This is a genomic window from Streptomyces sp. NPDC001339, assembly GCF_042895955.1.
GTDB lineage: Bacteria > Actinomycetota > Actinomycetes > Streptomycetales > Streptomycetaceae > Streptomyces.
Window position 1 is genome coordinate 1 of record NZ_JBIAWT010000011.1, and the last position, 228,265, is coordinate 228,265.

Here is a 228,265-nt window from a genome sequence, read left to right on the forward strand (position 1 = left end):
TTGCGCCGGATGATGCGGTTCAGCGCCGCGGTGGCACTGCCCTTGCCGGCCCCGCCGCCGTAGACCCGGTAGACGATGTGCAGATCGTCCGCGATGACGGTGGGGACCCGGCCCGCGTCCGGCGCCGGCCCGGCGCCGTTGTCCTGCTCAGCCACGTCCGTCTTGTGCTCAGCCACGTCTATCTTCTGCTCAGCCACGTCCGTACCGCTCCTCAGCCTTCCAGAAGTACACAAAGCCGACGACACCGGCGAGCAGCGCCCAGCCGGCCGCGAACGCCCAGATGTGCGGCGGCAGTTGGCGCGCCGTGAAGCTGTCGATCAGCGCGAAGCGCACCAGGTCGATGTAGACCGCGGCCGGGTTGGCGTGGAGCAGGGCCGCCACGAAGCCGGGGACGTCCTTGCCCTTGAGGACCACGTCGATGCTGAACATCACGCCGGACGCGTACATCCACGTCCGGGTGAGGAACGGCATCAGCTGCGCCAGGTCCGGGGTCCTGCTGCCGAGCCGGGCCATGATCATCGCCAGGCCGGTGTTGAAGACGAACTGCAGCGCCAGCGCCGGGACGACCAGCAGCCACGACCAGGTCGGCAGCTGTCCGCAGCCCAGCAGGATGAGCATCAGCACGCCTATGGAGAACAGCAGTTGCTGGAGCTGCGCCAGGCAGATCGAGACCGGCAGGCAGGCGCGCGGGAAGTGCAGCGCGCGGACCAGGCCGAGGTTGCCGGAGATCGCCCGGGTGCCGGTCAGGAGCGAGTTCTGGGTGAAGGTGAAGATGAACACCCCGGTGACCAGGAACGGGATGAAATCGGGGACGTGGTTCCGGGTGCCGATCAGCAGGCCGAAGATCAAGTAGTAGACGCCCGCGTTGAGCAGCGGGGTCACCACCTGCCAGAGCTGGCCGAGCTTGGCGGTGGCGTAGGTCGCGGTGAGCCGGGCGGTGGCGAACGCGGCGATGAAGTGCCGGCGGTGCCACAGCAGGCGGACGTACTCGGGCAGCGGGGGCCGGGCGCCGCTCACCGTGAGTCCGTGGCGCTCGGCCAGTGCGCGCGGATCGGGGGCGGAGGTGGGGGCGGGGGCTGCGCCGGGGCCGGGGGCCCGGGTGGGCGCCGGGTCCGCGGGGGCGAGGGAGGTATGGGACATGGGGCCGCTTTCGCTTTGACGGCATAAGGCACGTCGGAACGGGTCCGTATCGTCGCGACGTAGCGACGTCGAGACTAGAGGGAGCCCACGTCGAAACGCAACCGTTCCGTCGTGACGGTAGGCTCCTGGCATGACGAAGAACGGCAGCGGCGGGAGCGACCCCGCGGCGGCGCGCCGGGCCCCGGCCGGCGCCGCCGTCCTGCGCGCGGACAAGACCGAGGCGATCCGGGCCGCGGTCTTCGAGGAGCTGGCCGGGGTGGGCTTCGCCCGGATGTCGATCGAGGGCATCGCGCGCCGGGCGGGCGTCGGCAAGACCGCGGTCTACCGGCGCTGGCGCTCCAAGCTGCACCTGGTGCTGGATGTGACCTCCGCGGTCGCCGCGGCCGGGCTGCCGGCCCCCGACACCGGGTCGCTGCGCGGGGACGTGCGGATGCTGCTGGAGGTCGCGTCCCGCGCGCTGCGGCATCCGATGGCCTCGCAGATCATCCCGGACCTGCTGGCGGAGGCGGCCCGCAGCCCCGAGCTGGCGGCGGCGCTGCGGACGGCGCTGCACGACAGCCAGGAGGGCGTCGCGGCCGCGGTGGTGGCCCGGGCCGTGGAGCGCGGTGAGCTGCCGCCGGACGTGGACGCCCGGCTCGCCCTGGACCTGCTGGCCGGGCCGCTGTACTGGCGGCTGCTGGTCATCCGCGACGACCTGCCCAAGGGGTACCTCGACGCGCTGGCGGGCTCGGTGACGGCGGCACTCGGCGCGGAGTGAGACACGGTCACCCGTCCCTCGCCGCGGGGCGCAGCAGGATGCGCCGGGAGACGAGGTAGGTGAACGGGATGGCGCACCCGGCCGCCGCCAGCGGGGCCACCGCGGTGCTCATCCCCAGCCAGCCGACCAGTGCCACCAGACCCGCGCTCTGCACCGCGTAGTTGGTCACCTGCGTCAGCGGGAACAGCAGGAACTTCGTCCAGGTCGGGCGGGTGCGGTAGGTGAAGAAGGTGTTGAGGAAGAACGAGCCGACCGTGCTCGTCAGGAAGGCGGCCGTGTACGCCGCGAAGTACGGCAGCAGGCGGTGCAGCGGCAGGTAACAGGCGTAGAACGTCAGGGTGTTGAGCCCGCCGACGGCGGTGAAGCGCACCAGGCGGCCCCAGCGTGGCGGCACGGGGCGCGGCCTCACAGGGTCCGTGAAGCCGCGGTCACGTCCGCCGGCCCGGACGCGGCAGCGGCACCGCTCTCCTCGACCAGACTGCGCTCCCCGGCCGGACCGCTCTCCTTGACCAGGAAATGCGGCCGCCGCTTCGCCTCGTAATAGATCCGCCCGATGTACTCGCCGATCAGCCCGAGCATCACCATCTGCAGCCCGCCCAGCCCCGCGATGATCGCCACCAGCGTCACATAGCCGGGCGCGGTGACCCCGCCGACGACGGCCGCGCCGATGATCCACAGGGTGTACAGCGCGGCGAGCGCGGCGAGGCCCAGCCCGGCGTGGATCGCCAGCCGCAGCGGGCGGCAGTTGAAGGAGAGCATCCCGTCGATGCCGTAGTTGACCAGCGAGCCGAGGCGCCACTTCGTCTCGCCGGCCTCCCGGGCGGCATTGCGGTAGTCGAAGGTGACGGTGTCGAAGCCGATCCAGGAGAACAGCCCCTTGGAGAAGCGGTTGTACTCCGGCAGGGAGAGCAGCGCGTCCACCGCCTTGCGCGACAGCAGCCGGAAGTCCCCCACCCCGTCGGTGAGTTCGACGTCCACCCAGGTGTTGACGGCCCGGTAGTAGAGCCTGCTGAGCGCGGTCCGCAGCCGCCGGTCGCCGTGCCGGCTGCGCTTGGCGACGACCTGGTCGTGGCCGAGCTGGTAGAGGTCGAGCATCTTCCCGATCAGCTCCGGCGGATGCTGGAGATCGGCGTCCATGAGAATCACCGCGTCGCCGGTGGCCGCCCGGAGGCCGGCCAGCATCGCGGCCTCCTTGCCGAAGTTACGGCTGAAGGAGAGGTAGCGCGTGGTGCCGCGGTGCTGCTGGGCGAGGCCGCGCAGCCGCGCCAGGGTGCCGTCGGCGCTGCCGTCGTCGACGTAACACAGCTCGTACGCGACGGCGAGACGCTCCAGGACCGCGCGGACCGCCGCGTCGAAGCGGCTCAGCACGGCCTCCTCGTTGTAGCAGGGCACGACGACGGAGAGCTTCATCAGCGGGCCTCCTGGGTGGGGTGAAGCCGGGGGCGTGGCCGCGGGCCGCCCCGGCTCCGCAGCCGCCCCCCGAGCACGACCGCCGCCGGTACCAGCCCGGCCGCGCCGCTCGCCGCCAGGCCCGTGCCCAGGCCCGGCGGTACGTACGTACACGACAGCCGTGCGGCCCCGGAGCCCAGCGGAACGGCCAGCAGCCCGGCGAACGAGGACGGGGCGCGGCGCGGCCCGCCGTCCACCGAGCAGCCCCACCCCCGGGTGGCCGGGACCGCCAGCACCGCATGGCCCGTACTGCCCGGCGGCAGCACCGCCGTCAGCCCGTGGCCGCCGGCGGACAGCGCGCGCGGCCCCCGCAGGGCGGCCACCGCCTCCGCCAGACCGCGCTCCGACAGACAGCCGAGGGCGTGCTCCGGCACCAGCTGGCGGCCCGGTCCGGCGAAGCGCACCCGGACCGTGCCGTCGGCGGGCACCCGGCCCAGCACCTGCACCGGATTGGCGGTGGTGTCCCGGCTCCCGAACGCCTCGGCGCGCCCGCCCAGGCCGCTGACCTCACCGGAGAACCAGGGGGCGGACCAGACGACGGTGCGCCCCGGGGTGCACCGCGCGGTGAAGACGGCCCAGGGCAGCACCTCGCCGGCGGGCCGCGCCGTGCCCGGCGACGCCCCGGCCCCCGGGGCCCGTGCCGGAAGTCCCGCCTGCCCCGCGACGCCCGGGGAAGGCCCGGCTCCCTGCCCCGCGACGCCCGGGGAAGGCCCGGCTCCCTGCCCCGCGACGCCCGGGGAAGGCCCGGCTCCCAGCACCCAGCCGCCCCCGCCCGGCGCCCGGCTCGCCGCGCCGCCCGTGAGGGCCGGCACCGGCACCTCGTAGACGGTGGCGCCCAGCACCCGCTCCTGGCGGGCGAAGACGGTGTCCGGGGCGGGGCCGCGGGGGAGTTCGCGCCGTACGGTCAGCAGCGGGGCGGGCCGGGCGCGGTGCGGGGTGTACGGGGCGCGGCCGTGCGGCACGGGCGCCTGATAGCTGCTGACGCCCATGATCGCCCGGCCCGCCGGGTCCTCGAAGCTGAGCGTGTGACGGCCCCTCATGTACCAGCCCGCGCCCAGGTCCCGCAGGGCGCGGGCGGTGGCCGCGGGCACATAGCTGCTGTAGTACGCGCCGCCCTCGCCGCCGATCAGCAGCGGGTCGTTGTCGGCGAACTCGTGCGGGCCGGGGTCGGTCCGCGAGCGCGGCCAGTCGCCGCGCGCCGCCAGCTCCTCCCGGGCGGCCAGGGACGCCCCGGTCATGGTGGGTTTGGGCCGGAACCAGGCGACCTTGCCGCGTACCGCCGTCACCGAGAACGCCGTGTACGCCGAGGTGAGCAGGACGACGCCGGTCAGCGCGGCGGTGACATCGGTCCGCGGCCGGGCGCCCGGCGCACCCGCCTGCGCCATCAGCCCCAGGAGCGTGACGGTGCCGCCCCCCGCCACCACGATCCAGGTCGAGGTGCCGACCGCGCTCTCGTCGCGGCAGAGCCACGCCAGCAGGGCCACCAGCGCCCCGCCCGCGGCCAGTTCGGGTACCCGGGGACGGTGTGCCAGCGCCAGCCAGGAGATCATCACCAGGATCCCGCCGAGCACGAACGCGGCGCGGTACGGGCTCCCGTTGGGCAGCGCGAAGCCGTGCCACAGCAGGATCGCCGGCTCCCAGACGAACGAGGCGGCCACCCCCGCCGCCAGGACACACCAGCCGATCCGCACCCGTGGCGGTACCGCCCGGACGAACGGGAACGCGGCCACCAGCAGCAGCCCCAGCACTCCGGTGCCGATATTGGGCGCGGGCTCCCCGCCGTGGCCGCCGGGCAGCAGCTGCGCCGCCTGGTACAGCAGCGAAGGCCGCTCGCGGTAGGCGGCCGGGGGCGCCGGCTGGGCCGCCCGGGCGGCCGCCAGGCCGACGGTCAGGACGGGCGCCGCGAGCAGGACGCCGACCGCCGTCATCGACCCGGCCCGCGCCAGCACCCGCAGCCGGTCCCGCGGCGGCGGCCCGCCGGCCGTCAGCAGCCGCACCCCGAGTACCAGCGCCATCGCCAGCGTCGCCATCGCCGCCGTGTAGAAGTTGCCCGCCCAGGCCAGAGCCACCAGCAGCACGCCCGGCACCCAGCGGATGCGCCGCACACACCAGTCCGCGGCGATCCCCAGCATCGGCAGCGCCACCAGCCCCCACATCCACATCGGATCGGCGAAGCCGTCGTTCAGCACCCAGGAGCACAGCCCGTACCCCACCGACAGCAGCGCCCGCAGCCATCCGGAGCCGGGGTGCAGCCGCCCCAGGAAGACGGTCATCAGCGCGGCGCCGAGCCCGATGCTGAGCAGCGTGACCAGGAAGACCGGGAAGTCGGCCAGCTCCCGCGGGAAGAGCCCCACCAGCCAGGAGAACGGATTCATCAGATACGTGACGAAGTCCGCGAGGAACGGCACCCCGTAGCCGCTGCTCCAGTTGAAGAAGAGGTCCCCGCTCGTGGTGCCGTGTATCAGGTCCCACAGCCGGGCGTGGAACGGTACGAACTGGTTGCCCAGATCGTTGACGGCGCGGGAGTGCGGGCCGAAGGGGTAGCTGCCGTAGAGGGCCAGTCCCAGGCAGTACGCGCCCATGGACAGCGCGGCCGCCAGCCCGGGCGCGGCCGGGCGCCGGAGGGCGCCGCGCACGCCGGCCCGGCGTTCCCCGCCGGGGAGGATCCGGCCCCCGGAGGCCGCCTCCGGGGGCCGGACCGCCTCGTGCGGGGTGGCGGGTGTCGGTGCCACCGGCACTCCACTCCTCCCCACTCGGCACTGAGCGAACGTGCCCCACGCTAATGTGCTAATAGTCCGTTTTGTCGGACTGGGATGTGGGGCGTCCGGGGGATTGCCGCGGGTCGTCCGGGTGATCCCGGCAACCCGTGCGCCGAGGGGGCGGCGGGCGCATCCTGGTAACAGCGGGTTTCCGGAGGTGATGGCGATGCTGAACACCGCTGTGGGATGGCATGTGGAGCTGGAATTCGAGGAGGACGAGCAGCACACCCGCGCCGCCGCGCTCCTCCGGCTCCGGGACGGAACCGAGGTACGGGCGCGCGGGTACGCCAGCCGCCATCCGGCCGATGACAATCAGCCGAGGGTCGGCGAGGAGGTCGCGGGAGCCAGAGCGCTGGACGAACTGGCGAGAAAGCTGCTGACGAAAGCGCACGGGGAGATCGACGAGGCGTCCGGGCGGACCTCGCATCCGCTCACGCTGACGCTCTGAACAGCCCTGGAGCGACGGCGCCGCTCTGAACAGCCCTTGAACGACGGCGCGCCGGGCAGTGACCGCGCGAGGCGGCCCCTGCCCGGCGCGCGGGCGCGGGAGAGGCGGCGCCTCAGCCCTGCGGGTGGTGGTGCTGCCAGCCCGCCCACGCCGAGGTGATCATGTCGCGGACGTCGTGGCGGGCCTTCCAGCCCAGCTCGGCGGCGATCCGCTCGTCGGACGCGACCACCCGGGCCGGGTCCCCGGCGCGGCGCGGCGTCACCTCGGGGGTGACGCCCTGATGGCCGGTGATCTCCGTGATCAGGTTGATCATCTCGCGTACGGAGACGCCCTCGCCGCGGCCGATGTTCAGGGTCAGATCGCGCACCGGGCCCGCCTCGGCGAGCTTGCGGGCCGCGGCCACATGGGCGTCCGCGAGGTCGGCGACGTGGATGTAGTCGCGGATGCAGGTGCCGTCGGGGGTGTCGTAGTCGTCGCCGAAGATCCGCGGGGCGGCGTCCTGGGTGAGCCGCTCGAACACCATCGGCACGATGTTGAAGACACCGGTGTCGGCGAGCTCCGGGGTGGCCGCGCCGGCCACGTTGAAGTACCGGAGGCAGGCCGTGGAGATGCCGTGCGCCTTGCCGGCCGCACGGGACATCCACTCACCGACGAGCTTGGTCTCGCCGTACGGGTTGATCGGCGTGCACGGCGTGTCCTCGGTGACCAGGTCGACGTCCGGCATGCCGTACACGGCGGCCGAGGAGGAGAACACCAGCCGGCCGACACCGCCCGCGACCATCGCCTCCAGCAGCGTCTGCAGGCCGTGCACATTCTCCCGGTAGTACCGCAGCGGCATCTCGACGGACTCGCCGACCTGCTTCTTCGCGGCCAGGTGCACCACGTCCGTGACGCCGTGGGTCGCGATGACCTCGTCGAGCAGCGTGCGGTTCAGGGTCGAGCCGACGACCAGCGGCACGCCCTCGGGGACCCGGGCGGGCACGCCCGTCGTCAGGTCGTCGAGCACCACGACCTGCTCGCCTGCCTGCCGCAGGGCCCGTACGACATGCGCGCCGATGTAGCCGGCACCGCCCGTGATCAAGTAAGACATGCGCCCATCCTAGGTTCGGGGTCGGACAGTCGGTGAGACGCCGGATCGGCGGCCCGTGGTTTCAGGCCGTGGTGTCAGCGGCGCAGGCGGCGGGCGGCGATCCGCCACACACTGCGCAGACCGGACGCGATCCGCAGGGCCAGGGCGCCGCCGGTCGTCGCATAGGGCTGGACGAGGAGCACGGCGTGCCGGCGGCTGGGCAGGACCCGGCGGCCGAGGCCCGGCCCCACGGCCCGCGGCGCCGTCCGGAGAGCGGACCCGTCGGCGAAGCCGACCTCGACCATCACGTCCCAGGCCTCGGGATCGGCCGACCCGCTGCCGGGCGCGGCCAGCGCCGCTATGTCCAGGACCACCTCGGCGGTCCAGCAGACCGCCGGGCCGGACCCGGCCGGGACCGGTGTGAGGGCCGCGGTGTGCACCGGGCCGCGCCGGTCGTCACGGCGGCGGCGCAGCTCGACGTCGATGCCCTGCGGCCCGGCCGCGGCCAGCCGCCCGTACAGATCGTGCACCCGCAGCCGCAGCGCACCGCCGCTCCCCACGGCCGGCTCCGCGTCGACGGTCACCGGAAGCCGGGGCAGCGGCTTGGCGTCCAGGCCCTCCAGCTCCACCCCGGGCAGGTCCGCGGACCACACCGGGCGGCCGTCGGCCTCGGCGTACGGCGGCAGCAGCCGGGCGGGACGGGCCGCCAGCTGCGTGAGGCGGTCCAGATCGCGCGGCGCGGGGGAGGCCAGCACGACCCGGGCCACCCAGCGCCCCGGGGCATGCGCCGCACGCACCGCGGCCTCGTCGAAACCGGCCAGGTAGTCACGGGTCAGCCGCCACCACTCGGCCCGGTAGTCGGCACTCCGGGTGTGCAGCTCACGGACGTACATCCGCAGATCGTGATCGAGGAACTTGGTGGCCGCGGCGTCCGCCAGCGCCCGCTGCCCGGCCTCCAGGAAGATCCGCACACTGGCCCGGTGCGCCTCGATCCGCGCCTGCCAGTTGGCGACGTCCTTGCGGTCCAGGGAGATCGACTGCTTCGCGGCCGAGCGGCGCACATGCCAGATGTAGACGCTGTCGGGGACGGTCACCACGCGCGGCGCGGCGGCCAGCACCTGGGCGGTGAAGACGAAGTCCTCGTAGGTGTACCGGCCGTCGGGGAAGAAGATGTCGTGTTTGACCAGGAACGACCGCTCGTAGAGCTTGTTGACGCAGAGCGTGTCGCGGAGCAGCGCGGCGATGGCCTCCGGGGAGTCGTACACCGCCGGCTCCTCGTACAGGGCCGGCTGCCAGGGCACATCGCGGTGCGCGGGCAGCTCCCGGCGCACACAGGCACCGGCCGCGACCGGCGCGTCGTGCACCAGCGCGGCGCCCAGCAGCGCCCGCACCGCGCCCGGCGGCAGTACGTCGTCACTGTCCAGGAACATCACGAAGCGGCCGGTGGCGGCCCGCAGCCCGTCGTTGCGCGGCGTACCGCAGCCCCCGCTGTTCTCGTCGCGGTGGATGACCCGTAGCCGCGGCTCGGTACGGGCCAGGGCGTCCAGCGTGGCGCCGGTGCCGTCCGTGGAGGCGTCGTTCACCGCGATCACTTCGGCGACCGCCGCCCCGGGAGTCTCCTGCGCGAGTGCCGAGCGCACCGCGTCGCCGACGTGGACGGCATCGTTGAACGCGATGATGACGATGCTGACCTGCGCGGACGGCGTGATGGCGGGCCCAGGCGACGGCTCATGGGCTTCGTTCACAGTCACTACATCTACATTTCGTTGTCGACAGCACCAGCTGGCGCGAGCGGGATCCGTACCTCTATCCGATGGATCGGATGCCGAAACCCGTCGTGCGGTTGCACCCCACACCCCGGACTCCGGTTCTCCGCCTCACTGCCGTCTCGAGGCCGGACGGAAGCCGGGCCCGAGTCTACGGAGCCCCCGGGCGCCCGTACATGCTGTAACGACGCTAGTGGTGTGCGATGCCGGTCCGCACACCGGGACCTCGCTGTGACCGGTTTGCACAAGGGGGCCGTACGGTGTCCGGTTCGCCCGCCGGAGCCGTGCGGTGTCTGCTTCGCCCGCCGGGGCCGTACGGTGTCCGGTTCGCCCGGCGGGGCCGTACGGTGTCCGGTTCGCGCACCGGGACCTACCGGGACATACCGGTACCTCACGGCGGCCGGTTCGCACACCGGGAGGGCCTCACGGCCGGTACGCCTCACCGCCCGGCCGCGAGATCACCGCTCCATCAGGTCCGCGACCCGGCCCGCCGCCTTGCCGTCGTCCCAGTGGCAGAACGTCTCCCGGAAGTCCGCGTACGCCTCCGCGCTCGCCGCCGCAACGGTCTCCAAGTCGCCCAGCGCGTCGACCAGTTCACCCGTCGAAGCCAGCAGCGGGCCCGGCACCCGGGCCTCGAAGTCCAGCGTGAAGCCGCGCAGGGCGTCGCGGTAGTGCGGCAGATCGGGGGTGAGGAACAGCATCGGACGGCCGGTGTTCGCGAAGTCGGCGGCCAGCGACGAGTAGTCGGTGACCAGCACGTCCGCCGCCAGCAGCAGCTCGGTGGCGTCGGGGTGCGCCGACACGTCCAGCGCGAACGGCGCGTGGTGGGGCGACAGCCGGTCCGCGACCATCGGATGGCCGCGCACCAGCAGCACATGGTCACCGTCCAGCTCCCGCCGCGCCAGATCCAGATCCAGCGGCAGATGCAGCCGGTGATGCCGCGCGTCGTACGCCAGATCGTCGCGCGGTGTCGGCGCGTACAGCACCACCGTCTTCCCCTGCCCGATCCCCAGCCGCTCCCGCACCGCCGCCGCCCGCGCCGCACGGTCCGGGGCGAACAGCACATCGGTCCGCGGCAACCCGGTCTCCCACAGCCGCCCCGAGTAGCCCAGCGCCGACCGCAGCACCGGCGTGCTGTGCGCGTTCGGCGACAGCAGCACGCTCCACTGCCGGCTCACCCGCGGCCGCGGCGCCAGATGCGCCAGCCCCGCGCAGAGCGTCCCCGCCAGGTCGGCGCCGATCCGCTTCAGCGGCGTACCGTGCCAGGTCTGGATGATGCGCTGGCCGCCCCGCCGGGTGAACCACGACGGCAGATGGGTGTTGGTCACCACCCACCGGCTGTGCGCCAGCGCCCCATGCCACTCCGCGCTGCCCACCACCACCGCACGGGCCGTGTCCGGCACCGCGGTCTGCGCGTCGCGCACCGCCCACAGATGCTCCGCCGCCATGCCCCGCCGCACCAGCTCCTCGTGCACCGCACGCGGCGAATCCCCGTACGCCCGGCCCCCGAAGCTGCTGTACAGCACGGTGTCGCGCAGCGGACGGGAACGGTGCAGCGGATAGTGCTGCTCGCGCAGCAGCCGGCGGCGGTACGGGCCGCGGTCGCCGGCCGGCACCGCGGGCCCCGCCGTCACCAGCGCCTCGTCGTGCCGGTGCCGGTCGAGGACGAGCGGCTTGCCGTGCGCCGTACGGGACGCCGGCAGCCCGTCCAGCACCGACGGCACGATCCGGACCGGGGCGTCCAGCGGGGAACCCGGCGCTCCCCGCTCCCGCAGATGCAGCGTCCACCGGCCTTCCCTCAGCGGCACCGGCCCGGCCAGCGACGGCAGCGCCCCCAGCGGCAGTGCGCCATGGAACCGGGCACCGTCGTGCGTGGTGGCGAAGGCCAGCTCCGTCGCGTGCGCGGAGTGCTTGAGGACCAGCTCGGTGGCGTGCGGCGCGGCGTCCGGCAGCCGGCCCGCCACCAGCAGCGTGCCGTCCGCCCGCCACAGCACCCGGTCCAGATACGGCTGCGGAGTCCGGTCGTGCAGCACCAGGTTCCCGTCCGCGGTGGCCGCCACGACCAGTTCACGGCCGTGCGACAGCGGATACGGCACCGGCGCCAGCACGGGGCTGCAGGAGATCGGGTCGGTGCGCCCGTCCGGCAGTACCAGCTCCGCGGCCCAGCTCTCGCTGAGCACGGGCGGGATCGCCGAGGGGGCGCCGCCCCGGTCGGGGCGGGCGGCGGCGAGGGCGTCCAGGCGGATGCGGAAGGTCAGCAGATCGGGGCGGGCGGCGTCCCGGGAGGTGGCGGGGGCGGCTGGGGCGGCTGGGGTGCTTGCCGTCCTTTCCGCTGGTTCTGCTACGTCTGCCGTGTCTGCTGCTTCTGCCCCATCTGCCGTTTCTGGCACGCCTGTTGAACCTGTTGCGTCTGCTGCACCTGTTGCGTCTGCTGCACCTTTTGTGCGTGCCGGTTCCCCCACAGCCGCAGCCGCAGCCGCAGCCGCAGCCGTCGTCGTCGGAATCTCCTCCGGCCGCCGCACCGCACGCCATACCGCACCCCGCACCAGAGCGGTCGCCGGAGCCGCCGGAGCCGCAGGAGCCTCCACCGCGGTCTCCACGGCTGTCTCCGCAGGCCCTTCCGCCGGCCCGTACGCAGCCCCGTCCACCGGCTCGTCCACCGGGATCGACACCACCGTGCCCGTCCCCTGATGCGTCAGCCGCAGAGCCGTCGGTGCCGCCCCCGGCGCGGCCACCGACAGCTCCAGCACGCCCGCCGCCCCAGCCCGCTGCCCGGCCAGCCGGCAGGCACGCCGGGACACCGACAGCCGAAGCCGCCCCTCCGGATACCCCGGCGTGATCCGCACCCCGTCCTCCGCGCCCTTCCCCGGCGCCTCGTACGCCAGCGGGGCGGCCCCCGAACCGGTCTCCGCCGCACTCAGCGCCGCGGCCCGCACCACACCCCCCGAAGCCAGCATCACCCCCACCGACCAGTCGCCGTCCTCCCAGCGCCCCGCCCTGCGCAGCCGCGCCGCGTCGAGCCGCACCTCGAATCCCGACCAGTCGTAACAGTGCAGCTCCTGCCCCGACCAGGCGGTCACCTCCGGCATCACCACCGGCCGCAGTGGCAGCAGGATCCGGCGCCGGCCGCACGACAGCACCAGCGTCCGCACATAGTGGTGCCGGTTCGCGGCAGGCAGGTTACGGATATACGCATAGCCGCGGAGCGCCAGCGCCCCGTCCCGCCACACTGCCTCCAGCACCCTGGCCCGTACCGGGAAGTCGCCCCGCTCCAGCCGCAGCACCCGCGACGGCAGCTCCGGCGACGGACTGAGCGGCAGCACCGCCCGCTTGCGCAGCGGCGGCCCCGCCACGGTGAACCCCGCCGGATTGCGCGCCTCGTGCCCCAGCAGTGCCAGCAGATCGGCCATCCGCCCGGCACGCACCAGGTACCAGCGCATCCGCAGCTCCACCGGGAGCGTACGGAACAGCCGGGGGTCGACGGAGGAGAGAAGACCACGGGCACAGTCCAGAAACGCGGTCCGGGCCTCCGGCGCGGCGGCCGGCAGCCCCTCGACCAGGTCGAGCAGCCCTCCGGTCAGCTGCGCCCGGTCGTAGTCGTACTGATAGACGTTCAGGTGGGGACGGGCCGGGTCGCCGAGGAAGCGGCGGACCCCGTCCACCGCCGCGAACCGGTCCCGCATCCCCTGGGCGTCGGTGCGCCGGCGCCGGTCCGGCTCCTCCGGCAGCCGCCAGTAGCAGACGTGCTCATGCAGCACGTCGACCGTCCTGGCGAGGAAGTGCGCGGGCAGCGTCACCGCCTCGTCGCTGCGGAACTCCCCCTCCGGGAAAGCGAATTCGTGCCGGTCCCAGAACGCGCGACGGAAGACCTTGTTCCGGGCGAAACCGTCCGACAGCAGCGTCAGGTCCTCGCTGATATGCGTACGCAGGGTGGTCCCGTACGTCGCCGGATGGTGCGCGGACTGGCTGCGGCCGGCCGCGCCGAGCCGGTAGACATTGCCGGTCGCCAGATCCGAACCGGACGTCTCCAGGAGACCCACGAGATCGTCGTATGCCCGCGGCAGCAGGACATCGTCCACGTCGAGGAAAGCCAGGTAGGGGGTGTGCGGATAGGCGTGCCGGGCACCGGTGTTGCGCAGCGCGCCGCAGCCGGGGGCCGGGCCGCCGCCCGGACTGCTGCCCGGACCGCTGTCCGGACCGCCGTCCGGGTCGCGGTCCGGGTCGCGGTCCGGACGGCGATCCGGGTGGCGATCCGGGTGGCGATCCGGGTGGTGGACGATCCGGAACCGGGGGTCCCGCTCGGCGAACCGGTGCGCCACCGCCGCCGCGGTGCCCTTCACGGGTCCGGAGCCCCTCGCGGGGCCGCTGTCCACCATCACCACGTCCAGCGCGGTCAGCGTCTGCGCCGCCACCGACGCCAGGCACTCCTCCACATTCCGCGCGCCCTCGCTGCGATGGACCGGGACGACGACGGTGAGCCGAGGCTTCATACGCGGCCAAGCCTTTCTGGACGGACGAGGTACAGAGCCTTTCTGGACGGACGAGGTACAGACCGGCCCCGTCCCCTTACGAGACGGCGATCCACAAGACCGGTCCCTTCAACTCACCCATCGGCGGCACAGTCACCGCCGCTGCGCTGAAAGGGTGAGGCCATCGTCGACAGAACGTAATCACCATGATTACGCTCGGTACGCACCACCGCTCCGCACTCCACACGACCGCTCCGCACGCCATGGCCGCTCCGCACACCAATGGTTGCCAGGCACACCATGGTTGCTACGCAACGGCGATACCCAGGGAAGGTGACCGCGTCCCGATGCCCGGCCGAACCGACAGCTCCGCCGCCACCGGCAGCCCCGATGCCCGGCCACCCGGCGGCGACTCGCGGACCACCACGGCCGCCTGCCCCACCGGCACCGCACCCGCCGCCTCCACCGTCCGGCTCCCCGCCGACCGGGAACGCCGCACCGGCCCGGCCCGGCTGCTGCCGGCCCGCACCCCCTACCGCCGCCAACTGCGCCGCATCGGCGCCGGACGCGTCCTGGAAATCGGCTGCGGCGACGGTGACACCCTCGCCGGCTGCGCCCCCGGAAGCGTCGGCGTGGACCACGACCCGCAGTCCGTGGCCCACTGCCAGTCCCGCGGCCTGACCGCCTGCACCCCCGACGCCTTCCTCGCCGGACCGCACGCCCGGCCCGGCACCTTCGACGCCCTGCTCACCGCACACGTCCTGGAACACCTCGACGACGAGCAGGTCGAGGGCCTGCTCCGGGCGTACGTCCCCTACGTACGGCCGGGTGGCGGCGTCCTGCTGATCACCCCGCAGGAGGCCGGGCACCGTGCCGGCCCCACCCCCGTCCGCTTCACCGACTTCACCCTGCTGCGCGCCTTCGCCGAATCCGCCGGCCTGCTCGTCCGGCGCACCTACTCCTCACCGCTGCCCCGCCCCGCCGGGATGCTGCTGCGGTCCAATGTGTTCGTGCTGGTGGGGCAGGTACCGCGGTGACGTGACTGCCACCGGGGGGACGCGGGGCGCGGGACGGTGGGGACGCGCGATGTGGGGCACCGGCACGTGGGCACGGCCTCACTTCACCGCACCCGCCATCACCCCCGACACGAACTGACGCTGGAATGCGAAGAACACGATCAGCGGCACCACCATCGACAGAAACGCGCCCGGCGCCAGCACATCGATGTTGTTCCCGAACTGCCGGACCTCCTGCTGCAATGCGACGGTGACCGGCGGACTGCCGCTGTCCGCGAAGATCAGCGCAACCAGCATGTCGTTCCACACCCACAGAAACTGGAAGATCCCCAGCGAGGCGATCGCCGGCCCGCCCAACGGCATCACCACCCGGGTGAACAACCGCAGTTCACCCGCCCCGTCCAGCCGGGCCGCCTCCAGCAACTCCCGCGGAATCTCCGCGAAGAAATTCCGCAGGAGGAACACCGCGAACGGCAGCCCGAACGCCGTATGGAACAGCACCACCCCCGCCGTCGTCTCGAACAGCCCGACCGTCCCGAACAGCTTCGCCACCGGAATCAGCGCCACCTGCACCGGCACCACCAGCAGCCCGACCACCACCAGGAACCAGACGTCCCGGCCCGGGAAGTCCAGCCACGCGAACGCATAGCCCGCCAGCGACCCGATCACCACCACCAGCACCGTCGCCGGCACCGTGATCTCCGCCGTGGTCAGCAGCGAACCCATCACCTTCCCGTTCGACAGCAACTGGCTGTAGTTGTCCAAGGTGATCTGCGCCGGCTGCGTAAAGACCTGCCACCAGCCGGACCAGGCGATCCGCTCCGGACTCCGTAACGACGACAGCAGCAGCCCCACGGACGGCATCAGCCAGAAGAGCGCGACCAGCACGAGGAACACCCGCACCGCACCGCCACCGGTCCGCGCCGCGACCCGTGCCGCCGGTGAGCGCCGCGCCGTCGGTGAGCGCCGCGCCGTCCTCCCCGGCGAACCCTTTGACGAGGCCATCGGCGAGGTCATCGATGAGGCAGATGAGGCAGATGAGGCAATCGGCGAGGTCATCGGCGACGCTCCTTCCGTATACGCCGGAGATTGACGTACATCACCGGCATCACCAGCAACAGCAGGAACACCGCGATCGCACTGCCCAGCCCCTCATCGACATCCGTACCGAACGACGACTGGAACAGCTGAAGAGCCAGCACATTCGCCGACCGGAGACTGGAACCCGGCGCGATGATGTACACCAGGTCGAAGATCTTCAGCACATTGATCATCAGCGTGACCAGCACCACCACCAGAACCGGCGCCAGCAGCGGCACCGTGATCCGGCGGAAGACCTGCCACTCACCGGCACCGTCCACCCGCGCCGCCTCCAGCAGCTCCCGTGGCACCCCTGCCAGCCCCGCCGCGATCAGCACCATCGCAAAACCCGCCCACATCCACACATACGAGCCGATGATGGCCGGGGTGACCAACGCCGGCCCCAGCCACTCCACCCCCCGGTACGCCGCCGCGAAGTTCGCCCCGGGCAGTCGCAGCCGGGCCCCCTCCGCCTTCTCCGCGGGCAGCGCGAACGTCCCGTCGGCCGCCGTCGTCCCCGAGGCGACCACCGCACCGTCCTTCACCGCCTCGACCACCACCCCGGCCAGCGCCTGCTCGCCGTGGTCGATCACATTCGGCCGGCCCCCACCACCACGGGTGAAGTCCCGCCATACGGTGCCCGTGACCATCCCCGGCCGCGGCCCGGCCACCACCGCCGGCCGCGCACCCCGCACGTCGTCCCGCCGCACCGCCACCAGCGCCAGGCCGACCGGCGCCCCCGCCCGTACGGCCGCCCGCGTCGTGAACCCGCCCCCGTCCGACGGCCGCAGCTCCGCCCCCGGCCGCGGCCTGGCCCCCGGGAACGGCGCCGGATCGGAGAACGTGTCATGCACCGACACCCACACCGCGTTGGCCACACCCCGCTCAGGATCCTGGTCGTACACCAGCCGGAAGATGATCCCCGCCGCCAGCATCGAGATCGCCATCGGCATGAAGACGACCAGCTTGAACGCGGTACCCCAGCGAATGCGTTCCGTCAGCACCGCGAAAACCAACCCCAGCGCCGTCGAAACCGCCGGCGCCACCACCACCCACACGACATTGTTCTGCAAGGCTGTCCGGATGGCGTCGTCCGAGAACAACGCCCGATAATTTCCCAGCCCCACAAAGCCGTTACCCGACGCGTCGAACAGACTCCGGTACACGGAGAAAACGATCGGATAGACCACCAGCGCCCCGAGCAACACCAGCGCCGGCAACAAGAAAACCGCCACCAGCCACGGCTTCCCGCCTAACCGCCGCCCGCCCCGACGTCCTGCGGAACGACTGCCACCCTTCGCACCGCCCTCCACGGCACCGTCCTCCATGGCACCGCCTTCCACGGCGCCGCCCTCTGCCACACTCATCGTGACGATCCCCCGATTCCCGGATCCGCGTCCACGTCCGCGTCGCTCGATGTCATCAGCCGAATGGTCATCAGCCGAGTGGTCATCGCCCGAACGCCTTGGCCGCGTCCTTCTCCAGCCGCTCCTGCGTCCTCGCGATGTCCTTCGGATCCTTCGGATTCCTCAGGAAGTCCTGCAGCTCCTTCAACTCGCCCTGCCCGGGCTTGCCGCCGAACGACGCCGGAGCCTGATCCGACATATCGAAGCGGAAATCGTCGCCCGCCCCGACCAGCGCCCGCGCGATCTCGCGCATCACACCATCGGTATACGCGGCCTGATCGAGCTCCTTGTTCGGCGAGAGGAACCCACCTGCCTGCGCCCAGATCTTCGCCGCATCCGTCGACGCCAGAAACGTCAGCAGCGCCTGCGCCGCCTCGTTGTCCTTGAGAACCACCGCCACATCGCCGCTGGTCACCACAGGAGACTCGGCCCCCACCGCGGGAAACGGAAAGACCTTCGCGTCCACCCCCACCCTGGCCCTGGTCTGCGCGATATTCGCCGCCGCGAAATCCGCCGATGCCACCATCGCGGCCCCAGAGGCATCACCCCCGCTGAACGTCCGCGTCACCGAGGTCGGAAAGTCCGTCTGCAACGCCCCCGCATTCCCGCCCGCCAGCAGATCCCCACGCCCGAACAACTCCGCCAACGTGGTCAACGCCCGCCTGACCGAACCGTCGGTCCACTTGATCTCATGCCGCGCCAGCCGGTCATACATCTCCGGCCCCGCCTGCGAGAGATAGACATTCTCGAACCAGTCGGTCAGCGTCCAGCCGTCCGCACCGCCCACCGAAACCGGCTCCACCCCCGACTCGGCGATCGTCTGTGCCGCCTGGACGAAATCCTTCCAGGTCTTGGGCTCCCCAACCCCCGCATCCTCGAACGCCTTGGTGTTGTACCAGACCAAAGACTTGTTGCTGGCCTTGAAGAACACGCCGTAATCCGTGCCCTTGTACCGCCCGAGCCCCCGCCACCCCGCGCTGTAATTCTTCCCCAACTGCCCCTTGGCATCCGCCCCCAGCGGCTTCAGCCACCCCTTTGCCGCAAACTCCCTCAGCACACCCGCCTGCTGAAGCATCGCTACATCCGGCGGCCCCCCACCAGCAATTTTCGACCCAACAAACCCGGCCATGTCATCCCCGCTGGGCACAAAGTCGACCTCAGCCCCGGTCCGCCGCTCGAACTCATCCAGAACCTTGCCGAAGTTCTCCCTCTCCACCCCCGTCCACACCGCAGTGACCTGCACCTTCTGCCCACTCAACCGCGGTAACCGCACACCGGTCGCGCTCCCCCCGCCACCTCCTGCCTCGCCCCTGCCCCCATCGCCACCACACGCCCCCAACACCACAACCAGCCCCATCACCACCCCCACCACACCAACCGCCCGCCCGCCCCTCCTGGCCCTCCTGGCCCGCACCCTTGGCCGTCCCGCCTCGCCGTCACATCGCCTGCCCATCCCCGTAACCCCTTGTCCCTGCGCTCCGTGCCGGTAGCGGTACTGGTGCGGTGGCGCCTTGCGCGATGGTGCTCACCTACGGCCGCGCACACGGTCCCGCATACAGCCCTGTATCCAGCCCTGCATACGCTCGTGCCCGTACCACCCGGTATGCGACAGGTTTACGCCCCGCCCACACCCCCCGCAATACCGCCCCCACCGCGAACTCACCTTTCGTGATGCGGCCGTTACAGCAACGGCGATGGCGACGGCGATGGTGATGGCGACGGCGATGGCGACATGACCGCCCAGTCCCTTGGCCTGGGCGACTGGACTGGGCGACCGCCCCCCCCGCGGACCGGCACCGCTCTCCACCGAACGAAGGAGGTGGAAGCGAACCCCCATGACAGGGCGCCACACACGCTTCAGGGCGCTGTCCCGCGCGCTTGCGATCCTGGTGGGTGTCGACGACTTCGACTCACTTCGGGGCAGGTCACACCAGTGGTGGGGCCGGTGAGGCGTCCGAGGACTGGGCGGCTCGTTGCAGGGCGCTGGCCAGCAGGGCCAGGTCCGTGGGGCCGTTACCCAACTCGCGCAGGGGCCGCCGGGCCGGCGGATCGCCCATCCGTTGCCACTCCAGCGGGACGACCGTCGGACGCAGCGTGGAGGTGCGGGGTATCCGCCCGGTGACCCGGCCTGCCTGGAACGGTGTCGAGGAGCCGTCCGCCGCACGGTGCAGCCGGCCGCGGCCGACCGGTGCCGGCTCGGGCGGGGTGGTGGTCGTGCCCAACGTGCCCAACTCGATGCGCAGACCGGCCCGTTCGCTGGTCGCGGTATCCGCCGTGCGGTCCGGATGGCCGGTGGCGGCTATCAGGTGGACGCCGAGCGCCGCTCCGTCCCGGGCCACGGCCTCCAACGCGCGTACCACCGAACCGGCGGCGGGGCGGCCCGGGCTGCCGAGTGCCGGGGCGACCAGGGCGTCGAAGTCGTCGACCAGGACGAACAGGCGGGGCATGGGGGCGGCCGGGTCCAGGGGGGCGGGCTGGGGAGTGGGGGGATGGGGGTGGAGGTGGGGGTGGTGCTGCGCACCTGGGGGGCTCGGGGGGTTCTGCGTGTCCTGGGGGTGCTGGGGGGTTGGGGAGGTGGGGCTGGGTGTGGAGTGGGGCTGGGTGTGGGGTGCGGGGTGTGATTGCGGCTGCGGTTGCTGGGTTGGGGGTTGGGGCTGTGGCTGAAGCTGGGGTTGAGGTTGGGGCTGGGGTGGGCGGAGGCGGAGGGTGCTGGTGGTCGACGGGGTCGCCGTGGTGCCGCCTGCCTCTTCCTTGTTACGGCAACGATTACGGAGAGTGATTTGTTCCTGCGCTGTGTCACCGTTTTCGGTGGAGCGGCGTGGGGCGATGATCTGGGGCGACGGGAGGTGCTTTGCGCGCCATTCGGCGAAGGGGGTGCCGGCCAGCACTTCGGCGCGGCGCTTCAGTTCCGAGGAGAGTGCCTGGGCGAACTCCCGCATCCGCACCGGGTCGGAGGCGGCGAGGTAGGTCGTGACGTGCGGCAGGTCCGTGCACACCCGCAGGCCGTCCCCGCGTTCACTGCCTCCGCCGTCCACCAGCACCAGGGACAGCAGGTCGGGGCGGTCGGCGGCGGCCAGGGAGGCCGCCAGGGAGCGGAGGAGTTCGGTCTTGCCGCTGGCCGGTGCGCCTTCCAGGAGGAGCGAGGTGCCGTCGGCGGCCAGGTCGGCGCAGAGCGGGCCGTGCGGTCCGGCGCCGAGTACCGCGGTGGCGCCCGGATGGCCGGCGTCCAGTGCGGCGGCCCAACGGGCCATCAGGGACGCGGGGGTGGCGCGGGCCAGGCCCAGTTCGTCCAGCAGCCGGGCCGAATCGGGCAGGGGGGTGGCGGCGCGGTGGACCGTACGGCCGGTTGTGGCGGTCGGGTCGGCCTCGCGCAGTGGTGCCAGCGCCCGGGCGAACCGCTCGGCCCAGGCGGCGGATACCGCGTCCACCGTCGCGACCGTGCCGTTCGGGCCGGAGCCGGGCTGGACGACGCGCAGTGCGGTGGCGACGTCGCCGCTCAGAACCGCGACCGCCCCGCACTCCCCGAAGGCGGGCGAGGCCGCTCGGGCCGCCTCGTAGGTCGCGGCCAGGGGGAAGGCGGGGGAGGCGGCCGGGGTCTCCGCCAGGCAGAGGAGGTGGATACCGGCTGCCGGGCCGCCTGCCGCGAGCCGGGCGGTGGTTTCGCGCAGCGCGGAGGAGCCGGGGTCGCCGTCCACGATCACCAGGGTGTACGGGCCCTGGTGGCGGTCGGCGGCGGAGGCGACCTCGGAGCGGTCGGCGCTCGCCCAGCCGGGGCCCAGGGGGCTGTCGTCGAGCCGTCGGACCAGTTCGGTCGTACGGGCCGTGGCCTGCTCCTTGTCGTAGGCGAGCAGCAGCCGGCAGTCCTGGCCATGGGCCGGGCGGGTGTGGGGCAGCCAGCCCAGCCAGGACCAGTCGGCCACCCGTTCCTCGGTGCTGTGTGCCCGGTCCGTGCTGATCAGGACGATGTCGAGGGTGCCGGGGGAGTGCAGGGCGGCGAGCTGGGCGACGGCGGAGCGGGCCAGTCCGGCGAGCCGGGCGCGGGGGCCGGCCAGGCCGAGGGAACCTGCCCGGCGCAGCTCGACTGCGACCGGTACGGGAGCCCGGCCGCCGGCCCGGTCGGCCGTCCCCAGGCGGACGGTCAGTGCGTCGGGGTGGTCCGGGCCGCGCTCCCAGAGCCGGGGGCCCGGGCCGAGCGCGGTGAGCAGGATCGCGGCGGCGTCCGGCCAGCGTTCGTCCGCGGCGGGCCCGGGGGGCCCGGAGGGCGACGGGACGGTCTCCCCTCCGTCAGGGGTGCCGACAGGGGTGCCGAACGGGTACGGCGCGGTGGCGGTGGTGGTCGGCTCGTGGGGCGCGGGGGGCGGGGTGCGGTCCGTGTACGGCTGTTCCGGGGCGGGCCTGCTGCCGGTCAGCCGCCGTGCCCAGGCGCCGATTCCCCCTCGCCGCCCGCCTTTTCGGGGTGCCTCCCGGGGCGCCTCGTCGGTGCGATCGGTGCGATCGGCGGGATCGGCGGCGTCGTGGTCGCGTACGGGCCGGTCGTGTACGGGCTGGTCGTGTACGGCGTCGGGAGGGACCAGTGGATGCCGGCCGCCGTGTGTCGGGTCCGTCGCGCCGGCGGCCGGGGGGCCGTAGGCAGGGGCTTCGCGGAGGCCGGGTGCGAAGCCGGTCGTCGCCCGGTTGTCGCCGGGGGTGCCTTCGGCATCGGGGCCGGGGCCGCTGCCGGAGCCGACGCGTCGGACGACGCCCTGTCCGGTGCCATGGGCGGTGGCCGCGGTGGGGAAGTCGGCGTCCGGGGCGGAGGCGGCAGCGGCATGGTGGGCGGGATGGTGGGCGGGGGTGCCGCGCAGGGGGGTGTCCCGTCGGGTCGTCGTGCCCTGGGCGGGCGGGGTGCGCGGTGCCGGTACGGGGTAGGACGCGGCGGCTCCGCGGGGCGGGGTGGCGGTGCCGCCGGTGTCGTCCGGGGTCGTGTGCGCGTAGCCGCCGTCGGCGCCCGGGGTGATGCGCAGCCGGCCTTCGCCGTCGGGGGCGGTGTGCAGGACCGGTTCCGGGGCGGTGGGGGCGGGCTGGAGGCGGAGGGCGGACTCGCCGACGCGCAGCAGGGCGCCGGGACGCAGCGGGACGGGCCGGTCGTCGAGGCCGGTGCCGTCGATGGCGGTGCCGTTGGTGGAGTGCAGATCGGTGACGTGGACCGAGCCGTCGGGCTCGACCGTGACGGCGCAGTGCAGCCGGGAGACGTCCGGGTCGTCGAGCGGGACGTCGGCGTCGGCGGAGCGGCCGACGCGGATCTGGCCGCCGTGCAGGAGGTGGACTCCGCCGGCGTCGGGGCCGGAGACGACACGGAGTCGTGCGGTGCCGTGCGGCAGGCCGTGGGCGGGGGCCGGGCCGGGGCCCTGGAGGGAGAGCACCGCACCGTCGATGAGCGGGGGTTCGCCGATCGCCGCGCGCTGGGGATCGAGGCGCTCGGTCCCGGCGTAGAGGACGACGGGGCCGCTGCCGCCGCCCTGGCCGCCGATATCGGCGCCGGTGCTCGCCACGGAGGCGGCGAGGGAGCCGGCCACGGCCGCCAGTGCGGTCCCGGCGGGGGCCGTCACGAGCACGTCGCAGGCCCGTGTGGCGGGGCCGCTGCGCGGCCCGAGGACGGTCAGCCGGATCTGCATCGCCGTCAACGGTCCCTTCTGCCGGGATCGGCAGGGGGCCGTTTGCTCCCCCCGGCCAACCCGAGCACGTCGGCACGTACAAGTCCCAGGCGCACGTCGCGACGAAGTCCGCGCCCCCACCGCTTCGTGCTGGAGGCATCCTCGCACCTGCCACTGACAACACGCCCGCCGACCGTCACTCAGTGATCTTGATCGGTCGTCTACGGACGGAAAAGTGCCTGGTTGCGGGCGGTGTCCGGGCGAATTCGGACCGTCGTGATCAGTTGGGAATCGCCCCGACCGGGTGGTGCGGGCGGTTCACGCGGTGGTCCGGCGGCGGTCGTCACCGGGATGTCGTGGGGATGCCGTCGGGCGCCGCCGGGGGTGTCGCCGGGGCGCGGGCGGGCAACCTTCCGTCCGGAAGGCGCGTCTTCCCCACGTGCCGGGGCCTGGTCATCCACGCCCCGGGCCCGGGCCGCTGGACCGAGAGGCCGGTGCGGACCGGGAAGCCGGTGCCCCGGCACTACAGTGGGTCGGACGGGCCGCGCGGAGATGATCTTGGCCGGAGCGGAAACGACCCCGGGCCGGACGGGCGCGCGGGGCCGGACCGGCCGACCCGGCAGGTCTGGGGCAAAGCGGGACAAAGTTCGATCACGACCAGGGAGCGCATGACGTGCGGCCGGTAGGCAGCAAGTATCTGCTCGAGGAGCCGCTGGGACGCGGCGCCACGGGCACCGTCTGGCGTGCCCGCCAGCGGGAGACGGCGGGTGCCGAGGCCGCCGTGGCCGGAGAGCCCGGTGAGACGGTCGCGATCAAGGTCCTCAAGGAGGAGCTGGCGCACGACGCGGACGTGGTGATGCGCTTCCTGCGCGAGCGCTCCGTCCTGCTGCGGCTCACCCACCCCAACATCGTCCGCACCCGCGACCTGGTCGTCGAGGGCGATCTGCTCGCGCTGGTCATGGACCTGGTCGACGGCCCCGACCTGCACCGCTATCTGCGCGACAACGGTCCGTTCACCCCGGTGGCGGCCGCCCTGCTCACCGCCCAGATCGCCGATGCGCTGGCCGCCAGCCACGCCGACGGTGTGGTCCACCGCGACCTCAAGCCGGCGAACGTGCTGCTCGCCGGGTCCGACGGCAGCGGCGAGATGCATCCGATGCTGACCGACTTCGGCATCGCGCGGCTGGCGGACTCCCCGGGCCTGACCCGTACGCATGAGTTCGTCGGCACGCCCGCCTATGTGGCGCCGGAGTCCGCCGAGGGCCGTCCGCAGACCTCCGCGGTGGACGTCTACGGCGCCGGCATCCTGCTGTACGAGCTGGTCACCGGCCGTCCGCCGTTCGCCGGCGCGACCGCCCTGGAGGTGCTCCACCGGCACCTCAGCGAGGAGCCGAGCCGCCCCGGTACGGTCCCGGAGCCGCTGTGGACGGTGATGGAGCGCTGTCTGCGCAAGCGCCCGGAGGAGCGCCCCAGCGCCGAGAACCTGGCCCGTGCGCTGCGCACCGTCGCGGCCGGCATCGGCGTGCATGCCCGCCCGGAGCAGGCCGAGGCGGCGCTCGGAGTCGCCGCGCTGCTCGCCCCGGACCCGGCCCCGGCGACCGTGCCCGGTACGGGTACCGCAGCCTCACCCATGGGCGGGGACCGCAGCGGTCCGGCCACCGGGGGCGACGCCGATCCGACCCAGGTGCTCCCGTCGGGCCCGGGCGGCGCCGGTACGTACGACCCGGCGGCGGCGACCAGTGTGCTGCCGTCCACGGGCGCGCCCGGAACGGGTGGCGCCGCCGGCCCGGGCGGCCCCGGCGGGCGGGAGTCCGATCCGACGCGGGTGATGCCGCCGGTGCCGGCGGGGCAGCCGCCCGTCGGCCCGCCGCAGCCCCCGGGCCCCCAGGGGCAGCAGGGGCAGCATCCGTGGGAGTCCCAGATGCGGGCCGCCCGCGACCGCAACGAACAGACGCAGGTGCAGTACCTGGACCCGGCCCAGGACCCGCTGCGCCGGCGTCCGCAGCGCCGCCCGGCCGCCCCGCAGCAGCCACCGCCGCAGTACCGCCAGCAGCCGCCCGCCCCGGTGCCGTATGCCCAGCAGCCGCCGGCACCGCAGCGCCGCCAGGAGCCGCCGCAGCGCTACGAGCCGCAGCGGCCGCCCGCGCCGGAGCCCCGGCCCCGGCGCGAGCCGCGTCCGCGCAGCGCCAACCCGATGAGGATCCCCGGGCTGGGCTGCCTCAAGGGCTGCCTGTTCACGCTGATACTGCTCTTCGTGGCGGCCTGGCTGATCTGGGAGCTCACGCCGCTCCAGGAGTGGATCGGCACGACCAAGGGCTTCTTCGCCCAGATCGCGGACTTCGTCAACGGCGTATCGGACTGGGTCAAGGGGCTGAAGCTGTAGCGCGTGCGCTGCCGTCGTCGTCGGCGGCCGGTCCGTGATCCGCGGGCCGGCCGCCGACGGCTTCCGTCTCCTTGCCCGATCGTCTCCTTGCCCGATGCGCGCTTCTCCCTGTTTTCTCTGCTCTCCTTGCGGCATCGTCGATTTGTCGACTTCCGGCGGGCGATTTCCCCCACAGAAGTGAAGGTTGCCGTCAACCAGGGCACGGAACCCCCTGGCATCCGCGTAGCTTTGACGCCAACCTCAGCCCCCGCAGGACGCTCGGGGGCCCGACATGTCGGAGCAGTCTTGGCACGGAAGATCGGCAGCCGGTACACCGCCCACCAGATCCTGGGGCGGGGCAGTGCCGGAACGGTATGGCTGGGCGAGGGCCCCGAGGGGGCCGTGGCCATCAAGCTGTTGCGTGAGGACCTCGCCTCCGACCAGGAGCTCGTCGGCCGCTTCGTACAGGAGCGGGCCGCGCTGCTGGGCCTGGAGGACCGGCATGTCGTCGGCGTCCGCGACCTCGTCGTCGACGGCAACGACCTGGCGCTGGTCATGGACCTCGTACGCGGCACCGACCTGCGCACCCGGCTGGAGCGCGAGCGCCGGATGTCCCCGGAGGCGGCCGTCGCGATCGCCGCGGACGTCGCCGACGGGCTCGCCGCCGCGCACGCCGCGCGGATCGTGCACCGCGACGTCAAGCCGGAGAACGTCCTGCTGGACATGCAGGGCCCGCTCGGCCCCGGTGGCGCGCACCCCGCGCTGCTCACCGACTTCGGGATCGCCCGGCTCGTCGACTCCCCGCGCCGGCCTCTTCCCCAGCCGCCGGCCGGCGGGCCCTCCACCTCGCTTCGCTCGGCCAAGGTCATCGGCACCCCCGACTACCTCGCCCCGGAGATCATCGAGGGCCTGCCGCCGCGCGCCTCGGTGGACGTCTATGCGCTGGCGACCGTCCTGTACGAGATGCTCGCCGGGTTCACGCCGTTCGGCGGTGGCCACCCCGGGGCGGTGCTGCGCCGCCATGTCACCGAGAGCGTGGCGCCGCTGCCCGGCATCCCCGACGAGCTGTGGCAGCTGCTGGTGCAGTGCCTGGCGAAGGCGCCGGCCTCCCGGCTGCGCGCCCCGGAGCTGGCCGCCCGGCTGCGCGAGCTGCTGCCCGGACTGGCGGGGATGCCGCCGCTGGACATCGACGAGCCGGACGGCGAACAGCCGGAGGGCGGGCCGGACGGTGCGGCCGCCGGGGCCCGCGAGGAATCGTTCTATCCGTCGGCGGCGGGGGAGAACGCTCCGCCGCGCGGCGCGGTCCCGCTGGTCCAGGGGGCGGCGCCGGACTCCAACCGGGAGACGCACACCAGCATGCGGGTCCCGGGCCCGGACGAGCTGGCGGGCGGCGCGCACGGCACGGCCCGCGCCCCGCGCGCCGCCGGGCAGCGCCGGGCGGGTTCGGCCCGGCACCGTTCGACGCCGGAGGCGGTGCGCCGCCGCCGGATCAAGCTCGGTGCGGCGGCCGCGGCGGTGGTCGTGGCGGCGGGCCTGGGCGGCTGGCTGGCCTCCGGTGGTGGCGACGACGACCCGGCCGGGGGCACGCCCGTCAGGCCCGGTATCGAGCAGCCCGCGCCGGACGCTCCGTAACGGCTCCGCACGGCTGGGTGACGGCTCGGTGGCGGCCCAGTGACGGCTCGGCGGCGGCCCGGTGGTGCTGCGCCGGGCCGGTCCGGCGGGTCCGGGCCGCCGGGGCGGGTCAGGTTGTCGGCGGTTGCCGTTAGGCTGGGTGCGTGGCAGTCGTCGATGTATCCGAAGAGCTGAAGTCCCTCTCCTCGACCATGGGGTCGATCGAGGCCGTCCTGGACCTCGACAAGATGAGGGCCGACATCGCCGTGCTTGAGGAGCAAGCGGCGGCGCCGTCCCTGTGGGACGACCCGGAGAACGCCCAGAAGATCACCAGCCAGCTGTCCTACCTCCAGGGCCAGCTGCGCCGTGCCGAGGAGCTGCGCGGCCGGGTCGACGACCTCGAGGTGCTCTTCGAGCTCGCCGAGGCCGAGGGCGACGAGGACACCCGCGCGGAGGCCGAGGCCGAGCTGGCCGAGGTCCGCAAGGCCGTGGAGGAGCTGGAGGTCCGGACGCTGCTCTCCGGCGAGTACGACTCCCGTGAGGCGGTCGTCAACATCCGCGCCGAGGCCGGCGGGGTGGACGCCGCCGACTTCGCGGAGAAGCTGCAGCGGATGTACCTGCGCTGGGCCGAGCGGCACGGCTACAAGACCGAGCTGTACGAGACCTCGTACGCGGAAGAGGCCGGCATCAAGTCGACCACCTTCGCCGTCCAGGTCCCCTACGCCTACGGCACCCTCTCCGTCGAGCAGGGCACGCACCGCCTGGTGCGCATCTCGCCGTTCGACAACCAGGGCCGCCGCCAGACGTCGTTCGCCGGTGTCGAGGTGCTGCCCGTCGTGGAGCAGACCGACCACATCGAGATCGACGAATCGGATCTGCGGGTGGATGTGTACCGCTCGTCCGGCCCCGGCGGCCAGGGCGTCAACACCACCGACTCCGCGGTCCGGCTGACGCACATCCCCACCGGCATCGTCGTCTCCTGTCAGAACGAGCGCTCGCAGATCCAGAACAAGGCGACCGCGATGAACGTCCTCCAGGCGAAGCTCCTCGAGCGCCGCCGCCAGGAGGAGCAGGCGAAGATGGACGCGCTCAAGGGCGACGGCGGCAACTCCTGGGGCAACCAGATGCGTTCCTACGTCCTGCACCCCTACCAGATGGTCAAGGACCTGCGGACCGAGTTCGAGGTCGGCAACCCGCAGGCGGTGCTGGACGGCGACATCGACGGGTTCCTCGAGGCGGGCATCCGCTGGCGCAAGCAGCAGGAGAAGTAGCGGCCCCAGCCCCCCTGATACCGGAACAGCGGACCACCGGGAACGCTGGAACAACTGTCTCCCCTGGGGAGGCAGTTGTTTTCGGTTGTTTTTCGCTTTGGCGGTTTGGTCACAGTCGTATGTCCATGTACCGCGCATCTCGCAGCAATTCGGGCATCGGTTCTTTAATCGACCTTGACGTTGCCGTCCCGACTGGGAAGGCTGAACGCGGCATGCGCATGTCTGGGGTGCGTGGATGAACGGGGAGATGAGTGGCCTGTCCGCAGTCGCGGGGCCGGAACTCGCGTACCCCCATCGGCTCGTCGCCCCGTACAGCGGTGTTCCCATGACGAGTTCAGCTACTGGGGGTAGCAGTACATGACGAAGAAGACGCGGCTGCGCGTAGCGCGTATTGCGGCCGGTGCGGTGATCGCGGCGGGTGCGTCGCTCACCGCGGCCGGTGCCGCATCCGCGGCCGAGACGGGCCAGACGAAGAGCGCCGGTGAGAACTGCAGCATTCTCGACCCGCTGCACCTGTTCTGCGAGGGCGGCAGCTCCGGCGGTGAGTCCACCGGCGGTGAGTCCACCGGTGGTGAGACGACGGGCGGTGAGACCACCGGCGGTGAGTCCACTGGTGGTGAGACCACCGGCGGCGAGACCATCGGTGAGACCACCGGTGGCGAGACGACCGGCGGTGAAACCACCGGCGGTGAGACGACGGGCGGTGAGACCACCGGCGGTCAGACCACGGGTGGCGAGACCACGGGTGGTCAGAACAGCGGCGGTCAGACCACCGGTGGTGAGACCACCGGCGGTCAGAACAGCGGCGGTCAGACCACGGGTGGTGAGACCACCGGCGGTCAGAACAGCGGTGGTCAGAACACCGGTGGCCAGAACGGCGGCCAGGACGGCGGCCAGAATGGCGGCCAGACCGGTGGTCAGAACGGTGGCCAGAACGGTGGCCAGTCCGGCGGTAGCACCACCGGCGGCAGCACCACGGGTGGCGGCAACACCGGTGGCAGCACCACGGGTGGGAGCACCACCGGCGGCGGCAGCACCGGTGGCAGCACCACCGGCGGCGACTCCACCGGCACCGGCACCGACAACGAGGGCTCCACGCCGATCGAGCAGCCCGGCAAGGGCAAGGAGCAGATCGCTGACACGCCCGGCCAGGCCAAGCAGCAGGCGAAGGGCGGGGAGCTGGCCGAGACCGGTTCCTCCGGCACCACCTTCCTGCTCATCGGTGCGGCCACGATGATCGCGGGCGGTGTGGGCTTCCGTATGCTGCCCCGCCTGATCAACAAGAACGGCGGCGGCGCGGCAGCGGCCTGACGCTGACGCGGCACCATCAGGGGCCCGGGACGCAGCGGCGGACGCTGCTGGTGTCCCGGGCCCCTCGGTGTTCACGCACCGCTACCAGCGGCGCCGATTCCTGTACACGAGGTAACCGGACGCGCGTACCGGTACGCGTACTCGTCTCCGCGGGGGCTCGTCCCCGCCGGGCTCGTCCCGTTCGTCCCCGCCCAGGTGCCGTCACACGGCCTGGTGGAGCAGCACCCCGACCGCGGCCAGGACGATCATCAAAGCCAGCAGCATCGTGGGGTTGAGCTGCGCGAAGATGCCGCCGGCCTGCTGCTGGAGCCGTTCTCTGCTCGCCCGGCACACAGGGCAGCGGCCCTCGCTCACAGGGGCCGCGCAGTTGGCGCACACCAGTCGGTCGTACGTCATGCGACCTCCTTCTTCACTGCTCCAACGCACCGGAAGGCGCATTGGTTCCCTCCTCCACTGTGCCAGCTCCACGACGGAACGGCGCGCCCCGCGGAATTGTGCGGCCTTTTGTCCCGTAGGTCCGTGTGCGGAACCGTGTGCAAAAGCGCCAACCCCCGACGGCCACTGCACCGCCCCGCGAGGTTCGCGTATGGTCACGCACACCGACGGGAGCCGCAACTCGGCAACCCGTGCCGCTATCCAGGTCGACCGTGGTGCATCAGTGATCCGATTCGACAACGTCTCCAAGACCTACCCGAAGCAGAACCGTCCCGCCCTCCGGGACGTCTCGCTCGAGATCGAGCGCGGCGAGTTCGTCTTCCTGGTGGGCTCCTCGGGCTCCGGCAAGTCCACCTTCCTGCGGCTGCTGCTGCGCGAGGAGCGGGCCTCCCATGGCCATGTGCACGTACTGGGCAAGGACCTCGGCAAGCTCTCCAACTGGAAGGTCCCGCAGATGCGGCGCCAGGTGGGCACCGTCTTCCAGGACTTCCGGCTGCTCCCGAACAAGACCGTGGGGCAGAACGTCGCCTTCGCCCTGGAGGTCATCGGCAAGCCGCGCGGCCAGATCCGCAAGACGGTCCCCGAGGTCCTCGAACTCGTCGGTCTCGGGGGCAAGGAGGACCGTATGCCGGGCGAGCTCTCCGGTGGTGAGCAGCAGCGCGTCGCCATCGCGCGGGCCTTCGTCAACCGGCCGCTGCTGCTCATCGCGGACGAGCCCACCGGCAACCTCGACCCGCAGACCTCGGTCGGCATCATGAAGCTGCTGGACCGGATCAACCGGACCGGTACGACGGTGGTCATGGCCACCCACGACCAGCAGATCGTCGACCAGATGCGCAAGCGGGTCATGGAACTCGAGAAGGGCCGGCTCGTACGCGACCAGTCGCGCGGCGTGTACGGCTACCAGCACTAAGCGTGTACGGCCCCCAGCACTGAAAGGACGCCATGCGCGCCCAGTTCGTCCTGTCGGAGATCGGCGTCGGTCTCCGCCGAAACCTCACGATGACGGTCGCCGTCATCGTCTCCGTAGCCCTCTCCCTGAGCCTGTTCGGCGCCTCGCTGCTGATGCGCGACCAGGTCAGCACGATGAAGGGCTACTGGTACGACAAGGTCAACGTCTCCATCTTCTTCTGCAACAAGAACGACTCCGCCAACGGCGGCCAGTGCGCCAAGGGTGCGGCCACCCAGCAGCAGAGGGACGACATCAAGGCGGAGCTGAGCAATCTGCCGATCGTCCAGAGCGTGACGTACGAGTCCAGCGACCAGGCCTACAAGCACTACAAGGAGCAGTTCGGCGGTACGCCGGTCGCCGGTCTGGTGACCCCCGACCAGCTGCCGGACTCCTTCCGCGTCAAGCTCAAGGATCCGACGAAGTTCAAGGTCATCAAGTCGGCGTTCTCCGAACGGCCCGGTGTGCAGGAGGTGCAGGACCAACGGGACACCGTCGAGCCGCTGTTCAACCTCCTCAACGGCATGAACATCGCCGCGCTGTGTGTGATGGGGCTGATGCTCGTCGTCGCGCTGATGCTGATCGTCAACACCGTGCGGGTGTCGGCGTTCAGCCGCCGGCGGGAGACCGGGATCATGCGGCTGGTGGGGGCGTCGAGCTTCTACATCCAGATGCCGTTCATCCTGGAGGCCGCCATCGCGGGTCTGCTCGGCGCGGCCTTCGCCTGTGTGCTGATCGTCGGCGGCAAGTACCTCCTGGTCAACAACTGGCTGGCGAAGAAGATCCAGGTGATCAACTTCATCGGCTGGGACTCGGTGGTGGCGGTGCTCCCGCTGGTGCTGCTGATCGGTCTGCTGATGCCCGCGCTCGCCGCGTTCTTCGCGCTGCGCAAGTACCTGAAGGTGTGACCTTCGCCGAGGGGCGCCGTACGGCAACTCGCCGTGCGGCGCCCCTTCGTCCCCTAGACTCACCGGCATGTCGGGCCCGTGGTCGTACGACCGGCCCCGCCGCATGCGCCGCGGGGCGGCCCTGACGTTGTTCCTCGCCGGTGTGCTCGCGGCCGGCTCGGTCACCGGCACATGGGGCGACGCCGCGGAGGGCGCCGCGGGACGGAACGCCCCGGACCGCGCGGCGCTCGGCGCGCACGCCCCCCTGCCGCACGCCCTCGCGGACCGCGCGACCGTCGAACGGGCCGCCTCCGAAGCCCTCGCGGACGGCAAGTCCGGTGCGCAGGCCGCCGCCGAGGTCGTCAGCCGCAGCGGCGACCGCTGGTCGACGGTCTACACACCGGGCGAGTTCGAGGACTTCCAGCAGCAGTTGGACGGCACGTACGTCGGTGTCGGCCTGTGGGTACGGCAGGCGGACGGCGGCCGGATCGAGGTGTCCCGGGTCCAGTCCGGCAGCCCCGCCGCACGGGCCGGAATCGCCGCGGGGGACCGGCTGCACGCCATCGACGGCCTGCCCGCCCAGGGGCGCCCGGTCACCGACATCGTCGCCCGGCTCCGCGGCAGCGTCCCGCACGGCTCCCGGTCCGCCGGCCCCGGCACGACCGTACGGCTGGACCTCCGGCGCGGCACCCGTCACTGGAGCGCCACCCTGCACCGCGCCCGGCTGCACACCCGGAACGTCACCGTCAGCCGGCCGGCCGGGACCGGCGGCCCGACCCGCGTCAGGGTCGCCTCGTTCGCCAAGGGCACCGGTGACGCGGTACGCCGGGCGGTCCGCCGGGCCCTGCGCGCGGAGGGCCTCGTGCTCGACCTGCGCGGCAACACCGGCGGCCTGGTCGCCGAGTCCGTGGCCACCGCCTCGGTCTTCCTCGACGGCGGCCTGGTCGCCACCTACGACGTACGCGGCGACCAGCGCGCCCTGTACGCGGAGCGGGGCGGCAATACCCGCCTGCCCCTCGTCGTCCTTGTCGACGGCGGCACGATGAGCGCCGCCGAGCTGCTGGCCGGAGCCCTGCAGGACCGCGGCCGGGCGGTCCTGGTGGGCTCCCCGACCTTCGGCAAGGGCTCGGTGCAGATGCCCACCCGGCTGCCGGACGGCTCGGTCGCCGAGCTGACCGTCGGCCACTACCGCACCCCTTCCGGGCGGACCGTCGACGGTGCCGGCATCACCCCCGACCTGGTCGTCGACGGCCAGGCCGAGAAGCGGGCCCGCAAAGTATTGAGTGGCCTCGGAACCGGGGCGTAGTGCGAAAATGGCAGCACGATGAGCAAGCAGACCAAGCAAAAGGGCAAGGACAAGGACTCCGGGCGCAAGCTCGTGGCGCAGCACAAGAAGGCGCGGCACGATTACCACATCCTGGACACCTACGAGTGCGGCCTGGTGCTGACCGGCACCGAGGTCAAGTCGCTGCGTCAGGGCCGGGCGTCGCTGGTGGACGGCTTCGTCCAGATAGACGGAAACGAGGCCTGGCTGCACAACGTGCACATCCCCGAGTACGCCCAGGGCACCTGGACGAACCACGCGGCCCGGCGGAAGCGGAAGCTGCTGATGCACCGCTTCGAGATCGACAAGCTGGAGTCCAAGAGCCAGGAGACGGGTCACACGATCGTGCCCCTCTCGCTCTACTTCAAGGGCGGCCGGGCGAAGGTCGAGATCGCGCTGGCCAAGGGCAAGAAGGAGTACGACAAGCGGCAGACGCTCCGCGAGCAGCAGGACCGCCGCGAGGCGGACCGGGCGATCTCGGCGGCGCGCCGGCGGCAGCGGGCCTGAATCTGAGCGGGCCTGAACGGGAGCGGGCCTGACCTGCGGGTGAGGCGCGGGAATACGCTGGCACCGGACCAGGTTGTTCCCGTACGATAGCTGCGCACCCCACGGAGGGTGTGCACCACATTGATAAATCAACATGGGGATGATCGGTTTCGACAGCGGATGTCGAAGCAGGGGAAGCGTGTCGAGGAAGCGGCAATGATCTCGTAAACCATATGCCGAAACCAATAATCGCCAACACCAAGCGCGATTCCTTCGCCCTCGCTGCCTAAGTAGCGACCTGCGAAGTGTCAGCCCGGGGATGATCCCGACCCGGATCCTGGCATCAGCTAGGGGTCTTATCCACTGAGCCCGGTCACGGGGCCCAGCGGAGACACCAAACAGTGACTGAGCCCGTCGGAGACTTGTCCGCGTGATCTCCGGGGCTGAGAAAATCGCAGCGGACTGCACACGGAGAAGCCCTGGTTCCGCACCGTTGGACGCGGGTTCGATTCCCGCCATCTCCACTCATCACTCATCCCATGTAAAGCAGCGCCCTCGCGAGAATCTCGCGGGGGCGCTGCTTTTTGTTCACCGATGGTGACGGACGGACGGGGTGGGGACGTCGTCGGGTGCGAGAGCGCGGAGCCAGTACTCGGTGGCGAGGGTCGGGGCCAGGGCGAGCGGGGTGTGGGGGTGCGGTCGGCGAGACGTCAGGTGGTGCCGGAGCAGGTCGGGGCGGATCAGGCCGCGGTCGGCGAGGAGGGAGTCGTCGCAGAGGGCGGAGAGGACGGAGAGGTCGTCGCGGTGGGCACGCGGGTCGGCGTGGATCTCGGCGTGGATCTCGGAGTGGATCAGGGAGTGCGTCCGCGAGCGGGTCCCGGCGTGGACCTTGGTGCGGATCCAGGCGCGGGGGTCGGTGAAGGGGCCGGTGCGGGGGCCGGTGGCGGGCCCGGGAGTGGGGGCGTTCCGGGGGCCGCGGCCCAGGACGCCGTCGGGGACGATGCCGCGCAGGGCGCGGGTCAGCAGGGGCTGGTGGACGCCGGGCCGGGTGCGGTCGGCGAGGTGCAGGGTGAGCGCCGCCTCGATGACGGCATCGTCCAGGAACGGCGCTTCGTAGCCGACGCCGTACGGGGCGGTGAGAGCGGCGACGCCGCGGACGGTCTCCCCGGCGCGGATGGCGGCGCGGACGGTCTCGTGCTGGGAGCGCAACGGCCCGAACGGCTCGGGCTGTTCGGCGGCGGCTTCGCGCAGCAGCCGGCGGACGGTGGCGACGGCGTCCGGGTGCGCCCAGGGCGGCATGCCCGGAACGGTCTCCCAGTCGGCGCCGGTCTTCCGCGGGCCGGCACCGGCGGACAGGCGACGGGCGCCGCCGGCCAGCCAGCGGGAGTACGGCCGGCCGCCGAGGAGCGTGCGCAGGGTGTCGGGGGCCGTCCATCCACACAGGTGATGGGCGGTCCAGGCGCGCCGGGCGGCGGCCCGCGGATCCCTGCGGGCAAGGGAGTTGAGGGCCACCGTGCGGTGGTCGAACAGCGCGTCGCCGCCGGCACCGTCGAGATGCAGCCGCGAGCCGTGTTCGGCGACCAGCCGGGACCGGTGGAGCAGCCGGGCCGCCTCACGGAAGGCGGCGAGCGGGGCGGCGGGGCTGGTGTGAACGGGCTGGAGGGTGTGGACGGGGTGCGGGGGCGGGGCGTACCAGGTGGGGGCGTCGGCGTACGGGAGGGACAGGTGCGTCACGCTGCTGTGCGGCGGCCCGGAGGGCTCCTCGGCCCTGCCCTTGCCCCTGTACGTGCGCTGTCTCCTGCTGTTGCCCGGGCCTGCGCCGTTGCTGCTGGTCTTGCCGTTGCCGCTGATCCTGCCGTTGCTGTTGATCCTGCCGTTCGTACCGTCCCTGCCGTACCTGTCGCTCCCGCCGTTCCGTGCGCGTCCGCGGGTGCCCGTGGCGTTGACTTCGGTGTCGCGTGCGTGCGGGCGTTCCGGGGCGCGCAGGAGCGCCGCGGTGCGGTCGGTCCACAGCGTGCCGTCGGTCCATGCTGTGGCGGCGTCGCCGGCCGGGGCGCGGTGTGCCCAGGAGGTGGCGATCAGCCGGACGTCCTCCCGGGCGGCGAGGAAGCACAGGCCGGTGGCGGCGGTGTGCGGGGAGAGGCCGACGCTCAGCGTGCCGCGGTCCTTGCCCCCGCCGGTCCCGCCGGTCCCGCCACTCCCGTCGGCCTCGTCGCCGCCGGCTGCTGCCGCCTGTCGCCGTGCGCGTCCGGCGCGGGCCGCCACCGCGTCGGCCAGGGCCTGACGGACGGTCTGCGCGGCCTGCTCCAGAGGGACCTCCGGCTCCGGTGGTTGCCACCAACGGGCAAGGGAGTGCCGCCCGTTGGCATACAGGGTGAGGTGGTGACCTGGTGGGACGGCGGGGACCGAATGCCACAGCGGGCGCAGGGTGAGGGGGAGCGGGGGGAAGGGGAACAGCAGGCGCAGCGCCAGTGATTCCTCGTCGATGAAGCCGATGCCGGGGGTGCCGAGCGGCAGTCCGGCGAGGGCGGCTCCGCGGGCGAGCGCCGCCAGGTCCTGGGGGCGGTTGCCGGCGACGGTGACCCCGCCGATCCGGGCGTGGTGGAGCTGCCGGACGGTCGCGAGGTCGCCCTGGCAGCGCAGGTCGCCGTCGACGGCGCTCAGCACGAAGTGGCTGCCGGGGATGCGGCGGGCGCGTTCGCCGATGCCGTCGAGGTGGCCCGGTCCGTGCAGCAGCCGGGTCAGGGTGTCCGGGGTCGCGGAGGCGGTGCCGAGCAGTGCGATGCGGCGCGGCCCGGCCTCGGCGGTCAGTACCTCGTCGGGGGACCAGTGGCCCACGATCCAGGGGCGGCCCGAGGGGTGGCGGAACACGTGACGGGACGGGCTCGCCGGCAGGCAGCGGAGGAGGGCGTCGGACGCGGGGTGGTCGGGGAGGACGAGGAAATCCACGGTGGGGGAGGGCTCCACTCGGTGTGCGGGACAGGCGGGACAGGCGGGACAGGCAGGACAAGGCGCCGACCGGGCTGGGGCGGGGCGGGAGTTGCCGGGCGGAGGCCCCGCCGATGCTGACAGGTTCACGGCGGACTGGCATTGCCCCGAACGGGTGATTTCAGGAGCGTATGGGGCGGCGCATCGGCGTGTCCCAGCGCGGTGCGTACGCCGGTGTGCCCGCCCTCGCTCACGCATCGGCCGCGCGCCCCGTGAGCGCAAGGTTTCGCAGCGGTGACTTCCCGCCACGGGACCGAAACCCGCCGTCCCTAGCTTCGGGGCAGACGACCCGACTCCCTGGGAGGCGCGATGACGCCCGAGCAGGCCGCGGCAGGCACCCGAAGCGACAGTCCCGGCGACACCCGTACCCACTCCGGCAGCGACACCCGTACCGCCACCCGCGGCGAGGGCCCTACCTCCCCCCGTACCGACGGCCGGCCACGGCGCGGAGGCCGCTGGATCGAGCACTGGGACCCGGAGGACGAGACGTTCTGGCAGGAGACCGGAGAGCGGGTGGCCCGGCGGAACCTGGTGTTCTCCGTGCTCTCCGAGCACATCGGCTTCTCCGTCTGGAGCCTGTGGTCCGTGATGGTCCTGTTCATGGGGCCGGAGTACGGGATCGACCCGGCCGGGAAGTTCTTCCTGGTGGCGATGCCCACGCTGGTGGGCGCGGTGCTCCGGGTCCCGTACACCTTCGCGGTGGCGCTGGTCGGCGGCCGCAACTGGACGGTGATCAGCGCGCTGATGCTGCTGGTGCCGACCGGGGTGGCCGCGCTGGTGATGGAGCCGGGCACCTCGTACACCACGTTCATGGTCGTCTCGATGCTGGCGGGCGTCGGCGGCGGGAACTTCGCCTCGTCGATGACGAACATCAACTCCTTCTATCCGCTGAGGAAGAAGGGGTGGGCGCTGGGGCTGAACGCCGGCGGCGGCAACATCGGGGTGCCGGTGATCCAGCTGCTGGGACTGCTGGTCATCGGGACGGCGGGGGCCGCTCATCCCCGGCTTGTGCTGGCCGTCTATGTGCCGCTGATCGTGCTGGCGGCGGTGCTCGCGGCGCTGTTCATGGACAACCTCGCGCCGGTCACCAACGACACCGGGGCGGCCCTGGACGCCGCCCGGCAGCCGCACACCTGGGTGATGGCGCTGCTGTACATCGGCACGTTCGGGTCGTTCATCGGCTACAGCTTCGCCTTCGGCCTGGTGCTGCAGAGCCAGTTCGCCCGTACGCCCCTCCAGGCGGCCTCGCTGACCTTCATCGGGCCGCTGCTGGGCTCGCTGATCCGGCCGGTCGGCGGGCGGCTGGCCGACCGGTTCGGCGGCGCCCGGATCACCCTGGGCAACTTCGCGGCGATGGGGCTGGCCACCGGCCTGGTGATCTACGCGTCGGCGATGAGGTCGCTGCCGGTGTTCCTCACCGGGTTCATCGCGCTGTTCGTGCTGACCGGGCTCGGCAACGGCTCCACGTACAAGATGATCCCGGGGATCTTCCATGCCCAGGCGGTACGCCGCGGGCTGACGGGGGAGACGGCCGCGGCGTACGGGCGGCGGCTGTCGGGCGCGGCGATGGGTCTGATCGGAGCGGTGGGCGCGCTCGGCGGGCTGGCCATCAACCTCGCCTTCCGGCAGTCGTTCCTGACGGCCGGATCCGGAACCCCCGCCTTCGTCGCCTTCCTGTTCTGCTACGCGGTGTGCGGCGCGGTGACCTGGGCCGTATACCTTCGCCCGGTGGCGCGCGAGCGGCGTACGGCGCGGAGCGCGGTGGCCGGAACCGGCGGCGCGGCGGGCCTGGGCGCGCCGGGTACGGACGGGGAGCGGCGCCAGGTCTACGCGGAGGTGTAGGGCCTGCCGCGCGAGGCGTGAGGCCCGCCGCACGGTGCCGCGCGAGGCGTGAGGCCCGCCGCACGGTGCCGCGCGAGGCGTGAGGCCCGCCGCACGGAGGCGTGAAGCCTGCCGCGCGAGGGGTGAGGCCCGGCGCACCGAGGCGAGAGGGCTGCCGCACGAAGGCGTGAGGCCTGCCCCGGGGCACCCCGGGGGGCACCCCGGGGTGTGCGGCGCCCGCCGTTACCGTGGGGAAACACTGGAGAACCGGGCCTGTCACGTGCCGTTGGCAGCCTGTGCACCCTGGCACCCGTGTCGCGCGGGCCGCGGCGGCCGGGCGCGGAAGCAGTACGACCACTCTGGGCGGAGCGGGACCACCATGCACCATCAGCAGCGGGAACACGGCGAGAAGGAGCGGACGGAGCCGGGAACGAGGCCGGGAACGGATCCGGGAGGGGGACCGGGACCGGCCGTACGGCCGCTGGACGGTTTCACCGTCGGCGTGACCGCGGCCCGTCGGGCGGAGGAACTGGGCGCGCTGCTGGAACGGCGCGGCGCCCAGGTGCTGCACGCGCCCGCGCTGCGCATCGTCCCGCTGTCGGACGACACCGAGCTGCTCGCCGTGACCCGGGACCTGATCGGCCACGCCCCCGACATCGTCGTCGCCACCACCGCCATCGGCTTCCGCGGCTGGATCGAGGCCGCGGAGGGCTGGGGGCTCGGCGAAGCGCTGCTGGCCCGGCTGGCCGGTGTGGAACTGCTGGCGCGCGGGCCCAAGGTGCGCGGTGCGATCCGGGCCGCCGGGCTGACCGAGAAGTGGTCACCGGCCTCCGAGTCGATGGCCGAGGTGCTGGACCGGCTGCTGGCCGAGGGCGTGGCCGGGCGCCGGGTGGCGGTCCAGTTGCACGGCGAGCCGCTGCCGGGGTTCGTGGAGGCGCTGCGGGCCGGCGGCGCGGAGGTCGTCGGTGTCCCCGTGTACCGCTGGATGCCGCCGGAGGACATCGGCCCGGTCGACCGGCTCCTGGACGCGGTGACCTCGGGCGGCCTGGACGCGGTGACCTTCACCAGCGCCCCGGCCGCCGCCTCGCTGCTCCGCCGGGCGGCCGAGCGCGGCATCCGGGACGAGCTGCTGCGCGCGCTGCGCACCGAGGTGCTGCCGGTGTGCGTGGGCCCGGTCACCGCGCTGCCGCTCCAGGCCGAGGACGTGCCCACGCTCCAGCCGGAACGCTTCCGGCTCGGGCCGCTGGTACAGCTGCTGTGCCGGGAACTCCCGGGCCGGGTGCGGCCGTTGCCGGTGGCCGGCCGGTGGCTGGAGATCCGAGGGCACGCCGTCGTGGTGGACGCCGAGCTGCGGCCGGTGCCGCCCGCCGGGATGGCGCTGCTGCGCTCACTGGCCCGCCGCCCCGGCTGGGTGGTCTCCCGCGCCGACCTGCTGCGGGTGCTGCCGGGCGCGGGCCGGGACGAGCACGCGGTGGAGACCGCGATGGCCCGGCTGCGGGTGGCGCTGGGCGCGCCCAAACTGATCCAGACGGTCGTCAAGCGCGGGTACCGGCTGTCCCTGGATCCCCACGCGGACACCGACAAGTACGGCGGCGCCTCGTAGGGACTCATAGGGACTCGTAGGGACTCGTAGAGAGGGGGCCGGTTCAGGTTCCGGCTCCGGAGGGTTTCCGGCCCGCCCCGCGCCGGGCACCCTGGAAGGACACGCGCCCGGTTCCCGAGGTCCGGTTGTTCCTAAGGGGTGACAGGCACATGACGGCGCCGCCCTACGGCCTGCGGTTCGACTGCGGGCGGATCTGCCTGGACCTGGTGGCCACGGCCGGCGGTGCGCCCGACGAACGTCTCACCGGCCCCGGGCAGTTGGCGGCCTGGCTGGCCGGCGCGGGACTGGTGCCGCGGGGCGTGCCGCTGGACGGCGTCGACGGCCGCTGGGTCGTCCGCTTCCGGGCGCTGCGCGACCTGCTGTCCCGGGTGGTGCGCGACGAGCTGCGGGGCCGGGCGGCCGATGCCGACCTGGCGCGGCTCAACTCCGCCGCCGCGGCCGGGCAGCCGCCCGCCCCGCGCGTGGTGCGCACCGCCGACGGCACCCTGGCCCGTACGCTCTCCCGCCCGCCCGACTGCGCCGGGCTGCTGGCCGCGGTGGCCCGGGACGCGGTCGGGCTGCTGACCGATGCGGGCGCGCGCGGGCAGCTGCGGGAGTGCGCGGGCGAGGGCTGCCGGCTGGTCTATCTGGACACCTCGCGCGGCCGGCGCCGCCGTTGGTGCTCCAGCGAGGTCTGCGGTAACCGGGAGCGGGTGGCGCGGCACCGCAGGAAAGAGGTCGAAGGGAACCGCGGGAAAGAGGCCGGAGAGAACCGCAGGAAAGAGGTCGAAGGGAACCGCGGGAAAGAGGTCGAAGGGAACCGCGGGAAAGAGGTCGGAGAGAACCGAGGGAAAGAGGTCGGAGAAAGAGGCCGAAGGGGAAGGCCCAGAGGCCGAAGGGGAAAGGTCTGAGTCATCCGAAGTAAGGGTGTGCATCGATATCCGATCGGATCCGCTCGGATCCGCCCAGATTTATCCCTCTCGCCAGGTGCGCACGGTGCCCGGTTCGCGTACGGTTGACGGCTGCCCTACGCACAGCAGAAGGGGGCCTGGGTGGCCGCGCACAACGCCACGCACGCACCGGACCACATGCCGGACCACACGCCGGACGACATGTCGGACCACGCACCGGACGACGCGCCGGATTCCGTTCGCGACCGTGAGATCGACGCCGAGCAGACGCACCTGGACCGCGTCTACCGGCGCCTCGAGGAGAAGATCCACGAGGCGGAGTTCCTCATGGACGACGCCGCCAAGCGCGGCCAGGTCGGCACGCCCGGCGCGCTCGCCGAGCGGGACGCCCAGGTCTTCCAGGCCGGTGTCCACCTCCACCGGCTGAACTCCGAGTACGAGGACTTCCTCTTCGGCCGGATCGATCTGCTCCTCGGCAAGGACGGCAAGAAGGGCCCGGACGGCGCGTACACCTCCGTCGAGCCCGCCGACGGTGCCATCGAGAACAACCGCGCCGCGATCGCCGAGACGCTGCACATCGGCCGCCTCGGCGTCCTCGACGCGGACTACTCGCCGCTGGTCATCGACTGGCGCGCGCCGGCCGCCGCGCCCTTCTACCGCGCCACCCCGGTCGCCCCCGGCCGGGTCGTACGCCGTCGCGTCATCCGCTCCAAGGGCCGTAAGGTCCTCGGCGTCGAGGACGATCTGATGCGCCCCGAGGTCACCGCGACGCTGAACGGCGAGGAGCTTCCCGCGGTCGGCGACGGCGCGCTGATGGCGGCGCTCGGCCGGGCCCGCAGCCACACCATGCGGGACATCGTCGCCTCCATCCAGGCCGAGCAGGACAAGGTGATCCGGGCCCCCGCCGCCTCCGTCACCGAGGTCGAGGGCGGGCCCGGTACGGGCAAGACCGCGGTCGCCCTGCACCGCGCCGCCTACCTCCTCTACCAGGACCGGCGCCGCTACGCGGGCGGCATCCTGATCGTCTCCCCGACGCCGCTGCTGGTCGCGTACACCGAGGGTGTGCTGCCGTCGCTCGGCGAGGAGGGCCAGGTCGCCATCCGCGCGCTGGGCTCGCTGGTGGACGGCGCCGAGGCGACCGCGTACGACCCGCCGGCGGTCTCCCGTATCAAGGGCTCCTCGCGGATGCAGAAGCTGCTGCGCAAGGCCGCCCGCGGCGCGCTGGAGCTGGGGACGCCCCCGGAGCGGCTGCGGGTCGTCGCCTTCGGCGGCCGCCTCGAACTGGACGCCGACGGGCTGCGCTCGATCCGCCAGGCGGCGCTCGGCGGCACCGCCCCGGTCAACCTGCTGCGCCCGCGCGCCCGCCGGCTGATCCTGGACGCCCTGTGGGCCAGGTCCGGCGCCGCCCGCCGCTACACCGACCCCGAACTGGCCGCCGAGGCCCGCCAGGGCTTCGACGAGGACCTCACCACCGAGCCGGAGTTCCAGGAGTTCCTGGACGCCTGGTGGCCCGAGCTGACCCCCCGTGGCGTCCTGGCCGCGATGGCCGACGAGCGGCTGCTGAGCCGCTGGGCGCGGCGGATCCTCAACCCGCGCGAGGTGCGCCAACTGGCCCGCTCCCTGGGACGGTTGACGCGCGACGGCCAGGGAGCCGCGGGAGCACAGGGATCCCCGGGAGCACAGAGGGCCCAGGGAGCCCCGGGAGCACAGGCGGCCCGGGGAGCGCTGTCGGTGCACGACGTCGCGCTGCTGGACGAACTGCAGCTGATCCTCGGCGCGCCGATGCGCCCGCCCCGCCCGCGCGAGGCCGACCCGCTCGACCAGCTCACCGGTCTGGAGGAGCTGACGACCTACGCGGACCGCAACGGCGGCGGCCGCGGCCGGCGCGAACGCCTGGAGGAGGAGCGCACCGACTACGCCCACGTCATCGTCGACGAGGCGCAGGACCTGACGCCGATGCAATGGCGGATGGTCGGCCGCCGCGGCCGGCACGCCACCTGGACCGTCGTCGGCGACCCGGCGCAGTCGTCGTGGTCCGACCCGGACGAGGCGGCGCTCGCCCGCGACGAGGCGCTCGGCACCCGTCCGCGCCGCCGCTTCACGCTCACCGTGAACTACCGCAACCCCGCGGAGATCGCCGAGCTGTCCGCCAGGGTGCTCGCGCTGGCGATGCCCGGGATGCCGGCGCCGAAGGCCGTGCGCTCGACGGGCCTGGAGCCGCGCTTCGCGCTCGCCGTGGACGGCGATGCGGATTCTTCGGGCCGCGGCGCGCCCGCGGGCGACGGTGCGGCGCTGGCCCGGGCCGTGGTCGCCGAGGCCGAGCGCCTGCTGGACGAGGTGGACGGCACGGTCGGCGTGGTCGTGGCCATGAACCGCCGTGAGCAGGCCCGCCGCTGGCTCGCCCCGCTCGGCGACCGGGTGGTGGCGCTGGGCTCCCTGGAGGCCAAGGGGCTGGAGTACGACGCCACGGTGGTGGTCTCGCCCGCGGAGATCGCCGACGAGTCCCCGGCCGGGCTGCGGGTGCTCTACGTGGCGCTGACCCGGGCCACCCAGCAGCTGACGGTGCTCTCCGCCGAACGGGACGAACCGGACGCGGCGGGGGTTCCTGACCTGCTGCGGGACTAGGCCTGGACTAGGCCCGGGCCCAGGGCCCGGACCAGGCCCGGGCGCAGGGCCTGACGCATCGGACGGCCCCTGGGCGGACCGCCGGCGCGGGGTGGCCCGGAAAACCGCCTGGACGGACGGGATTCGCTTCCGGGGACGGTTTGTTAGCCTGGGTGACGGCACCGGCTCGATCCAAGCCCCCGGGCCCAACCATCGTCGCTACGAGCGACCACTTGCCGCGAGGCGAGCATGGCGGGTCGGTGCCATTGAGCACACAAGAGGTCCACGTCACCGGGTGACGTGGACCTCTTCGCTGCGCCGATGCGCTGCACTGTCCCGCACCCTCGTGCTGCACGCACCCTCTCGTACAGCGAAATGCATTTTCCGATAGCCTCCACAGCTCGCGACCAAAACGTTCGCAACGCAAGGCGGCTACCACGTACTCCGCGGTAGGTGCGACGATCGGACGGCAACCAGCGGCACAGCACCGCGGCGTCACAGCCGCCCGTCGTACGCCGCACGGCAACACAGCGACACGGTGAAAGCAGAGGAAGTCGGCCATGGCAACGGCGCCCAGCGTCTCCTACTCGATGACGGTCAGGCTGGAGGTGCCCGCGGGGGGAACCGCGGTCTCCCAGCTCACCACGGCCGTCGAGTCCCACGGAGGCTCGGTGATCGGCCTCGACGTCACCGCGTCCGGACACGAGAAGCTCCGCATCGACGTCACCATCGCCGCGACGTCCACGGCCCACGCCGACGAGATCGTCGAGCAGCTGCGCGGCATCGAGGGCGTCTCCCTGGGCAAGGTCTCCGACCGTACGTTCCTGATGCACCTCGGCGGCAAGATCGAGATGTCGTCGAAGCACCCCATTCGCAACCGTGACGACCTGTCCATGGTCTACACCCCCGGCGTCGCCCGGGTCTGCCAGGCCATCGCCGACAACCCCGAGGACGCCCGCCGGCTGACCATCAAGCGCAACAGCGTCGCCGTCGTCACCGACGGTTCCGCCGTCCTCGGCCTCGGCAACATCGGCCCCAAGGCCGCGCTGCCCGTCATGGAGGGCAAGGCGGCCCTCTTCAAGCGCTTCGCCGGTATCGACGCCTGGCCGATCTGCCTGGACACCCAGGACTCCGACGCGATCGTGGAGATCGTCAAGGCCATCGCCCCCGGCTTCGCCGGCATCAACCTGGAGGACATCTCCGCCCCCCGCTGCTTCGAGATCGAGGCGCGGCTGCGCGAGGCCCTGGACATCCCGGTCTTCCACGACGACCAGCACGGCACCGCCATCGTCGTCCTCGCCGCCCTCACCAACGCGCTGCGGGTCGTCGGCAAGAAGATCGGGGACGTCCGGGTCGTGATGTCCGGCGCCGGCGCGGCCGGTACCGCCATCCTCAAGCTGCTGATCGCGGCCGGCGTCCAGCACGCCGTCGTCGCCGACATCCACGGTGTGGTGCACGCCGCCCGCGCCGACCTGGTCGACGCCGACCCGGACTCGGCGCTGCGCTGGATCGCCGACAACACCAACCCCGAGGGCGTCACCGGCACCCTGAAGGAGGCCGTGGCCGGCGCGGACGTGTTCATCGGTGTCTCCGCGCCCGACGTCCTGGACGGCGACGACGTCGCGCGGATGGCCGACGGCGCGATCGTGTTCGCACTCGCCAACCCCGACCCGGAGGTCGACCCGGCCATCGCCCGGCAGACCGCCGCCGTCGTGGCCACCGGCCGCTCCGACTTCCCGAACCAGATCAACAACGTCCTGGTGTTCCCCGGCGTCTTCCGCGGGCTCCTGGACGCGGCCTCCCGTACGGTGAACACCGACATGATGCTGGCCGCGGCCGGTGCCCTGGCGGACGTGGTGCTCGACGACGAGCTCAACCCGAACTACATCATCCCCAGCGTCTTCAACGAGAAGGTCGCGGGCGCGGTGGCCGACGCGGTCCGGGGGGCGGCCAAGGGCGCCGATCCGGCTGTGATGGCCACCACTGCGCTCTGAGTACGGCGCGTCGCACGACACGCCGTCGTTGGGGCCCCCATAGGGTGGCGGACAGTAAGCGACCGCCTCCCTGTGGGGCCGGCCCGGAGTGGGATTGGCACGGAGCGTCACTACTACATGAGGCAGTGGCGCTTTTCGTGTGACCCTCCTGGGTGCCGGATTGGCTTTACCGCCGCAGGTAGGGGCAGGATGCGTATTCGGGCGAGAGGGTCTGGAAACAGACCCGGGTCCGGGGACTGTCCGAGGACCTGGCAGCATCGGCTTCGCTGAGCCGAACATGCGGCTCCGCCGCGTGGCACGCCTCATTGGCAAGAAGAACACGGGAGTACAAACATGAACCGCAGTGAGCTGGTGGCCGCGCTGGCCGATCGCGCCGAGGTGACCCGCAAGGACGCCGACGCCGTCCTGGCCGCGTTCGCCGAGACCGTCGGCGAGATCGTCGCCAAGGGCGACGAGAAGGTCACCATCCCCGGCTTCCTCACCTTCGAGCGCACCCACCGTGCCGCTCGCACCGCGCGGAACCCGCAGACCGGCGACCCGATCCAGATCCCGGCCGGCTACAGCGTGAAGGTCTCCGCGGGCTCCAAGCTCAAGGAAGCCGCCAAGGGCAAGTAAGCCCCGAGGCAGGTAAGCCTTCTCCTTACCGCGTGACAGAGCGGCCATCCCCTCCAGGGATGGCCGCTCTGCCGTGTGTGGCGGCCTGTAGGGCACTGCTCCGGCTGCCGTGCGGGAAAAAGGGCGGGTCACCGGTGTACGCCCGTCAGGGAGCCCGCCAGGGAGCCCGCCACGGCCGGCCGTAAGGGTCACGCCGGGCGATACCTGGCCGATACCTGGCCGCGGGCGGGCCGCGGGCGGGCCGCGGGCGTGAGGGGGCCGGAAGCGGGCGGAAGAGGGCGTTTGCCCGGAGGCCGAGGGGAAAGGGCGGCGGTATGCTGCTTCCTACGGCAGTTTCTAGGCGGTTTTCTCTGGAGATGCCGGTTCCTGTGGCGGTACCGGGAGGAATCCATGGCAGTTCCGGGCCGAATTCCACATTGACCCTGAGACTGATCCCGAGACTGATCCCGAGACTGATCCTGAGATTGGTCCTGAGTCCTGAACTTCCGCACCAAATCCCTCAGCCCTTGGCAGGTGATGGCGGATGGTGTTGTTCGGCGCGAAGAAGTCCTCGAAATCCGCTGGATACAAGGGTACGTCGCTCGAGGCGATTCGCCATCACTACGATTTTCTGGGCGATTTCTACCGGCTGACCCTGGGGCCCGAACTCGTCTACTCCTTCGGAATGTGGGAGCCCGGCGACACGCTTGAGGCGGCCCAGCTGCGCAAGCTCGATCACCACGCGGAGGCGGCGCACGCGGTGGGCGCGGCGCGGGTGCTCGATGTCGGCTGCGGGTGGGGGAGCCTGATGAAGCGGCTGGTGGAGACGCATCATGTGCAGCATGTCGTGGGGCTGACCATGAGTCCGGGGCAAGCGGCGTGGATACGGGAGCGGAATTGGCCGGGGTGTGAGGTCCGGGCCGAGAACTGGTACGACCACGAGCCGGACGGCCCGTACGACGCCATTATCGCCATCGAGGCGATCGAGCATTTCGCGGGCAACACCATGTGGCGGGCGCAGCGGGTCGCTCGCTACCGGGAGTTCTTCCAGCGCTGCCATTCCTGGCTGCGGCCGGGCGGGCGGATATCGCTTCAGGTCAATGCCTGGAATGAGCGAGGGTGGTTCGCTTCCCTGGTACTGCCGGTGCGATCCACGACCCGGAACGGCGATGCCCGAGACGCCGGGAGGCTCTGGGGAATGCGGGGTATCAGGGACATCTATGACGGCGTGAAGAATGTACGGGAGGGATTTCACGCCTCGCGCACGGTGTTTCCCGAGTGTTTTCTGCCGACCCGTGCCGAGCTGATCGAGGCCGGCCGGGGACTCTTCACGGTCCTGGAGGTGCGCAGTGACCGCGAGGACGGCGTGCGGACCGTACAGAGCTGGCTGGAGCGGGGAGAGGCCAATCGGGCCCGCGGGGCGGAACTCATCGGTGAACGGGCCGTCGCCGACATTCTGCGGGAGCAGCGGGCGGGGCTGAAATTCCTGCGGGAGGGGCGGTCCACATCGCTGCGGATGGTCTTGGAGAGGGCGTAAGGGCCGTCAGAAGGGAGCCGCGGCCCCTCTCCGCATCCCGTCCGGAATGGCCGGACACGGAGAGAGGCCGAGGGAGTGCGGTGCCGGTGCGGGCGGGCTCAGCCGTCCGTCGCGGGCGCGTGTGCGCCGCCCGGGAGTTCCACGGAGGCGCCCAGTTTCACGAGCTTCTCCATGAAGTTCTCGTAGCCGCGGTTGATCAGGTCGATGCCGTGCACCCGGGAGGTGCCCTGCGCCGCCAGTGCCGCGATCAGGTACGAGAAGCCGCCGCGCAGGTCGGGGATGACCAGGTCGGCGCCCTGGAGCTTGGTCGGGCCGCTGACGACCGCGGAGTGCAGGAAGTTGCGCTGGCCGAAGCGGCAGGCGGAGCCGCCCAGGCACTCGCGGTAGAGCTGGATGTGGGCGCCCATCTGGTTGAGGGCGGAGGTGAAGCCGAGGCGGGACTCGTACACCGTCTCGTGGACGATGGACAGGCCGGACGCCTGGGTGAGGGCGACCACCAGGGGCTGCTGCCAGTCGGTCTGGAAACCGGGGTGGACGTCGGTCTCCAGGGCGATCGCGCTGAGCGAGCCGCCCGGGTGCCAGAAGCGGATGCCCTCGTCGTCGATCTCGAAGGCGCCGCCGACCTTACGGAAGGTGTTGAGGAACGTCATCATGGACCGCTGCTGGGCGCCGCGGACGTAGATGTTGCCTTCCGTGGCCAGGGCCGCGGAGGCCCAGGAGGCGGCTTCCAAGCGGTCGGGGAGGGCCCGGTGGGTGTAGCCGTTGAGCTTGTCGACACCGGTGATCCGGATCGTCCGGTCGGTGTCCATGGAGATGATCGCGCCCATCTTCTGCAGGACGCAGATCAGGTCCTCGATCTCCGGCTCGACGGCGGCGTTGGACAGCTCGGTGACGCCCTCGGCGAGGACCGCGGTCAGCAGCACCTGCTCGGTGGAGCCGACGGACGGGTACGGCAGCCGGATCTTGCAGCCGCGCAGGCGCTGCGGGGCCTCCAGGTACTGGCCGTCGTCGCGCTTCTCGATCTTCGCGCCGAACTGCCGCAGCACGTCGAAGTGGAAGTCCACCGGCCGGCCGCCGATGTCGCAGCCGCCGAGGCCGGGGATGAAGGCGTGGCCGAGGCGGTGCAGCAGCGGGCCGCAGAACAGGATGGGGATGCGGGAGGAGCCGGCGTGCGCGTCGATGTCCGCGACGTTGGCGCTCTCGACGTGCGAGGGGTCGAGGACCAGCTCGCCCGGCTCGTCACCAGGGCGGACCGTGACGCCGTGCAGCTGCAGCAGCCCGCGCACCACGCGAACATCGCGGATGTCGGGGACGTTGCGCAGCCGGCTGGGGCCGCTGCCGAGCAGGGCGGCGACCATGGCCTTCGGCACTAGGTTCTTCGCACCGCGAACCCGGATCTCGCCCTCCAGCGGGGTGCCGCCGTGGACAAGCAGTACGTCGTCAGTAGAGACGGTCATGGATCTCGCGTTCCTGGAGACGGGCAGGGCCAAGCAGAAATGGTAAGGGCGCCGAAGGGGGTGCCCGTGTGCACGTACGGGCCCCGAGCATGTAATGGCTTTGTCACAACACGCTCGGCTACGATCCGCCTTTGATCTGTAATCTCCCTATGGGTGGAAACCTTGCGGAATGTCGCGCATAAAGACTTCCGGGATCCGGGCAAGGGCGAACAGACCGTGAGCGAATCCCCACAGGTCCGCACGCGCCCCGACGGATAAGCGGTATCCGTCACGTGCGCCGGGGCTGCCGCCGTACGCCCTGCACTGCTCTTGTGCGGGAGGGGGCGTTCACTCCCCGCTCCAGGGGGAAGTGCGGGATCATGTGGACATGACCGAGGTGTCCTCGCTGACCGGCCGGCTGCTCGTCGCGACACCCGCGCTCGCCGATCCGAACTTCGACCGCGCGGTGGTGCTGCTGCTCGACCATGACGAGGAAGGCTCCCTCGGCGTGATCCTCAATCGCCCGACCCCGGTCGGCGTCGCCGACATCCTCGCGCCGTGGGCCGCGCTGGCGGGTGAGCCGGGGGTGGTCTTCCAGGGCGGCCCGGTATCGCTGGACTCGGCCCTCGGGGTGGCCGTGGTGCCCGGCGCGCTGTCCGGTGAGGGCGGTGTCCCCTCCGTGGACGGTGACGGCGGCCGCCCGGACGGTGACGGCGAGGGGAGCGGGGGAGGCGGCGAGGGCGGTGAGAGCGGCGAGAGTGCGGGGGCGGCCGCGGCGCAGTCCGCTGACCGGGGCGGCGACGTGCGGCCGGACGATGAGCCGCTCGGCTGGCGGAGGGTGCACGGCGCCATCGGGCTGGTCGACCTGGAGGCTCCGCCGGAGCTGCTCGCCGCGGTGCTCGGCAGCCTGCGGATCTTCGCGGGGTACGCGGGCTGGGGGCCGGGTCAGCTGGAGGACGAGCTGGTGGAGGGTGCCTGGTATGTCGTCGAGTCCGAGCCGGGCGACGTGTCTTCACCCGACCCCGAGCGGCTGTGGCGGGCGGTGCTGCGGCGGCAGCGCAATGAGCTGGCGATGGTGGCGACGTATCCGGACGATCCGTCGCTGAACTGAGCGGGGGGACGGGGGGCCGGGACCGGGCGCCCGGACGGGGCGCTGGGCGGCTTGTGTCGGGGCGGGTGCCGGGACTGGGTGTCGGGACCGGGCGTCGGGTACGGCCGGGTTTTGCGCCCCGCCTCACCCCGCCTCGCCCTGCTGCACGCCTGCTCGGCCCGCTTCATGCCCTGTCCTGCGCGCCCTTTTGCGCCCCTTCGCGCCCAGAGATTTGGTTGATGGCTTAATCATTGTGACGGTTTTGTCATGGGGACTGTCAGTCCCCGTCGCTATGGTTCGAGGTGACAGGGGACGGTGCGCGGCCGCCCCGGCGGACCGCGCCGGACAGCGGGGGAGCGCTGCCATGCACAAGCCGAGTGTGCCCGAGGACCTGGACCATCCGGAGCGGCTCTGGGCGCGCGCCGCGACGCTCGCGGTGGTCGCGGCCGCCGTGGACGACTGGGACGAATTCACCTTCGGTGCCCAGGGGTTGGCGTGCTGGAACGCCGGCGGCGCGTACTGGTGGCGGCTGAAACTGTACGACGACGGCCGGGCGCTGCTCTGCGGCCAGGACGCGGACGCCAGTTGCACGCGCGACGGCGGCCGGCGGATCGACTTCCTGGCCGGCGGCCCCGAGTGGCTGCCCTGGGAGCGGCTGCGGGACGACGCCGAGGGTGAGCTCCTCGGCTTCGTCTACTGGTGGGAGGACGGTGTCTGGGCCCGCGCGCCGTACCCCGGGAATCTGCCGGACGACGGGCTGGGGATGGCGATGGGCTGGGCCGCGCCCGGTGACGCCGCGGTCGGGCGGATCGCCGGCAGCCTGGTGGCCCTTGCGGAGACCGACGTCGATGCCACGGCCGCGGTCCATGCCTTCCTCGCCGCGGCCCAGGAGCGGATGGTCGGCGCGCAGGACGTGGCCGCACTGCTGGACGCGGTATGCGGCCGGGACTCCTGGTACGAGGTCCGGCCGGAGGCCGCGCTGGCGTTTGCGGAGCGGCTGGGCCTGACGGCCGGCGACCGCGGCGGGGTGGCGGTCTCCTAGGCGAGCGGCTGCCGGACGAGCGGTTGCTGGACGAGCGGCTGCGCTCCCGGGTGTGCCTGCGCCCCCAGGGCGAAGAAGCGCTCGGCGAGCGGGCTGGGCGCTGCAGGTGTCGCAGCAGCACCGGCTGCTGGAGCGGAGCGCGGAGCGCGGCACGGTCGCCCTCGCCCTGAACAATTCGGCGCTCTACCTGGGCAGCGCGGTCGGCTCGGCGCTCGGCGGTCTGGCGCTCGGGGCGGGCCTGGCTCCGTACGCGCTGCCATGGGCCGCCGCCGGGGTGGTGGCGGCGGCGCTTGTGCTCCATCTGGCAGCGGGCCGACGCTCCCGGGTTGCGGCGGGCGTGGGTACCCTTGGCACCTATGAGCACTCTTGAGCCCGAGCGCGGGGCAGGTACGGGGACCCTCGTAGAGCCGACACCGCAGGTGTCGCACGGCGACGGCGACCACGAGCGCTTCGCCCACTACGTCCAGAAGGACAAGATCATGGCGAGCGCGCTCGACGGGACCCCCGTCGTGGCGCTCTGCGGCAAGGTGTGGGTGCCCGGCCGCGACCCGAAGAAGTACCCCGTCTGTCCCATGTGCAAGGAGATCTACGAGTCCATGGGCGCCGGCGGCGACAAGGGCAAGGGCGGCAACGACGGCGGCAAGAAGTAGCCACCGCGGCGGCCGGCCCCGGCCCCGGTAGCGCGCACGGGCGCGGCGCACGTCAGCCGCGGCGCCAGACGCACGCGCGGCCCGCGGGGCCCGGCAGGTCGATAGCAGGAGCCATAGGGCGGATTCAACGGCCCTACGGTGACATTGCCCCGCCATGAGGTCATGAGGCCATGAGGTCATGGCGACGGGCCCGAGTCCACGAAGGACCCGGGCCCGTCGCCATACCCGGCCGTTCTCCCTCGCTCCATGCCGCCCCTCGCTCCGTGCTCCGTGCTCCATGCCGCCGGGCGCGGGAGCATGGCAGCATCGACCGGGATGACCATCCCCGTGCTGGTCTTCCGCTCTCCCTCGTACCGCTCTTCTCTTCCTCCCTCGTACCGCTCTTCGTACTGCTCCTCGTACCGCTCTTCCTCGTACTCGTACAGCGCCGGCTGGTCTCGGGCCTGGACGGCGCGGTGAAGGACTGACTGACGGCATGCCGGACACAGACACCGACACAGGTACCGACACAGACACCCACCCCGCACAGGAAGCCGGCCTGATCCCGGCACCACTGAGCATCGACGGGCCGCACCTCGGCACCGTCCATCTCGGCACGGACACCGCCCTCGCCGCCGCACCCGGCACCGAGGACACCGCACGCTGGCTGCGCGCGACCCTCGGCGCGGCCTTCGGCCTGCCGCTGCCGCCCGGCTCACCCGAGGCGGCCGACACCCTCGCGCTCGCCCTCGACCCCGCCCTCCCGGCGGAGGGCTATCGCCTGGAGGCCGACGCCCGTTGGGGCGTACGGATCGCCGGCGGCGGCCCGGCCGGTGTCTTCTGGGGAGCCCAGACGCTCCGTCAGCTCCTCGGCCCGCTCGCCTTCCGCCGGGCCCCGCTCGCCCCGGACCGTCCCGTCGTCCTGCCGCAGCAGACCATCGAGGACGGGCCCCGCTTCGGCTGGCGCGGCATGCTGCTCGACGTCGCACGGCACTTCCTGCCCAAGGAAGGCGTGCTGCGCTACATCGACCTGCTCGCCGCCCACAAACTCAATGTCCTCCACCTCCACCTCACCGACGACCAGGGCTGGCGCATCGAGATCGCCCGCTATCCGAAGCTCACCGAGACCGGCGGCTGGCGCGAGCGCACCAAGGCCGGACACCGTGCCTCCCCCCTCTGGGACGACCGCCCGCACGGCGGCTACTACACCCACGACGACATCCGCGAGATCGTCGCCTACGCCGCCCAGCGGCATATCACCGTCGTCCCCGAGATCGACATCCCCGGACACTCGCAGGCCGCCATCGCCGCGTACCCGGAACTCGGCAACACCGACGTCATCGACACCACCTCCCTGAAGGTCTGGGACACCTGGGGCGTCAACCCCAACGTACTGGCGCCCACTGACAACACCCTTCGCTTCTACGAACACGTCCTGGAGGAGGTCCTCGACCTCTTCCCCTCGCCGTTCGTGCACATCGGCGGCGACGAGTGCCCCAAGGACCAGTGGCGGGCGTCCGCCACCGCCCAGGCCCGGATCGCCGAGCTCTCCCTCGCCGGCGAGGACGAGCTGCAGAGCTGGTTCATCCGGCACTTCGACCGCTGGCTCACCGACCGTGGACGGCGGCTGATCGGCTGGGACGAGATCCTCGAAGGCGGCCTGGCCGAGGGGGCCGCCGTCTCCTCCTGGCGCGGCTACGCCGGCGGGGTCGCCGCCGCCAAGGCCGGCCACGACGTCGTCATGTGCCCCGAACAGCAGGTCTACCTGGACCACCGTCAGCACCCGTCCCCCGACGAGCCGGTGCCGATCGGCTTCGTACGCACCCTGGAGGACGTCTACCGATTCGAGCCGGTGCCACCCGAACTGACGGCCGACCAGGCCGCGCACGTCCTGGGAACCCAGGCCAACGCCTGGACCGAGGTCATGGACACTCAGGCGCGCCTCGACTACCAGGTCTTCCCGAGGCTGGCCGCCTTCGCCGAGGTCGCCTGGTCACGGCTGCCGGCCCCGGCCGACCGCGACTACCGGGACTTCTCCCGGCGGATGGCCGCCCACTACGCCCGCCTCGACGCCCTCGGCGTCGACTACCGCCCGTCCGGCGGCCCCCGGCCCTGGCAGAAACGCCCCGGAGTGCTCGGACGCCCGATCGACGGGGCGCCCCCGAACGTGTGAGGCCCGTACCGCCCCGGGGGACTCCGGGGACCCCGGGGGACACCCCCGTATCGCTCCGTACCACCGGGTGCGCCCCGTCGACCGGGCGGAGCGCGCGGCCCTGGTGGGGTGCCCGGTGGGGCGCCCGGTGGGGTGCCGTACGCCCGGCAGCGCGCCGCGCCCCCTCACCGGCCGTAGCGGACGAAACCGGACCAGCACTACCGAGTGGTGACGGACCGCCGCTTCGTGGACCCTCGCGCCGAGGTGCCACGAAGATGTGCCAGAGTTGCCACGTCCGGGCTGGGAGCACGTACCGTACGGCGGAGCGGAACTGCCGGGACACCCGGGGAAGGGGCAGCTGGCTTGACCACGCACGCACCGCACGCGTCGCACACGGTGACGTTGCCGGCCTCGCTCGACGAGGCGGTGGCGGCGCTCACCGCCATGCCCGCCGCCGTGCCCGTCGCGGGCGGCACGGACCTCATGGCGGCGGTCAACGCCGGACTCCTCAGACCCGCAGCGCTGGTGGGCCTCGGCCGGATCAGCGAGATCCGCGGTTGGCAGTACCTGGACGGTCATGCGCTGCTCGGCGCCGGGCTGACGCTCGCCCGTATGGGGCGCCCCGACTTCGCCGCCCTGATTCCCGGCCTGGCCGCCGCCGCCCGCGCGGCCGGCCCGCCGCAGATCCGCAACGCGGGCACCCTCGGCGGCAACATCGTGACCTCCGCCCCTACGGGCGACACCCTCCCGGTGCTCGCCGCCCTGGACGCCACGGTGATCATCGCCGGCCCCGGGGGGACCCGCCGTGAGATCCCGGTCAGCCACCTCCTGGCCGGCCGCGAGATGCTGCGCCCCGGCGAACTCGTCGGCTTCGTGCGGGTACCGCTGCTGCACGCCCCGCAGGCCTTCCTGAAGGCCGGCGGCCGTACCGGACCCGGGCGCGCCACCGCGTCGGTCGCGCTCGTCCTGGACCCCGCCCGGCGCGGCGTACGCTGCGCGGTCGGCGCGGTCGCCGCCATGCCGCTGCGCCCCCTGGAGGCCGAGCAGTGGGTGGCGTCGATCATCGACTGGGACGGCGAACGCGCCCTGGTGCCCGAGGCGCTGACCGCTTTCGGCGACTATGTCGCCGCCGCCTGCATCCCGGACCCGGTGCCGTCGGAGGACGGTTCCGAACCGGCGCCCCTGCCACCGGCCGCGCTGCATCTGCGCCGTACGGTGGCAGCACTGGCCCGCCGCGCACTCGGGAGGGCGCTCTCGGCATGAGCGAGCGGAGCATGAGGGTCCCCCCGGCCGGAGGCTGGTGGAGAATCAACGGGAGGTGCGCGCCCCGCGCAGGCGAGGGCGAGCGGAGCGAGGGGTCTCGGCATGAGTGACGCGGACAACCGTCATCGGCAGCCGCAGCAGCCGTCCGCCGACCAGGGCTGGCAGCCGCTGCCGCAGGGCGGTGAGTACGAGCAGGAGGCGACGGCCTTCGTCCAGCTCCCCGAGGGCTTCACCACCGGGGTCTACGGCGGCCGTACGCCCGACCGCACCCCGGGCGCCGACCCGCTCGCCGCGCCCGGCCACGGCTACACCCCGCCGGCCTCCTTCACCCCGCACCCCGCCGCCCCGCCGTCCGCCGACACCGACCCGGCGGCCACCGGCCAGTGGACGATGCCGTTCGCGGACCCCTCGGCCGGCTACGCCGACCCGTCCGCCGGCTACCCCGCTCCCACGGACGGTACGGCCCACCCCACGGACGGTACGGCCCACCACGGACCGCCCACGGGCTACCGGAGTGGCGCACCCGGGGGCGCGCAGCCCTGGGGCGGTGGCACCCCGGTGGAGTGGCCCGTGGCGGGCGGCCCACAGGCGAGCGGCCCGCTTCCGGGGAGCGGCACGTGGTCGGTTCCGGCGGCGGCCGACGACGGCCTGGAGGAGTCCGGCGAGTACCGCGTCGACGGCTACCAGGACGGCAGATACCAGGACGGCAGATACCAGGGCGGTGGCTACCAGGGCGGTGGTTACCCGCACGCCGGCGCGTACGGCGGCGCGAACGCCGGTGCGGGCGCGGACGCGGACGCCGGTGTGGACACTGGTGTGGCCGACGGTACGGACCCGGGCTCCGCTGCCCGTACCGGACACTGGAACTTCACCACCGGTCTGAGCGCCACGAACCCGGGGCAGACGCGCTCCACGGAGCCGCAGGAGGCCTCGCGGAGCGCAGGAGCCGAAGTCCCCTTCGGCGGCCCCGCGGACGGCTCGTACGAGCCGGAGAGCGGCTTCCCGGCCCCGGGCGGCCCGGACGTCACGGCCGGCGGCGCGACCGGACACTGGTCGCTGCCGGCCGATGCGCTCGCCCAGTGGCCGCCGACCGCCGAGACGGCGCCGCCCGCGCACGACAGGGCGTCGGACGTACCCGCCCCAGCCGGCGCGGCCGGCTGGGCGGCACCGACGGCCGCCGCCGAAGTCGAAGCCGTAGACGAGGACGTCGCGGACGCCTCACAGGCGGCTGCCCTGGATGCCCCGGATACCCGGGATGTCCCGGACACCCCGGACATCCCGCAGGCGGACGCCCGCCCGGAAGCCGACGTACCGGGCGGATCTGCCGAGTCCGACTCCGACTCCGCCCCCGAGTCCGACTCCGACCCCGAGCCCAACTCCGAGGCCGTTCCCGGCGAACCAGCGGACCACGACGGCGACAGCACGGAGGAAACCGAGGGCGCCGACACCACCGAGGCGACCGAGGCGACTGAGGGCACCAAGGCCACCGACGCCACCGAGGAGGCCGACGCGACCGCCCCGGCCACCGGTGACGTCACGGGCGCCGAAGCCCAGGCCCCCTCCGCGGAGGCCGCCGAGCGCCCCACCGACACCCACAACGAACACGGCGAACACGACAAGCGCAGCGAGCACGCAGACCACCACGACCACAACGAAGACCACGACCACAACGAAGACCACGAACACAGCGAACACCCCTCCGCCTCCTACGTCCTGCGCGTGAACGGCATCGACCGCCCGGTCACCGGCGCCTGGATCGGCGAATCGCTGCTCTACGTGCTGCGCGAACGCCTCGGCCTGGCCGGTGCCAAGGACGGCTGCTCGCAGGGCGAGTGCGGCGCCTGCTCCGTCCAGGTGGACGGGCGGCTGGTGGCGTCGTGCCTGGTGCCCGCCGCGACCACTGCGGGCAGCGAGGTCCGTACGGTCGAGGGCCTCGCCCGCAACGGCGCCCCCTCCGACGTCCAGTGCGCCCTCGCCGCCTCCGGTGCCGTGCAGTGCGGCTTCTGTGTACCGGGGATGGCGATGACCGTGCACGACCTCCTGGAGGGCAACCCCGCCCCCAGCGAGCTGGAGACCCGCAAGGCGCTGTGCGGCAACCTCTGCCGCTGCTCCGGCTACCGGGGCGTGCTGGACGCCGTCGAAGAAGTCGTCAAGGCCCGTGCGGAAGCCGCCGAGGCAGCCGAGGCCGCCACGTCCCCGGAGGACGGACCGGCCGTGGCGCCCCCGCCGGACACCGCCCGTATTCCCCACCAGGCAGGCCCCGCCGACCCCATGGGCCGCGCCCCGCACGACCAGGATCCGCACACCGGAGGCACCGCATGACGTCCGATGGCGCAGCCGCCGTCACCGCGACCCCCGCGGCGGGCGTCCCGATCCCGCCCGTCGAGCCGCCGCCGCACGGGCTGGGCGTCTCGCTGCCGCCCGCCGACGCCGCGGCGAAGACGGAGGGCACCTTCCCGTACGCCGCCGACCTGTGGGCCGAGGGGCTGCTGTGGGCGGCCATACTGCGCTCGCCGCACCCGCGCGCCCGGATCCGGTCCGTCGACACCCGGCACGCCCTGGAGATGCCGGGCGTCCGCGCCATCGTCACGCACGACGACGTCCCCGGGGACGCGGGCCACGGCCGGGGCACCGCCGACCGCCCGGTCTTCGCCAAGGACGAGGTCCGCCACCACGGTGAGCCGATCGCCGCGGTGGCCGCCGACCACCCCGACACGGCACGGCTGGCCGCCGCCGCCATCGCGGTCGAGTACGAGGTGCTGGACGCCGTCACCGACCCCCAACTGGCCTTCGAGGCCGAGCCGTTGCACCCGGACGGGAACCTCATCCGGCACATCCCGCTCCGCTTCGGTGACGCCGACGCCGTGGGTGAGGTGATGGTCGAGGGTCTCTACCGGATCGGCCGCCAGGACCCGGCGCCCATCGGGGCCGAAGCCGGGCTCGCGGTACCGCGCCCGGACGGAGGCGTGGAGATCTACACCGCCTCCACGGATCCGCACACCGACCGCGATCTGGCCGCCGCCTCCTTCGGCCTGGAACCGGACAAGGTCAAGGTCGTGGTGACCGGTGTGCCCGGCGCCACCGCCGACCGCGAGGACCCCGGCATCCAGCTGTCACTGGGCCTGCTGGCGCTGCGCACCGGCTGCCCCGTCAAACTCGCCGCCACCCGCGAGGAGTCCTTCCTCGCGCACGCCCACCGCCACCCCACGCTTCTGCGCTACCGCCACCACGCGGACGCCGAGGGCAAGCTGGTCAAGGTGGAGGCGCAGATCCTCATGGACGCCGGGGCCTACGCCGACACCTCCGCCGACGCGCTCGCCGCCGCGGTCTCCTTCTCCTGCGGCCCGTACGTCGTCCCGCACGCGGTCGTCGACGGCTGGGCGGTGCGCACCAACAACCCGCCCTCCGGCCACGTACGGGGCGAAGGCGCCCTGCAGGTCTGCGCCGCCTACGAGGGCCAGATGGACAAACTGGCCGCCCGTCTGGGCCTGGAGCCCGACGAGATCCGGATGCGGAACGTCATGGCCACCGGCGATCTGCTCCCCACGGGACAGACGGTGACCTGCCCCGCCCCCGTGGCCGAACTCCTGCACGCCGTACGGGAAGCGCCGCTGCCCGAGCTGCCCAAGGACGCCCCCGAGGCGGACTGGCTGCTGCCGGGCGGCCCGGAGGGTGCGGGCGAACCGGGCGCGGTGCGCCGCGGCGTCGGTTACGCGCTCGGCATGGTGCACATGCTCGGAGCGGAGGGCGCAGACGAGGTCTCCACCGCCACCGTCAAGGTCAGCGGTTCGGTCGCCACGGTCATCTGCGCGGCCGTCGAGACCGGTTCGGGCTTCTCCACGCTGGCGCGGCAGATCGTCCAGGAGACCCTCGGGGTCGACGAGGTGCACGTCGCCGGCGTCGACACCGACCAGCCCCCGGCCGGCCCGGCCTGCCACGGACGGCACACCTGGGTCTCGGGCGGCGCCGTCGAACGCGCCGCCAAGATGGTCCGCACCCAGCTGCTCCAGCCCCTGGCGCACAAGTTCGGCATGTCCACCGAACTCCTCCAGTTCAGCGACGGCAAGATCACGTCGTACGACGGCGTGCTCAGCACCACCGTCGCCGAAGCCCTGGACGGCAAGGAGCTCTGGGCCACCGCCCAGTGCCGCCCGCACCCCACCGAGCCGCTCGACGACAGCGGCCAGGGCGACGCCTTCGTCGGCCTCGCGTTCTGCGCCATCCGCTGCGTCGCCGACGTGGACATCGAACTGGGCGCCGTCCGGGTCGTCGACATGACCGTCGCGCAGGACGTCGGCCGGGTCCTCAACCCGCGCCAGCTGCGGGCCCGTATCGAGGCCGGCGTCACCCAGGGACTGGGCGCCGCCCTGATGGAGAACCTGCGCACCACCCGCGGCCAGGTCCGCCACCCCGACCTGACCGGCTACGCGCTGCCGACCGCGCTCGACGCCCCGGATATCCGCATCGTCAAGCTGATCGAGGACCGCGACGTGATCGCCCCCTTCGGCGCCAAGCCGGCCAGCGCGGTCCCCGTGGTCACCTCCCCGGCCGCCGTGGCCTCCGCCGTCCGGGCCGCCACCGGCCGCCCCATCGGCCGCCTCCCCATCCGCCCCCAGGCGGCGGTGGCCCAGGTGCTCCAGCCGTAGCTGTACGGCCGTCAGGCGGCCCGGAAGCCGCCCTCCTTCACCCCTGCCACGAATGAGTGCCAGGAGGGCGCAGAGAAGGCCAGCGCGGGCCCGTGCGGGTCCTTGCTGTCACGCACGGGGACGACTCCGGTAGAGGCGACAGCAGGCGCCCATTCGATGCACTGGCCGCCGTTGCCACTGTAGGAGGACTTGAACCAGCGGGGGGATTCGGTCTTCACGAAATGCCCTTTCGTACTTGCTCGATCATGGCCACTGACGCCGCCTGCGACAAAGCTTCGGCTTGTAGCTGATGGTAGGCCGTCAATATGGTCAGCACGAACGTACTTTCGCGTTCGAGATGGCCCCGATGGGCGGACTCGGCGTACGACATGAGCGAACGGTCCGGCATTGTCAGCACAGTGATCGGCAAGGTGAACGATCTGCGTGCTCCCATGGAGAACGGAGCAACCTGCAACACGGTGTTCGGCAGGTCGGCGAACTCAAGCAAGCGCGCGAACTGAGCATCCATGACGGCGGCGTCGCCCATCGGCCTGCGGATGCACCCTTCATCAAGTACCGCGAAGATCAGAGGCGATGGAGACCGCACAAGAGCTGCTTGCCGCTGCGTCACCAGCTCGACACGTTCCTCGGCTTGCTCGGGGGTGATCGCTTCCCGCCGCACCGCGTCCGCTTCCAGCGTTGCTGCGTACTCCGGCGTTTGAAGCAGACCAGGGATGACACCTACCTCGTACAGCCTGATCTCCGAGGCTCGCGCTTCATGTGCGACGTACTCCGGAAACCCTTCGATGAGCGCTGTGTGACGTACGGCCCGGCTCTGGCGTTGAAGCCTGTCCCCCGTGCCGAATGCCCGGTCAGCGCATGCCGCAAAGCGGCGAGTTGGAGGACGGCGACCAGTTTCAATGGCGGAGATGTGCGTCGCGGAGCACCCGATGCGGTCCGCCAGCTCGTCCTGAGTCCAGCCTCGCTCGTCCCGTAACGTGCGCAGACGATGCCCGAACGCCGCGCTAGGCGACTTTTCAGGTTCCAGCTCTTTCCGGTTCAACGGCTAACACCCAACTCCCTGTGCAAACAACGCAGGTTGATGACGGTCCGACTGTAGGTCACGCTGAACTCGCTTGGTAGTGAAATCGCTACAGAGAGGAGCGGTCGCTCCATGCCACCCGCCGGTCCTGAGCGTCAGCGCACCATGACTCCGCCCGTCCACCTCGGTGTCCCCAAGCCGGACCCCGAACCGGCACCCGGCTGCGACGTGTGCGGCGCGCTGGCCCGGCAGCGGGAGGACGCACAGCGAAGCGGGGACATGTCGATGGCGTCGGATCTGAACATCGAGATGCGGAACCACCCACACCGGAGGCGCACATGACGATTCACGCGGCGAACCACGCGGCAGCGACGGCGAACCAAGCGGCAGTGGAGGCGTACTGCGATCTGCATCTCGTCCTGGATGAGCTGAAGACGCCATTCCCGGAGATGGTCCTCACCGACACCGCCGACGGTGGCATCCGCATCAACCTCGGCCGCGTCGACACCGCCACGGCCGCCGGGCTCGCGTACACCCTCCAGGTGGCGGCACGACTTTTCCGAGTGGTGGCAGGGCGATGCGACACCGTGGAGCCAAGGCCGATCGGCACCTGACAGCAGATTTCCCGTCCCTGGACGGGGCGGATTGCACATGCACGACAGCGCGGGGAAGGTCCCTGCACTGAATGCAGTGAGGAGGCACGATGAACGTGATCCTGTGGAACAACGGTGGTGGCGACAAGTTGCCGGGCGAGCCCTATCCCGGTCCGCATCAGCCACCAACACCGGACGGAGGCCCCGGCGTTCCCAACCCGCCGAAGACGTTTGAGGCTGTCGGCCTGTGACCGCCAACGCGCACCAGGAGCGCTCCAGCCGTGCTGAGCTGGGGCGTGTCCTCATGTCCGACGGTACCTTGTCGCCCGACTGGGCCCCCTCCTTCGCTGCCGTCCCCCGGTCCGCGTTCCTGCCCGATCTCATGTGGCCCTTCGACATGAGCACCGCCCAGAGCGTGGCGGTCAGCAGGACGGACGACCCGGAAACGTGGCAGGAGTACGCCGAGTCCGACGTGCCCGTCGTCACGCAGTGGGACGACGGCCGGCACTCCGGCACTGCGCCGGGGCTGGTGCCCACGTCGTCCGCTTCCATGCCCAGTGTGGTCTTCCGCATGCTCTGTGACCTGGACGTACGGCCCGGAAACCGGGTGTTGGAAATCGGCACCGGCACGGGCTGGAACGCCGCTCTGCTGGCTCACCGGCTCGGCCCGGAGAACGTCGTCACGGTGGAAGTGGACGGCAGCGTCGCCGAGTCGGCGCGGGCGGCTCTCGAACGGTTCGGACTTCCAGCCCGAGTCGCCCATGGCGACGGATTCCAGGGCTACCCCGACGGAGCGCCCTACGACCGGATCATGGCCACCTGCGGGCTCCGGTCCATTCCCTTCGCGTGGGTACGGCAGTGCCGACCCGGCGGGGCGATCGTTGCCCCGTGGGGGACGCACTACAGCAACGGTGACGCTGTGGCCCGGCTGATCGTCGCCGGTGACGGCGAGAGCGCGTCCGGCGCCTTCACCGGCCCCGTGGAGTTCATGAAGCTCCGGGCGCAGCGCCTGCCTCCCGTGATGCACCGTGAATACGTTCCCGGCAGTGTGGCCGATGGCGACGAGTCGTCCACCACGGTCAGCGAGACCGAATTCGCCGGAGAACGTTTCGCCCCGCAGCGGTTCGCGCTGGGGCTCCGTCTGCGGGATTGCGTGCACGTCGTCGCCGGCAAGTGCGAGGGCGCCCGGCCGGTCTGGTTCTACGGACTGACGGACCGCTCATGGGCGTGCGTCCAGTTCCGTGACGGTGACACGGCCCGTGTCTGGCAGTCCGGCCCCCGCCGGCTGTGGGACGAGGCGGAAGCCGCCCACCAGTGGTGGGAGGAGCGGGGGCGCCCTGGCTTCACCCGCTTCGGGCTGACAGTGGACAGCGACGGCGAGCGGGTATGGCTTGATTCACCGGAGGGCGTCATCAGTCCCACGAACACGTAGACGAACACGTAGACAAACACGTAGAAAGAAGAAGGTCGGGGACACCGTTGAGCGCCCCCGACCTTGCAGGCCGCCGTTCCTGCTGCTCATCGCAGCTTCGGAGGCGTGGCGGCCCACGCGACGTCATCGACCGCGAGCCACGGTGCGGCCGCAACGGCCGTGGGCGTCACCCCGGCGAAGGCCAGGACGTCCCGATGCAGGTGGGACTGGTCGACGAAGCCGCTCTCCGCCGCCACCAGGGCAGCGCTGTGACCTGCGGCGAGACGGTGGGCCGCATGGTCGAAGCGAACCAGCTGCGCGGCGCGCTTGGGCGTGAGGCCGATCTGGGACCGGAACCGGGCCCAAAGACGTTTACGGCTCCATCCGACCTCGGCCGCCAGCGGCTCGACCCGCACCTGCCCCCGGTTGATCACCATCTGCCGCCAGGCGTGGGCGACTTCCGGATCGACCGCCCGGCCTGCCTCGTGTCCTCGACGAGCCAGCGCAGCCTCCGCGATCGTGAACCGGTCCTCCCACGATGCGGCAGCGCGCAGTTGCTCCTGGATGCGCAGGGCGTCGCGGCCCCAGAGATCGTCGAGGGCGACCACCGCCCCGCCCGGCTCCGGGGAAGCACCCAGCACCGCGTGCGCGGCCACCGGTGACAGCCGCACCTGCAGGCACTCGGTATTCCGGCCGCTCACCCGAACGCTGCCGGGCACGAGGCCGAGAACGGCGCTGCCGCGCTGTTGCCGGCCCGTGGCGTCGTCGAGGAGCAGTCCGTCACCACAGTCGACGGCCACCGTGACAGCCGGGTACGGGACCACGTGAAGGCCGACGAGATCCGTGGTGCGATCGCGGAATCCAGCCATGCAGACCCCCGGCAGCCGGCCGGGCCGCGACGGGGTGGTGATGTCCCACCTCGCCGCAGCGTCACGAGCCCCCTCGGCCCCCTCGGCATATCGCATGGCTCCAGGCTACGAGCCGCCGCCGGCGTAGCACCGCCGTCGCGACATTTGTCCAAGACGCGGCCTCAGGCACGCACCCACACTGACAGCCCAGTACCCGCCCCGGAGAGGAAGCTCGTGATGCACCAGCCGATCGACCCGTTCATGCCGGCCGTCGAACTCGCCGCGGCCATACGCCGCAAGGAGGTGAGCCCGGTAGAGGTGGCCGACAGCTACTTGCAGCGGATGGACGAACTCGACCCCCGGCTCAACGCGTTCTGCCACCGAGCCGACGACGACGTCCGCAAAGCCGCATCAGCTGCCGCGGACGCGGTGGTACAGGCCGATTCGACGGATTCGACCGAGGACCTCCCGCCGTTCCACGGCGTCCCGCTGCCGATCAAGGACCTCCTCGATGTGGCCGGCTGGCCCACGACCCATGGGTCCGCCGGCGCCGTCCGGGCACCGGCCGCCGCATCGGACCCGGTTGTGCAACGGTTCGTGGACGCGGGGTTCATCCTGCTCGGGAAGACCACCACCTCCGAGTTCGGCACCGTGTCCTTCACTGAGAGCGAGGCCCTGGGGATCTCCCGCAACCCGTGGGACCCGGACCGCACACCAGGCGGGTCGTCGAGCGGCGCGGGCGCTGCCGTCGCCGCGGGGATGGCGCCCCTCGCCCACGCCGCCGACGGCGGCGGTTCGATCCGCGTCCCGGCGTCGTGCACCGGCCTCGTCGGACTCAAACCCACCCGCGGCCTGGTCACCAACGCGACCGTCGACGCCGAGGGGCTGGCCACCAACGGCGTGCTCACCCGCTCGGTGGCCGACGCCGCGGCCGCCCTGGACGTGCTCGCCCGCCATGATCCTGCCGCGTGGTGGTCACCCCCGGCCCCACGGCGGTCCTTCGCCCGCGCGATAACGACGGCCCCGCCGGGAAGGCTGCGGATCGGTGTGCTCGTCGACCCTCCCATCGACGGGCTGAACGTCGATCCGGCATGCGTGGCGGCGGTCGACACGACCCTTCGGGCTCTCGAATCGGCCGGCCACCACATCGTCGACGTTCCCCTTCCGCTGCCCCCGTCCGATGAGTTGGTCGCGGCGTTCACGACCATCTGGAACCTTGCAGGCGTCGGGGTCGCACTCGCGGACCCGGACCGCGTCGAGCCCCATAACCGGGCCTTGCGTGACGCGGCGCGAGCCATCGACTCCTGGGCCTACGCAGAGGGCGTGAAGAAGACCCAGCACCTGTCGCGGCGCATCGTCGAAGCCTTCGTCACCGGCTTCGATCTCCTCGTCACGCCCACGATGGCGTGCCTGCCGCCACCCGTCGGCTTCTGGCGAACCGGCACCGACGATGATCCCCTGACGCCACTGCTGAAGAGCTACCCGCTGGCGGTGTTCACGTCCCTGTTCAACGTGACCGGCCAACCGGCCATCTCCCTCCCCCTCCACCACGACGACGCCACCGGCCTGCCCGTCGGCGTCCAGCTCGTCGCCGCCCCCTGGCGGGAAGACCTCCTGCTCCAGGTGTCCCGCGCCCTGGAGCTCGCACACCCCTGGACCGATCGCCGCCCGGCTGTCAGCTGACGACCTGAGTCAGGAGCGGGCCCGCGACTTCGTCGGCGAAGCCCCTGTCCGGGTGCCGGCGTGGCGGCTATCGCCCGCCCAGACTGCTTCCTCCGTCAACGTCAAGCACGTGGCCGGTGATGAAGCCCGTGTCCTCGGACAGGAGGAACTCGACGGCGGCGGCGATGTCGTCGGGAGTACCCAGGCGTCCGACGGGAATGGAGGCGATCGTGTTCCGTTCCGCTTCACTGCCGCGCGGTCGCGAACGGTGGAAGAGTTCGGTGCCGGTGGGCCCGGGCGACACGGCGTTGGAGGTGATGCCGTCCGCAGCGAGTTCGAGCGCCCAGGAGCGGGTGCAGCCCACCAGAGCACTCTTCGCCGCCGCGTACGACGTACGGTCCCGGGCGCCGTACGTCGCCCGGGAAGTGATGCTGACGATGCGGCCGAAACGTTCCGCGCGCATACCCGGCACAAGAGCCCGAACAATCTGGACGGCTGACCGCAGGTTCACGTCCAGCACCTGCTGCAATGTGGTCAGTTCCAGCTCTTGCAGGGGCTGCGGCTGCGCGACACCGACATTGTTGACGACACGGCAGATCCGGCGCCCGCTCAGGGCCTTGTCCAGCATGCGCGCGGTGTCGTCGATGTCGGCGAGATCGCAGGGGAGGAACGTGCCCGGGAACGGGTGAGCCGGCTCGCTGCGGGCGACCCCGATGACGCCGTATCCGGCCCGTGCGAGCCGGTGAGCGATCGCGAGCCCGATCCCCTTCGTGGCACCGGTGACCAGTACGTCCGCCATGTTGCTCCGTACGCTCCTTCTGTTCCTTGCTGCCGCCAACTCATCACAGAACGTGCGGTGGCCAGCTTAGATCGAGTCCGGCAACGGGTCCTCGGCGAGGCGGACCGGTTCCGCGAGGGCGGCCTCGTAGGCGGGGCGGGGCGTGGTCACCTCCCCGGCCGCCGTGGCCTCCGCCGTCCGCGCCGCCACCGGCCGCCCCATCGGCCGCCTCCCCATCCGCCCCCAGGCGGCCGTGGCCCAGGGGCTGCAGGCGTAGCCGAGACGGACGAGCGACAGGGTGGCACCCCGACGGGGTGCCACCCTTTCCCTCGTAACCAGCCACGGTTGACCCTGAACAGTGGCCGCTCTACCGAAGTCGCTTGGGGTAGGTGTACGGGAAGACGCCTTGGTACGGCGGGCCGGGAGTCCCGCAGTGCATGCAGTGCCAGTGTCCGCCCATCACGGTCATCGGGTTCCCGCAGTTATTGCAGCTCACTGCCGCCTCCTCGGGCTCGTTGGACCTGGTACTGATCCGTGTACGCCTGAGCGGCCCTGTACGCCTCGATGTTGAGCTTGTTGGCGCACTTGTCGGCCTCGGCCTCAGAATCGAAGAACGCTCCGTACATCTTCCCGTCGGCACCCTCGATGTGCGCCAGGTGGCCATCTGGGGTGCTGACGACGTACCAACGGTCGTCGCGTTCGTCTCGTCGTACCTCGAACATCACTTCATCTCCGTCCAGTCAGCGCCCATCCCACTGTTCCGGGCGCCGGGCGCAGTGTCACGGGGATCTGGTTGACCTCCTTCGATCGGTGGAGCAGTGTCCGGGGCGGTTGCCCGGCACCGCTCGCCACTGGGCGACACTGTCGGCGGCCTGCTGCTCAGTCATGACTGCCGAACATCCTGTGTTCCCTGATCTTGATGCTGGCGATCACTGCCGCGCCGAACTGCCCCTCTTTGCGCGCCTCGCAGCGCTCCTCTGCCAGCGCGGCGCACCGGTCGCAGTCGGGCACAGGCTCCGGGGCGAGGTCGTTGAACGGTTCGCCCAGCGACACGGGGCGCTCGTGGTAGCCGCTCATGTGCGACGCCTCCGGTTGTTGACCTCGGTCACGCGGGCGCGCAGCCGGTCCAGTTCGTTGGGTGGGCGGAAGCGCTGGGTCTCCCATGTCTCGTCATCCCCGGCGACAGGGGCCAGTGTGACCGTGCGGGTATCCCCGTCCCAGCCAACGGCCTTGCCGACGCGTCCCGCTGCCGTGTCCTTGACGAGTACGCCCTGAGCGGGCACCCACGGGGTGCTCATCAGGCGGTCACCTCCATGCCGTGAATCCGGCGGTCTTTCATGTGGCCTGTCCTGTCCTGGAATCGCCGCAGGGTGGTGCCGGATCTTTTGAGATGGGCAACTCCCTTGCAGTGACATCAGAGTTGCGCCTCGCGGACACCAAGCAACAGGCTTAGGGGCATCACACCTGACGTGTGATGGAGGGGAGTTGCGCGTTGGCTGAATCGTCTAGCAGTTCGGGATCTTCCTATGGGGAAGAGGTGCGCGCGTGGCGGCTCATGCGGGGCATGAGTCAGCGTGAGCTAGGCGCGGGCGCAAAGTACGGTCAGTCGTACGTATCCATGGTGGAGAAGGGGGATCGCGTCGGATCGCCGGGGTTCGCGGACCATTGCGACCAGGTGTTCGGCACGCCGGGAACCTTCAAACGGTCATGGAAGCGCGCGAGCAGGCGCGGACATCCCGAGTGGTTCGAACCGTACCTTGACCTCGAAGCCGTATCCGCACGCGTTCTGGACTTCAGCGCCTATCTCGTCATGGGGATATTGCAAACGGAGAGGTACGCGCATGCCCTCTTCCGTGCGTCGTACCCGCGTGACACCCCAGCGGCGACGGCCGAGAAGGTACAGGCCCGGTTGCGGCGCCGTGACGCACTGGACAGGGACGATCCCCCGCTGCTGTGGGTGATCCTGGACGAGGCGTGCGTACGGCGCATGGTCGGCGGCCCGGACGTCATGCGGGAGCAAGTGGCCTACCTGGTGGAGGCGGCGGAGTCGCCCCATGTCACCCTTCAAGTACTCCCGTTCGACACGGGGGCACCACCGGCGGGTGAGCCGTTCACCCTGCTTCAGTTCGAGGACCGCCCCAGTGTCCTCTACACGGAAGCGCTGGGCATGGGACGGGTCGTCGACTCGGCTGCGCAGGTGGAGAAGGCCAGCGGGCATTACGACCGGTTGCGCGCTGACGCTCTCTCGCCGGAGAACACGTTGATCGAGCTGCACAAGGTGATGGAGGAACTGCCAAGATGAGAACCACACCTGACCTCTCCGGCGCGGAGTGGGTTAAGTCGAGTTACAGCAGCGGAGAGGGCGGGCAGTGCCTTGAGTGGGCCCCCGTGTTCGCGGCTGCCGGCGTCGTTCCCGTCCGTGACTCCAAGAACTCCGACGGCCCGGTGCTGACCTTCGGCGCCGACGCCTGGTCGGCATTCGTGGACGATGCCAAGGGCGGAGAATTTCCCCACTGACGCAGCCCAGTAAACGGGGATAGCCGGGACACCAAATGGTGCCCCGGCTCTTTTCGTGGATGACGTCTTGGAGGCCGTGGCGGGAATCGAACCCGCGTAACTCGCTTTGCAGGCGAGCCCCTGAACCACTCGGGCACACGGCCGGGTTGTGCGGTGGTTCCGACTCTAGGGCGCGGGGGTGGGGGCCGGGCAAGGGTGCGGCGCGGGTTGCCATGAAGCCGCAATGCGGGGCAACACGGGTGCAATGGAGCGGACGCGCCGACGTGCGCGGGGACCTGCGATGTAGGACCGACGGCCGAGCTGATTCCCGCCTTCCGACAGGGGTGTGGTGGCTGTACGGCTCTTACGCTGGGCTGATGACCGCTGACCAGTCCGCCCTCTCTGCCCCGTCCCTGAACGGCGATGTTGAGCGTGCCGCCGATGCTGCTGATGCCGCCGACGGGGTGCTGTCCCCGGCCTACCGCGCGCTGACCTTGGGGATCATCTCCGTCGTCTCCCTCGTGGCCTTCGAGTCCAGTGCCGTGGGCACCGCGATGCCGGTTGCCGCCCGGGCCCTGGACGGCATCGGGCTGTACGCGTTCGCCTTCTCCGCCGTCTTCACGGCGGGACTGGTGGCGATGGCGCTGGCGGGGGAGTGGAGCGACCGGCGCGGTCCGCTCGCGCCGCTGTTCAGCGGGATCGCCGCGTTCGGGGCGGGGCTGGTGATCGCGGGTGGGGCGACGAGCATGGGCATGTTCGTGACCGGGCGTGGGGTGCAGGGTTTCGGCGGCGGGCTGGTGGTGGTGTCGTTGTACGTCGTCGTCGGCCGTGCCTATCCCGAGCGGCTGCGGCCCGCGATCATGGCGTCGTTCTCGGCGGCCTGGGTCGTGCCGGTGATCGTCGGCCCGCTGCTCGCCGGGACCGTCACCGAACACCTCGGCTGGCGCTGGGTCTTCCTCGCCATTCCCGTACTGATACTGCTGCCGCTCGCGGTGATGCTGCCGGCGCTGCGGAAGCTGCCGCGTACGGAGCCGGGGCCGGACGCCGGGGTCCGGCAGGTGCTGGGCAACCGGCGGTGTCTGCTCGCGCTGGCCGTCGCGGTGGGGGCCTGTTTGCTCCAGTACGCGGGCCAGCACCCGGCGTGGTTCGCGCTGCTGCCGGCGGCCGCCGGGCTGGCCCTGCTGGGGCCGGGCACAGTGAGGCTGCTGCCCCGCGGTACGTTCCGGGCGGCCCGCGGTCTGCCGACCGTCGTGCTGATGCGCGGCCTGGCGGCCGGGGCGCTGGTCGCGGCCGAGAGCTTCATCCCGCTGATGCTGGTCACCCAGCGCGGGCTGTCCGCCACCCTCGCCGGTCTCTCCCTCACCGGCGGCGGCCTGACCTGGGCGCTCGGCTCGTACGTGCAGAGCCGGCCGCGGCTGGAGCCGCACCGGGAGCGGCTGATGGGCCTGGGCATGGCGCTCCTCGCGACGGCGATCGTCCTGGTGCCGCTGGTGCTGCTCGACGGGGTGCCGGTCTGGATCGTCGCGGTGGCCTGGACGATCGGCGGCTTCGGCATGGGGCTGAACATCTCCAGCGGCGGCGTCCTCCTGCTGAAGCTGTCCCGCCCGGAGGAGGCCGGCAGCAACTCCGCGTCCCTGCAGATGTCGGACGCGCTGGGCAATGTCACGTTCGTCGGGCTGAGCGGAGTGCTCTTCGTCGCGTTCGGTGGTGGTTCGATCGCGGCGGGGACGGAGGCCGGAGGCGCGGTAGGCGCCGGCCACCCCGCCGCATTCGTCGCCGTCTTCGCGGCGATGGCAGCCGTCGCCGTGGTGGGGGTCGCGGTGGCCCCACGCCTCCGTCGCGTTTGACGTCTCCGCTGAGCCCACTGCGCGCAGGTGACCACTCGCGCACACCCCCACCGGCCTTCATCTCTCCCCACCCACGGGAGGGGGCGGACCGCAGGACGGCAGTCCGGAGGGCCGCACCCGTGACGTACAGCCCCGCGCAGCGGTAACGGCCGCCGCCAGGCGACACGGCGGGAAAGCCAACAACGTACGGGGCGCTGCGACGGGCGCAACGGTGAGACGGAAGGTACGGCGGGAAACCCGACAACGTGGGAATCCCAGCCAAGCGCAGCGGTTAGGCTGACGCGGTTGCCGACCGCCGATCCAGCCGACGGAGACCGTGACTACCACCACCAGCGCCACCAACAATCACCACCTGTCGCCGGCCTTCCCGGGGCGGGCCCCCTGGGGTACCGCGAACAAGCTGCGTGCCTGGCAGCAGGCGGCCATGGACCGGTACATCCAGACGCAGCCGCGGGACTTCCTCGCCGTGGCGACGCCCGGAGCCGGCAAGACGACGTTTGCGCTCACCCTCGCCTCGTGGCTGCTGCACCACCACGTCGTGCAGCAGGTGACGGTCGTCGCACCGACCGAGCACCTGAAGAAGCAGTGGGCGGAGGCGGCGGCCCGGGTCGGCATCAAGCTCGACCCGGAGTACAGCGCCGGGCCGCTGGGCCGCGAGTACCACGGTGTGGCGCTGACCTACGCCGGTGTGGGCGTACGGCCCATGCTGCACCGCAACCGCATCGAGCAGCGCAAGACCCTGGTGATCCTCGATGAGATCCATCACGCGGGCGACGCGAAGTCCTGGGGCGAGGCCTGCCTGGAGGCGTTCGAGCCGGCCACCCGGCGGCTGGCGCTGACCGGTACGCCGTTCCGGTCCGACACCAACCCGATCCCCTTCGTCACGTACGAGGAGGGGAACGACGGGATCCGGCGGTCGTCCGCGGACTACACGTACGGGTACGGGAACGCCCTGGGCGACGGTGTCGTCCGTCCTGTCATCTTTCTCTCCTACAGCGGCAACATGCGCTGGCGGACCAAGGCGGGCGACGAGATAGCGGCGCGGCTCGGTGAGCCGATGACCAAGGACGCGGTCTCGCAGGCCTGGCGGACGGCGCTGGATCCGCGCGGCGACTGGATGCCGAACGTGCTGCGGGCCGCCGACCAGCGGCTGACCGAGGTCCGGAAGGCCATTCCGGACGCGGGCGCGCTGGTGATCGCCTCGGACCAGGAGCAGGCCCGGGCGTACGCCAAGCTGATCCGGGAGATCACCGGGGAGGGCGCCACGCTGGTGCTGTCCGACGACTCCGGTGCCTCGCAGCGCATCGACGACTTCTCGCACTCGCAGGACCGCTGGATGGTGGCGGTGCGGATGGTGTCCGAGGGCGTGGACGTGCCGCGGCTGGCGGTGGGGGTGTACGCCACGACGATCTCGACGCCGCTGTTCTTCGCGCAGGCGGTGGGGCGTTTCGTACGGTCCCGCAAGCGCGGTGAGACCGCCTCCGTCTTCCTGCCGACCGTCCCGGCGCTGCTCGGCTTCGCCAACGAGATGGAGGTCGAGCGCGATCACGTGCTCGACAAGCCGAAGAAGGACGGGGAGGAAGAAGACCCGTACGCCGAGTCCGAGAAGGAGATGGACGAGGCGAACAAGCAGCAGGACGAGGACACCGGGGAGCAGGACCAGCTGCCCTTCGAGGCTCTGGAGTCCGACGCGGTCTTCGACCGGGTGCTCTTCAACAACGCCGAGTTCGGTATGCAGGCGCACCCGGGCAGCGAGGAGGAGCAGGACTACCTGGGCATCCCGGGGCTGCTGGAGCCCGACCAGGTGCAACTGCTGCTCCAGAAGCGGCAGGCCCGGCAGATCGCGCACAGCCGGAAGAAGCCGGACGCGGAGGCGGACCTGCTGGAGATGCCGGCCGAGCGGCGCCCGGTGGTCACGCACAAGGAGCTGCTGGAGCTGAGGAAGCAGCTGAACACGCTGGTGGGGGCGTATGTCCACCAGAGCGGTAAGCCGCACGGGGTGATCCACACCGAGCTGCGGCGGGTGTGCGGCGGACCGCCGAGCGCGGAGGCCACCGCCGGGCAGCTCACCGAGCGGATCAAGAAGGTACGGGAGTGGGCCACCCGGATGCGGTGAGGGGGCGGGCCGGCCGGTTCGTCGCCCTCGCCGAGGCTGCCAGTGGTTCGTAGTTCCGCTGGGGCTTCCAGTGGTTCGTAGCTCCGCTGGGGCTTCCAGTGGTTCGTAGCTCCCGCTGAAACATCCATACGCCCCCTCTCGGGCGGACGAATCGGGATGTTCCGGTCGGCGGAGCCCGGATTCTGGACGGCCTCTTCCGCTGACCGGACCGGCTCGCTACTGTCCCGGTCACACGCACGCCCCGTGGCAACGCCGCCGCGGAGCGCAGCCGGTGCCAAGCGGCCGGCGGCCTCCAGCGCGCGCTGCTCCGGCACTCGCAGCGCGCGGGTCCGGAGCGCCGCCACTCACACCAGGAGGGGCGTCGTGACCGCGGAGACCTCCCAGACACTCGACCGGGGACTGCGCGTCCTCAAACTGCTCGCCGACACCGACCACGGCCTGACCGTCACCGAGCTGTCCCACAAGCTCGGCGTCAACCGCACCGTGGTCTACCGGCTGCTGGCCACGCTGGAGCAGCACGCCCTGGTGCGCCGCGACCTCGGCGGCCGAGCCCGGGTGGGCCTGGGCGTGCTGGGGCTGGGCCGGCAGGTGCACCCGCTGGTCAGACAGGCCGCACTGCCCGCGCTGCGGTCGCTGGCCGAGGACGTCGGGGCCACCGCGCACCTCACCCTGGTCGACGGTACGGAGGCGCTCGCCGTCGCCGTGGTGGAGCCGACCTGGACCGACTACCACGTGGCCTACCGGGCCGGGTTCCGGCACCCGCTGGACCGCGGGGCCGCCGGACGGGCGATCCTCAAGGCCCGCCAGGGCCGGACGCAAGATGCCGGACTCGCCCTGACACATGGGGAGTTGGAGGCCGGGGCGAGCGGGGCGGCGGCGCCGCTGCTAGGGGTGAACGGCATCGAGGGCAGCGTAGGGGTCGTCATGCTCGCCGACACCGTCTCGGAACGGGTCGGGAAGCGGGTGATCGACGCGGCCCGGGAGGTGTCCGAAGCGCTCCGCTGAGCGGCCGGTCGGCCGGTCGACCGCTCAGCCAGTAGGGCGGCCACCCGGGCGGTATGCGCCGCGGGGGCGGGTGGGGCAAGGGTCAATTAGGGTGGCCGGGTGTCTTCCCGCGCTCGCGCTCTGGCGCTCTGTACCGCCCTGGTTCTCGCCCTGCTCGGCACCGCGGCGTTCGCCCCGCTGCCGTACTCGGTGGCGTATCCGGGCACGACCGTGAACGTTCTCGGGGACGACAAGGGCAAGCCGGTGATTGCCCTCACCGGCGCCGGGACCCGCCGGACGACCGGCCAGCTGCGGATGACCGCGATCGTCGCGACCGGCCCGGACGCCACGGTCCGCCTGCCGGACATCGTCCGGGGCTGGTTCCGTACGGACCAGGCCGTGATGCCCAGGGAGGCGGTCTACCCGGTGGGCGGCAGCACCGAGGAGATCGCCGAGCACAACGCGCGGCAGATGAGGGAGTCCCAGGACTCGGCCACCGTCGCCGCGCTCCGGCGGCTGAACAGGTCCCCCAAGGACGTCAAGGTCAAGCTGAGCCTCGCGGACATCGGCGGGCCGAGCGCCGGCCTGATGTTCGCCCTCGGCATCGTCGACAAGGTGGACGGTGACGGGGCCGGGCACGACCTGACCGGCGGGCGGACGATCGCCGGGACGGGCACGATCAGCGCGAGCGGAAAGGTGGGGGCGGTCGGCGGGGTTCCGCTGAAGACCCAGGCCGCGCACCGCGACGGCGCCTCGGTGTTCCTGGTCCCCCACGAGGAGTGCGCGGCCGCGCGGGTCGAGCTGCCGGAGGGGATGCGGCTGATCCCCGTCGGCACGCTGGACGGCGCGGTGGACGCGCTGAAGGCGCTGCGGGCCGGGGGCAAGGTCCCCAGCTGCTAGCCAGAGCCTGCGGCGGGGTTCAACCCTCCTTGATGAAGCCCTTCCGCAGCAGCCAGTCCTTGGCCACCTCGTGCGGGTCCTCGCCGTCCACGTCCACCTTGCGGTTCAGCTCCCGGGCGACGGTGTTGTCGAGGGCTCTGGTGACCGGCGCGAGCACCGCGGCGATCTGCGGGTACGCCCGCATCGTCGCGGCGTTCATCTCCGGCGCGGCGTTGTAGTTGGGGAAGAAGCGCTTGTCGTCGGCGAGGACGGTCAGGCCCATGGCCTGGATCCGGCCGTCGGTGGTGAAGACCTCGCCGAAGGTGCAGGCGGTGCCCCGGTCCACCTGCGTGTAGACGACGCCGGCGGACATCTTGCGGATATTGCCGGCAGGGATGCTCATGCCGTACGCCCTGGCCATACCGGGCAAGCCGTCGTTGCGGGTGACGAACTCGTTCTCCAGACACAGGGTGACCGCGCCGGGGTCCTTCTTGAGCAGCGCGGCGAGGTCCGAGAGAGTCCTGAGCCGGTACTTCTTCTCGTTCGCGGCGTTCAGCGCCAGCGCGTAGGTGTTGTTGAGGGAGGACTGCGGCAGCCACACGAGGCCGTTCGCCCGGTCCTCGTCGCGGACCGCCCGCCACTGCTCGTGTGCGTCGGTGATCGGCTTCTCATGGCCGAGGTGGGTGATCCAGCCGGTGCCGGTGTACTCGTACATCCCGTCCGCGGCGCCGGTCCGCACCGCCTCGCGGGCGCCGATCGTGCCCTGGATGTTGGTCCGGTCGACGACCGTCGCGCCGGCCGCCTCGAAGACCAGGCCCATGATCTGGCCGAGGATGAGGTTCTCGGTGAACTCCTTTGATGTGACGGTGAGTTGGGCGCCCTTGAGGGGCAGGCCCCGGCCGACGGTGCCGGGCGTGACGTCGTCGGTCATCGGGCTTCCGCTGACCAGGCCGCAGCCGCTCAGCCCGGCCGCCGCGGTGAGCAGCGCCAGCGCCCCGGCCAGCGCCACCACGGCCGTACGCCGCCGGACGGGGGCACGTCCCCCAGAGGACGTCATCGGCTTCCCAGGCTTCCCACTTCCAGCGGACGTCATCAGCCCCCCGCTTCTGGAGGACGTCATCGGCCCCCCACCTCCAGCCCGCGTGGCCGCAGCAGCAGTTCGGCGAGCGAGGCCAGCCATTCGACCAGCAGGGCGAGCGCCACGGTCAGCACCGACCCGAGGATCAGTACGGGCATCCGCTGGGTGACGATCCCCGCCGAGATCAGATCGCCGAGGCCGCCGCCACCGCCGAAGGTGGCCAGCGTCGCGGTGCCGACGTTCAGTACCAGCGCGGTGCGTACGCCCGCCAGGATCAGCGGTACCGCCAGCGGGAGTTCGACCTTGGCTAGGACGCCGGTGGCGGACATGCCGATACCACGGGCGGCCTCGGTCAGCGTCGGATCGATGCCGCGCAGCCCGGCGATGGTGTTGGCGAGGACCGGCAGCACCGCGTAGACGACCATGCCGACGATCGCCGCGCGGGCGCCGATGCCCAGCCAGATGACCAGCAGGACCAGCAGGCCCAGGGCGGGCACGGCCTGCCCCAGGTTGGCGAACGCCACCGCGAACGGCGTGGCCCGGCGCAGCCCGGACCGGGTCAGCGCGATGCCCAGCGGGATCGCGATGATCAGTACGAAGAAGGTGGAGACGGCGGTGAGTTCGACATGCTGGCGCAGCGCCAGCCACACCTTGCCGCCGTCCACCGCCTGGTGGGCGATGGAGTCCAGCCGGGCGCCGCGGAACCACAGCCAGGTGGCCAGCAGCGCCACGACCAGGAACGCCGGCATGAACGTCCACTTCTGCCAGCTGATCCGGCGCGCCCCGGGCGGCGCGGAGGGGGCGGGCGCCTCACCGATCGCCTCACCGCCTGCCTCGCCGAGCGCCTCACCGTCTGCCTCACTGGCAGTCCGCTCCCGCGCCCCCGTCCCGACGTCGTCCCCGATGCCGTCCCCGACGTCGCCCGAGCGTGCACCGTCCGAGCGCGCACCGTCCGGGCGTGCACCGCCCCCGCCGGAGCTCACGCCTCCAGCCCTTCCTGCTCCCGCTGGGTCTGGCGGGCGCGCTGCTCCTGGAGCCGGTGCTGGTGCTCGATGGCGTCCAGCCGGTCGGCCTCCAGCAGCTCATGGACGTTGTTCATCAGCGTCTCCATGTCGACCACGCCGGTGTACTCACCGCGCCGCCCGGTGACCGCCACCCGGCCCGCGCTGTCGGTGAGCACCGCCTCCAGCGCGTCGCGCAGCGTGGCGTCCCGGGTCACGGTGTGCTGCACCAGCGTCCCGGCCCGCGCCAGCGACCCCTTGGCGCGCGCGAGGTCACCGCGCCGCAGCCATTTGTACGGGCGCCGGTTGCGGTCCAGCAGCAGCAGTTCGTTGTGGGAGCCGGAGCGCAGTAGGTCGAAGATCGTCTCCAGCGGGTCGTCGAGGGTGGCGGTGGGGAAGCCGACCACGCCCACGTCCCGTACGCGGGTGAGGTTCAGGCGTTTGAGCGCGGCGCCGGCGCCCACGAAACCGGAGACGAAGTCGTCGGCGGGGTTGGTGAGGATGGCCTCGGGGGTGTCGAACTGGGCGATGTGCGAGCGCTCGCGGAGCACCGCGATGCGGTCGCCGAGCTTGATGGCCTCGTCGAAGTCGTGGGTGACGAAGCAGATGGTCTTGCGGAGTTCGTGCTGGAGCCGGATCAGCTCGTCCTGGAGGTGGTCGCGGGTGATCGGGTCGACGGCGCCGAACGGCTCGTCCATCAGCAGGACGGGCGGGTCGGCGGCGAGCGCGCGGGCCACCCCGACGCGCTGCTGCTGGCCGCCGGAGAGCTGGCGGGGGTAGCGGCCGTGGAACTCTCCGGGATCCAGGCCGACCAGGTCGAGCATCTCCTCGACCCGGTCGCGGACCTTCGTCCTGGGCCAGCCGAGCATCCTGGGGACCAGGGCGATGTTCTGGGCGACGGTCATGTGCGGGAAGAGGCCGGAGGCCTGGATGGCGTAGCCGACCTTGCGGCGCAGCCTGACCGGGTCGATGCGGGTGACGTCCTCGTCGCCGATCCGGATCCGCCCGGAGGTCGGCTCGATCAGCCGGTTGATCATCTTCAGGGTGGTGGACTTGCCGCAGCCCGAGGGCCCCACGAAGATCACCGTCTCACCGGCCTTGATCTCCATGGTGACGTTGTCCACCGCGGGGTGCGGGTTGCCCGGGTAGGTCTTCGTCAGGTTCTCCAGCTCGATCCGCGCGCCGGAGGCGGCGTCGGCGCCGGACCGCCCGGTGGATTCGGTGGATTCGGCGGGCACGGCCGACGGAGTCGGCGCGGCCGGGCCGGTGGTCTCAGGCACGGATCCCCCTGGAGATGGTCAGGCGTCCGATCAGGACGTACACGGCGTCGAAGAGGAGCGCGAGGACGGCGATCCCGAGGGTGCCGGCCAGCACCTGGTTGAGGGAGTTGGCGCTGCCCAGTGAGGAGATCCCGCGGAAGATCTCGTTGCCGAGCCCGGGGCCGGAGGCGAAGGCGGCGATCGCGGCGATGCCCATCAGCATCTGGGTGGCGACCCGGATACCGGTGAGGATCGGCGGCCAGGCCAGCGGCAGTTCGACCCGGAAGAGCCGGGCGGCGCGCGACATCCCGATGCCCTTGGCCGCGTCGACCAGTGCCGGGTCCACCCCGCGCAGTCCGACGATCGCGTTACGGACCACCGGCAGCAGTCCGTACAGGGTCAGCGCGGTCACGGTCGGGGCGACGCCGAGGCCGACGACCGGGATCAGCAGGCCGATCATCGCCAGTGAGGGGATCGTGAGGAGGGTGGCGGTGGCGGTCGTGGCGAGGGCGCCCGCCCATTCGCTGCGGTACGTGACGACGCCGATGAGGACGCCCAGCAGGGTGGCGATCACCATGCACTGGAAGACCGCGCTGGCGTGCTGGAACGTATCCGTCAGCAGCTGGGCGTGCCGGGTGCCGACGTACTCCCAGAAACTCACCGTCCGTACCCCCAGAAACTCACCGTCCGTACTCCCAGAAGCTCACCGTCCGTACTCCCAGAAGCTCACCGTCCGTACCCCCGGAAACTCACCGTCCGTACTCCCGGAAACTCAGCTCCCAAGAAACTCACCGTCGCCTCCTCGGGCGTGCGGGCACCGCGTCCGGTCAGGCCCCCGATGCCTGCTTCACCAGCGGGATGATCCGCAACGGAACCGGATTTTCCATGACGATCGCCGTTGAGGCCCGCACAATGCCATCAAATCCCACAACCCGGTCGATCACTCGCTGCAGATCGGCGTTGGACCGGGCGACGAGCCTGCAGAACATGTCCCCATGTCCCGTCGTTGTATGCAGCTCCAGCACTTCCGGAACGGTGGCCAAATGGGCCCGTACATCACCGCCTTGCCCCTGTTTGATCTCCAGCGTGGCGAACGCGGTGACCGGGTAGCCGAGCGCCGCCGGGTCCACGTCCGGCCCGAAGCCCCTGATCACTCCATTCGACTGAAGCCGGTCCAGGCGCGCCTGCACCGTCCCGCGCGCCACCCCGAGCCGCCGCGACGCCTCCAGCACACCGATCCGCGGCTCCTCGGCGAGCAGCACCAGCAGCGCCCCGTCCAAATGATCGATCGCCATCGCCCGTTCCCTCGATTTCGATGGTCATCATGTACAGATAGCCCGGCAAAACCGCCCAGCCGCTAGGCATCATGCCCACCAGATTCACAAACTATTGCGCACCTTGTGGATCGGAGAGACTCTGCCGCCATGGCAGACACCACGATGCACACCCAGCCCACCACCCCTGGCACGGCCCGGCGGGAGCAGCAGGCGGACCCCTTCCCGGTCAAGGGGATGGACGCGGTCGTCTTCGCCGTCGGCAACGCCAAGCAGGCCGCGCACTACTACTCCACCGCCTTCGGTATGAAACGGGTCGCCTACGCCGGACCGGAGACCGGCAGCCGGGAGACCGCGAGTTATGTCCTCGAATCCGGCGGCGCCCGCTTCGTGTTCACCTCCGTCATCAAACCCACCACCGACCGGGGACGCTTCCTCGCCGACCATGTCGCGGCGCACGGCGACGGGGTCGTCGACCTCGCCATCGAGGTCCCCGACGCCCGCGCCGCCTACGCGTACGCCGTCGCCCATGGCGCCACCGGCCTGGAGGAGCCCTACGAGCTCAAGGACGACCACGGCAGCGTCGTCCTGGCCGCCATCGCCACCTACGGCCGGACCCGGCACACCCTCGTCGAGCGCACCGGATACGACGGCCCCTACCTGCCCGGCTACGAGGCGGCGACGCCGTTGGCCGAGCCCGCGAAGAAGAGGTTCTTCCAGGCCATCGACCACTGTGTCGGCAATGTCGAGCTCGGCAGGATGAACGAGTGGGTCGACTTCTACAAGAACGTCATGCACTTCACCAACATGAAGGAGTTCGTCGGCGACGACATCGCCACCGAGTACTCCGCCCTGATGTCCAAGGTCGTCGCCGACGGCACCAAGAAGGTCAAGTTCCCGATCAACGAGCCGGCGATCGCCAAGAAGAAGTCCCAGATCGACGAGTACCTGGAGTTCTACGGCGGCCCGGGCGTCCAGCACATCGCCCTCGCCACCAACGACATCGTCGCCACCGTCCGGCAGATGCGCGCCGCCGGCGTCGAGTTCCTCGACGTCCCCGACGCGTACTACGACACCCTCGGCGAGTGGGTCGGCGAGACCCGCGTCCCCGTTGACGAACTGCGCGAACTGAAGATCCTCGCCGACCGCGACGAGGACGGCTACCTGCTCCAGATCTTCACCAAGCCGGTCCAGGACCGCCCCACCGTCTTCTTCGAGATGATCGAACGGCATGGCTCCCTCGGCTTCGGCAAGGGCAACTTCAAGGCCCTCTTCGAGGCGATCGAGCGCGAGCAGGACCGGCGCGGCAACCTCTGAGCCCGGCAGGGGTCGGGCGGGGCGGCAACCTCTGAGCCCGACGCGGCAACCTCTGAGCTCAGAGCGGCAATCTCTGCACCCGGCGCCCTGTGGCCGGTCCGGCACCGTGGCCGTAGGCGATCTTCCGTGTACGGCCCACGGATGCCAGTCTGACGGCATGGACCTCATCGAACGCCTGCGCGCCGGACTCCCCGAGGCGGCCCTCCTCACCGACCCCGACGTCACCGGCTCCTACGCCCACGACATGGCCAACTTCTGTGCGGCCGGCACCCCCGCCGCCGTCGTGCTGCCGCGCACCGTCGAACAGGTCCAGCATGTGATGCGCACGGCGACCGCGCTGGGCGTCCCGGTCGTCCCGCAGGGCGCCCGTACGGGAGTGTCGGGCGCCGCCAACGCCACCGACGGCTGCATCGTGCTGTCCCTCGTCAAGATGGACCGCATCCTGGAGATCAACCCCGTCGACCGGCTCGCCGTCGTCGAACCCGGCGTCATCAACGCCGTCCTCTCCCGCGCCGTCGCCGAACACGGCCTCTGCTACCCGCCCGACCCCTCCAGCTGGGAGACGTGCACCATCGGCGGGAACATCGGCACCGCCGCCGGCGGCCTGTGCTGCGTCAAGTACGGCGTCACCGCCGAGTACGTCCTCGGCCTGGACGTCGTCCTCGCCGACGGCCGCCTGCTGAGGACCGGCCGCCGCACCGCCAAGGGCGTGGCGGGCTACGACCTCACCCGCCTCTTCGTCGGCTCCGAGGGCACCCTCGGCATCGTCGTCCGCGCCACCCTCGCCCTGAAGCCCGCACCGGCCCAACAGCTCGCCCTCGTCGCGGAGTTCGGCTCCGTGGCCGCGGCCGGCCGGGCCGTCTGCGAGATCATGGCCCGCGGCCACGCCCCCTCGCTGCTGGAGCTCATGGACCGTACGAGCGTCCGCGCCGTCAACGCCATGGCGCAGATGGGCCTGCCGGAGTCCACCGAAGTGCTGCTGCTGGCCGCCTTCGACACCCCCGACCCAGCCGCCGAACTGGCCGCCGTCGGCGCGCTGTGCGAGGAGGCCGGGGCCACCCAGGTCGTCCCCGCCGAGGGCGCCGCCGAATCCGAGCTGCTGCTCCAGGCCCGCCGGCTGGCCTTCACCGCCCTGGAGCGGATCAAGCCGGCGATGCTGATCGACGATGTGTGCGTCCCCCGCTCCCAGCTCGCCGCCATGCTCGAAGGCACCACCGCGATCGCCGAGAAGTACGGCCTGACCATCGGTGTCTGTGCCCACGCCGGCGACGGCAACACCCACCCCCTCGTCTGCTTCGACCCGGCCGACCCGGACGAGGAGCGCCGCGCCCGCGAGTCCTTCGACGAGATCATGGCGCTGGGCCTCGCCCTCGGCGGCACCATCACCGGCGAACACGGCGTCGGCGTCCTGAAGAAGGACTGGCTCGCCCGCGAACTGGACCCGGTTGCCCTGGAGTTGCACCACACCATCAAGCAAGCCCTCGATCCGCAGGGGATCCTGAACCCGGGGAAGCTCATCTGAACCCGTGACGGGAATCCGGTGAACCCGTGACGGGAACCTGGGAAGCTCCTTCGAGAACCCGGAAAGCTCCTCTGAGAACTCCGGGAAGCTCCGGCAAGAACCCGGGAAGCTCCTCCACGGCCGTGGCGTTGCGACGAAGACAGGGGGTGCGCAACCCTGTCGTGCCCATGCCCCGCCCCAGCCGCTCCCACCCCCGCCCCGTAAAGTCCCCGCCCATGGAATACCTGCTCCCCGCCCTCGTCCTCACCGTGATCGCCGTCGCCACCGTCACCTCGGCCACCGACCGCCGCTCCAAGGCCCTGGACCGCCGGCTCCGGCGGCTGGAGCAGAAGGTCGACCTGCTGCTGGCCGAGGCCGGCGTCCAGGAGCCCGAGGACCCCCGGATGGCCGAGATCGACGACCTCCTGGCGCAGGGCAAGAAGATCCAGGCGATCAAGGTGCACCGCGAGCTGACCGGCTCAGGCCTCGTCGAGGCGAAGGAAGAGATCGAGCGCCGGATGCGCTGACGGCGTCCCGGGCGGAGGATGGCGGAAGGACCCGCGCACCCAGGGAGCGAAGCCGATGGCAGCGACCGAAGCGACCCGGCCCGGGGCCGGTGCCGGCACGGACACCTACGACGTCATCGTGCTGGGGGCGGGCCCCGTAGGTGAGAACGTCGCCGAACGGGTGCGCGCCGCCGGGCTGAGCGCGGTGATCGTGGAGAGCGAGCTGGTCGGCGGCGAGTGCTCCTACTGGGCGTGCATGCCCAGCAAGGCGCTGCTGCGCCCGGTCACCGCCCGCTCCGAGGCGTGCCGCGTCCCCGGCCTCCAGGACGCCGTGACCGGTCCCCTGGACGCACCCGCCGTCCTCGCCCACCGTGACGCCTTCGCCTCGTACTGGAAGGACGACGGCCAGGTCCGCTGGCTGGACTCGGCCGGTATCGACCTGGTCCGCGGGGCGGGCCGGCTGGCCGGACCCCGCCGGGTCACCGTCGACGGCGGCCGCGTCCTCACCGCCCGGCACGCCGTCGCGGTCTGCACCGGAAGCCGCCCGATGCTGCCGCCCATCCCCGGCCTCGACCGGGCCCGGCCCTGGACCAGCCGCGAAGCCACCAGCGCCAAGGCCGTGCCGGGCCGCCTGGTGGTGCTCGGCGGCGGCGTGGTCGGCGTCGAGATGGCCACCGCCTGGCGGGCCCTGGGCGCCTCGGTCACCCTCGTCGTACGCGGTGACGGGCTGCTGCCCCGTATGGAGCCGTTCGCCGGTCACCTGGTCGCCGAATCCCTCGCCGAGGCAGGGGTGTTCCTCCGTACCGGCGTCGAGGTGCGCGAGGTGCGCCGCGAGGCTCCGGGCGGTCCGGTGACCGTCGTCCTGGACACCGCCGACGAGATCGTCGCCGACGAACTGCTGGTCGCCACCGGCCGGCTGCCGCGCACCGACGACCTCGGCCTGGAGACGGTCGGTCTGGAGCCCGGTTCGTGGCTGGAGGCCGACGACAGCTGCCGGGTGACGGAGGTGACCGACGGCTGGCTCTACGCCGTCGGCGACGTCAACCACCGCGCCCTGCTGACACACCAGGGCAAGTACCAGGCCCGGATCGCCGGCGCCGCGATCGCCGCGCGCGCCCGGGGCGTGCCGATCCTGGAGTCCGACCCCTGGGGCGCGCACGCCGCCACCGCGGACACCCGCGCCGTCCCGCAGGTCGTCTTCAGCGACCCCGAGGTCGCCTCGGTCGGCCTGACCGCCGCCGCGGCCGAGCGGGCCGGGCACCGGATCCGGGTGGTCGACCAGGACCTGGGTGCGGTGGCCGGCGCCGCCCTCTACGCGGACGGCTACCGGGGCCGTGCCCGTATGGTCGTCGACCTGGACCGGGAGATCCTGCTCGGCGCCACCTTCGTCGGCCCCGGCGTCGGCGAACTGCTGCACTCCGCGACGGTCGCGGTGGCCGGCGAGGTCCCCGTCGAGCGCCTGTGGCACGCGGTCCCGTCCTTCCCGACGATCAGCGAGGTCTGGCTGCGGCTGCTGGAGGCGTACCGCCAGTAAAGACGCACCTACTGGCGGGAGGCATGAAAGGCCCCTTGTCGCTCACGAAGTGGCAAGGGGACCTTCGGAGTTCGTGACGCCTTCGTCGCTCTTGGAACGGGCCAGCAAGGCGCTGTTGACGCACTGACCACAGGGCGATGGCCGTGCAATCGAGCGCAATCCCATCGACGCAAGGAGAGGGCATGCAGCTACGGTTTCTAGGGGCCATCCCCTCACGCCTGTTGACGACTCGCCGACCATCCGGCTGGATGAGGACACCGGAGATCTCCTGATCCAGTCCTGCAAGGCCACAGCGGGCTAGGTGAGTGTGAGCCAGGAGATCGGTTCGTTCCCTGGCCACTCGGTGGATGTGCCAGGCCGCGAGAAGGTCATCCGGTTTGCGGCCGTGATGTTGAAGTACATCCCTCGACCGGAGGACGGCGACGGTGAAGTACCCCGTACGTGAAGGACTCGCCAAGGTGCAGCACTCGGCCGTGCACCTGGAGATGCGCGACGTCTACACACCGGAGGGCCCGGAGTTCGCTCGGCGGCGCGCCGGGCATCGGTACAACAATGACCCTGCGAACCTTCCGAACTGGTGGGGAACCTGGCGCGACCTGGCGAGAGAGACGACAGCACGCGGCGTCGTCATGCGTCGGGCCCGCATCGTCTCCGAGCCGGTTACCGACTACATTCGGTACGAGCACGACATCACGTTCGCCAACGTTGCGGCGGGTGAGCTGGTCCGCTGGCTGCCCCGACGGGAGGCCGCCGACATCGCGCTCCCCGGAACAGACCTGTGGATGTTCGACGGTTCATCGGTCCTGTTCACCTACTTCTCCGGGGTCGGCGAAGTGGTTGACCGGGAGTGGTGCGCTGAACCAGCCGTCGTGGAACTGGTGAACTCTGCATTCGAAACGGTTTGGCAGCGGGCTACGCTGCACGAGGAATACAAGCTGGTCTGATCGTTCCGAACCATGTCTGTATCAGGATCATCAAGCGCTCAGGCGGCCCGGAAAGTCCTTGCTGATCGCCTTCGGGAGATGTGCAGGGACGCCGGGTTGGACGGCAAGCAACTCGCCCATGCCTGCGGCTGGCACCCATCCAAAGTGTCCCGGATCTCGACCGCGAAGACCTCACCATCCGCTGACGACATTCGCGCCTGGTGCTGGGCGTGCGGCCAGGAAGGCCAGACAGAGGATCTGGTGGCTTCTCTCCGGGCCGTAGAGGGCATGTGGATTGAGTGGCATCGCATGGAGCGTGCTGGTCTGCGACGTGCCCAGGAATCGCGCCTGCCGCTTTTCGAGCGGACCCGTTGGTTCCGGTCCTACTCGTCATGGCTCGTGCCTGGGCTGATTCAGACCTGCGGTTACACGGAAGACGTGTTGCGTGCGGTCCAGCGAAGGCGGGTTGAGGTGGACGACGTGGCCGACGCTGTGGCGGTGCGCATGGAACGTCAGCGGGTCCTGTATGAAGGGCACCGTACGTTCGCGTTCCTGGTAGAAGAGCCGGTGTTGCGGAACGGGCTCGGCAGCGCTGACACGCAGCTTGAACAGCTTGAACACTTGCTCACAGTTGGATCATTGCCCAACGTCAGCTTAGGCGTGGTGCCTACGCGGCTTGGCCGATCACGGATGCCAGTAGAAGGTTTCTGGATTTTCGACAGGGCGCAGGTCAACGTCGAACTTGTCTCTGGCTATCTCACTCTCACGCAACCCAGCGAAGTACGTGCGTACGCCGACACGTTCGCCATGCTGGCCGACATAGCGGCCTATGGCGCGAAGGCCCGCGCGTTGATCACAGCGGCTATGTCCTCGCTCGGGTGATTGCCTTGCAATCAGGTGCAATCGGCTGGGAGTTGGAGTTCCGCTGTTCCTAGCGTGGTCATACCGACACGCATGAGGGGACGGCGAGAGTCATGACCAGCCCGATTCGGTACAGCCAACACCCCGTGGAACTTCCGTTAGACCCCTGGTTGCTGGAAGGTTCCCCGGTCCCGGGCTGCAAGGTGTGTGCCGCCCTGGATCTCCAGCGAGGCCAGGCGCGGGGGCGAAACGACTGGGCGGCCGCCTGTGCTGCTGCCAGAGAGATCCGGAGCCATGGGCGAGGGCATGCCGAGGACGAGACATGAACGCCCGCAAGCTGATCACGCCGGACGCAGGCACTGCCGAGAGCCGGTGGCCGCCGTTGGTCCGGCGGCTGGATGTGCAGACGGGTGTGGTGGCGATCCCACGGGGCGCGAAGGTACCGCCGTGCCCCTTCCCGTGTTCCGTCTGCCGGGCCAAGGGGCGCCAGTAGGCGCTCTGCGGGACGGGCCTCGCGATGACTGAGATGGCTGAAGCGGAGCCCGGAATGTGGCCGGGCCATGTGTGCACAGCGATGACCGGCGTTCAAGACTCCCGCCCCGGCGGCGGAAACCTGGACAGTCGAGCAGCCGGGGCGGGTGACCACCGCAGGGAAATCCCTGCGGGCCTACGGGCCATGCCTCGACGGTACGGCGGTGTGGCCCCTCGCGAAAGAGGAGGTTGGAGGTTGGTGGATGAGCGTTCCAGCGGTCGAGACGTATGAGACGCGCACGCCGGACGCCGAAGGATGGCGCGGCGTCCCGTTCCGGCACCCCCGGGACCTGGAGGTGGTCGCGCAGGCTGACGGCGGGAAGCACGACGGTGGGCCCATGCCGCCGGAGGCTCCCCGTGACCCGGCCCCGCAGGGCGGCGACGGCAAGTAGGCCACTGTCCGCAGACCGCACGTGACCGCCGGCCGCCGCCGGTACGTACACAATTTGATACCCGCCCGCTTGATACCCGTCCGCGCACCCGTTACATACCGGTTTCCGGTGACTCGTCCCCGGGTCGGCCGCCGCCGCCCGGCCGCAGGTCGTCCCCCGGTGCCAGCGCCAGCAGTTCTCTCAGCCCTTCGTCGAGGCCCAGGTGTCCCTGCTCGGACCCCGGCGGCACCAGCCGCAGAGTGCGCTCCAGCCACGCGGAGACCGCCGAGGCCGGCGCCTCCAGCATGGCCTCGCCGTCCGGCGAGTTCAGCGCCATGCAGACCAGGCTGCGGCCGTTCACCTTCGTCGGCCACACCAGGACATCGCCCTGGCCGCACGGCCGGAACACGCCCTCGACGAGCAGTTCGCGGGCGAACGTCCACGTCACGGGCGAGTCCGAACCCACATGAAAGGTGACATGGACGGCGTAGGGGTCATCCGCCCGGTACGTCAGCCGGGCCGGTACCGGGACGCTCCGCTCCGGCGACAGGACCAGTTCCAGCTCCAGCTCTCGCTCCACCACGATGTGCATGAGGTACGCCTCTCTCGTTCGTTCGCGCGGACCTGGGACCTGGCCCGCACGGAAGGGAGAGGCGCCGGACGCCGGACTCTTACACGACTTCGTACAACTTTTTTCCGGGATCTCTTCCAGGTGGTCGTGAACGGGCAGGAGCGCCGAGGCGCCCCGCGTCTGATAGATGTGGACGCCGCGTTGCGGCAGACTGCTGCCCACACCCACCAGGCCGAGTACAGATACGGGACTTCGGACATGAGCGCCCCTACCGCAGGATCCGCCGGCGGCAGCCCCACGCCAGGCTTCTACCCGGATCCGTCCATCCCCGGCTACATCCGGTACTGGAACGGTGCCGCATGGGTGCCGGGCACCAGCCGGCCCGCACCCGCGGAGGGCGAGGCGATGCCCGCGCCGCCGCCCGGCGCGGTCCCGCCGCCTGCCCCCACCCCCGCCGCGCCCGCCGTCGAGGAGACCGGACCGGTCTTCCTCGACGAGGACGGGCCGGACGGCGGCGGCAGCGGTCTTCCCCCGGCACGCCGCGGCGGTGAGGCCGAACCGGCCTCCGCCTGGCAGGCCGACGCCTCCCGGCAGAGCGGCTTCGGCGACGGCGACCGGGTCTCCTGGGGAGCGCTGGACCGTACGCCCGCGGGCGCGCCGTCGGCCGCCGCGTCCTGGGGCGCGGTGCCGCCGCAGCGCGATGAGCAGGGCGCTGACGGGGCTGGGGCAGGGGCCGCGGCGGCCGGGGCGGCCGAGATGCCCGGTACGCCCTCGCCCGCCACGCCCGCGCCGCGCGCCCCCGAGGGCCGGGCCGACGGGACGGTCCCGATCCGCGCCGTCAACCCGGCCGCGCGCCGCCCGGACTCCGGCGACCAGGGCACCACGGCCATCCGGGCGGTACGTCCGAACGCCGGCGAATCCGGCGCGTCGGGCCGACCCGGGACGCCCGGCAGTCCCGCCACACCCGGCAATCCCGCCACGTCAGGCAGTCCCGCCACACCTGCCGCACCTGCCGCACCCGCCAAGGGCAAGGAGACGATGGCGATTCGGCTCGGTGGCGGCGGCCGCCCGCAGTCCGCCGCCGCGCCCGGTGGTGGTGCCCCGCAGTCGCTGTCGTCCGTGGGGGACCGGCAGCAGGGGCAGCCGGCCGCGCCGCACCAGGCTCCCGGTCCCCAGGCCTCCGGACGTCAGGCCCCCGGACACCAGGCTCCTGGCCACCCGGCGTCCGCCGCACAGGCCCCCGTACAACAGGCGCCCGTACAACAGCCCCCGGCCCAGCAGGCGTCCGCCCAGCAGGCGTCCGTGCCCTCGGCCGGTTTCCCGGCGCAGGGCGGCGGCGCCGCTCCCGGCCCGCAGGGCGACGGCGCCGAGGGCGCGCTCCCCTGGAAGCCGCCGACCGCCGATGTCTTCTTCGCGGCCGCGCAGGCCGCACAGGGCCACCCGGCCGGGCTCGGCCGCAGGCTGGCCGCCCGGCTGATCGACACCCTGGTGCTGGGCGCGGTCACCGCGGCGGTGGCGGTCCCGATGTGGAGCACCGTCACGGAGCACATCGACGCCAAGGTCGAGGCGGCCCGGCAGTCCGGCCGCCAGGTGACGGTCTACCTCCTCGACGGCACCACCGCACCGGTCTTCGCCACGATCCTGGCCGTACTGCTGATCGGCGGCGCGCTGTACGAGGCGCTGCCGGTCCTCAAGTGGGGCCGCACCCTGGGCAAGAAGCTCTGCGGGGTACGGGTCCTCGACATCGAGAGCCATGACACCCCGGCGCTCGGTGCCGCGCTCAAGCGCTGGTTCGTCTACAGCCTGCTCGGTGTGCTGGTCGTCGGAGTGGTGAACGCGGTGTGGTGCGTCTTCGACAAGCCGTGGCGGCAGTGCTGGCACGACAAGGTGGCGCGTACGTTCGTCGCGTCCGGCTGACCCACCCGATGGGTCGCTGACCCGCTGACCCGCTGACCCGCTGACCCGCTGACTCGATGGGTCGATGGGTCGCTGACTCGCTGACCCGCCGGGCCGCCGGGTGGGGGCGCCCGGTAGCCCGCCCGGCGGGGGGCGCCCGGTAGCCCGAACGGACTTCGCCGGATGCGCCCGGCCGTGACAAGGGGTCGACTCGGGCCATGAGTACCGAGCAACCCGGCAACGGCTCCCCGCGTCACGACGCACCGCAGGGCGGCGGCCCGGGCGGTGGCCCGGGCGGTGGCGAGGGGGCGCCGCCTCCGGGCGGACCCCCGGCGGGCGGTCCGCCTCCGGGTGCGCCCCCGCCGGGAGGCCCACCTCCGGGACCCCCGCCTCCGCCGGGCGGTGGCCCGTATGCCGGTGACCCCTACGGCGGCCAGTACGGCGGACCGTACGGGGCGGCGGCCGATCCGCTGGCCGGGATGCCCCCGCTGGCGAACCGGGGCCGCCGCCTGGTGGCCCGCATCATCGACGCGATCCTCATCGGCGTGCCGGTATCCGTGATCATGAGCGTGATCGTCGGCGGCGTGGACTACTTCAGCACCAGCAGCGCGGAGGCCGGCAAGCAGTCCACGGTCTCGGGCGTCACGATGCTGGCGTACCTCGTCTATGAGGGGCTGATGCTGGCCCATCGTGGCCAGACCGTCGGCAAGATGGCGATGAGTATCCGGGTGGCGATGCTCTCCAACGGCTCCATCCCGACCGGCCAGGCGGCCTGGGTCCGGGCGGCGGTCTATACGCTGCCGGAGATCGTGCCCTGCTGCGGCTTCCTCTTCTGGCTGGTCAACGTCCTGTGGTGCACCTGGGACAAGCCGTATCAGCAGTGCCTGCACGACAAGGCGGCGAAGACCGTGGTGGTCTCCACGCGGACCGGGTAGCGCCGGGTAGCGCCGTATGCGCGTACCGGCCGCGCCCAGCCGCGCTCGGCGCCGACCGTGACCGACGGCGCTACGGCGCTACGGCGCTACGGCGCCACGGCATCCCGACGCGCTCAGCGCGAGTGCTCCAACGGCGCGGTACCGGAAGGCGAGTTGGCGCCTACGGCATGCCGGCGGACCACTCGTGACGCCTTGACCTCGACCTTGGCCGCAGGGGCCGCGCCGGCCGCCCTGGCCGCTTGGGACACCTTCGGGGCCGGGGCAGTCACGGCGACGAGCAGGCCGAGCCCGAGCCCGGCGACGGCGATGACCGCGACCCCGGTCCCGGTCCGCGTCTGCGAGAGCAGCAGCATCGCGAGGGTGGCGAGAAAGACGGTGGCCGAACCGTAGACGAGCTGGGTGGCAGTCGGACGAGGCATGGCGGAATCCGTCCTCGGGGGATCATCGGGGGATCAGCAGCGTGCGGGGTGCGGTGGCGGTTCACGGCGCGCCGCTTCACGGCGGTGTCGTACAAAGGCGCGCCGGCGACACGAGCTTACGGTCCTCACTGCCCCCGCGGAACGCCAAGTAAGCGTGACCTAACCCACGGTACGGAAGCACGGGGGCGCACACCGCGGCGGCGTCTTCGTACGCATGGGGGAGTCATCCCTGTTCGAGCGGGGGCGCATGCCCCACGGGCATATCCGCCCCAGGCGTCACGCGTGGATCCCCGGCCGTAAGGCGCGAACGCCACAACGCGCGAACGCCGCAATGTGCGAACGCCGCAACGCGCGAACGCCGCAACGCGCACGAACGCCGTACGCACGGATTCCGTATCTCGCGGACCGAGTAACGTACTTCCCTGACGTGCCCAAGTCAAGATCTGTCTTTTCCGGCGTACTTCCGGTCGAATGCCCTCGAACAGTGACCGTGTTCGAAGGGGAGGACCGCGCCAAGTGAGAGATCAGAGAAGGGTGTTCAGATCGGCCGCCCTGGCCACGGCGATCGCCGCGATGGGGGCGGCCGCTTTGTCGTCAGGGGTGGCGATCGCCGACACGCAGGGCCCGTCGCCCGTCGCCGTGCGCCAGGACCCGGCGCCCGAACGGAGCGTGGACCACGATCTCAAGGGCCCGTTCAGCGACCGGCAGGCGGCCGATCGCAAGGAAGCGCTGCAGCAGGTCATCGCCGGTGACGCCAAGGCGACCGAACGGGGCGGCTCCCAGGTCGTCAAGCTCGGCAAGAGCAAGTACGTCGAGCTGGCCCGGGAGAAGACCGACCGCATCTTCACCATTCTCGTGGAGTTCGGCGACAAGGTCGACGACACCACGATGTTCGACCCGGACGGCGACGGCCCCAAGCCCCCGGAGAAGAAGTACGGCGGCGACCCGGGCCCGGCGCACAACCGGATAGCCCAGCCGGACCGTGCCAAGGACAACAGCACGGCCTGGCAGAAGGACTACAACCGGCAGCACTTCCAGGACCTCTACTTCTCGCACGACAAGAAGAAGCAGTCGCTCGCCAAGTACTACGAGAAGCAGTCCTCGGGCCGCTACTCGGTCGAGGGCGAGGTCTCCGACTGGGTCAAGGTCGACTGGAACGAGGCCCGTTACGGCTCCAACTACTGCGGCGGCACCAACTGCCCCAGCGCCTGGGACCTGATCCGCGACGGCGTCAATCAATGGGTCAAGGACCAGAAGGCCAAGGGCCGCACCGACGCCCAGATCAAGGCCGACCTCGCCACGTACGACCAGTGGGACCGCTACGACCACGACGGCGACGGCAACTTCAACGAGCCCGACGGGTACATCGACCACTTCCAGATCGTGCACGCCGGCGAGGACGAGTCCGCCGGCGGCGGCGCCCAGAAGACCAACGCCATCTGGGCGCACCGCTGGTACGCGTACGGCACCGACTCCGGCAAGACCGGCCCCGCCGACAACAAGGCCGGCGGCACCCAGATCGGCGACACCGGCATCTGGGTCGGTGACTACACCATGCAGCCGGAGAACGGCGGCCTCGGCGTCTTCGCCCACGAATACGGCCACGACCTGGGCCTCCCGGACGAGTACGACACCACCGGAACCGGCGAATCCTCCGTGGACTTCTGGTCGTTGATGTCGGCCGGCTCCTGGCTCGGCACCGGCAAGGACACCATCGGCGACCTGCCCGGCGACATGAGCGCCTGGGACAAGCTGCAGCTGGGCTGGCTCAACTACGCCAAGGCGAAGGCCGCCACCAGGTCCAGCCACAAGCTGGGCGTCGCCGAGTACAACACCAAGGACAAGCAGGCGGTGGTCGTCGAACTGCCTGCCAAGAAGCGCACCACCGACATCGTCAAGCCCGCGGAAGGCTCCAAGCAGTGGTGGAGCGGTATGGGCAACGACCTGAAGAACACCCTCACCCGGCCCGTCGACCTCACCGGTAAGGCCAAGGCGTCGCTGACGCTCAAGGGCTGGTGGGACATCGAGAAGGACTACGACTTCGCCTACGCCGAGGTCTCCACCGACGGCGGCGCCAACTGGACGGCCCTGGACGGTACCGCCGGCGGCCGGGCCATCCCGCGCGACGGCAGCGACAAGCCCGCCCTGACCGGCACCGTCGAGGGCTACCAGGACCTCGTCTACCCGCTGGACGCCTACGCCGGCAAGAAGTTCGACCTGCGCTTCCGCTACCAGACCGACGGCGGCGCCGCCCAGAAGGGCTTCGCGGCCGACACCCTCAGCGTCGTCGCCGACGGCAAGCCCCTCTTCACCGACAACGCCGAGGACGGCGCCAAGGGAGACAAGGGCGGCAACGGGGACAACGGCTGGTCCAGCAAGGGCTTCTCGCGCATCGGCGCGTCCTTCACCAAGGACTACCCGCAGTACTACCTCGTCGAGAACCGCCAGTACGTGTCGTACGACAAGACCCTCAAGGCCGGCCCGTACAACTTCGGCTGGCGGACGGACCGGCCGAGCTGGGTGGAGCACTTCCCGTACCAGAACGGCGTGCTGATCTGGCTGTGGGACACCTCGCAGCAGGACAACAACGTCGGCAAGCACCCCGGCTACGGGCAGATCCTCCCGGTCGACGCGCACCCCAAGGCCGAGCGGTGGGCGGACGGCAAGCTGATGCGCAACCGCTTCCAGTCCTACGACTCGACCTTCACCCGCTTCCCGACCGACGCCCTCACCCTCCACAACGACGGCAAGCCGGTCACGATCACGTCCAAGAAGGGCGTCACGACCTTCGACGACCGGAACGGCGTCTACTACGACAAGGCGAACCCGACCGGCGGTGTGATCGTTCCTGACACCAACACCAAAATCATGATCACCAAGGAGGCCAAGGATGGCTCCACGGTGGAGATCAAGGTCGGACCTTCCGCTAAGCGATAGGTAAAACTGCAGGTCAGAGCCGAATCGGCCGTTGCCCTCTAGCGGGCGGCGGCCGATTCGCGTTTAGATGCATCTTGCAGTTCCTTGTTGACGCCAAGTCTCACGGGGGAGATATGTCCATGTCCGGTGGCGGCTTCAGCAGGCTTCCCGACGGAAGCGTGGTGGTCGCCCTCTCACTGCCCAGACCGCCCCACGGCCCACGACCGGGGCCGGGGCCAGGGGCTGGGCCGGGCCTCGGGTCCGGGGCCGATACCGGCTCCGCGGCTGATACCGGCTCCGGGTCTGATATCGGCTCCGGGGCGGGGCCGTACGACTGCGGCTGCCGCGTCCGGGTCCTGGTGCACGCCGTGAACCGCCAGCGCGCCCTGACCAGGCTGCGCAACCTCGGTCTGCGGTCCGTCTACCTCCGCGGCAACACCGTGCCGCCCACCCCGGACGAGATCACGGCCGTCCTGCACCATCCGGACGGCCTGGTCTGGCGCGAGGCCCCGGATGACGACACCGAGTCCTGGCACCCGATACGGGCCCTGTGGCGGGTGCCGCCGCCCCCGCCGGGACCGGCGAACCGTCCGTCGCCCCAGGGCCCCGCCAGGGCCCAGAGCCCGGCCAGGAGCACGCCGCCCCCGGGCGGGAAACGCGCCGCTTGACGCACCCGCAGGCATCCAGCTGTGTCTGTTCAGGGGCGTGGGGCGCGGGGTAACCGTTCAGGCGCCGCCCGCGAGCACCGGCTTGCCGGACAGCTCGATGCCGGCCGCCCGCATCTCGTCGAGCGCCCGCTCGGTGGTGTGGGCGGCCACCCCGGCCGTCAGGTCCAGCAGGACACGCGTCCGCAGCCCGGCGCCGACCGCGTCCAGCGCGGTGGCGCGCACACAGTGATCAGTGGCGAGGCCGACCACGTCGACCTCGGTGACGTCATGCGCGTGCAGCCAGTCCGCGAGCGGGGTGCCGTTCTCGTCCGTGCCCTCGAAACCGCTGTACGCGGCCGTGTAGGCCCCCTTGGAGAAGACCGCGTCGATCGCGCCGGAGGCGATGGCCGGGGCGAAGTTCGGGTGGAAGCCGCTGCCCTCCGTGCCGGCCACGCAGTGCGTCGGCCAGGACCGCGCGTAGTCCGGCTGGACGGAGAAGTGCTCGCCGGGGTCGACGTGGTGGTCCCGCGTGGCCACGACATACCGGTAGCCGCCGCCGGCCGCCTGCCCGATCAGATCGGTGATGGCCGCCGCGACATCCGCACCTCCCGCCACCGCGAGACTGCCGCCCTCGCAGAAGTCGTTCTGTACATCGACGACGATCAATGCCCGGTGCATGGTGCGTGCCTTCCGGCTGGGAATCGAGGAGGGGCGCGGTGTGTTGGTGTGACCGAGGGTAGCCACTGGGCAGCCATTCCGGGAGTGGGGCCACGCCCTCTCCCTCCGCCCCGCGGTCCGTGACCCACAGCGGGAAATCGGTCCGTGACTCACAGTGGAGAAAGTGACTCACGGCAGGGAACGAATAACGCTCGGTAATCGTTGCCGGATCATAGGAGGTGTTCACGAGGCAGGCCCGAAGCAGCGGAGGTGGTCACGAGGCAGGCCCGAAGCGGCGGCAGGCGAGCAGCTGAAGGCGATGGTAGGGCCATCAGAGGCAGGCCCGAAGCAGATGCCTCACGCGAACTGGCTCGCCCCGTCAGGCGAACTCGGTCGGCAGGACAGGTTCCCCGCGCGACAGCTGGGTCGCCGACAGCGGTAGCTGGGCTCGGGCGGCCATATGCCGGTCGCGCGCGGCCTCCAGCGGTTCGCGGGCCACCACCGTGCCCCGGCTCACCAGCGGTACCTGGAGCTGGCGCTCCGCCAGCTCCGCCGGGACCGGTCCGGTGCCGACGACCTCGGCCTCCGCGACGCCGCTCTCGTCGAGCCGACGGGCGGCCCACTTGCGGCCGCCGTTCGAGCTCTTGGCGCCCATCGACTTCTTGGCCACCGGCCGCAGCGGGGCGCCCGGCTCGTCGCTGTCGGCGCGGGCCACCAGCTTGTAGACCATCGAGCATGTCGGGTGCCCGCTGCCGGTCACCAGCTGGGTGCCGACCCCGTACGCGTCCACCGGCGCGGCGGCCAGTGAGGCGATGGCGTACTCGTCCAGGTCGCTGGTCACCACGATCCTGGTCTTGGTGGCGCCCAGCTCGTCCAGCTGCTGCCGCACCCGGTGGGCGATCAACAGCAGATCGCCGGAGTCGATCCGTACGGCGCCGAGGCCGGGGCCGGCCACCTCCACCGCGGTGCGCACCGCCTCGGCGACGTCGAAGGTGTCCACCAGCAGTGTGGTGCCGCTGCCGAGGGTGTCGACCTGGGCGGTGAAGGCGTCCCGCTCGGTGTCGTGCAGCAGGGTGAAGGCGTGGGCGCTGGTGCCGACGGTGGGGATGTTGTAGCGGAAGCCGGCCGCCAGGTCGGACGTGGTGTGGAAGCCGCCGACGTACGCGGCGCGGGCCGCGGCCACCGCGGAGAGCTCGTGGGTGCGGCGGGCGCCCATCTCGATCAGGGGGCGCTCGCCGGCCGCCACCGACATCCGGGAGGCGGCCGCGGCCACCGCGGAGTCGTGGTTGAGGATCGAGAGGATCACCGTCTCCAGGAGGACGGCCTCGGCGAAGGTGCCCTCGATCCGCATGATCGGGGAGCCGGGGAAGTAGACCTCGCCCTCCGGGTAGCCCCAGATGTCGCCGCGGAAGCGGTAGTCGGCGAGCCAGTCCAGCGTCGGCCCGTCGAGGATGTCGCGCTCCCGGAGGAAGCCGAGGATGGTCTCGTCGAAGCGGAAGTTCTCCACCGCGTCCAGCACTCGGCCGATGCCGGCCACCACGCCGTAGCGGCGGCCCTCGGGCAGCCGGCGGGTGAAGACCTCGAAGACGGAGCGCCGGTCCGCCGTACCGGACCGCAATGCGGCCTGGAGCATGGTGAGTTCGTACTGGTCGGTGAAGAGCGCGGTCGACGGCACGGCCACCGGCAGCCCCAGGTCTCCAACGTTCACTTCGGCATACCTCGCAATTCCATCCATGCATGCCGTATCAGGCACCGGCCGGGGGTCGGTCGACCCTCGGCGACGGCTGCTGATGTCACGGCCTCCGGGAGATGCGGCATGCGAAGATCCTACCTCGCACTATCGTCACTTTGACGATAGTGGGGGTGTGGCTTCGGACACCCCTCCATCCCTCCACCCCTCGCGGCCGAGCCGGCTGCCCCGAGGAGTTCCGTCCCATGCCGTCGAACCTGCCTCGAACCTGCCTCGAATCTGCCGGCGAAACGAAGAGGTACCGGAGACGCTTCAGCGCTGCCGGCGAAACGAATCTGCCGTCGAACCCTCGGCACGGAATCCCTCAGGGACCCTCAGGGGCTTCTCGGGGCCCCTGAGGGCCGGCGCGTGGCACGCCGACGTGGCCTGTGCGAGGGGCATTTGTGCACCGCTCGCCCCCGGGTGGCAGCATGGGGCCTGTGAACGCCCACCCGTCACCCACGACCAAGCTGCGGCCGCATCGCTGTACGCTCAGCGTCCCGGTCGAGATCGAGCGTCCCGAGTCGAGCGAGGCCCCCTTCGAGGTCCCCGAACCCGACGTTCCGTGGGTCACGATCGTCCACAACGACCCCATCAACCTGATGAGCTACGTCTCCTATGTCTTCCAGACGTACTTCGGTTACTCCAAGGACAAGGCGCACCAACTGATGCTCGACGTCCACCACAAGGGCCGCGCCGTGGTCTCCAGCGGCAGCCGCGAGGAGATGGAACGGGACGTGCAGGCCATGCACGGCTACGGCCTGTGGGCGACTCTCCAGCAGGACCGCCGATGACCGGGCACTTCGAGCCGCTGCCGGACGGCGGCGCCGCCGTTCCGCTCGACGAGGTCGAGATCTCCATCCTGCGCAGCCTCGCCGTTCAGTTGATGGAGCTGGTCGGTCCGGGCGAGGAGCCCGCCGAGGGGGAGGGCGCGGACCTGCTGGCGTCGGTCTTCAACAACGGCCCCAGCGAGCCGCCGGCCGATCCGGTACTGGCCCGGCTCTTCCCCGACGCGTACGGGGGGCCGGATCTCGTCCCCGACGACGATGTCCGCGCCGCCGCCGCCGAATTCCGCCGCTATACGGAGAACGACCTGCGTTCCCGCAAGCGCGCGGACGCCCTCGCGCTGATCGGTGCGCTGGACGCCCTCTCGCCCACAGGGGGCGAGGCGGTGCTGCGGCTGAAGCCCGATGAGTGCCGGCAGTGGCTGGGCGCGCTCAACGACCTCCGGCTGGCCGTCGGCACCCGCCTGGAGGTCACCGATGAGGAGGACGGCGGCGAGCTGCTGCGGCTTCCGGACAGCGATCCGCGCAAGCCGATGGTGATGGCCTACCTCTGGCTGGGCGGACTCCAGGAGACGCTCGTCGAGTCGATGATGGGCTGAGCCTGAGGCCGCGTCTGAGCCTGAGCCTGAGGCTCAGGCTGGGGCTGGGTCTGAGGCTCAGGCTGGGGCTGGGTCTGAGGCTGAGTTGGGTCGAGCTGGGCTGAGCTGAGTGACGGGCGTGCTCTTACTCTCCGTTGCCAGCCGGTACCTTACTCTCTGTTGCCAACCCTTACCTTTTGTCGCTTCTCGCGGCCTTCGGTGCCGGCGCTGCCCTCGCCCTGTGTGTTCGTTCAGCGGACGCTCGGGTTCGCATATCGATCGCGTCACACCTATCCCATGTTTCTTGCCGGAGATCGCCCCTGTTTGTCCGGTTTTGCTGGATGGGTGTTGTGCGTCACCCCTAGTGATCATTGAAGTTGCGTGATAAATGTTCACGACCTGCCGTGTGTGACGCCACCCCTGTCGCTGCGGGAGCGCTGCGCCGACCGACCGTCGGCGTGCGGGAACTCCATCCGGGGGGATCGGGATCCGATCCGGACAGGCCGGGTCGGTATGGAGAGAGGCGCACCACTAATGACCTCTGTGCAGGTCAGTAAGCAGAACGACGGAAGCGAGACCGCTGGCAAAGCCTCTGAAGAGGGTTATCAGCGCGGTCTCGGAAGCCGTCAGATCCAGATGATCGCCATTGGTGGCGCCATCGGTACCGGCCTGTTTCTGGGGGCCGGAAAGGCGATCTCAAAGGCGGGGCCGAGCATCATCCTGGCCTACGCCATCGTCGGCCTGGTCATTTTCTTCATCATGCGGGCCCTGGGCGAACTGCTCATGTACCGGCCCGTCTCCGGGTCCTTCTCGGAGTACGGCCGGGAATTCCTGGGGCCGTTCATCGGCTTTGTGACCGGCTGGACGTACTGGCTTTTCTGGGTGGTGACCGGCATCACGGAAGTGACCGCCGCGGCCACGTATGTGCAGTACTGGAACAAGGGCATACCGCAATGGGCCTCCGCGCTCGTCTTCACCTGCGCGCTCTTCGGTATCAACCTGATCTCCGTGAAGATCTTCGGTGAGCTGGAATTCTGGTTCTCGATGGTCAAGGTCACCGCGATCCTCGGCATGATCCTGATCGGCCTCGGTGTGATCCTGGTCGGCTTCTCCGACGCCGGCGACACCGCGTCCTTCAGCCTGCTGTGGTCCGATGGCGGTTTCTTCCCCAAGGGCATCGGCGGCACGCTGATGACGCTGCAGATCGTGATGTTCGCCTTCCTCGCCGTCGAACTCGTCGGCGTCACGGCGGGCGAGGCGACCAACCCCAAGAAGGTCCTGCCCAAGGCCATCAACACCGTGCCGTGGCGGATCGGCCTCTTCTACATCGGTGCGCTGATCATCATCCTGTCCGTCGTCAGCTGGACGGTCTTCAAGCCGAACGTCAGCCCGTTCGTCGCCGCCTTCCAGCAGATCGGCCTGCCCGCCGGCGCCGGCATCGTCAACTTCGTCGTTCTGACCGCCGCGCTGTCCTCGGCGAATTCCGGTATGTACTCCACCGGCCGGATGCTGCGCGATCTCGCGCTCAACGGCCAGGGCCCGAGGTTCTTCACCAAGCTGAGCAAGAACGGACTGCCCACCTGGGGCACCGGCGTCTCGGTCGCGATGATGCTCTTCGGTGTCTGGATCAACTACCAGTGGCCGGGCGAGGCGTTCAACTACGTCGTCTCCTTCGCCACCATCTCCGGTATGTGGGCCTGGATCGTCATCCTGGCCTCGCAGCTGCGCTACCGCGCCAAGGCGAACCGCGGTGAGCTGCCGCAGTCCGAATTCAAGGCCCCCGGTGCCCCGTACACCTCGATCTTCGCGCTGTGCTTCATCGGCATGGTGATCGTGATGATGGCCCTGGACCCGGACGCCCGGATCTCCCTCTACGCGGCCCCCGTGTGGGCGCTCCTCCTCGCCGTCGGCTACTTCTGCATCAAGCGGCGGGAGGCGGCCGGCGTCGCGGCGAAGTAGGGCCGAGAAGCAGGATTGAGAAGTAGGGCTGAGGAGCAGGATCGAGCCGCCCGTCCGGGCCGTCCTGTCCAGCATGCGGGCCCGTACGTACCACCCTTCGGTACGTACGGGCCCTCTGCCTTCCCGCCCGTCTCCCTCCACCACCCGCAACGGAGCTCCCCCAGGCTCCGCCCGGGGGGACCCCCATCGCGCGCCCCTCTCTATTCTTGGCGCCATGCTGACCCTCACCAAGGCCCTCTACGACCAGATCGTCGGGCATGCCCGCCAGGACCACCCCGACGAGGCCTGCGGCGTGGTCGCCGGCCCGGCCGGCAGCGGCCGCCCCGAGCGGTTCATCCCGATGCTGAACGCCGCCCGCTCACCCACCTTCTACGAGTTCGACTCCTCCGACCTGCTCAGGCTCTACCGCGAGATGGACGACCGGGACGAGGAGCCGGTGATCATCTACCACTCGCACACCGCCACCGAGGCCTACCCCTCGCGTACCGACCTGTCCTACGCGAACGAGCCCGGCGCGCACTATGTACTGGTCTCCACCGCCGACACCGACGACGCCGGGCCCTTCCAGTTCCGCTCGTTCCGGATCGTCGACGGCGAGGTCACCGAGGAAGAGGTCGAGGTCGTGGCGGAGTATGTCTGATCGCGATCTCGTGATCGTTTGACCGCGACCTCGTGATCGTTGCGTGTGTCCAGTGATCGCGTTTCTTGATCGCGTCCCACCTGTCGTGCACCGAACGTTCGCATCGTGGGACGAGGTTCCAATACCCGGACCGGGAATCGATACGATGACCGCATGGTTGACCACGACGTGAGCGAGAAGAAGCCGGGCACGCTGCTGCTCGCTCCGCTCGTCACGCGCCGCTCCGCATCCGCCCTGCTGGGCGCGTTCGGCTGCGGAGCCGCACGGCTGCACGTCGATCTGTGCCGCCTGTCCAGCGCCATGTGTCCGCGCTGCGCCGCCGTCTGACCCGGCCGAGCCCGGGGCGTGCGGCACCCGCCGCCCCGCACCCCGCACCTCCGGCGTCACCCGACGCCCTCCCGGCACGCGCCGTACGTACCGCCGTGCCACGGACGCACCGCCACCGTCACCGCACCCACTCCGACAGGAGAACTCCCATGGCCATCGAGGTCCGCATCCCGACCATCCTGCGCAGCTACACCGACGGCAAGAAGGCCGTCGAGGGCAGCGGCGCGACCCTCGCCGACCTCTTCGCCGACCTGGAGAGCCGGCACACCGGCATCCGCGCGCGCCTCGTCGACGACGGCGAGCAGCTGCGCCGCTTCGTGAACGTCTACCTCAACGACGAGGACGTCCGCTTCCTCGAGGGCATCTCCACCAAGCTGGCCGACGGCGACAGCGTCACGATCCTGCCGGCGGTGGCCGGGGGAATGAGCTGACGGTGCGGTACGACTCCCCGCTGGCGGCGGTCGGGAACACCCCTCTCGTCCGCCTCCCGCGCCTCTCGCCCTCCGACGACGTCCGCATCTGGGCGAAGCTGGAGGACCGCAACCCCACGGGATCCGTCAAGGACCGGCCCGCGCTGCACATGATCGAACAGGCCGAGAAGGACGGCCGGCTCACCCCCGGCTGCACGATCCTGGAACCGACCAGCGGCAACACCGGCATCTCGCTCGCCATGGCGGCCAAGCTCAAGGGCTACCGCATGGTGTGCGTCATGCCGGAGAACACCTCCGCGGAACGGCGCGAACTGCTCGCCATGTGGGGCGCCGAGATCATCTCCTCGCCCGCGGCCGGCGGGTCCAACACGGCGGTCCGGGTCGCCAAGGAGCTCGCCGCCGAGCATCCCGACTGGGTGATGCTCTACCAGTACGGGAACCCCGACAACGCCGGTGCGCACTACACCACCACCGGCCCCGAGATCCTGGCCGACCTCCCTTCCGTCACCCACTTCGTGGCCGGGCTGGGCACCACGGGCACGCTGATGGGCGTCGGCCGCTATCTGCGCGAGCACGTCCCCGGTGTGCAGATCGTCGCCGCGGAGCCGCGCTACGACGACGTGGTCTACGGTCTGCGCAACCTCGACGAGGGCTTCATCCCCGAGCTGTACGACGAGTCCGTGCTCACCACCCGCTTCTCGGTCGGCTCCGAGGACGCGGTCCGCCGCACCCGTGAACTCCTCGCCGAGGAAGGCATCTTCGCGGGCATCTCCACCGGCGCGGTCCTGCACGCCGCGCTCGGCGTCGGCCGGAAGGCGGTCCGGGCGGGCCGGAGCGCCGACATCGTCTTCATCGTCGCCGACGGCGGCTGGAAGTACCTCTCCACCGGCGTGTACACCGCCGAGTCGACGGAGGCCGCGATCGAGGCGCTGCGGGGCCAGCTCTGGGCGTAGGGCGCTGCTGCGGAGATCCGCCGGAAGCACCCCAAGTCCTGTTGTCGTACGGGGTGCCCGGCGGGTACCGCGGAGGGCACCCCGTACGGGCGTACGGGGTGTCAGCCCGGACTGGTGATTCCGCCCACAGCTCGCCCCGCCGGAGGAGCGGCGCGACCTCTGGCGCCTTACGCTCGTGGGCACCGCACCGACCGTCCGGGCCCCGGCACGACCCGGCAAGGCCCCGCCGGGACACCCCGACCGCCGGCCGCCGACCGCCGCCCCCGCCCACGGAGGTTCACGCCCGTATGAAGCTCACTGTCGTCGGATGCTCGGGGTCGTTCCCCTCCACGGAGTCGGCCTGTTCGAGCTACCTCCTGGAGGCCGACGGCTTCAGGCTGCTCCTCGACATGGGCAACGGAGCCCTCGGCGAGCTGCAGCGCCACTCCGGCCTCTACGACCTCGACGCCGTCCTCCTGTCACACCTGCACGCCGACCACTGCATCGACCTGACCGGCTATTTCGTCGTGCGCTACTACCCCCCGGACGGCGACCGGTGCGCGCCGATGCCGGTCTACGGGCCGGCCGGCACCGAGCACCGGCTGACCGTCGCGCACGCCGACCTGCCGCACGACGGCGCGATGAGCGAGGTCTTCGACTTCCGCACGCTGGAACCGGGCACCCGCACCATCGGGCCGTTCACCGTCCGTACGGAGCGGGTCAGCCACCCGATGGAGGCCTTCGGCTTCCGTATCGAGCACAACGGCAGCTCCCTGACGTACTCCGGCGACACCGGGCCCTGCGCGGCGCTGGACACCCTCGCGGCCGGTACCGACTTCTTCCTGTGCGAGGCGTCGTTCACGTACGGCAAGGAGGACATCCCGGATCTGCACCTCAACGGGAGGGAGGCCGGCGAGCACGCCCGGCGGGCCGGTGCCGGCCGGCTGGTGCTGACCCACATCCCGCCGTGGACCGACCCGGACATCAGCGTCCGCGACGCGCAGAAGGTCTACGACGGGCCGGTCGAGGTGGCCAAGGCGGGCGCGGTCTACGAGATCTGACGTCATGGCGGGGGACCTGCTGGCGGGCGCAGGAGACCTGCCGTACGGCGAAGGGCCCCGGAGCCTGTCGGCTCCGGGGCCCTTCGGTGTGCGCATGCGGGGTGGATCAGGCCTTGAACTGGGCCTTTTCCAGCTCGGCGATCTCCTCGTCGGACTCACGGCCCGGCGTGGGGAGGTTGAACTTCGTGATGGCGAAGCGGAAGACCACGTAGTACAGCGCGGCGAAGCAGAGACCCGTCAGCGCCAGCAGCCACGGCTTGGTGGCGATGCCCAGGTTGAGCACGTAGTCGATGGCGCCGGCCGAGAAGCCGAAACCGTCCTTCATGCCCAGGGCCCAGGTCAGCGCCATCGAGACGCCGGTCAGCACCGCGTGGATCGCGTAGAGCACCGGGGCGATGAACATGAACGTGAACTCGATCGGCTCGGTCACGCCGGTGACGAAGGCGGTCAGCGCGAGCGAGAACATCATGCCGCCGACGACCTTGCGGCGCTCGGGGCGGGCGCAGTGCGTGATCGCGAGGCAGGCCGCGGGGAGCGCGAACATCATGATCGGGAAGAAGCCGGTCATGAACTGGCCGGCGCTCGGGTCGCCCTCCAGGAAGCGGGCGATGTCGCCGTGCTTGCCGTTGAAGTCGCCGGCCTGGAACCAGGGGAAGGAGTTCAGCAGGTGGTGCATGCCGACCGCGATCAGACCGCGGTTGGCGACGCCGAAGATGCCCGCGCCCACGGCGCCGGAGCCGACCAGCCACTCGCCGAAGCTGTGCAGCGCGGTGCCGAGGACCGGCCAGACGTAGCCGAAGGCGACGCCTATCAGCAGGCCCGCGAAGGACGCCAGGATCGGCACGAGGCGCCGGCCGCTGAAGAAGCCCAGCCAGTCCGGGAGCTTCTTGCGGCTGTAGCGCTGGTAGAGCAGGGCGACCACGATGCCCATCACCACACCGCCGAGGACACCCGCGTTCACCGGCGCGGCGACCTCGGCCACCTTGCCGTCGACGACCTGCTGGACCTTGGGCAGGTTGCTGTCGGTGAAGGTGCCCAGCACCTTGCTGAAGACCAGGTAGCCGACGACGGCGGCCAGTGCGGTGGAACCGTCCGCCTTCTTGGCGAAGCCGATGGCGATACCGACCGCGAACAGCAGCGGCATGTTGTCCAGGAGCGCACCGCCGCCCGCCGCCATGAACTCGGCGATCTTGTTGATGAAGGCGGGGAGCGACTCCCGGCCCAGCATGTCGTCGTGGCCCAGGCGGACCATCAGCGCGGCTGCGGGCAGAGTGGCGATCGGCAGCATGAGGCTGCGGCCGATGCGCTGGGCCACGGCCATCACGCTGGAGCCGCGGCCCTTCTTCTGGGGGGCCGCCGTGGCGGTGGCCGAACTCATCGGATTCCTCCTGGTGAGGCGGGCACTCGGAAAGGGGGGACGGCCCGCTGGTTGGTCTGCACCTTGGTCTACACCACTAGTGGTTTAGACCAGTTTTAGCATGGGCGCCAGGCGCAAAGGAATCCATCATTCCAAGTGGTATGGACCACATGGCTACCGCCCCCCGGAACATGCCGCCGGAGCCGCTACTTGATGTTCTCCCGCTCCATGGCGTCGCCCACCTCGGCCGGCTCCCGCCCCGGAGTCTGCAGATCGAATTTCGTGATCACGAAACGGAAGACGGCGTAGTAGAGCACCCCGAAACACAGGCCGATGGGAATGATCAACCACGGCTCGGTGGCCAGCCCCCAGTTGATGACGTAGTCGATCAATCCGGCCGAGAAGCTGAAACCGTCATGCACGCCCAGCGCCCAGCTCACCGCCATCGACACCCCCGTGAGAACGGCGTGCAGCCCGTACAGCACCGGCGCCACGAACAGGAAGGAGTACTCGATCGGCTCGGTCACCCCCGTGACGAGCGAGGTCAGGCCGACCGACAGCATCATCCCCGCGATCTCCTTGCGGCGATGCGGTCTGGCGCAGTGGGCGATCGCCAGTGCCGCGGCGGGCAGCGCGAACATCATGATCGGGAAGAACCCGGTGGTGAACTGACCGGCGTGCGGATCGCCCGCGAGGAATCGGTTGATATCGCCATGGACGACCGTGCCGTCCGGTTTGCTGAAACTGCCGAACTGGAACCAGACGAACGTATTGAGGAACTGGTGCAGGCCCACCACCAGCAGCGCACGGTTCGCCACCCCGAAAATTCCCGCACCCCACGCACCCAGCGCCGTCAGCCATTCACTGAAATGCGTCAGCGCGTCACCCACCGGCTGCCAGGCGAACAGGCACACCACCGCGAAGGCCAGCCCGACGAACGCCATGACGATCGGGACCAGCCGGCGGCCGTTGAAGAAACCCAGCCAGTCCACGAGCTTCACCCGGTGAAAACGCTGCCAGAGCCAGGCGGTCAGAAACCCCATCACAATGCCGCCGAAAACCCCGGGATTCTGGTACGCGGCCTGCGTCACCGTCGCGGACGTGTCCACGCACACCCCGCCCCACAGTCCCGCCTGGGTATACGTCTGCCCCGTGGCGCACCCCGCCGGGAAGGCGTGCAGCACCGAGTAATAGACCAGAAAGCCGGTCACCGCGGCGAGCGCGGTCGAGCCGTCCGCCTTCTTCGCCATCCCGATCGCCACACCGATGCAGAACAGCAGCGGCAGCCCCAGCCCCGAATCCAGCAGCGCCCCGCCGGCCGCCGCGAACACCGTGCCCACCGCGTCCCAGCCCAGCCCCTCCGCGCCGAACACATCCGGCTGGCCGAGACGGTTGAGGATCCCGGCGGCGGGCAGGACGGCGATCGGCAGCTGGAGACTGCGCCCCATCTTCTGCAGCCCCTGGAAGAGGTTCGCTCCCCAGTGCCTCCCTGGCGCCGCCGCCGACGTCGCATCCGCACTCATCCGCGTCCTCCCGGCGGTTCCGCGTCCTCCCGGCAGTCGGCCCGTCGGTGACAGGCCCGTCGGCGACCGGCCCGATGCGTGCCGCATACTGGTGGCCATACTGGTGGTGTAGACCATTCGGTGCGCGCCGGACGGCCGACTTTCCGGCCGTCCGGCGCGCACCGCGGCGATCACCGTCCTGGTGATCGCCATCCTTCGCCAGACGACGGATATCCGCCCAGATAGTTGGGCTGAACGTGCGTTAACGTGCGTTACGGTGTGAAAACCGCGCGGCTGAACCGCCGGCGGCCGAGACAAGCAGGAGTGGACATGGCCAGCAAGGCTGAGAAGATCGTCGCCGGGCTCGGCGGCCTCGACAACATCGAAGAGGTCGAGGGCTGCATCACCCGCCTCCGCACCGAAGTCGCCGACGCCTCCCTGGTCGACGAGGACGCCCTCAAGGCCGCCGGCGCCCACGGCGTCGTCAAGATGGGCACCGCCATCCAGGTCGTCATCGGCACCGACGCCGACCCGATCGCCTCCGAGATCGAAGACATGATGTGAGCTGACCGGCCGACCAGTACTTGGGCCCCGTTCCGGACCCCCTGACCACTACCGGAACGGGGCCCTCGCCATAGGCCGGAACGGGGCCCTCGCCATATGCCGATAGGGTCTACGCCATGTCTCGCATCGACGGCCGCACACCCGAACAGCTCCGCCCGGTCACCATCGAACGCGGCTGGAGCAAGCACGCCGAAGGCTCCGTCCTCGTCTCCTTCGGCGACACCAAAGTCTTCTGCACCGCATCCGTCACCGAAGGCGTACCGCGCTGGCGCAAGGGCACCGGCGAAGGCTGGGTCACCGCCGAATACTCGATGCTGCCCCGCTCCACCAACACCCGCGGCGACCGCGAATCCGTACGTGGCAAGATCGGCGGCCGGACGCACGAGATCAGCCGCCTCATCGGCCGCTCGCTCCGCGCCGTCATCGACTACAAGGCCCTCGGCGAGAACACCATCGTCCTGGACTGCGACGTCCTCCAGGCAGACGGCGGCACCCGCACCGCCGCCATCACCGGCGCCTACGTCGCCCTCGCCGACGCCGTCACCTGGGCCAAGGGCAAGAAGCTCATCCGCCACGGCCGCCAGCCCCTCACCGGCACCGTCTCCGCCGTCAGCGTCGGCATCGTCGACGGCACCCCCCTCCTCGACCTCTGCTACGAGGAAGACGTCCGCGCCGAGACCGACATGAACGTCGTCTGCACCGGCGACGGCCGCTTCGTCGAGGTCCAGGGCACCGCCGAGGCCGAACCCTTCGCCCGCGAGGAACTCAACGCCCTGCTCGACCTCGCCGTCGCCGGCTGCGCCGACCTCGACGCCGCCCAGCGAGCGGCACTGGCCGCGACCCTCTGACGGCCTGAGGGCCGGGTGCCGGCCCTGAGGGGGAGGAGAGCCCCTCCTCCCCCTTCCGCCGCTGCTGCGACGCTGTGACACTCGGCCGTCGTCGAGCCGAACTCCGCCCGCACGCCCGCTCTTTGAGGCTTTCAGGGCAACCAAATACCCCCCACCCCGCGTTTCTTCCTTTGCCCAGGCATGACCATGACCTGATCATGACCAACGGAAGGATCCGCGCCATGGCTCGTCCCCGCACTTCCGGTACTTCCCGCGCTCCCGGCACTTCCCGCACTTCCGGCGCTCCCGGCACTCCCGGTACGTGCCGCAGCCGCCGGCTCACGCCCGCCGTCGCCGCGCTGGTCGCCGCCGCCGTCGCCGTTCCCCTGCTCTCCGCCTGTGGGGCAGTCCAGAAGGCCGTGGGCTGCGCCAAGACCGCCACCTCCGTCGTCAACGCCGTCGACAAACTCCAGCAGGCCGTCGGTGACTCCCTCACCGACCCGCAGGAGTCCCAAGAGGCCCTCGACGACATCGAGAAGAACCTCAAGAAGGTCAGCGACGAGGCCGGCGACCCGGAGCTGTCCCAGGCCATCGACAAGACGAACAACGGCATCAAGCGCGCCCGCAAGGCGATCGAGGACGGCGTGGTGCCCAACATCAAGCCGATCGCCGACGGCGCGAGCGAGATGGCCGAGGTCTGCACGCCGGGCTAGCCCCCGCCGGCGGTAGCGGGGGGGGGCAGGCACACCAGGGGGACATAGCGGGGACATAGCAGCGGGGTCACGTCGGCCGGGGCACAGCCGGGATAATCACGTCCCATGCAGTCACCAACCGGCGGACACCCCGCGACCCCCCGCCGCCTCATCCTCGCCACCCGCAACGCCGGCAAGCTCACCGAGCTCCGCGCCATCCTCGACGCGGCCGGCCTCGCCGTCGAACTCGTCGGCGCCGACGCCTACCCCGACCTCCCCGACGTCAAGGAGACCGGCGTCACCTTCGCGGAGAACGCCCTCCTGAAGGCCCGCGCCCTCGCCGAGGCCACCGGCCACCCCGCCGTCGCCGACGACTCCGGCCTCTGCGTCGACGTGCTGGGCGGCGCGCCCGGCATCTTCTCCGCCCGCTGGGCCGGCAGCCACGGCAACGACCGGGCCAACCTCGAGCTCCTGCTGGCCCAGCTCTCCGACATCCCCGACGAGCACCGCACCGCCCACTTCGCCTGCGCCGCGGCCCTCGCCCTCCCCGACGGCACCCAGCGCGTGGTCGAGGGCACACTCGAGGGGACCCTGCGCCGTACCCCCGCCGGCACCGGCGGCTTCGGCTACGACCCGATCCTCCAGCCGCAGGGGGAGACCCGCACCTGCGCCGAGCTGACCCCCGAGGAGAAGAACGCGATCAGCCACCGGGGGAAGGCCTTCCGCGCGCTGGCCCCGGTGGTGCGGGAGCTGTTGGGCTGAGACCCGGCCGGCCGGTGAACGGCGAAGGCCCGGACCCGCGTTGTGCGGGGCCGGGCCTTCACATCCAAGAGCTGGGCCTTCAAAACCAAGATCAGTGCGGCCGGTGGGACTCGAACCCACACGCCTCGAAGGCACTGGTACCTAAAACCAGCCTGTCTCACCAGTTCCAGCACGGCCGCGCATCGAAGCCATACTACTGGTTGGCGGCCGCGCGGTGGTGAGGGGCCGCCGTCCCGGCCGCCGAACCAGCGCCAAGTGCCGGTGGCTGCGTGACAGTTGGGGCGGGCGGGATCGGATACGTCAACAGGTCCCTGGAGCCACGCATGAGCCACGCATGAGTCGCGTATGAGCCACGCAGGCGGTGGTTCGTCTCCGTGTACCCGTCCGCCTGAGGCGCGCGACGTGGCCGAGGCGAGCCGAGGCTGGATGAACCGGGCGCGAGGTACGTCACTCGCCGGTGCGCTGTACGGGGCGCCGTGGCTGGGGTATCCAGGCTGAAGTATCCAGAGGTGGCGCAGGGCTTGTTACAAGACTGGTACAAAGCTGCGCGGTCACTGCAGGATTGGGGCAATCAGCCCGTGCGGCGGGGGCGGGAGAGTGGTAGGGCCGGGCGCGGCATTGGTGTGTGCAGGTGGGGCACGGTGCGTGATCCCCGGGAGGAGATGGTGATGACCGACCGCGAAGGGTCCCGCTGGGTTCGGGGCCGTATCGCGCTGGTGGCCTTCGTCGTGGTGACGGCGCTGGCGGCCGGCGGGGTGTGGTTCAGCCAGGCGACGGACCGCGCGTCGGCGGTGGATGCGGCGCCGAAGACCTCGGCGGTGCAGAGCGGCAAGCAGGACGCCAAGCAGTCCGGCGGGCTGCCGGGCGTACGGGACTGCGGGTTCGGCAAACCGGAGATCAAGCCCGAGGTGATCACGCTGGCCTGCGCCGATGCCGGGATGGTGGCGACCGGCATCAGCTGGGAGAAGTACGGCGAGCGGGACGCGCTCGGTGCGGGTGTGGTGCAGGTGCAGAAGACCGCGGCCGGGGCCGGGGTGGACGCGGGGTTCCCGGCGACGTTCCGGCTGTACGGGCCGAAGGCGAGGGACGGCGAGCTGGCCTTCACGGGGCTCGAAGTGACGTACGAGGGCTCGACACCGTTCGGTGACACTACGGAGATGTACAACCTCGCGTGATGGGCATTCGAGGCCGGATCGCCCTGGCCATATCAGGTATGACGGCGCTGGCCGTGGTGGTGCTCGGCTTCGCCGTGCACCACATCGCCGGTGCGGAGCGGGAGCGCGCCGCGCGGGCGTACGCGGACGACCGGCTGAGTGCGGCGCTGCAGATCTACGAGCGGGTCGGCACGCCGGTGCTGGGTGCGCAGCTGGACGATACGACGCTGCCGCTGCCGCTGCGCGAGGCGGTGTTCAAGGGACGGTCGGGCACGTACGTCAGCGGTGGTGAGGATCCGCGGGTGTGGGCGGCGACCGGGGTGGGTGACCGGGGCGAGAGCGCCCCGGAGCGGACGCTGTCGGTGTCGGTGGCCTATCCGGACGACGATCCGACGCAGGTGGCGCTGGACCGGGCGCTGGTGATCGCCGGCGTCGGCACCGTCGCGCTGATGGCGGTGGTGTCGTGGTTCGTGGCGCAGCGGCTGTCGCGGCGGCTGCGGCTGAGTGCGGCGGCGGCGCGCCGGATAGCGGCGGGGGAGGCGCCGGACGCGGAGGCGCTGGCGAGCAAGGGCCGGGACGAGGTGGCCGAGCTGGGCCGCAGTGTGCATCACATGGCGACGTCGCTGGCGGCGCGGGTGGAGGCGGAGCGCGAGTTCACCGCGGATGTGGCGCATGAGCTGCGGACGCCGGTGGCCGGGCTGGTGACGGCGGCGGAGCTGTTGCCGGAGCCGCGGGCGGTGGAGATGGTCCGGGACCGGGCGCAGGCGATGCGGCGGCTGGTGGAGGACCTGCTGGAGGTCTCGCGCCTGGACGCGGGCGTGGAGCGGGCGGATCTGGACGCCTGTGAGCTGCCGTCGCTGGTGCGCGGGATCGTGCAGCGGGCGGCGCGGCAGCGCGGGGTGGACGAGGTGTCGGTCACCGTCGAGGGCGAGCCGCGGATCGTGGAGACGGACCGGCGCCGGGTGGAGCGGGTGCTGGTGAATCTGCTGGCGAACGCGGCGAAGCACGGGAAGCCGCCGATCGAGGTGGTGGTGTCCGGGTCGCGGATCGTGGTGCGCGATCACGGTCCGGGGTATCCGGCGGAGCTGTGTGCGGAGGGTCCGCGGCGGTTCCGTACGGCGGCGCCGGAGCGGGGCACCGGGCACGGTCTGGGGCTGACGATCGCGGCCGGTCAGGCGGAGGTGCTGGGTGCGCGGCTGGACTTCGGCGCCGCCGCGGAGGGCGGCGCCGAGGCGGTCCTGGAGCTGCCGTCGGACCTGGCGGAGCGGGAACCGGGGCCGGAGGCCGCCGTCCCGGGCACCTGAGCCGACGGCCGCCGTCCCAGGTCCCTGACCGGCGGCCCACCGCCCGGGTCCGTGGACCGGTGGCTACAGCCCCAGGTCCTTGATGATCTTGGCGACGTGGCCGGTGGCCTTGACGTTGTAGAGGGCGCGCTCGACCTTGCCGTCCTCGTCGACGATGACGGTGGAGCGGATGACGCCGGTGACGGTCTTGCCGTAGAGCTTCTTCTCGCCGAAGGCGCCGTAGGCGGTGAGGACCGTCTTGTCCGGGTCGCCGAGGAGCGTGACCTTGAGGTCTTCCTTCTCGCGGAACTTGGCGAGCTTCTCCGGCTTGTCGGGGGAGATGCCGATGACGTCGTAGCCGTGGCCGGTCAGGAAGTCGAGGTTGTCGGTGAAGTCGCAGGCCTGCTTGGTGCAGCCGGGGGTCAGGGCGGCCGGGTAGAAGTAGACGATGACCTTGCGGCCCTTGTGGTCGGCGAGCGAGACCTGCCGGCCGTCCGCGTCGGGCAGGGTGAAGGCGGGGGCGGTCTCGCCGGGCTGCAGTCGCTCGCTCATGACTCTCCTTGTGTGGGGCGGTACGGGGTGGGTGAGTGGGTCGGTCGGTACGCCCCCGACATTAGCCAGCCGGGGCGCGGGGCGGCCGCCGGGGCGGCGTGCGCGCGCGAAACGGGGGTGCTGTGGGGCGCGTCCGCAGGTGAGCTGACAGACTGGCCACCCCGAATGACGCGAGATGACGGAGGCAGCGCGGTGGCGGAGGCCAGGACCCCGGCGCAGATCGAGGCGGACATCGCCGCCAGACGGCAGGAGCTCGCCGTCACGCTCGACGAGATCGGGGTGCGGCTGCACCCGAAGACGATCGTCGACGGTGCGAAGGCGAAGACGATGGCCGCGGTGGACCGTACGGCGGGGCGGGCGTATGTGGTCGCCAACCGCGCGATCTCGGACATCCGGGCACAGCTGGTGGCGGAGGACGGGGCGCCGCGGCTGGAGCGGATCGTTCCGGTGGCGCTGATCGGTGTGGCCGTGGTGGGTCTGCTGTCGGTGCGCGCCAAGCGGCGCCGCTGACGGGACGCCTCGCGACGGACCAACGGCCGCCCCACGACGGGATCTACGGACGCCCCCGAGACGGATCTTTGGACGGGTCCCGGGAACCACCTGACCCGGGCCGTGGTGCGTGGCGGCGCCGCCGGGCAGGTACGGTCATGCCGTGAGCCCGAATAACACCAAGGACACCCACGACAAGCTGCCGATCCGGATGCTGCACGACCGCGTGCTGGTCCGGACGGACATCCCCGAGGGCGAGCGGCGCTCGTCCGGCGGCATCGTCATCCCCGCGACCGCGGCCGTCGGCCGCCGCCTGGCCTGGGCCGAAGTGGTCGCGGTGGGACAGAACGTGCGGACCGTCGAGGTAGGGGACCGGGTGCTCTACGACCCGGAGGACCGGGCCGAGGTCGAGGTGCGCGGTGTGGCGTATGTGCTGATGCGCGAGCGCGATCTGCACGCGGTGGCCGCGGAGCGGCTGGAGGGCACCGAGGACGCGACCGGGCTGTATCTGTAGAGCCCGCATCTGTAGAGCCCGCGAAAACGGGCGGTGACCGAGGTCACCGCCCGTTTTGTCTGCCCTTTGCTAGCCTCGGGAGAACCCGACGAGACGCGCCGTACCGGGTCAGGACAAGACGACGCACCCCTGTTGAAGCTCGTATTCCACGGAGGTGCCGTCATGGCATGGATCCTGCTCGCGATCGCCGGTCTGCTGGAGGTCGGCTGGTCGATCGGGATGAAGTTCACCGACGGCTTCACCCGGCTGTGGCCCAGTGTGTTCACCGGCGCGGGCATCGTCGCCAGCATGCTGCTGCTCTCGTACGCGGCCCGGAGCCTGCCGATCGGCACGGCCTACGGGGTGTGGGTCGGGATCGGCGCGGCCGGTGCGGCGGTGGTCGGGATGGTGGTGCTCGGTGAGCCCGCGACGGCGGCCCGGATCTTCTTCATCTGCCTGCTGTTGGTGGCGGTGGTCGGTCTCAAGGCGACGTCCGGGCACTGAACCCCTGCCCCCCCTGTGGGCCGGCCGGTCAGTCCCCCCAGTCTCTCTTCAGGCGCCAGTCCAGATCATCGTCCCCGGAGCCCGTGGTCGGGAAGTCGTTGGTGGGTTCGGTGGCCGGCGGGGTCTCCGGGGGGACGGTGGGGGAGCCCGGGCCGGTGGTCGGCGGGGTGGGGGCCGTGGTGCCCGTGCCCGTGCCGGTGGGGGAGGGGGACGGGCCGCCGGGGGACGGGGAGGCCGGGCTTCCGCCGGCGGAGGGTGAGGCGCTGCCGGAGGGGTCGTCGGAGGGCGAGGGCTCGGCGCCGGGGGCGAGTTGCAGGTCGAAGTTGCGGGCGGGGCGGGAGGAGAGGGCGGCCGCGGTGTAGTCGGCCCAGATCTGGGCGGGGAAGTCGCCGCCGTTGACCCGGGGCAGGCCGCCGGCGCCGTACAGCGGCTCCTGTGCGGCGCTCTCCGGGTGCTGGCCCAGTACGGCGACGACGGTGGCGAGGTCGGGCGTGTAGCCGGCGAACCAGGCGGCCTTGTCGTTCTCCGCGGTGCCGGTCTTGCCGGCCGCCGGCCGTCCGGCGCCCTGGGCCGCGGTGCCGGTGCCGTTCTCGACGACGTCACGCAGGATCGAGGTGGTGGTGTCGGCGGCCTCGCGCGGGAGGGCGGTGGTCTCCTCGCGGTCGGGGAGCGAGAGGTCCTCGTCGTTCTTGGTGACCTTGTCGACGAGGCTGTAGGGCCGGTGGGTGCCGTGCTGGGCGAGGGTGGCGTACGCCTGCGTCATGTCCAGCACGCTGGGGGTGGCGGTGCCCAGGGAGATCGCGCCCCGGGACGCGGCCAGGCCCGGGGTGTCGGCGGGGATGCCCAGGTCGACGGCGGTGGCCTTGACCTTGTCGGGGCCGACGTCGATGCCCATCTGGGCGTAGACGGCGTTGACGGACTTGTCGGTGGCCTCGGTGACGGTGACCGGGCCGTAGGACCGGTCGTCCTCGTTGGCGGGGGCGAAGCCGGTGGCGCGGCCGTGGCTGACCGTCATCCGCTTGTTGGTGCCGTCGTAGACGGTGTGCGGGGTGATGGTGTCGCCGTCCTGGGTGGTGGAGTGGTGCTGTACGGCGGAGGCGAAGACGATCGGCTTGAAGGTGGAGCCGACCTGGTAGTCGCTGCGGGTGGCGCCGTTGACGTACTGCTTGGCGAAGTCGATGCCGCCGTAGAGGGCGACGACCCGGCCGGTCCTGGGGTCGATGGAGGCGCCGCCGGCCCGGACGAAGCGGTCGACCGGTCGGGAGTCGTCGAGCCGGTCCATCAGGCGGGTGTCGACGGCCTTGACGAAGGCGTTCTGGCGTTGCTTGCTGATCGTCGTGGTGATGCGGTAGCCGCCGGCCCGCAGGGTGTCCTCGTCGAGGATGTGATGGCCCCTCAGGTACTCCTTGACGGCTTCGACGAGGTAGCCGCGCTGGCCGGCCAGGCCGGGGGAGGTTTTGGCGGGCCTGGGCTCGGGGAACCGCGTCGCGGCCCGTTCGCCGGGGCTGAGCCACTTCTGCTTGACCATGCCGTCCAGGACGTAGTTCCACCGGGCCAGCACCCGCGGCTTGTTCCCCGGGTGGGCGGTGATGTCGTAGAGGCTGGGGGCGTTGAGGAGGGTGGCGAGGTAGGCGCCCTGAGCGAGGGTCAGCTCTTCCGCGTCACGGCCGTAGTAGGCCTGGGCGGCGGCCTGGATGCCGTAGGCGTTGCGGCCGTAGTAGCTGGAGTTGAGGTAGCCGAGCAGGATGTTGTCCTTGCTCACCTCGCGGTCCAGCTTGATGGCGATGAAGAACTCCTTGGCCTTGCGGGTCAGGGTCTGCTCCTGGCCGAGGTAGTAGTTCTTCACGTACTGCTGGGTGATGGTGGAGCCGGACTGCCTGCCCTTGCCGGTGGCGGTGTTCCAGGCGGCGCGCAGCATGGCCGCCGGGTCGACCGCGGACTCGGAGTAGAAGTCGCGGTCCTCGGCGGCGAGTACGGCCCGCTGGACGTGCCGGGGGACCTGACTGAGCTGTACGTTCTGCCGGTTGACGTCGCCGTCGCGGGCCAGTTCCGAGCCGTCGGAGTAGAGGTAGATGTTGCTCTGGGCCTTGGCGGCGCTGTTGGCCGGCGGGATGTCGACGAGCAGGTAGCCGGCGACCAGGGCGCCGACGAGGAGCAGCAGGAACAGCAGTACGGTGCCGAGCATGGTGCGCCAGGTGGGGAGGGCGCGGCGCCAGCCTGTGCGTTGTCCGCTCATGTCGGTATGGACTCCTCGGCGGCCGCCGGAGGTTGTACCGCGGCGGGGATGGATGTCGTGTCGGGGCATTCGCGCCGTACGCCGGAGAGCAACGGTCGCCCGTTGAAGGCGACTGCCGCCCGTTGGGCAACTTTCGCATCATGCGTCCCGGCCGGCGGGGGTGGCGCGCACCTGGGACCGCCACCTGACCGGCCGGATGGCGCCCATGCCTCACCCGAAAGGGTGGTAATTCGATGGTGCCCGCGGCGTCCACGACTTAGGCTCCGGTGCTTTGCCGGCGGATACGGACGGACTGTCCGCCGCGGTACGGGAACGGGCGGGGGGAGCACGGCGTGTGGTACGTGGCGGTGGCGGCCGGCAGCTTCCGGCGATACGCCACCTATCGGGTCGCCACGGCGGCGGGGGTGTTCACCAACACCGTCTTCGGTTTCATCGTCGCGTACACCTACCTCGCGCTGTGGGACGCCCGGCCGCACCTGGGCGGCTACGACCAGGCGCAGGCGCTGACGTTCGTGTGGACCGCGCAGGCGCTGCTGGCGGCGGCCGCGCTGATGGGCGGCGGGGGCCTGGACGAGCTGCAGGAGCGGATCCGTACCGGCGATATCGCGGTGGACCTGTACCGGCCGGCGGATCTCCAGGTGTGGTGGCTCGCGGCGGATCTGGGACGGGCGGCGCTGCAGCTGATCGGCCGCGGGGTGGTCCCGATGGCGGTGGGTGCGCTGGCCTTTCCGCTGGCGCTGCCCGGGGACGTGGCGACCTGGGGCTGGTTCCTGGTGTCGGTGCTGTTCGGTGTGGTGGTCAGCTTCGGGCTGCGGTATCTGGTCGCACTGGCCGCGTTCTGGCTGCTGGACAGCTCGGGGCTGGCCCTGATCGCCGGTCTGGCCTGCTTGTTCTTCTCGGGGATGCTGCTGCCGCTGCGGGTCTTCCCGGGCGGCTTCGGTGAGGTGGCCCAGCTGCTGCCGTGGGCGGCGGTGCTCCAGGTGCCGGCCGATGTGCTGCTGGGGGTGCGCACCGGCGACGGCCTGGTGAACGGGCTGCTGTTCCAGGTGGCGTGGGGCCTGGCGCTGCTGGCGCTGGGCCGGCTGGTGCAGTCGGCGGCGACCAGGAAGGTGGTGGTGCAGGGTGGCTGAGATCCGCGGAGCCGGCAGGGTGGCTCAGGGGCTGTACGCGTACGGGCTGATCGTGCGGATGTGGGTGCGCTCCACGCTCGCCTACCGGGCGTCCTTCGCGATGATGACGGTCGGCAACTTCGCGGCCTGCGGGCTGGACTTCGTCGCGATCATGCTGATGTTCTCGCAGGTCGACGCGCTGGGCGGGTTCTCGCTGCCCGAGGTGGCCTTCCTGTACGGCACCTCCGGGGCCGCGCTGGGCCTGGCGGATCTGCTGCTGGGCAGTATGGACCGGCTGGGCCGGCGGGTCCGCGACGGCACCCTGGACGTCCTGCTGCTGCGTCCCGTGCCGGTCTTCGCGCAGGTCGCCGCGGACCGCTTCGCGCTGCGCCGGCTGGGCCGGATCAGCCAGGCTCTGCTGATCCTCGGCTGGTCGCTGACCCGGCTGGACGTGGACTGGACGGCGGGCCGGGTGCTGATGGTGCCGCTGATGGTGCTGTGCGGTACGGCCATCTTCGCGGCGGTGTTCACCACGGGCGCCGCGTTCCAGTTCTGGGCGCAGGACGCGGCCGAGGTGCAGAACTCCTTCACCTACGGCGGCAACACCCTGTTGCAGTACCCGCCGACGGTGTTCGCCAAGGACCTGGTGCGCGGCGTCACCTTCCTCGTCCCGCTGGCCTTCGTCAACTGGCTGCCCGCGCTGCGCCTGCTGGGCCGTGACGATCCGCTGGGGCTGCCGGGCTGGGTGGACTTCCTGGGCCCGGCGGTGGCGGCACTGATGTGCGCGGGCGCCGCACTGGCCTGGCGCACCGGGCTGCGGGCGTACCGGAGCACCGGAAGCTGACGACGGCTCAAAGAACGGACGGAGAGCGCATGCTGAGCGGGAGCGGGAGCGGGAGCGGGGACGGGAGCGGGAGCCGGGACGGGGACGGCGCCGCGGCGGAGCGGCCGCTGATCGAGGTCGACGGCGTCGAGAAGGTCTTCTCGGTGCGGCGCAAGGCGGGCCGGCTGCGCCGGGTCCGCCAGGAGGTGCGGGCCGTGGACGGCATCACCTTCCGGGTGCCGCGCGGTGAGATGGTCGGCTACATCGGCCCGAACGGTGCGGGGAAGTCCACCACCATCAAGATGCTCACCGGCATCCTCACCCCCAGCGGCGGCCGGCTGCGGGTCGCGGGTATCGACCCCGCCCGCGAACGCACCCGGCTGGCCCGCCGGATCGGGGTGGTCTTCGGTCAGCGCACCACGCTGTGGTGGGACCTGCCGCTGCGGGACTCGTACGAGCTGGTGCGCCGGATGTACCGGGTCCCGGACGCCGTCTACCGCGCCAACCTGGACCGCTGTGTGGAACTGCTCGACCTGGCCCCGCTGCTGGCCGTCCCGGTACGCCAGCTCTCCCTCGGCCAGCGGATGCGCGGGGACATAGCGGCGGCGCTGCTGCACGACCCGGAGGTGCTCTATCTGGACGAGCCGACCATCGGGCTCGACGTCATCAGCAAGGCGAAGGTCCGCGGCTTCCTCCGCGAGGTGAACGCCGAGCGCGGCACCACGGTCCTGCTGACCACCCACGACCTGACCGACATCGAGCAGTTGTGCCGCCGGGTGATGGTCATCGACCACGGGCATCTGGTCTACGACGGCGGGCTGGACGGTCTGCGGGCGGCCGGCGACGGCGAGCGGACGCTGGTGGTGGACCTGGAACGGGAGCTGCCGCCCATCGAGGGCGTCCCGGGCGCCCGTACGGTCAGGGTCGAGGGCCCCCGCCAGTGGCTGGCGTTCCCGGCGGCGGGGAGCGCGGCGCCGCTGGTCACCGCGATCGCCGAACGCTATCCGCTGGTGGACCTGTCGGTGCGGGAGCCGGACATCGAGGGGGTGATCGCCCGGCTGTACGCGGCGGGCGGCCGTCCTGGAGTCCGGTCGGAAGCGCCCTAGCCGTCCCGGCCACAGCGCCGCCGATGCCGCCTACACCCGCCGATGCCACCCACAGCGCCGCCGGTGCCGCCTACAGCGCCGCCGGTGCCGCCTGGCGCAGGCGGTCGAGGTCGACGGCGTCGGCCATCGCGAGGTAGCCCCCGTCGCTGGGGTGGAGGTGGTCGCCGGAGTCGTAGGCGGGGAACAGCCGGTCCGGGGAGGCGGGGTCGCGGAGGGCCGCGTCGAAGTCGACGACCTCGTCGTAGACGGTGCCGGAGCGGATGATGCGGTTGACCCGTTCGCGGACCGCGTCCAGCCGGTCCGAGTAGCCGCGGTGTCCGCCGAACGGCAGGAGGGTGGCGCCGGTGACCCGCACCCCGCGGGCGTGCGCCTGGCGGACGAGCTGCCGCATGCCCGCGACGATCTTCTCCGGGTCGAGCTGGCGCGGGGACTTGAGGAGGTCGTTGACGCCGATCTCGACGATCACCGCCCGCACGCCCGGACGGGAGAGGGCGTCACGCTCGAAGCGGGAGAGCAGGCTGGGTCCGTTGTTGGGGGAGAACCTGCCGCCGTCGAGCAGCAGGCGGTTGCCGCTGATGCCCTGGTTGAGGACGCCGTAGCGCGGTGCGCCGGGCTCGTCGCGCAGCCGTGCCGCGAGGAAGTCGGTCCAGCGGTGGTTGGCACCGGCGGTGGAGGTGATGCCGTCGGTGATCGAGTCGCCGATCGCCACGACCGTGCCGTGCGCCTTGGCGCTCCAGACGTCCACGCCGGTCAGGTAGCGCCAGTACGGGCTCTGCTCGGTGTACGCGGCACCCGTGGCGTCCTCGGCGCGGTCGCCGCGCGCCAGGTAGGAGGTCTGCCGGGCGTACGGGTGGTACGTGGCGGGGCCCGAGGGGGACGGGGAGTAGGTGGTGACCAGCACGTCCGTGTCACCGGGCACCGCCAGCCGCACCGGGTCGCTGGTGACCGCGCCGCCGGCCGGGACGGTCACCGCGGGCTTGCCGTCGAAGGCCAGCCGGCGCATGGTGCCGGCCGCGGCGGTGGGGTCGCTGGGGGCCAGGGCGAGGGCCAGCGAGGCGTGGCCGACCACCAGCGGGCGGGTGCCGTAGAGGTTGGACAGCCGGATACGGACGGCGGAGCCGCCGACGCTGGTGTGCACGACGTTCCGCATCGACATCCCGGCGTACCCGTCCAGGGTGCCGGGCTCGGCCGCCGCCGCGGACGCCGACCAGGTGCCGACCCACTGACCGGAGACCGCGGGTTCCGCGGGGCCGTGCGGCGTGTGCGGGTCGCGGCCCGGGCCGCCGTCCGGGCCGCCGAAACCGACGAATATCGCGGTCGAGATCAGCACCACCGCGGACGCCAGGCCGACGAGCGGCGTGTAACCCACACTTCCCACACTTCCCACACTTCTCTTCATACGGGAGCGGTCTCCTGGGTGAAGCGGAGCGGGGTGCTCCGGGCGGGCAAGGGCGGCGGATGATCAGCGGCACCGTTGCGGTCCGTCAGCGGCACCGTTGCGGTCCGATCGGGCTTTCATGATCCCACGGACCTCCCGGAAGCCGCCTGGGGCTCCGCCCGGCGCTTCGGTGGCGGAGACGCCGGGAACTCGTGGCGCGTTCCGGGAGTAGGTCACAGTGGGACGGGGGACCCATGGCCGGACACCACGGCCCGACCGGTGGCCGGACGTGCGGCGCAGGACGGGCCGCGGCGATCACGGGCCGCAGGACGACGGGGGCAGGCAGGAGCGGTGGAGCGGATGGAACGCACTCAGGCGGATGCGGGTCCGCATCGGGAGACCACCCCGATGGCGGGCGCCCGGAAGGGCCCGGCGGGGCCCGGCGGCTTCGCGTACGACGCGGCCGACGCGGCGCGCCGGCGTGCCGTACGCCGGATGAAGACGCTGGCCACCGGTCTGCTGCTGGCCGTCGCGCTGGTGTACATCCTGGCGAGGTGGGCCGGGAACGCCGGGGCGGGCGGCTGGACCGGGTTCGTCGCCGCGGCGGCGGAGGCAGGGATGGTCGGTGCGCTGGCCGACTGGTTCGCGGTCACCGCGCTGTTCAAGCGGCCGATGGGGCTGCCGATCCCGCACACCGCCATCATTCCGACGAAGAAGGATCAGCTGGGACAGAGCCTTGGCGAGTTCGTCGGCGAGAACTTCCTCTCCGGCGAGGTGGTACGGCGCCGGCTGCGCTCCGTGGGCATCGGCCGCCGCCTCGGCGGCTGGCTCGCCGAACCGAAGAACGCCGACCGGGTCACCGCCGAACTGTCCACCGCGCTGCGCGGCGCGCTGACCGTCCTGCGCGACTCCGACGTCCAGGCGGTGGTCGGCGAGGCGATCACCCGCCGCGCGGACGCCCAGGAGATCGCGCCGGGCATCGGCACGATGCTGGAGAAGGTCGTCGCCGAGGGCGGTCACAAGCGGGTGGTGGACCTGGTCGTCGCCCGCGCCCACGACTGGCTGGTCGAGCACGGCGACTCCGTCATGGGGGCGGTCTCCGGCGGTGCTCCCGGATGGACCCCGCGGTTCGTCGACCGCAAGGTGGGCGAACGGGTCTACCGGGAGCTGCTGCGCTTCGTCACCGAGATGCGGGACATGCCGGAGCACCCGGCGCGCGGCGCCATCGACCGGTTCCTGCGGGACTTCGCGGACGATCTGCAGACCGACCCGGACACCCGGGCCAAGGTGGAGCGGCTGAAGTCCGAGGTCCTCGGCCGCGGCGAGGTGCAGGATCTGATCGCCTCGGCCTGGGGCGCGGTCCGCGCGATGATCGTGGCCGCCGCCGAGGACGAGCGCAGCGAACTGCGGCTGCGGGTGCGCGCGGCGCTGCTGTCCCTGGGCCGCCGGCTCTCCGACGAGCAGCGGTTGCAGGGCAAGGTGGACGGCTGGCTGGAGGGCGCGGCGGTGTACGTGGTGACCACGTACCAGGGCGAGATCACCTCCCTGATCACCGACACCGTCGCCGGCTGGGACGCCGAGCACACCTCGAAGAAGATCGAGGCACACATCGGCCGTGACCTCCAGTTCATCCGGATCAACGGCACGGTCGTCGGCGCGCTGGCGGGCCTGGCGATCTACACGGTGTCGCAGGTCTTCGGCGGGTGACGGGCTTACGGGCCGACGGGCCGACGGGCCGACGGGGCGGCGGGCGCTGGGCGAGGGGCGGCGGGTGAGCGGGCGGCGGGGTGACGGGCCGGCGGCCGGAACCGGGCACCGGTCTGTCCGTACGGGGCCGGGGCGGTCCGTCCGTACGAGCCGGGGCCGGGACCGGCCCGCGCGGTGGCGCCGTTAGGCTCGTGGGTTGTGCTCTCCCACTCCTCCGGCGGACGGCCCCCGGGCCGCAGGCGTCCCGGCCGTCCCACGCTGCTGTGGCTCCTGGTCCCCTACCTGCTCCACCTGGGCGTACTGCCCCTGGTGAACCGGGTGACCCCCACCGTCCTCGGCCTCCCCTTCCTCTTCTTCTGGCTGCTGCTGGCCACCCTGCTGACCCCGGTCGCGGTGTGGCTGGCCCGGCGCGGTGACAACAAGCGGTGCGGTGACAACAAGCGGGGGCGGGCATGAACGCCGCCGTCGCGACCTCGGTCTTCGGGGCCTTCATGGTGCTCACCGTGGCCCTCGGCCTGCTCGCGGTACGCGGCAGGGGCGGGGGCGGAGGCCTGGCGGAGTGGTCGGTCGGCGGCCGCAGCATGGGCACCGTCTTCATCTGGGTGCTCATGGCCGGCGAGGGCTACACCAGCTTCAGCTACCTCGGCGCGGCCGGCTGGGGCTACAACACCGGTGCCCCCGTGCTGTACGTGCTGGCCTATATGTCCTGCGGCTATGCGATCGGGTACGTCGTGGGCCCGATGCTGTGGGCCTACGCCCGTCGGCACGGCCTGGTCGGCATCACCGACATCGTCGCGCACCGCTACCGCCGGCCCTGGCTCGGCGCCGCCGTCGCCCTGCTCGCCACGGTCTGCCTGCTGCCGTACATCCAGCTGCAGATCACCGGCATGGGTGTGGTCGTCTCGACGATCTCCTACGGGACCATCAGCCTCAACTGGGCCTACTTCATAGGCTTCGCGGTCACCACCGCCTTCGTCGTGATCAGCGGGCTGCGCGGCAGCGCCTGGGTCTCCGTCCTCAAGGACGTCCTGGTCATCGCCACCCTGGGCTTCCTCGCGGTCTATGTGCCGCTGCACTACTTCGACGGCTACGGGCCCTTCATGGACCGGATCGTCGCCGAGAAGCCGCAGTGGCTGACCTTCCCCGGGCATGGCTCGGGCGGCCTGGGGCAGCTCTGGTTCCTCACCACCACCGTCGTCAACTCCCTCACCGTGGTGATCTTCCCGACGACCGTGGCGGGCTATCTGGGCGCCCGCAACGCCGACGCGCTGCGCCGCAACGCGATGTACCTCCCCTTCTACAACGTGCTGCTGTTCGTGCCGATGCTGCTGGGCATGGCGGCGCTGTTCGTGGTGCCGGGGCTGACCGGCGCGGACTCGAACCTGGCGCTCTTCAAGCTGGTGGTGGACTCCCTTCCGGCCTGGGCAGTGGGCGTGATCGGGGTGGCCGCCGCCCTCTCCTCCATCGTGCCGATGGCCGTGTTCATGCTGGTCATCGGCACGATGTGGGGGAGGAGCGTGCTGGGCGCGATCCCCAGGCTCGCGAACCGGCAGCAGAACCGCCAGAAGCTGTGGTCGCAGCTGGTCGTGGTGGCGGCCGGCGCGGTGGCGCTGCTGCTGACCTACACCGCCCCCAGCACCCTCGTCCGGCTGTCCCTGATCTCGTACGAGGGCATGGCGCAGCTGGTACCGATGCTGCTGCTGGGACTGGTGTGGCGGCGGCTGACGCTCCGTGCCGCGGTGAGCGGCCTGGCGGCGGGCTTCTCCTTGGTCTGCGTCCTGGTCTTCCGGGGGCACGACCCGGTGTGGGGGGTGAACGCGGGGCTCGTCGGGCTCGTCGTCAATGTGGCGGTGGCGCTGGCGGTCACCTGGCTGGGACCGCGCGACACGGACGACGACCGGCCGGACGCCGAAGTGCTGGCGCTGGACGACGTGTTCCCCGCGGATTCCCCCGAGAGCTCCCGCGAGGACTCCCCCGAGAGCTCCTCAGAGGTCTCCCCCGAGGATTCCCCCGAGGACTCCCCAGAGGAGGGGGCCGATCCGGTCAGGGCGTCGTCGCCGTCGTCGTGACCTTCTTGCCGTCCTTGGAGACCGCGAACCACAGGCCCATCTTGCCCTGGCCCGTGATGTCCCCCGGCTGCTTGTCGCCGGTGAAGGTGTAGACGGGCCAGCAGTCGACGGCGAGCTGGCGCAGCCCGTCCGGGCGGGTGACGGTGGTGATCAGCTTGGGCGGGATGCCCGTCAGCTTGGAGCGGTCGGCGGGCTTGACGGGCTTCCAGGTGTCCAGGCAGGTGTCGTTGCAGCCGAACTTCATCGGCCAGGCGCTGTCCTTGTTGAAGCGGTAGAGGGTCATGCCCTTGCCGTCGACGAGGATCTCGCCGAGCTCGGGCTGGCGGAACACCGAGACGTCACCGGTCTGCTGCTCGCCGGCCTTCGCGCCGTCGGCGGCCAGGGCGTGCCAGGTGCCGCCGACGCCCTCGCCCTTGGTCTCGCCGGGCGCGGTGTCCTTGGCGTAGCGGTAGGCGGGCCAGCCGCCGATGGTCAGCTGCTCGGTGCCGTCGGTGCGGGTGACCGACCCCAGCGCGCTCTTGGCGATCCCCGCGGGTACGGAGGCGCCGTCGGAGGGGACCGGCGGCCAGGCGGTGGCACAGGAGCCCGAGCAGTTGGACTGCGGCGGTTTCGCGGTGTCCTTGTCGAAGCGGTAGAGGGTCATGCCCTTGGAGTCGGTGACGACGGGGCCGAGCTTGGCGTCCGCGCGCAGCGCCAGCGTCCCGGCACCCGGCCCGGCCGCCGCGGGTTCGCTGCCGCTGCCGCCGCTGCCGCCGGAGCCCGACGCGCTGCCGCCGGAGCCGGACGCGCCGTAGCCGTAGTCACTGGTGCCCTGCCCGGCGGGCTGGACGGTGTCGGTGGTGGGCGTGGTGGTGCCGGCGCCCTGGCTGCCGCTGCTGCCGCAGGCGGCGGTGAGTGCCAGGGTGGCGACCGCCGCGGTCGCGAGGCCCGCACGACGTCGCATGCTCATGGTGTCTCCTCGTTGTCCGTTGAGTTGTCCGTCGAGTTGTCGGTTGAGTCGGTTGAGTTGGTTGAGTCGTTCGTCGGTTGTCCGTGGAGCGGGGGCGGGTGGGGTTCTGGGGAGGGAATGCTCGGAAGGTTCTGGAGGAGCTCAAGAACCGGTCCCGGACGGTCAGTTGCCGGCCTGTACCCGTAGCGCCAGTGCCGGGCAGCGGCGCACCGCGAGCTGCGCGCGGCGCCGCATCCGGGCCGGCAGCGGCATGCTGGCCCGCTCCGGATAGCCGTCCGGGCCGAGCTTGACCACACCGGGCACCACATCGGCGCACAGGCCGTGGCCCCGGCACAGCGTCCAGTCGACCAGCAGCCGCTCCCGCGGCGGGGCGGACTCCGGCGTGGCGGCGGGGGCGGGGGTGGGGCTGGGCAGGGGAGAAGGCGGCGTCCGGTGCCCGGTGACCGGCAGCGCCCCGATCACCGGGCGGCCGCACCCGAACCCGTACGCATGGCGCTCGAACTCCTCGGGGAAGGCCGCGAGGGCCGAGGCGACGAAACGCGCGGTACCGTCCGGGTGGCTGCACGCACCGCGCCTCTCCACGGCCCGCATCCGGGCCCGTACGGCGTCCAGAGCGCCCTCGCCGCCGCCCCGTACGGCCTGGGCGAGGGCATCGGCGAGCGCCGGCAGCCCCAGTACGCAGGGGCCGCACTGCCCGGCCGACTCGGCGGCCATCCACTGTGCGACCCGTACCGTCTCACCGGCCGGACAGGTCTCGTACGGCATCGGCAGCACCGCCCCCGCGCCGAGCACCGCACCGTGGCCGGCCAGCGCCTCCCGGGACAGCGTCGCGGTCCGGGCGTCGGCGGGGGAGAGGAAGGTGCCGTGGTAGCCGCCGAGCAGGACGCCAAGCCCCGGATCGGACCCGCACAGGGCGAGGACCTGGGTGAGGGAGACCCCGTAGGGGACCTCGACGACCCGGCTGCCGCCGACGGTCAGCAGCAGCGTGCCGGGCTCCGTGGGCAGCCCCACCGTGCGGTAGCCGAGCGCGCCGAGCCGGGCGGCGACGGCGAGTTGGGCGTAGGTCTCGGTGTTCGACAGCAGCGTCGGCACCCCGTTCAGACCCCGCTCGCTGGAGCGGACCTTACGGCCCGACGGCAGCCCCGGCCCGCCGCTCAGCCCGCTGGTCATCGCCGTGCCCTCGCCGGTGACGAACCGCTCGGTCAGCAGGGTGACCCGCAACAGCGGCCGGACCGGCCCGCGTTCGCGGATCGCCCGCCGCACCGACACCTCGACATCCGTACGGGTCACTCCGACGGCGACCTCCTGCGCGCCGAGCGCGTCGGCGGCCAGCAGCGCCCCGTCCAGCACCAGATGCGGGGCGTGCAGCAGCAGCGCGGTGTCCTTCAGGCAACTCGGCTCGCCCTCACTCCCGTTGACGACCACCGCGCCCTTCCCCTCGGCCCGCCGCATCCCGGCCATGACGGCCGTCAGCTTCCGCGCGAACGGGAAGCCGGCGCCGCCCCGGCCGCGCAGATCGGTGTCCTCGGCGAGCGCCACCAACTCCTGTGGGGAGAGCCGCGGCAGGCCGCCGTGCAAGGCCAGATGAGCCACCCGGTCCATCCGCGGCACCTCGTCGAGCCCGGCCAGCAGCCGCGGCGGCCCGACGGACGCCAGCGTCGGCAGGGACGCAGGCGTCGGCAGGGACGCAGACGTTGGCAGGGACGCAGGCGTCGGTCCGGTCGGTACGGATGCCGGCGTCGGCACGGACTCCGGTCCGGGCGTGAGCACCGGCAGCAGGCGGGTGCGCGCGGAAGCGGAGGAGGGAGTGGGAGCGAGGGTGGGAGCAGGTGCGGAGGCGGGGGCAGGGGCGGGGGCGGTCATGAGCGGCGTTCTCCGGGTTCTCCTGATGTTGATTTCCTGCGGGAATCGCGCAGCCGCAGGGCCAGCCGTCCGGCCACCGCGGCAAGGCATACGGCGTATCCGGCGACGGCCCAACCAGCGGCCGGACGGCCCGACTTCAGTCCGTGCACCAGGGCCAGCGCCCAGGCGAGGTACGCGCTCATATGCAGCGCCCGCCACCAGCGGGACGTGGCGGCGCCGGTGAACGCACCGCGCACCGCACCGGTCACCGCGACCGCGACGAACGCATACGCGGCGAGCGTGCCCAGGCCGATGAGCACCGGCCGGGCGGCGTCGGTGAACGGCACCGCGACCGACGCCGCACCGGCACGTCCCCCGGCGACCTTCACCCAGATGTGCAGCCCCAGGAAGCCGAGTCCGGCGGCGCCGGTGCCGCGGTGCACGGCCTGGGCGAGCAGCCGGTGGCCGGAGCGCAGCACCATCCGGTCCGTGGCGGCCAGCCCCCACAGCACCGTCACCGACAGCGAGACCAGTGCGAGCACTCCGGCGCCGTAATCCAGGAAGCGCATCAGGGTGTCCATCGCGCCGGAGTGCAGGGTGACGGCGAGGAAGAGCAGCAACGCAGCCGGAAGTGCCGGACGCAGCAGGGCTGTTGAGGGGAGGCGGCCCGCCGGGCGACGGACCGGCGGCCGGGATTCGCCCGGCTGCCGGAGTTCGCCCGGAGGTCGGGGTTCGCCCGGCGGGCGGCGGGGGCGGGGAGCGGCCGGTGAGGGACGCGCGCGGTGGCGGCTCCGGCGGCTCTCCAGGTGCGGTACGGACAATCGAACCTCCGTTGTCGAGGCGCGGGGACGCAGGTGCGGGGACGCAGGTGCGGGACGGACGCGGGAATGCGTACGGCTCGGGGCGGATGCGGGAGTGCGTATGGCTCGAGATGGCTGCGGGGTGCGTACGGCTCGGGATGGCCGCGGACGCGAATTCCGAGGAAATTTCCCCACGGCGGTATTTGCCCGGCGGCTTTTGTATGGGTGACCGCCGGTAACGCAAACCTTCCGTAACCAGCCGTATGCGTAGGGCCGTTATGTGGCCGTGATCCCGTTGTGATCCGGGTGCCGAAAGCATCACCGAGTGCGTTCGGGCTTTCGTAAGGTTTATCGCGCTGTGACAAATTCCGGTACCGGCGTCGCGAACGCGCGCCGGGACTCCGGATGATGCCCACTCAGACACACGGGGCGCTCCGACGCCCTTGTCCAAGCCGCATCCCCGCCAGGATCGAGGTAGCGATGTGTGATCTGCTGAACCGCATCTGGTCGCGTCCCCGAGGCGAGTGGAGCCGGGTGGTGAGAAAAGAACTCCCGGACCTCGCCACGCAATTGGTCGCGGAGTTGCAGCGGGGATTTCCCGCATTGGCGGCGCTTCTCGGTGATACCCCCGTAGAAGAGGCGCAATGGGCCCTGGAACAGGCTCTGCTGACAGTTCTGGGTTACCAAAAAGAGTCAGAAAGTAAACGTCCGGAGGGTCCGGAGCGTCCGGGGGTGTCGGAGGCATCGTCCGTCGTCACGCCGATGCCCGTCGCACGCGCCCGCCAGGACCTCTTCGAGGTGCTCGCCGGACAGCGTGAGGTGCCCGGCGAAGGCCTCGGCGAGCTGGCCCGCGCGGCCGGCTGGCCGGTCCCCGAAGCCCTCCAGGCCGTCGTCCTCGCCACCTCCGCCGAGGTGCCCCAACTCGCCGCCGCCCTGGGCCATGCCCTCATCGGCACCGTCGACGGCTACACCTGCCTCTTCGTGCCCGACCCGGCCACCCAGACCCGCCCCCGCCTGGAAGCGGCCCTCAAGGGCCGCCCGTCGGCCGTCGGCCACGTCGTCCCATCGACCGACACCGCGTCATCCCTCCGCTGGGCCCGCTACCTGCTCACCCTCGCCCCCGCCCGGGTGGGACCCGACGCACGCCCCGCCTTCGTCGACGATCACCTCTCGGCCCTCCTGCTCCTCCAGGACGAGTCCCTCGCCGACGCGCTGACCTCCCGCTGGCTCGGCCCCCTGGAGGAGCTGACCCCCCGCCAGAGCGAACGCCTCGAAGTGACCCTGCTGGCCTGGCTGGAGGGCGGCGGCGCCCCCGAGGCGGCCAAGCTCCTGCACGTACACCCCCAGACGGTCCGCTACCGCCTCCGGCAGATAGAAAAACTCTTCGGCCCGGTCCTGCGCGACCCCCGCGCCCGCTTCGAACTGGAGATGGCCCTCCGCGGCCGCCGCCTGATGGCCCATGTCCGCACCTACCGTGCCCGCGCGGGCCGCCGGGCCCGTGCGGCGGCCTCGTCGATCCGGCCACTGGGCGTGGCCCGCGAGGCCCGTGTCAACGGGCTGTGACCGAGGGCGGATTCGTCTCCGCGCGGCCCCGGGCCCTGGTCCCGACGCTGGTCCCGACTCTGGCCCTGGTCCCGTCCCTGGCCCTGGCCCTGGCCCTGGTCCTGGCCCGGAAGAACCTCCGGGCCGGGGCCGCCGACCTGCGGCACTTCACCCACCGCGGCGACACCATGACGTACGGCCAAAAACTTCCTGGCAACGGTCACCCTGGAACGGCCAGCCTGGTCCCCGCGAAGATCTGCGCCGCCACCGGTACGCCCGGCCGGCCGGACCGCAGTCGCCGAAATCCCTGATCGGGAAGGAAGCCCATGAAGAACGCGTCGTTGTCGCTGCCGCGTCGCCGCCCGGCCCACAAGGCCACGCTCGCCGCCGCCACCGGCCTCGCCCTGGCCGCCCTCCTCGCCCCGCCGGCGACCGCACAGCCCGCACAGCCCGCAGGTACGCAGCCTGCGGGCACACAGTCCGCGGGCACGCAGCCCGCAGGTGCGCAGTCCGCAAGCAGACAGTCCACCGGAACGCGGGCCGAGCCCATCACACCCGGTAAGCCCTATTACCTGCTGGCCTCCAGCAAGGAGGACCGGGGTGTCACCTTCGAGCCGTACGCCGACTGGGACTACGCCCTGCTGACGGACTCGGCGCACTCGAGCGGCACCGCCGTGGTCTTCGAGAAGCGGGACGACGGCTACGTCATCAAGTCGACCAGGTCCAACTGGTCCGGCTACAACGTCTGGTGCGCCGGCAGCAGTGGCATCAGGCTGGACAGAGAAGGCGGCTGCAACACCCACTGGCAGCTCTTCCCGACGTATGCCGGTTACCTCCTCAAGACGGCGACGGGCGACGACTACCTGGCCAACCCCGCGGGCCGGGGCAAGCAGTGGCTCCAGGCCGTCGATTCCGACCGCGCCGGTTCCCGCGAGTTCACCGCCTTCAAGCCGATCGCAGCGGAATAGCCCGTAACTCCTCCCCCTTACAGGGCCCCTGGAATTCGTCCTTCCGGATCGCCTTCCGGGGCCCTGTCCGCTCGGGGGCTCAGAACAGCGCGTCGGCGAGCAGGTCGAGCTGGTCGGTGTCCGAGGACCAGCAGTAGAGCATGACCTCGTCGGCGCCGATGCCGGTGAAGGCCTCGGCCGCCTCGCGGATCTCCTGCGGCGTGGTGAGCAGACCGTTCGCCACCTGCTCCGCGCGACCGGTGAACGCGTAGTACTCGCTGAGGTTGTGCCTGGCCCGTCGCACGGTGCTCTCCGGCCCGAGGGCGACGTTCACCTGGGCGACCAGGCGGGGGCGGCCGGGGCGGCCGTACTTCTCCCAGGCCGCCTCGACGTCGCGGAACAGGCCGGACATGGGCTGCGGCGGCAGCGCGGCACCCAGGAAACCGTCGCCGAACCGGCCGACCCGCTCGAGCGCCGCCGGGGCGAAGCCGCCGAAGAGCACCTCCGGCCCGCCGGGCGTCGCGGGACCGGGACCGATGGGTCCGACGCCTTCGCCGTACGGCTCACCGGACCAGGTCCGGCGCAGCAGCGTCATCTGCTCGTCGAGGCGGTGGCCACGGCGGTGGAGGTCGATGCCCGCGGCCAGGAAGTCGTCCTCGCGGCCGCCGACGCCGATGCCGAGGGTGAAACGGCCGCCCGACATACGGTCGAGGGTCGCCGTCTGCTTGGCGAGGATGGCGGTGCTGTACACGGGCGCGATGAGCACCTCGGTCTGGAGGCGGATCCGGGAGGTGGCACCGGCGAGGGCCGCGAGGGTGACCAGGGGTTCGGGATTGTCGAAGACGAGCCGGTCGAGCAGACCGAGCGTGCTGAACGGGCCCGCGTCGGCGCGCCGGGCCCAGCTCAGCAGCAGGGCGGGGTCGTCGATGGGAAGGCCAAGACCGATCTTCAAGAGAGGAATCCTCCGGAGGGCATGCCGAAAAGGGTGCCGCCCCTCCATGGCTCCGCGTGGTTCACGCGGGCTCGCTCCGTTCTGCGGCGTGGATCCAGAGAGCGTGTTCGTCAGAGTGCCGTGACCGTAACGCGCCCGCCCGAACCCGGCAACTCCTTTTCGGGAGGGAGGACGGACGGCGGCGCCGGTGCGCGGGGTGGGCTGCGGCGCCGCCGTCCGTCGGACCGCTGTCGTCCGGACCGCTGTCGTCCGGGCAGCTATCGGCAACGGCGGCCGGTGTTGATGCAGTTGACCGCTTTGTTCATCAGAGCGTCCGGCATCACATTGATGAAGTCGCCGTGGTCGGTGACCGGTTTGCGCAGCTGTTCCGGGAAGCTGTCGACGGCGAAACCGGTTCCCGGGGGGACGTCGTAGGTGACCCGCTCGACGAGCTGGGGGATGCGCCGGAAATTGTTGCGGCAGTTGCCGTTCCGGTCGGAGAAGGCCACATGGGTGCGGTGGTTCGCGCTGTCGGTGTCGCGGCCGTCCCAGCAGTTCTGGAATGCGAAGGTGCGGACCACCTGGGACCCGTTCGGGCAGAGCGGGTACCTGTCCTTCAGCTGGCGGTCCTCGAAGCCGGTGCAGCTCCAGGAGGCGTTGGCGTTCTGGGTGCCGTTGGTGAAGGCCTTCGCGTCGCCGGTGATGACGCGGAGGAAGCGCGGCATCGCCTGGACGGCGCCGGCCTGGCTGCCGCGGTAGGTGAGGGTGACGGTGGCCGGTGTCAGAACCGAGCCGATGTTGCCGTCCAGCGCGGCGCCCGGCTTCCGCTCCGCGTTCTGGTCGAGCCGGCGCAGCACCGGCCAGTAGTAGGTGGACTGATCGCCGTTGCCGCAGGTGGTGCCGGAGGCGGCGAGGGACCGGTCGGAGGAGAAGCCGTCGGTGGAGGTGTTGCCGACGTAGTCGTGGGTGTGGTGGGCGCCGTTTCTGACGCCCGGGGTGACGATGACGTTGTCGGAGTTGAAGTGGCCTTGTTCGTTGCGGCCGCACTCGGTGGTGAAGGTGCCGGTCGTGGCGTTACGTCCCCGGGGGGCGGCGAACGGCGGTGCGTCCGCGTTCGGTTGGACGGTGGTGATGTCGACGAAGTCGGCGGGGGAGGGGCCGCCGGGCAGGCCCTGGCCCTGGCCCTGGCCCTGGCCCTGGCCCTGGTTCTGGTCCCGATCCTGGTCCCGATTCTGGTTCTGGCCCTGGTACCAGCCGTCCCTGGTGGACTTGGTGGCGTCGAAGCCGTCGGCACCTGCGCCCTCGTTGACGGGCTTGGTGGTGCAGCCGCTCATTGTGCTCAGATAGCCGGGCCGTTCAGCGTCCTTGGCGATGGCGCTGATGATCGTGCCGATAGTGCGGTCCCGTTGCTGCTGGAGCCGGGGGAGAAGGGCACCGCTGTCGGTGCCGCCCATCATCTCGTGGTAGGCGTCGTGGACTTGGCGGTCGAGGGTGGCCAGGCCCTGGGAGACCTGGAGTTGGGCGCTGCGCGGTACCTGGCGGAGCCGTTCGCCGACATCGGGGCACGAGAGCGTGGTGGCCATGACGGTGCGGTGCCGCTGATGACCCTCGGCTGCCTCGGGGGCCGAGCCGCCGGCCAGGGCCGTGGTGGCGACCGCTGCCAGCCCGCCGCCGCCCAGCAGGAGCGCGGCCGCTGCCACCACCATTCTGTTCGTCAGGCGGGAGCGTTTGTGGACGGGCTGGCCTGGCCCGTGTCCTTGTCGTTGCCTCATGGGATCACTTCGATTCGTCCGATGTGCAGGGGTGCAGAGGGGCAGGGGGCAGAGGTGCAGGGAGGGGCAGGAAGGGCTGGAGTGACGGGTGTGGTGTGGTGCGGTGCGGGCGGGTCAGCTGCTGTGGAGGGCGTCGAAGTCGACCTGTCCGGTCTTCTCCAGGACGGTGATGTGGTCCAGCACGACCGTGTTGGCGCGGTCCGCCAGGGCGCGCACCATGGCGTTACGGGTCTGGTCGCGGACCATCGCGACCAGCCCGAAGACCTTGCCGTGCGACCTGCGCAGCAACTCGGCGAAGAGACGGGGGTATTCGGCGTCCGAGGCGGAGTGCAGCTGCCCCAGCCAGCCCTGCTGCTCTGGGGTGGGCTGGTTGGCCAGCGCGATGCCCAGCGTCCGCCCGGCCTCCACCGACCTCCGGTCCAGCTCGGTGTGGCCGGCCACGAGGTGGTCGCCGGCCGTACGTACCGCCGCGGTGCGCCCGCGCGCCTGGGCCTGCCGCCCCGCGGGCAGCTCCCACAGCCCGGCCAGCCTGACCTTGCGTACGAAGTCCCGGTCCATCGCGGTCAGCGGACCGTAGCGGGTGGTGACCGTGCCGCCGCCGTCATCGTCGTACGCGACGGTGTTGCCGGCCGCGGACGCGGTCTCACCGAAGAGCTGGACGGGCAGCAGCAGTGCCGCGAGGGTGGCCACCAGCGCGGCTACCACCAGTCCGGTGGCGAGGGTCCGCCCGGATGTCGCCGAGTTGCTGAAGGCGGATGTGCTGAGGATCGACCGCACTGGGCCTCCCGTTCGTCCCGTTCATCCCGTTCGTCTTCGTCCTGTTCCGTCCGTACGCCACCGGACGCTAAGGCCTGTACCGGTCCTTCGGACGCGGCTCCTCACCCCTGGACAAATAACGGCCCGGCCCGCCACGGCACTGCTAGGGCGTGTGCCGGAAGTCCCGTCTGCTCCAGGTCTCCGGAACCCGGTCTTCGGAACCCGGTCTCCGGAACGTGGCCCCCGGCCCCCGGTCCGCCGTACGCCCCGTCCTGTGGTTACTCTTGAGCGGACGACGACAGGACCGGGCGAGACGACAAGACCGGGCAATCGGGCAGACGACAAGTCCGGGCACGAAACCAACGCGAGGAGGACGCCGGATGTACCGCGCCGTAGAGGCATCGCGGATGTACACCTGCGCTCTGCTCTTCCTCGTCGTCGGACTCCTGCTCACCCAGACCGGGCTGGCGACGGCGCTGGCCACCGCCGCGATGACCGCCGCGGTGCTGCTGCTGTGCAGTGCCTTCCTGATCGTCGCCTGCGCGCGGTCCGTTCCACCGGGTCGGATCCGTACGGCGCTTCGCGACCGCGAGCAACGTACCGCCTTCCTGCCGCAACGCGACCCGGACGCGGACGGCCGGCCGCGCCCCCGGGCACCGGGCCGTGCCCTCCTGACGGCCGCGTAGACGCCCGGGCGCTCCTCCTCCCGCTCCCGGCCTTCCCGCTCCCACCTCCGCGCGCCTGCGCCCGGTACTCCCGCAGCATTTGCGTATCACTTGCGCAGTGCTCGCGCGGTACTCCCGCAGTGCTTGCCTGGTGGTGCTTCCGTAGCGCATCGCATCGCAGCGCAGCGCTTCCGCGTCCGCGCGGCTCGTCACGCCGAATCCACATTCCGGTACGACGAGACCCGTGGAGGGCTCAATATGTCCGTTTTCGGCTTCCTTGGTGAGGCGTTGGCGCAGGGCGCCGAGGCGATCACACCGCTCTTCGGCACCGTGTCCATGGCCGCCGCCATTGTGCTGTTCACCCTTGCCGTACGCGGCGCGCTGCACCCGCTCGCCCGCGCCGCGGTCCGCGGCGAGAAGGCCCGTGCCGCACTCGCCCCGCGGATCGCTGAACTCCAGCGCAGACACAAGGGCGATCCCGAGCGGCTCAAGAAGGCGATGGCCGACCTGTACGCCAAGTCCGGCGCCTCGCCGCTGGCCGGCTGCCTGCCGACACTGCTCCAACTGCCCGTTTTCTTCCTGATGTACCACCTGTTCTCCGGCGGGGGCGGCGGGCTGCTCGACCACACGCTGCTCGGTGCGTCACTCGGCGGGCACTGGGGCGAGGCGCTCGCCGACGGCGGGGTCTTCGGGCCGCAGGGCCGGGTCTACCTCGTGTTGTTCGTGCTGATGGCGGCGGTCGCCACCTGGAACTACCGGCGGGGTCGGGCTGCGCTGGCCAAGGCCCCGGCGCCGGCCGCGGGCGGCGCAAACGGGGCGGCGCTGCCGGGGATGGCGTCCCTGCCCAAGGTGCTGCCGCTGCTGTCCTTCGGGATGCTGATCACGGTGGCCGTGGTGCCGCTGGCGGCCGGGCTGTACACGGTGACGACGACGACCTGGACGGCGTGCGAACGGGCGCTGCTGAACCGGGACCGGGACCTGGACCGGGACCGGGGGAAGCGCCGCTGGAGGCGGAACCGGCCCTTGGCGCGCGCGGCGGCGCGTCCGTAGGCCATCCATGTGTCCGCTCCCTTCGTCGGGAGACGGGTGCCGGGACCCCCGGAGGAACCGATCGTCTTCTTGACTCCTCCCCCTCGTGAACGAGGGGGATTCCTAGCTCACGTTGCCTGACCCCCGGCGGGGGTGCAGGTCTTACACGATCAGCACTAGCCGGGTTGAGACCAGCCCGGACCAGCATCACGCGGGCGGAGTTCTTGTCCCTGGGGGATACGGCTCCGCACGCGGTGCAGGTATACGTTCGTTCGGAAAGAGGTAGTGCGTGCTTGGTTCTCGCTCCGCACTTGGCGCAGTCCATCGTGGTGTGCGCGGGGTGTACCAGGTGCACGGCCCGGCCGTGCTTGCGGCCCATCTCGATCAGGGCCGCTTTGGTGGCGCCGATGGCGGCGTCTGCGGCCTTGCGGGCCATCGTGGTCTTGGCGAGGAACTTCGGTCGGAAGTCCTCCACCGCCAAAGCGTCGTGGTCACGGACCACGGACTTTGCCCACTTGCGTCCGGTGTCCTGCCGCTGGTTGGCGATCTTCAGGTGCAGCTTCGCCGTCTGCCGCTTCGCTTCGCGGTAGCCACCCGAGGCGGCCTGTCCCTTCTCCGGCTTCCTGCGGGCCATCATCCGCTGATAGCGGGCGAGCTTTTGCGCTGCGTTCTTCCCGTGCTGCGGGTGGGGAAGGTCGTGTTCGTCGGATGTGGTGGTCGCGGTCTCCTTGACGCCCCAGTCGATGCCGATCACGCGGCCGGTGGCGGGAAGTTCCTCGGCTACGGTGGCCACGACGAACGACGCCCACCAGTGCCCCACCGCATCGCGGTACACGCGGACGCTGGACGGCGGCTTGGGCAGTTGCCGCGACCACACCGGCCGCACCACGATCCCGCCCGCCAAGTGCAGCCGGCCGTCCTTAAGACGAAAGCCGCGCTTGGTGTATTCGAGGGTGGGCAGCGCCTCGCGCTTCTTCTTGTACTTCGGCATCCCGGCACGCTGCCGCATCGGCAACCGTGCCTTGATGTCCTTGAGCGCCTTGGCGCGGGACTTGCCGAAGTCGCGTATCAACTGCTGCTGAGGAACGCAGGCGCCCTCCCGCAACCACGGTGTCCGGGCGCGGGCCTCGGTCAGCATCGCCGCGAGCTGCACCGGCCCGCACGTCGCCTTCTCCCCGGTCGCCCGGTTGTGCTGGTGGACGGCCTTGGACTTGGCGACGCACTCATTCCAGACCCACCGCGCCCGGTCCCACTCAGCCTCGAGCGACCGCCGCGCCGTGGACGACAGGCGCACACGGTAGGTGTACCGGGCGTGCCCGGCCGCCTCCGTGGTCGCTTCTGTCGTCATGCACCCGAACCTACCCGGGAGGACTGACAGTTGAGCCCTACCGCTCTTTATGGTGTCCCTCACCAGCGGTTTTGGTCTACGCCGGCCCGTCTGTCGTCGAGCTGGCTGACCTCCCGGCCGCGTCACTCCTTCCGTCACTCCTTCCGCCACTCCGTTCGTGTGCGGTCGGCCTCGGCACGTCAGCTGAACGCGACGGGCACGTCAGCCGAGCGCGACGGTCCGGCCTTCGGCCGCTGACCGCTTCGCGGCCTCCAGGACGCGCAGCGCGGCCGCGGCCTCGCCGGCGGTGACCGGTGGGGCGCCGCCCTCGCGCAGGGCACGGGCGATCGCGGCGTAGTACGCGGGGTAGTCGCCCGGCAAGGTCGGTACGGGCTCGCCGCCGCCCATGCGCGGGGACGCTCCGGCGCCGAGCCGGCCCCAGCGGGTCTTCGGCTCCACGCCCCACTTCCCGCTCTCCCCGCTCTCCCCGCTCTCCCTGCCCTCGGCGCTCTCGGCGCCGGGGCGCCGGCCCTCGCGGAGGGCGGCTTCCTGCGGGTCCAGGCCGTGCTTGGTATAGCCCGCCTGGTTGCCCAGCACTCGGAAGCGGGGGCCCAGAAGGGCGGCGGTGGCGCTCATCCACAGATGGGAGCGGACCCCGTTCGCATGGGTGAGGGCGAGGAAGGTGTCGTCGTCGGCCTCGGCGCCGGGGCGGCGGATGTCGGACTCGGCGTAGACGGAGACAACCGGGCCGAAGAGGGTCAGCGCCTGGTCGACAAGGTGGCTGCCGAGGTCGTAGAGCAGCCCGCCGAGCTCCGCCGGGTCGCCCGACTCCCGCCAGCCGCCCTTGGGCTGCGGCCGCCAGCGCTCGAAGCGGGACTCGAAGCGCCAGACCTCGCCCAGGGTGCCTTCCTCGACCAGCTTGCGCACCGTACGGAAGTCGTTGTCCCAGCGGCGGTTCTGGAACACGGAGAGCAGCAGTCCGCGCTCCTCGGCGAGCGTGGCGAGCTTGTCGGCCTCGGCGGCGGTCGCGGCCAGCGGCTTGTCGACGACCACGGGCAAGCCGGCCTCCAGCGCTGCGGTGGCGAGCGGTACATGGGTCTTGTTCGGCGTGGCCACCACGATCAGATCCAGATCGGCGGCGCGGTCGAGCACCTCGTCGGGGGTGGCGACCGTACGCACCCGGGGGTGTTCGGCGCGGGCCTGGGCCTGCCGCTCCGGGTTGGCGGTGGAGACGGTGTCGAGGACCAGGCCGTCGGTGGCCGCGATCAGCGGGGCGTGGAAGACCGAGCCCGCCAGGCCGTAGCCGAGGAGGCCGACGCGGAGCGGTTCGCGCGGTTCGTGCTTCTCGCTCGCGTCACTCGTCTCGCTCGTCTCGCTCGTCTCACTCATGCCGTTCCACCACTCCCGCCATTCTCTTCACTTCACTCGTCCGTCCCGTCCGTTCCACTTAAGCAACACTGTTGCTTAAGTGCAAGCCTCCACCGACAATGGGTGGGTGACCAATCGGTGGTTGACCAGCAGCGATCAGACCTTCGACGGCCGTGATGCCGCCGGCAGTGGCCATGTTGCCGCCGGCAGTGGCAGTGCGGCCGTCAGTAGTGGCCGTGCGGCCGTCGGCAGTCCGGGTGCCAACCTCCCGGCCCTCCGCGGGCACAACGCCGCCGTGGTGCTCGGGCTGCTGCGTGCCGCCGGTGAGAGCGGGGTCAGCAGGCTGGAGCTGGCCGCGCACACGGGGCTCACGCCGCAGGCGGTCAGCAAGATCACCGCTCGGCTGCGGGCCGAGGGCCTGGTCGCCGAGGCGGGCCGCCGCGCGTCCACGGGCGGTAAACCGGCCACGGTCCTGCGGCTGGTCCCCGGCTCCCGGCACGCCGTCGGGCTGCATCTGGACCGCGATGAGCTCATCGCCGTGCTCGTCGATCTCACGGGCCGGGCGGTCGCCGTACGGCGAGCCCCGCTCGCCTTCGAGGCGGGCGCCGAGCCGGTGCTCACGGCGGCCGAGCGGGAGGTCGCGGCGCTGCTCCGGGAATCGGGCGGGCCGCCGGGCCAGGAGTCCGGCCGAGTGTCGGGCCAGGAGTCCGGCCGGCCGCCGGTCCTGGGAGTCGGGGTGGCCTGCCCGGGCCCGCTGGACCACGCCGCCGGAGTGCTGCACCGCGTCACCGGCGCACCCCAGTGGGACGGTTTTCCCCTGCGGGACGCTCTCGCCGAACGGCTCGGCCTGCCCGTCCTCCTCGACAAGGACACCAACGCGGCGGCCCTCGGCCTGGCCCGGGGCGGGCCGTCCGGTGCCGGCTCCTTCGGTTACCTCCATCTGGGCACCGGCCTCGGCGCCGGGCTCGTCCTGGACGGCGGTCTCTATCGCGGGCCGCGCACCGGCGCCGGGGAATTCGGCCACCAGATAGTCCAGTTGGACGGCCCGCGCTGCGGCTGCGGACAGTACGGCTGCATCGAGGCGCTGTGCCTGGCGGCGGTGGCCCGGGGCGATCTGCCGGGCGCCGCCCGGGCGCTGGGCGTGGGCGCGGCCAACCTCGTCGAACTGCTGGACATCGACCGGGTCCTGCTCGGCGGGCGCACCGTACTGGCGAACCCCGAGCCGTTCCTGAGCGGAGTGGCACGGGCCCTGGCCGCCCGGGCGGGTACCCGCGGCAGCGGGCGGCCCGGCGCCCCCGGCGCGGTGCCGGTGGCGCTCGCCCCGGGCGGTGCCCAGGCGGTCGCCGACGGGGCAGCGGAGCTGGTGCTCGCGCCGCTCTTCGGGCCGGCGCGCCCGGTGGACGCCCACCGCGCCGCATAGTACGAGGATCGCGCCGCATGGCCACGGTGCGAGGAATTGCGCCGCATGGCCATGGTGCAAGGATCGCGCCACATAGTGCGAGGATCGCCGTGTGGAGTTCCCGTACGGCCAGGATCCTGGCGCACCCATCCGGTTCGGCGTTCCCGAGCACGGGCGCGTTCCCAAGTACTACGCGGCAAAAGTGGAAATCGCCGCGCTGCTGGAGGAGTTGGGCGAGGGAGGAGCGCTCCCCACCGAACGTGAGCTGGCGGTGCGGTTCGAGGTGTCCCGTGAGACGCTGCGGCAGGCGCTGCGCGAGCTGATCCTGGAGGGCCGGCTGCGGCGGCTCGGGCGCGGCACGGTGGTCGCGGGCCCCAAGCTGGAGCAGCCGCTGTCCCTCGCGAGCTACACCGAAGGCGTCCGCGGCCAGGGTCTTCGGCCCGGGCGTCACCTGGTCGGCCTGGACCGCTTCGCCTGCCCGCCGGCGCTCGCCGGCGACCTCGGACTGGCCGTCGGCGACTCCGTATGGCACCTGGAACGCGTACTGCTCGCCGACGACGAACGGGTGGGGCTGGAGAGCACCTACATCGCGGTGGACCGGGTCCCGGACCTGGCCACCGACTTCGAGCCGGACTCGTCCTTCTACGCGTACCTCCGCGAGCGGCTCGGTATCGGCTTCGGGGACGCGGACGAGCGGCTGGAGACCGTCCTGGCCACCCCGCGTGAAGCGCTGCTGATCGGCACGCCGGGTGCGTTGCCGATGCTGCTGATCCACCGGCTGTCCCGGGATACGGAGGGCAGCCCGCTGGAACGGGTGCGTTCGCTCTACCGGGGCGACCGGTTCTCGTTCGCCACCCACTTGGGGACCCACTTGAGGAAGCCCGCGCGGGGCTGAGGCGGTCCATGGGCGCCGCGCCCCGGTAAGTGACAACTGGACCGCACTGCACCGCACCCACCAGGCCCACCAGAAATCACGAAAGGGTAACGGGTCTAGGCCAGGTTTGCGCCTCTGTTCACCGTCGCGTCGCCGAACCACCCCTCGCGGGTCACCCGTCGGCACGACTGTCTGGGGCATGCGAGTCATAGTCGTGGGAGCCGGCGTGCTGGGAACCATGCACGCCTGGCATGCAGTCGAGCGGGGCCACGAGGTCCTGCACATCGAGCGGGAGGCCGAGGCCCGCGGTGCCTCGGTCCGCAACTTCGGGCAGATCTGGGTCAGCGGTCGGGCGGGCGGTGAGGAGTTGGCCACCGCGCTGCGCGCCCGGGAGCTGTGGGAGGGGATCGGCGCGCGCGTCCCCGCGCTCGGCTTCCGGGTCATCGGCTCGCTGACGGTCGTCACCAATGACACCGAACGCGCGGTCGCCGAGGCCGCCACCCGCCGCCCCGACGCCGCCGCCCGGGGCTACCAGCTGCTCGACGCCGACCAGGCCCGGGACCGCAACCCCGCCCTGCGCGGCGAGTTCACCGGCGCGCTGTGGTGCGAGCGGGACGCCGCCGTGGAGCCGCGGGTGGCCCAACGCGCCCTGCGGGAGGAGCTGTTGAGGTCGGGGCGCTACACCTATCTCGGTGGCCGGGAGGTCCGTGAGGTGCTCGGCAAGCGCGCCGTACGCGACGACCACGGTGAGGTCCACCACGGGGACACGGTCGTACTGTGCACCGGCGCCTGGCTCGGCGGGCTGGTCCGCGAGCTGATCCCCGATCTGCCGGTGCGCCGCGTACGGCTCCAGATGATGCAGACCGATCCGCTCGGCGAGCCGCTGACCACGTCCGTCGCCGACGCCGACAGCTTCCGCTACTACCCGGCGTACCGGAGCGCCGCCCTGGATGCGCTCAACGCCGGCCAGGCCCAGGCGCCGACCGCCGCCGAGCACCGGATGCAGCTGCTGATGGTGCAGCGCGCCGACGGCGGTCTGACCATCGGTGACACCCACGAGTACGAGACCCCGTTCGCCTTCGACACCGTCGAGGAGCCGTACGAGCATCTGACCCGCGTCGTCGAGTCCCTGCTGGGCCGCCCGCTGCCCCGGATCCGCCGCCGCTGGGCCGGTGTCTACGCCCAGTGCACCGATACGTCCCGTGTCGTCCACCGCCAGCAGGCGCGGGACGGCGTCTGGCTGGTCACCGGGCCCGGCGGGCGCGGTATGACCTGCGCCCCGGCGATCGCCGAGAACACCGCGAACGCACTGGGATGGTGAGCGAGTTGAGGAACGCGAACGAGCCGACGAACCCGAACGAGCCGACGAACGCGAACGAGGCGACAAACCCGAACGAGGCGACGAACGCGAACGAGGCGACGAACGCGAACGAGGCGACGAACGCGAACGAGGCGACGAACGCGAACGAGGCGACGAACCCGAAGCAGCCGACGGGCCCGAGCCCGCTGACGGACACCCGCCTGGTCGTCCTCGACATGGCCGGCACCACCGTCGCCGACGGCGGCCTCGTCGAGCAGGCCTTCGACGCCGCCGCCCGCCGGATGGGCGTGGAACCCGGCAGCCCCGACCACGCCGAGCAGCTCGCCTACGTACGGGCCACCATGGGCGAGTCCAAGATCTCCGTCTTCCGCCACCTCTTCGGGGACGAAGCGCCGGCCCGGCGCGCCAATGCCGCGTTCGAGGAGGCGTACGGCGAACTGGTCGACGGCGGACGGATCACACCGGTCCCCGGCGCCCGAGGGGCCGTTGAGGCACTCCGGGCCGCCGGCCGCACCGTCGTACTCACCACGGGCTTCGCCCGCGTCACCCAGGACGCCATCCTCGACGCCCTCGGCTGGCGGCACCTCGTCGACCTGACGCTCTGTCCGGCCGACGCGGGGCGCGGCCGCCCGTACCCCGACATGGTGCTGGCCGCCTTGCTGCGCACCGGCGCCGCCGACGACGTACGGCAGATCGCGGTGGCCGGTGACACCTCCTACGACATGCTGTCCGGACGGCGTGCGGGCGCCGGGATCGTGGCCGGGGTGCTGACCGGGGCGCACGACGAGGGGCAGCTGACCGGGGCGGGTGCCACGCATGTCCTCGGGTCGGTGGCAGAACTGCCCGCCCTGCTGGGGGTGGTCTGAGGTGACGACGGCCTCCAGGTCAACGCCTTCCGCCGCCGGGGCGAAGGCCGCATCTCTGCCGAAGGCCGCGTCTCCGCCGGACACCACGTCCGGTGCGGCGACCGCTGGGCAGCCGGACACCACGTCCGGTGTGGCGACCGCTGGGCAGTCGGACACTGGCATCCGTTTCGACGACGTCTCCGTCGCCTACGGCAGGCATCGCGAGCACACCGTCCTGGACTCCTTCGACCTCACCGTCGAACCGGGGGAGGTGATGGCCCTGCTCGGCCCGTCCGGCTCCGGCAAGACCACCGCGCTACGGGTGGTCGCCGGTTTCGTCCAGCCGGTCTCCGGGCGGGTGCTGATCGGCGGCCGGGATGTCACCGGGCTGCCGCCCTACCAGCGGGGGATCGGCATGGTCGTCCAGCAGTACGCGCTCTTCCCGCATATGAAGGTCGCCGAGAACGTCGCCTTCGGCCTCAAGGCCCGCAAGACGCCGCGCGCCGAGATCGCCGGCCGGATCGCCGAGACGCTGGAGATGACCGGGATGGCCGCCTATGCCGACCGGTACCCCCGGGAACTGTCCGGCGGTCAGCAACAGCGGGTCGCTCTCGCCCGGGCGCTCGCCCTCCGCCCCGGCGTACTGCTGCTGGACGAACCGCTCTCCGCCCTCGATGCGCGGTTGCGCTCCGGCATGCTCACCGAACTCGCCCGGCTGCATCGCGAGTTGCCCGGCATGTCCCTCCTCTACGTCACCCATGACCAGGTCGAGGCGCTGACCCTGGCCGACCGGGTCGCGGTGCTGGACAAGGCCCGGCTGCGTGATTGCGGAACCCCGCAGGAGCTGTACCGGCGTCCGCGCACCGCATTCACCGCTTCCTTCGTGGGAACGGCGAACCTGCTGCCGGTGACGGTGTGCGGGCGAGCCGAAGGCGGCGGCGTGGAGGCGGAGTTCGCGGGGCGGCGGTTGCGGGTGTCCGTGGGGGAGGGGGCGGCCGCAGGCGCCGGCGCCACGCTCTGCGTACGCCCGCACCTCATCGGCCTCGGTCCCGTCGGCCCGGATCCCGTCGGCCCGGATCCCGGCAGCGCGGTTCCCGGCCCCGCCGGGGCGTCCGGGAACACCCTGTACGGCAGGCTCACCGACGTGCAGTGGCGCGGCTCGACCCACCGGCTGTACGTGTCTGTCGCCGGCCACCGCGTCATGGCCGACGTACGCGAGCTCCGCGAGCCTCCGGCGCTCGGCGATGAGGTCGCGCTGCACTTCGCACCGGAGGACGCGGTGCTGGTCCCGGCCGGGCTCACCGAGGACGGTATGCGCCATGGCTAGCGCCGGTACGAAGCGACCGGCCCGAGGGGCAACGGCCGGGGCGGCCCTGCGACCGGCCCGAGGGGCAACGGCCGGGGCGGCCCTCTGGGTCCTCCCGCCCCTCGCCGCCCTCGCCCTGGTCCTTCTCTACCCCCTGGCCCTGGTGGTCCGGCAGACCGTCAGCCCCGAGGACGGCGGTGCCTCCCTCGCCCCTTACGTGCAGGTCTTCGCCGAGGCGTCGTTCCACGAGGCCCTCACCACCACTGTGCTGATCGCCGTCGGCGCCACCGCCGGCGCGCTGCTCCTGGGCCTGACGCTCTCCCTCGTGATCGCGTTCGTCCCGTTCCCCGGCGGCAAGGCGCTCAGCCGCTTCATCGATGTCTTCCTCGCCTTCCCCTCCTTTCTGATCACCCTCGCGCTGCTCTTCCTCTACGGCACCGTCGGCGTGGCAAACGGCCTGTGGACGGACCTCACCGGTGCCCCGCACGGGCCGCTCGACTTCCTGCACACCCCCTGGGGCGTCCTGCTGGCCGAGGTCACCTACTTCACCCCGTTCGTGATGCGCCCACTGCTCGCCGCGTTCTCCCAGGTGGAGACGGGCCAACTGGAAGCCGCCGCCGCCCTGGGCGCCCGGCCCGGGCGGATCGTACGGACGGTGATCCTGCCGGAGGCCCTGCCCGCCCTCGCGGCCGGCGGCTCCCTCGTCCTCGTCCTCTGCCTCAACGAGTTCGGCATCGTGCTCTTCACCGGGGCCAAGGGCGTCGTCACCCTCCCGACGCTCGTCTACACCAAGGCCATCCTCGACGGCGACTACACCGGCGCCTGCGTCGTCGCCGTCGTCAATATCGTGCTGTCCGTCGCGCTCTACGTCCTCTACCGGACCCTGATCTCCCGCACAGGCATGTCCCGTACAGGCATGTCCCGCACGGGCATGTCCCGTTCGGGGGTGTCCCGTTCGGAGGTGTCCCGTATGGGCGTCGGCTCCGGACCGTGCCCAGGAGGTGCGTCCCCTCATGCTGGTGCATAGCAGGCCCGCCCGCCGGGCCGTTCACGCCCTCTTCTGCCTCCTCTTCCTCCCCGTTTTCGCCCTCCCTCTCCTCGTGATCGTCGTCGCGTCCTTCGCGACCAGCTGGAGTGGCGCGCTGCCTGCCGGCCCGACCCTGACCCACTACCAGGACATCGCACAGGGCGATTCCCTGAGCGCCCTGCTCACCAGCCTGCTGACCGCACTGGCCGCCGGCCTCGCCGCGCTCACGCTCGGCACCTGGGCGGCCCTGGCCGCCGAACGACTGAACCGCCGCACCCGCCGTCTCCTCGACGGCCTCTTCCTCCTCCCCGTCGCCGTCCCTTCTGTCGCCGTCGGCCTCTCCCTCCTCGTCGCCTTCTCCCAGCCGCCCTTCCTCCTCAACGGCACGCCCCTGATCGTGCTCATCGCCCACACGGTGCTGGTCACCGCCTTCGCCTACCAGTCCGTGACGGCGGCGCTGGCCCGCCTCGACCCGGCGTACGAACAGAGCGCGGCCGCCCTCGGTGCCCGACCCGCCTACGTGCTGTGGCGGGTCAAAATCCCCCTGCTGCTCCCCTCCCTCACCGCGGCCGCCGCGCTCTGCTTCGCCCTCTCCATGGGCGAGTTGAGCGCCACGATGATGATCTATCCCCCTGACTGGGTGCCCCTGCCCGTTCAGATCTTCGCCGCCACCGACCGCGGTTCGCTCTTCGCGGGCGCCGCACTGGCAGTGGTCCTGATGGCCACCACCCTCCTCGTCCTCTTCGCCGTCTCCCACCTGCGTAACAAGTCCACCTACCGCTAAGGCCTGAGCCGGAAGTCCGACGTCCGCCCATGGGGCGGGCCCCGCCACGTCTTCAGCCCTCTCCTCAGCCCTTTCCTCAACCCTCTCCTCGGCCTTCCCCTCAGCCTTCTCCTCACCCTTCAGCCTCGTGATGTCCCAACGCCCCAGCCCAGCCCAGGAGTTCCCACGCCATGCACCCCCTTCGCTCGGCCGTCGACCGCAAACCGCCCACCGCCGTCCGTAAACCGCTCACCGCCGCCTGCTGCGGCATCCTCCTCGCCACCGCGCTCACCGCCTGCGGCGGCGCCTCCACCGCCGACCCCGCCGCCAAGGAGATCACCGTCTACAGCGCCGACGGCCTCAAGAGCGAGAAGGGCGACGGTTTCTACGACAAGGTTTTCGAGGACTTCCGGAAGAAGACCGGCATCAAGGTCAACTACGTCGAGACCGGCTCCGGTGCGGCCGTCCAGCGACTGGCCCGGGAACGCAGCAACCCCAAGGCGGATGTGATCGTCACCCTCCCGCCGTTCATCCAGCAGGCCGACGGCAAAGGCCTGTTGGACAGCTACCGGCCCAAGGGCGCCGACCAGGTCGCCGCCGCGGACAAGGACCCGGCCGGCCGGTGGACCTCGATCATCAACAACTACTTCTGCTTCATCTACAACAAGAAACAGCTGCCGCGGCCCCCTGCCACCTGGCAGGACCTCCTCAGCCCCACGTTCCGCAACCGCCTCCAGTACTCCACGCCCGGAGTCGCCGGCGACGGCACCGCCGTCCTCATCAAGGCCCTGCACGACTTCGGCGGCCAGGAGCCGGCGATGGAGTTCCTCGGCAGGCTCCAGGCCAACAACGTCGGCCCGTCCTCCTCCACCGGCCAGCTCGCTCCCAAGACCGACAAGGGCGAACTTCTGGTCGCCAACGGCGATGTCCAGATGAACTACGCCAACATGAAGTCGATGCCGCACCAGGGCATCTTCTTTCCCGCCGCCAAGCCCGGGACCAGGCCCACCACCTTCGCTCTGCCCTACGCCGCCGGCCTGGTCGACAATGCCCCGCACCGGGCCAACGCCGAGAAGTTCCTCGACTACCTGCTGACCCCCGAGGTCCAGCGCCAGGTCTCCGCCATCGGTGGCGGCTTCCCCTCCCGTAAGGACATCAAGCCCACCGACCCCCACGCCACCGCCCTCGCCGCGATCATGAAGGACGTCGAGATCTTCCATCCCGACTGGCGCGCCATCGACAAGAACCTCGACTCCTACGTCGACGCCTGGAAGACGGCCACCGGCAGCTGAGCCGCCAGTGACCAGGCCGGTCATCAGGCCAGTGACCAGGCCAGTGACCAGGCCGGTCATCAGCCCGGTCATCAGGTCGGTCACCAGGCCGGGGAGTGGCTGAGGCGTGGCCCGGGGGTGATCGACAAGGCGGACTCGGGCGGCTGACTTAGGGTGGGGAGGGTCGGCCGTTCGTGCGACGCGCGGGGCAGTGGGGCGGTCCCGGGGCGTGCGGGTGGCGGTCGGCGCCCCTGGTCACCACGCACGGCAGGAGTTCGGCAGTGGCAGAGCGCAAGCCGATCGAGTCATGGCTCAGCGATATGGACGGCGTCCTGATGCACGAGGGGGTGCCGGTCCCCGGGGCGGACGCCTTCCTCAAGCGGCTGCGCGAGTCGGGCAAGCCTTTCCTTGTACTCACCAACAACTCCATCTACACCCCGCGTGACCTGCATGCCCGACTGAGCTGGATCGGACTGGACGTGCCCGCGGAGTCCATCTGGACGTCCGCGCTCGCCACCGCGCAGTTCCTGGACGAGCAGCGGCCCGGCGGCACCGCGCACGTCATCGGGGAGGCGGGGCTGACCACCGCCCTGCACGACATCGGTTACGTGCTGACCGACCACGCCCCCGACTATGTCGTCCTCGGGGAAACCCGGACCTACTCCTTCGAGGCGCTGACCAAGGCGATCCGCCTGATCAACGACGGGGCGCGGTTCATCGCGACGAACCCCGACGAGACGGGACCCTCGCCCCAGGGGCCGCTGCCCGCGACCGGCGCGGTGGCCGCGCTGATCACCAAGGCGACCGGCGTCGAGCCGTACTTCGTGGGCAAGCCCAATCCGCTGATGATGCGGCACGCGCTGAACGCCATCGGCGCCCACTCCGAGACCTCCGCGATGATCGGCGACCGGATGGACACCGATGTGCTGGCCGGTCTGGAAGCGGGCATGACGACGTTCCTGGTACTCACCGGGCTGACCCGGCCCGAGGAGGTCGAACGGCATCCGTTCCGGCCGTCCCGGGTCGTGGACTCGATCGCGGATCTGGTCGACCTGGTGTGACCCACCCGGCTGGTGTGACCCACCCCGTGTGACCAGCCTGTCGGCCGGGTTGCACGGGAGTGGGAACGACTGAGGCCCCTCGCATGGCGAGGGGCCTCAGTCCTACGTGCGCCGCCAGGGACTCGAACCCCGGACCCGCTGATTAAGAGTCAGCTGCTCTAACCAACTGAGCTAGCGGCGCGCGCTGACCTGAAGAACTCTACACGACATCGGGAGGTGCTCCGTACCCACGACCGCACCGTCCACGCCTCCGACCTGTGTGATCCCCGCCACTCGCTCCCGGTCACTGCCACTCACCCCGCGCCCCCCCTGTCGCGCCGCTGTATCACCCTTACCGCATTGCACCCCGCCCCCCTACAGGGCGAAAGACTCCTGGTCTCGGGACCTTCGCCTGGCGGACCGCCCGAATTGCTCTGTGAAGATCGAGTTCGGCGCATCCATGGCCGTAGATCACCAGAGATAACCAGTTGCCCCGTCAACATGCGATATCTCCAGCCGGTTGAGAGGCTGAGGCGAACGCCGAGGGGAACCGAGGCGGGAGGGCGGAGCGACCGAACGGATGGGGAGCGGATGAATGAGGAGGGTGCGGGGCCATGGCGTCCGTCACTCCTCACGCACCTCCCGCAACCCCACCCTCCACAGCAACGTCTGCCAGGACGCGTGCCCCGGACCGGTTCCCGTGGCTCGCCCCTCCGACGGAAAGGTTGATCGTCGTGGTCTCGACAGCCAAGCGCACCCTTGAGATGCAGCTCCTCCTCGGGCCGGACGACACGGTTCCGGTGGCCGGCCGGTTCAGCTACCGCAGCGACCGCCCGTACGAGGTCGAAGTCGCCTTCATCAGCCGCGGCCACACGGTCACGACCTGGGTGTTCGCCCGCGACCTGCTGCTGGGCGGCCTGTGCGGCGAAGTGGGGGAGGGCGACGTACGGGTGTGGCCGTTCCGCCGGCCGGGCGAGGCGCGCCGCGTCCACATCGAGCTGGCCACCGTCGACAGTCTCTGCGAGCTGTCCGTACGGGCGACGGAGCTGACCGCGTGGCTGGAGCAGACCGCGGCGATCGTCGCACCCGGCGAGGAGGGCCGCTATCTCGACCTGGACGACCAGCTGGCCCGGCTGCTGACGGGGAAGTACTGATGGGGGGCGTGACGATGATGGACACGGCTGTGAACGGAGCCGCCGCCGAGGCTGCCGGGGCCGCGGAGGTCATGGACGGGGCGGTGGCCGGACCGGGCCGCTCCATACCCGTGGCGCGGCGGGCCGCCGAGGAGCCGTCCGAGGCGAACGGGGACGCTCCCGAACAGGTGGCGGCCGGTGCCTCCGCCTCCCACGACCCCTGCGCGCACGGGTTCCTGCCCGAGCGGCCGCCGGTCCGTTCCATGATCGGCACCTGGACCCGGCTGGACGCCATGGCGCGCGCCGCCGCGGTCGCGCCGGACCGCGAGGCCGCCATCGCGCTGGTCGAACGGGCCCGCCGGGCCGATGAGTTGTCCGCCCTGCGGCAGAGGGTCTCCCGGCTCTCCGTGCGCAACGCGGAGGCCGCCGCGATGCGTATCGCGGTGATCGCGGTGTCGTGCGGCTGGTGTGGACTCGACCCCCAGGCGCCGGCCGCACGCGAGGTCGCCGACGAGGCGTTCCTCGAGCTGTGGGCGGCCATCGCGCACCGCATCGACCACGACCAGTTCGTCGCCCTGCCCACCCTCGCGCTCCACAACTGGGCCCCGGAACGTAAACCTCGTCGCCATATACCCATCGATCAGCTGGCCCGTACCGAACCGCTGGTGCCGATCGTCCGCTGGGCGGGGGAAGGCCAGCCGCTCAGCCGGCTGGACCGGCTGATGCTGGCCGCGACCCGTTTGGAGGCGCACGGCATCTGGCTCTTCCGGCTCGCCGAAACCCTCGCCGGCCGGTCGCCGGACGACTGCTCCACCCCGACGGCGCTCCGCCGACTGGTCCGCGTCCACCATTCCCTGCGCACCCAACTGCTCTCCGAGGCCGGGGAGTTGGCGGCGGCTCCGGCGGCGACGCCGCAGCAGCGTGCGGTGCTCACCGCGCTCGCCGAGCAGGGCGCCCTGGAACCGCCGGTGCTGCAGGCGGCCGAGGCGGTCCTGGGGGTCGGCGGCCGCCGTATGGGCGAAGGCCGGCGGCAGCTGCTGCGCCGCCACCTCCCGGCGCAGCACCGCGCCTGGCTCAGCGCCATGGACCGGCACTGTGCGCCGGTGCGCACCCTCGCCCACCGGGGTGGTCCCGACGCCGCCGTCTACCGTGAGGCCCAGGAGTCCTTGATCGCCCTTCGCCGTACCTATACGGCCCTGGTGCAGGCGGCCGCCCGTCCCGCGGAGGCCCCGCTCCCCAAGGCCGCCTGACACGCCCGAGGCTGTCCGAGTCGCCTGGCATGCCCACGCGGGCGCGTCAGGCCACTTCGGGCACGTCAGGCGTCTTCGGGCACGTCGTGATCACAGCATGGCGCTGCCGGCCGTGGCGCTTCCGATGGTGATACTGCCGGCCGTGGCGTTGCCGGTGGATAATGACGAAGTGGGCGTTCCCGGAGAACCGGAAACGCCCACTTCCTACGTGCGCCGCCAGGGACTCGAACCCCGGACCCGCTGATTAAGAGTCAGCTGCTCTAACCAACTGAGCTAGCGGCGCGCGCTGACGAAAGAAATACTACCTGGTCGAGAGGGGTGCTCATGACCACCGCCGTGATCACCCTCAGGGCCGCCCGCCGGACCGCCCCACCGGACCGTCCGCCGGGGCGCTCAGATCGCCAGCGAGAGCAGTACCGGAGCGGCCCTGCGGTTGAGAGTGTCGGCCGCCTGGCGCAGACGGTGGGCGTTCTCTAGTGGCATCGACAGCGCGAGGCAGCCGACCGTGGCACCGGCGGTGATCGGTACGGCCGCGCAGACCGTGCCGACGGCGTACTCCTGGAGGTCCAGAACGGGCACCGTGGGCGGCTGGCTGTCGAGCTTGTGGAAGAGGATCTTCTCGTTGGTGATCGTCCGGGACGTCAGCCGGGCGGTCTTGTGGCGCGAGAGGTGCTCTCTCCGGTCGTCGTGGTCGAGCTGGGCGAGCAGGCATTTGCCGACCGCGCTGGCGTGTGCCGTACGGCGGAATTCGGCCCACTCGTTGACCTTGGGAGCCGTCGGCCCGTCGGCGTAGTGGAGGATCTTGACCTCGCCGTCGATGTACCTGCTGATGTAGACCGCCGCGCCGACCGAATCCCGGAGCTGGTCCAGGGTGAGCTGGAGCTTGTCGTGCAGGGCCTGGTCGCGGTCGCTGCCCGAGCCCAGGAGCAGGAGCGAGGCGCCGACGACGTACGCCCCGTCGGAGAGCTGGTCGACATAGCCCTCGTGCCGGAGCATCGACAGCATGTGGGCGAGCTGGCCGGGGGACATTCCGGATTCGCGGGCGATCTGCACATCGGTGACGCCACCGGTGTGCCTGGAGATCGTTTCGAGCACACGAAGTGCGTACTGCACCGAATGGAACGGCGCGGTCGGCTCGGGCTTCAGCGCCACGGTGTCCCCCTAGCAGGTTGGTACCGCTTGCTTTCTGGCCGCCGTTGTCCGGACATGCTCGGCATACACGCAACCGGTGCCGGACAGCGAGGCTGGTATCACGATAGCGGTCAACAGGCCTCGGGGGAGGGGGTCTTGACTGAAAAGGAGTGCATCCCGGATTTCTGTACTGCGGCTTGAGACGCTGGCATATGCCAAGGTCACCAGGCCAGGTGCAGGTGAACGGCGTGCGCCGGTGACACCCGGCCACCCCGGGGCGGAGCCGGAAGACGGTGCCAGGAGAGTAGGAAACCAGCCATTCCCGCGACGCACCAGCCTTGCGCGGCCGCGCGGTTGTCCGCCTTCTGGGCGGGCGCACCAGTCGTTTCCGGCCCTGGACTCCGGCCCTGGACTCCGGCCCTCGACGGGAGCGGCGGGGAGTCGTTCCTCCGCACTGTTCCCACCTGTTCCCACCCGTTCCCACCTGTTCCGAACGCCGGAATTGCCCCTACGATCTGAGCATGGCCGACCGCTTCATCGAAGTCTCGCTCGACAAGCGCGGCGTCAGCTGCACGGCGAAACTGCTCGACGACCGCGCACCGATCACCTGCGACGCCGTCTGGAACGCCCTCCCGCTCGGCGGCGACGTCTACCACGCCAAGTACGCCCGCAACGAGATCTACGCCCTCCTCGAACCCTTCGCCCCCGAGGAGCCGCCGCTGGAGAACCCGACGGTCACCCCGATCCCCGGCGATCTGTGCTACTTCACCTTCAGCGACACCCAACTGGGCACCGCCTCCTACGGCTACGACCGCGCGGCCGCCCACCGGGGCCGTCCCACCGTCGTCGACCTCGCGCTCTTCTACGAGCGCAACAACCTGCTGATCAACGGTGACGCGGGCTGGGTGCCCGGCATCGTCTGGGGCACCGTCGTCGACGGTCTGGACCGGATGGCCGACGCCTGCCAGGACCTGTGGCGGGCCGGCGCCCTGGGGGAGACCCTGAGTTTCCGGCGGGCCTGAGGGGGGTTTCCCGGAGGGCTGGTCGAACAGATCCCCTAAGGGGCGCGTGGCCCCCCTGCGGGGCCACAACGTGCCGGAGGCGGGGGAATATTCCCGTCTATGGGGTGGGGGGTGGCGGGGAGACAGGCGGTGCCGGGGAGACGGGTGGTGTCGGGGAGGCGAATGGTGCCGGGGAGACGGGCGGTGGCGAGGCGACGGGCGGTGCTGGGGGGACAGGCGGTGGCGCGGGGATGTGCGTCGCGCCCGCCTCGTAGAGGGCGTGCGCGGCGCGCAGTACCAGCGCGTCCGCGTGCCGCGCGCCGATCAGCTGGACGCCGATCGGCAGCCCGTCGCCGTCCACTCCGCACGGCACGGTGGCGGCCGGCTGCTGGGTGAGGTTGAACGGGTAGGTGAACGGCGTCCAGCCCGTCCAGCGGGTGTGGCCGGACCCGGGCGGCACCTCCACGCCCGCGGCGAACGCGGTGATCGGCTCGGTCGGGGTCACCAGCAGGTCGTACGCGCTGTGGAAGCGGCCCATCGCCCGGCCCAGCGCCATCCGGACGTCGACGGCCGCGAGGTAGTCCAGCGCGCTGTAGCGGGCGCCCTGCTCACAGATCTCCAGCAGGCCCGGGTCCAGCAGTGCGCGCCGCGCGTCGTCCAGATGCTGGAGGAGCCGTGCCGCACCGCTGAACCACAGCGTGTGGAACGCCTCCACCGGATCCTCGATCCCCGGATCGATCTCCTCGACGGACGCTCCGAGCCCGGCGAGCGCCTCGACCGCCCCGCGCACCGCCGCCGCCACCGCCGGGGAGACCGGCACGTCCCAGCCCAGCGACGGGCTGTACGCCACCCGCAGCCCCGACACCGGCCCGGCCAGCGCCTCCCGGAAGGAGCCGGCGGGCGGCTCCAGCTGCGACCAGTCCCGCCAGTCGGCGCCGGTGATCACATCCATCATCAGCGCCGCGTCCGCCGCGTCCCGGGTCATCGGCCCGACGTGCGCCAGCGTCCCGAACGGGCTCGCCGGATACAGTGGAACCCGCCCGTAGGTCGCCTTCAGCCCGAAGACGCCGCAGAAGGACGCCGGGATACGGACCGAGCCCCCGCCGTCCGTGCCCAGGCTCAGCGGTCCGGCGCCCAGCGCCACCGCCGCCGCGCTGCCGCCGCTGGAACCGCCCGAGGTGCGCCCCGGGTCGTACGGATTGCCCGTCACCCCGTGCCGCGGACTGTCGGTGACCCCCTTCCAGCCGAACTCCGGGGTGGTCGTCTTGCCGAGGAACACCGCACCGGACTCCCGCAGCCGGGCGACCGACGGCGCGTCCTCCTCCCAGGGGCCCTCGGCCCGCACCGTCCGCGAACCGCGCAGCGTCGGCGTCCCCCGGGTGAGGAGCAGGTCCTTGACGGTGACCGGCACCCCGTCGACGGGACCGGCCGGAGCACCGGCCCGCCAGCGTTCCGCCGACTCCTCGGCGGCCGCCAGCGCCTGCTCCGCGTCGATCCGGGTGAAGCAGTTCGTGGCGGCCTGTGCGGCCTCGGCGCGCTCCAGGGCCGCCCGAGCGACCTCGACGGGGGAGAACTCGCCGGCGGCGTACCCGGCGGTGAGCCGGGTGGCGGTGAGGTCGGCGAGGCCGGTGGGCCGGGCCGGCTCGGCCGGCTCGCTCGGCTCGGTTCGCCTCGTACGGCGGTGCGGTCCGGCGGAGTGGTCCGGTGCGGTGGGGCCGGTCGGTTCGGCGGGGCCGGTGGTCATGCGTCCTCCGAGCGTCGGCCGCCCCGGCGGGCGAGGCGGCGGGGGCGGGGCTTCCGGTACCGGCTTCAGCGGGTCCGGGTCCGGGTCCGGGTCCGGGCGGCCCGCGCGGTCGGTCACGGGCTCCAGCGGGTCCGGCACGGGCATCAGCAGGTCCGGCACGGGCTTCCGCGGGCGGCCCGCGCGGTCGGTCCACTGGTACGTAGCGGCGGTCAGTCCACCGGTACGTACCCAAGCCGCTTGTCGACGATGTTGACGAGTGGCTCGCCGGCCTCCCAGCGGTCGAAGTTGTCCTGGAACTGCCCGGCCAGCGCGTCCCGCCAGCCCAGGGTGTCGCCGCTCATATGCGGTGAGACGATGAGGTGCGGCACGTCCCACAGCGGGCTGTCCGCGGTCAGCGGCTCGTACGCGAAGACGTCCAGCGCCGCCGCCGCGATCCGCCACTCGCGCAGCGCCGCGACCAGGTCGTCCTCGACGACCAGTGGGCCGCGTCCGACATTGACGAACCGTGCCCGCGGCGGCATTAGCGCGAACGCCGCCCGGTCGAACATGCCGCGGGTGGCCTCCGTCAGGGGCGCGGCGCAGATCACCCAATCCGCGTGGGGCAGCAGGCCGTTCAGCGCGTCGCTCGCGTGGACGAGGCCGAACCTGGGGTCGCCCGTCCGCTCCCGGCGGCCGACCAGGTCGACCTTGACACCCAGTGCCAGCAGCGTGGCCCCGATGGCCCGGCCGATCGGCCCGGAGCCCACCACGACCGCCCGGCTGCCGGCCACCCGCAGCGTCTCGCGATGCTGCCACCGCCGTTGTCGTTGCAGCTCCCAACTACCGTAGAAATCTTTGGCCATGGCGATCACCAGCCCGGCGACGTACTCCGCGATCGGCTGCTCGAAGACGCCCCGAGCGTTGGTCACGACGGTGTCGTCGGCGATCAGCGCCGGGCACAGCACCCGGTCCACGCCGGCGCTCGCGGTGTGCACCCAGCGGGGTCTGGGGCCCTTCTCCGGCCAGCTCTCGCGGATCGCGTCCGAGGTGAAATCCCAGGCCAACAGCACGTCGGCGGTGGGGAGTCGATCGGCCAGCGAGGCCTCGTCGGTGAAGATCACCCGGGCCCGGCCGGCCAGTCGGTCCAGCTTCGGCGGAGGGTCGGAACCCAGTACGAGGACTGTGCTTCCGGTGCTTGCGGACATAGGTCAGAAACCGTTCTGAAACGTGAGTCCAGTTCACTGGAAAAGGGCACCGACGGATGCCGGAGATGCGAGGATTGACCACGCTAGGAAGTCGTATCTACCGTGTCAACAACGGCATCTGTCCCGACGTCCCGGCTCGTCCGGCTGCACCTCTCTTTCCCCTGGCCACTGGCTTGGCCATCAGCCCTTCATACCGTCAATGGGGCCTTCAATGGACGTCTCGTTCCTGGGTGGCCCCCAGCCTCAGCTCGGTGTGGGCGTTGTCGCCCCTTTTGACTTCGCGCTCGACCGGGAGCTGTGGCGCTGGGTGCCCGATGATGTGTCGCTCCACCTCACCCGAACCCCGTTCGTGCCCGTCGAGGTGAGCCTCGACCTGGCCCGTCTGGTCAGCGAGCACGAAACCCTGGACGCCGCCGTCCAGGCGCTGTGCGCGGTATCACCGCAGGTCATCTGCTACGCCTGCACCTCCGGCAGCTTCGTCGGCGGGGTGGCGGGCGAGCGGGCCATGTGCGCCGCCATGACCCAGGCGGGGGAGGTGCCCTCCCTCACCACGTCGGGCGCGCTGATCGAGGCGCTGCGCGAGATCGGCGCGCGGCGCATCGCCCTGGTCACGCCCTATACGAAATCGGTCACCGACTCCCTGGAGGAGTACCTCGCCGAGGCGGGCATCACGGTCACCGGCCGCGCCTATCTCGGACTGACCCGGCACATCTGGAAGGTGCCCTACCGCGATGTGGTCGATATGGCCCGCGCGGCCGTGGTCGGTGCCGCCGACGCCCTCTTCATCAGCTGTACGAACCTGCCGACGTACGACGTCATCCCGCAGCTCGAAGCGGAGCTGCGCATGCCGGTGCTGTCCGCCAATCAGGTCACGATGTGGGCCGCGCTGCGCGCCATCGGCGCCCAGGCGGTGGGCTCGTACCAGGCGCTGGTCGATCCGGTGGCACGGCGCGGTCCGGCCGCGATGAACGGAACCGGGCAGCCGGCCGCACCGGGAGGACCGGACGGAGGTCTCCCGCGGGCGACCCCGGAGGCCGCCTTCGCCGGCCCGCCCGTGCTGCCCGAAGGGGAACCGGTGGACGGTGTCGACACCGGCCCCTGCCCACCCGAGGATCCGGGCCCGCCGCCACCGGTCTGAGGTGCGGGTCTCCGAGGTACATGTCTCTGAGGTGCAGGTCTCTGAGGCACAGGTCTCCGAGGTGCGGGTCCGGAACCAGCCTTCGGGCCGGGCACGGACCCGCACCCACCGGACCGTCCTGGGAAGGCCACCGGCTCCCCGTCAACGCCCCGGCACCCGCAGCCGTACACGCCCGCAGCCGTACACGCGTACACACGTGTACGCGTACACGCAAGGAGAGCAAGGAGACCCGTATGCCATCGGTCGGCTTCCTCTACCCCGGCCACTCCGCCGAGGACGACTACCCCCGGCTGGAGACGATCCTGGGCGGCTCGGTCCGCCTGCCGCTCGTCCACACCGACATCGGCGAGGACGCCCACCGGGTCGACGCGCTGCTGGAGATGGGATCCGCGGCCCGGCTGGCGGCCGGCGTCGCCGAGCTCGCCGCACGCGGCGCCGAGGCCGTCGTCTGGGCCTGTACGAGCGCCAGCTTCGTCTTCGGCTGGGAGGGCGCCCACGAGCAGGTCAGAGAGCTGTCCGCGACCGCCGGCCGGCCCGCCTCCAGTACGTCCTTCGCCTTCGCGCACGCGGTGCGGGCGCTCGGTGTCCAGCGGGTCGCGATCGCCGCGACGTACCCGGAGGACGTGGCCGAGCACTTCCGCACCTTCCTGAAGTCCGCCGGTGCGGAGGTGGTCGCCACCCGCGGCAGCGGCATCATCACCGCCGCCGAGGTCGGCACCTGGGGACGCGCGGAGGTGCTGGCACTCGCCCGCGCCGGTGACCACCCCGAAGCCGAGGCCGTGCTGCTGCCGGACACCGCCCTGCACACCGCCGCGCACCTCCCCGCCCTCGAAGCGGAGCTGGGCAAGCCGGTCCTCACCGCCAATCAGGTGACGGTCTGGGAGGGGCTGCGCCTGCTGGACCGGACGGTCTCCTGTCCGGCACTGGGGAGGCTCTTCGCGCGCACGGCGGAGGAGTAGAGGAGAGTAGAGGGAACAGGAGAGTAGAGGGAATAACTGGAGATGCTCTCCGGTTCTCCTCCTCGTACACCCAGTGCCAGGCGAGGAGGACCCGCACGTGAGCGGCGAGATCAACGAGAACCGGGGCAGCGGCGAGGCAGCAGGCCACGATGATGGCATCCGGGGCACCGCCCGCGGCAGCGCCCCGGTCCCGCTGTCCGTTCTCGACCTGGTGACGGTCGGCGCCGGCAGCACCGCGTCCGGCGCGGTCCGCACCGCCGTCGAGATCGCCCGTACCGCCGAACGCCGCGGCTTCCACCGCTACTGGGTCGCCGAGCACCACTCCATGCCCGGCGTCGCCTCGTCCTCCCCCGCCGTGCTGCTCGCCCACCTCGCCGCGCACACGGACCGGATCCGGCTCGGCTCCGGCGGCGTCATGCTGCCCAACCACGCCCCGCTGGTCATCGCCGAGCAGTTCGGCACCCTGGAGGCGATGGCCCCCGGCCGGATCGACCTCGGCCTGGGCCGCGCCCCGGGCACGGACGGCGCCACCGCCGCGGCCCTGCGACGGACCCGGCAGCTGCACGAGGGGGCGGAGGAATTCCCGGAGCAGCTGGCCGAGTTGACGCGCTTTCTGGACGACTCGTTCCCCGACGGCCACCCGTACGCCTCGATCCACGCGGTCCCCGGCCCGGTCCAGGCCACCGCACCCGGCGGCGTCCAGTCCGCGCACCGCCCGCCCCTCTGGCTCCTGGGCTCGTCCGGCTTCAGCGCCCGGCTGGCCGGCTCCCTCGGCCTGCCGTTCGCCTTCGCGCATCACTTCTCCGCGGCCAACACCCTCCCTGCACTCGACCTCTACCGCGCGTCCTTCCGCCCCTCCGCGGTGCTCTCCGAGCCGTACGCCCTGATCGGGGTGGCGGCGCTGGCCGCCGAGGACGAGCGGGAGGCCCGGCGCCAGGTGATGACCGGCGCCCTGTCCATGCTCCGGCTCCGCACCGGCCGCCCCGGCCTGATCCCGACCCCGGAGGAGGCAGAGGCCCACCGCTTCAGCGAGGTGGAGCGCGGCTTCGTCGACAACTGGCTCGGCAACGTCGTCCACGGCACCCCGGACGCGGTCCGCCAGGGCCTCGACGACCTCGCCAAGCGCACCGGCGCCGACGAGTTGATGGTCACCTCCAACGCACACGGGAGCGGCGCCAGACTGCGCTCGTACGACCTCATCGCCGACGCGTACGGGATGTAGGCCCGCGACAGGGGCGTGAACACGGGCGTCAACAGGGGCGTGAACGTCGCCACGCGCGAGGGAACGCCCCTACGAGGAACGCCCCTACGAGGCCCCCACGCGAGACGCCCCTACGCGGGAAGGAACAGCGAAGCGACCTGCTCCGGCGCCACCGGCCGGCTGTACAGCCACCCCTGCCCCGTGTCGCAGCCGATCCGCCGCAGGCGCTCCGCCTGTTCGGTGCTCTCCACGCACTCGGCGGTGACGGTCAGGCCCAGCCGGTGCGCCAGCGTCACCAGTGCCTCGACGATCATCTCGTCCGCCGGGTTGGGGTGTTCCTGGGAGCGGAAGCCGCGGACGAAGGAGCCGTCCAGCTTCAGTACGGACACCGGGAGCCGGCTCAGGTAGGCGAGGTTGGAGTAGCCGGTACCGAAGTCGTCGATGGCGATGCGGACGCCCATGTCGCTCAGCGCCTGCAGGGCCTGAAGGGGGCGGCCGGCCGAGCCCATCACCGCGGACTCGGTCAGCTCCAGCTGGAGCAGCTGCGGCGGCAGTCCGGTCTCCTCCAGGATCTTGGCCACGTCCGCGACCAGGTCGGAGTCCCACACCTGACGTACGGCCACATTGACGCTGACGAACAGCGGCCGGTCGCCGGGGTGCGCCAGCTGCCAGGCGCGCGCCTGATAGCAGGCCCGCTCCAGGATCCAGCGGCCCAGTTCGACGATCGCGCCGTTCTCCTCCGCCAGTGCGATGAACCGATTCGGTGACAGGGTGCCGAACTGCGGATGACGCCAGCGCACCAGCGCCTCCACGCCCTGCGCCCGGCCGTCGCCCAGTCCGACCAGCGGTTGGTACTCCAGGGTGAATTCGCCGCGGTCGACGGCCGGGCGGAGCGTGCTGGACAGCGCCTGCCGGGTCATCCGGTGGGCGTTGCGCTCCGGGTCGAAGAGCGTCCAGCGGGCCTTGCCGTCCTCCTTGGCCCAGTACAGCGTGGTGTCGGCGGCCTGCATCAGCCCGGTTGCGGTGGTGCCGCCCACGGCCCGCTCCACCACGCCGATGCTCGCCGACACCGACAACCGCTGCCCGGCCAGGTCGAACGGCCGCTGCAGCGCGTCGAGGACGCACTGGGCGAGTTCGGCCAGCTGGTCGGTACCGGTGGAGTCCTCCACCAGCACCGCGAACTCGTCACCGCCGAGCCGCGCCACCAGATGCCCGTCGTCGCCCGCCCCACGGTCGTCGGCGGCCTCCGCACAGTGCGTCAGCCGCTGTGCCACCGCGCTCAGCAGCCGGTCCCCGACGCGGTGCCCCAGGGTGTCGTTGACGGCCTTGAAACCGTCCAGGTCGAGGTAGCAGAGCCCGATCCGGCCGGTCCCGGCCGGGGCGAAGGCGGCGCGTTCCAGGGCGGAGGAGAGCCGTTCGAAGAACAGTGCCCGGTTGGGCAGCCGGGTCACCGGGTCGTGCATCTGGAGGTGCCGGAGCCGGGCGAGCAGATCCTGCCGGTCGCTGACGTCCGCGACCGACAGCAGCATCCGGTCCTCGCCGCTGAGCGGGTCCGGGGTGAGCGGCTCGACGGTCACCTCCACCCAGACGGAGTGCCCTTCGGGGTGTTTGAGGCGGCGGGTACATCGCATGCGGTCGCTGCGGCCGCAGAGTACCTCGCGGTACGCGGACCACACCCGGGGTTCGGCGCCGAGGTCGGTGAGGTCCGCGGCGGTGGCGGCGACCAGCTCGGCGGGGTCGGTGCCCACCAGCTCGCCGAAGGCGGGGTTGGCGGCGAGGACCAGACCGTCGCGGTTGAGGACGGCCATCGCCATCCGTCCGGCGTAGAAGGCGGCGCGGTAGTCGCCGAGCGAGGCCGCGCTGTCGTCGCCGGAGCCGGGCGGGCCGGGCGGGCCGGGCGGACCGGTGGGGGCGAGGGGGCAGGCGGCGGCGGATTCTTTGGTCGTTTCGTTACGCTCCGTCACCGACGGCAGTGTCGCTCCGGGGGTGCGGCCTGGGCCGTCGGGGTGTCCGCTCACTGCTCGCTCCCGCATGGCGCTGGTCTCGTGATGGAGGGGGCTTCTCGCGCTGGAAAGTGTGGCGATCATAGAGGCTGGCGCAAGGGCCTATCCAGCGACGCAGCCGTGATCGTCGGCACCCGTGACGGAACTTCAGCCATTTCTGCCCGGCTCTGTTCGTGCAGATTGCCCCCTTGGTCGTTTGTGACTTTCTGTTACGGGGGAACGGGGACGCGCCGGTCACTCTTCCGGGCGCCCGAAACAGGACGAATAGCATTAAATCGCCACAGGGTAGATGAGGTCTCCGAATCCGTCCCTGGAGGTATGTGTGCTGTCGCGCACCCGGGCAACCGACGGGGTCGACCGTCGCAGTCTGCGGCGCGCCGCGGCCGTGGCCACGTCCCTGAGCGCGCTCATCGCGACCTCCATCGTCGCCGGCCCGGCCACCGCCTCCGACGCCGCTCTCTCCTGCGCGCTGGGGCGCACCGACGCACACCACTCCGAAGGCGTGGACGGCTGGAACGGCTCCTACACGCGACCGGACCGCCCGCTCGACGCCGTCATGATCTATCTCGCCTTCCCGGACTCCCCGCCGGTCACCGTCCCCCAGGTCCTCGCCCGCGACTACTTCCCCGCCACCTCCGCCTTCTTCGAACGTGCCTCGTACGGAAAGTTCCGGCTCCGCCCACACGTGCACCGCTCCTGGGTGAAGATGCCGCGCACGTCCGTCGCGTACGGAATACAGCGCGACTGGGACGCCGGGCGACGCGCCGCCTATCTGCGCGATGCGGTCGATGCCGCGGATCCGGTCGTGGACTTCAGCCGTTACGACATGGTCTATTTCGTCGCCGATCCGGACGCGCCCGGTGTCGATTCGGACGCCACCAAAGTCGTCAACCTCAGTCAGCCGATGTACGCCGACGACCGCGAGCTCCGCCGGTTCGTGACCGTCTTCGAGCAGAGCCCGCCGGACCGCAACGTCCTCGCCCACGAGACCGGGCACGTCTTCGACCTGCCGGACCTCTACCACCGGCCGCAGAACGGCAAGGGCGACTGGGACACCTACGTGGGGGACTGGGACCTCATGGGCAGCCAGTTCGGGCTCGCCCCCGACCCGTTCGCCTGGCACAAGTGGAAGCTCGGCTGGATCGCCGACAACCAGGTCGACTGCGCCGACGTCGTCACCCGGTCCACCATGCACTCGCTACGGCAGCTCTCCGCCCCCAGGGAGCCGCGCAGCCAGCGCCGGCCACGGCTCCTGGTGGTCCGTACCGGCCCGGACAGCGCCCTGGCCATCGAGGCCCGGGCCGCCGGCGGCAACGACCGCGCCCTGTGCAGCGACGGCGTCCTCGTCTACCGCGTGCGCAGCGAGACCCCCTCGGGGTCGGGCCCCGTGCGGGTCCTCGACGGCCACCCCGCCACCGGGGCCTGCTGGGGCACCTCCGTCTACCCGCCGCTCGCCGACGCGCCACTGGGCGTGGGGGAGAGCATGGACGTCCACCAGGACGGCGTCCGCGTACGGGTCCAGGTCACGGGCCGGTCGAGCGACGGGGACTGGGCGGTCAAGATCGGACGCGGTGGAGGCCCGTGAGCAGGCTCGGACGCGGTGGAGGCCGGTGAGCAGGATCGGACGCGATGGAGATCCGGACATGGCTGATGCCCGGACACGGTTGGTGCCCCGGACACGGCTGATGCTCGTGAACATGACGAAGGCCCCCACCGAGGTGAGGGCCTTCGACTGTCTGTGCGCCGCCAGGGACTCGAACCCCGGACCCGCTGATTAAGAGTCAGCTGCTCTAACCAACTGAGCTAGCGGCGCCTGCTGACGGGGAAAACATTAGCATCCTGGTCGGGCAGGACAAAAATCGGTTTGTCTCAGCCCTGCGCCAGCGCCGGAAAGCGGTGCTGAGCTGCGGCTTCCCGCTCCACCCCGGCCGCCGCGCGGGCCGCCCGCAGGCACGCCCACAGCAGGACGTCCGGCCCGGGCAGCCAGGGGTTGCGGACGTCCGGCGCGACCAGCCAACGGGAGGAGGCGGGGGTGGTCGGGACGTCGGGGGTGGCGGGCGTGGCGATCGGTCCGGTGGGGGTGCCGGCCGATGCGCCGGGGCGAGGCCCGGCGTGGGGTCCGGGATGGGACCCGGTGTGGAGTCCGGTGTGGGACCCGGGGTGGGACCCGGGACGGAGCGGCGGGACCGTCACCGCGTCGCCGCTGCCGTGGCACAGCAGCGGAGGAACAGCGGCCGCCCACTCCTCCCAGACCAGCAGCGCGGGCAGCCGTTGGGCCGCGCCCGGGGCGGCGAACAGCAGGATCCGCCCGCGGTGTGCCGCCACCGGCCCGGATCCGGGGCCGTCGGACCACAGCTGGTCGACCATGCGCCGCCCGAACAGCGCCGGGGCGTTGATCACGTCGAACGCGGTACCGCACGGCAGCACGCTGGGTGCTTCCGGCTCCAGGGCCCAGAGCCTGTGCATCGCGTGCGGGTGGGGGCTGGCGGAGGCGAGCCAGTCGGCACCCGCGCGCGTGACGGACCCCGCCGTGGGCGTGGCGGGGAGGGCCGGGGTGTGGGGCATGCGGGGGGTCTCGGGCAGCCGCTCGGTCATGGGGCAGGTCTACCGATACGACGCGTTCCGGCTTCGCTGATTGGCCGAAGTCAGGACAGGGCGGTGCGGGGACCGGTATCTTGCCCCCTCGCATATGCCAACGGCTCATGGTCATGGACCATGAGCCGTAACGGGGTGTATGGGGTCGGTGTCGGTGTGATGTGCGTGACGTGTGTGAGTGCCGACGATGTGCGTGACGGGACCATGCATGTGACGGGACCATGCATGTGACGTGCCGACGCCGCCGGGACGCCCGGAGCTGGAGCCGCCAGGACGGCGGGGACCGGAGCCGTCAGGACGGCCGGGGCCGGAACGATCAGTCCATGTCCCCCAGCAGGGTGCTGCCGCCCCGCATCAGGCTGCGGCCGAACTCGATCATCTTCTGCGCGTAGTCCTCGGTCCACTCCGCCTGCTCGGCGAGGGCGGCCAGCGGCAGCCGGTCGAATCGGCTGGGGTCGGCCAGCTGGGCGGCGGCCAGCGCCTGGAACTCCATCGCGCGGTCGGCCGCCGCACGGAAGGCCAGGGTGAGCTCCGTGGCTCGGCTGAGCAGCTCGCGCGGGTCCTCCATCGACTCCAGGTCGAAGAAGTGCTCGGGGTCGGCGACGGCCTCGGGCGGCTCGAAGAGCAGTTGCGCGGGCCTCATGCGCCGGGGCCCCGGCGCCACACCGCGTGGGTCAGGAGCCGGCTGCGGCTCGGACATGTACCTACCTCCAGATCGTGTGCCGCATTCCATTCTCCCGCCGGGCGCAAGGGGGCCGGAAACCCGGCCCGTCCGGGGTGGGCGGGACGTCCGGCACAGGCCCCGACGAACGCCGGACGACCCTTGACGAACGCCGGACGACCTCTTACGGACGCCAGGCGACGCGGTGTTCCGACAGGTGCGCCGGCACCGCGTGATGCGCTTCCCAGCCGTCCGGGCTGTTTCCATTGGGCGCCTCCGGCGGCGTGCGGACTCCGTCCGGCGGTTGGGCGGCGACGTGCTCGGCTCCGTACGGACAGATGCGGGGGTGGTGGTCACGGCCGCCAGACCACCCGGTGCTCCGACCAGTGGTCCCACGTGGACATCATTGCCTCCCAGCCGTCCGGGAACTTGACCGTGACGCCCAGGCTGACCGGTTCGGTCGAGGGGTGTTCGTCGAGGAGGTCGGCGACGCCGGCGCGGCAGACGACGACGCAGGCGTGGCGGTGGCGCGAGGCCAGGACGCACAGCCGGCCGGTCTCCAGGTGGAAGGCGGTGGCGTCGGGGCGGCCGGAGAGCGGATGGAGGACGACCGTGACGTCGAACTCGCGGCCCTGGAGGCGGTTGGCGGTGTCGACCGTGATGTCCGCCACGCCCAGGTCGGCGAGGGCGGCGCGGACGGCCGCCGCCTGGTCGCGGTGGGCCGTGCCGACCGCGATCCGGGCCGCCGTGAGGGGCACTGGACCGGGCGCGGCCTCACTGGTCGCCGCACCGCCGCGGTCCAGCAGCCGGCGCACCACCAGTGCCACCGCCCGTACCGCCTCCGGATCCGTACGCGGTGTGTGCCGGGCGGGGAGTTCGAGCAGCCCCCAGCCGGACTCGGCGGCCTCGTCCAGGACGCGGTCCACGCCCGAGCCGTCGCCCGGCACGCCGAACGCCAGCCGGCGGTCACCGGGGCCGGTGCCGCTGCGGAAGCGGGTGTACGGATAGAACGCGTCGGAGACGAGCGGGGCGGCGGAGGCGGGCAGCCGCCAGGACACCGGCAGGCGGTGCTGCGGCAGGTCGGGGTTGTGGGCCAGGAGGGTGGAGACGGCGCTGGACGACGGGTCGTACGCCAGGCCCGCCCACTGCTCGGCGCCGACGATGCTGAACGGGTCCAGCTGCCCCGGGTCGCCGACGAACAGCCCCCGCTCGAAGAGTCCGGCGACGCTCAGCAGTGCGTCGGAACGCATCTGGTAGGCCTCGTCCACGATGGCGTGCTGCCAGGGCTCGTCGGTCCTGGTGTAGGCCCACTTCGCGGCCGTCGAGATGACGATGTCCATCCCCGCCAGATCGGCTGCCTTGGCCGACGTACGCACCGCCGGCAGCTCGGCCAGCGCCGGGTCGAACGCACCGGGCTCGCTGCTGTGCAGCCGGCCGACCGGCAGCTCCGGGTCCTTCGCGGCGAGCCGCAGGACGAGGTCGTCGACCTGGGCATTGGTCTGCGCCACGATCATCAACCGGCGTCCGGTGGCGGCCAGTTCGCGGGCCGCGCGGACCACCAGGGTGGACTTTCCGGCGCCGGGCGGGGAGTCGACGACCACACCGCGCCGGGTGCCGTGCAGCGTGTCGCGCAGGATCGCTTCGGTGGCCTCGGCCGCCGCGGCGGCGGGGTCGAAGGAGCGCTCCCCCGCGCTCTTGAGGGGCGGGGAGGTGTCTCCATCGCGCCGGGTCACAGGAAATCCTCCACGGTCACGGGGTCGGGGGTGTCTCCGGGCGAGGCCGCGCCGGAGGCGCCCGGCGGCGGGCCGCCGTGCGTCCAGGGGGTGTCCTCGGGGTCCGGCAACTCGGGGCCGCCGCGCGGGGCGTGCTCGAACAGGGTCCAGCACACCACGTCGCCCGGCTCCGGCACCGAGCCCGCCTCCGGGGTTCTGCCGCGCCCCATGCCGGCGGTCAGCCGTACCACCAGCGTTCCCGGGGCGTCGTCCGCGTGCGGGCCACGCCCTTCGGGCAGTGGCAGTGGAGGAGACACGCACTCGGCGGGCTGGGTCCTGCCGTCCGCCAGCGGGCGGTAGAGCTTGGTGCCCGCGGACAGCTGGGGGAGGTCGGCCGTGCGGAGCGTGACCAGAGGGCGCGGCATCGGGCGTTTGCCGTCGGAGAAGGCCATTTCCACCTCGACGACCGTGCCCTGGAACGCCTCGCCGGTGAGCCGGCGCCCGGCCATCACCAGCGGGTCGTCCAGGGCTTCCTGGGCGTCCAGCTGAGCCTGCGCGGTCTCCCGCGCGGACAGCTTCCGCGCCGCCGTGACCGCGTCGTCCCGTCTGGGCTGCGGTGGCTCCCCGGCACGCACCCGGTCGCGGTGGGCCGTGTACGACCAGCGGTCGCGCTTCCAGCGGTCGGCGACCCGTGTGCCCGCGGGGAGCGCCCGCAGCAGGTCGATGCCCCGCCACACCGCTTCCCAGGCCGGCCGCAACTGGCTTTCGAGCAGCGCGCGGAGCGCGCCCTCGGCGCCCGGCGCTCCGGCGTCGTAACGGGCCATCGCGGGTGCCAGCAGACGGTTGTCGAACGCCGGGTCGGTGGCGGGACCGGCCGGTGGGCACCGCAGCTGCCCGGACCCGTCCCGTGCCGACTCCGCCCGTGCGGCGGCCTCCTGGGCCGGGACGCCCGGCGGAGGGTCGATCCAGGCGAGCAGCGCGCCGAGGTGCTGGTCCTCCAGCGCGCTCTGGCCGGTTGCCCAATGGCGGGTGAGCAGGTCCGTCATGGACAGCAGGAGACCGGACCCCGGGACCCGCGCGCGCTCGCCGAAGTGCGTCAGCCAGCGGCCCAGCAGCGGGACCTGCGGCGGTGCGGGATGCGGCGCCTCCGGCTCCTGCTCGGCCGTCCGCCGGAACCGCATCGAGCGCCCCAGCAGCCGTACGTACTCGATCCCGGCGGTGCTCGGCACGATCAACTGCGGTGCGTCCGAGCACAGTTCGACCTGCACCGGGATCTTCTTGCCGGTCTCCGGGTCGGTCTCCTTGCGCTCCTCCCGCTCCACGGCGTCCGCGAAGCCGTCCACGTACGGCAGCATCGCCTCGGCCAGCTCGGCCAGGAACGCGAACCGCAGATCACGGTCGCGCGGCTGCGGGACCGCGAGCAGCGCGGGCTTCTCCCGGTCCGTGCCGACCAGCGCGCCCAGTGGGGCACCGGCCTCGCCGGCGGTCGTCAACGGGACGAGGACCAGGGGCCGTTCGGACAGGTGGCGGTGGCGGACCGTGCACCGCGGCTGGGCACGGCCGACCGCCACCGCCTCCATCCGGGCCAGCGTCTCGATCAGCGGCATCCCGGCTCCTCCGCTCCACGCTGCGACGGGACGTCCGGCACGCACGGCGACGAGACTTCCGACGCCGACGCCGACGCCGACGCCGACGCCGACGCCGACGGGGACACCGACACCGGCACTGGCTCCCGCCCCAGCGCCTCGGCGCGCAGCGCGGCGGCCCGGCGCAGCGCGAGCACCGCCGGATCGTCCGGATCATCCGGATCGTCCGGGCCGTTCTGCCCACCTGGCGCCTTCGGATCGCCGGCCGTCCCGGCCGCCTCCGGACTGTCCGCCACCTCCGGACCGCGGGCCGCCGCCAGCACTTCCCCCACCGTACGCAGCCCGCCCAGCTCGCCCCGTACACCGCGCCCCAGCACCGCCACCGCGCCCTCCGTACGTGCCCGTTCACGGCAGTGGAAGGCCAGCTCACAGGCGGCCAGGCACTCGGGTGCATAAGCCGCGTCGACCGCGTCGACGGCCTCGGCCAGCTCCTCCGGCGGGCGGGTCGCGGTCCTGCCGTCGTCCGCGAGCCGCAGATCGAATGTCGTCCCCTCCGGCAGCGCGGCGGCGATCTCCTCGACCCGGGTCAGCCGGCTCAGTTGCCGCCGGGTCGAGGCGAGCTGCTTGCGGACGTCGACGGCCGCGGCGGCCGGGAGGTTGGAGAAGTCCTTCGGGCACACCAGCAGCACCCGGTCGCCCACCCGCACCGCGCGCCCGGTGCGCGCCCCGACGTGCTCCGCCACCGGCTCCAGGGCCAGCGCGTACACGGCCGCCTGGCGCGCGGCCGCGCCGACCTTGGCGGCATCCGCCGAACCGTCGATCATCGGGAAGGACTTGATCTCCACAACCGTCCAGGTGCCGTCCGGAAGCACCACCACCGCGTCCGGCTCCACATAGGCGGCCGCACCGGCCACCCCGACGGCCAGCAGCGGATGATCGAGCAGCGCCCAGCCACCGGCCGCGGTCGCCTCGCGCAGCGCCAGCGCCGTACGCGCCGCCCGGCCCTCGGGCCCGGCGGCGGACAGGTCCGGAGCGGCGACCGCGCCCGGCTCCGGCGGCGGGGTGCCGGGCGGCGCCAGCCGCTCGTGCAGCAGCCGGAGCAGCTCCGTGCCGCCGTCGTCCTTCACCCTGGCCTCGAACGCGTTCCCCCGGGCTATCGCGAACTGCGACTGCCCGTACGGCGCGGGCGACCCCAGCGCCCTGGCCAGCGCCCCTTTGTCGATCCCCGCCCCGTCCAGCAACGCCCGGCGCCGGCACCCGGGGTTGGCGGCCAGCGCGGCGAGCGCCCGGGCGTCCAGTGCACGGGGCGGCACGCCGGGCCCGCGCAACGCGGCGAGCCTTCCCCGCTGCGCGCCCGGCGCCGCCCCCGGCCGCAGGTCCGTTCCCGGCGCCGGCCCCGGTCGCAGGCGCGTTCCCGGCGCCGCCCGTCCCGCCGGAGGGGCAGCCGACCCGGATCGACTGTCGCGCGAAATGTCCACGCCCCGCAGTGTGACACCCGGCACTGACATCGACGCAACGATGGCCCCGGCCGCTCATGGGTGGGGGTGCGCGGGGACAAATCGCCCCATGCGCGAGAATGGAAGGCCGCGGTCAATGCCGCCCGCGCCAAGCGATGACGAGCAACGACGAGAACCACCGGCGAAGAGCACGACGAGAACGACGAGAGCGACCGGCGAAGAGCACGACGAGCCGGGTGATCGACGAGCCGAGCGATCGTCGAGCCGAGTGATCGTCGAGAACGACGAGCCGAGCGATCGGCGAGAGGTACGAGTACGACTATGGCAGCGCGCATATTCCTGGCCAGGCACGGGCAGACGGAGTGGTCCCTTTCCGGCAGGCACACCGGCCGTACGGACATTCCCCTGCTGGACGAGGGCCGGCGCGGCGCCAAGCTCCTCGGCGAGCGGCTGCACCGCACCCCGTGGGACGGCCTGCCGGGCGTCGAGGTCCGTACCAGCCCCCTGGTGCGCGCCAAGGAGACCTGCGAGCTGGCCGGCTTCGGCGACCGGGCCCAGGAGTGGGACGCGCTGATGGAGTTCGACTACGGCGCGTACGAGGGCATGACGCCGGCCCAGATCAAGGCCGGGCAGCCGGGCTGGCTCATCTGGCGGGACGGCGTACCCGAGGGCGAGACGCTCGCCGAGGTCTCCGCCCGTGCCGATGAGGTCGTCGACTGGGCGCGTTCGGCCGATCGCGATGTGCTGGTCTTCGCACACGGCCACATCCTGCGCGTCCTGGGCGCCCGCTGGCTGGGCCTGGACATCTCCTTCGCGGCCCGCCTCCGACTGGAGCCGACGTCCCTGTCGGTGCTCGGCTGGGCTTACGGGGAACCGGCCGTCGAGCGCTGGAACGACACCGGCCACCTCGCCTGACCATGGCATGGGGCCGTCGGGCCTTACACAGGACACAGGGGGGCGCCGGGACGTCCGCCCGGCCGGCACTTCGCCGGGCCGGGCGTCAGACGGGAGACCGGGCGCCACAGGGGATGACCCGGCGCCACACGGGATGGCCGGGCGTCAGAACGGATGCCCGGGGGCCGTCGCCGCGGGGCCGCTGACAGCCTTGGCCGCATGGTGCGCCAGGAACTCGGCGACCGGGGGGCTGGTGCGGTGGGCGCGGAGCGCGCGGGCGGTGGTGCCGAGCATGGCGCGGATACGGGCCGAGCGGACGTGTTCCAGGAGGTCCAGGACGCGCAGGCCGGCCGCCGCCGCCTCCTCGGGGGCGCCGCTGGCCGCGAGGTCACCGGCCAGTTCGGCGGTGAACAGGGCGATGTTGCGGATGAAGTGGGGGTCCTGCAGGGCCACCGCCCGGTGCGCGTGTTCCGCCGCCCGCTCCGAGGCGCCGAGCGCTGCCCAGCACTGCGCCTCCAGGCCCGCCAGTTCGGCCTCGCCGAAGAACGTCATCCACTCCGGGTCGCCGTCCCGTGGCCCGCGCGCGAACTGCCGCTCGGCCCGGGCCAGCGCCCGCTCACAGCCGGAGCGGTCCCCCAGCCCCGCCCAGCCGCCCGCCTCGCGCAGCGCCAGCAGGGACAGCAGCCGGGGCGAGGAGAGCCGCTTGGCGGCCTGCTGCGCGGCCTGCGCGGCGCGCACCGCCTCGCGCGGCCGGCCGGCGTCGCGGGCCAGGAAAGCGCTGTTGCAGAAGGCGTGCGCCTCCAGGGCGGCATCGCCGCAGACCCGGGCGGTGGCCAGGGCCTCGGTGTAGTGCGAGCGGGCGTCGTCGAAGCGGCCCGAGTCATGTGCCAGCCATCCGACGGTGATGGCCAGTTCACCCGCCCCGGCGTGCAGTCGGTCGGACACCGAGCGGCGCTGCACCCCGGCGTCGAGCAGCTGATAGGCGGCGCGCAGCGGCTGGGTGGCGCGCTGGTAGATGCCCTCCGCGCCGTGCCGGTCGTCCAGCAGCCGGATATGCCGGACGGCCTCCTCGACGGCGGTGGCCTCGGCCGCGCCGACCCGGCCGCCGGCCGGCGTACGCGGCCCCGGGACATGGGCGGATGCCGTGGCGGCAGCGGCCTCGATGGGGTGCAGCGCGACGATGCCCAGGGCTGCGGCCGGGCCGCCGGTGATGAACGCGCGACGCAGCACGTCGCTCTCCTCGTGGATCTGGATACGGGTATCGCGGTTGTCGGGTCGGTGTGCCAGGCGCGCGGCGCTGACCGCCGCCGTACGCGCCCCCCGTCCGCGTACCGTCTCGCGCGGCGCGAAGCCCATGTCGGGCAGCGTCAGCCCGGGGAACATGTGCCGGAACACCCGCTCGTAGGCGTAGTTCGGACACCGGATCTCCCCGGACTCGACGCGGCCCACGTAGCGGGCGTCGCATGAGACCTGCTCGCCGATCTCACGGGCGGCCCGTCGGACCGCCGCCGCGAACTCGCCCGGTGACAGCCGGCCGCGCAGCTGTCGGAAAGCGGTGTTCGGGCGGGCGGGTACGGTGCGGGACGACGCTGAACCTGCTGCTGGCGACGTCATGGCTGCCTTTCCCGGCCCTTTCCGTGCCCTCTCCGTGCCATCGTGTGGCGCTGCCGCCTCCTGGCGGAGCGGCGGGACGACCGTACCGGCTGTGATGGCTGCGATACGCCCAGTTTGGCTACAAACCGGATATCTCACGCGCGATCTGCCATGAACCGCCATCCTTTGCAGCGTTACGCCGCCGTAGCTGTTGACATGCCTGGACGTTGAACTCGGTGTAAAGGGTGTGCCGTGTGCAGAGGAGGGGTTCTCCGTGTGGGAGACCGGCGTGAGCAGGGGCGGCAACGGGTCCGCGGGCCAGGCCGGCGGTCGGCGGCAGCAGATCGTGACGGGTGCGGTCGTGACGGGTGCGGCGGCTGCCGCACCGGACCGGCCCTGCGACCTCGTCACGGTCCCCGCCCGGCAGGGGCTGGAAGCCGTCGACATCCTGCGGCTGCGGGACGGCGTGGGCCCCGTACTGCACGACGGCGCCTGCGACACCCTGGGCTTCCTGGTCCCTCCGGGCACGGCCGACGGCTGGGACGTACCGGGCAGCGCGTGCACCCAGACGTACGGGCGGGGGATCCCGCCGGGAGCCCTGTGCGACGACGGTGCCGCCGTGGAGCCCCCGGTGACCGGCACCGGCTGGCTGGTACCCCCGGAGGGCGCGGGCGCCACCGCCACCGATCCGGTCGTGCTGCGCGCGGCGCTCGGCGAGGCGGCGCGCACGATCGAGGCGGTTGACCGCTGTCAGTAGGGCTCGCCGTCAGTGAGGCCTGCTGACAGCGAGGCCCGCTGTCGGTGAGGGCCGGCTGTCAGTGAGAGCCGCTGTCGGTGAGGGCCGGTTCTCGGCGGCGCCGGCCGCCGCGCCGGTACCGGTCGTCGAGCCGGCGCTGGACACCGTGCAGCAGGCGGGGCGCGGTGAAGGCGGTGCCGTGGACGCAGCACATCGACGGGCCGAACGACGGCACGGCCAGCATCCCCGCGAAGAACAGTCCGGGCCAGGACGATTCGAAGTACGGGGTCAGCTCGGGGGCATGACTGCCGTCCACCGTGTGCAGCACGCCGCGCACCCGGGGGTGGAGCAGCCGGAGCCGCCGCAGATCGGGGCGGAAGCCGGTGGCGGCCACCACATGGTGGGCGTCGAGGGGCTCGGTGTGGCCCTTCCCGCGGCTGAGGTGCAGCCGCACCGTGTCGTCCTGCGGTGTGGCGGCCCGGAGGTGGTGGCCCAGCAGCGTCGGCACCGCGGCCGATTCGAAGCGCTCCCGCAGCCACCAGGCGCCGGCCGGGCCCAGTGCGGCCCTGACGATCCGCAGCCGGACCGCCGCGGGGAGCCGGCGCACCGTCCAGGGGGCCGGTGACCACATCCGGCTCGGCCGGCCCGTACCGAGCCCCGCGTACGGGGCGTGCGGGGCGTACGAGGCCTCCGGCGGCTGCGGCCGGGCGCCCCGCGGGGGCCGCGGGGGCCGCGGCGGGGTGTCCCAGCGCAGGCGACCGGTGCGGGCCACCAGGCAGGGCCGGGCGCCCTGTTCGGCCAGCAGGGTCGCGGTCTCCAGTGCGGACTGGCCGGCGCCGAGCACCGCGACGTTCCGGCCGGCGAAGCGCCGCAGATCGCGGTGGTCGCTGCTGTGCGAGGCGAGTTCCGGGGGCAGTTCGAGCAGTGGCCAGGGGAGATGGGCGAACGGCAGCGCCCCCAGGGCGAGGACCACGGTCCGGGTCGCGATCAGCTCGCCGGTGTCCGTCTCGACCTGGAAACCCTGGGACTCGGAGCCGTCGGACCCGGCGTTGTGGGGCATGGCACTGTGGGGCATGGCGCCGTCGGGCTCGGCCCGGATGCCGTCGGGGAGCGGGCGGACGGCGGTGACGGTCACGTCCTCGGCCTGCGGCACCGCCCGTTCGGCGAACCATCCGGCGTACGCGGCGAAGGTGCCGAGGGGGAGGGGGACGCCGTGCTCGATGGTCACCTCGTGGGTGGCGCAGTACTCCGCCAGGGAGTGCCGGCCGTGCGGGGCGGAGAGGCCGACGGACCCGGGCTCGGACGTGAGGAGCATGCCGTCGGGCATATGAGCGTGCCACGCCGCCATCGGACGGCCCAGGACCCGCAGTCGCAGCCCGGCCCCCGCCGCATGTGCGGCGATCGAGAGTCCGTAGGGGCCGGCGCCCACCACCACGAGGTCGTACATGGATGTTCCCTGTCCTTTCCGCCGGCGTGGTCTCGTGCTGTTTCCCGTTTTCCCGTTTTCCCGTTCTCTTTCTTGGCCTCTGTCTCTTTTCCGGTCTCGCTGCCGCCGCCGCTGCCGCTGTCGCTGTCGCTGCCTAGCTGTTCGAGAGCGGGGACGGGGCGGGTGCGGACGAGGGTGCGGGGGTGGGCGCGGGCCCGGGACCGGCGGTGCCGCGACGGCGTGCGCGGGCGGTGGCGAGCGCCTCCTCGTACACGGACATCAGCGCCTCGGCGCTGCGGGCGATGTCATAGCGCCGCACCACCGGTGGAACCGGTAGCCGGTCCGGCCCTTCGCGCCGCAACTCCCTTAGCGCGTCGGCGAGTCGCTGCACTCCCGGGCTGAAGCGCCGGGCGCCGGGAGCCTGGTCCTCGGGCAGCTCGTCGACCGCCGGACAGCTGCCGTGGAGCACGTGCAGTCCCGACGCCAGCGCCTCGAGCACGGCCAGCCCGAATGCCTCGTCCGGCGACGGGGAGACGCATACGTCGATGACCGAGAGCAGCCCGGGGACGTCGATGCCGGGGACATCGATGCCGGGCTCGGCACTCGCACCTGCACCTGCACCGGCGCTGGCACTGGCACCGCCCGCGCTCGGCGGCGGCGCCGTACTCCCGCCCACATCGCCCCCGCCCACATCCCCGACGGCGCCCAGCAGATGAATGCGGTCCGCCGATCCGAACTGCTCCGCCAGCCGCAGCAGCCTCATCCGCTCCGGCCCGTCGCCTGCCAGCAGCAGGTGTACGCCAGGGAGCTGGGTGACCGCCCGGACCAGGACGTCGAACCGCTTTCCGGCCACCAGCCGGCCGACGCCGCCGACCACGAAGGCGTCCGGCGGCAGCCCGAGCCGGGCCCGGATCACGGCCCGCGCCGCCGGATCGAAGCCGAACCGGTGCGCCTCGATGCCGTTGGGCACCACATGGATCCGCTGCCCGGGCACGCCCCAGCGGCGCAGCCGGGCGGCGACGGTGTCCGACACGGCGACCGTCGTCGTGCCCAGCCGCTCGGTGGCCCGGTAGAGCGCACGGACGCCACGGGTCAGCCGGCGGCCTTCGAGCACCGCGTCGCCCAGGGAGTGCTCGGTGGCGACCACGGCCCGTACACCGGCCATCCGGGCGGCGATCCGGCCGTAGACACAGGCCCGGTAGAGGTGGGTGTGCACCAGGTCGTAGCCGCCGGCGCGGATCAGCGCGGCCAGGCGGGGGAGCGCGCGCAGATCGCGGTCGCCGGTCATGCCGAGGTGGGTGACGGGGGTGCCGTCGGCCTCGATACCGGCGGCGACCGGGCCGGGGTTCGTCAGGGTGACGACCTCGCACCGCGCGGGCAGCCGGCGCAGCAGGAGCCGTAGCTGCTGCTCGGCGCCGCCCATGTCGAGGCCCGTGATGACGTGCAGAACCTTCACCGGATGTCTCCAGGGGAAGCGGGAGCGGTCGGGGAGGGAAGGGGGCTCATCGGCGGCACCCCGGACCGAGCCGACGGAACTCTCCGTACTCTCAGTGGACGTACTCTCAGTGGACTCGGTGAACTCGCTACGGTTTCTTCGGCCTCTTCGTCTCTTCGTTCTCTCTGCTCTTCGTTCTCTCTGCAGATTCTTCGAGGTGTCCGGGAATTCCCGGGGCGGGCGGCTCAGCGGCGGATATAGGCCGGGAGATCGTCCGGGAGACCGGCACGGGCGCACAGCGCGGGCCGCACCGGGAATACGCCGGAATCGACGACGGGGGCGGTGCCGCCCGGTCCGGACGGGCCGCCGCGCCCGGTGCGGGCCATCAACCTCCGCATGTCGTCCTCTCCGACTTCTATCAGTCAAACAGGAGAGCACTCTGACAGAAATCATGTTGGAAACCGCGGCAGGCACGCCCGGATCCGGTCCGGGGGTCCCGATCGGCGGAATGCCGGCCGGTGTGCGTAAGGTGCTCTGCTGCCAAAAGGGCTAACGATTTCCCGTAAAGGGGGAACGCCCGCATCCCTGATGTATTTCGCTCGTTGTGACCGGGTGCCCCATTCACGAACTGAAAGGAGAATGGGATGAAGCGGTTTGTCAAGACCGCCGCGATGTCCGCGGCCAGCTGCGCCCTCGTTGTCGGTGGCGCGGGCATCGCACAGGCTGGTGGGGTCGCGGCTGCCGGTGACAGCCACCACGGCAAGAAGGGCCACCACGGTCGCTACATGCACCAGCACGGCTACTTCGGCTACCACGGTCACGGCCACGGCAAGCCCCACGGAGCCAAGGCCGAGGGCTTCGCGTCGAAGACCAAGGGCTTCATCAGCGGCAACGTGATCCAGGTTCCGGTCAACGTTCCGATCAACCTGTGTGGCAACACCATCAACGTGATCGCGCTGTTGAACCCGGCATTCGGGAACATCTGCATCCAGAAGTGACCCGACGGTCGGTCCGGGCGACCAGCGGACCGGCACGGGTCATGGTGTGCAGCCGGCGGACCGCCCTGACCTCGGTCGTGGGCGGTCCGCCACTCCCCGTTCGCCGCACCGGGCACCGGTCATACTGGACCTCATGGCGAGGAGCAGGCGCGGGCGCGGCGGAGCGGAGTCCGTCACGGAGCAGGTCGACGGCGGGCTGGCGGAGTTGCGGCCCGACCGGGACCGCCCGCGCGGCTGGACGCTCTTCCTCGACGGCGCCCCGCAGTCCCATGTGGACCTCGACGATCCGGCCTACCTGGACTTCTCCTACCAGCGGCGGCTGGGACATATCGCCGATCTCGCCGGCCCGCCCGGCGCACCGCTGCACGTCGTCCATCTGGGCGGCGGCGCGCTGACCCTCGCCCGCTATGTCGCCGCGACCCGTCCCCGGTCCACCCAGCAGGTCATCGAGATCGATACGCCGCTGGTCCACCTCGTCCGCAACCGGCTGCCGTGGGACGCCGGCCGGCGGATCCGGGTGCGTGGCGGCGACGCCCGCGCGGGCCTGGCGAAGCTGCCGGACGGCTGGGCCGACCTGATCATCGCGGACGTCTTCAGCGGTGCGCGTACGCCCGCGCACCTGACCAGCACCGAGTTCGTGGCGGAGGTCCGCCGGGTGCTCCGGTCCGGCGGCTGCTACGCGGCCAACCTCGCCGACGGACCGCCGCTGCGCTTCCTGCGCGGCCAGATCGCCACCGTCCGGACGGTGTTCCCCGAGCTCTGCCTCACCGCCGATCCGGCCGTCCTGCGCGGCAAACGCTTCGGCAACGCCGTGCTGCTCGCCTCCGACGCCGCGCTCCCGGTCGCCGAACTGACCCGCCGTGCGGCCACCGACCCGGAGCCCGGCCGGGTCGAACACGGCCGCGCACTGCTGGACTTCACCGGCGGCGCGGCACCCGTGACCGACGCCACGGCGGTGGCCTCCCCGGCCCCGCCCGCCAAGACCTTCGACTGAGCCGGCACCGGTCCTACGTCGCGTGGTTGTCGGTCACCACGGTCGGCGGGTGCCCGTTCCACGCGCAGATCACCGACGTACGGGCGGCGCCGCGGAGGAAGTCCACCCGGATCCACGCCGCCTGCCTCCACACCTGCATCTGCCAGCCCGACTCCGGCGTCGCCGACACCAGTTCGGCCGAGGAGCCGCCCATGGCGAGGACCACCCGGCCGCCGCTCGTGGCGTAGCTCTTGACGTCGCCACCGGCCGCCGGGGTGGCGCCGCCGCCCGACGGGCCGGCGGTGCGGCGCTGCGGCCGGGTGCCGCCGTCGGCCGAGGGCGTGGCCCGTCGCGTGGGCCGAGCGTCGTCGGGCGACGGAGAGCGGCTCGCCGACTGCGACGGTCTGGGACGCTGCGTCGAGGAGACCCGCGGGGACGCGCCGCCGTCCGTCCGCGCCCCGGCGGACGTCACCTGCTCGGAGAGCGGCAGCGCGCGCGGCGCGTCGTACGCGGTACCGGACAGCACGGTGCGTACGCCGAACCACGACAGGGCGACCGCGGCGCCGGTCGCCAGCGTCCAGGCCGCCGAGTGAACCAGTCCTCGCTGCATTCGGCACATACTGCACCAACGGCCCGCCCTGTCGCAGCCGTCGAGAGCGCGGACGCACCCCGCTCCGGTGCCGGCCCTGGTGCCGGTCCTGGTGTCGGCCCCGGTGCCGGCCACGCGCACTCCGGCGTCAACCTCGCGTAAGGGCACCTCCCCGAATGGCGTACGGTGCGGCCCATGGCACGTGTGCTCGTGGTCGAGGACGACCAGTTCGTACGCTCGGCCCTCATCAGGCATCTGACCGACGCCGCCCACACCGTACGCAGTGTCGGGACCGCCCTGGAGGCGCTGCGGGAGGTGGCGCACGTCGGCTTCGACGTCGTCGTCCTCGACCTCGGTCTGCCCGATCTGGACGGGGGAGAGGCGCTGAAGATGCTGCGCGGGATCACCGATGTCCCCGTGATCATCGCCACTGCCCGGGACGACGAGGCCGAGATCGTACGGCTGTTGAACGACGGCGCCGACGACTACCTCACCAAGCCGTTCTCGGTCGAACACCTCTCGGCCCGGATGGCGGCCGTCCTGCGCCGCTCCCGGGCGGGCGGCGCGGAACCGCCCTCACGGGTGATCCGGGTCGGCGGCCTCTCCGTCGACCCGCTGCGCCGCCAGGCCGCGCTCGACGGCGTCGCGCTCGACCTCACCCGCCGGGAGTTCGACCTGCTGGCCTTCCTCGCCGGGCGCCCCGGCGTCGTCGTCCCCCGCAAGGAGCTGCTCGCCGAGGTCTGGCAGCAGGCTTACGGGGACGACCAGACCATCGACGTCCATCTGTCCTGGCTCCGCCGCAAACTGGGCGAAACCGCGGCGCGGCCCCGCTACTTGCACACCCTGCGCGGGGTCGGCGTGAAGCTGGAGCCACCGCATTGAGCCGGGGGCACTTCCTGGGGGCATCCCACGGACGAAGGCCGGGGGAGAAGGACGGGCCGGTATGAGATGGGCCCTGGTCAAGGTCGCGCTGGCGGTCACCACGATGGTCGTGGTCGCGTTCGCCGTCCCGCTCGGGCTCGTCGTCAAGGAGATGGCCCGCGACCGCGCGTTCTCCAACGCCGAGCGGCAGGCCGCCACCATCGGCCCGGTCCTCGCCATCACCACCGACCGCGAGCAGCTGGAACGCGCCGTCGCCAGCGCCGAGACCGGTCCCGGCGGCCGGATCGGCGTTCATGTCCCGGCCGGCGGCGGGCACCCTGCCCCCGCCGAGATCGGCAGCCGGCACGCCGCAGCGGCCGATGTGGCGGCCGCCCTCGAACTCGGCCGGGCCTCCATCGCCCCGGTCCCCGGCGGCTCCTCGCTGCTCCAGCCCACCGCCGTCGCCTCCGGCATCGCGGTCGTCGAGGTCTTCGTGCCCGACGCGGCGCTCACCAACGGCGTCACCACCTCCTGGGTGGTGCTGGCCGCCGTCGGGCTCGGGCTGGTCATCGGCTCGGTCGCGGTCGCCGACCGGCTCGGCACCCGGATGGTACGGCCCGCCGAACGGCTCGCCCGCGCCGCCCGCGCCCTCGGCAAGGGCAGGCTCGGCGTCCGCGTCCCGGAGGACGGTCCCAAGGAACTGCGGCTGGCCGCCAGCGCCTTCAACTCCATGGCCGACCGGGTCGTCCAACTGCTCGCGAACGAACGCGAACTGGCCGCCGACCTCTCCCACCGGCTGCGCACCCCGCTGACCGTTCTCCGCCTCAACGCCGCCTCGCTCGGCGACACCCAGGCCGCCGAACAGACCCGGGCCGCCGTCGCCCAACTGGAGCGCGAGGTCGACCAGATCATCCGCACCGCCAGGGAGCAGAAGGCCCAGACCCGGCAGGCGGCGGCCGCGGCCGGCTGCGACGCCGCCGAGGTGATCCGGGAGCGGATGGCCTTCTGGTCGGCGCTCGCCGAGGACGAGGGCCGCACCGTGCGCATCGCCGGCGCGGACCGCCCGGTATGCGTCCCGGTGGCCCGCCCCGAACTGGCCGCCGCCCTGGACGCGATGCTCGGCAACGTCTTCCGCCACACGCCCGAAGGCACCGCCTTCGCGGTCGACGTGCACAACGCGGAGGACGCCGTGATCGTGCTGGTCTCGGACGCCGGCCCGGGCATCGCCGACCCGGACGCGGCGCTGCGCCGCGGCCATGGCGGCGGCGGGGACGGCTCGACCGGCCTCGGCCTGGACATCGTGCGCCGGCTGGCCGAATCCACCGGCGGTGATGTGCGCCTGGGCCGGTCCGTCCTCGGCGGCACCGAGGTACGGGTCTGGCTGGCCCTGGACGGCCCCGTACGACCGGCCCGGCGCCGCGGCCACCGGCTGCGCCGCACGCTCGGCACCCGCACGCTCGGCACCCGCCGGCGCCGGGCCGGCACCCGCACCGGCTCCCGGGCGGATTCCGGAGCCGACTCCTGGCCGGATCCCGGGGCCGACGCAAGGGTAGACGCGGGGCCCGACGCGGGGACCGGCGCACGGGCCGACGCAGGGACCGACGCACGGGCTGATGCGCGAGCCGACGCACGGACGACTACGCACGGGGCATAGGCCGGAGGCCTTAACCGCCCCCTTCCGCTTCCTTAAGGCCGCCATAATTCCGCCAACAGTCGTACGGATCCCGGCATTTGTCCGTTTCCCTGCCGCTAGCGTGCAAGACGCACCCGGGTGCACCCCCCACACCGTGCGCACCACCCCGGCGCGCACTCCACCCGGGTGCACACCAGCAACTCCCAGCAACTCCGCTCAGCCGACCCGCACTTCCCTCGACCAGCGGCCACTGGCCGTCCCCGACCACTGGCCGTCCCCGACCACCCCCCACCGGCGGTCCGGTTACCGCGCCCCTACCGGACCACCGTCCCGCAGGCGGGGCGCGGCGGGTCCACCCCCTGCCCGCTGCGCCCCGCCCCGTACCGCCGTCCGGAAGGCGATCGGGGCGCTGCCGGTCTGCCGCTGGAAGAACTTGCTGAAGTTGGTGGCGTCGTCGAAGCCCAGCCGGTCCGCGATCCGAGCCGCGGACAGATCGCAGTGCGCCAGCAGCCGCTTGGCCTCCAGCACCACCCGGCGGTCGATGAACTCCTTCGCCCCGATCCCCGCGGTGGCCTCCGTGGCCCGCGAGAGGGTGCGCGGTGCGTACCCCAGCGCCCGGGCGTAGTCGGCGACCCGGCGGCTACGGGTGAAGTCCCGCTCCACCGCGTCCCGGAAGCGCAGGTACGTCTCGCCCGCCTCGCAGCCGCCCGTACCGTCACCGGCCGGCCCGGCCGGGTACGCGGCCCGCAGCACCAGAACGGCCAGCAGATGCCGCAGCACCTCCAGGTGGACCTCCAGCGGCAGACCGCCCAGCGCCCCGAACTCCTGGTGCAGCTGGCGCATCGCCTGGTCCACCTGGCGCGCCGCCCTGCCCTCGGGGTGCCGTACGGGCGGCCCGTACCAGTCCTCGATCCGGGCCGCTGCCGCGGTCGACGCATCCAGGAAGCCGGACTCGAAGAGCACCAGGCGGCCCTCCGCACCCGTCAGATCCCCGAAGTGCTGGACCTGCCCGGGGCGTGACCACAGCAGATCGCCCGGCTGGAGCAGGTGCTCGTGGAAGTCGACGCAGTGCACCAGCCGGCCGCTGTCCAGTGCCAGCAGATGGTGGAAGCCGGGGCGGTGCGGGGTGGACAGCCGGCAGGCGTCCGCGCGCTCGCGCAGCTCGGCGAGCGTCATCACCTCCACGCCCGCGGGCCGCCCGGCCGGCGCGGAGAACGGCACCTCACGGATCTCCGGAGTGGACCCTTCACCCTTCTGTCGCTTTTTGACCATCGACGGTCCCTTCCCTACCCCGAAACTCCCCGTTCCTGCCCCTAGCGTAGAAGACGTCAGCACAGCAGCTGACGGAAAAGGGAAGTCCGCGGACCCGGGTACGCCGACCGCCGGACGCACCCCCGGCCGGGCATCCGGCCGCCGGACACACCGACACACGACCACCTGGGAGATCCACCATGTCCACGATCGCTCTCTTCGGAGCCAACGGCAGCATCGGAAGCCGCATCCTCGGCGAGGCCCTCCAGCGCGGCCATCAGGTCACCGCGGTCGTCCGTGACCCCGCGAAGATCACCACGACCCACCCGAACCTGACCGTGACCACCGGAGACGTTCTCGACCCGGCCTCCGTCGCCGCCGTCGCCAAGGGCAAGGACGTGGTGGTCAGCGCGGTCGGCGGCGGTGACGGCCCGGGCCACATCGCCACCATCGAGCCCGCCGCCGAGTCCCTGGTCGCCGGCCTCCGCACCCTGGGCGAGGCCGCTCCGCGCCTGATCGCGGTCGGCGGCGCCGGCTCGCTCCGTATGCCCGGCGGCAAGCAGGTCTGGGACGCCGAAGGCCTGCCCGACTTCCTGCTGCAGATCATGCACGCCCACGGCGACGCACTGGACTTCTACCGGACCGTCTCCGACGTGCGCTGGACCAACCTCAGCCCGGCCGCCACCATCGCGCCCGGCGAGCGCACCGGCAGCTACCGCACGGCCACCGACGACCTGGTCACCGATGCGGACGGGAACAGCAAGATCTCCACCGAGGACTACGCCGTCGCCCTCCTCGACGAGATCGAGCACCCCCGTCACATCGGCGAGCGCTTCACCATCGGCTACTGAGCCGGCTGGGCAGCCTGAACCGGCTGAGCCAGCTGAGCCGACTGAGCCGGCTGAGCCGGCCGGTGAACGGCCGGCGCCGGAACGGAACGGCCCGGAACACGGGCCAGGACATGCGAAAGGCCCCCCGATCCGAGATCGGGGGGCCTTGTCGGCTGGGGTGAGTAACGGGACTCGAACCCGCGACATCCTGGACCACAACCAGGTGCTCTACCAGCTGAGCTATACCCACCATGGCCGGTGCTGTGTGGTTCCTTTTCCCCACCGGCTGAGAAAAAGTGTACAGGGTCCGGAGGGGTGCTCACGCCCAGGTTTTCCACCTTGAGCTGCGTGAGCGTGTCTTCCGGGTCACGTCGGGCCGACACTGTCCCGGAAGACAGCGGCCCGGAGTGGCCCGGAAGACAAGCCCCGGGTGCACGTGCAGGTGCGTTACGACGACGGTGCGGACTGCGGCGCCGGCCGCGGGCCCTGCCCGGCGTCGGCACCGGCGTCCGCAGCCGGGGAAGGCTCGGCCGGCAGGACGTACTTGGCGGCGATCGCCTTCGCGGTCTCCGAGTCCGGACCGGGCTGCGGTACGAAGACGGCCTCCCGGTAGTAACGGAGCTCCGCGATGGATTCCCGGATGTCCGCCAGTGCCCGGTGGTTGCCGTTCTTCTCCGGACTGTTGAAGTAGGCCCGCGGGAACCAGCGGCGGGCCAGCTCCTTCACGGACGACACATCGACGATCCGGTAGTGCAGGTGGCTCTCCAGCGTCGGCATGTCGCGCAGCAGGAAGCCACGGTCGGTGCCGACGGAGTTACCGCACAGCGGTGCCTTCCCCGGCTCCGGCACATGCTCCTTGATATACGCGAGCACCTGCGCCTCGGCCGCCTCCAGGGTCGTACCGCCGTCCAGCTCCGCCAGCAGCCCGGAGGCGGTGTGCATCTCGCGCACCACCTCCGGCATGGTGCTCAGCGCCTCGGCCGGGGGGCGGATCACCACATCCACCCCGTCGCCCAGCACATTCAGTTCCGAGTCGGTGACCAGCGCGGCCACCTCGATGAGCGCGTCATTCGCCAGCGAGAGTCCGGTCATCTCGCAGTCGATCCACACCATGCGATCGTTCATACAACTCACCCTACGGGGCGCTCGCGCTGTCCGGGCAGCACGGGCCGTCCCGCAGCACGGCCGACCGGGGTCTCCGCCAGCCGGGACGCATAACCGTCCGGCTGTGGTTTGCCCAGGTCACCCGCTTCCGCGGTGGCCAGAGCGTGGCCGGCCAGCGCGGTGGCGGAGAACCGCTCCACACCGCCCGTCCCCGCCCCCAGCGCCGCGGCCCGCTCGCGCTCCGGCCGTTCGGCGCGCTCGGGCCGGAGCGCGGGCTCGGGCGTCCCGTTCTGCGGCCGGCGGGCGCGGTAGGCGGCCCGGTAGGCGGCGGGCGAGGCGCCCAGCTGCCGCCGGAAGTGACCGCGCAGCGCGACCGGTGAGCGGAACCCGCAGCGGCCGGCGACCTCGTCCACCGAATAGTCGGAGGTCTCCAGCAGCCGCTGGGCCTGCAGCACCCGCTGAGTGATCAGCCACTGCAGCGGGGCGCTCCCGGTCAGGGAACGGAAGCGCCGGTCGAAGGTGCGCCGGCTCATGTACGCGCGCGCGGCGAGGGTCTCCACGTCGAACTGCTCGTGGAGGTGCTCCAGCGCCCAGGCGACGACCTCGGCGAGCGGGTCGGCGCCGATCTCTTCTGGTAAAGACCTGTCGAGGTAGCGCTGGTGCCCCAGGTCGGAGGCGGTCCGCCGGGGCGGTACGACGAGGCGGCGGGCCAGCGCGTTCGCGGCCTCGGCGCCGTGGTCGGTCCGCACGATGTGCAGACACAGGTCGATACCGGCTGCCGTCCCCGCGGAGGTGAGTACATCGCCGTCGTCGACGAAGAGCTCACGCGGGTCCACATGGACGGACGGATAACGCTTGGCGAGCGTCGGCGCGTACATCCAGTGGGTGGTGGCCGGGCGGCCGTCGAGCAGTCCGGCCGCGGCGAGGACGAACGCCCCCGTGCACAGCCTGACGATTCTGGCCCCTTCCTCATGCGCGCGGCGCAGCGCGTCGAGCGCGGCGGGCGGCGGGGCCTGGGTGATGGAACGCCAGGCCGGTACGACGACCGTCCCGGCCCGGGAGATCGCCTCCAGCCCGTAGGGGGCGGACAGCTCCAGCCCCCCGGTCGTGCGCAAAGGCGAATCTTCGCCCGCGCACACAAGCAGTCGGTATCGCGGAACGCCGGCATCCTGCCGGTCGATACCGAAGACCGAGAGCGGAATGGAGCTCTCGAAAATAGGGCCGCCGCTGAAGAGGAGCACCGCGACTATTTCGCGGCGTCGTCGGGCGGCGAGCTTGCGTGCGGCATCTGGTACGGCAGCGGAGTCCTGGCTCATGGCACTTAAGCCCCCCTCGGTCGTCTCGCCCTCTCGGTCCTGCACAGTTCCCCCGCCGTCACTACCAAGATCGAATCTACTGTGTCCCGTGAGGATGGCGTGCCAAGTTCACCACCCGCTGGTATGTCGATATGGCAACTTGGCGCGAAGCATTCGATCACGAAGCGTTCCACTCGTCGGGCCTGCATGGGAAGTGCGCGTCTCGGCTCTGCCCGTTCGCAAGAGGACACAACCATGCCCAGCGGTCCTTTCCGCCCTGCTCACACAAGGGTTGAGGGGGGTGCGGGGCAAGGTGGGGGGTCGGGCCTGAAGTTGGCTGGAAACATTCGCGCGCGGACTTGCGAGTGCCTCAGTCGACCGGCGTACGCCCTTCGGACTGGCGTCCGCCTCTGTGCGCTCCAGGTCCGGAATATCCCCTTCTGTCCCGACGTCGGCGCTTCCCCCGGGCGCGGGACCGCGCGGTGGTCTGTTCGGATCGCCTTAACAGGGCGCAGCAGGCACCGGTCACCGCCGCCAGTCCGACGGCGGTCCCGGCCGCACCGGCCCAGGAGGTGCCGCTGATGACCAGGACGACCGGCACCAGCGCACAGCTGAAGGCGGCCCAGCGCACCACATCGCTCACTGGGTCGGGTGATCTGTCGGGTCGCTGCGGCACCTCGGGCTCCCCTCCGGACGGCCTGCTACTACAACGCCGGCGGCGATCGCGGGTCACCACGAGGGGTACGTACAGGGGCACGCCGGGCCATTGCCATCCGCGCCACGCTCCGGCATGCTCCGGGGAACGTTCGAACCTCCTCGCCATCTCGCACGGGCACCGGGTGCCCGGGCGGGCTCTGGGCAGTGGAGGAGTGGCGCCGTACTCTTGGGGTAACGGCTTGGGAAGATGATTCCCAGTCGTATCGTTCCCCTTTGAACTATGGCTTCCGCATCTCGAGCGAGCCAGCTCAGTCAACTGCCGGATCAAGTCAATCGCCGTTCCCCGTTCGCCCCACCGCAACAGGACGTCCTCGCCGAGACACCCATGGCCGGTCACGAATCCCCTGAACCAGCGGACCGCAAGCAGGTCGCCGATCCGACGGCGGACCTCGAAGCGGCGGAAGAGACGCGAAGCTCCTGCGACCCCGCGTTCCGGCACGGAGTGGTGGTCGGCTTCGACGGGTCCATGTCGAGCGAGCGGGCGTTGGCGTATGCAATCGGTATCGCGCGGCGCCACAACTCCGGATTGATCATCGTCCATGTGGCCAACCGGCTGCCCACGACGGTCTGGGCCGGCTGTGAGCCCCCGGTCTTCGTGGACGTCCCCGATCACCGCACCGAGGTGCTCGGGCTGGAGCTGGCCTGCGCCGACCACCTCAGCGAGGTGCCCTGGATCCTCGTCGAGCGCGGCGGGGACATCTGCCACGAGCTGGAGGAGGTCGGCCGGGAGTACGAGGCCGACGCCATCGTGGTCGGCTCCACGCACGGCATCGTCGGCCGGATCTTCGGCTCGGTCGCCGGCCGGCTGGCCCGCCGGGCGCAGCGTCCGGTGATCGTCATTCCCTGAGACGGCGTCATCGGCGCTGCGCGGCACGCCCCTTGCCCCACCTCTTGTGGCCTCTTCTCCGTCTCTTTCTCCATCTCTCCTGGCCGAAGAGGTGGATTGTGCCCTTGTGAGGGGTAGAAAGCGGTTATGTGGGCGCGCCGCTCCACGGGCCCGGCGGTCGCGCGCACGGCAACCGCGTGCTGCCGGCCGGGATGTGACGGTTTCCGGGGCGGCGGCATCCTGCCGGCGTATGGGCGACGCCGGCATAGGGGAGGCGGCGGCGTCGCGTGCGTCAGGTGGCACGCGCGCGACGCCACCGCCCCGTGCGCGACTACTCCACCGTGACCGACTTGGCGAGGTTGCGGGGCTTGTCGATGTCCCGGCCCAGCGCCAACGCCGTGTGGTAGGCGAGCAGTTGGAGCGGGATGCCCATCAGGATCGGGTCCAGCTCGGGCTCGTTCTTCGGGACGATGACGGTGTGGTCGGCCTTCTCCTGCTCCTGGTGCGCGACGGCCAGGATGCGGCCGCTGCGGGCCTTGATCTCCTCCAGCGCGGCGCGGTTCTTCTCCAGCAGGTCGTCGTCCGGGACGATCGCCACGGTCGGCATCGCGGGCTCGATGAGCGCCAGCGGGCCGTGCTTGAGCTCGGAGGCGGGGTACGCCTCGGCGTGGATGTACGAGACCTCCTTGAGCTTCAGCGAGGCCTCGCGCGCCACCGGGTAGCCGCGCACCCGGCCGATGAACATCATCGACTTGGCGTCCGCGTAGTGGGCGGCGAGCTTCTTGACCTGCTCCTCGCCCTTGAGGATCTCGTCGATCTGGCCGGGCAGCTTGCGCAGGCCCTCGATGATCCGCTTGCCGTCCGCGACGGACAGGTCGCGGATCCGGCCCAGGTGCAGGGCGAGCAGCGCGAACGACACCACCATGTTGGTGAAGCACTTGGTGGAGACGACGCAGACCTCGGGGCCGGCGTGCACGTAGATACCGCCGTCGGTCTCCCGGGCGATCGCCGAGCCGACCACGTTCACCAGGCCCAGCACCCGCGCACCCTTGCGCTTGAGCTCCTGGACGGCCGCCAGCACGTCGTAGGTCTCACCGGACTGGGAGACCGCCACGTACAGGGTGTCGGGGTCCACGACCGGGTCGCGGTAGCGGAACTCGGACGCCGGTTCGGCGTCGGAGGGGATCCGGGCCAGCTCCTCGATCATCTGCGCGCCGATCTGGCCCGCGTGGTACGAGGTGCCGCAGCCCAGGATCTTCACCCGGCGGATGGTCCGGGCCTCGCGGGCGTCCAGGTTCAGGCCGCCGAGGTGCACGGTGGAGAAGCGGTCGTCGATCCGTCCGCGCAGCGCGCGGTCCACCGCGTCCGCCTGCTCGGAGATCTCCTTGTGCATGTACGTGTCGTGGCCGCCCAGGTCGTACGACTCGGCCGCGTACTCGACGGTCTCCGGCGTCGCCGTCGTACGGGAGCCGTCGGTGGTGTAGGTGCGGTAGTCGTCGGCCTTGAGGGTGGCCATCTCGCCGTCGTCGAGGGTGACGACCTGGCGGGTGTGCGAGACCAGCGCGGCGACGTCGGAGGAGACGAACATCTCGTGCTCGCCGATGCCGAGAACGACGGGGGAGCCGTTGCGGGCGACCACGATCCGGTCCGCGAAGTCGGCGTGCAGGACGGCGATGCCGTAGGTGCCCTCGATGTGCCGCAGCGCCTCGCGGACCCGCTCCTCCAGCGTCTCCGCCTGGGAGCGGCCGATGAGGTGGGCGAGGACCTCGGTGTCGGTCTCGGAGGCGAACTCGATGCCGTCGGCGGTGAGCCGGGCGCGCAGTTCGGCGGCGTTGTCGATGATGCCGTTGTGGACGACGGCGACCTTGCCCTCGGTGTCGACGTGCGGGTGGGCGTTGTCGTCGGTGGGCGCGCCGTGGGTGGCCCAGCGGGTGTGCGCGATGCCGGTGGTGCCGGCGAACCGCTTCGGCAGCCGGGCTTCCAGCTCCCGGACCCGGCCCTTGGCCTTGGCGGTCCTCAGGCCCGCGGCCTTGCCGGTGCCGCTCGCGTGGATGGCGATACCGGCGGAGTCGTAGCCGCGGTACTCCAGGCGCTGCAGGCCCTCCAGCAGCAGCGGAGCGACATCACGCTTGCCGATATACCCGACGATTCCGCACATACAGTGACCCTCCGAGAACGTTAGCTGTGTGAATGACGTGAATGTGAATGTGAATGCGTGACCGACGTGAGGTCGGTCAGCCGTAGACCAGGCGGCGCAGCTGGCGAGCCGAGAGGTCGGGCGGTGTCACGGCCCGGTGCGGCATCTCACGGCGGATTCGTTCGAAGATCTCCTCGTTCCGCAGCCCCTGGGACTGCAGCTCGCGGTGGCGCCGGCGGACGAACTCCTCCGTCGTCTCGCCGAAGTACGCCAGCACGTCCAGCACCACCCGGGCGGCCTCACCGCGCTGCAGCGGTGTGCTGCGCACAAGGTGGTCCACCAGGTCTTCGTGTGGCGCGTCTGCGCTGTGGTTACGGCGTTCGAGCACCCGTAGATACTGCGGTGCGAGACCAAGATTCGCAAGAAATCTGCCCGGAATCGGGCAGGTACCCGGTTTGGCCGCCGGAAACTGGCCGCAACCTTGACCGGATATCAGGCTCACGGTACGCATGGTCACCGTTCCGTCGCTCCATGCCATGCGTGATCCGACGTTCGCCGAAGGGACCGCCGATGAGACGACGACGCATGCTGTTCTCGCTGCTGATGGTCGCGGCGGCGGGGATGGGAACCACGGCCACGGCCGCCATATCCCCGCACCCGGCCCGGGCGGCCGCCACTGCCACCGTCCCCCTCGACCGGATCGTGCCCGCCCCGGCGTCCGTACGGCCGGGCGGCCGCCCGTACACCCTCGGCGACGACACCCGCATCCGCGTGCCCGGCGGAGGATCGTGGGAGAGCCGGCGGATCGCCACCTACCTGGCGGGCCTGCTGCGCCCGGCCACGGGGTACGCCCTGCCGGTGACGGCGCGCGGCGGCAGCGATGGCATCGTGCTGCGGCTCGGCGGCCGCCACGCCCGGGGACTGGGCGCCGAGGGCTACCGCCTGGACTCCGGCACGCGGGGGGTGACGATCACCGCGGCCCGGCCCGCCGGCCTCTTCCGCGGCGTACAGACCCTCCGCCAGCTGCTGCCCGCGGCCATCGAGCGGCGCACCGAGCAGCCCGGGCCGTGGCGGATCGCCGGCGGCACCATCGCCGACCGGCCGCGCTTCGCCCACCGCGGCGCGATGCTCGACGTCTCCCGGCACTTCTTCACCGTCGCCCAGGTCAAGCGCTATATCGACCAGCTCGCCCAGTACAAGATCAACACGCTGCACCTGCACCTCTCCGACGACCAGGGCTGGCGGATCGCCCTCGCCTCCTGGCCGCGGCTGGCGACCTACGGCGGCTCCACCCAGGTCGGCGGCGGCCCCGGCGGCCACTACACCAAGGACGACTACCGCGAGATCGTCCGCTACGCCGCCGACCGCTACCTCACCGTCGTCCCCGAGATCGACATGCCGGGCCACACCAACGCCGCCCTCGCCTCGTACGCCGAGCTCAACTGCGACGGCAAGGCCCCGCCCCTCTATACCGGCACCAGCGTCGGCTTCAGCTCACTGTGCGTGCCGAAGAAGGTGACCTACGACTTCATCGACGACGTCATCCGGGAGATCGCGGCGCTCACCCCCGGCCGGTACCTCCACATCGGCGGCGACGAGGCGCACTCCACCAGCCACTCGGACTATGCCGCCTTCATGGACCGGGCCCAGGCGGTGGTCGCCAAGTACGGCAAGACCGTGATCGGCTGGCACCAGCTGACCGGGGCGCGCCCGGCGGACGGCGCCGTCGCCCAGTACTGGGGCCATGACAAGACGGGCGCACCGGAGCGCGCGCAGGTCGTCGACGCCGCGAAGCGCGGGACGGGGATCATCCTGTCGCCCGCCGACCACGCCTACCTCGACATGAAGTACGACAAGGACAGCCCGCTGGGTACCAACTGGGCGGGGTACGTGGGCGTCCGGCGCTCCTACGACTGGGACCCCGGCGACTACCTCGAGGGCGCGCCCGGGGAGGCGATCCTCGGCGTCGAGGCGCCCCTGTGGTCCGAGACCCTCACCACCTCCGCGGACCTCGAATACATGACCTTCCCGCGGCTGCCGGGCATCGCCGAACTCGGCTGGTCCCCCGCGGACACCCACGACTGGGCGGCGTACCGGGAGCGGCTGGCCGCCCAGGGGCCGCGCTGGGACGCCCAGGGCGTCCACTACTACCGCTCGCCGGAAGTGCCCTGGCCGACCAGGTAGGGGCGTCGCCGACCAGGTAGGGGCGCCCCGGTGGGGACTCGGCTGATTCGGCTGCTGATTCGGCTCACGTGGCGGGCCCGGGAATCGGGAATACCACCGACACCCGCCACGTTGTGGCCCCGCAGGGGGCGCTCGCATCCCCTAGGGGATCTGTTCGACCAACCCCTACGGGGCCTCCCCGCAAACTACGAGGCCTTCCCGCAAACTACGGACCCCGCAAACTACGGACCCCGCAAACTACGGGCCCCGCAAACTACGGACCCCGCGAACTACGAGGCCTCCCCGCCAAGCCCCAACTCCCGTGCGATCAGTATCCGCTGGACCTCGCTGGTGCCCTCGCCGATCTCCAGGATCTTGGCGTCCCGCCACATCCGGGCGACCGGGTACTCGTTCATGAAGCCGTAGCCGCCATGGATCTGGGTGGCCTCGCGGGCGTTGTCCACCGCGATCTCGGAGGAGTAGAGCTTGGCCAGCGCGGCCTCCTTCTTGAACGGTTCGCCGTGCACCAGCCGGGAGGCGGCGTCACGCCAGGCGAGCCGGGAGGTGTGGGCGCGCATCTCCATGTCGGCGAGCTTGAACTGGATCGCCTGGTGGCCGCCGATCGGCCGCCCGAAGGCCCGCCGCTCCTTGGCGTACGCCAGCGACTCGTCCACGCAGCCCTGCGCCAGGCCGGTGGCCAGCGCCGCGATGGCGATCCGGCCCTCGTCGAGGATCCGCAGGAACTGGGCGTAGCCGCGGCCCTCCTCGCCCAGCAGGTTGGCGGCGGGGACGCGGACGTCGGTGAAGGACAGCTCGCGGGTGTCGGAGGCGTTCCAGCCGACCTTGGAGTACGGGGCGCCGACCGTGCAGCCCGGTGTGCCGGACGGCACGATGATCGCCGAGATCAGCGGGCTGCCGTCGGCCCGGCGGCCGGTGACGGCGGTGACCGTGACCAGCCCGGTGATGTCCGTACCGGAGTTGGTGATGAAGCACTTGCTGCCGTTGATCACCCAGTCCCCGCCGTCCCGCACCGCGGTCGTCCGCGTGGCGCCCGCGTCCGAGCCGCCGTCCGGCTCGGTCAGGCCGAAGGCGCCGAGCAGCTCACCGCTGCACAGCTTCGGCAGCCACTCCCGCTTCTGCTCCTCCGTGCCGAACCGGTGGATCGGCATGGCACCGAGGGAGACCGCGGCCTCCAGAGTGATGGCCACCGAGGAGTCGACCCGGGCCAGCTCCTCCAGGGCGATGCCGAGTGCCAGGTAGTCGCCGCCCATCCCGCCGTACTCCTCGGGGAACGGCAGGCCGAACAGGCCCATCCGGCCCATCTCCCGCACGATCTCGTACGGGAACGCATGGGCCTCGTAGTACTCGCCGATCTTCGGTGCGACGACGTCGTGCGCGAACGCCTCGACCGTACGCCGGAGTTCTTCCAGCTCCTCGGGGAGACGGTGGTCCAGGGACATGAGGTCACTCCTTGTGGGAGAGGGCTCGGAGGGTGCGCGAGGGGCTCGGACGGCCGAGCACCCCCGCCATCCACACGCTGGTGGCGGTCAGCCGGTCCAGGTCGATCCCGGTGTCGATGCCGAGGCCGTGCAGCATCCACACCAGGTCTTCGGTGGCGAGGTTGCCGGTGGCGCTCTTGGCGTACGGGCAGCCGCCGAGGCCGCCCGCCGAGGCGTCGATGGTGGTGACGCCGTGCTGGAGTGCCGCGAAGGTGTTGGCGAGGGCCTGCCCGTAGGTGTCGTGGAAGTGCACGCCGATACGGGGGGTGGGCACCCCCGCCTCGTCCAGGGTGGCGAGCAGATGCTGGACATGGCCGGGGGTGGCGACGCCGATGGTGTCGCCCAGGCTCAGATCGTCGCAGCCCATGTCGAGCAGTGCGCGGCACACCCGTGCCACCTGCGCGACGGGCACCGGGCCCTCCCAGGGGTCCCCGAAGCACATCGACAGGTAGCCGCGGACGTGGACCCCGGCGTCCTTGGCGCGGGCGACGACCGGCTCGAACATCGTCAGCGCCTCGTCCACCGTCCGGTTGAGGTTGGCCTTGGCGAACGACTCGGTGGCGCTGCCGAACACCGCGACCCGGCGGGCGCCCAGTGCGAGCGCACGGTCCAGACCGCGTGCGTTGGGCACCAGCACCGGGAGCTGCCGCGGATCGAGGTCGCCGAGGAGGGGGAACAGTCGCTCCGCGTCGGCGAGTTGGGGCACCCACTTGGGGTGGACGAAGCTGGTGGCCTCCACCACCGGCAGGCCGGCGGCCGCCAGGCGGTGGATGAACTCCGCCTTGACCTCGGTCGGCACGACGGCCTTCTCGTTCTGGAGGCCGTCGCGCGCGCCGACCTCGTAGACCGTCACCCGGGCCGGCAGCTCCTCGGCGGGCACGGTCATGGGAAGTCCGGTGGCGGTCACGGCGTCTCCTCCGTCCGCTCGTGCGGCATCCGCTCGTGCGGCATCTGGTCGTGCGGCATCTGGTCGTGCGGCATCTGGTCGTGGGGCGTCTGCTCGTGCGGCGCAACGACGGCCAGGACCTGGTCCATGGCGACCGTGCTGCCCGCGGTGACGTCCAGCTCGGTGACGATCCCGGCGTGCGGCGCGGAGATGAGGTGCTCCATCTTCATCGCCTCCACCACCAACAGGCCCTGACCCGCGGAGACTTCCTCGCCCACGGCCACCTTGACGACGGTGACCGTGCCCGGCATCGGTGCGGCGAGGGTGTCCGCGCCGTGCGTCCCGGCGGCCCCGGCCAGCGTCGCCGCCACCGGGTCGTAATCCTGGACATGCCAGGAGTCGCCGTCCCGGCCGAGCCAGTCGCCGCTGCGGTGGAAGGTGTGCAGGACGCCGTCGACGCTCACCCGTACGGTGTCCGGTGCGACGTCCAGAGGGGCGCCGGGCGGGAGGTCGTACGCCACCGGCTCCTGGCCCGGCACCCGCAGCCAGTGCCGTACGGGCGCCGCCTCGCCGCCCAGCCGGAAGCCGCTCGGGTCCGCGAACGGATCGCGCCAGCCGCCCTCGGGCACCCGCGGCCGCAGCGCGGCCTGCCGTACCGCCGCGGCCGCCGCGTACACCTCCTCGGGCACCGCGCCGTCCACCAGCCCGGCCGCCTCCCGCTCCACCAGGCCGGTGTCCAGCTCCCCGGAGACCACATCGGGGTGGGCGAGCAGCCGCCGCAGGAAGCCGGCGTTGGTGGTCACGCCGAGCGTGACGGTCCGGGCCAGCGCGGCCCGCAGGGTGCGCAGTGCGGCCGGGCGGTCCGGTCCGTACGCGATGACCTTGGAGAGCATGGGGTCGTAGAGGCTGCCCACCTCCGCGCCCTCGGAGAGGCCGGAGTCGGTACGTACTCCGTCTCCCTGCACCTCGTGCAGTGCCAGGACCGTGCCGCCGGTGGGCAGGAAGGCGCGGGCAGGGTCCTCGGCGCAGATCCGCGCCTCGATCGCGTGGCCGGTGAGGGCAACATCCCGCTGGGCGTAGGGGAGCCGCTCCCCGGCGGCGATCCGGAGTTGCCACTCCACCAGGTCGTATCCGGTGATGAGCTCGGTGACCGGGTGCTCCACCTGGAGGCGGGTGTTCATCTCCATGAAGAAGAACGAGGTGACGGGGGAGCCGGGGGGACCGGGGGGCGTCCCCCCGGAAGGCGTGGTCCTGCCAGGGACGATGAACTCCACCGTCCCCGCTCCCCGGTACCCGCAGGAGCGGGCCGCCTGCACCGCCGCCTCGCCCATCGCCGCGCGGGTGGCCTCGTCCAGCAGGACCGAGGGCGCCTCCTCGATGACCTTCTGGTGCCGCCGCTGGAGAGAGCACTCGCGCTCGCCGAGATGGACGACATTGCCGTGGCCGTCCGCCAGCACCTGGATCTCGATATGCCGTGGCCGGTCGATCCAGCGCTCGACGAGGAGGGTGTCATCGCCGAAGGAACCGCGGGCCTCGCGCCGGGCGGCGGCGATCTCCTCGGCCAGACGCGCTTCCTCCCGGATCAGCCGCATGCCCTTGCCGCCACCGCCCGCGGACGGCTTGAGCAGCACCGGCATGCCGATCTCCCGTGCCGCGGCGGCAAGTTGGGCATCGTCCAGGCCGCCGCCCGAGGAGCCGGGTACGACCGGGACCCCGGCCGCCCGGACCGTCTCCTTGGCCCGGATCTTGTCGCCCATCAGGTCGATGGCCTCGGCAGGCGGGCCGATGAAGACCAGCCCGGCCGCCGCGCAGGCCCGGGCGAAGGCGGCGTTCTCGGCGAGGAAGCCGTACCCGGGGTGGACGGCCTGGGCGCCGGTGCGCGCGGCGGCCGCCAGCAGCCGGTCGGCGGACAGATAGCTCTCGGTGGCGGGCGCCGGTCCGATCCGTACCGCCGTATCGGCCTCGCGGACATGCCGGGCGTCCGCGTCCGCATCGCTGAAGACGGCGACCGAGCGGATGCCGAGGGCGCGCAGCGTACGGATGACGCGGACGGCGATCTCGCCGCGGTTGGCGACCAGGACGCTGTCGAACATGCTCATCTGCTCCCTCGCTCCCTGCACTCGCTCACTCCTCCCGCACTCCCTCACTCCTCCCCGCACTCCCTCACTCCTCCCCGCACTTCCTCACTCCTCCCTGCACTCCCTGCACTCCCTCACATCCGGAAGACGCCGAACTGCGGCTCGCCCAAGGGGGCGTTGGCGCAGGCGGTCAGGGCCAGCCCCAGTACCTGCCGGGTCTCCAGGGGGTCGATGACCCCGTCGTCCCACAGCCGCGCGGTCGCGTAGTAGGCGTTGCCCTGGGTCTCGTACTGCTCGCGGATCGGCGCCTTGAAGGCGTCCTCGTCCGCGGTGCTCCACTCCTCGCCATGCGCCTCCAGCTGGTCGCGCTTGACGGTCGCCAGGACGGACGCGGCCTGCTCGCCGCCCATCACCGAGATCTTGGCGTTCGGCCACATCCACAGGAAGCGGGGGGAGTAGGCCCGGCCGCACATGGAGTAGTTGCCCGCGCCGTACGAGCCGCCGATGACGACCGTCAGCTTCGGCACGCGCGTGCAGGCCACCGCCGTGACCATCTTGGCGCCGTGCTTGGCGATCCCGCCCGCTTCGTAGTCCCGCCCGACCATGAACCCGGAGATGTTCTGGAGGAACAGGAGCGGGATGCCGCGCTGGTCGCACAGCTCGATGAAGTGCGCGCCCTTCTGGGCCGATTCGGAGAACAGAATGCCGTTGTTGGCGATCACGCCGACCGGATGGCCGTGGATCTGGGCGAAGCCGGTGACCAGCGTCGTTCCGTACTCCGCCTTGAACTCGGCGAACCGCGAACCGTCCACAATCCGCGCGATCACCTCCCGGACGTCATAGGGCGTACGGGAGTCCACCGGCACCACGCCGTACAGCCCCGCCGGATCCACCGCGGGCTCCTCGACGGGCCGCACCGTCCAGGGGAGCGGCCCGCGCGCGCCGAGCGTCGAGACGATCGTCCGGACGATGCGCAGCGCGTGCGCGTCGTCCTCGGCGAGATGGTCGGTGACACCGGACGTCCGGGCGTGCACCTCCCCGCCGCCCAGCTCCTCGGCCGTGACCACCTCGCCGGTGGCCGCCTTCACCAGCGGCGGTCCGCCCAGGAAGATCGTGCCCTGGTTCCGTACGATCACCGCCTCGTCGCTCATGGCCGGTACGTACGCGCCTCCGGCCGTGCACGAGCCGAGTACCGCGGCGATCTGCGGAATGCCCCGCTCCGACATCCGCGCCTGGTTGTAGAAGATCCGCCCGAAGTGCTCGCGGTCGGGGAAGACCTCGTCCTGCATCGGCAGAAAGGCCCCGCCGGAGTCCACGAGATACAGGCACGGCAGCCGGTTCTCCAGGGCGATCTCCTGCGCCCGCAGATGCTTCTTCACCGTCATCGGGTAGTACGTACCGCCCTTGACCGTGGCGTCATTGGCGACGATCACCACCTCGCGGCCGGAGACCCGCCCGATGCCGGCGATCACCCCGGCGGCCGGCGCGGCCCCGCCGTACATCCCGTCCGCGGCCAGCGGCGCCACCTCCAGGAAGGGCGATCCCGGATCCAGCAGGGCGTCCACCCGGTCCCGCGGCAGCAGCTTGCCGCGCGCGGTGTGCCGTGCCCGGGCCTTCTCGCCGCCGCCGAGCCGGGCCGCCGCGAGCTTCTCGCGCAGTGCGGCGGCGAGCTCGCGGTGCGCGGCCTCGTTGGCCTTCCAGGAGTCGGACGCCGGATCGTCCCGGGGGCCTCGTCCGAGGGGTCCGCCGTTGCTGCCCAGCACCGGTGCCTGCTCCATCGCCATGAGCCCCCTTGCTCGCCCTTGCCCGGTTGCCCGCCCCGGCGCCGCGACCGCGGCGTCCGGGCCGTCGTCCGGGCCGTGGTCCGGTCTCCGCCGACCTTGGTTAATGTCCGTTAACCTCATTTCCTTCAGGTTAACGACCACTAACCCGGCTGTCTACAATCGACGGCATGAGTACCGCACAGCCCTCCGCCCCCAGCAGCCGCCGCGAGCAGATCCTCAAGGAGGCCGCCCGGTTGTTCGCCGAGCGCGGCTTCCACGGTGTGGGCGTGGACGAGATAGGGGCGGCCGTGGGCATCTCCGGCCCCGGCCTCTACCGGCACTTCGCAGGCAAGGACGCGATGCTCGCCGAGCTGCTGGTCGGGATCAGCGAGCGGCTGCTGGACGGCGGCCGGATGCGGGTCGCGGAGGGTGGCGAGGACCCCGAGGCGGTGCTGAACGCGCTGATCGACGGCCATATCGACTTCGCGCTGGACGACCGGCCGCTGATCACCGTGCACGACCGCGAACTGGACCGGCTGCGCGAGGCCGACCGCAAGCGGGTGCGCCGGCTCCAGCGGCAGTACGTCGAGCTGTGGGTGGACGTGGTCCGCCGGGTTCACCCGGGCCCCTCCGAGTCCCGGGCCCGCGCCGCCGTCCACGCCGTCTTCGGCCTCCTCAACTCCACCCCCCACCTGGGCCGCCCCGGCTCCCTTCCGGGCCGTACGGAGATGGCCGAGCTGCTGCACCGGCTGGCGCTGGGGGCGTTCGGGGCGGTGGCGGTGGAGGACGGGCCGGGCGCCGACGGGCCGGGAGCGGACGGCCCGGACGCGGAGGGCGCTCTCCTGGCCTCCGGCCGCTCGGATTTTCGTTGACCCCTGGACAGCTTTGGTGACCGGCCGGTAGCTTTCGCTGCGCAGAGCGGCTGAGCAAGCGCTTAGCCGGGTGGGCGTCGGCGAAGGAGGCCAAGGCCATGCGCCGTACGGTGTTCAACGAGGACCACGAGGCGTTCCGCGCGACCCTCCGCGCGTTCATCGAAGCCGAGGTCGTACCGGTCTACGACGAGTGGTACGCCGCCGGACAGGTGCCCCGCGACTTCTACCGCAAGCTCGCCGAGCTCGGCGTCTTCGGCATCCGCGTCCCCGAGGAGTACGGCGGCGCCGGCATCGACTCGCACAAGTTCGAGGCCGTGATGTACGAGGAGACCGCCCGCGCCGGGGTCTCCTTCGGCGGCTCCGGGGTGCACGTGCTGCTGGGCCTGCCGTACCTGAAGACGCTCGCCACCGACGAGCAGAAGAAGCGCTACCTGCCGAAGTTCGTCACCGGCGAGGAGATGTGGGCGCTCGCGATGACCGAGCCGGGCACCGGCTCCGACCTCGCGGGCATGAAGACCACCGCGAAGCTCTCCGACGACGGCACGCACTACGTCCTCAACGGCGCCAAGACCTTCATCACCGGCGGCGTCCACGCCGACCGCGTCATCGTCTGCGCCCGCACCTCCGCCCCGCGCGAGGACGACCGCCGCTTCGGCATCTCCCTCTTCGCCGTCGACACCGCCTCCGAGGGCTACTCCGTCGGCCGCAAGCTCGACAAGCTCGGCCTGAAGGTCTCCGACACCGCCGAGCTGGCGTTCGTCGAGGTCAAGGTGCCCGTCGAGGATCTGCTGGGCGAGGAGAACAAGGGCTTCTCCTACCTCGGACAGAACCTCCCCTCCGAACGCTGGGGCATCGCCTTCGGCGCCTACGCCCAGGCCAGGGCCGCCGTCCGGTTCGCGCAGCAGTACGTGCGGGAGCGGACCGTCTTCGGCAAGCCGGTCGCCGCCTTCCAGAACACCAAGTTCGAACTCGCCGCCTGCCAGGCCGAGGTGGACGCCGCCCAGGCCGTCGCCGACCGCGCCCTGGAAGCCCTGGACGCGGGCGAGCTGACCCCGGCCGAGGCCGCCTCCGCGAAGCTCTTCTGCACCGAGGCCGCCCACCGCGTCATCGATCGCTGCCTCCAACTGCACGGCGGCTACGGCTTCATGAACGAGTACCCGATCGCCCGCCTGTACGCCGACAACCGCGTCAACCGGATCTACGGCGGCACCAGCGAGGTCATGAAGTCCATCATCGCCAAGTCCATGGGCCTGTAGCCGTCCCATGAGTGAGGCACTCCAGTCCCTGGTCGATCTGCTCGCTCTGGAGCGGATCGAGCACGACATCTTCCGCGGCCGGAGCCACGCCTCGATCGTGCCCCGGGTCTTCGGCGGCCAGGTCGCCGCCCAGGCCCTGGTCGCGGCCGGCCGCACGGTCCCCGCCGATCGGCCGGCACACTCCCTCCACGCGTACTTCCTGCGCCCGGGCGACCCCGGCGCACCCATCGTCTACACCGTCGACCGGATCCGCGACGGCCGGTCCTTCACCACCCGCCGGGTCGTCGCCGTCCAGCACGGTCAGCCGGTCTTCCACCTCTCCGCCTCCTTCCAGGCGCCCGAGGAGGGGCTCGAACACCAGGAGCCGATGCCACCGGCCCCCGACCCCCTCGACCTGCCCACCGCCGCCGAGATGCTGCCCCGCTACGCCGACCGCTTCGTCGACCGGAGCGTCGCCGACCGGCTGGTGGAGGCCCGCGCCGCGATCGACCTCCGCTACGTGGACGAGCCGCCGTTCGCCACCGCCGGCGAGCCCCGCGCCCCCCGCTCCCAGGTCTGGTTCCGCGCCCAGGGCAAGCTCGACGAGGCAGCCGGCGGCGCCATCCCCCGCCCGCTCCTCGACATCTGCCTCGTCACCTACGTCTCCGACATGACCCTGCTGGACTCGGTCCTGCTGGCCCACGGCCGGGGCGGCTGGGCCGTCGGCGACGTCGTCGGGGCATCACTGGATCACGCGATGTGGTTCCACCGCCCCTTCCGCGCCGACGAATGGCTCCTCTACGACCAGGAGTCCCCCACCGCCCAGTCCGGCCGGGGCCTCGGCAAGGGCCGCATCTTCACCGCCGACGGCCAACTCGCGGTATCGGTCATCCAGGAGGGCGTGATCCGCGTACCGCGGGCGTAGGTGGGGGTGGAGGTGGAGGCGTAGGTGTACGGGGAGTCGTAGGGGAGGCGGAGACAACTCAGTGGTGCACCTGGGCACGCTTTGCGATCATGGTCCGGCCAGTCCGCGACGCATGACGCATAACGCATGACGCGTGACGCGTGACGTACGACGTATGAGGAAACCGATCATGACGCCAGCCGTTCCCGCCGTTCCCGCTGATCCGACCGTGCTGCACCCGATGCCCGGGCAGCCGCGGGTGGTGCTGCTCAAGCCGCTCGTCACCTCCCCGCTCATCGAGGTCGGCGAGTTCTCCTACTACGACGACCCGGACGACCCGACCGCGTTCGAGACCCGCAACGTGCTGTACCACTACGGGCCGGAGAAACTGGTCATCGGGAAGTTCTGCGCGCTGGGTACGGGGGTGCGTTTCGTCATGAATGGCGCCAACCACCGCATGGACGGCCCCTCGACGTTCCCTTTCCCCATCATGGGCGGCTCCTGGACCGAGCACATCGACCTCATCACGGACCTGCCCGGCCGCGGTGACACCGTGGTCGGCAACGATGTCTGGTTCGGGCACGGGGCCATGGTGATGCCCGGCGTCCGCATCGGCCACGGAGCCATCATCGCCTCCGGCTCCGTCGTCGTCGACGACGTCCCCGACTACGGCATCGTCGGCGGCAACCCGGCCAAACTCATCCGCCGCCGCTTCACCGACGAGCACATCGCCCGCCTCCTGACCCTCGCCTGGTGGGACTGGCCGGCCTCGCACATCACTGAACACCTCCGCACGATCATGTCCGGCAGCCTCGACGCCCTGGAAGCCGCGGCCCCGAAGGAGCAGTAGGCCCACCGGCCTTGTACGTCAGCACGAGATTTCGAGACGACCCCACCTTTGGCCAGGGCATGCCCCATGGATTCCAGGAACGACAACACCGGTGGCACTGAGGGCCATTGGTGAAGACGCATCACGCTGCCACGTCACTGAACCTGAATACGCCGATGCGAGAGTGGTATTCCGCTGGGAAACCGGTGTTCGCGACTCTGACATGACACAGGAACCGCCCGGCGCATTCACGACAGCCTGGTTTCGGGCCTGTCGGCCCGTACATCACACTGATGGTGGCCGTCCGTGCTTCCGGGGGCGTGGGTGGCGGGGTGGTGTGGCCATCTGTGTGCTGCCCACACGTACCGGGGGCTCACTCTCCTTTCTGGGCCTATGATTCGGCCATGGCACAGAAGATTGTCACCATCTACACGGATGACCTCACGGGTGAAGAGTCCTCGGAGGCTGCAACACACACCTTCACGCTTGACGGTGTGAGCTACGAGATCGATCTGGGTCCGGACAGCTACGAACAGATGCTCCAGGCATTCGGCCCGTTCATGAAGGCCGCCCGCAAGACGGGGAGGGCCCGCAAGGCCGCCGCCCGAAAGGGGGCTGCCGTCAACGGTGAGGACACCGCCCGCATCAGGGCGTGGGCGAAGGAGAGCGGCTACGAGGTCAGTGACCGTGGCCGGGTGCCCGCCGAAATCCGTGAGGCGTTCCAGAAGGCTCACTGAGTCACTGGTAAATCACCGATACACCGAGAAAGGGAAGCCCCTCATGTGTCATGAGGGGCTTCGTCCATGTGTCGTGTCGTGAGGGGCTTCGGGCTTCGTCGCTACCGGAGCGGAGGCAGGCTCGGCGCGTCGGGACCGGCCTTCCCCTCCCGGCTCACACCTCGTAATTCGCGTCGAAGGTGTCGCGCCGGTCCTGCTCTTCCTGCTGCTGGCGCAACTTCTCCTGCCACGCCTTGTCGGCGTCGGAAGCGCGACCGGTGCGCTGCGCCGTCTTCTTCCGCTCCTCGCGCCGCTTGGCGTCGGCCTGTTCGCCGGCCTCTTGTGCCTTGGAATGCTTAGCCATGCCGCTCATCCTCAAGGGTGAGATCGTGGATCGCTTTTCGCTCAGCGTCGCACTTCCGCGGGGAGCTCGCATATCGGCCGGCAGCCGGCCGTACGGATGGATCGGCATGGGCTCGTTGACAGTGCCCGGGAATCGCTCAGGCCGACAGGCCCGCCGCGTTCAGGAGGTAGGCGGTCAGCGGGTCGTAGTAGCGGGGGCTGAGGACGTGGTCGTCGAGGGGGATGGTGACCTGGAGGGTGCCCTCCGCCTCGGCCAGGAACAGGGCCGGGTCGTTGCAGTCCGCGAAGCCCACCGCCTCGATGCCGCGCCGGCCGGCGCAGCCCGCCCAGCCGTGGTCCGCCATCACCAGATCCGGCTGCGGCCGGCCCTCGCGCTCCAGCCCGTCCAGGATCGCGGCCATCGGCTCGGGGGAGTGGGTGTGCCACAGCGTCGCCCCGCGCTCCAGCACCGCCACGTCCGCGAACTGGACGACCAAGCCGTCGTTCGTGTGCAGCCCGTCCGGAATGACGACGACCTCGCAGCCCGCCGTACGCAGCGCCGCCGCCGTCGCCCGGTGCACGTCGAGCAGCCCGCCCGGGTGGCCGGTCGCGAACAGCACCCGCTGCCTGTCGGCCGCCGCCTTGCGCAGTACCGCCGCCGCACGGTCCAGCGCGTCCACCGTCAGCTCCGGGTCGATGGTGTCCTGCCCCTGCCGGTGGTGCGGATCGTCGCTCACCCCGCAGCGCTCCGCCATCACGGCCAGCACGTCCTGCTCGTCCGCCCACCGGTCGCCGAATTCCAGGCCGAACCAGTAGTGGCGGTCACCGTTGGCGAGCCTGCGGTAGTGGTCGAGGTTGTTCTCGCGGGGGGTGGCCACGTCGCCGGCGATCCGGGTACGGACGAGATGATCGATCAGCGCGGCGCGGGAAGGGGTGGCGGTTGCGGAGGATATCGGCATAGCAGCCATTGTGCCCGGCTCTGTGTTTCCTCGGCCGTACGTTTCGGGGTGGGGGAGTTCCGAGGCGTGGACGCTGAGCGCACGCTGACGTACGCCCATGTACACCCATGTATGCCCGCTGTATGCCTGCGGATGCCGATGCAGCCGATGCATGGATGGACAAAACGTCGAGGGCCGCGCTGATCTCTGTCGTAAATGTCGATGTTTCTTTCCTCGCGCTCCTCCTTACCCTCGGGCTCATGACCACCGCAGCAAGCGCCTCCGCCGCCGGCGGGCCCGTCGGCCCCATCGACTCCTCCCGCATCCCGCGTTACGCCGGGCCGGCCACCTTCGCCCGCCTGCCCCGCCTCGACGAGGTCGGGGGCCGGGCCGACGTGGCCGTCGTCGGTGTCCCCTTCGACACCGGCGTCTCCTACCGCCCGGGCGCCCGCTTCGGCGGCAACGCCATCCGCGAGGCGTCGCGGCTGCTGCGGCCGTACAACCCGGCGCAGGACGCCTCCCCGTTCGCGCTCGCCCAGGTCGCGGACGCGGGCGACGTCGCCGCGAACCCCTTCAACATCAACGAGGCGGTGGAGACGATCGAGGCCGCGGCCGACGATCTGCTCGCCACCGGCGCCCGCATGATGACCCTCGGCGGTGACCACACCATCGCGCTGCCGCTGCTGCGGTCGGTGGCGAAGAAGCACGGGCCCGTCGCGCTGCTCCACTTCGACGCCCACCTGGACACCTGGGACACGTACTTCGGCGCGGAGTACACCCACGGCACCCCGTTCCGGCGCGCGGTGGAGGAGGGCATCCTCGACACCTCGGCGCTCTCCCACGTCGGTACCCGCGGCCCGCTCTACGGCAAGAAGGACCTCGACGACGACGAGAAGATGGGCTTCGGCATCGTCACCTCCGCCGATGTCATGCGGCGTGGCGTGGACGAGGTCGCCGACCAGCTGCGGCAGCGGATCGGCGACCGGCCGCTGTACATCTCCATCGACATCGACGTGCTCGACCCGGCCCACGCGCCCGGCACCGGCACCCCCGAGGCCGGCGGCCTGACCTCCCGCGAGCTGCTGGAGATCCTGCGCGGGCTGGCGTCCTGCAACCTGGTCTCGGCGGACGTCGTCGAGGTCGCCCCGGCGTACGACCACGCGGAGATCACCTGTGTGGCCGCCTCGCACACGGCGTACGAGCTGACGACGATCATGTCGCGGCAGATCGCCGCCGCACGGTAGCGCCGAGAGGCACAGCGCCGCGTCGAGGGGCTGACTTACCCGCCGAAGAGGCTGACTTACCCGCCGAAGGGGCTGACTTACACGCCGAAGGGGCTGACTGATCGGGATCAGTCAGCCCCTTCGGCGTACCGCACCTGGGTCCAGGCGGTCGTCAGTGTCCAGGTGACGGGGCGGCTACCGCCCGCCCGGCACCGATGGCGCCGCCACCCACTCGCCCCTGCAGCAGCAGGGAGAGCGACGCGTGGACGTCGTCGAGCGAGCGGTGCGGCTGGTAGGACTGCCAGTCCAGCGCCGCGACCAGCACCATGCCGAAGAGCGCGGAGGCGGTGAGGGAGATGTCGATCTCGTCGCTGAGTTCACCGCTGTCCACTCCCTGGCCCAGTACGGACTCGACGACCGCGACGGCACGTCCCCGTACGGTCGTCAGCGTGGACTGCCAGGCCCGGTTCGTACGCCAGAGCTCGGCCACGTACAGCTGGATCAGCGCCGGATAGGTGGAGATGAACTCCAGCCCGTTGTGGACCATCGCGTCCAGGGTGTCGACCGCGCTGCCGCCGCGCGCCGCCACCTCGTCGGCCGTGTTCTGGAGTGAGGCGGCCAGCAACTCGATGCCGTGCCGGAGCAGCTCCTCGAACAGGACCTCCTTGCTGGCGAAGTTGTAGTAGACGGTGCCCTTGGCGACGCCGGCGCGCTCGGCGATCTCGTCCACGGTGGTGGCGGAGAAGCCCTGTTCGGCGATGAGCGGGACAGCGGCGGCGAAGAGCTTGTTGCGGGTGGCCGCGCGGCGCCCGCCGGCCGCGGCCCCCTTGGTGGGGGCCGCGGCGGCGGCACTGCGGATCACGGCGCTCACAGAGAGAGCTCCGGATGCAGGTCCTTCATCCGTACGACCTGCCGGCTGCGCGCCGCGAGGGCGGTGAGCGCCAGCGCGCCGAGGGTGTAGGCCGCGAGGACCGCGCTGCCCTGCCAGACGATGGCGAGGTCGCCGCCGGTGATCAGACGGCGCAGGCCGTCGACGACGTAACTCATCGGCAGGAAGGGGTGGATGGCGGAGAAGAACCCGGGGCTGGTCTGCACCGGGTACGTACCGCCCGCCGAGGTCAGCTGGAGCATCAGCACGACCAGGGTGAGCACCCGGCCGGCCGGGCCGAGCTTCGCGCCGAAGAACTGGATGATGGCGGTGAAGCAGGCCGTGGCCAGCAGCAGGAAGCCGATGGTTCCGGCGGCGCGCTCCATCTCCAGGCCGAGGGCGAAGTGCAGTACGGCCATCAGCGCGAGGACCTGGACGACGCCGATGGTGAACGCCGGCAGCCAGGAGCCGAGCGCGACACGCCAGCCGGGCGCGCCGGCGGCCAGCGCCCGCTTACCGAGCGGCTGGAGCAGCATGTACGCGACCATCGCGCCGACCCAGAGGGAGAGCGGGATGAAGTACGGCGCCAGGCCGGTGCCGTAGTTGGGCGCCTTGTGCAGGGACTGGGAGGCGAGCTTGACCGGGTCGGACATGACGTCGGTGCGGTGCTCGCGGGCGTCCTTGTCGTAGTCGGGGATCTTGTCCACGCCGCCGCTGAGGCTGGTGGCGAGGGTGTTGGTGCCGTCCTTGAGCTTGTAGAGGCCGCCGCTGATCTTCTCGGCGCCGTCTGCGGCGGTGCCGAGCTTGTTGTGCAGCTCGCCTGCGCCGTCGGTCAGGCGGCGGTTGCCATCGGCTACCTTGCCTGCGCCGTCGGCCAGTTCACCGGACTTGTCGGCGAGCTGGCTCGTGCCATTGGCGAGCTGGCCGAGGCCGACCGCGAACCGGCCCGCGCCGTCGGACACCTGCTTGGCCCCGGCGTTCAGCTTGTTGATGGCACGGATCGCGGTGTCCGCCTGCTGTGCGGCGCCCGGCGCCTGCGCGGCGAGCATGGTGGCACCCTCGTGGAGCTCGCGCAGCTTGGCTTGCAGGTCCTTCACGTCCGAGGGGGCGTTCTTGCTGAGCTGTTCCACCCTGTCGGCGGCGTCGGCCGTGGTGTCGGCCGCCTCCTTCAAGAGGGGGCAGAGCTGATTGTCGGAGGAGGCGCTGCACTTCTCGCGGTACCCCGCGGCGAGCCGGTCGGCCTTCCCACGCAGGTCCTTCGCGGCACCGTCGACTTCGCCGGGCAGCTTGTCGAGCCAGTCGGCCAGACGCTGGGTGCCGTCGGCGGCGAGCTTTGCGACCTCCCCGATTTCCTTGCCATGCTTCTTGATGAAGGCGAGTTCATTGCCGGAGGCGAACTCGTTGACCTTGTCGGCGAGTTGCTGGGTGCCGGCCGCCACTCGGCCCGCGCCGTCACTCAGCTCCTTGGCCTTCGCGCTAGCCTCGGAGGTACGGGAGTTGATCTCGCCAGCTCCCTTGCTCAGCTTGCCGGCGCCGTCATTGACCTTCCCCGCACCGTCGCTCAGCTGACCGGCCTTGTCGTGCAGCGTGCCCGAGCCGTCATTGAGCTTGTCGAGGCCGTCCGCCAGCTGGCCTGTCTTGTCCTTGGCCGTGCCGAGGCCCTCGTCGACCTTCCCGGCTCCGTCCGCCGCCTTCTTCGTCTGGTCGTGCAGATCCGAGAACGACACGAAGATCTTGTCGAGGAACTGCCGGGAGGAGCCAGCCGATGCCTTGGCGCGGAGCTCCGAGAAGATGGTCTTGGAGATCGAGCCGACGATGTAGCTGTTGGCGTCGTTCGTGCGGACCTGGAGTGCGCCGGTCTCCGGGGAGTCGCCGGAGCTGGAGGCGATGCGCCGGCTGAAGTCCGACGGGACCGTCAGCGACAGGTAGTACGTGCCGTCCTCGATGCCCTTCGCGGCGTCGGCGGCGGTGACTTCCTTCCAGTCGAATTTGCCGCTGTCGTGCACCTTCTTGGCGATCTCATCGCCCACTGCGATCTTCTTGCCGTCCGCGGTCGCGCCCTCGTCCTCGTTGACGAGCGCGACCGGGATCTTGTCGAGACGGGAGTACGGATCCCAGAAGGAGAAGAGGTAGAGAGCCCCGTACAGCAGGGGGATGAGCATCAGGGCGACCAGCCCGAGCCGGGGCAGCTTGCCCCTGCTGAAGCGCCTGAGCTCAAGCGCGGCCAGTCTCGGCGAACGCATGCGCCGGTTCCTCCTCGGTCTTGGTCTCAGTGTCGGTGGTGTCGGTGGTGTGGGCGGTGTGGGCGGTGTGAGGCGTGGTGCGGACGATCAGCGCGTCCGCGGGGGCCTCGCTACCGACCGCCACGACGGTGGTGCCCTCGTGCGCGAGGTCGCGCAACAGCTGCCAGGCCTGGGCGCGTTCGTCCGCGGACAGCTTGAGGTCGACATCGTCGACGGCGAGCAGGCGCGGGCCGTGCATCACCGCGAGCGCGATCGACAGCCGCAGCGCCTCCAGCCGCTCCAGGTCGCGGACGGTGGTGTTCAGGCCCTTCGCGAGGGTGGCGGGATCGAGCCGGGCGGCCGCGAGGGCGGCGTCCATCCGGGCCCGGGTGGCTTCCCTGTGGCGCTTGCCCCAAGGGAGCGAGCCCTTGGCGCGCCGGCCCAGCAGGGCCTGTTCCTTGAGGTGTTCGCCGACCGTGAGGGCCGGTTCGAGGTCGGAGATACCCGGTACGTGGGCGATGGCGGTGCGGCCGCGCACGGTACCCATCCGCTTGGGCAGCGGGAAGCCGGCGACCGTCGCCTGGCCCTCTTTGATCCGCATCCGGCCGGTGAGGGCGAGCAGCAGACAGGTGCGTCCGGAGCCCGAGGGGCCCTGGATGGCGATCAGGGACCCCGGGTCGGCGGCGATGTCGACGCCTCTGAAGGCCCATCCGCGTGGACCCATCACCCCGATGCCCCTGGCGTTGACCGCCGCCCCCTGGCGGGTGGTGTTCACACAACCTCCCTTTTGATCTGACTGGTCAGTCTAAAAGTGTGCCGTACGGGTGCCCCTCTTGACCAATCGGGTGGCCGATTGGCGCGATGGCGCGGTTCTGGCTGAAAGTCGCCGTCGAGTTCATGCATTTCATCCGGTTCATCCAGTTCGCCCGGTCGCCGGTCGTCACGGGGCGAGTGCCGTACGCGCTGGTGGCCCGGCCGGTTTGTTGCGGCGGGATGAAATCCGGCGGCCGCGGTGTTGGTGCCTGGCGAAGACGTTCGACAGACGTCGATGCGTGGTGCGTGGGAGGCATGGGGTGGCGGAGACGGCAGGCACGGCAGACGGGGCACGGCGGGGCTGGGCCCGGCGGCTGATGCGCGACTGCTGGCAGTACAAGAAGGACGTACTGCTGGCACTCGGCTCCTCGCTCGCGGGGATGGCCGTCATGGCGCTGGTCCCGCTCGTACCGAAGCTGATCATCGACGACGTCATCGTCAAGCAGGAGCGGTCCCTGGCCCCATGGGCCGCACTGCTGGTCGCCGCCGCGGTGGTCGTCTACGTCCTCACCTACCTCCGCCGCTTCTACGGCGGCCGGCTCGCCCTGGACCTTCAGCACGATCTCCGGACCCGGATGTTCGGCTCGATCGCCCGGCTCGACGGCCGGCGGCAGGACGGGCTGAGCACCGGACAGGTCGTCGGCCGCGCCACCAGCGATCTCCAGCTGATACAGAGCCTGCTGTTCATGCTCCCGATGATGATCGGGAACCTGCTGCTCTTCCTGATCTCGCTGATCGTGATGGCGGTGCTGTCGCCGCTGCTCACGCTCATCGCGCTGGCCGTCGCCCCTGCCCTGTGGATCATCGCCAACCGCAGCCGTACGCGGCTCTTCCCCGCCACCTGGTACGCCCAGGGGCAGGCCGCCGCGGTGGCTGGGGTCGTGGACGGCGCGGTCTCCGGTGTCCGGGTCGTCAAGGGCTTCGGGCAGGAGGAACAGGAGACCGGCAAGCTGCGGGAGGCCGGCCGCCGGCTGTTCGCCGGGCGCCTGCGGACGGTCCGGCTCAACGCCCGCTACACCCCCGCGCTGCAGGCCGTCCCGTCACTCGGCCAGGTGGCGATGCTCGCCCTGGGCGGCTGGCTGGCCACCCAGGGGCAGATCACCCTCGGCACCTTCGTCGCGTTCTCGACGTACCTGGCGCAGCTGGTCGGACCGGTCCGGATGCTGGCGATGGTGCTCACGGTCGGGCAGCAGGCGCGCGCCGGTGTGGAGCGGGTCTACGAGCTGATCGACACCGAGCCGTCGCTCCAGGAACGGGCGGACGCACGGGATCTGCCCGTGGACGCCCCGGCCACCGTCGCATTCGACCGGGTCACGTTCGGCTACGCGGCGCCGCATGCCCCGGACGATGCGGACGTCCCCGCTTCCGACTCCTCCGACTCCTCCGGCGCCATCCGCTCCCCACGCCCCGTCCTCGACGATTTCTCGCTCCGCATCGAAGCCGGTGAGACGGTCGCCGTGGTCGGTACATCCGGCAGCGGCAAGTCCACGGTCTCCCTGCTGCTGCCCCGCTTCTACGACGTCACCGCCGGTCGCGTCCTCGTCGGCGGGCACGACGTACGCGACCTCACCCTGGAGTCGCTGCGCGCCGCCATCGGGCTGGTCCCCGAGAGCAGCTTCCTGTTCTCCGACTCGATACGCGACAACATCGCCTACGGCCATCCGGACGCCACCGACGAGCAGGTACGCGCCGCGGCCCGGGCCGCCCAGGCCGAAGGCTTCATCTCCGAGCTCCCCGAGGGCTACGACACCAAGGTCGGGGAGCAGGGCCTGACCCTGTCCGGCGGCCAGCGGCAGCGCATAGCCCTGGCCCGCGCCATCCTCACCGATCCCCGCCTCCTGGTTCTGGACGATGCCACCTCGGCGGTCGACGTCCAGGTCGAGCACGAGATCCACGAGGCCCTGCGCGGGGTGATGGCCGGCCGTACGACCCTGCTCATCGCACATCGCGCCTCCACCCTGGCGCTCGCCGACCGGGTCGCCGTCCTCGACGGCGGCCGGCTGGTCGACATCGGTACCCAGGACGAGCTGGCGGAGCGCTGTCCGCTCTACCGCAGGCTCCTCACCGACCCGGAGGAGCTGGGCGGCGTCGAACGGGACCCGGCGGGCAACCTGGCCCGCGCCTTCGATGCCGACGGGCCCGATGGACACGCCGGTACGGACGGACACGTCGGTACGGATGGATACGCCGGTACGGACGGATACGCCGGTACGGATGGCACCGGCATCGGCGGCACCGGGATCGGCACCGGCACCGGTGGCGCCGGTGGAGACGACACTGACCGTGCCATCACCCCCGAGCTGTGGGTCCGCCGGGAGCAGGACGCCGAGGCCGGTGCGGCCGGGGTGCCGCCCAGGGCGGCCGCCGCTGCCGGGCCGGGCATCGGCGCCGCGATGGCCGGGGCGTCGTCGACTCCCGAGCTGCTCGCCCAGGTCGCCGCCCTGCCGCCGGCCACGGACAACCCGGATGTCGACGAGGAGCGGGCGGTGCGCCCCGAGCGCTCGTACGGCCTGCGCCGCCTGCTGCGCGGCTTCGGCCGGCCGATGGCCTTCGCCCTGGCCCTGGTCGCGGTGGACGCCATCGCCGGGCTGCTGCTGCCGGTACTGATCCGGCACGGCATCGACGAGGGCGTCCGCCGTGGTGTGCTGGCCGGTGTCTGGACGGCCGCCGCGCTCGCCCTGCTCGTGGTCCTCGCCCAGTGGGCCGCGCAGTTCGGCGGCAACCGCCTGACCGGCCGTACCGGTGAGCGGGTCCTGTACTCCCTCCGCCTCAAGATCTTCGCGCAGTTGCAGCGCCTCGGCCTCGACTACTACGAGCGCGAGCTGACCGGCAAGATCATGACCAGGATGACGACCGACGTCGACGCCTTGTCGACATTCCTGCAGACCGGTCTGGTCACCGCCCTGGTTTCGGTGCTGACGTTCTTCGGCATACTCGTCGCGCTGCTGGTGATCGACGTTCAGCTGGCCCTGGTCGTCTTCGCCACCCTCCCGCCGCTGATCATCGGCACGTACTTCTTCCGCAAGCAGAGCGTCAAGGCGTACGAACTGGCCCGCGAGCGGATCAGTGTGGTCAACGGCGACCTCCAGGAGAGCGTCGCCGGGCTCCGTATCGTCCAGGCGTTCCGGCGCGAACGGCGCGGCGCGGCGCGGTTCGCCGCGCGCAGTGACGCCTACCGCCGGGCCCGAATACACGGCCAGTTCCTGATATCCGTCTACTTCCCGTTCGTCCAGCTGCTGTCCTCCGTCGCGGCGGCACTGGTGCTGATCGTCGGCGCCGACAGGGTCGGCGACCGCACCCTCACCGCCGGCGCGCTGGTCGCCTACCTCCTCTACATCGACCTCTTCTTCGCCCCTGTCCAGCAGCTCTCCCAGGTCTTCGACGGCTACCAGCAGGCATCCGTCTCGCTCGGCCGCATTCAGGAGCTGCTGCGCGAGCCGACGTCCACCCCGGCCGCCGAGCGGTCCCGTGAGGTGACCGGGCTGCGCGGCGAGATCACCTTCGACGACGTCCACTTCCGCTACGGCTCGCAGGACCAGGAACAGAACCAGAACCAGAACCAGAATCAGGGCCAGAATCAGAATCAGGGCCAGGGCAACGGCGCCGAACCGGCGCTCGCCGGTATCGACCTCACCATCCCGGCCGGCCAGACCGTGGCCTTCGTCGGCGAGACCGGCGCCGGTAAGTCCACCCTGGTCAAGCTGGTGGCGCGGTTCTACGACCCGTCCTCGGGCGCGGTCCGGATCGACGGCACCGACCTGCGCGAACTCGACCTCACCGGCTACCGCCGCCGGCTCGGGGTGGTACCGCAGGAGTCCTACTTCTTCGCCGGTACGGTCCGCGACGCCATCGCCTATGGCCGCCCGGACGCCACGGACGCCGAGGTGGAGGCCGCGGCCCGGGCCGTCGGCGCGCACGCCATGATCGCCACCCTCGACGGCGGCTACCTCCACGAAGTCGCCGAGCGCGGCCGCAACCTCTCCGCGGGCCAGCGCCAGCTCCTGGCACTGGCTCGCGCCGAACTCGTCGACCCGGACGTGCTGTTGCTCGACGAGGCCACCGCGGCCCTCGACCTCGCCACCGAAGCCGTCGTCAACCAGGCCACGGAGAGGCTCGTCGGCCGCCGTACGGCCCGTCCGTCGACCGGTCACCATCCCCACCACCCCCACCACCCTCACCACCCCTCTTCGCGCGCTCGTGCGCGCACCACCTTGACCGTCGCCCACCGGTTGACGACCGCCGCCCGCGCCGACCGCGTGGTGGTTCTGGACCACGGCCGGATCATCGAGGACGGCAGCCACGCGCAGCTCCTCGCCCGCAACGGCCGCTACGCGGAGCTCTGGCGCACGTTCACCGGCGAGGGCAAGGACGATGAGCTTGTGGCGCAAGGCGTCAGAAACGAGGCGTGAGCAACGAGGCGTGAGCAACGCGGCGTGAGGAACAAGGCGTGAGGAACGCGGTGTAAGGAACGCGGAGGACTGCGGACCCGGAGGGCCCTGCGGCGGCGGGCCCCGGGATGCCCGTGCACAGCCCCAGATGCCCCCTGCACGGCCCCAGATGGCCCCGCGCGGACCCGGAATGGCCCCCGAGGGCTGGTGGCCACCGCCTCGCGCCGATAAGTTCAGCCCGACCTTTGCTATCCCAAGGGGAGGGTGCATGCGCAAGGCCACCAGATGGCTGCTGTCACTCGCCGTGCTCATAGGCACGGCCGGAGCCGGCAGCGTACCGACGGGAGCGGCCGCCGCTTCCGCCGAGCCGAAACACGAGGACATCAAGGACCGGATCCTGGCGATACCGGGTATGCGCCTCATCGAAGAGAAACCGGTCGACGGCTACCGCTACTTCGTTCTGAACTACACCCAGCCGATCGACCACCGGCACCCTCGTAAGGGGACCTTCGAGCAGCGGCTGACCCTGCTGCACAAGTCCGTCGACCGCCCGACGGTGTTCTACACCTCCGGCTACAACGTCAGCACCACGCCGTCCCGTACCGAACCCACCAAGGTCATCGACGGCAACCAAATATCTCTGGAATACCGCTACTTCACCCCGTCCCGCCCCCAGCCCGCGAACTGGAAGAAGCTGGACATCCGGCAGGCCGCCAACGACCAGCACCGCATATTCCAGGCGTTGCACCCCATTTACGACAAGAACTGGATCGCCACCGGTGGCAGCAAGGGCGGTATGACCGCCACGTACTACCGCCGCTTCTTCCCGCACGACATGAACGGCACCGTCGCCTACGTCGCGCCCAACGACGTGGACAACGACGAGGACTCCGCCTACGACCGGTTCTTCCGCACCGTCGGGACCGAACGGTGCCGCACCGACCTCGCCGCCATCGAACGCGAGGCGCTGGTGCGCCGGAAGGAGATGGTCAAGCGCTTCCAGGCCTGGGCCGACGAGCAGAAGCAGACCTTCCACACCGCCGGCAACGCCGACCGGGCCTACGAAGTCATGGTCACGGACCTGGCGTTCGGCTTCTGGCAGTACCAGCCGGCCGAGACCGCCTGTGGAGAGATCCCCGAGCCGACCGTCTCCACCGACAAGCTGTGGGAGTGGATGGACAAGGTCGGCGGCTTCGACAGCTACACCGACCAGGGCATGGAACCGTACATGCCGTACTACTACCAGGCGGGCACCCAGCTCGGTGAGCCCGGCTACAAGTACCCGAACCTGGACGGACTGCTGAAGTATCCCGGCATCAACAGCTCCCGCACCTTTGTCCCGAAGGACATTCCGATGCGCTTCGACAAGCGCGCGATGCCCGACGTCGACCGCTGGGTGCGGCACCATGCCAACCGGATGATGTTTGTCAACGGCGAGTACGACCCTTGGAATTCGGAGCATTTCACCCTCGGCCGGGGTGCCCGGGACTCCTACGTCTTCACCGTCCCCGGCGGCAACCACGGCTCGAACATCGCCAAGCTGAAGGAAGCCGACCGCACCAAGGCGACCGCCGCGCTCCTCGAGTGGGCCGGCGTCCCCGCCCCCAAGGGCACGAAGGCCACTCCACTGGCCCCGTACAACAAGAAGCTCGACAAGCAGGAGATGCAGCGGATCCCGATGCTGAGGCCGTGATCAGCTGACCGAGGCCGAGCGTGCCCCCCCGGCGGAGAGGGGCACGCTCGGCGCTCAGCAGTGCCAGGCGATCAGCAGTGCAAGGCGCTCAGCAAGGCGGCTCAAAGACGCTCAGCAGGGCAGCTCAAGGGGCTCAGTAGGACAACCCGTGGCCGATCCCGTACAGGGCCTCGGCCGGGGCGTCGGCCCGCATTATCGCGACCGGCAGCCGGCCCGCCGGATCCCGCCGGCCGGCGATCACCCGGGCCGCCGCCCGCAGCTCCACATCCGTCCAGGAGTAGCTCGCCAGGGCCGCCTTGACGCCGTCCAGCTGAGCGATGTCGTACGGGTTGCGGACCGCCAGCTGCACCACCGGCTTACCGGTGCCCAGCAGCGCGCCGACCAGCCTCCGCTGCGGGGAGTCCGCGGTCACGTTGTATGTGGCCACCACCGCCGCGTCCCGCTCGCCGAGCGCCGCCACCGCCTCGTCGATCCGCCGCTGGGACGGTGACGGGCCTGTCGGCAGCGCCGTGGCGGTGAATCCGAGCTCGCCGAGCGCCGTCGCCAGCACCGCGGTCGGCGGCCCTCCGGTGCCCGACGGCGCGGCCTCGTCCACCCCCACCACCAGCACTCTGCGCTCCCGCCGGCGGGACAGCGGCAGCACTCCGGCGTCGTTGCGCAGCAGCGTGGTCGTCCGGTCCGCGATCCGGTCCGCGGTGGCCAGATGCCTGCGTGTCCCGACGACCCGGTCCACCTCCTCGTGCGTGGTGTACGGGTCGGCGAACAGCCCCCGCCGCTCCTTCAGCAGCAGGATCCGCATCAGCTTCGCGTCGAGGGCACGCTCCGTCAGCTCCCCCTCCTGGAGGGCCTTCAGCACGGAGCGGTGCGCCAGCGCCAGATCCGGAGGGTTCAGCAGCTGGTCCACGCCTGCTTTGAGCGCGAGAACCGGTACCCGGGCGTCGCCGTATTTCACCCGGACGCCCTGCATGCCCAGCGAATCCGTCACCACCACACCCCGGTAGCCGAGCCGCTTGCGCAGGATGCCGGTGAGGATCGGCCGGGAGAGCGTCGCGGGGTCCCCGCTGGGGTCGAACGCGGGCACGACGATATGCGCCGTCATGATCGAATCGACCCCCGCGGCGATCGCCGCCCGGAAGGACGGCGCGTCCAGCCGCTCCCACTCCTCCGCGCTGTGGTGGATGTACGGCAGCCCCACATGGCTGTCGGTATCGGTGTCACCGTGCCCGGGGAAGTGCTTGGCGCAGGCGGCCACCCCGCCCTCCTGATAGCCCTTCACCTGACCGGCGACCATACGGGCCACGGCCCGCGGATCGGCGCCGAAGGACCGTACGCCGATGACCGGATTGGCGGGGTTGACGTTCACATCGGCGTCCGGCGCGTAGTCCTGCCGGATCCCCATCGCGAACAGCTCCCGCCCGGCGATCCGGCCGGCCGTCCGCGCGTCGTCGCGGGAGCCGCCCGCACCGAGCGCCATCGCCCCCGGGAGCAGCGTCGCGGGCGCGCCGACCCGGTTCACCGCACCGTGTTCCTGGTCCGTGGTGATCAGCACGGGGACGGGGACGCGCCGGCCGGCGGCGGCCTTCTGGATGCCGTTGGAGAGATCGGCGACCTGGTGCGGATCGCGGATGTTGTGCGCCCAGCCGAAGTAGACGATGCCGCCGACGTGGTACCTGGCGACCAGTTCCGCCGCATGGGCGACCCCGATCTCCTTCTGGTTGGCCGCCACATCCGCCGGGTCGGGGTCCGTGGCGGAGTGCCCGTAGACCCGCATCACGAACAGCTGGCCGACCTTCTCCTCCGGGGTCATACGGGCGATCAGCCGGCGCAGCCGGGCCCGGCGGGCGGCATCGGGGACGGGCTTCCGGGGTCGCCGTCCGCCTGCGGGCACCGCGGCGTGCGCGGACCCGGACCCGGATCCGGATGCCGCGACAGCGGCCGCGGCGGCCGAGGCGGCGGCGGTGGTCAGAACCGTACGTCTGGAGTGCATCAGCGCTCCTTCCGGAGGGCTTCCTGACGGCATGTAAGGACGGAAGCGAAGGTGGAAGCGAAGGCGGAAGTGAAGGAAACTTCCAAGAAGACACGGATAGCCGGAAAACTATTGTCAGTCAATCACTCGATTCGCTCGCGCCGCGGGGGACGGTGTCCAGCAGGTGCCGGAGGTGGACGCGGGCGGGGGCCAGGAGGGCAGGGAGGTCCGGGGCTCCCGGATACCAGCGCTTTTCGTACTCCCAGCAGAGCCAGCCGACCGGACGTGTCCCGTAGGCGAGCGCGGACAGGACGGCCGGGAGCGGGAGGACACCCGCGCCCAGGGGGAGCGGAGCGGTGTCCTCCGCCGAGGCCACGTCCTTGACCTGCACATAACCCAGGTGCGCGCCGAGTGCGGCACAGGTCTCGGCAGGCTCCTCCCCGCCCAGCCAGCTGTGCAGCACATCCCAGAGCGCCCCGACCTGGCGATGGCCCACGGCGTCCAGGATCCGGGCGGCGGCGAGGCCCGTACGGTGCGAGTCATGGGTCTCCAACAGGACCCGTACCCTCCGCTCGGCTGCCAGCGGCGCCACCGCGGCCAGCCGGCGGACGGCATCCGCCTCCGCCTCGGCCGCCGGGCGGTCTCCGCCGCCGGGGAACACCCGGACATACGGCGCCCCCAGATCGGCGGCGAGCAGCACCAGTTCGCTCAGCTCGTGCGCCAGCTCCTCCTCGCCCGCCGCGTCCTGGGCCGCGGCGACCCGGGCGTATCCGGCGACGGCCAGGACCTCCACCCCCGCGTCCGCGAACTGCTCGCGCACCGCGGCCCGTTCCCGCGTACCGAGCAGCGGATGCACCGGCTCCTCCGGATGGGCGCGCAGTTCCACGCCCTGGTATCCGGCTCCGACGGCCAGCCGCAGCACCTCGGCCACCGGCATCCCCGGAACTCCGAGGGTGGAGAACCCCAAGCGCACCGCGGGGGCGCATGTGGCAGCTTCGTGACGCGGCATCAGATGGGTAGCCTCCAGCTGAAGTGGTGGGCCCCTTCCCTACCAGATCCCCTTCCCTACCAGATCCCTACCAGGTCCCTTTCCCTACCAGATCCCTTCCCGATCCCCACCAGATCGATCGATACCAGGGACCACGCCCTCCTCCCGCCGCCCGCGAAAGAGGCCGGACTGTGAGACACACGACCGTACGCATCGCCATGAACGGCGTGACCGGACGCATGGGCCACCGTCAGCATCTGGTCCGCTCACTCCTCGCCCTGCGCGCACAGGGCGGCCTGGAACTGGCCGACGGCACGGTGATCTGGCCGGAGCCGGTGCTCGTCGGCCGCTCCCCGCACAAGCTGCGGGCGCTGGCCGAACGGCACGGCCTGGAGGAGTGGAGCTGCGACCTCGACACCGTACTGGCCGACGGCAGCATCGACGTCTACTTCGACGCCCAGATCACCGCCGCCCGCGAGGAGGCCGTCAAGAAGGCGATCGCCGCCGGAAAGCACCTGTACGTCGAGAAGCCCACCGCGAGCGGTCTCTCCGGCGCACTGGAACTGGCCCGGCTGGCCCAGGAGGCCGGCGTCAAGAACGGCGTCGTCCAGGACAAGATCTTCCTGCCCGGCCTCCGCAAGCTCCGCCGCCTCGTCGAGGGCGGCTTCTTCGGCCGCGTCCTGTCCGTACGGGGCGAGTTCGGCTACTGGGTCTTCGAGGGCGACTGGCAGCCGGCCCAGCGCCCCTCCTGGAACTACCGTGCTGAGGACGGCGGCGGCATCGCGGCCGATATGTTCCCGCACTGGGAGTACGTTCTGCACGAGCTGTTCGGGCCGGTCAGGACCGTCCAGGCGCACCTCGCCACGCACATCCCGCGCCGCTGGGACGAGTCGGGCTCCGCGTACGACGCCACCGCCGACGACGCGGCGTACGCCGTCTTCGAACTGGCCGGAGGCATCGTCGCGCAGATCAACTCCTCCTGGGCGGTCCGGGTGCACCGCGACGAACTGGTGGAGTTCCAGGTGGACGGCACCGAAGGCTCGGCCGTCGCCGGACTGCGCGGCTGCCGTGTCCAGCACCGCTCCACCACTCCCAGACCGGTGTGGAACCCGGACGTCCCCGCCCCCGAACCGTTCCGCGAGCAGTGGCAGGAGGTCCCCGGCAACGCCGACTTCGACAACGGCTTCAAGGCGCAGTGGGAGCTGTTCCTGCGGCACGTCGTACGCGACGAACCCTGGCGCTGGGACCTGGCGGCGGGCGCCCGGGGCGTCCAACTGGCCGAGCTCGGGCGCAGGTCGTCCGCCGAGGGCCGCCGCCTGGACGTACCGGAGCTGCCCCGGTGAGCGCTCGTACGGTCTTCGCCGCCGCCCATGTCGTCGCCGACCCGCTCGCCGACACCACCCCGGACGGCCCGGCCGTCCTCGACTGGGACGCCACCCTCGCCTTCCGGCACCACCTGTGGGCGCACGGCCTGGGCGTGGCCGAGGCGATGGACACCGCACAGCGCGGTACGGGCCTGGACTGGGACGGTGCCGCCGAGCTGATCCGGCGCTCCGCCGCCGAGGCACGCGCCGTGAACGGCCTGCTGGCCTGCGGAGTCGGTACCGATCAACTCCCTCCCTCCGGGGCGTCCTTGGCGGACATCCGGGCGGCCTACGAGGAGCAGCTCGGGCTCGTCGAGGACGCCGGCGCCCGGCCGGTGCTGATGGCGTCCCGCCAGCTCGCCGCGGCCGCCACCGGGCCGCACGACTACCAGGAGCTCTACGGCCACCTCCTGCGCCAGGCCACCCGTCCGGTGATCCTGCACTGGCTCGGCCCGATGTTCGACCCGGCGTTGCGCGGCTACTGGGGCAGCCCGGATCTCGATGCCGCCACGGACACCCTGATGCGGATCGTCGCCGACCATCCCGGCAAGGTGGACGGCGTCAAGCTCTCCCTCCTGGACGCGGGCCGGGAGGTGGCGCTGCGCCGCAGGCTGCCGTCGGCCGTGCGCTGCTATACGGGCGACGACTTCCACTACCCCGAGCTGATCGCGGGTGACGAGCACGGCTTCAGCGACGCCCTGCTGGGCGTCTTCGACCCGTTGGCGCCACTGGCCGCCGAGGCCGTACGGGCCCTCGACGCCGGGGACACCGTCCGGTTCAGGGGCGTCCTCGATCCGACCGTCGCGCTCTCCCGGCACCTCTTCGAGGCACCCACCCGCTACTACAAGACCGGTGTGGTGCTGCTGGCCTGGCTCGGCGGGCACCAGTCGCACTTCTCCATGGTCGGCGGTCTGCAGTCGGCCCGCTCGCTGCCGCATCTGCGACGTGCGTACCAACTGGCCGACGGTCTCGGCCTGTTCCCGGACCGGGAGCTGGCCGCCGCCCGGATGAGCAGGCTGCTCGCGGTGTACGGGGTGGATGACGCGGTGTACGGAGTGGAGGGCGCGGCGTACGGGGTGGAGGACGAATGAGTGAGGGATCCCGTGAGCTGCTCGCCCGCCTGAGCCTCAATCAGCAGACTGTCAGGCAGTGGTCGCTGCCGGAACTGGCCGATGGATGCGCGCGGGCGGGCGTGGCGGGCGTGGGATTGTGGCGCGCGCCGGTGCAGGAGTACGGGGTGGCCGCCGCGGCCCGGCTCGTACGGGATGCCGGGCTGCGGGTCACCAGCCTGTGCCGGGGCGGGTTCTTCACCGCGCTGGACCCCGGAGAGCGGGCGGCGGCGCTGGCCGACAACCGGGCGGCCATCGACGAGGCGGCCGCCCTGGGGACGGACACCCTGGTGCTGGTCTCCGGAGGGCTGCCGCCCGGCAGCCGGGACCTGCCCGGCGCCCGGGAGCGGATCGCGGACGCGCTGGGCGAGTTGGCGCCGTACGCCGGGGAGCGGGGCGTACGGCTGGCGATCGAGCCGCTGCACCCCATGTACGCGGCGGACCGCTGCGTGGTCTCCACGCTCGCACAGGCGCTGGACATCGCCGAGCGGTTCCCCGCCGGCCAGGTGGGCGTCGTCGTGGACACCTATCACCTGTGGTGGGACGACACGGTCGGCGCGCAGATCGACCGGGCCGGCGCTGCGAGGATCGCCGCTCTCCAGCTGGCCGACTGGGTGACCCCGCTGCCCGAGGGCGCGCTCCTGGGGCGCGGGCAGCTCGGGGACGGGGCGGTGGATCTGCGGTGGTTCCGGGAGCGGGTCGACACGGCCGGCTACCGGGGGCCGATCGAGGTGGAGATCTTCAACCCGGAGCTGTGGGCGCGGGACGGCGCCGAGGTGCTGGCCGAGGTCGTGCACCGCTTCCGGTCCCATGTCCGCGGGTGATCGGGGGCTGCGTCGGCAGGTGATCGGCCGGTGATCGGGGCCGGTGATCGGTCGGTGATCGGTCGGTGAACGTGGGCCCTCGTCGGCCGGTGAACGGGATTCGTACTTCCGGTGACGGAAAAATAACTCTGTGGAAGCGTGCAACCGTTGGTGGCCGACCGTAGTCATAGCTGACGCTGGTCCCGGCAGGGGAGGGGTCTGGGGGGATCCGGGGGGATCCGGGACCGGCGCAGAGGGGGGGAAATCGAGGGGCCCGGCCATCGGACGGGCCCCTCGAGGTGTCTCGAGGTGTCTCGAGGTGTCTCGAGGTGTCTCGAGGTGTCTCGAGGTGTCTTGTGGGGTGTTGTGGGGTCTTGAGGGGGGCATCGGCCCTCGATACCTCGCCTCGCGCCGGACCGCGCGGCGCGTTGTCAGAGCCCGGCGGTACGGTCGGGGCATGGTCAACCCAGCAGTGGTGGAAGGGGTCCTCGAGCGGATCACCTACGCCAATGAGGAGAACGGCTACACGGTCGCGCGCGTCGACACGGGCCGTGGTGCGGGCGACCTGCTGACCGTCGTCGGGGCGCTGCTCGGGGCGCAGGTGGGCGAGTCCCTGCGGATGGAGGGCCGTTGGGGCTCGCACCCGCAGTACGGCAAGCAGTTCACCGTCGAGAACTACACGACCGTCCTGCCGGCCACCGTCCAGGGGATCCGCCGTTACCTCGGCTCCGGGCTGGTCAAGGGGATCGGACCGGTCTTCGCCGACCGCATCACCCAGCACTTCGGCGTGGACACCCTGACGATCATCGAGGAGGAGCCGAAGCGGCTCATCGAGGTCCCCGGCCTCGGCCCCAAGCGCACCAAGAAGATCGCCGACGCGTGGGAGGAGCAGAAGGCGATCAAGGAGGTGATGCTCTTCCTCCAGAGCGTCGAGGTGTCGACGTCGATCGCGGTGCGGATCTACAAGAAGTACGGTGACGCCTCGATTTCGGTGGTCAAGAACGAGCCGTACCGCCTGGCTGCCGACGTCTGGGGCATCGGCTTCCTGACCGCCGACCGCATCGCGCAGTCCGTGGGGATTCCGCACGACAGCCCGGACCGGGTCAAGGCGGGCCTGCAGTACGCGCTGTCGCAGTCCACGGACCAGGGGCACTGCTTCCTGCCCGAGGAGCAACTGATCGCGGACGCGGTGAAGTTGCTCCAGGTGGACACGGGCCTGGTCATCGACTGCCTGGGAGAGCTGGCCGCGGACCCGGAGGGCGTGGTCCGGGAGAAGGTGCCGGGCGGGGAGGACGGCGTGCCGGTCACCGCCGTCTATCTGGTGCCGTTCCATCGCGCCGAGATCTCGCTCGCCGGGCGGCTGACCCGGCTGCTGCGGACGGACGAGGACCGGATGCCGGTGTTCCGGGACGTCGACTGGGACCGGGCGCTGGCCTGGCTGGCGCGGCGTACGGGCGCCGAGCTGGCCCCCGAGCAGCGGGAGGCGGTGCGGCTGGCGCTGACACAGAAGGTCGCGGTGCTCACGGGTGGGCCCGGATGCGGTAAGTCCTTCACGGTCCGGTCCATCGTCGAGCTGGCTCGCGCCAAGAAGGCCAAGGTGGTGCTGGCGGCTCCTACGGGCCGGGCGGCCAAGCGGCTCTCGGAACTCACCGGAACGGAGGCGTCCACGGTCCACCGCCTCCTGGAGCTCAAGCCCGGCGGGGACGCCGCCTACGACGCCGACCGGCCGCTGGACGCCGATCTGGTGGTCGTCGACGAGGCGTCCATGCTGGATCTGCTGCTGGCCAACAAGCTCGTCAAGGCGGTGCCGCCGGGGGCCCATCTGCTCCTGGTGGGGGACGTCGACCAGCTGCCGTCCGTCGGCGCCGGCGAGGTGCTGCGGGACCTGCTGGCCGAATCCGGCCCGGTGCCCGCCGTCCGGCTGACCCGGATCTTCCGGCAGGCCCAGCAGTCCGGAGTGGTCACCAACGCCCACCGGATCAATTCCGGCACACCGCCGCTGACCAGCGGACTGTCGGATTTCTTCCTGTTCGCGGAGGAGGACAACGAAGAGGCCGGGCGGCTGGCGGTCGATGTCGCCGCCCGCCGGATCCCGGCGAAGTTCGGCCTCGACCCGCGCCGGGACGTCCAGGTACTGACCCCGATGCACCGCGGCCCGGCCGGCGCCGGCGCCCTGAACGGCCTGCTCCAGCAGGCCATCACCCCGGCCCGCCCCGATGTGCCCGAGCGCCGCTTCGGCGGCCGGGTGTTCCGCGTCGGCGACAAGGTCACGCAGATCAGGAACAACTACGAAAAAGGCCTCAACGGAGTCTTCAACGGCACAGTCGGCGTGGTCACCGCCCTCGACCCGGAGGAGCAGCGGCTGACCGTCCGTACCGACGAGGACGAGGAGGTCCCCTACGACTTCGACGAACTCGACGAGCTCGCGCACGCCTACGCCGTGACGATCCATCGCTCGCAGGGCAGTGAGTATCCAGCGGTGGTGATTCCGGTCACCACCAGCGCCTGGATGATGCTGCAGCGCAATCTGCTGTATACCGCCGTCACCCGGGCGAAGCGCCTGGTGGTGCTGGTCGGCTCGCGCAGGGCCCTGGGTCAGGCCGTCCGCACGGTTTCCGCCGGTCGGCGGTGTACGGCGCTGGCTCACCGGCTCGCCGGGGCGATGTGATGTCACTCCTCTTTCGTAATCGGGGCGAACCGGAGCAGGATGGGACACTCACGCGGCACTGAGTGCCGCGATGAGGCCCTATGGCCGACCCCGAGTGCACATCCAAGGTCCAAATGGGGGAAGGTATAGGCAGTCAGGGCACCTCGAAGAAGAGGCACAACGTCGGTGAGGGATGACGTGAGCGACAACTCTGTAGTACTGCGTTACGGGGACGGCGAATACAACTACCCGGTCGTCGAGAGCACCGTCGGCGACAAGGGCTTCGATATCGCGAAGCTGCGCGCCGAGACCGGTCTGGTGACCCTGGACTCCGGTTACGGCAACACCGCGGCGTATAAATCCGCGATCACCTATCTCGACGGCGAGCAGGGCATCCTTCGCTACCGCGGGTACCCGATCGAGCAGCTCGCGGAGCGCAGCACGTTCGTCGAGACCGCGTACCTCCTCATCAACGGCGAGCTGCCCACCGTCGATGAGCTGGCGAACTTCAAGCAGGACATCACGTACCACACCCTGCTCCACGAGGACGTCAAGCGCTTCTACGACGGCTTCCCCCGGGACGCCCACCCGATGGCGATGCTGTCGTCGGTCGTCAGCGCGCTGTCGACGTTCTACCAGGACAGCCACAACCCGTTCGACGACCAGCAGCGCCACATCTCCACGATCCGGCTGCTGGCCAAGCTCCCGACGATCGCGGCGTACGCCTACAAGAAGTCCGTCGGCCAGCCGGTCGTCTACCCGCGCAACGACCTCGGCTACGTCGAGAACTTCCTGCGGATGACCTTCTCGGTGCCCGCCGCCGAGTACGAGCTCGACCCGGTCGTGGTCAGCGCCCTGGACAAGCTGCTGATCCTGCACGCCGACCACGAGCAGAACTGCTCCACGTCGACGGTCCGCCTGGTCGGCTCCTCGCAGGCGAACCTCTTCGCCTCGATCTCGGCCGGTATCAACGCCCTGTGGGGCCCCCTGCACGGCGGCGCCAACCAGTCCGTGCTGGAGATGCTGGAGCGCATCCAGCGCGACGGCGGCGACGTCGATGCCTTCATCCGCAAGGTGAAGAACAAGGAAGACGGCGTGAAGCTGATGGGCTTCGGGCACCGCGTCTACAAGAACTTCGACCCCCGGGCGAAGATCATCAAGGCGGCGGCGCACGATGTCCTCTCCGCGCTCGGCAAGTCCGACGAGCTGCTGGACATCGCCCTCAAGCTGGAGGAGCACGCGCTCTCCGACGACTACTTCGTCTCGCGCAAGCTCTACCCGAACGTCGACTTCTACACCGGCCTGATCTACCGGGCCATGGGCTTCCCGACCGAGATGTTCACCGTGCTCTTCGCGCTCGGCCGGCTCCCCGGCTGGATCGCCCAGTGGCACGAGATGATCAAGGAGCCCGGCTCCCGTATCGGCCGCCCGCGCCAGATCTACACCGGCGTCGTCGAGCGCGACTTCGTGCCGGTCGAGCAGCGCTGACGACCGGCCCTGAGGGCTGGGGCCGAGCCGGCCCTGAGCCGTCGGGGCTGAGCCGGGCCTGAGCCGCCGGGGCCGAGCCGGTCCTGAAGGCCGGACCGAGGATTGAGGGCGCCACCGTCTCCTGGTGGCGCCCCGTTTCTTTGGTGGCGCCGGCGGAACCTTGGTGGTGTCGGCGGAACCTGGGTGGTGCCGGTGAGTCTTGGTGGTGCCCGCGAGTCTTGGTGGTGCCGGTGAGCCTTGGTGGCGCCAAACGGAAGCGCCCCGCCTCCGGATCCCCCCACGGGCCCAGAGAGCGGGGCGCTTCCCATTTCCCCGGTTGGATTCCCCCCACGGGATCCGTCCGGGCGTTTCGGGTGCACCGCGAACTGCCGGGACGCGCACATCGGGAGGGCCGCTCAAAGCTCCCCGGGCACGTCGCCCCGGCTACGCGTGGCCGGGCTTGATCCCCCAAGATCAGCACGACCGTGGCCGTGCAGGCCCCGCCGGGGTGCCTGCACTGCCCGGTTAGACTCGCGACCCCCCTCAATGGTTACGTTCCGATGAGTGTGATCTGGGTCTCTTGCCATATGGGGGTGAATACGGTCAAGGGGTGCTATCTGGAGATTGGGGCTCCGAGGTATGGGTGTTGTGCCCCGGTGCGTCGATGTTGTGATGGTTGTAAAGGGCATGTGAAGACGTGCGGTCGCAGGCCGTCACGGGCGCGGGCGGGGTGCGGGGCATCACGGACAAGGTGAGGCGCGGGCCGCGCCGCCACTGAGTCGGCTCGACCCGCGCCTCCGCGAAGGGCTGGGCTCCGGTCAGGCCGTCGCCTGCCCCACGAGCTCATAACCGGCCTCGTCGACGGCCGCCCGTACGACCTCGTCGTCCAGCGGCGTCTTGGAGGTGACGGTCACCAGGCCGCTGGCCGCGACCGCCCGCACCGAGCTGACCCCGGCGATCTCGCCGATCTCGGACGACACCGCCCCCTCGCAGTGGCCGCAGGTCATACCGGTGACCCGGTACGTGGTGGTCACCTCGCCGACCTGAACGTCGGTGCCGCCGGAGTGGCAGGAGCCTTCCGGGGTGCAGCAGGAGCCGTTCTCAGCCATGGGGGATTCTCCTTGTGATGCCGATGTCGTGCCGACGTTGCCACTTTATACCCCTAGGGGGTATCAATCCAGCCCTCGCCGCGCCCATCACGCCACGCCCATCACGTTGCCGCCCATCACGCCACGCCCATCACGTTGCCGTGTGCCGTGGCGCGCGTCAGCCTTGGGGTACGGACTCGGGGGCGGATCCGAGGAGGCGGCCGGATGGACGTACTCGCCCTCTACGGCCTGCTGGTGCTCACCACCCTGCCGCCGCTGGTCCCCAACTCCACCCTGCTCATCTCGGCGGGTGTGCTCGCCTCCCGTGGGCAGCTGTTCCTTCCGCCGGTCCTCCTGGCCGTCGCGGCCAGCGCCCTGCTCGGTGACCTGCTGATGTACTTCGCCGCGCGACGGTTCGGCGGGCCCGTACGCAGCCGGCTGCGGCGCAGCCCCCGCACCCGGGCGGCGCTGGAGTGGACCTCGCAGCGGATCGAACGCTACGGCGTGCCGTTCGTGATCGCCGTACGGTTCCTGCCCAGCGGCCGGATCGCCGGGGCGCTGGCGTCCGGGATTCTGCGCTATCCGCCGCGCAAGTACGCGCTCGGCGCCGGTATCGCCGAACTGACCTGGGCCACGTACTCGATCGGCCTGGGCTATCTCGGCAGCGCCACCGCGGGCCACCCGCTCCGCGCCGCCGGTGTCGGCCTGGGCGTCTCCTGCGCGGTCGCCGCCGTCGGCAGCGTCATCCAGTGGGCGAGCCGCCGCCGGGCGCTGCGGAAGCGGCCGGCGGGCCGGGCGTGGCGCGGACGTCGGCGACCGCGACCGGTTCACCGGTCCGGCGCGAGCGCTCGCAGGCCTCGGCCACATAGAGCGCCTCCAGCGCCTCCGCCGGTGTGCACGGGCTCGGCGCGCGGCCGGCGGCGACCTCGATGAAGGCGCCCAGCTCGGTGACGTAGGCATCGTGGAAGCGCTCCATGAAAGTGGCGTACGGGTCGGCCGCCCGCCGCCAGGACAGCTTCGGCTCCGGCTCCGCGGACGGCAGCGGGGCCCGGTCGTCGAGACCGACGAAGCACGCGCCCTCGGAGCCGCAGACCTCCAGCCGGACGTCGTGGCCCGCCCCGTTGTAACGGGTCGCGGTGACGGTCGCCAGGGTGTCGTCGTCGAAGCGCAGCAGGGCGGCGCAGGTGTCGACATCGTCGGCGTCGGAGAAGAAGGCCGCGCCACGGTTGCTGCCCTGGGCGTAGACGGAGGCCACCTCGCGGCCGGTCAGCCAGCGCAGGATGTCGAAGTCGTGGATGGAGCAGTCCCGGAACAGCCCACCGGAGGTGGGGAGGAAGGCCGCCGGTGGCGGGGTCCGGTCGCTGGTGCAGGCGCGCAGGGTGTGCAGCCAGCCCAGCTCGCCCGATCGCAGGGCCTCGCGGGCAGCGCGGTAACCGGCGTCGAAGCGGCGCTGGAAGCCGATCTGCACCGGCACGGTTGCCGCCCGCGTCCGCGCCCGTTCCACGACGGCGATGGTGCCGGGCACGTCCAGGGCGACCGGCTTCTCGCAGAAGACCGGTACCCCGGCATCCAGGGCCTGGTGGATCAGCGTGGCGTGCGCGCTGGTCGCGGCGGCGATCACCACGCCGTCCAGGCCCTCCGCGTACATCGCCTCGATGCTCGCGGCGGCCCGTACGCGGAGGGTGCCCGCCAGCGAGGCGGCGCGCGCGGTGTCGGCATCGGCCACCACGAGATCGGTGACGCCTTGGACGTTCTGGAGGGTCTGGGCATGGAATGCGCCGATGCGCCCGGTACCGATGAGGCCGATCTTCATGCTCGGTCCTTCCGGAGAGGGGAGGGGAGGGGAGTGAGAGGGGGAGGTGGGGGAGGGAGCGAGGGAAAGGAGAGGAGGGAGAGAGGGGGCGAGAGGATTGGAACGGTCCAACGTCACTGCCCCGGGAACCCTGCATGTCCGGATGTCGGCATGTCAACCCTTATGCCGCAGGGGCAAGGCGTGCGCAGAGACGGGCATTGACCTCGACCTGCGCCGATGGGAGGATTTCCGCTCATGGAACGGTCCAATGAGCCGCCTGAGCCGCCTGAGCCGCCTGAGCCGGCCGGGGAGCGACCGGGCGTCGCGGCGCGGCCCCCGACGATCCGCGGTGTCGCCGAGCGCGCCGGGGTCTCCAAATCGCTGGTCTCCCTCGTACTGCAGGGCTCGCCGCGGGTCAGCGACGCCAAGCGGCAGGCCGTTCTGGACGCCATCGACGAGCTGGGCTACCGGCCGAACGCCGCGGCCCGCAGCCTTGTCGCGCGGCGCACGCACACCGTCGGCGTCCTGCTGAACGACATGCGCAACCCCTGGTTCGTCGAGCTCCTCGACGGCCTCGGCTCGGTGCTCCAGGCCCACGGGCTCCGCATCCTGATGGCCGACGGCCGGCTCGACCGGCGCGCCGGACAGGATTTCGCCCGTACGTTCCAGGAGTTGCGCGTCGACGGCCTGGTCGTCGTCGGCACGCTCCCCGGTACCGACGGCCTCGCCGAGGTCGCCGAGCGACTGCCGACCGTCATCGCGGGCAACCACGAACCCCGGCTGCCGCACGTCGACATCGTCGCCAATGACGACGAGCGCGGTGCCCGGCTCGCCACCGAGCACCTCATCTCCCTCGGCCACCGGCGGATCGCCCATATCGCCGGGCAGGGCCTGGTCGGCGAGCTGCGCCGACGCGGCTTCGAGGCCGCCGTACGGGCCCATGGCCTGGCGGCGGAGGCCGTGGTGGAGAGTGGTGACGGGACCGAGGAAGGCGGCTACCGTGCCGCCGTCCGGCTGCTCACCATGCCCTCGAACGCCTCGAACGCCTCGAACGCCTCGAACGCCTCGAACGCCTCGAACGCCTCGAACGCCTCGAACGCCTCGAACGCCTCGAACGCCTCGACTCACTCGAACCCCTCGCCCGATGGCTCGGGTGGTGCTCAACGCCCCACCGCCGTCTTCGCGTTCAACGACATCTCCTGCGTCGGCGCGCTCTCCGCCGCACAGGAACTGGGCCTGGACGTGCCCGCCGGCCTGTCCCTCGTCGGCTGCGACAACACCTACCTCGCCCGGATCCGCCACCTCTGGCTGAACTCGGTCAACAACGCCAGTTACGAGGTCGGCCGCCGCGCGGCGCGCTGCCTCCTGGACCGTATGGACCGCCCCGACGCCCCCGCCGTCCGTCAACGCGTCGCCCCGGAACTGGAGATCAGAGGTTCGGCCGCGCCCCCGGCCTCCGCCTAGCTAGGTGGACGGCGCTGCCCGGACCCGCCCGACGGCGCGCTACGCCGCCTTCCCGCCCCGCTACGCCGCCTTCCCGCCCCGCAGCTCGCGGTCCACCGCCCGCAGCAGCGTCAGCAGCATCCGGTTCAACGGGGTCGCGATGCCATGCCGTTCACCCGCCCGCACCACCGCCCCGGTGATGAACTCATGCTCCATCGGACGGCCCGCGAGGCGGTCGTAGAGCATCGAGGAGCCGCCGTCCGGAGGCACCTGGGAATGCAGCTCCAGCGTCCTGGAGACGTCCTTCTCGCCGATGTCCGCACCCTCTGCCCGCGCCACGGCGGCGGCCTCGCGCAACAGGTCGCGGGTGAGCGCGGCCATCTCCGGATCGGCGAAGACCCCCATCCGCTGCTGGAGAAGGGCGGTGAGGGGGTTGGCCGCGATGTTGGTGAACAACTTGCGCCAGCTCGTCGTCGCGAAGTCCTGGGTGCGGTGCACCCGCAGACCCGTACCGTCCAGCAGCGCCGCGAAGCGGTCCGCC

The 228,265-nt window shown here is 71.6% G+C and carries 193 protein-coding genes, 6 tRNA genes, 1 other RNA gene, 3 pseudogenes and 1 riboswitch (1 of these 204 cut by a window edge); of the genes and pseudogenes, 118 read left to right on the plus strand and 85 right to left on the minus strand.

Features of this window, described 5'->3' with window-relative positions; translation table 11 throughout:
* Together ACFY12_RS28195 and ACFY12_RS28200 are read right to left on the minus strand one after the other, a co-directional pair.
* Positions 1–155: pseudogene (locus ACFY12_RS28195) on the minus strand (ABC transporter ATP-binding protein); the annotation flags it as partial.
* Between the two features lie 34 nt (positions 156–189).
* Positions 190–1,140: an ABC transporter permease gene (locus tag ACFY12_RS28200; protein WP_390718729.1), complete on the minus strand. Its 951-nt coding sequence runs from the start codon at positions 1,138–1,140 to the stop codon at positions 190–192.
* A gap of 130 nt (positions 1,141–1,270) precedes the next feature.
* Here ACFY12_RS28200 and ACFY12_RS28205 point away from each other — a divergent pair, with 130 nt between their 5' ends.
* The gene (locus ACFY12_RS28205) at positions 1,271–1,897 is read left to right on the plus strand and encodes a TetR/AcrR family transcriptional regulator (RefSeq protein ID WP_390718730.1); all 627 of its coding nucleotides are present in this window, start codon (positions 1,271–1,273) and stop codon (positions 1,895–1,897) included.
* A 7-nt stretch (positions 1,898–1,904) separates the two neighbouring features.
* Here ACFY12_RS28205 and ACFY12_RS28210 read toward each other — a convergent pair whose 3' ends face one another.
* From ACFY12_RS28210 to ACFY12_RS28220, 3 genes are read right to left on the minus strand one after another with little or no spacing between them, the layout of a single operon-like run.
* Positions 1,905–2,306, minus strand: a complete 402-nt coding sequence (locus tag ACFY12_RS28210; protein WP_390718731.1) for a GtrA family protein — start codon at positions 2,304–2,306, stop codon at positions 1,905–1,907.
* The gene (locus tag ACFY12_RS28215; protein ID WP_390718732.1) at positions 2,303–3,307 is read right to left on the minus strand and encodes a glycosyltransferase family 2 protein; all 1,005 of its coding nucleotides are present in this window, start codon (positions 3,305–3,307) and stop codon (positions 2,303–2,305) included. Before ACFY12_RS28215 ends, ACFY12_RS28210 begins: the two co-directional genes overlap by 4 nt.
* Positions 3,307–6,078 (minus strand): YfhO family protein, encoded by a 2,772-nt coding sequence (locus ACFY12_RS28220; RefSeq protein WP_390718733.1) that lies wholly within the window; start codon positions 6,076–6,078, stop codon positions 3,307–3,309. Before ACFY12_RS28220 ends, ACFY12_RS28215 begins: the two co-directional genes overlap by 1 nt.
* Positions 6,079–6,271: 193 nt before the next feature.
* Between ACFY12_RS28220 and ACFY12_RS28225 the strand changes: the two genes are divergently transcribed.
* On the plus strand, positions 6,272–6,553 hold the full coding sequence (locus tag ACFY12_RS28225; protein ID WP_390718734.1) for a DUF1876 domain-containing protein: 282 nt from the start codon (positions 6,272–6,274) through the stop codon (positions 6,551–6,553).
* A 112-nt stretch (positions 6,554–6,665) separates the two neighbouring features.
* Here ACFY12_RS28225 and galE read toward each other — a convergent pair whose 3' ends face one another.
* The 3 genes from galE to ACFY12_RS28240 form a co-directional block, all read right to left on the minus strand.
* On the minus strand, positions 6,666–7,643 hold the full coding sequence (gene galE / locus ACFY12_RS28230; RefSeq protein WP_390718735.1) for a UDP-glucose 4-epimerase GalE: 978 nt from the start codon (positions 7,641–7,643) through the stop codon (positions 6,666–6,668).
* A 74-nt stretch (positions 7,644–7,717) separates the two neighbouring features.
* On the minus strand, positions 7,718–9,367 hold the full coding sequence (locus ACFY12_RS28235) for a glycosyltransferase family 2 protein (RefSeq protein ID WP_390718929.1): 1,650 nt from the start codon (positions 9,365–9,367) through the stop codon (positions 7,718–7,720).
* 479 nt (positions 9,368–9,846) lie between these two features.
* Complete coding sequence (locus ACFY12_RS28240; protein WP_390718736.1) at positions 9,847–13,878, minus strand: CDP-glycerol glycerophosphotransferase family protein; 4,032 nt, start codon at positions 13,876–13,878, stop codon at positions 9,847–9,849.
* A 326-nt stretch (positions 13,879–14,204) separates the two neighbouring features.
* Between ACFY12_RS28240 and ACFY12_RS28245 the strand changes: the two genes are divergently transcribed.
* Positions 14,205–14,894 (plus strand): class I SAM-dependent methyltransferase, encoded by a 690-nt coding sequence (locus ACFY12_RS28245; RefSeq protein ID WP_390718737.1) that lies wholly within the window; start codon positions 14,205–14,207, stop codon positions 14,892–14,894.
* A gap of 78 nt (positions 14,895–14,972) precedes the next feature.
* Here the strand turns inward: ACFY12_RS28245 and ACFY12_RS28250 are convergent, their stop codons facing one another.
* The 4 genes from ACFY12_RS28250 to ACFY12_RS28265 form a co-directional block, all read right to left on the minus strand.
* The gene (locus ACFY12_RS28250; RefSeq protein WP_390718930.1) at positions 14,973–15,878 is read right to left on the minus strand and encodes a carbohydrate ABC transporter permease; all 906 of its coding nucleotides are present in this window, start codon (positions 15,876–15,878) and stop codon (positions 14,973–14,975) included.
* A gap of 50 nt (positions 15,879–15,928) precedes the next feature.
* Positions 15,929–17,281 (minus strand): carbohydrate ABC transporter permease, encoded by a 1,353-nt coding sequence (locus ACFY12_RS28255; protein WP_390718931.1) that lies wholly within the window; start codon positions 17,279–17,281, stop codon positions 15,929–15,931.
* A 121-nt stretch (positions 17,282–17,402) separates the two neighbouring features.
* Positions 17,403–18,716 (minus strand): ABC transporter substrate-binding protein, encoded by a 1,314-nt coding sequence (locus tag ACFY12_RS28260; protein ID WP_390718738.1) that lies wholly within the window; start codon positions 18,714–18,716, stop codon positions 17,403–17,405.
* A gap of 568 nt (positions 18,717–19,284) precedes the next feature.
* Positions 19,285–23,013: an FHA domain-containing protein gene (locus tag ACFY12_RS28265; RefSeq protein WP_390718932.1), complete on the minus strand. Its 3,729-nt coding sequence runs from the start codon at positions 23,011–23,013 to the stop codon at positions 19,285–19,287.
* 652 nt (positions 23,014–23,665) lie between these two features.
* On the opposite strand from ACFY12_RS28265, the gene ACFY12_RS28270 reads away from it, so the two are divergent.
* The 4 genes from ACFY12_RS28270 to ACFY12_RS28285 all read left to right on the plus strand — a co-directional run bounded on the left by ACFY12_RS28270 (position 23,666) and on the right by ACFY12_RS28285 (position 29,547).
* A complete protein-coding gene (locus tag ACFY12_RS28270) occupies positions 23,666–25,375 on the plus strand; it encodes a serine/threonine-protein kinase (protein WP_390718739.1) in 1,710 nt (569 codons plus the stop codon).
* Positions 25,376–25,660: 285 nt separating this feature from the next.
* Positions 25,661–26,986, plus strand: coding sequence for a serine/threonine-protein kinase (locus ACFY12_RS28275; RefSeq protein WP_390718740.1), 1,326 nt, complete (start codon positions 25,661–25,663; stop codon positions 26,984–26,986).
* 143 nt (positions 26,987–27,129) lie between these two features.
* Positions 27,130–28,236, plus strand: coding sequence for a peptide chain release factor 2 (gene prfB / locus ACFY12_RS28280; protein WP_390718741.1), 1,107 nt, complete (start codon positions 27,130–27,132; stop codon positions 28,234–28,236).
* Positions 28,237–28,593: 357 nt separating this feature from the next.
* Entirely contained in the window at positions 28,594–29,547 is a 954-nt protein-coding gene (locus ACFY12_RS28285) for a hypothetical protein (protein WP_390718742.1), read from the plus strand.
* A 201-nt stretch (positions 29,548–29,748) separates the two neighbouring features.
* Here ACFY12_RS28285 and ACFY12_RS28290 read toward each other — a convergent pair whose 3' ends face one another.
* Positions 29,749–29,943, minus strand: a complete 195-nt coding sequence (locus tag ACFY12_RS28290) for a hypothetical protein (RefSeq protein WP_066931513.1) — start codon at positions 29,941–29,943, stop codon at positions 29,749–29,751.
* Between the two features lie 262 nt (positions 29,944–30,205).
* Between ACFY12_RS28290 and ftsE the strand changes: the two genes are divergently transcribed.
* The 5 genes from ftsE (at position 30,206) to ssrA (ending at position 34,155) form a co-directional block, all read left to right on the plus strand.
* A complete protein-coding gene (gene ftsE, locus ACFY12_RS28295) occupies positions 30,206–30,895 on the plus strand; it encodes a cell division ATP-binding protein FtsE (protein WP_066931945.1) in 690 nt (229 codons plus the stop codon).
* Positions 30,896–30,927: 32 nt separating this feature from the next.
* Positions 30,928–31,839, plus strand: coding sequence for a permease-like cell division protein FtsX (gene ftsX / locus ACFY12_RS28300; protein ID WP_390718743.1), 912 nt, complete (start codon positions 30,928–30,930; stop codon positions 31,837–31,839).
* 67 nt (positions 31,840–31,906) lie between these two features.
* On the plus strand, positions 31,907–33,124 hold the full coding sequence (locus ACFY12_RS28305; RefSeq protein ID WP_390718744.1) for a S41 family peptidase: 1,218 nt from the start codon (positions 31,907–31,909) through the stop codon (positions 33,122–33,124).
* Between the two features lie 18 nt (positions 33,125–33,142).
* On the plus strand, positions 33,143–33,649 hold the full coding sequence (gene smpB / locus ACFY12_RS28310; RefSeq protein ID WP_390718745.1) for an SsrA-binding protein SmpB: 507 nt from the start codon (positions 33,143–33,145) through the stop codon (positions 33,647–33,649).
* A gap of 135 nt (positions 33,650–33,784) precedes the next feature.
* Positions 33,785–34,155: a transfer-messenger RNA gene (ssrA, locus tag ACFY12_RS28315) on the plus strand.
* A 61-nt stretch (positions 34,156–34,216) separates the two neighbouring features.
* Here ssrA and ACFY12_RS28320 read toward each other — a convergent pair.
* Positions 34,217–36,577: an asparagine synthase-related protein gene (locus tag ACFY12_RS28320; RefSeq protein ID WP_390718746.1), complete on the minus strand. Its 2,361-nt coding sequence runs from the start codon at positions 36,575–36,577 to the stop codon at positions 34,217–34,219.
* Between the two features lie 348 nt (positions 36,578–36,925).
* Here ACFY12_RS28320 and ACFY12_RS28325 point away from each other — a divergent pair, with 348 nt between their 5' ends.
* The 7 genes from ACFY12_RS28325 to ACFY12_RS28355 all read left to right on the plus strand — a co-directional run bounded on the left by ACFY12_RS28325 (position 36,926) and on the right by ACFY12_RS28355 (position 47,659).
* The gene (locus tag ACFY12_RS28325) at positions 36,926–38,458 is read left to right on the plus strand and encodes a nitrate/nitrite transporter (RefSeq protein ID WP_390718747.1); all 1,533 of its coding nucleotides are present in this window, start codon (positions 36,926–36,928) and stop codon (positions 38,456–38,458) included.
* A 358-nt stretch (positions 38,459–38,816) separates the two neighbouring features.
* A complete protein-coding gene (locus ACFY12_RS28330) occupies positions 38,817–40,040 on the plus strand; it encodes a uroporphyrinogen-III synthase (RefSeq protein ID WP_390718748.1) in 1,224 nt (407 codons plus the stop codon).
* A gap of 149 nt (positions 40,041–40,189) precedes the next feature.
* Complete coding sequence (locus ACFY12_RS28335; protein WP_390718749.1) at positions 40,190–40,930, plus strand: CGNR zinc finger domain-containing protein; 741 nt, start codon at positions 40,190–40,192, stop codon at positions 40,928–40,930.
* 177 nt (positions 40,931–41,107) lie between these two features.
* A complete protein-coding gene (locus ACFY12_RS28340; RefSeq protein WP_390718933.1) occupies positions 41,108–43,555 on the plus strand; it encodes a HelD family protein in 2,448 nt (815 codons plus the stop codon).
* Positions 43,556–44,094: 539 nt separating this feature from the next.
* Positions 44,095–45,528, plus strand: a complete 1,434-nt coding sequence (locus ACFY12_RS28345) for an NAD-dependent malic enzyme (protein WP_390718750.1) — start codon at positions 44,095–44,097, stop codon at positions 45,526–45,528.
* 333 nt (positions 45,529–45,861) lie between these two features.
* The gene (locus ACFY12_RS28350; protein WP_007382399.1) at positions 45,862–46,143 is read left to right on the plus strand and encodes an HU family DNA-binding protein; all 282 of its coding nucleotides are present in this window, start codon (positions 45,862–45,864) and stop codon (positions 46,141–46,143) included.
* Between the two features lie 523 nt (positions 46,144–46,666).
* Positions 46,667–47,659 (plus strand): SAM-dependent methyltransferase, encoded by a 993-nt coding sequence (locus tag ACFY12_RS28355; RefSeq protein ID WP_390718751.1) that lies wholly within the window; start codon positions 46,667–46,669, stop codon positions 47,657–47,659.
* A gap of 98 nt (positions 47,660–47,757) precedes the next feature.
* Here the strand turns inward: ACFY12_RS28355 and murA are convergent, their stop codons facing one another.
* Positions 47,758–49,116, minus strand: a complete 1,359-nt coding sequence (murA, locus tag ACFY12_RS28360; protein ID WP_390718752.1) for a UDP-N-acetylglucosamine 1-carboxyvinyltransferase — start codon at positions 49,114–49,116, stop codon at positions 47,758–47,760.
* 367 nt (positions 49,117–49,483) lie between these two features.
* Between murA and ACFY12_RS28365 the strand changes: the two genes are divergently transcribed.
* The 9 genes from ACFY12_RS28365 (at position 49,484) to ACFY12_RS28405 (ending at position 59,917) form a co-directional block, all read left to right on the plus strand.
* Positions 49,484–50,206: a YqgE/AlgH family protein gene (locus tag ACFY12_RS28365; RefSeq protein ID WP_390718753.1), complete on the plus strand. Its 723-nt coding sequence runs from the start codon at positions 49,484–49,486 to the stop codon at positions 50,204–50,206.
* A gap of 343 nt (positions 50,207–50,549) precedes the next feature.
* Positions 50,550–51,227, plus strand: coding sequence for a hypothetical protein (locus tag ACFY12_RS28370; RefSeq protein ID WP_390718754.1), 678 nt, complete (start codon positions 50,550–50,552; stop codon positions 51,225–51,227).
* Positions 51,228–51,333: 106 nt separating this feature from the next.
* Entirely contained in the window at positions 51,334–51,597 is a 264-nt protein-coding gene (locus tag ACFY12_RS28375; protein WP_390718755.1) for a hypothetical protein, read from the plus strand.
* Positions 51,584–51,877, plus strand: a complete 294-nt coding sequence (locus ACFY12_RS28380) for a DUF3039 domain-containing protein (RefSeq protein ID WP_390718756.1) — start codon at positions 51,584–51,586, stop codon at positions 51,875–51,877. The genes ACFY12_RS28375 and ACFY12_RS28380 overlap by 14 nt, the downstream gene beginning before the upstream one ends.
* Positions 51,878–52,140: 263 nt before the next feature.
* Positions 52,141–52,344 carry a hypothetical protein gene (locus ACFY12_RS28385; RefSeq protein ID WP_390718757.1) on the plus strand — a complete coding sequence of 68 codons (204 nt, stop codon included), beginning with the start codon at positions 52,141–52,143 and terminating at the stop codon, positions 52,342–52,344.
* Between the two features lie 8 nt (positions 52,345–52,352).
* Positions 52,353–54,029 (plus strand): beta-N-acetylhexosaminidase, encoded by a 1,677-nt coding sequence (locus ACFY12_RS28390; protein ID WP_390718758.1) that lies wholly within the window; start codon positions 52,353–52,355, stop codon positions 54,027–54,029.
* A 342-nt stretch (positions 54,030–54,371) separates the two neighbouring features.
* The gene (locus tag ACFY12_RS28395) at positions 54,372–55,271 is read left to right on the plus strand and encodes an FAD binding domain-containing protein (RefSeq protein ID WP_390718759.1); all 900 of its coding nucleotides are present in this window, start codon (positions 54,372–54,374) and stop codon (positions 55,269–55,271) included.
* Between the two features lie 102 nt (positions 55,272–55,373).
* Entirely contained in the window at positions 55,374–57,593 is a 2,220-nt protein-coding gene (locus tag ACFY12_RS28400; protein ID WP_390718760.1) for a 2Fe-2S iron-sulfur cluster-binding protein, read from the plus strand.
* Positions 57,590–59,917, plus strand: a complete 2,328-nt coding sequence (locus ACFY12_RS28405) for a xanthine dehydrogenase family protein molybdopterin-binding subunit (protein ID WP_390718761.1) — start codon at positions 57,590–57,592, stop codon at positions 59,915–59,917. Before ACFY12_RS28400 ends, ACFY12_RS28405 begins: the two co-directional genes overlap by 4 nt.
* An 11-nt stretch (positions 59,918–59,928) precedes the next feature.
* On the opposite strand, the gene ACFY12_RS28410 is transcribed toward ACFY12_RS28405, so the two are convergent.
* The gene (locus ACFY12_RS28410) at positions 59,929–60,135 is read right to left on the minus strand and encodes a DUF397 domain-containing protein (RefSeq protein ID WP_390718762.1); all 207 of its coding nucleotides are present in this window, start codon (positions 60,133–60,135) and stop codon (positions 59,929–59,931) included.
* Positions 60,132–60,959 carry a helix-turn-helix domain-containing protein gene (locus ACFY12_RS28415; protein WP_390718763.1) on the minus strand — a complete coding sequence of 276 codons (828 nt, stop codon included), beginning with the start codon at positions 60,957–60,959 and terminating at the stop codon, positions 60,132–60,134. Before ACFY12_RS28415 ends, ACFY12_RS28410 begins: the two co-directional genes overlap by 4 nt.
* A 111-nt stretch (positions 60,960–61,070) precedes the next feature.
* On the opposite strand from ACFY12_RS28415, the gene ACFY12_RS28420 reads away from it, so the two are divergent.
* The 4 genes from ACFY12_RS28420 to ACFY12_RS28435 all read left to right on the plus strand — a co-directional run bounded on the left by ACFY12_RS28420 (position 61,071) and on the right by ACFY12_RS28435 (position 62,963).
* Complete coding sequence (locus ACFY12_RS28420; protein ID WP_390718764.1) at positions 61,071–61,280, plus strand: hypothetical protein; 210 nt, start codon at positions 61,071–61,073, stop codon at positions 61,278–61,280.
* Entirely contained in the window at positions 61,277–61,552 is a 276-nt protein-coding gene (locus ACFY12_RS28425; protein ID WP_390718765.1) for a hypothetical protein, read from the plus strand. Before ACFY12_RS28420 ends, ACFY12_RS28425 begins: the two co-directional genes overlap by 4 nt.
* 89 nt (positions 61,553–61,641) lie before the next feature.
* Positions 61,642–61,782, plus strand: coding sequence for a hypothetical protein (locus tag ACFY12_RS28430; protein WP_390718766.1), 141 nt, complete (start codon positions 61,642–61,644; stop codon positions 61,780–61,782).
* A complete protein-coding gene (locus ACFY12_RS28435; protein ID WP_390718767.1) occupies positions 61,779–62,963 on the plus strand; it encodes a methyltransferase domain-containing protein in 1,185 nt (394 codons plus the stop codon). The genes ACFY12_RS28430 and ACFY12_RS28435 overlap by 4 nt, the downstream gene beginning before the upstream one ends.
* Positions 62,964–63,049: 86 nt before the next feature.
* On the opposite strand, the gene ACFY12_RS28440 is transcribed toward ACFY12_RS28435, so the two are convergent.
* Positions 63,050–63,907, minus strand: coding sequence for a helix-turn-helix domain-containing protein (locus ACFY12_RS28440; RefSeq protein ID WP_390718768.1), 858 nt, complete (start codon positions 63,905–63,907; stop codon positions 63,050–63,052).
* Positions 63,908–64,027: 120 nt separating this feature from the next.
* Here ACFY12_RS28440 and ACFY12_RS28445 point away from each other — a divergent pair, with 120 nt between their 5' ends.
* On the plus strand, positions 64,028–65,473 hold the full coding sequence (locus ACFY12_RS28445; RefSeq protein WP_390718769.1) for an amidase: 1,446 nt from the start codon (positions 64,028–64,030) through the stop codon (positions 65,471–65,473).
* Between the two features lie 67 nt (positions 65,474–65,540).
* Here ACFY12_RS28445 and ACFY12_RS28450 read toward each other — a convergent pair whose 3' ends face one another.
* From ACFY12_RS28450 to ACFY12_RS28470, 5 genes are all read right to left on the minus strand, one after another.
* Complete coding sequence (locus ACFY12_RS28450) at positions 65,541–66,251, minus strand: SDR family oxidoreductase (protein ID WP_390718770.1); 711 nt, start codon at positions 66,249–66,251, stop codon at positions 65,541–65,543.
* A gap of 66 nt (positions 66,252–66,317) precedes the next feature.
* Entirely contained in the window at positions 66,318–66,551 is a 234-nt protein-coding gene (locus tag ACFY12_RS28455) for a hypothetical protein (protein ID WP_390718951.1), read from the minus strand.
* A 161-nt stretch (positions 66,552–66,712) separates the two neighbouring features.
* Positions 66,713–66,952 carry a hypothetical protein gene (locus ACFY12_RS28460; RefSeq protein WP_390718771.1) on the minus strand — a complete coding sequence of 80 codons (240 nt, stop codon included), beginning with the start codon at positions 66,950–66,952 and terminating at the stop codon, positions 66,713–66,715.
* Positions 66,953–67,109: 157 nt separating this feature from the next.
* Positions 67,110–67,307 carry a hypothetical protein gene (locus tag ACFY12_RS28465; protein ID WP_390718772.1) on the minus strand — a complete coding sequence of 66 codons (198 nt, stop codon included), beginning with the start codon at positions 67,305–67,307 and terminating at the stop codon, positions 67,110–67,112.
* Positions 67,304–67,528: a hypothetical protein gene (locus ACFY12_RS28470; protein WP_390718773.1), complete on the minus strand. Its 225-nt coding sequence runs from the start codon at positions 67,526–67,528 to the stop codon at positions 67,304–67,306. The genes ACFY12_RS28465 and ACFY12_RS28470 overlap by 4 nt, the downstream gene beginning before the upstream one ends.
* A gap of 239 nt (positions 67,529–67,767) precedes the next feature.
* Here ACFY12_RS28470 and ACFY12_RS28475 point away from each other — a divergent pair, with 239 nt between their 5' ends.
* Both ACFY12_RS28475 and ACFY12_RS28480 read left to right on the plus strand, forming a co-directional pair.
* Positions 67,768–68,532, plus strand: a complete 765-nt coding sequence (locus ACFY12_RS28475) for a helix-turn-helix transcriptional regulator (protein ID WP_390718774.1) — start codon at positions 67,768–67,770, stop codon at positions 68,530–68,532.
* The gene (locus ACFY12_RS28480) at positions 68,529–68,747 is read left to right on the plus strand and encodes a DUF397 domain-containing protein (protein ID WP_390718775.1); all 219 of its coding nucleotides are present in this window, start codon (positions 68,529–68,531) and stop codon (positions 68,745–68,747) included. Before ACFY12_RS28475 ends, ACFY12_RS28480 begins: the two co-directional genes overlap by 4 nt.
* A 68-nt stretch (positions 68,748–68,815) precedes the next feature.
* On the opposite strand, the gene ACFY12_RS28485 is transcribed toward ACFY12_RS28480, so the two are convergent.
* A tRNA-Cys gene (locus tag ACFY12_RS28485) sits at positions 68,816–68,890 on the minus strand.
* Between the two features lie 213 nt (positions 68,891–69,103).
* Here ACFY12_RS28485 and ACFY12_RS28490 point away from each other — a divergent pair.
* The 4 genes from ACFY12_RS28490 (at position 69,104) to ACFY12_RS28505 (ending at position 74,573) form a co-directional block, all read left to right on the plus strand.
* On the plus strand, positions 69,104–70,573 hold the full coding sequence (locus tag ACFY12_RS28490) for an MFS transporter (protein WP_390718776.1): 1,470 nt from the start codon (positions 69,104–69,106) through the stop codon (positions 70,571–70,573).
* Between the two features lie 316 nt (positions 70,574–70,889).
* The gene (locus tag ACFY12_RS28495) at positions 70,890–72,689 is read left to right on the plus strand and encodes a DEAD/DEAH box helicase (RefSeq protein ID WP_390718777.1); all 1,800 of its coding nucleotides are present in this window, start codon (positions 70,890–70,892) and stop codon (positions 72,687–72,689) included.
* 363 nt (positions 72,690–73,052) lie between these two features.
* The gene (locus ACFY12_RS28500; protein ID WP_390718778.1) at positions 73,053–73,694 is read left to right on the plus strand and encodes an IclR family transcriptional regulator; all 642 of its coding nucleotides are present in this window, start codon (positions 73,053–73,055) and stop codon (positions 73,692–73,694) included.
* A 99-nt stretch (positions 73,695–73,793) separates the two neighbouring features.
* Positions 73,794–74,573: a S16 family serine protease gene (locus ACFY12_RS28505; protein WP_390718779.1), complete on the plus strand. Its 780-nt coding sequence runs from the start codon at positions 73,794–73,796 to the stop codon at positions 74,571–74,573.
* 19 nt (positions 74,574–74,592) lie between these two features.
* Here ACFY12_RS28505 and ACFY12_RS28510 read toward each other — a convergent pair whose 3' ends face one another.
* The 5 genes from ACFY12_RS28510 to ACFY12_RS28530 form a co-directional block, all read right to left on the minus strand.
* Positions 74,593–75,609, minus strand: a complete 1,017-nt coding sequence (locus ACFY12_RS28510) for a glycine betaine ABC transporter substrate-binding protein (RefSeq protein ID WP_390718780.1) — start codon at positions 75,607–75,609, stop codon at positions 74,593–74,595.
* Positions 75,610–75,668: 59 nt separating this feature from the next.
* Complete coding sequence (locus ACFY12_RS28515; RefSeq protein ID WP_390718934.1) at positions 75,669–76,535, minus strand: ABC transporter permease; 867 nt, start codon at positions 76,533–76,535, stop codon at positions 75,669–75,671.
* A 74-nt stretch (positions 76,536–76,609) separates the two neighbouring features.
* Complete coding sequence (locus ACFY12_RS28520) at positions 76,610–77,800, minus strand: betaine/proline/choline family ABC transporter ATP-binding protein (RefSeq protein ID WP_390718935.1); 1,191 nt, start codon at positions 77,798–77,800, stop codon at positions 76,610–76,612.
* 103 nt (positions 77,801–77,903) lie between these two features.
* Entirely contained in the window at positions 77,904–78,551 is a 648-nt protein-coding gene (locus ACFY12_RS28525; RefSeq protein WP_390718781.1) for an ABC transporter permease, read from the minus strand.
* A gap of 166 nt (positions 78,552–78,717) precedes the next feature.
* On the minus strand, positions 78,718–79,185 hold the full coding sequence (locus tag ACFY12_RS28530; protein WP_390718782.1) for an Lrp/AsnC family transcriptional regulator: 468 nt from the start codon (positions 79,183–79,185) through the stop codon (positions 78,718–78,720).
* 129 nt (positions 79,186–79,314) lie between these two features.
* Between ACFY12_RS28530 and hppD the strand changes: the two genes are divergently transcribed.
* The 7 genes from hppD to ACFY12_RS28565 all read left to right on the plus strand — a co-directional run bounded on the left by hppD (position 79,315) and on the right by ACFY12_RS28565 (position 86,729).
* Positions 79,315–80,481, plus strand: a complete 1,167-nt coding sequence (gene hppD, locus ACFY12_RS28535) for a 4-hydroxyphenylpyruvate dioxygenase (protein ID WP_390718783.1) — start codon at positions 79,315–79,317, stop codon at positions 80,479–80,481.
* A gap of 157 nt (positions 80,482–80,638) precedes the next feature.
* Complete coding sequence (locus tag ACFY12_RS28540; RefSeq protein ID WP_390718784.1) at positions 80,639–82,003, plus strand: FAD-binding oxidoreductase; 1,365 nt, start codon at positions 80,639–80,641, stop codon at positions 82,001–82,003.
* Between the two features lie 215 nt (positions 82,004–82,218).
* Positions 82,219–82,509: a hypothetical protein gene (locus tag ACFY12_RS28545; RefSeq protein ID WP_390718785.1), complete on the plus strand. Its 291-nt coding sequence runs from the start codon at positions 82,219–82,221 to the stop codon at positions 82,507–82,509.
* Between the two features lie 55 nt (positions 82,510–82,564).
* Positions 82,565–84,022 (plus strand): dihydrolipoyl dehydrogenase family protein, encoded by a 1,458-nt coding sequence (locus ACFY12_RS28550; protein ID WP_390718786.1) that lies wholly within the window; start codon positions 82,565–82,567, stop codon positions 84,020–84,022.
* Between the two features lie 425 nt (positions 84,023–84,447).
* Positions 84,448–84,966 carry a DUF6879 family protein gene (locus ACFY12_RS28555; RefSeq protein WP_390718787.1) on the plus strand — a complete coding sequence of 173 codons (519 nt, stop codon included), beginning with the start codon at positions 84,448–84,450 and terminating at the stop codon, positions 84,964–84,966.
* Positions 84,967–84,978: 12 nt separating this feature from the next.
* The gene (locus tag ACFY12_RS28560; protein ID WP_390718788.1) at positions 84,979–85,827 is read left to right on the plus strand and encodes a helix-turn-helix domain-containing protein; all 849 of its coding nucleotides are present in this window, start codon (positions 84,979–84,981) and stop codon (positions 85,825–85,827) included.
* A 713-nt stretch (positions 85,828–86,540) separates the two neighbouring features.
* Positions 86,541–86,729, plus strand: a complete 189-nt coding sequence (locus ACFY12_RS28565; protein WP_390718789.1) for a hypothetical protein — start codon at positions 86,541–86,543, stop codon at positions 86,727–86,729.
* Positions 86,730–86,820: 91 nt separating this feature from the next.
* Here the strand turns inward: ACFY12_RS28565 and ACFY12_RS28570 are convergent, their stop codons facing one another.
* Positions 86,821–87,300 carry an SsgA family sporulation/cell division regulator gene (locus tag ACFY12_RS28570; RefSeq protein ID WP_390718790.1) on the minus strand — a complete coding sequence of 160 codons (480 nt, stop codon included), beginning with the start codon at positions 87,298–87,300 and terminating at the stop codon, positions 86,821–86,823.
* Between the two features lie 237 nt (positions 87,301–87,537).
* Here ACFY12_RS28570 and ACFY12_RS28575 point away from each other — a divergent pair, with 237 nt between their 5' ends.
* Both ACFY12_RS28575 and ACFY12_RS28580 read left to right on the plus strand, forming a co-directional pair.
* The gene (locus ACFY12_RS28575) at positions 87,538–89,196 is read left to right on the plus strand and encodes an RDD family protein (protein WP_390718791.1); all 1,659 of its coding nucleotides are present in this window, start codon (positions 87,538–87,540) and stop codon (positions 89,194–89,196) included.
* Between the two features lie 197 nt (positions 89,197–89,393).
* Positions 89,394–90,110, plus strand: a complete 717-nt coding sequence (locus ACFY12_RS28580; protein ID WP_390718792.1) for an RDD family protein — start codon at positions 89,394–89,396, stop codon at positions 90,108–90,110.
* Positions 90,111–90,223: 113 nt separating this feature from the next.
* On the opposite strand, the gene ACFY12_RS28585 is transcribed toward ACFY12_RS28580, so the two are convergent.
* Positions 90,224–90,529, minus strand: coding sequence for a hypothetical protein (locus tag ACFY12_RS28585; RefSeq protein WP_390718793.1), 306 nt, complete (start codon positions 90,527–90,529; stop codon positions 90,224–90,226).
* A gap of 516 nt (positions 90,530–91,045) precedes the next feature.
* On the opposite strand from ACFY12_RS28585, the gene ACFY12_RS28590 reads away from it, so the two are divergent.
* A complete protein-coding gene (locus ACFY12_RS28590) occupies positions 91,046–93,466 on the plus strand; it encodes an immune inhibitor A domain-containing protein (protein WP_390718794.1) in 2,421 nt (806 codons plus the stop codon).
* Between the two features lie 119 nt (positions 93,467–93,585).
* Positions 93,586–94,113 (plus strand): hypothetical protein, encoded by a 528-nt coding sequence (locus tag ACFY12_RS28595; protein ID WP_390718936.1) that lies wholly within the window; start codon positions 93,586–93,588, stop codon positions 94,111–94,113.
* Positions 94,114–94,170: 57 nt separating this feature from the next.
* On the opposite strand, the gene ACFY12_RS28600 is transcribed toward ACFY12_RS28595, so the two are convergent.
* Together ACFY12_RS28600 and ACFY12_RS28605 are read right to left on the minus strand one after the other, a co-directional pair.
* Entirely contained in the window at positions 94,171–94,770 is a 600-nt protein-coding gene (locus ACFY12_RS28600; protein WP_390718795.1) for an isochorismatase family protein, read from the minus strand.
* Positions 94,771–95,128: 358 nt separating this feature from the next.
* Positions 95,129–96,457 carry a nicotinate phosphoribosyltransferase gene (locus tag ACFY12_RS28605; protein WP_390718796.1) on the minus strand — a complete coding sequence of 443 codons (1,329 nt, stop codon included), beginning with the start codon at positions 96,455–96,457 and terminating at the stop codon, positions 95,129–95,131.
* A gap of 461 nt (positions 96,458–96,918) precedes the next feature.
* On the opposite strand from ACFY12_RS28605, the gene clpS reads away from it, so the two are divergent.
* From clpS to ACFY12_RS28645, 8 genes are all read left to right on the plus strand, one after another.
* A complete protein-coding gene (gene clpS, locus ACFY12_RS28610; protein ID WP_390718797.1) occupies positions 96,919–97,272 on the plus strand; it encodes an ATP-dependent Clp protease adapter ClpS in 354 nt (117 codons plus the stop codon).
* On the plus strand, positions 97,269–97,862 hold the full coding sequence (locus ACFY12_RS28615) for a DUF2017 domain-containing protein (protein ID WP_390718798.1): 594 nt from the start codon (positions 97,269–97,271) through the stop codon (positions 97,860–97,862). Before clpS ends, ACFY12_RS28615 begins: the two co-directional genes overlap by 4 nt.
* Before the next feature lie 513 nt (positions 97,863–98,375).
* The gene (locus ACFY12_RS28620) at positions 98,376–99,800 is read left to right on the plus strand and encodes an amino acid permease (RefSeq protein ID WP_390718799.1); all 1,425 of its coding nucleotides are present in this window, start codon (positions 98,376–98,378) and stop codon (positions 99,798–99,800) included.
* Between the two features lie 214 nt (positions 99,801–100,014).
* Positions 100,015–100,440, plus strand: a complete 426-nt coding sequence (locus ACFY12_RS28625; protein ID WP_390718800.1) for a Mov34/MPN/PAD-1 family protein — start codon at positions 100,015–100,017, stop codon at positions 100,438–100,440.
* 153 nt (positions 100,441–100,593) lie between these two features.
* Positions 100,594–100,767 (plus strand): putative leader peptide, encoded by a 174-nt coding sequence (locus ACFY12_RS28630; protein ID WP_390718801.1) that lies wholly within the window; start codon positions 100,594–100,596, stop codon positions 100,765–100,767.
* A 149-nt stretch (positions 100,768–100,916) separates the two neighbouring features.
* Positions 100,917–101,198 (plus strand): MoaD/ThiS family protein, encoded by a 282-nt coding sequence (locus ACFY12_RS28635; RefSeq protein ID WP_390718802.1) that lies wholly within the window; start codon positions 100,917–100,919, stop codon positions 101,196–101,198.
* Between the two features lie 2 nt (positions 101,199–101,200).
* The gene (locus ACFY12_RS28640) at positions 101,201–102,151 is read left to right on the plus strand and encodes a PLP-dependent cysteine synthase family protein (RefSeq protein WP_390718803.1); all 951 of its coding nucleotides are present in this window, start codon (positions 101,201–101,203) and stop codon (positions 102,149–102,151) included.
* Positions 102,152–102,438: 287 nt separating this feature from the next.
* Entirely contained in the window at positions 102,439–103,191 is a 753-nt protein-coding gene (locus tag ACFY12_RS28645) for an MBL fold metallo-hydrolase (RefSeq protein ID WP_390718804.1), read from the plus strand.
* Positions 103,192–103,297: 106 nt separating this feature from the next.
* Here the strand turns inward: ACFY12_RS28645 and ACFY12_RS28650 are convergent, their stop codons facing one another.
* Together ACFY12_RS28650 and ACFY12_RS28655 are read right to left on the minus strand one after the other, a co-directional pair.
* Positions 103,298–104,569 (minus strand): PTS transporter subunit EIIC, encoded by a 1,272-nt coding sequence (locus tag ACFY12_RS28650; protein ID WP_390718805.1) that lies wholly within the window; start codon positions 104,567–104,569, stop codon positions 103,298–103,300.
* Between the two features lie 185 nt (positions 104,570–104,754).
* Positions 104,755–106,071 carry a PTS transporter subunit EIIC gene (locus ACFY12_RS28655; protein WP_390718806.1) on the minus strand — a complete coding sequence of 439 codons (1,317 nt, stop codon included), beginning with the start codon at positions 106,069–106,071 and terminating at the stop codon, positions 104,755–104,757.
* Positions 106,072–106,380: 309 nt separating this feature from the next.
* Here ACFY12_RS28655 and ACFY12_RS28660 point away from each other — a divergent pair, with 309 nt between their 5' ends.
* From ACFY12_RS28660 to rdgB, 4 genes are all read left to right on the plus strand, one after another.
* Complete coding sequence (locus ACFY12_RS28660) at positions 106,381–106,614, plus strand: glucose PTS transporter subunit EIIB (protein ID WP_390718807.1); 234 nt, start codon at positions 106,381–106,383, stop codon at positions 106,612–106,614.
* A gap of 116 nt (positions 106,615–106,730) precedes the next feature.
* Entirely contained in the window at positions 106,731–107,462 is a 732-nt protein-coding gene (gene rph / locus ACFY12_RS28665) for a ribonuclease PH (protein WP_390718808.1), read from the plus strand.
* A 197-nt stretch (positions 107,463–107,659) separates the two neighbouring features.
* Positions 107,660–108,154: a hypothetical protein gene (locus ACFY12_RS28670; RefSeq protein ID WP_390718809.1), complete on the plus strand. Its 495-nt coding sequence runs from the start codon at positions 107,660–107,662 to the stop codon at positions 108,152–108,154.
* Positions 108,155–108,259: 105 nt separating this feature from the next.
* Positions 108,260–108,895, plus strand: coding sequence for an RdgB/HAM1 family non-canonical purine NTP pyrophosphatase (gene rdgB / locus ACFY12_RS28675; protein ID WP_390718810.1), 636 nt, complete (start codon positions 108,260–108,262; stop codon positions 108,893–108,895).
* A 95-nt stretch (positions 108,896–108,990) separates the two neighbouring features.
* Here the strand turns inward: rdgB and ACFY12_RS28680 are convergent.
* A tRNA-Leu gene (locus ACFY12_RS28680) sits at positions 108,991–109,074 on the minus strand.
* A 489-nt stretch (positions 109,075–109,563) separates the two neighbouring features.
* On the opposite strand from ACFY12_RS28680, the gene ACFY12_RS28685 reads away from it, so the two are divergent.
* Positions 109,564–110,070: a hypothetical protein gene (locus ACFY12_RS28685; protein ID WP_390718811.1), complete on the plus strand. Its 507-nt coding sequence runs from the start codon at positions 109,564–109,566 to the stop codon at positions 110,068–110,070.
* Entirely contained in the window at positions 110,070–111,353 is a 1,284-nt protein-coding gene (locus ACFY12_RS28690; protein WP_390718812.1) for a sensor histidine kinase, read from the plus strand. The genes ACFY12_RS28685 and ACFY12_RS28690 overlap by 1 nt, the downstream gene beginning before the upstream one ends.
* 63 nt (positions 111,354–111,416) lie before the next feature.
* Here ACFY12_RS28690 and bcp read toward each other — a convergent pair whose 3' ends face one another.
* Positions 111,417–111,884: a thioredoxin-dependent thiol peroxidase gene (gene bcp / locus ACFY12_RS28695; protein ID WP_390718813.1), complete on the minus strand. Its 468-nt coding sequence runs from the start codon at positions 111,882–111,884 to the stop codon at positions 111,417–111,419.
* A gap of 192 nt (positions 111,885–112,076) precedes the next feature.
* Here bcp and ACFY12_RS28700 point away from each other — a divergent pair, with 192 nt between their 5' ends.
* The 3 genes from ACFY12_RS28700 to ACFY12_RS28710 all read left to right on the plus strand — a co-directional run bounded on the left by ACFY12_RS28700 (position 112,077) and on the right by ACFY12_RS28710 (position 113,370).
* Positions 112,077–112,394 (plus strand): DUF3618 domain-containing protein, encoded by a 318-nt coding sequence (locus ACFY12_RS28700; RefSeq protein ID WP_390718937.1) that lies wholly within the window; start codon positions 112,077–112,079, stop codon positions 112,392–112,394.
* A 190-nt stretch (positions 112,395–112,584) separates the two neighbouring features.
* The gene (locus ACFY12_RS28705; protein WP_390718938.1) at positions 112,585–112,887 is read left to right on the plus strand and encodes a GroES family chaperonin; all 303 of its coding nucleotides are present in this window, start codon (positions 112,585–112,587) and stop codon (positions 112,885–112,887) included.
* A 57-nt stretch (positions 112,888–112,944) separates the two neighbouring features.
* A riboswitch (guanidine-III (ykkC-III) riboswitch) is annotated at positions 112,945–113,015 on the plus strand.
* A gap of 34 nt (positions 113,016–113,049) precedes the next feature.
* The gene (locus ACFY12_RS28710) at positions 113,050–113,370 is read left to right on the plus strand and encodes a DMT family transporter (protein WP_390718814.1); all 321 of its coding nucleotides are present in this window, start codon (positions 113,050–113,052) and stop codon (positions 113,368–113,370) included.
* Between the two features lie 28 nt (positions 113,371–113,398).
* Here ACFY12_RS28710 and ACFY12_RS28715 read toward each other — a convergent pair whose 3' ends face one another.
* On the minus strand, positions 113,399–115,675 hold the full coding sequence (locus ACFY12_RS28715; RefSeq protein ID WP_390718815.1) for a transglycosylase domain-containing protein: 2,277 nt from the start codon (positions 115,673–115,675) through the stop codon (positions 113,399–113,401).
* A gap of 263 nt (positions 115,676–115,938) precedes the next feature.
* On the opposite strand from ACFY12_RS28715, the gene ACFY12_RS28720 reads away from it, so the two are divergent.
* The 3 genes from ACFY12_RS28720 to ACFY12_RS28730 are packed head-to-tail and all read left to right on the plus strand — an operon-like array spanning position 115,939 to position 118,644.
* Complete coding sequence (locus ACFY12_RS28720) at positions 115,939–116,736, plus strand: ABC transporter permease (RefSeq protein WP_390718816.1); 798 nt, start codon at positions 115,939–115,941, stop codon at positions 116,734–116,736.
* A gap of 58 nt (positions 116,737–116,794) precedes the next feature.
* On the plus strand, positions 116,795–117,559 hold the full coding sequence (locus ACFY12_RS28725) for an ABC transporter permease (RefSeq protein ID WP_390718939.1): 765 nt from the start codon (positions 116,795–116,797) through the stop codon (positions 117,557–117,559).
* 29 nt (positions 117,560–117,588) lie between these two features.
* Complete coding sequence (locus ACFY12_RS28730; RefSeq protein ID WP_390718817.1) at positions 117,589–118,644, plus strand: ATP-binding cassette domain-containing protein; 1,056 nt, start codon at positions 117,589–117,591, stop codon at positions 118,642–118,644.
* A gap of 70 nt (positions 118,645–118,714) precedes the next feature.
* Here the strand turns inward: ACFY12_RS28730 and ACFY12_RS28735 are convergent, their stop codons facing one another.
* Positions 118,715–120,043: an SGNH/GDSL hydrolase family protein gene (locus tag ACFY12_RS28735; RefSeq protein WP_390718818.1), complete on the minus strand. Its 1,329-nt coding sequence runs from the start codon at positions 120,041–120,043 to the stop codon at positions 118,715–118,717.
* A gap of 339 nt (positions 120,044–120,382) precedes the next feature.
* Between ACFY12_RS28735 and ACFY12_RS28740 the strand changes: the two genes are divergently transcribed.
* The 3 genes from ACFY12_RS28740 to ACFY12_RS28750 all read left to right on the plus strand — a co-directional run bounded on the left by ACFY12_RS28740 (position 120,383) and on the right by ACFY12_RS28750 (position 123,798).
* Positions 120,383–121,729 carry a DUF445 domain-containing protein gene (locus ACFY12_RS28740; RefSeq protein ID WP_390718819.1) on the plus strand — a complete coding sequence of 449 codons (1,347 nt, stop codon included), beginning with the start codon at positions 120,383–120,385 and terminating at the stop codon, positions 121,727–121,729.
* Positions 121,730–121,927: 198 nt separating this feature from the next.
* Positions 121,928–122,185: a DUF3311 domain-containing protein gene (locus ACFY12_RS28745; protein WP_390718820.1), complete on the plus strand. Its 258-nt coding sequence runs from the start codon at positions 121,928–121,930 to the stop codon at positions 122,183–122,185.
* The gene (locus ACFY12_RS28750) at positions 122,182–123,798 is read left to right on the plus strand and encodes a sodium:solute symporter (RefSeq protein ID WP_390718821.1); all 1,617 of its coding nucleotides are present in this window, start codon (positions 122,182–122,184) and stop codon (positions 123,796–123,798) included. The genes ACFY12_RS28745 and ACFY12_RS28750 overlap by 4 nt, the downstream gene beginning before the upstream one ends.
* Here the strand turns inward: ACFY12_RS28750 and ACFY12_RS28755 are convergent.
* The 3 genes from ACFY12_RS28755 to ACFY12_RS28765 all read right to left on the minus strand — a co-directional run bounded on the left by ACFY12_RS28755 (position 123,773) and on the right by ACFY12_RS28765 (position 127,410).
* Positions 123,773–124,747, minus strand: a complete 975-nt coding sequence (locus tag ACFY12_RS28755; protein WP_390718822.1) for an SCO0930 family lipoprotein — start codon at positions 124,745–124,747, stop codon at positions 123,773–123,775. The genes ACFY12_RS28750 and ACFY12_RS28755 overlap by 26 nt on opposite strands.
* Before the next feature lie 162 nt (positions 124,748–124,909).
* A complete protein-coding gene (locus ACFY12_RS28760) occupies positions 124,910–126,610 on the minus strand; it encodes an NADH-ubiquinone oxidoreductase-F iron-sulfur binding region domain-containing protein (RefSeq protein ID WP_390718823.1) in 1,701 nt (566 codons plus the stop codon).
* Complete coding sequence (locus ACFY12_RS28765; RefSeq protein ID WP_390718824.1) at positions 126,607–127,410, minus strand: hypothetical protein; 804 nt, start codon at positions 127,408–127,410, stop codon at positions 126,607–126,609. The genes ACFY12_RS28760 and ACFY12_RS28765 overlap by 4 nt, the downstream gene beginning before the upstream one ends.
* 741 nt (positions 127,411–128,151) lie before the next feature.
* Between ACFY12_RS28765 and ACFY12_RS28770 the strand changes: the two genes are divergently transcribed.
* Genes ACFY12_RS28770 through ACFY12_RS28780 form a run of 3 tightly spaced genes read left to right on the plus strand, consistent with a single transcriptional unit; the run spans position 128,152 to position 129,899 of the window.
* Positions 128,152–128,952: a PucR family transcriptional regulator gene (locus tag ACFY12_RS28770; protein ID WP_390718825.1), complete on the plus strand. Its 801-nt coding sequence runs from the start codon at positions 128,152–128,154 to the stop codon at positions 128,950–128,952.
* Positions 128,949–129,242 (plus strand): hypothetical protein, encoded by a 294-nt coding sequence (locus ACFY12_RS28775; protein ID WP_390718826.1) that lies wholly within the window; start codon positions 128,949–128,951, stop codon positions 129,240–129,242. Before ACFY12_RS28770 ends, ACFY12_RS28775 begins: the two co-directional genes overlap by 4 nt.
* Positions 129,243–129,257: 15 nt before the next feature.
* Entirely contained in the window at positions 129,258–129,899 is a 642-nt protein-coding gene (locus ACFY12_RS28780; RefSeq protein ID WP_390718827.1) for a hypothetical protein, read from the plus strand.
* A gap of 79 nt (positions 129,900–129,978) precedes the next feature.
* Here ACFY12_RS28780 and ACFY12_RS28785 read toward each other — a convergent pair whose 3' ends face one another.
* From ACFY12_RS28785 to ACFY12_RS28795, 3 genes are all read right to left on the minus strand, one after another.
* Positions 129,979–130,830: an LLM class flavin-dependent oxidoreductase gene (locus ACFY12_RS28785; protein WP_390718828.1), complete on the minus strand. Its 852-nt coding sequence runs from the start codon at positions 130,828–130,830 to the stop codon at positions 129,979–129,981.
* Between the two features lie 257 nt (positions 130,831–131,087).
* Positions 131,088–132,515 (minus strand): DUF1996 domain-containing protein, encoded by a 1,428-nt coding sequence (locus ACFY12_RS28790; protein WP_390718829.1) that lies wholly within the window; start codon positions 132,513–132,515, stop codon positions 131,088–131,090.
* A 180-nt stretch (positions 132,516–132,695) separates the two neighbouring features.
* Positions 132,696–133,358, minus strand: a complete 663-nt coding sequence (locus tag ACFY12_RS28795) for a DUF4142 domain-containing protein (RefSeq protein WP_390718830.1) — start codon at positions 133,356–133,358, stop codon at positions 132,696–132,698.
* 359 nt (positions 133,359–133,717) lie between these two features.
* Between ACFY12_RS28795 and ACFY12_RS28800 the strand changes: the two genes are divergently transcribed.
* Together ACFY12_RS28800 and ACFY12_RS28805 are read left to right on the plus strand one after the other, a co-directional pair.
* Positions 133,718–134,023, plus strand: a complete 306-nt coding sequence (locus ACFY12_RS28800; protein WP_390718831.1) for a DUF6412 domain-containing protein — start codon at positions 133,718–133,720, stop codon at positions 134,021–134,023.
* 237 nt (positions 134,024–134,260) lie between these two features.
* Positions 134,261–135,052 (plus strand): YidC/Oxa1 family membrane protein insertase, encoded by a 792-nt coding sequence (locus ACFY12_RS28805; RefSeq protein WP_390718832.1) that lies wholly within the window; start codon positions 134,261–134,263, stop codon positions 135,050–135,052.
* A gap of 124 nt (positions 135,053–135,176) precedes the next feature.
* Here the strand turns inward: ACFY12_RS28805 and ACFY12_RS28810 are convergent.
* Together ACFY12_RS28810 and ACFY12_RS28815 are read right to left on the minus strand one after the other, a co-directional pair.
* Positions 135,177–136,379: pseudogene (locus tag ACFY12_RS28810) on the minus strand (RNA-guided endonuclease InsQ/TnpB family protein); the annotation flags it as partial.
* A gap of 201 nt (positions 136,380–136,580) precedes the next feature.
* Positions 136,581–137,747 (minus strand): Gfo/Idh/MocA family oxidoreductase, encoded by a 1,167-nt coding sequence (locus ACFY12_RS28815; protein ID WP_390718833.1) that lies wholly within the window; start codon positions 137,745–137,747, stop codon positions 136,581–136,583.
* Positions 137,748–137,868: 121 nt separating this feature from the next.
* Here ACFY12_RS28815 and ACFY12_RS28820 point away from each other — a divergent pair, with 121 nt between their 5' ends.
* From ACFY12_RS28820 to ACFY12_RS28860, 9 genes are all read left to right on the plus strand, one after another.
* The gene (locus ACFY12_RS28820) at positions 137,869–139,146 is read left to right on the plus strand and encodes an ROK family transcriptional regulator (protein ID WP_390718834.1); all 1,278 of its coding nucleotides are present in this window, start codon (positions 137,869–137,871) and stop codon (positions 139,144–139,146) included.
* A 91-nt stretch (positions 139,147–139,237) separates the two neighbouring features.
* Positions 139,238–140,020 (plus strand): GntR family transcriptional regulator, encoded by a 783-nt coding sequence (locus ACFY12_RS28825; RefSeq protein ID WP_390718835.1) that lies wholly within the window; start codon positions 139,238–139,240, stop codon positions 140,018–140,020.
* A 178-nt stretch (positions 140,021–140,198) separates the two neighbouring features.
* Positions 140,199–141,320 (plus strand): TIGR03364 family FAD-dependent oxidoreductase, encoded by a 1,122-nt coding sequence (locus ACFY12_RS28830; protein ID WP_390718836.1) that lies wholly within the window; start codon positions 140,199–140,201, stop codon positions 141,318–141,320.
* Positions 141,321–141,505: 185 nt separating this feature from the next.
* Entirely contained in the window at positions 141,506–142,186 is a 681-nt protein-coding gene (locus tag ACFY12_RS28835; RefSeq protein WP_390718940.1) for a phosphonatase-like hydrolase, read from the plus strand.
* 130 nt (positions 142,187–142,316) lie between these two features.
* Entirely contained in the window at positions 142,317–143,492 is a 1,176-nt protein-coding gene (locus ACFY12_RS28840; protein WP_390718837.1) for an ABC transporter ATP-binding protein, read from the plus strand.
* Positions 143,485–144,498, plus strand: coding sequence for a 2-aminoethylphosphonate ABC transporter permease subunit (locus tag ACFY12_RS28845; protein WP_390718838.1), 1,014 nt, complete (start codon positions 143,485–143,487; stop codon positions 144,496–144,498). Before ACFY12_RS28840 ends, ACFY12_RS28845 begins: the two co-directional genes overlap by 8 nt.
* Positions 144,485–145,282, plus strand: coding sequence for an ABC transporter permease (locus ACFY12_RS28850; RefSeq protein WP_390718839.1), 798 nt, complete (start codon positions 144,485–144,487; stop codon positions 145,280–145,282). The genes ACFY12_RS28845 and ACFY12_RS28850 overlap by 14 nt, the downstream gene beginning before the upstream one ends.
* A 170-nt stretch (positions 145,283–145,452) precedes the next feature.
* Positions 145,453–146,553, plus strand: a complete 1,101-nt coding sequence (locus ACFY12_RS28855) for a 2-aminoethylphosphonate ABC transporter substrate-binding protein (RefSeq protein WP_390718840.1) — start codon at positions 145,453–145,455, stop codon at positions 146,551–146,553.
* A 260-nt stretch (positions 146,554–146,813) separates the two neighbouring features.
* Positions 146,814–147,593: an HAD-IIA family hydrolase gene (locus ACFY12_RS28860; RefSeq protein ID WP_390718841.1), complete on the plus strand. Its 780-nt coding sequence runs from the start codon at positions 146,814–146,816 to the stop codon at positions 147,591–147,593.
* Between the two features lie 107 nt (positions 147,594–147,700).
* Here ACFY12_RS28860 and ACFY12_RS28865 read toward each other — a convergent pair.
* Positions 147,701–147,774 (minus strand) — tRNA-Lys (locus ACFY12_RS28865).
* Positions 147,775–148,306: 532 nt separating this feature from the next.
* Here ACFY12_RS28865 and ACFY12_RS28870 point away from each other — a divergent pair.
* On the plus strand, positions 148,307–148,726 hold the full coding sequence (locus ACFY12_RS28870) for an SsgA family sporulation/cell division regulator (protein ID WP_390718842.1): 420 nt from the start codon (positions 148,307–148,309) through the stop codon (positions 148,724–148,726).
* 14 nt (positions 148,727–148,740) lie between these two features.
* On the plus strand, positions 148,741–149,955 hold the full coding sequence (locus tag ACFY12_RS28875) for a hypothetical protein (RefSeq protein WP_390718941.1): 1,215 nt from the start codon (positions 148,741–148,743) through the stop codon (positions 149,953–149,955).
* A 209-nt stretch (positions 149,956–150,164) separates the two neighbouring features.
* Here the strand turns inward: ACFY12_RS28875 and ACFY12_RS28880 are convergent.
* Positions 150,165–150,238, minus strand: a tRNA-Lys gene (locus tag ACFY12_RS28880).
* A 110-nt stretch (positions 150,239–150,348) separates the two neighbouring features.
* Positions 150,349–151,107 (minus strand): IclR family transcriptional regulator, encoded by a 759-nt coding sequence (locus ACFY12_RS28885; protein WP_390718843.1) that lies wholly within the window; start codon positions 151,105–151,107, stop codon positions 150,349–150,351.
* A gap of 500 nt (positions 151,108–151,607) precedes the next feature.
* On the opposite strand from ACFY12_RS28885, the gene ACFY12_RS28890 reads away from it, so the two are divergent.
* The gene (locus ACFY12_RS28890; RefSeq protein WP_390718844.1) at positions 151,608–152,108 is read left to right on the plus strand and encodes a DUF3830 family protein; all 501 of its coding nucleotides are present in this window, start codon (positions 151,608–151,610) and stop codon (positions 152,106–152,108) included.
* A gap of 97 nt (positions 152,109–152,205) precedes the next feature.
* Here the strand turns inward: ACFY12_RS28890 and ACFY12_RS28895 are convergent, their stop codons facing one another.
* Both ACFY12_RS28895 and ACFY12_RS28900 read right to left on the minus strand, forming a co-directional pair.
* Positions 152,206–153,831 carry an amidase gene (locus ACFY12_RS28895; RefSeq protein ID WP_390718845.1) on the minus strand — a complete coding sequence of 542 codons (1,626 nt, stop codon included), beginning with the start codon at positions 153,829–153,831 and terminating at the stop codon, positions 152,206–152,208.
* Between the two features lie 209 nt (positions 153,832–154,040).
* Complete coding sequence (locus tag ACFY12_RS28900) at positions 154,041–155,015, minus strand: D-2-hydroxyacid dehydrogenase (protein ID WP_390718846.1); 975 nt, start codon at positions 155,013–155,015, stop codon at positions 154,041–154,043.
* A 211-nt stretch (positions 155,016–155,226) separates the two neighbouring features.
* On the opposite strand from ACFY12_RS28900, the gene ACFY12_RS28905 reads away from it, so the two are divergent.
* The 3 genes from ACFY12_RS28905 to ACFY12_RS28915 all read left to right on the plus strand — a co-directional run bounded on the left by ACFY12_RS28905 (position 155,227) and on the right by ACFY12_RS28915 (position 158,334).
* Positions 155,227–156,153 (plus strand): decarboxylase, encoded by a 927-nt coding sequence (locus tag ACFY12_RS28905; protein WP_390718847.1) that lies wholly within the window; start codon positions 155,227–155,229, stop codon positions 156,151–156,153.
* 233 nt (positions 156,154–156,386) lie between these two features.
* Positions 156,387–157,112: a decarboxylase gene (locus tag ACFY12_RS28910; protein WP_390718848.1), complete on the plus strand. Its 726-nt coding sequence runs from the start codon at positions 156,387–156,389 to the stop codon at positions 157,110–157,112.
* Positions 157,113–157,209: 97 nt separating this feature from the next.
* The gene (locus ACFY12_RS28915) at positions 157,210–158,334 is read left to right on the plus strand and encodes an LLM class flavin-dependent oxidoreductase (RefSeq protein WP_390718849.1); all 1,125 of its coding nucleotides are present in this window, start codon (positions 157,210–157,212) and stop codon (positions 158,332–158,334) included.
* Positions 158,335–158,444: 110 nt separating this feature from the next.
* On the opposite strand, the gene ACFY12_RS28920 is transcribed toward ACFY12_RS28915, so the two are convergent.
* Positions 158,445–160,277 (minus strand): putative bifunctional diguanylate cyclase/phosphodiesterase, encoded by a 1,833-nt coding sequence (locus tag ACFY12_RS28920; protein WP_390718850.1) that lies wholly within the window; start codon positions 160,275–160,277, stop codon positions 158,445–158,447.
* Between the two features lie 328 nt (positions 160,278–160,605).
* Between ACFY12_RS28920 and ACFY12_RS28925 the strand changes: the two genes are divergently transcribed.
* On the plus strand, positions 160,606–161,901 hold the full coding sequence (locus ACFY12_RS28925) for a M6 family metalloprotease domain-containing protein (RefSeq protein WP_390718851.1): 1,296 nt from the start codon (positions 160,606–160,608) through the stop codon (positions 161,899–161,901).
* A gap of 154 nt (positions 161,902–162,055) precedes the next feature.
* On the opposite strand, the gene ACFY12_RS28930 is transcribed toward ACFY12_RS28925, so the two are convergent.
* The 6 genes from ACFY12_RS28930 to ACFY12_RS28955 form a co-directional block, all read right to left on the minus strand.
* Positions 162,056–162,129 (minus strand) — tRNA-Lys (locus tag ACFY12_RS28930).
* Between the two features lie 56 nt (positions 162,130–162,185).
* Entirely contained in the window at positions 162,186–162,911 is a 726-nt protein-coding gene (locus ACFY12_RS28935; RefSeq protein ID WP_390718852.1) for a hypothetical protein, read from the minus strand.
* 316 nt (positions 162,912–163,227) lie between these two features.
* Positions 163,228–163,611, minus strand: a complete 384-nt coding sequence (locus ACFY12_RS28940) for a hypothetical protein (RefSeq protein ID WP_390718853.1) — start codon at positions 163,609–163,611, stop codon at positions 163,228–163,230.
* A 314-nt stretch (positions 163,612–163,925) separates the two neighbouring features.
* The gene (locus ACFY12_RS28945) at positions 163,926–165,305 is read right to left on the minus strand and encodes an AAA domain-containing protein (protein ID WP_390718854.1); all 1,380 of its coding nucleotides are present in this window, start codon (positions 165,303–165,305) and stop codon (positions 163,926–163,928) included.
* Positions 165,302–166,891: a hypothetical protein gene (locus tag ACFY12_RS28950; protein ID WP_390718855.1), complete on the minus strand. Its 1,590-nt coding sequence runs from the start codon at positions 166,889–166,891 to the stop codon at positions 165,302–165,304. The genes ACFY12_RS28945 and ACFY12_RS28950 overlap by 4 nt, the downstream gene beginning before the upstream one ends.
* The gene (locus ACFY12_RS28955; RefSeq protein ID WP_390718856.1) at positions 166,882–168,378 is read right to left on the minus strand and encodes a hypothetical protein; all 1,497 of its coding nucleotides are present in this window, start codon (positions 168,376–168,378) and stop codon (positions 166,882–166,884) included. Before ACFY12_RS28955 ends, ACFY12_RS28950 begins: the two co-directional genes overlap by 10 nt.
* Positions 168,379–168,648: 270 nt before the next feature.
* Between ACFY12_RS28955 and ACFY12_RS28960 the strand changes: the two genes are divergently transcribed.
* Positions 168,649–169,242 carry a histidine phosphatase family protein gene (locus ACFY12_RS28960; protein ID WP_390718857.1) on the plus strand — a complete coding sequence of 198 codons (594 nt, stop codon included), beginning with the start codon at positions 168,649–168,651 and terminating at the stop codon, positions 169,240–169,242.
* A 144-nt stretch (positions 169,243–169,386) separates the two neighbouring features.
* Here the strand turns inward: ACFY12_RS28960 and ACFY12_RS28965 are convergent, their stop codons facing one another.
* Complete coding sequence (locus ACFY12_RS28965) at positions 169,387–170,835, minus strand: tetratricopeptide repeat protein (RefSeq protein ID WP_390718858.1); 1,449 nt, start codon at positions 170,833–170,835, stop codon at positions 169,387–169,389.
* A gap of 253 nt (positions 170,836–171,088) precedes the next feature.
* Between ACFY12_RS28965 and ACFY12_RS28970 the strand changes: the two genes are divergently transcribed.
* Complete coding sequence (locus tag ACFY12_RS28970) at positions 171,089–171,571, plus strand: hypothetical protein (RefSeq protein WP_390718859.1); 483 nt, start codon at positions 171,089–171,091, stop codon at positions 171,569–171,571.
* A gap of 58 nt (positions 171,572–171,629) precedes the next feature.
* Here the strand turns inward: ACFY12_RS28970 and ACFY12_RS28975 are convergent, their stop codons facing one another.
* The 3 genes from ACFY12_RS28975 to ACFY12_RS28985 all read right to left on the minus strand — a co-directional run bounded on the left by ACFY12_RS28975 (position 171,630) and on the right by ACFY12_RS28985 (position 174,809).
* Positions 171,630–172,997, minus strand: a complete 1,368-nt coding sequence (locus ACFY12_RS28975) for an NAD(P)-binding domain-containing protein (RefSeq protein ID WP_390718860.1) — start codon at positions 172,995–172,997, stop codon at positions 171,630–171,632.
* A gap of 133 nt (positions 172,998–173,130) precedes the next feature.
* Positions 173,131–174,432, minus strand: a complete 1,302-nt coding sequence (locus tag ACFY12_RS28980) for a glycosyltransferase (RefSeq protein WP_390718861.1) — start codon at positions 174,430–174,432, stop codon at positions 173,131–173,133.
* Positions 174,433–174,656: 224 nt separating this feature from the next.
* Complete coding sequence (locus tag ACFY12_RS28985) at positions 174,657–174,809, minus strand: hypothetical protein (protein WP_390718862.1); 153 nt, start codon at positions 174,807–174,809, stop codon at positions 174,657–174,659.
* A 246-nt stretch (positions 174,810–175,055) separates the two neighbouring features.
* Here ACFY12_RS28985 and ACFY12_RS28990 point away from each other — a divergent pair, with 246 nt between their 5' ends.
* The gene (locus ACFY12_RS28990) at positions 175,056–175,409 is read left to right on the plus strand and encodes a chaplin (RefSeq protein WP_390718863.1); all 354 of its coding nucleotides are present in this window, start codon (positions 175,056–175,058) and stop codon (positions 175,407–175,409) included.
* 133 nt (positions 175,410–175,542) lie between these two features.
* Positions 175,543–176,403 carry a spermidine synthase gene (locus tag ACFY12_RS28995; protein WP_390718864.1) on the plus strand — a complete coding sequence of 287 codons (861 nt, stop codon included), beginning with the start codon at positions 175,543–175,545 and terminating at the stop codon, positions 176,401–176,403.
* Positions 176,404–176,416: 13 nt separating this feature from the next.
* On the opposite strand, the gene ACFY12_RS29000 is transcribed toward ACFY12_RS28995, so the two are convergent.
* Positions 176,417–176,992: a hypothetical protein gene (locus tag ACFY12_RS29000; protein WP_390718865.1), complete on the minus strand. Its 576-nt coding sequence runs from the start codon at positions 176,990–176,992 to the stop codon at positions 176,417–176,419.
* Positions 176,993–177,166: 174 nt separating this feature from the next.
* Between ACFY12_RS29000 and ACFY12_RS29005 the strand changes: the two genes are divergently transcribed.
* Positions 177,167–177,853, plus strand: coding sequence for a response regulator transcription factor (locus tag ACFY12_RS29005; RefSeq protein ID WP_390718866.1), 687 nt, complete (start codon positions 177,167–177,169; stop codon positions 177,851–177,853).
* Between the two features lie 61 nt (positions 177,854–177,914).
* Positions 177,915–179,486, plus strand: a complete 1,572-nt coding sequence (locus ACFY12_RS29010) for an ATP-binding protein (protein WP_390718867.1) — start codon at positions 177,915–177,917, stop codon at positions 179,484–179,486.
* 282 nt (positions 179,487–179,768) lie between these two features.
* On the opposite strand, the gene ACFY12_RS29015 is transcribed toward ACFY12_RS29010, so the two are convergent.
* Positions 179,769–180,737: a helix-turn-helix domain-containing protein gene (locus ACFY12_RS29015; protein WP_390718868.1), complete on the minus strand. Its 969-nt coding sequence runs from the start codon at positions 180,735–180,737 to the stop codon at positions 179,769–179,771.
* 179 nt (positions 180,738–180,916) lie between these two features.
* Here ACFY12_RS29015 and ACFY12_RS29020 point away from each other — a divergent pair, with 179 nt between their 5' ends.
* Positions 180,917–181,567, plus strand: coding sequence for an NAD(P)-dependent oxidoreductase (locus ACFY12_RS29020; RefSeq protein ID WP_390718869.1), 651 nt, complete (start codon positions 180,917–180,919; stop codon positions 181,565–181,567).
* A gap of 153 nt (positions 181,568–181,720) precedes the next feature.
* Here the strand turns inward: ACFY12_RS29020 and ACFY12_RS29025 are convergent.
* The 3 genes from ACFY12_RS29025 to ACFY12_RS29035 all read right to left on the minus strand — a co-directional run bounded on the left by ACFY12_RS29025 (position 181,721) and on the right by ACFY12_RS29035 (position 183,966).
* A tRNA-His gene (locus tag ACFY12_RS29025) sits at positions 181,721–181,796 on the minus strand.
* A 197-nt stretch (positions 181,797–181,993) separates the two neighbouring features.
* Positions 181,994–182,671 carry an oligoribonuclease gene (gene orn, locus ACFY12_RS29030; protein WP_390718870.1) on the minus strand — a complete coding sequence of 226 codons (678 nt, stop codon included), beginning with the start codon at positions 182,669–182,671 and terminating at the stop codon, positions 181,994–181,996.
* Positions 182,672–182,676: 5 nt separating this feature from the next.
* Positions 182,677–183,966 carry a helix-turn-helix domain-containing protein gene (locus ACFY12_RS29035; protein ID WP_390718871.1) on the minus strand — a complete coding sequence of 430 codons (1,290 nt, stop codon included), beginning with the start codon at positions 183,964–183,966 and terminating at the stop codon, positions 182,677–182,679.
* A gap of 1,021 nt (positions 183,967–184,987) precedes the next feature.
* Between ACFY12_RS29035 and ACFY12_RS29040 the strand changes: the two genes are divergently transcribed.
* Complete coding sequence (locus ACFY12_RS29040; protein WP_390718942.1) at positions 184,988–185,509, plus strand: universal stress protein; 522 nt, start codon at positions 184,988–184,990, stop codon at positions 185,507–185,509.
* Between the two features lie 310 nt (positions 185,510–185,819).
* On the opposite strand, the gene glmS is transcribed toward ACFY12_RS29040, so the two are convergent.
* Positions 185,820–187,646, minus strand: coding sequence for a glutamine--fructose-6-phosphate transaminase (isomerizing) (glmS, locus tag ACFY12_RS29045; RefSeq protein WP_390718872.1), 1,827 nt, complete (start codon positions 187,644–187,646; stop codon positions 185,820–185,822).
* 76 nt (positions 187,647–187,722) lie between these two features.
* Positions 187,723–188,013, minus strand: coding sequence for a hypothetical protein (locus ACFY12_RS29050; RefSeq protein WP_390718873.1), 291 nt, complete (start codon positions 188,011–188,013; stop codon positions 187,723–187,725).
* A gap of 182 nt (positions 188,014–188,195) precedes the next feature.
* Between ACFY12_RS29050 and ACFY12_RS29055 the strand changes: the two genes are divergently transcribed.
* Positions 188,196–189,809: a beta-N-acetylhexosaminidase gene (locus tag ACFY12_RS29055; RefSeq protein WP_390718874.1), complete on the plus strand. Its 1,614-nt coding sequence runs from the start codon at positions 188,196–188,198 to the stop codon at positions 189,807–189,809.
* A gap of 269 nt (positions 189,810–190,078) precedes the next feature.
* Here the strand turns inward: ACFY12_RS29055 and ACFY12_RS29060 are convergent, their stop codons facing one another.
* From ACFY12_RS29060 to ACFY12_RS29075, 4 genes are all read right to left on the minus strand, one after another.
* On the minus strand, positions 190,079–191,242 hold the full coding sequence (locus ACFY12_RS29060) for an acyl-CoA dehydrogenase family protein (RefSeq protein ID WP_390718943.1): 1,164 nt from the start codon (positions 191,240–191,242) through the stop codon (positions 190,079–190,081).
* A gap of 10 nt (positions 191,243–191,252) precedes the next feature.
* Complete coding sequence (locus tag ACFY12_RS29065) at positions 191,253–192,194, minus strand: hydroxymethylglutaryl-CoA lyase (RefSeq protein ID WP_390718875.1); 942 nt, start codon at positions 192,192–192,194, stop codon at positions 191,253–191,255.
* Positions 192,191–194,266: a biotin carboxylase N-terminal domain-containing protein gene (locus ACFY12_RS29070; protein WP_390718944.1), complete on the minus strand. Its 2,076-nt coding sequence runs from the start codon at positions 194,264–194,266 to the stop codon at positions 192,191–192,193. Before ACFY12_RS29070 ends, ACFY12_RS29065 begins: the two co-directional genes overlap by 4 nt.
* A gap of 119 nt (positions 194,267–194,385) precedes the next feature.
* A complete protein-coding gene (locus ACFY12_RS29075) occupies positions 194,386–196,029 on the minus strand; it encodes a carboxyl transferase domain-containing protein (RefSeq protein ID WP_390718945.1) in 1,644 nt (547 codons plus the stop codon).
* 173 nt (positions 196,030–196,202) lie between these two features.
* Here ACFY12_RS29075 and ACFY12_RS29080 point away from each other — a divergent pair, with 173 nt between their 5' ends.
* The 5 genes from ACFY12_RS29080 to ACFY12_RS29100 all read left to right on the plus strand — a co-directional run bounded on the left by ACFY12_RS29080 (position 196,203) and on the right by ACFY12_RS29100 (position 200,591).
* Complete coding sequence (locus ACFY12_RS29080) at positions 196,203–196,886, plus strand: TetR/AcrR family transcriptional regulator (RefSeq protein ID WP_390718876.1); 684 nt, start codon at positions 196,203–196,205, stop codon at positions 196,884–196,886.
* Positions 196,887–196,984: 98 nt separating this feature from the next.
* Positions 196,985–198,142 (plus strand): acyl-CoA dehydrogenase family protein, encoded by a 1,158-nt coding sequence (locus ACFY12_RS29085; RefSeq protein WP_390718877.1) that lies wholly within the window; start codon positions 196,985–196,987, stop codon positions 198,140–198,142.
* Between the two features lie 7 nt (positions 198,143–198,149).
* Positions 198,150–199,046, plus strand: coding sequence for an acyl-CoA thioesterase (locus ACFY12_RS29090; protein WP_390718878.1), 897 nt, complete (start codon positions 198,150–198,152; stop codon positions 199,044–199,046).
* Between the two features lie 169 nt (positions 199,047–199,215).
* Positions 199,216–199,875 (plus strand): CatB-related O-acetyltransferase, encoded by a 660-nt coding sequence (locus ACFY12_RS29095; protein WP_390718879.1) that lies wholly within the window; start codon positions 199,216–199,218, stop codon positions 199,873–199,875.
* A 383-nt stretch (positions 199,876–200,258) separates the two neighbouring features.
* Entirely contained in the window at positions 200,259–200,591 is a 333-nt protein-coding gene (locus tag ACFY12_RS29100) for an Lsr2 family protein (RefSeq protein WP_390718880.1), read from the plus strand.
* Between the two features lie 154 nt (positions 200,592–200,745).
* Here ACFY12_RS29100 and ACFY12_RS29105 read toward each other — a convergent pair whose 3' ends face one another.
* Together ACFY12_RS29105 and ACFY12_RS29110 are read right to left on the minus strand one after the other, a co-directional pair.
* The gene (locus tag ACFY12_RS29105) at positions 200,746–200,934 is read right to left on the minus strand and encodes a hypothetical protein (RefSeq protein ID WP_390718881.1); all 189 of its coding nucleotides are present in this window, start codon (positions 200,932–200,934) and stop codon (positions 200,746–200,748) included.
* Between the two features lie 136 nt (positions 200,935–201,070).
* Complete coding sequence (locus tag ACFY12_RS29110) at positions 201,071–201,871, minus strand: phosphatase (RefSeq protein WP_390718882.1); 801 nt, start codon at positions 201,869–201,871, stop codon at positions 201,071–201,073.
* Positions 201,872–202,110: 239 nt separating this feature from the next.
* Between ACFY12_RS29110 and speB the strand changes: the two genes are divergently transcribed.
* Positions 202,111–203,094 (plus strand): agmatinase, encoded by a 984-nt coding sequence (gene speB / locus ACFY12_RS29115; RefSeq protein ID WP_390718883.1) that lies wholly within the window; start codon positions 202,111–202,113, stop codon positions 203,092–203,094.
* Between the two features lie 151 nt (positions 203,095–203,245).
* Here the strand turns inward: speB and ACFY12_RS29120 are convergent, their stop codons facing one another.
* From ACFY12_RS29120 to ACFY12_RS29135, 4 genes are read right to left on the minus strand one after another with little or no spacing between them, the layout of a single operon-like run.
* Positions 203,246–203,935, minus strand: coding sequence for a TetR/AcrR family transcriptional regulator (locus tag ACFY12_RS29120; protein ID WP_390718946.1), 690 nt, complete (start codon positions 203,933–203,935; stop codon positions 203,246–203,248).
* A 5-nt stretch (positions 203,936–203,940) separates the two neighbouring features.
* Positions 203,941–206,184: a YhgE/Pip family protein gene (locus ACFY12_RS29125; protein ID WP_390718884.1), complete on the minus strand. Its 2,244-nt coding sequence runs from the start codon at positions 206,182–206,184 to the stop codon at positions 203,941–203,943.
* Entirely contained in the window at positions 206,156–206,938 is a 783-nt protein-coding gene (locus ACFY12_RS29130) for an ATP-binding cassette domain-containing protein (protein WP_390718885.1), read from the minus strand. The genes ACFY12_RS29125 and ACFY12_RS29130 overlap by 29 nt, the downstream gene beginning before the upstream one ends.
* A gap of 25 nt (positions 206,939–206,963) precedes the next feature.
* Positions 206,964–207,107, minus strand: a complete 144-nt coding sequence (locus ACFY12_RS29135) for a hypothetical protein (RefSeq protein WP_390718886.1) — start codon at positions 207,105–207,107, stop codon at positions 206,964–206,966.
* Between the two features lie 186 nt (positions 207,108–207,293).
* Between ACFY12_RS29135 and ACFY12_RS29140 the strand changes: the two genes are divergently transcribed.
* Together ACFY12_RS29140 and ACFY12_RS29145 are read left to right on the plus strand one after the other, a co-directional pair.
* Positions 207,294–211,385 (plus strand): ABC transporter ATP-binding protein, encoded by a 4,092-nt coding sequence (locus ACFY12_RS29140; protein WP_390718947.1) that lies wholly within the window; start codon positions 207,294–207,296, stop codon positions 211,383–211,385.
* Between the two features lie 247 nt (positions 211,386–211,632).
* On the plus strand, positions 211,633–213,057 hold the full coding sequence (locus ACFY12_RS29145; RefSeq protein ID WP_390718887.1) for a S28 family serine protease: 1,425 nt from the start codon (positions 211,633–211,635) through the stop codon (positions 213,055–213,057).
* Positions 213,058–213,190: 133 nt separating this feature from the next.
* Here ACFY12_RS29145 and ACFY12_RS29150 read toward each other — a convergent pair whose 3' ends face one another.
* Positions 213,191–215,044, minus strand: coding sequence for a glycoside hydrolase family 3 protein (locus tag ACFY12_RS29150; protein ID WP_390718888.1), 1,854 nt, complete (start codon positions 215,042–215,044; stop codon positions 213,191–213,193).
* Between the two features lie 118 nt (positions 215,045–215,162).
* A complete protein-coding gene (locus tag ACFY12_RS29155; RefSeq protein ID WP_390718889.1) occupies positions 215,163–216,032 on the minus strand; it encodes a sugar phosphate isomerase/epimerase family protein in 870 nt (289 codons plus the stop codon).
* A gap of 197 nt (positions 216,033–216,229) precedes the next feature.
* On the opposite strand from ACFY12_RS29155, the gene ACFY12_RS29160 reads away from it, so the two are divergent.
* The 5 genes from ACFY12_RS29160 (at position 216,230) to ACFY12_RS29180 (ending at position 223,422) form a co-directional block, all read left to right on the plus strand.
* A complete protein-coding gene (locus ACFY12_RS29160; RefSeq protein WP_390718948.1) occupies positions 216,230–217,354 on the plus strand; it encodes a Gfo/Idh/MocA family protein in 1,125 nt (374 codons plus the stop codon).
* Positions 217,351–218,466 (plus strand): dihydrodipicolinate synthase family protein, encoded by a 1,116-nt coding sequence (locus tag ACFY12_RS29165; RefSeq protein WP_390718890.1) that lies wholly within the window; start codon positions 217,351–217,353, stop codon positions 218,464–218,466. Before ACFY12_RS29160 ends, ACFY12_RS29165 begins: the two co-directional genes overlap by 4 nt.
* Positions 218,463–219,308 carry a sugar phosphate isomerase/epimerase family protein gene (locus ACFY12_RS29170; RefSeq protein ID WP_390718891.1) on the plus strand — a complete coding sequence of 282 codons (846 nt, stop codon included), beginning with the start codon at positions 218,463–218,465 and terminating at the stop codon, positions 219,306–219,308. Before ACFY12_RS29165 ends, ACFY12_RS29170 begins: the two co-directional genes overlap by 4 nt.
* A gap of 436 nt (positions 219,309–219,744) precedes the next feature.
* Positions 219,745–221,955, plus strand: a complete 2,211-nt coding sequence (locus tag ACFY12_RS29175) for an ATP-dependent RecD-like DNA helicase (RefSeq protein WP_390718892.1) — start codon at positions 219,745–219,747, stop codon at positions 221,953–221,955.
* Positions 221,956–222,132: 177 nt separating this feature from the next.
* Positions 222,133–223,422: a citrate synthase gene (locus tag ACFY12_RS29180; RefSeq protein ID WP_390718893.1), complete on the plus strand. Its 1,290-nt coding sequence runs from the start codon at positions 222,133–222,135 to the stop codon at positions 223,420–223,422.
* Between the two features lie 797 nt (positions 223,423–224,219).
* Here the strand turns inward: ACFY12_RS29180 and ACFY12_RS29185 are convergent.
* A complete protein-coding gene (locus tag ACFY12_RS29185) occupies positions 224,220–224,510 on the minus strand; it encodes a heavy-metal-associated domain-containing protein (protein ID WP_390718894.1) in 291 nt (96 codons plus the stop codon).
* 204 nt (positions 224,511–224,714) lie between these two features.
* On the opposite strand from ACFY12_RS29185, the pseudogene ACFY12_RS29190 reads away from it, so the two are divergent.
* A pseudogene (locus tag ACFY12_RS29190) lies at positions 224,715–225,134 on the plus strand (DedA family protein); the annotation flags it as partial.
* A 97-nt stretch (positions 225,135–225,231) separates the two neighbouring features.
* On the opposite strand, the gene ACFY12_RS29195 reads toward ACFY12_RS29190, so the two are convergent.
* A complete protein-coding gene (locus ACFY12_RS29195; protein WP_390718895.1) occupies positions 225,232–226,302 on the minus strand; it encodes a Gfo/Idh/MocA family oxidoreductase in 1,071 nt (356 codons plus the stop codon).
* Between the two features lie 234 nt (positions 226,303–226,536).
* On the opposite strand from ACFY12_RS29195, the gene ACFY12_RS29200 reads away from it, so the two are divergent.
* Positions 226,537–227,745, plus strand: a complete 1,209-nt coding sequence (locus ACFY12_RS29200; RefSeq protein WP_390718896.1) for a LacI family DNA-binding transcriptional regulator — start codon at positions 226,537–226,539, stop codon at positions 227,743–227,745.
* 60 nt (positions 227,746–227,805) lie between these two features.
* Here ACFY12_RS29200 and ACFY12_RS29205 read toward each other — a convergent pair whose 3' ends face one another.
* Positions 227,806–228,265: the final stretch of a 2-dehydropantoate 2-reductase gene (locus ACFY12_RS29205; RefSeq protein WP_390718897.1), read on the minus strand. Its footprint extends 467 nt past the window's final position; only the last 460 of its 927 coding nucleotides appear in the window; the start codon falls outside the window, past its right edge; the stop codon is at positions 227,806–227,808.

What these genes read in the sequence shown, in the direction of transcription:
- ACFY12_RS29035 (WP_390718871.1), bottom strand. Translation starts at nt 183,966, where the DNA reads ATGAGCCAGGACTCCGCTGCCGTACCAGATGCCGCACGCAAGCTCGCC.
- ACFY12_RS28990 (WP_390718863.1), top strand. Translation starts at nt 175,056, where the DNA reads ATGAAGCGGTTTGTCAAGACCGCCGCGATGTCCGCGGCCAGCTGCGCC.
- ACFY12_RS28725 (WP_390718939.1), top strand. Translation starts at nt 116,795, where the DNA reads ATGTGGGTGCGCTCCACGCTCGCCTACCGGGCGTCCTTCGCGATGATG.
- ACFY12_RS28710 (WP_390718814.1), top strand. Translation starts at nt 113,050, where the DNA reads ATGGCATGGATCCTGCTCGCGATCGCCGGTCTGCTGGAGGTCGGCTGG.
- ACFY12_RS28615 (WP_390718798.1), top strand. Translation starts at nt 97,269, where the DNA reads ATGACCGGGCACTTCGAGCCGCTGCCGGACGGCGGCGCCGCCGTTCCG.
- ACFY12_RS28325 (WP_390718747.1), top strand. Translation starts at nt 36,926, where the DNA reads ATGACGCCCGAGCAGGCCGCGGCAGGCACCCGAAGCGACAGTCCCGGC.
- ACFY12_RS28240 (WP_390718736.1), bottom strand. Translation starts at nt 13,878, where the DNA reads ATGAAGCCTCGGCTCACCGTCGTCGTCCCGGTCCATCGCAGCGAGGGC.
- ACFY12_RS28345 (WP_390718750.1), top strand. Translation starts at nt 44,095, where the DNA reads ATGGCAACGGCGCCCAGCGTCTCCTACTCGATGACGGTCAGGCTGGAG.
- orn (WP_390718870.1), bottom strand. Translation starts at nt 182,671, where the DNA reads ATGAACGATCGCATGGTGTGGATCGACTGCGAGATGACCGGACTCTCG.
- ACFY12_RS28635 (WP_390718802.1), top strand. Translation starts at nt 100,917, where the DNA reads ATGGCCATCGAGGTCCGCATCCCGACCATCCTGCGCAGCTACACCGAC.
- ACFY12_RS28985 (WP_390718862.1), bottom strand. Translation starts at nt 174,809, where the DNA reads ATGCGGAGGTTGATGGCCCGCACCGGGCGCGGCGGCCCGTCCGGACCG.
- ACFY12_RS28465 (WP_390718772.1), bottom strand. Translation starts at nt 67,307, where the DNA reads ATGAGCGGCTACCACGAGCGCCCCGTGTCGCTGGGCGAACCGTTCAAC.
- rph (WP_390718808.1), top strand. Translation starts at nt 106,731, where the DNA reads ATGTCTCGCATCGACGGCCGCACACCCGAACAGCTCCGCCCGGTCACC.
- ACFY12_RS28510 (WP_390718780.1), bottom strand. Translation starts at nt 75,609, where the DNA reads ATGACGTCCTCTGGGGGACGTGCCCCCGTCCGGCGGCGTACGGCCGTG.
- ACFY12_RS29090 (WP_390718878.1), top strand. Translation starts at nt 198,150, where the DNA reads ATGAGTGAGGCACTCCAGTCCCTGGTCGATCTGCTCGCTCTGGAGCGG.
- ACFY12_RS29185 (WP_390718894.1), bottom strand. Translation starts at nt 224,510, where the DNA reads ATGGCTGAGAACGGCTCCTGCTGCACCCCGGAAGGCTCCTGCCACTCC.
- ACFY12_RS29195 (WP_390718895.1), bottom strand. Translation starts at nt 226,302, where the DNA reads ATGAAGATCGGCCTCATCGGTACCGGGCGCATCGGCGCATTCCATGCC.
- ACFY12_RS28770 (WP_390718825.1), top strand. Translation starts at nt 128,152, where the DNA reads ATGCCCGTCGCACGCGCCCGCCAGGACCTCTTCGAGGTGCTCGCCGGA.
- ACFY12_RS28290 (WP_066931513.1), bottom strand. Translation starts at nt 29,943, where the DNA reads ATGACGTACGACCGACTGGTGTGCGCCAACTGCGCGGCCCCTGTGAGC.
- ACFY12_RS29125 (WP_390718884.1), bottom strand. Translation starts at nt 206,184, where the DNA reads ATGCGTTCGCCGAGACTGGCCGCGCTTGAGCTCAGGCGCTTCAGCAGG.
- ACFY12_RS28780 (WP_390718827.1), top strand. Translation starts at nt 129,258, where the DNA reads ATGAAGAACGCGTCGTTGTCGCTGCCGCGTCGCCGCCCGGCCCACAAG.
- ACFY12_RS28355 (WP_390718751.1), top strand. Translation starts at nt 46,667, where the DNA reads ATGGTGTTGTTCGGCGCGAAGAAGTCCTCGAAATCCGCTGGATACAAG.
- glmS (WP_390718872.1), bottom strand. Translation starts at nt 187,646, where the DNA reads ATGTGCGGAATCGTCGGGTATATCGGCAAGCGTGATGTCGCTCCGCTG.
- ACFY12_RS28760 (WP_390718823.1), bottom strand. Translation starts at nt 126,610, where the DNA reads ATGACCGCCCCCGCCCCTGCCCCCGCCTCCGCACCTGCTCCCACCCTC.
- ACFY12_RS28845 (WP_390718838.1), top strand. Translation starts at nt 143,485, where the DNA reads ATGGCTAGCGCCGGTACGAAGCGACCGGCCCGAGGGGCAACGGCCGGG.
- ACFY12_RS28650 (WP_390718805.1), bottom strand. Translation starts at nt 104,569, where the DNA reads ATGAGTTCGGCCACCGCCACGGCGGCCCCCCAGAAGAAGGGCCGCGGC.
- ACFY12_RS28740 (WP_390718819.1), top strand. Translation starts at nt 120,383, where the DNA reads ATGGAACGCACTCAGGCGGATGCGGGTCCGCATCGGGAGACCACCCCG.
- ACFY12_RS28715 (WP_390718815.1), bottom strand. Translation starts at nt 115,675, where the DNA reads ATGCCCCGACACGACATCCATCCCCGCCGCGGTACAACCTCCGGCGGC.
- ACFY12_RS29070 (WP_390718944.1), bottom strand. Translation starts at nt 194,266, where the DNA reads ATGTTCGACAGCGTCCTGGTCGCCAACCGCGGCGAGATCGCCGTCCGC.
- ACFY12_RS28370 (WP_390718754.1), top strand. Translation starts at nt 50,550, where the DNA reads ATGCACAAGCCGAGTGTGCCCGAGGACCTGGACCATCCGGAGCGGCTC.
- ACFY12_RS28255 (WP_390718931.1), bottom strand. Translation starts at nt 17,281, where the DNA reads ATGGAGGACGGTGCCGTGGAGGGCGGTGCGAAGGGTGGCAGTCGTTCC.
- ACFY12_RS28205 (WP_390718730.1), top strand. Translation starts at nt 1,271, where the DNA reads ATGACGAAGAACGGCAGCGGCGGGAGCGACCCCGCGGCGGCGCGCCGG.
- ACFY12_RS28445 (WP_390718769.1), top strand. Translation starts at nt 64,028, where the DNA reads ATGCACCAGCCGATCGACCCGTTCATGCCGGCCGTCGAACTCGCCGCG.
- ACFY12_RS28245 (WP_390718737.1), top strand. Translation starts at nt 14,205, where the DNA reads ATGCCCGGCCGAACCGACAGCTCCGCCGCCACCGGCAGCCCCGATGCC.
- ACFY12_RS28305 (WP_390718744.1), top strand. Translation starts at nt 31,907, where the DNA reads ATGTCGGGCCCGTGGTCGTACGACCGGCCCCGCCGCATGCGCCGCGGG.
- ACFY12_RS28790 (WP_390718829.1), bottom strand. Translation starts at nt 132,515, where the DNA reads ATGGTGGTGGCAGCGGCCGCGCTCCTGCTGGGCGGCGGCGGGCTGGCA.
- ACFY12_RS28580 (WP_390718792.1), top strand. Translation starts at nt 89,394, where the DNA reads ATGAGTACCGAGCAACCCGGCAACGGCTCCCCGCGTCACGACGCACCG.
- ACFY12_RS28735 (WP_390718818.1), bottom strand. Translation starts at nt 120,043, where the DNA reads ATGAAGAGAAGTGTGGGAAGTGTGGGAAGTGTGGGTTACACGCCGCTC.
- ACFY12_RS28815 (WP_390718833.1), bottom strand. Translation starts at nt 137,747, where the DNA reads ATGAGTGAGACGAGCGAGACGAGCGAGACGAGTGACGCGAGCGAGAAG.
- ACFY12_RS28730 (WP_390718817.1), top strand. Translation starts at nt 117,589, where the DNA reads ATGCTGAGCGGGAGCGGGAGCGGGAGCGGGGACGGGAGCGGGAGCCGG.
- ACFY12_RS28430 (WP_390718766.1), top strand. Translation starts at nt 61,642, where the DNA reads ATGAACGTGATCCTGTGGAACAACGGTGGTGGCGACAAGTTGCCGGGC.
- ACFY12_RS28705 (WP_390718938.1), top strand. Translation starts at nt 112,585, where the DNA reads ATGCTGCACGACCGCGTGCTGGTCCGGACGGACATCCCCGAGGGCGAG.
- ACFY12_RS28585 (WP_390718793.1), bottom strand. Translation starts at nt 90,529, where the DNA reads ATGCCTCGTCCGACTGCCACCCAGCTCGTCTACGGTTCGGCCACCGTC.
- ACFY12_RS29080 (WP_390718876.1), top strand. Translation starts at nt 196,203, where the DNA reads ATGAGTACCGCACAGCCCTCCGCCCCCAGCAGCCGCCGCGAGCAGATC.
- ACFY12_RS28955 (WP_390718856.1), bottom strand. Translation starts at nt 168,378, where the DNA reads ATGTCAGTGCCGGGTGTCACACTGCGGGGCGTGGACATTTCGCGCGAC.
- ACFY12_RS28960 (WP_390718857.1), top strand. Translation starts at nt 168,649, where the DNA reads ATGGCAGCGCGCATATTCCTGGCCAGGCACGGGCAGACGGAGTGGTCC.
- ACFY12_RS28450 (WP_390718770.1), bottom strand. Translation starts at nt 66,251, where the DNA reads ATGGCGGACGTACTGGTCACCGGTGCCACGAAGGGGATCGGGCTCGCG.
- speB (WP_390718883.1), top strand. Translation starts at nt 202,111, where the DNA reads ATGACCACCGCAGCAAGCGCCTCCGCCGCCGGCGGGCCCGTCGGCCCC.
- smpB (WP_390718745.1), top strand. Translation starts at nt 33,143, where the DNA reads ATGAGCAAGCAGACCAAGCAAAAGGGCAAGGACAAGGACTCCGGGCGC.
- ACFY12_RS29005 (WP_390718866.1), top strand. Translation starts at nt 177,167, where the DNA reads ATGGCACGTGTGCTCGTGGTCGAGGACGACCAGTTCGTACGCTCGGCC.
- ACFY12_RS28925 (WP_390718851.1), top strand. Translation starts at nt 160,606, where the DNA reads ATGAGGTCTCCGAATCCGTCCCTGGAGGTATGTGTGCTGTCGCGCACC.
- ACFY12_RS28480 (WP_390718775.1), top strand. Translation starts at nt 68,529, where the DNA reads ATGAGAACCACACCTGACCTCTCCGGCGCGGAGTGGGTTAAGTCGAGT.
- ACFY12_RS29000 (WP_390718865.1), bottom strand. Translation starts at nt 176,992, where the DNA reads ATGCAGCGAGGACTGGTTCACTCGGCGGCCTGGACGCTGGCGACCGGC.
- ACFY12_RS29160 (WP_390718948.1), top strand. Translation starts at nt 216,230, where the DNA reads ATGAACGGCGTGACCGGACGCATGGGCCACCGTCAGCATCTGGTCCGC.
- ACFY12_RS29170 (WP_390718891.1), top strand. Translation starts at nt 218,463, where the DNA reads ATGAGTGAGGGATCCCGTGAGCTGCTCGCCCGCCTGAGCCTCAATCAG.
- ACFY12_RS28855 (WP_390718840.1), top strand. Translation starts at nt 145,453, where the DNA reads ATGCACCCCCTTCGCTCGGCCGTCGACCGCAAACCGCCCACCGCCGTC.
- ACFY12_RS28995 (WP_390718864.1), top strand. Translation starts at nt 175,543, where the DNA reads ATGGCGAGGAGCAGGCGCGGGCGCGGCGGAGCGGAGTCCGTCACGGAG.
- ACFY12_RS28425 (WP_390718765.1), top strand. Translation starts at nt 61,277, where the DNA reads ATGACGATTCACGCGGCGAACCACGCGGCAGCGACGGCGAACCAAGCG.
- ACFY12_RS28540 (WP_390718784.1), top strand. Translation starts at nt 80,639, where the DNA reads ATGGACCTCATCGAACGCCTGCGCGCCGGACTCCCCGAGGCGGCCCTC.
- ACFY12_RS28365 (WP_390718753.1), top strand. Translation starts at nt 49,484, where the DNA reads ATGACCGAGGTGTCCTCGCTGACCGGCCGGCTGCTCGTCGCGACACCC.
- ACFY12_RS28250 (WP_390718930.1), bottom strand. Translation starts at nt 15,878, where the DNA reads ATGGCCTCGTCAAAGGGTTCGCCGGGGAGGACGGCGCGGCGCTCACCG.
- ACFY12_RS28530 (WP_390718782.1), bottom strand. Translation starts at nt 79,185, where the DNA reads ATGGCGATCGATCATTTGGACGGGGCGCTGCTGGTGCTGCTCGCCGAG.
- ftsX (WP_390718743.1), top strand. Translation starts at nt 30,928, where the DNA reads ATGCGCGCCCAGTTCGTCCTGTCGGAGATCGGCGTCGGTCTCCGCCGA.
- ACFY12_RS28565 (WP_390718789.1), top strand. Translation starts at nt 86,541, where the DNA reads ATGAGCGTTCCAGCGGTCGAGACGTATGAGACGCGCACGCCGGACGCC.
- ACFY12_RS28335 (WP_390718749.1), top strand. Translation starts at nt 40,190, where the DNA reads ATGACGGCGCCGCCCTACGGCCTGCGGTTCGACTGCGGGCGGATCTGC.
- ACFY12_RS29100 (WP_390718880.1), top strand. Translation starts at nt 200,259, where the DNA reads ATGGCACAGAAGATTGTCACCATCTACACGGATGACCTCACGGGTGAA.
- ACFY12_RS28350 (WP_007382399.1), top strand. Translation starts at nt 45,862, where the DNA reads ATGAACCGCAGTGAGCTGGTGGCCGCGCTGGCCGATCGCGCCGAGGTG.
- ACFY12_RS28950 (WP_390718855.1), bottom strand. Translation starts at nt 166,891, where the DNA reads ATGCCGCTGATCGAGACGCTGGCCCGGATGGAGGCGGTGGCGGTCGGC.
- murA (WP_390718752.1), bottom strand. Translation starts at nt 49,116, where the DNA reads ATGACCGTCTCTACTGACGACGTACTGCTTGTCCACGGCGGCACCCCG.
- ACFY12_RS28910 (WP_390718848.1), top strand. Translation starts at nt 156,387, where the DNA reads ATGCCATCGGTCGGCTTCCTCTACCCCGGCCACTCCGCCGAGGACGAC.
- ACFY12_RS28630 (WP_390718801.1), top strand. Translation starts at nt 100,594, where the DNA reads ATGGTTGACCACGACGTGAGCGAGAAGAAGCCGGGCACGCTGCTGCTC.
- ACFY12_RS28265 (WP_390718932.1), bottom strand. Translation starts at nt 23,013, where the DNA reads ATGCAGATCCGGCTGACCGTCCTCGGGCCGCGCAGCGGCCCCGCCACA.
- ACFY12_RS28800 (WP_390718831.1), top strand. Translation starts at nt 133,718, where the DNA reads ATGTACCGCGCCGTAGAGGCATCGCGGATGTACACCTGCGCTCTGCTC.
- ACFY12_RS29055 (WP_390718874.1), top strand. Translation starts at nt 188,196, where the DNA reads ATGAGACGACGACGCATGCTGTTCTCGCTGCTGATGGTCGCGGCGGCG.
- bcp (WP_390718813.1), bottom strand. Translation starts at nt 111,884, where the DNA reads ATGAGCGAGCGACTGCAGCCCGGCGAGACCGCCCCCGCCTTCACCCTG.
- ACFY12_RS29085 (WP_390718877.1), top strand. Translation starts at nt 196,985, where the DNA reads ATGCGCCGTACGGTGTTCAACGAGGACCACGAGGCGTTCCGCGCGACC.
- ACFY12_RS28225 (WP_390718734.1), top strand. Translation starts at nt 6,272, where the DNA reads ATGCTGAACACCGCTGTGGGATGGCATGTGGAGCTGGAATTCGAGGAG.
- ACFY12_RS28405 (WP_390718761.1), top strand. Translation starts at nt 57,590, where the DNA reads ATGACGTCCGATGGCGCAGCCGCCGTCACCGCGACCCCCGCGGCGGGC.
- ACFY12_RS28340 (WP_390718933.1), top strand. Translation starts at nt 41,108, where the DNA reads ATGCCGGACCACACGCCGGACGACATGTCGGACCACGCACCGGACGAC.
- ACFY12_RS29105 (WP_390718881.1), bottom strand. Translation starts at nt 200,934, where the DNA reads ATGGCTAAGCATTCCAAGGCACAAGAGGCCGGCGAACAGGCCGACGCC.
- ACFY12_RS28750 (WP_390718821.1), top strand. Translation starts at nt 122,182, where the DNA reads ATGAACGCCGCCGTCGCGACCTCGGTCTTCGGGGCCTTCATGGTGCTC.
- rdgB (WP_390718810.1), top strand. Translation starts at nt 108,260, where the DNA reads ATGCAGTCACCAACCGGCGGACACCCCGCGACCCCCCGCCGCCTCATC.
- ACFY12_RS28805 (WP_390718832.1), top strand. Translation starts at nt 134,261, where the DNA reads ATGTCCGTTTTCGGCTTCCTTGGTGAGGCGTTGGCGCAGGGCGCCGAG.
- ACFY12_RS29155 (WP_390718889.1), bottom strand. Translation starts at nt 216,032, where the DNA reads ATGCCGCGTCACGAAGCTGCCACATGCGCCCCCGCGGTGCGCTTGGGG.
- ACFY12_RS28560 (WP_390718788.1), top strand. Translation starts at nt 84,979, where the DNA reads ATGTCTGTATCAGGATCATCAAGCGCTCAGGCGGCCCGGAAAGTCCTT.
- ACFY12_RS28550 (WP_390718786.1), top strand. Translation starts at nt 82,565, where the DNA reads ATGGCAGCGACCGAAGCGACCCGGCCCGGGGCCGGTGCCGGCACGGAC.
- ACFY12_RS28900 (WP_390718846.1), bottom strand. Translation starts at nt 155,015, where the DNA reads ATGTCCGCAAGCACCGGAAGCACAGTCCTCGTACTGGGTTCCGACCCT.
- ACFY12_RS28260 (WP_390718738.1), bottom strand. Translation starts at nt 18,716, where the DNA reads ATGGGGCTGGTTGTGGTGTTGGGGGCGTGTGGTGGCGATGGGGGCAGG.
- ACFY12_RS28850 (WP_390718839.1), top strand. Translation starts at nt 144,485, where the DNA reads ATGCTGGTGCATAGCAGGCCCGCCCGCCGGGCCGTTCACGCCCTCTTC.
- ACFY12_RS28545 (WP_390718785.1), top strand. Translation starts at nt 82,219, where the DNA reads ATGGAATACCTGCTCCCCGCCCTCGTCCTCACCGTGATCGCCGTCGCC.
- hppD (WP_390718783.1), top strand. Translation starts at nt 79,315, where the DNA reads ATGGCAGACACCACGATGCACACCCAGCCCACCACCCCTGGCACGGCC.
- ACFY12_RS29015 (WP_390718868.1), bottom strand. Translation starts at nt 180,737, where the DNA reads ATGGTCAAAAAGCGACAGAAGGGTGAAGGGTCCACTCCGGAGATCCGT.
- ACFY12_RS29200 (WP_390718896.1), top strand. Translation starts at nt 226,537, where the DNA reads ATGGAACGGTCCAATGAGCCGCCTGAGCCGCCTGAGCCGCCTGAGCCG.
- ACFY12_RS28755 (WP_390718822.1), bottom strand. Translation starts at nt 124,747, where the DNA reads ATGAGCATGCGACGTCGTGCGGGCCTCGCGACCGCGGCGGTCGCCACC.
- ACFY12_RS28875 (WP_390718941.1), top strand. Translation starts at nt 148,741, where the DNA reads ATGATGGACACGGCTGTGAACGGAGCCGCCGCCGAGGCTGCCGGGGCC.
- ACFY12_RS28330 (WP_390718748.1), top strand. Translation starts at nt 38,817, where the DNA reads ATGCACCATCAGCAGCGGGAACACGGCGAGAAGGAGCGGACGGAGCCG.
- ACFY12_RS29075 (WP_390718945.1), bottom strand. Translation starts at nt 196,029, where the DNA reads ATGGAGCAGGCACCGGTGCTGGGCAGCAACGGCGGACCCCTCGGACGA.
- ACFY12_RS28390 (WP_390718758.1), top strand. Translation starts at nt 52,353, where the DNA reads ATGCCGGACACAGACACCGACACAGGTACCGACACAGACACCCACCCC.
- ACFY12_RS28670 (WP_390718809.1), top strand. Translation starts at nt 107,660, where the DNA reads ATGACCAACGGAAGGATCCGCGCCATGGCTCGTCCCCGCACTTCCGGT.
- ACFY12_RS28600 (WP_390718795.1), bottom strand. Translation starts at nt 94,770, where the DNA reads ATGCACCGGGCATTGATCGTCGTCGATGTACAGAACGACTTCTGCGAG.
- ACFY12_RS29175 (WP_390718892.1), top strand. Translation starts at nt 219,745, where the DNA reads ATGGTCAACCCAGCAGTGGTGGAAGGGGTCCTCGAGCGGATCACCTAC.
- ACFY12_RS29095 (WP_390718879.1), top strand. Translation starts at nt 199,216, where the DNA reads ATGACGCCAGCCGTTCCCGCCGTTCCCGCTGATCCGACCGTGCTGCAC.
- ACFY12_RS28895 (WP_390718845.1), bottom strand. Translation starts at nt 153,831, where the DNA reads ATGACCACCGGCCCCGCCGAACCGACCGGCCCCACCGCACCGGACCAC.
- ACFY12_RS29010 (WP_390718867.1), top strand. Translation starts at nt 177,915, where the DNA reads ATGAGATGGGCCCTGGTCAAGGTCGCGCTGGCGGTCACCACGATGGTC.
- ACFY12_RS28215 (WP_390718732.1), bottom strand. Translation starts at nt 3,307, where the DNA reads ATGAAGCTCTCCGTCGTCGTGCCCTGCTACAACGAGGAGGCCGTGCTG.
- ACFY12_RS28285 (WP_390718742.1), top strand. Translation starts at nt 28,594, where the DNA reads ATGACGAAGAAGACGCGGCTGCGCGTAGCGCGTATTGCGGCCGGTGCG.
- ACFY12_RS28975 (WP_390718860.1), bottom strand. Translation starts at nt 172,997, where the DNA reads ATGTACGACCTCGTGGTGGTGGGCGCCGGCCCCTACGGACTCTCGATC.
- ACFY12_RS29040 (WP_390718942.1), top strand. Translation starts at nt 184,988, where the DNA reads ATGGCCGGTCACGAATCCCCTGAACCAGCGGACCGCAAGCAGGTCGCC.
- ACFY12_RS28965 (WP_390718858.1), bottom strand. Translation starts at nt 170,835, where the DNA reads ATGACGTCGCCAGCAGCAGGTTCAGCGTCGTCCCGCACCGTACCCGCC.
- ACFY12_RS28645 (WP_390718804.1), top strand. Translation starts at nt 102,439, where the DNA reads ATGAAGCTCACTGTCGTCGGATGCTCGGGGTCGTTCCCCTCCACGGAG.
- ACFY12_RS28420 (WP_390718764.1), top strand. Translation starts at nt 61,071, where the DNA reads ATGCCACCCGCCGGTCCTGAGCGTCAGCGCACCATGACTCCGCCCGTC.
- ACFY12_RS29110 (WP_390718882.1), bottom strand. Translation starts at nt 201,871, where the DNA reads ATGCCGATATCCTCCGCAACCGCCACCCCTTCCCGCGCCGCGCTGATC.
- ACFY12_RS28470 (WP_390718773.1), bottom strand. Translation starts at nt 67,528, where the DNA reads ATGAGCACCCCGTGGGTGCCCGCTCAGGGCGTACTCGTCAAGGACACG.
- ACFY12_RS28905 (WP_390718847.1), top strand. Translation starts at nt 155,227, where the DNA reads ATGGACGTCTCGTTCCTGGGTGGCCCCCAGCCTCAGCTCGGTGTGGGC.
- ACFY12_RS29150 (WP_390718888.1), bottom strand. Translation starts at nt 215,044, where the DNA reads ATGCACTCCAGACGTACGGTTCTGACCACCGCCGCCGCCTCGGCCGCC.
- ACFY12_RS28890 (WP_390718844.1), top strand. Translation starts at nt 151,608, where the DNA reads ATGGCCGACCGCTTCATCGAAGTCTCGCTCGACAAGCGCGGCGTCAGC.
- ACFY12_RS28595 (WP_390718936.1), top strand. Translation starts at nt 93,586, where the DNA reads ATGTCCGGTGGCGGCTTCAGCAGGCTTCCCGACGGAAGCGTGGTGGTC.
- ACFY12_RS29020 (WP_390718869.1), top strand. Translation starts at nt 180,917, where the DNA reads ATGTCCACGATCGCTCTCTTCGGAGCCAACGGCAGCATCGGAAGCCGC.
- ACFY12_RS29140 (WP_390718947.1), top strand. Translation starts at nt 207,294, where the DNA reads ATGCGCGACTGCTGGCAGTACAAGAAGGACGTACTGCTGGCACTCGGC.
- ACFY12_RS28685 (WP_390718811.1), top strand. Translation starts at nt 109,564, where the DNA reads ATGACCGACCGCGAAGGGTCCCGCTGGGTTCGGGGCCGTATCGCGCTG.
- ACFY12_RS28690 (WP_390718812.1), top strand. Translation starts at nt 110,070, where the DNA reads ATGGGCATTCGAGGCCGGATCGCCCTGGCCATATCAGGTATGACGGCG.
- ACFY12_RS28620 (WP_390718799.1), top strand. Translation starts at nt 98,376, where the DNA reads ATGACCTCTGTGCAGGTCAGTAAGCAGAACGACGGAAGCGAGACCGCT.
- ACFY12_RS28625 (WP_390718800.1), top strand. Translation starts at nt 100,015, where the DNA reads ATGCTGACCCTCACCAAGGCCCTCTACGACCAGATCGTCGGGCATGCC.
- ACFY12_RS29145 (WP_390718887.1), top strand. Translation starts at nt 211,633, where the DNA reads ATGCGCAAGGCCACCAGATGGCTGCTGTCACTCGCCGTGCTCATAGGC.
- ACFY12_RS28655 (WP_390718806.1), bottom strand. Translation starts at nt 106,071, where the DNA reads ATGAGTGCGGATGCGACGTCGGCGGCGGCGCCAGGGAGGCACTGGGGA.
- ACFY12_RS28575 (WP_390718791.1), top strand. Translation starts at nt 87,538, where the DNA reads ATGAGCGCCCCTACCGCAGGATCCGCCGGCGGCAGCCCCACGCCAGGC.
- ACFY12_RS28440 (WP_390718768.1), bottom strand. Translation starts at nt 63,907, where the DNA reads ATGCGATATGCCGAGGGGGCCGAGGGGGCTCGTGACGCTGCGGCGAGG.
- ACFY12_RS28400 (WP_390718760.1), top strand. Translation starts at nt 55,374, where the DNA reads ATGAGTGACGCGGACAACCGTCATCGGCAGCCGCAGCAGCCGTCCGCC.
- ACFY12_RS28570 (WP_390718790.1), bottom strand. Translation starts at nt 87,300, where the DNA reads ATGCACATCGTGGTGGAGCGAGAGCTGGAGCTGGAACTGGTCCTGTCG.
- ACFY12_RS28380 (WP_390718756.1), top strand. Translation starts at nt 51,584, where the DNA reads ATGAGCACTCTTGAGCCCGAGCGCGGGGCAGGTACGGGGACCCTCGTA.
- ACFY12_RS28490 (WP_390718776.1), top strand. Translation starts at nt 69,104, where the DNA reads ATGACCGCTGACCAGTCCGCCCTCTCTGCCCCGTCCCTGAACGGCGAT.
- ACFY12_RS28830 (WP_390718836.1), top strand. Translation starts at nt 140,199, where the DNA reads ATGCGAGTCATAGTCGTGGGAGCCGGCGTGCTGGGAACCATGCACGCC.
- ACFY12_RS28940 (WP_390718853.1), bottom strand. Translation starts at nt 163,611, where the DNA reads ATGTCCGAGCCGCAGCCGGCTCCTGACCCACGCGGTGTGGCGCCGGGG.
- ACFY12_RS28200 (WP_390718729.1), bottom strand. Translation starts at nt 1,140, where the DNA reads ATGTCCCATACCTCCCTCGCCCCCGCGGACCCGGCGCCCACCCGGGCC.
- ACFY12_RS28935 (WP_390718852.1), bottom strand. Translation starts at nt 162,911, where the DNA reads ATGACCGAGCGGCTGCCCGAGACCCCCCGCATGCCCCACACCCCGGCC.
- ACFY12_RS28660 (WP_390718807.1), top strand. Translation starts at nt 106,381, where the DNA reads ATGGCCAGCAAGGCTGAGAAGATCGTCGCCGGGCTCGGCGGCCTCGAC.
- galE (WP_390718735.1), bottom strand. Translation starts at nt 7,643, where the DNA reads ATGTCTTACTTGATCACGGGCGGTGCCGGCTACATCGGCGCGCATGTC.
- ACFY12_RS28460 (WP_390718771.1), bottom strand. Translation starts at nt 66,952, where the DNA reads ATGTTCGAGGTACGACGAGACGAACGCGACGACCGTTGGTACGTCGTC.